Genomic DNA, 230686 nt, shown 5'->3' on the forward strand with positions numbered 1-230686 from the left:
ATGCGCTTGGTCATGCTCAGCGCCTGGCCACGCGCGCCCAGCGAATAGAGCATGCGCGAGGCTGTGTACAGGCCCGAGTTCATGCAACTGGTCACTGCCACCAGTACCACCAGGTCGACCAGCAGCTTGGCCCCCGGCACGTTCAGCACTTCCAGCACCCGCTGGAACGAACCGACCGCCTTCAATGCCGGGTCGTTCCAGGCCACCAGCGACACCACCAGGAAGATCGAGGCCAGGTAGAAGATCGCGATGCGGTAGACCACCAGGTTAGTGGCACGGCGGATCTTGTCTTTCGGGTTGGCGGTTTCGTCAGCGGCGATGGTGACGATTTCGGCACCGAAGAACGAGAAGATGGTAATCAGCACGCCACCCAGTACGGTGCCGAAGCCGTTGGGCATGAAGCCGCCGTGGTCCCACAGGCGGCTGACCCCGGACACCTCGGCCAGCGGCCAGAAACCGAACACCGCCAGGCCGCTGACCACGATGAACGCAATGATCGCCACCACCTTGACCAAGGCGAACCAGTACTCGAACGCACCGAAGTTCTTCACGCTGACCAGGTTGGTGCCCGACAGCACCAGCATGATCAGGAAGGCGAACAGCCACGAGGGCACGCCCGGGAAGTAGGCATGCAGGATGTCGGCGCCGGCGATGGCTTCGACCGGAATGATCAGTACCCAGAACCACCAGTACAGCCAGCCGATGGTAAACCCGGCCCACGGGCCGATGGCCTCGCTGGCATAGGTCGAGAACGAGCCGCTGTTGGGGTTGGCGATGGCCATTTCACCCAGCATGCGCATGACCAGCAGCACCAGCAGGCCGGTCATGGCGTAGGAGATGAGGATCGCCGGGCCGGCGGTGGCAATGGCATTGGACGAGCCGATGAACAGGCCGGCGCCGATGATGCCGGCGATGGAAATCATGGACACCTGGCGCGAGGTCAGGCCGTGCTGCAAGGAGCGCTGTTTCTTGTTGTCGTGAGAAGCCATGAAGAACCCTCGAATGGGTCGGCCGCGGCATGGCGGCTGAAGGTCGGAGCAGAATTCTTTTAAATTTCTGATGCGTGTTGTTGTTGTTTTGCAAAGACCGAAAGCGGGTTTACGACCTCCTCTCTACATGACCGGTTGTCATTGTTGATCCAGGTCAGTATTAATCTATAGGCCGGGGTCAACAAACGACCTTTTCGAAACACATGATTCCGTTTTGGAATGAACTCCTTACTTTTTTGCTCGGTATTCGCCCGTCATGTCCAAACGCCTGATGCCCTCGACCACCGCCCTTCAGTGTTTCGAAGCGGCCGCCCGCCACCTCAGCTTCACCCGTGCGGCGCAAGAGCTGCACCTGACCCAGAGCGCCGTCAGCAAGCAGGTGGCGCAGCTTGAAGACATGCTCTCGCACTCGCTGTTCCAGCGTATTCGCCGGCGCCTGCACCTGACCCCGGCCGGCGCCCTGTACCTCACCGAAGTGAACAAGATCCTCACCCAGATCGATATTTCCAGCCGCTACATCCTCAGCTATGGCGACGAAACCGAAGTGCTGCGCATCGCTACCCAGCCCACCTTCGGGGCGCGCTGGCTGGTGCCCAGGCTCAAGGGCTTCGGCGACCGCTACCCACGTATTCACCTGGACATACGCAACGAGCTGGAGCCGTTCGACCTGGTCCAGGCCAAGGCCGACATCGCCTTTTTCTTCGGCCAGGGCACCTGGCCCGGGGCAACCTGCATCGAATTGTTCAGTGAAGAGGTCGTGCCGGTGTGCAGCCCGCAGCTACTGGCCAGCCACCCTTTCGACAGTGCCCAGGCACTGACCGAGCACCGCTTGTTGCAGTGCGTGTCGCGGCCCGAAGCCTGGCATGAGTGGTTCCTGGGGCTGGGCTTGCACAGCCAGAACAGCTACCACGGGCCGCGTTTCGACACCTTCTACCTGTGCATCCGCGCGGCCATCGCCGGTTGTGGCATCGCCCTGATCCCGCGCTACCTGGTGGCCGAGGAATTGAGCGAAGGCAAGCTGGTGGTGGCCTGGGACCACCCGGTGCCAAGCAATGGCCGGCACTTCATCGCCCATGCCGAACATGCCGCCGAAGTGCCCAAGATAAGGGCTTTTGTGCAGTGGATACGGGAGCGGGTAGCTGAGGGGGATTGATTTGAATGGCGAAGTATCGGCCAGATCACGAATCCATGGAATGACCGCAATCGAATAATTCGTTTGCGGAATAACCTGCGAACACGTTTGGATAATAAGAAACTCGAACAAGGTCCGCGTGTGTCATGAACCAGGAAAGTATCAGCCAGTCGATTGCCATCGTTCACCCAATCACACTTTCCCATGGCCGCAATGCCGAAGTCTGGGACACTGACGGCAAACGTTACATCGACTTTGTCGGCGGTATCGGCGTGCTCAACCTGGGCCACTGCAACCCGGCCGTGGTCGAGGCCATCCAGGCCCAGGCCACCCGCCTCACTCACTATGCCTTCAACGCCGCCCCCCATGGTCCGTACCTGGCGCTGATGGAGCAACTGAGCCAGTTCGTACCGGTCAGCTACCCGCTGGCCGGCATGCTCACCAACAGCGGCGCGGAAGCCGCGGAAAACGCCCTGAAAGTGGCCCGTGGCGCCACCGGTAAACGGGCCATCATCGCCTTCGACGGGGGCTTCCACGGCCGCACCCTGGCTACCCTGAACCTCAACGGCAAGGTCGCCCCGTACAAGCAACGGGTCGGCGAGCTGCCCGGGCCGGTCTACCACCTGCCCTACCCGAGCGCGGACACCGGGGTCACCTGCGAACAGGCACTCAAGGCCATGGACCGCCTGTTCAGCGTCGAGTTGGCCGTGGAAGACGTGGCGGCGTTCATTTTTGAGCCAGTGCAGGGAGAAGGTGGTTTCCTGACCCTCGACCCGGCCTTCGCCCAGGCCCTGCGCCGCTTCTGCGACCAGCACGGCATCCTGATCATCATCGACGAGATCCAGTCAGGCTTTGGCCGCACCGGCCAGCGCTTCGCCTTCCCGCGCCTGGGGCTCGAGCCCGACCTGCTGTTGCTGGCCAAGAGCATTGCCGGCGGCATGCCCTTGGGTGCGGTGGTCGGGCGCAAGGACCTGATGGGGTCATTACCCAAGGGCGGCCTCGGCGGCACCTACTCGGGCAACCCCATTGCCTGTGCGGCAGCACTGGCCAGCCTGGCGCAGATGACCGACGAGAACGTGGCTACCTGGGGTGAGCGCCAGGAGCAGGCCATCGTCAGCCGCCACCAGCGTTGGACGGCCTCGGGCCTGTACCCGTTCATCGGGCGCCTGACAGGCGTGGGCGCCATGCGCGGGATTGAATTCGTCAATGCAGACGGCAGCCCGGCCCCGGCGCAACTGGCCAAGGTGCTGGACGCGGCACGCGCCAAAGGCCTGCTGCTGATGCCCAGCGGCAAGGCGCGGCACATCATCCGCCTGCTGGCACCGCTGACCATCGAGGCCGAGGTGCTCGAAGAAGGGCTGGATATCCTCGAGCAGTGCCTGGCGGAGTTGAACTGAGCGTTACAGCCCCAGCTCTGCCGGGGTGAGCATGTCGGACTCGAACGCGATCCAGCCGCCTTCGAGTTCGGCATGGCCATTGACGATAGGGCCGTAGTAGGTCAGGCCGTTCTCCAGGGTGACGCAAATGTGCGTGGCATTCTTTTCAGGCGCCGCGAGCGTACCGACGAAATGCACCTTTTTCAGGGTTTCGGTCACCGCCTCCAGGCCAACGCGCATACCGGGGTTTTCCGATGCCTCGGTATCGCCCCCACGGTCCTCGGCGCTGATGGTGACGGTGGCGATGTACGGGTACTGGGTGCTCAAGCGGGGTTACCTCAATGGGTGGGTAGGCGTATGGGCGCGTAGAGTACGGCAGGCATTGCCTGTTGTCTCTACTGGCCTCATCGCTGGCAAGCCAGCGCCCACAGGCATACAACCCTTGAATACGCTGCAGCCCTTGTGGGAGCGGGTTCACCCGCGAAGCGGCCAGCCCTGCAACAGGTGATCTGGCCGCCCCGATCTGTTAGGGTGCCCGCCGATGCACGCCACACCACACGAGGATCCCGAGTGAGCGCCGAAGAACCCCTGATCGCCGACCTGTTCGATGTCGACAAACGTCTGTCCCTCAAGCCGGTGGTGGACTTCAACAGCTACCTGCGCAACGCTTTCGGCGAGGGCCCGTGCCGCTGCCACCGCTGCGTCGAAGGTGCCGACCCCAGCACCTATAGCCACGCGCACACCTTCACCTTCGACGGCCGCCCGTGGCACCGCCGTTTCGCCAGCACCGCCGGCAGCGATGTGGCCCAGGTGCTGAAGAAAGCCTGGCTGTCCTATACCAAGGCCGACCTGAACCTGATCGGCGCGCTGGACCTGGCCACGCTCAAGACCTTCACCGAAGCCGGCCTGCACCCACGCTTGCTGGCCCTGCTACCGGCGTGTGGCCTGGCTCGCGAAGTGGATGGCCAGTGGCTGCTGCAGGCCCAGGCCGACTGACAGCCCGGCGGCACGGCAGGATTCCACGGGTCTGCTAACGTGGTGGAATCCGCCCAGCCGCAGGTAGTCCGCCATGGCCCGCACAACGCCCATCGAGCTGTACCGCAACATCGGCATCGTCGCCCACGTCGACGCCGGCAAGACCACGACTACCGAGCGGATCCTGTTCTACACCGGGGTCAACCACAAGATGGGCGAGGTGCACGATGGCGCCGCGACCATGGACTGGATGGCCCAGGAGCAAGAGCGCGGCATCACCATCACCTCGGCGGCGACCACGGCCTTCTGGCAAGGCTCGACCAAGCAGTTCGCCGACAAGTACCGGTTCAACATCATCGACACCCCCGGCCACGTCGACTTCACCATCGAAGTGGAACGTTCGCTGCGCGTGCTCGATGGTGCCGTGGTGGTCTTCAGCGGCGCCGACGGCGTCGAGCCCCAGTCCGAAACGGTCTGGCGCCAGGCCAACAAGTACCACGTGCCGCGCCTGGCCTACATCAACAAGATGGATCGCCAGGGCGCCGACTTCCTGCGGGTGGTCAAACAGATCGACCAGCGCCTGGGCCACCACCCGGTGCCGATCCAGCTGGCCATTGGCAGTGAAGAGCATTTCATCGGCCAGATCGACCTGGTGAAGATGAAAGCTATCTACTGGAACGATGCCGATAACGGCACCAGTTATCGCGAAGAAGAGATACCTGCCGAGCTCAAGGTGCTGGCCGATGAATGGCGCGCGAAGATGGTGGAGGCCGCGGCTGAGGCCAATGACGAACTGACCGAGAAGTTTCTCGAGGGCGAAGAGCTGAGCATCGAAGAAATCAAGGCCGGCCTGCGCAAACGCACCCTGAACAACGAAATCGTACCCACCATCCTCGGCTCCTCGTTCAAGAACAAGGGCGTGCCGCTGATGCTCGATGCGGTGATCGATTACCTGCCTGCCCCTTCGGAAATCCCGGCAATCAAGGGCACCGACCCCGACGACGAAAACAAGCACCTGGAACGCCATGCCGACGATAAGGAGCCGTTCTCGGCCCTTGCCTTCAAGATCGCCACCGACCCGTTCGTCGGCACCCTGACCTTCGCCCGGGTGTACTCCGGGGTGCTCAGCTCCGGCAATGCCGTGCTCAACTCGGTCAAGGGCAAGAAAGAGCGCATCGGCCGCATGGTGCAGATGCACGCCAACCAGCGCGCGGAGATCAAGGACGTATGCGCCGGCGACATCGCTGCCCTCATCGGCATGAAGGACGTGACCACCGGCGACACCCTGTGCGACATGGACAAGCCGATCATCCTGGAGCGCATGGACTTCCCCGACCCGGTGATTTCCGTGGCCGTGGAACCGAAAACCAAGGCCGACCAGGAAAAAATGGGCATCGCCCTGGGCAAACTGGCCCAGGAAGACCCGTCATTCCGCGTGCGCACCGACGAAGAAACCGGCCAGACCATTATCTCCGGCATGGGCGAGTTGCACCTGGACATCATCGTCGACCGCATGCGCCGTGAATTCAACGTCGAGGCCAATATCGGCAAGCCGCAGGTGGCCTACCGCGAGAAAATCCGCAACACCTGCGAGATCGAGGGCCGCTTCGTCCGCCAGTCCGGCGGCCGCGGCCAGTACGGGCATTGCTGGATCCGCTTCGCCCCCGGTGACGAAGGCAAGGAAGGCCTGGAGTTCGTCAACGAGATCGTCGGCGGCGTGGTGCCACGCGAATACATCCCGGCGATCCAGAAAGGTATCGAAGAACAGATGAAGAACGGCGTGCTGGCCGGCTACCCGCTGATCAACCTGAAGGCAGCGGTGTATGACGGCTCGTACCACGATGTGGACTCCAACGAGATGGCCTACAAGATCGCAGCGTCGATGGCCACCAAGCAGCTGTCGCAAAAAGGCGGCGCGGTACTGCTGGAGCCGGTGATGAAGGTGGAGGTGGTCACCCCCGAGGAATACCAGGGCGACATCCTAGGCGACCTGAGCCGGCGCCGGGGCATGATCCAGGACGGCGACGAAACCCCGGCAGGCAAGGTGATCCGCGCCGAGGTGCCGCTAGGCGAAATGTTCGGCTACGCCACCTCGATGCGCTCGATGACCCAGGGCCGGGCCAGCTTCTCGATGGAGTTCACCCGCTATGCCGAGGCCCCAGCCAGCATTGCCGATGGCATCGTCAAGAAAAACCGCGGGGAGTGATTCATTCGCCTGTACCGGCCTCTTCGCGGGCATGCCCGCGAAGAGGCCAGCACAGACAATAACCTTTCTCAGTGCTGCTCCCCTGCCCGCTTCAACAGCTTCTTGCACCGCTCCGACAGATGCACCACGCGCAGGTGCTTGCCCGCCTTGGCATAACGCTCGCGCAAGGTCTGCAGTGCGGCAACCGCCGAGTAATCGACAAAGCTCAGGTGCTGGCAGTCCAGCGTGACCTGGGCCGGGTCGCTGGCGGCATCGAACTGGTCGAGAAATGAAGTGGTCGAGGCGAAGAACAGCGTGCCATGCACTTGATAGCGTTTGCTGCCATCGGCGTCTTCATGGCTGTCGGCGTACAACTCCCGGGCATGCTGCCAGGCAAAGTTCAGCGCCGCGATCACGATGCCGAACAGCACTGCCATGGCCAGGTCGGTAAACACCGTGACCACGGTCACCGCGATGATCGCCAGCACATCGTTGACCGGCACCTTGTGCAACACCCGCAAGGACGCCCAGGCAAAGGTCTGCTGGGCCACCACGAACATCACGCCAACCAGCGCCGCCAGGGGAATACGCTCGATCAAAGGCGACAGGAACAACACGAACAGCAGAATCATCACCCCGGCTACCACACCCGACAGCCGGCCACGGCCGTTGGAGCTCAGGTTGATCACCGTTTGCCCGATCATTGCGCAACCCCCCATGCCACCGCACAGGCCCGACACCATGTTCGCGGCGCCCAATGCCACGCACTCGCGGTCCGGGTAGCCGCGGCTTTCGGTGATTTCGTCGGTCAGGTTCAGCGTGAGCAGGGTTTCCAGCAGGCCGACCATGGCCATCAGCACCGCGTAGGGGGCGATGATCTTGAGGGTTTCCAGGTTCCACGGCACATCCGGCAGCGCCAGCCCCGGCAAGCCGCCAGCGATGTGCGCCATGTCACCCAGGGTGCGGGTGGGCAGGCCGAGCAGGTACACCAGCAGGCCAACGCCAAGAATCGCCACCAGTGCCGGCGGTACGGCGCGGGTGAGCTTCGGCAACAGGTAGACCACCGCCATGGTCAGCGCCACCAGGCCGATCATCAGGTACAAAGGCGTGCCACTGAGCCAGTGCTCACCGTTTTTGAAATGCTCTAGCTGGGCCATTGCAATGACAATGGCCAGGCCGTTGACGAAGCCTAGCATGACCGGGTACGGCACCAGGCGCACCAGCTTGCCTAGGCGCAGCAGGCCGAACAGAATCATCACCACCCCGCCCAGCAGCACCGTTGCCAGCAGGTATTGCGCGCCGTGCTGCACCACCAGCGCCACGATCACCACCGCCATCGAGCCGGCAGCCCCGGAAATCATGCCCGGCCGACCGCCGAACAGTGCGGTCAAGGTGCAAATGATGAACGCACCGTACAGGCCCATCAGCGGGTTGAGGTGGGCCACCAGGGCAAAGGCGATGCACTCGGGCACCAAGGCAAACGAGGTGGTCAGGCCGGCGAGCAGGTCGGCGCGTAGTCGGGTGTGTTTCATGGGCATCCTGTAATTAGCCGGACAACAGCCTGGGGCACCTGTACGGCCTTTAGAGCGGGCAAAAATCGAAGGCGGGATGTTACGGAATTTGTCTGACAGCAGCCACCGCGCAATGTAGCCGAAGGGCTCTCAGGCTCCCTGGCACGGCCTGTGGAGGGCGATTATCTGCAATTATCTGGCTGACTATAATTTATAGTTTCCTGGATAAAGCCAGGGTAAAAGGCAGTTTTTGATGTGCATCCAGCACAGGCAGGACGCCTTTGCCATCATGGCAACCCCACCTGCGGAGATCATGGACATGCCGCTACGCCCCCTATGCGCCGCCCTGCTGCTGGCCGCCAGCCTCACCGCCCAGGCCGCCACCGAGGTATTGCCGCTGCAGCACCGCAGCAGTGCCGAACTGCTGCCTGCCGCACAGGCATTCATCGCCAAAGACGGCACGGTCAGCGCCTTCGAGAACAAGCTGATCGTCAACGCCAGCCCCGAGCGCATCGACGACCTGCGTGCCTTGCTGCAGCAGCTGGATACCGCGCCCAAGCGCCTGCTGATCAGCGTTGACAACAACGACAGCAACTTCCAGGACAACCGGGGCAACGGCCAGGTCATTCGCTACGGCACCAGCAACCGCGACGGTGGCATGCAGCAAGTTCAGGCCAGCGAAGGCCAGCCAGCACTCATCCAGGTTGGCCAGAGCATCCCGGTTACCAGCACCAGCACCGACGGCTACGGGCGCCTCCAGAGCAACACCGAATACCGCAACGTGACCCAAGGTTTTTATGTAACCCCAAGCGTGAGCGGCGATACGGTCCGTCTGCAAATCAGCAGCAATAATGACCGCATCAGCAACGAACGTGCAGATGTAGTGAAAGTGCAAAGCACCGACACAACCATCACCGGCAAGCTCGGCGAGTGGCTCACACTGGCAGGCTACAACCAGCAGAGCCAAGCCGAGCGCAGCCCCGCCAACCGCATTTACAGCACCCAGCGCGGTGAAAACATGACTGTGCGGGTAAAAGTCGACCTTCTGGACTGATCCCAGGCAATTCAAGGCCTCGACCAAAGGCCTTGAAACTGACTGACAAGTCGTATTAGACCAAAGATGTAGTAAGCACAAAAAACCACTACAAAACATTTGACAGGGTGTTTTTCCCAAGGGCATGATGGCCTCGCTCCCGCTAATCAGGGGCCCTGGCAAGGGCCTTCGAGGCGCGCTCCTCCCACCCCCGGAGGCGCCTTGTGTCTATACGGCCCACAAGGCGGTTCGACGGGATTGCGACTGCAACGAAGAAGTTGTCCCGAGGGACGGAAGCGCATCACCGCAGTACTGGCAATCGCGTAGCACCGCAGTTAGGCATCCACGAGCCGACCTGCCGGGGCGCCCTCTGCCTGGCCTGCACTCTCCTTCCCCTTCGAGCCTTCGCGTTCGCCGCCGCACGCCTGCGAACAGGACAGCCGCCAGGCACCTGATCTGCTCCGAGCATCAGCACAATTAACTCAAGATCGATGCGACGAGGTTTATTTCCATGGCACTGACACGCGAACAGCAAATTGCAGCCCTCGAGAAAGACTGGGCCGAGAACCCGCGCTGGAAAGGCGTGACCCGTACCTACACCGCCGCTGATGTCGTTCGCCTGCGTGGCTCCGTGCAACCCGAGCACACCTTTGCCCGCCAGGGTGCAGAGAAACTGTGGAAGCTGGTCACCGAAGGTGCCCACCCGTCCTTCCGCCCCGAGAAAGACTTCGTCAACTGCATGGGCGCCCTGACCGGCGGCCAGGCAGTGCAGCAGGTAAAAGCCGGCATCCAGGCTATCTACCTGTCCGGCTGGCAGGTTGCCGCCGACAACAACTCGGCCGAGTCCATGTACCCTGACCAGTCGCTGTACCCGGTCGACTCGGTACCGACCGTGGTCAAGCGAATCAACAATGCGTTCCGCCGCGCTGACCAGATCCAGTGGAAAGCGGGCAAGAACCCAGGCGACGACGGCTACATCGACTACTTCGCCCCGATCGTGGCCGACGCCGAAGCCGGTTTCGGCGGCGTGCTGAACGCCTACGAGCTGATGAAGAACATGATCGAAGCAGGCGCTGCCGGCGTGCACTTCGAAGACCAGCTGGCCTCGGTGAAAAAATGCGGCCACATGGGTGGCAAGGTACTGGTACCGACCCAGGAAGCCGTGCAGAAGCTGGTGGCCGCGCGCCTGGCTGCTGACGTGTCGGGTGTGCCGACCATTATCCTGGCCCGTACCGACGCCAACGCCGCCGACTTGCTGACCAGCGACTGCGACCCGTACGACCAGCCGTTCGTGATTGGCGAGCGCACCCGTGAAGGCTTCTATAAAGTGCGCGCCGGCCTCGACCAGGCCATCGCCCGCGGCCTGGCCTACGCGCCGTATGCCGACCTGATCTGGTGCGAGACTGCCAAACCGGACCTGGACGAAGCCCGCCGCTTCGCCGAAGCGATCAAGAAGGAGTACCCGGACCAGATCCTGTCGTACAACTGCTCGCCTTCCTTCAACTGGAAGAAGAACCTGGACGACGCCACCATTGCCAAGTTCCAGCGCGAACTGTCGGCCATGGGCTACAAACACCAGTTCATCACCCTGGCCGGCATCCACAACATGTGGCACGGCATGTTCAACCTGGCGCACGACTACGCCCGCAATGACATGACCGCCTACGTGAAGCTGCAGGAGCAGGAATTCGCTGACGCCAGCAAGGGCTACACCTTCGTGGCGCACCAGCAGGAAGTGGGCACTGGCTACTTCGACGACATGACCACTGTTATTCAGGGTGGGGCTTCGTCGGTGACTGCACTGACGGGTTCGACCGAAGAAGAGCAGTTCCACTGATAGTGGAATGCGGTTGAACGAAGGCCCGGAGCTTGTAAAAGCGCCGGGCCTTTGTTTTTGCCGGTACCGGCCCTTTCGCGGATGAACCCTGTAGGAGCGGCCTTGTGTCGCGAAAGGGGTGCGTAGCGCCCCCGGGATCTGTGCGCCACCGCAAAATTGCCGGGGCCGCTCTGCGGCCCTTTCGCGACACAAGGCCGCTCCTACAGACGAATCGTGCCTATCAGGGGTGCCTCTGTGCTGCATGCCAGTTCAGCTTGCCGGCGATGCGCCGCGCGGGCGGCGCTCGATCTCACAGGCGCTGCATTCCTTTCGCCATACAAATGGCAGCCCTCACGCGACCCAACGGCAGCCCCAACAAACCCCATAATCAGGTCTATGTTGAGGCAGCAAACCAGCAAGGACCGCATCAGGGCGGCGAGGTGCCTGCCTTGGTTTTTGCGGTGTTGCGCAGATCGAGCGCCGCCCGCGCGGCGCTTCGCGGCTAAAGCCGCTCCTACGCTTGTTTCGGGCCAGTTATGCCTGTGGGATTTGCGCGCGAACGCTTTGGCGCACGCCTCGATATCGCGACGTACAAACAAGGCGGTCGCGCGCGCCTGGCACAGGATGGACTGGCCGGAAACAAACGTAGATACTCTGTTGGCGGTCAAGCTTTTCTGAGGTGTTCAGAGCTGAAAAGCTTGGCCGTATCAAATGGCTCATCTCCGCTCATGCACGCCCAGATGCCTGTCAGGTACTTGCGCATGACAGCGGCGATCGCTTGCATTTTTTTCTTGCCCCTGCTGATCAGCGACTCATAAAAAGCCTTCGCATAAGGATCGCAGCGCACCGCCGTCAGCGCAGGCATGTACATGGCTGCCCGTAAATAGGCATTCCCGCTTTTGCCGAGCCGACCAGGTTTATCAATGCTTGTTCCAGACTGTGTCTGTCGAACATCAAGGCCAGCATGACGAGCGACCTGAGAGGACTTGAGCGTTTCGGGCAGCGTGGTCAGCTCAGCCAGGGCGGCCAGCGCCGAGACCTCTCCAATCCCAGGGCCTGCGAGGAGTTGCTCGTACTGTCGAGTTAGCCTTGGACACTGGGCGATTAACTCGCGCCCTGCCTTACGAAAGCGCTCGATTCGATTACTTAGTGAAGCAATCTCTTCTTCTTGATCCTCGATCAACATCGAGGCAGTCGTGGCGGTCGCCTGCAATGCATGCAGCTCGTTCTTCGCCCTGATACGGTGTCCCACCAAACGATTGATGTGCCGGCCAAGGCCTCGGAGTTCAAGCTGTACAGTGCTTGGAGGTGTCCACAAACGCGGGGTCATACGCTCCCCGTACTCGGACAGCAGCTGAGCATCTATTGCGTCAGTCTTGCTGTTCACCAGCATCAGTTTGGCGAAGTTGTGGAAGCTCTTGGGGTTGATCACGGAAACAGGTAGGTCAGCAGCGTGCAGCTCAATGGCCAAGTCCAGGTAATAGATCCCGGTCGCCTCCATCACGATCGACGTAGGCTTGAGCGCCTGCAGCTTTTTCACCGCAGCCTTGCGACCGGCAGGGGTTTGAGCGATATCCCACTGACCGGCAGTGCGCCCATCTTTACGCACCCCAACGACCGAAGTCCGTGAGCCGATATCGAGGCCAACCCAGACACTCATTCTTCCCTCTCCCAAGCGAATTAGGTAACAATGGCCTCCGGTTCCCCGACCTCGAACTTCATGCCGCTGCAACCTTGTAATGCGAAGTCCGACTTGTCGGCTTCTCGATACTCTTCGTGGTGGGCAATGAGGCGGGGGGCCTCTCTACGTACAAGGTCAGGGGCAAACCCTGCCTTCAGGAGCGATCGGCCTCCCCGGAAGTGCTTCTTCAGCCTGACGAGAATAACTTCTCCCGCCAGGCCAGTCACAACATACAAGGAGCGGCTTTAGCCGCGAAGCGCCGCGCGGGCGGCGCTCGGTCTCACAGGCGCTGCATTCCTTTCGCCATATAAATGGCAGCCCTCACGCGACCCAACGGCAGCCCCAACAAACCCCATAATCAGGTCTATGTTGAGGCAACAAACCAGCAAGGACCGCATCAGGGCGGCGAGGTGCCTGCCTTGGTTTTTGCGGTGTTGCGCAGATCGAGCGCCGCCCGCGCGGCGCTTCGCGGCTAAAGCCGCTCCTACGCTTGTTTCGGGCCAGTTATGCCTGTGGGATTTGCGCGCGAACGCTTTGGCGCACGCCTCGATATCGCGACGTACAAACAAGGCGGTCGCGCGCGCCTGGCACAGGATGGACTGGCCGGAAACAAACGTAGGAGCGGCTTTAGCCGCGAAGCGCCGCGCGGGCGGCGCTCGATCTCACAGGCGCTGCATTCCTTTCGCCATGCAAATGGCAGCCCTCACGCGACCCACGCCAGCCCAACAAACCCCACAATCACGTCTATGCTTGTGGCAGCACCGCACCCAGGGCAGCACTGGCCGGCCGCTTCATCAGCCAGTCATGACCCAACCACTAAAGTATTGACCCAGAGCGGTGCAACCGCCGCGCTAAGCTGCTAGAACACGGCCCTTTCGCATTTACAAGTAGGGGGACTCGCCAGATGAACTTTACAAGGCTCAGAACAGCCCAATTAAATGGCATCAGGCCAAATGATATTAATTATCATTACGAAACTTGTAATTCGTTACCACTCGCAAGAAACATAATTAACAAAAGCGCACGCAATGCCCGAATTTCAAGGCTTTCAGCCATTTACGCGCTGCTGTTGCACTAAATCCTACGGATAAATTTGCTACAGAAATTTTACTTGCACCAGGTTTACCCATAAAATCAGCGCGATTGATTCAGCTGCGACATTTGGTCACTGCATGTGCGACACCAAGTCGCCGCTCTACACTTATTTCAGACTGCAGAGCTGGGTCTCTGTATAAGGATTTCTAGCATGTCCGATTCGGCAGGACTCATCGCCCACAACTGGGGCTTTGCCATCTTCCTCCTGGGTGTCGTCGGCCTGTGCGCCTTCATGCTCGGCCTGTCCAGCCTGCTCGGTAGCAAGGCATGGGGCCGCGCCAAGAACGAACCCTTCGAATCCGGCATGCTGCCCGTCGGCAGCGCCCGCCTGCGCCTGTCCGCCAAATTCTATCTGGTCGCGATGCTGTTCGTGATCTTCGATATCGAAGCCCTCTTTCTCTTTGCATGGTCTGTGTCCGTCCGCGAAAGCGGCTGGACCGGGTTCGTCGAAGCACTCGTTTTCATAGCAATTCTGTTGGCAGGTCTTGTCTACCTATGGCGCGTCGGGGCACTTGATTGGGCTCCCGAAGGTCGCCGCAAGCGGCAAGCGAAGCTGAAACAATGAGGCTTTGGCATGCAATACAATCTCACCAGAATCGATCCGGATGCGCCCAACGAGCAGTACCCGGTCGGTGAACGGGAAACCGTCACCGATCAACTGCTGGAGGACCAGGTCCACAAGAACATCTTCATGGGCAAGCTCGAAGATGTGCTGCGTGGCGCGGTCAACTGGGGTCGCAAGAACTCACTGTGGCCGTACAACTTCGGCCTGTCCTGCTGCTACGTGGAAATGACCACGGCCTTCACGGCCCCCCACGACATCGCCCGCTTCGGCGCCGAAGTCATCCGGGCCTCGCCGCGTCAGGCCGACTTCATGGTCATTGCCGGTACCTGCTTCGTGAAAATGGCGCCGATCATCCAGCGCCTGTACGAGCAGATGCTCGAGCCCAAGTGGGTGATCTCCATGGGGTCGTGCGCCAACTCCGGTGGCATGTACGACATCTACTCGGTCGTTCAGGGGGTCGACAAGTTCCTCCCCGTGGACGTCTATGTGCCTGGCTGCCCGCCACGCCCTGAGGCTTTCCTGCAAGGCTTGATGCTGCTGCAGGAGTCGATCGGCCAAGAACGACGCCCGCTTTCCTGGGTTGTTGGTGATCAAGGTATTTACCGTGCCGAGATGCCAGCCCAGAAAGACTTGCGTCGTGAGCAGCGCATTGCCGTAACCAACCTGCGCAGCCCCGACGAAGTCTGATCCAGCGACCTGCCGCCCGCTCCCCATGGAGCCGGCGGCCTGGCTTCATTCTTAACGTTGACCCAAAGCGACCGAGACCATGACAGCGGACAACGCTATTTTCATTCCGCCCTACAAGGCTGACGACCAGGATGTGGTCGTCGAACTGCACAACCGTTTTGGCGCCGAAGCATTCGTCGCCCAGGAAACCCGCACCGGCATGCCCGTGCTGTGGGTCAAGCGCGCCCAACTCAAGGAAGTGCTGAGCTTCCTGCGTGGCGTGGCCAAGCCGTACAGCATGCTGTACGACCTGCACGGCGTCGACGAACGCCTGCGTACCCAGCGCCGCGGCCTGCCAGCCGCCGACTTCAGCGTGTTCTACCACCTGCTGTCGGTAGAGCGTAACAGCGACGTGATGATCAAGGTGTCGCTCAGCGAAGGCGACCTCAACCTGCCATCAGTGACCAGCATCTGGCCGAACGCCAACTGGTACGAGCGCGAAGTCTGGGACATGTTCGGCATCGACTTTGCCGGCCACCCGCACCTCAGCCGCATCATGATGCCCCCCACCTGGGAAGGCCACCCGCTGCGCAAGGACTATCCGGCGCGTGCCACCGAGTTCGACCCGTACAGCCTGACCCTGGCCAAGCAGCAGCTCGAAGAGGAATCGGCGCGCTTCAACCCCGAAGCCTGGGGCATGAAGCGTCAGGGCGCCAACGAGGACTACATGTTCCTCAACCTCGGCCCCAACCACCCTTCGGCGCACGGTGCATTCCGCATCGTGCTGCAGCTGGACGGTGAAGAGATCGTCGACTGCGTACCGGACATCGGCTACCACCACCGTGGCGCCGAGAAAATGGCCGAGCGCCAGTCCTGGCACAGCTTCATCCCCTACACCGACCGTATCGACTACCTCGGCGGGGTGATGAACAACCTGCCGTACGTGCTCGCGGTGGAGAAGCTGGCCGGCATCCAGGTGCCGCAGAAGGTCGACGTGATCCGCATCATGCTCGCCGAGTTCTTCCGCATCACCAGCCACCTGCTGTTCCTGGGCACCTATATTCAGGACGTGGGTGCCATGACCCCGGTGTTCTTCACCTTCACCGACCGCCAGCGCGCCTACACCGTGATCGAGGCGATCACCGGTTTCCGCCTGCACCCGGCCTGGTACCGCATCGGTGGCGTCGCCCACGACCTGCCGCGCGGCTGGGACAAACTGGTGAAAGACTTCGTCGAATGGCTGCCCAAGCGCCTCGACGAGTACACCAAGGCGGCCTTGCAGAACAGCATCCTCAAGGGCCGCACCATCGGCGTCGCTGCCTACAACACCAAGGAAGCACTGGCCTGGGGCACCACCGGTGCCGGGCTGCGCTCCACCGGTTGCGACTTCGACCTGCGCAAAGCCCGCCCTTACTCCGGCTACGAGAACTTCGAGTTCGAAGTACCGCTGGCCCACAACGGCGATGCCTACGATCGCTGCATGGTCCGTGTCGAGGAGATGCGCCAGAGTATCCGCATCATCGACCAGTGCCTGCGCAACATGCCGGAAGGCCCGTACAAGGCGGATCACCCGCTGACCACGCCGCCGCCGAAAGAGCGCACCCTGCAGCACATCGAAACCCTGATCACGCACTTCCTGCAAGTCTCGTGGGGCCCGGTGATGCCGGCCAACGAGTCGTTCCAGATGATCGAGGCGACCAAGGGCATCAACAGTTACTACCTGACGAGCGATGGCGGCACCATGAGCTACCGCACCCGGATCCGTACCCCGAGCTACCCGCACCTGCAGCAGATCCCTTCGGTGATCAAAGGCAGCATGGTCGCCGACCTCATTGCGTACCTGGGCAGTATCGACTTCGTTATGGCTGACGTGGACCGCTAAGCATGAACAGCACGCTTATCCAGACAGACCGTTTCGCCCTGAGCGAAACCGAGCGCTCGGCCATCGAGCACGAAATGCATCACTACGAGGACCCGCGCGCGGCGTCCATCGAAGCCCTGAAGATCGTTCAGAAGGAACGCGGCTGGGTGCCGGACGGCGCCATTCACGCCATCGGCGAAGTGCTGGGCATTCCGGCCAGCGACGTCGAAGGTGTAGCCACCTTCTACAGCCAGATTTTCCGCCAGCCAGTCGGCCGCCACATCATCCGCGTGTGCGACAGCATGGTCTGCTACATCGGCGGCCACGAATCGGTGGTCAGCCAGATCCAGAGCGAACTGGGCATCGGCCTTGGCCAGACTACCGCAGACGGCCGCTTCACCCTGCTGCCGGTATGCTGCCTGGGCAACTGCGACAAAGCCCCGGCGCTGATGATCGACGACGACACCTTCGGTGACGTGCAGCCGGCTGGCGTTTCCAAACTGCTGGAGGGTTACGTATGACCATTACTTCCTTCGGCCCGGCCAACCGCATCGCGCGCACGGCCGAAACCCACCCGCTGACCTGGCGCCTGCGTGACGACGGCGAACCGGTATGGCTGGCCGAGTATGAATCGAAGAACGGCTACGCCGCCGCGCGCAAGGCGCTGGCAGACATGTCCGCCGACGATATCGTGCAAAGCGTCAAGGACTCCGGCCTCAAGGGCCGTGGTGGCGCCGGCTTCCCCACCGGGGTGAAGTGGGGCCTGATGCCCAAAGACGAATCCATGAACATCCGCTACCTGCTGTGCAACGCGGACGAAATGGAGCCCAACACCTGGAAGGACCGCATGCTGATGGAGCAACAGCCCCATCTGCTGGTGGAGGGCATGCTGATCAGCGCCCGCGCCCTGAAGGCCTACCGCGGCTACATCTTCCTGCGCGGCGAATACACCACCGCCGCGAAGAACCTCAACCGCGCCATTGATGAAGCCAAGGCCGCAGGCCTTTTGGGCAAGAACATCCTGGGCAGCGGTTTCGATTTCGAGCTGTTCGTGCACACCGGTGCCGGGCGCTACATCTGCGGTGAAGAAACCGCGCTGATCAACTCGCTGGAAGGCCGCCGCGCCAACCCGCGCTCCAAGCCGCCCTTCCCTGCTGCGGTGGGTGTATGGGGCAAACCGACCTGCGTGAACAACGTCGAAACCCTGTGCAACGTGCCAGCCATCGTTGCCAACGGCAATGACTGGTACAAGTCGCTGGCCCGTGAAGGCAGCGAAGACCACGGCACCAAGCTGATGGGCTTCTCCGGCAAGGTCAAGAACCCGGGCCTGTGGGAGCTGCCGTTCGGCGTTACCGCCCGCGAGCTGTTCGAGGACTACGCCGGTGGCATGCGTGACGGCTTCAAGCTCAAGTGCTGGCAGCCAGGCGGCGCCGGTACCGGCTTCCTGCTGCCCGAGCACCTCGATGCGCAGATGTACGCCGGTGGCATCGCCAAGGTCGGCACCCGCATGGGTACGGGCCTGGCCATGGCGGTCGACGACAGCGTCAACATGGTGTCGCTGCTGCGCAACATGGAAGAGTTCTTCGCCCGCGAGTCGTGTGGCTGGTGCACCCCTTGCCGTGACGGCCTGCCGTGGAGCGTGAAAATGCTGCGCGCACTGGAAAAGGGCCAGGGCCGCGCCGAAGACATCGAGACGCTGCTGGGGCTGGTCAACTTCCTCGGCCCAGGCCGTACCTTCTGTGCTCACGCACCGGGTGCCGTCGAGCCATTGGGCAGTGCCATCAAATACTTCCGCTCGGAGTTCGAGGCCGGTGTGGCGCCTGAAAGCGCTGGCACCCTGCGCCCGAACCTGGCGAAGCCGATTGTGGTCGGCGCATAAAAAGATAGAACGCGGGTGGTCCGTGCCACCCGCCAGCCCGCCGGCAGGCCCGAATGACTCGTGGCGTGCCGCAGGCTCACCGATTTCCATTAGCCACGCCCGCTCACGCGGGCCAACGAAGAACTTTGAACAATGGCCACTATCCACGTAGACGGCAAAGCGCTCGAAGTCAACGGTGCTGACAACCTTTTACAGGCGTGTCTGTCACTCGGCCTCGACATCCCTTATTTCTGCTGGCACCCCGCGCTTGGTAGCGTGGGTGCCTGCCGGCAGTGCGCGGTGAAGCAGTACACCGACGAGAACGACACCCGTGGTCGTATCGTCATGTCCTGCATGACCCCTGCTTCCGACGGCACCTGGATCTCCATCGACGATGAAGAGTCCAAGGCGTTCCGCGCCAGCGTCGTCGAATGGCTGATGACCAACCACCCGCACGACTGCCCGGTGTGCGAGGAAGGCGGTCACTGCCACCTGCAGGACATGACGGTAATGACCGGCCACAACGAGCGCCGCTACCGTTTCACCAAGCGTACCCACCAGAACCAGGACCTCGGCCCGTTCATCGCCCATGAGATGAACCGCTGCATCGCCTGCTACCGCTGCGTGCGCTACTACAAGGACTACGCCGGCGGGACCGACCTGGGTGTCTACGGCGCCCACGACAACGTGTACTTCGGTCGCGTCGAAGACGGCGTGCTGGAAAGCGAGTTCTCCGGCAACCTGACCGAAGTCTGCCCAACGGGCGTGTTCACCGACAAGACCCACTCCGAGCGCTACAACCGCAAGTGGGACATGCAGTTTGCCCCGAGCATCTGCCATGGCTGCTCCAGCGGCTGCAACATCAGCCCAGGCGAGCGCTACGGCGAGCTGCGCCGTATCGAAAACCGCTTCAACGGTTCGGTGAACCAGTACTTCCTGTGCGACCGCGGCCGCTTTGGCTACGGTTACGTCAACCGCACGGACCGCCCGCGCCAGCCACAACTGGCCGACGGCACCAAGCTGGGCCTGGACGCCGCCCTGGACAAGGCCGCCGACCTGCTGCGCGGCCGCACCATCGTCGGCATCGGTTCGCCACGCGCCAGCCTCGAAAGCAACTACGGCCTGCGTGAGCTGGTCGGTGCCGAGTACTTCTACTCGGGCATGGAAGCTGGCGAGCTGGCCCGGGTGCGCCTGGCTCTGGACGTGCTGAACAACAGCCCGCTGCCGGTGCCGACCCTGCGCGACATCGAAGACCACGACGCCGTGTTCGTGCTGGGTGAAGACCTGACCCAGACCGCTGCCCGCGTCGCCCTGGCTGTGCGCCAGGCGACCAAGGGCAAGGCCGAGGCCATGGCCGAAGCGATGAAGGTGCAGCCTTGGCTCGACGCTGCCGTGAAGAACATCGGCCAGCACGCGCTGTACCCGCTGTTCATCGCTTCGCTGGCGCAAACCAAGCTGGACGACGTGGCTGAAGAGTGCGTGCACGCAGCCCCCGCCGACCTGGCCCGCCTCGGCTTCGCAGTGGCTCACGCCATCGACCCGAGCGCCCCGGCTGTCGAAGGCCTGGACGCCGAAGCCAAAGCCCTGGCCCAGCGCATCGCCGACGCCCTGGTGGCCGCCAAGCGCCCATTGGTGGTAGCGGGCACTTCGCTGGCCCACCCGGCCCTGATCGAAGCCGCCGCCAACATCGCCAAGGCCCTGAAGCTGCGCGAGAAAAACGGCTCCCTGAGCCTGGTGGTGCCAGAGGCCAACAGCATCGGCCTGGCCATGCTCGGTGGCGAGTCGGTGGATGCCGCGCTGGACGCCGTCATCAGCGGCAAAGCCGATGCGATCGTGGTGCTGGAAAACGACCTGTACGCCCGCGTAGCGGCTGCCAAGGTCGACGCAGCCCTGGCGGCCGCCAAAGTGGTGATCGTCGCCGACCACTCGAAAACCCCGACGGTCGACCGCGCCCACCTGGTGTTGCCGGCCGCCTCGTTCGCCGAAGGCGACGGTACCCTGGTCAGCCAGGAAGGCCGTGCCCAGCGCTTCTTCCAGGTGTTCGACCCGCAGTACCTGGACAGCAGCATCCAGATCCACGAAGGCTGGCGCTGGATGCACGCCCTGCGTGCCACCCTGCTGAACAAGCCGGTCGACTGGACGCAACTGGACCACGTCACCAGCGCCTGTGCGGCTGCCGCGCCGCAACTGGCCGGCATCGTCAATGCCGCGCCAAGCGCCGCGTTCCGCATCAAGGGCATGAAGCTGGCCCGCGAGCCGCTGCGCTACTCCGGCCGTACCGCCATGCGCGCCAACATCAGCGTGCACGAGCCACGTACCCCGCAAGACAAGGACACCGCGTTCGCCTTCTCCATGGAAGGCTACTCGGGCTCGGCCGAACCGCGCCAGCAGGTGCCGTTCGCCTGGTCGCCGGGCTGGAACTCGCCGCAAGCCTGGAACAAGTTCCAGGACGAGGTCGGTGGCCACCTGCGTGCTGGTGACCCGGGCGTGCGCCTGATCGAGTCGCAAGGCGACCGCCTGAACTGGTTCAGCGCCATTCCGGGCGCCTTCAACCCGGCCCGTGGCACCTGGACTGCCGTACCGTTCTTCCACCTGTTCGGCAGCGAAGAAAGTTCCTCGCGCGCCGCTCCGGTGCAACAGCGTATTCCGGCGGCCTACGTGGCCCTGGCCAAGTCCGAGGCCGACCGCCTGGGCGTCAACGAAGGTGCCCTGCTGAGCCTGACCGTTGCCGGTGTGGCCCTGCGCCTGCCGCTGCGTATCAATGAAGAGCTGGGCGCTGGCCTGGTCGCGCTGCCGAAAGGCCTGGCCGGCATTCCGCCTGCCATCTTCGGTGCACCCGTCGAAGGTCTGCAGGAGGCAGCACAATGAGCTGGTTCACCCCCGAAGTGATCGATGTGATCATCCAGGTCGTCAAGGCTATCGTGGTGCTGTTGGCCGTGGTGGTCTGCGGCGCCCTGCTCAGCTTCGTCGAACGCCGCTTGCTGGGCTGGTGGCAGGACCGCTACGGTCCGAACCGTGTCGGCCCGTTCGGCATGTTCCAGATCGCAGCCGACATGCTGAAGATGTTCTTCAAGGAAGACTGGAACCCGCCCTTCGTCGACAAGATGATCTTCACCCTGGCGCCAGTGGTGGCCATGAGCGCCCTGCTGATCGGCTTCTCGATCATCCCGATCACCCCGGGCTGGGGCGTCGCCGACCTGAACATCGGCCTGCTGTTCTTCTTCGCCATGGCCGGCTTGTCGGTCTACGCGGTGCTGTTTGCCGGATGGTCGTCGAACAACAAGTACGCCCTGCTGGGCAGCTTGCGGGCTTCGGCACAGACCGTGTCATACGAAGTGTTCCTGGGCCTGGCGCTGATGGGCGTGGTGGTGCAGGTGGGCTCGTTCAACATGCGCGACATCGTCGAGTACCAGGCGCAGAACCTGTGGTTCATCATTCCGCAGTTCTTCGGCTTCTGCACCTTCTTCATCGCTGGCGTGGCCGTGACTCACCGTCACCCGTTCGACCAGCCGGAAGCAGAACAGGAACTGGCCGACGGCTACCACATCGAGTATGCCGGCATGAAGTGGGGCATGTTCTTCGTCGGTGAGTACATCGGCATCATCCTCATCTCGGCGCTGCTGGTGACCCTGTTCTTCGGCGGCTGGCACGGCCCGTTCGGCATCCTGCCGCAACTGCCGTTCCTGTGGTTCGCATTGAAGACCGCGTTCTTCATCATGCTGTTCATCCTGCTGCGCGCCTCGATCCCGCGCCCACGCTATGACCAGGTGATGGACTTCAGCTGGAAGTTCTGCCTGCCGCTGACCCTGATCAATTTGCTGGTGACCGCTGCGCTCGTGCTCTACAACACGCCAGCCGTCGCGGCCCAGTGAGGATTTGACCCATGTTCAAGTATATCGGCGACATCGTTAAAGGCACCGGCACCCAGCTGCGCAGCCTGGCCATGGTGTTCTCCCACGGGTTTCGCAAACGCGACACCCTGCAGTACCCCGAAGAGCCCGTGTACCTGCCGCCGCGCTACCGCGGCCGCATCGTGCTCACCCGCGACCCCGACGGCGAGGAGCGCTGCGTAGCGTGCAACCTCTGCGCGGTGGCCTGCCCGGTCGGCTGCATCTCGCTGCAGAAAGCCGAAACCGAGGACGGCCGCTGGTACCCGGAGTTCTTCCGCATCAACTTCTCGCGCTGCATCTTCTGCGGCCTGTGTGAAGAAGCGTGCCCGACCACCGCGATCCAGCTGACTCCGGATTTCGAAATGGCCGAGTTCAAGCGTCAGGACCTGGTGTACGAGAAAGAAGATCTGCTGATTTCCGGCCCCGGCAAGAACCCTGACTACAACTTCTACCGTGTTGCGGGCATGGCCATCGCTGGCAAGCCGAAAGGCGCTGCACAGAACGAAGCCGAGCCGATCAACGTGAAGAGCTTGCTCCCATAAGGACAGAAAGATGGAATTCGCTTTCTACTTCGCATCCGGGATCGCCGTGGTGTCCACCCTTCGGGTGGTGACCGGCACCAACCCCGTGCACGCCTTGCTTTACCTGATCATTTCGCTGATTTCCGTGGCCATGATCTTCTTCTCCCTGGGTGCACCGTTCGCCGGTGCCCTGGAAGTGATCGCCTACGCCGGCGCCATCATGGTGCTGTTCGTGTTCGTGGTGATGATGCTCAACCTCGGGCCGGCTTCGGTGGCCCAGGAGCGCGGCTGGCTCAAGCCCGGCATCTGGGCCGGGCCGGTCATCCTTGGCGCCCTGCTGCTGGCAGAGCTGCTGTACGTGCTGTTCGTCAGCCCGAGCGGCGCCGGCATCAGCGGCACCACCGTGGGCCCGAAAGCCGTGGGGGTCAGCCTGTTCGGCCCCTACCTGCTGGTGGTCGAACTGGCGTCGATGCTGCTGCTGGCGGCAGCTGTGACCGCCTTCCACCTGGGCCGCAACGAGGCGAAGGAGTAAATCATGGGTGCTATCCCTCTCGAACATGGCCTGGCAGTCGCCGGCATCCTGTTCTGCTTAGGTCTGGTTGGCCTGATGGTCCGCCGCAACATCCTCTTCGTGCTCATGAGCCTGGAAGTCATGATGAACGCCTCTGCCCTGGCGTTCGTCGTCGCCGGGGCCCGTTGGGTCCAGCCCGACGGCCAGGTGATGTTCATTCTGGTGATCAGCCTGGCAGCTGCCGAGGCCAGCATTGGCCTGGCCATCCTGCTGCAGCTGTACCGCCGGTTCCACACTCTCGACATCGATGCTGCCAGTGAGATGCGCGGATGAACCTTCTCTTCCTGACTTTCGTCTTTCCCCTCATCGGCTTCCTGCTGCTGTCGTTCTCGCGCGGACGGTTCTCGGAGAACCTGTCCGCGCTGATCGGCGTCGGCTCGGTAGGCCTGTCGGCGGCCACGGCCGCCTACGTCATCTGGCAATTCAACGTCGCCCCACCTGAAGGCGGCGCTTACAGCCAGTTGCTATGGCAGTGGATGTCGGTGGACGGCTTCGCGCCGAACTTCACCCTGTACCTGGACGGCCTGTCGGTCACCATGCTCGGCGTGGTCACCGGTGTCGGCTTCCTGATCCACCTGTTCGCCTCCTGGTACATGCGTGGCGAAGCCGGCTACTCGCGCTTCTTCTCGTACACCAACCTGTTCATCGCCAGCATGCTGTTCCTGATCCTTGGCGATAACCTGCTGTTCATCTACTTCGGCTGGGAAGGCGTGGGCCTGTGCTCGTACCTGTTGATCGGCTTCTACTACAGCAACCGCAACAACGGTAATGCCGCGCTCAAGGCATTCATCGTCACCCGCATCGGCGACGTGTTCATGGCCATCGGCCTGTTCATCCTGTTCGCCCAGCTGGGTACCTTGAACGTGCAGGAGCTGCTGGTGCTGGCACCACAGAAATTCCAGGCGGGCGACACCTGGATGGTGCTGGCAACGCTGATGCTGCTGGGCGGTGCGGTGGGTAAATCGGCCCAGCTGCCACTGCAGACCTGGCTGGCGGACGCGATGGCCGGCCCGACCCCGGTTTCGGCACTGATCCACGCCGCGACCATGGTGACTGCGGGCGTGTACCTGATCGCCCGTACCAACGGCCTGTTCCTGCTGGCACCCGACATCCTGCACCTGGTAGGCGTAGTCGGTGGCGTGACCCTGGTACTGGCCGGCTTCGCTGCGCTGGTGCAAACCGACATCAAGCGTATCCTCGCCTACTCGACCATGAGCCAGATCGGCTACATGTTCCTGGCCCTGGGCGTCGGTGCCTGGGACGCGGCGATCTTCCACCTGATGACCCACGCGTTCTTCAAGGCACTGCTGTTCCTGGCCTCCGGTGCGGTGATCGTTGCCTGCCACCACGAGCAGAACATCTTCAAGATGGGCGGCCTGTGGAAGAAACTGCCCCTGGCCTATGCCAGCTTCGTGGTCGGTGGCGCGGCCCTGGCCGCCCTGCCGATCGTGACGGTAGGCTTCTACTCCAAGGACGAGATCCTCTGGGAAGCCTTCGCCAGTGGCAACACCGGCCTGCTGTACGCCGGCCTGGTGGGCGCGTTCATGACCTCGCTGTACACCTTCCGCCTGATCTTCATCGCCTTCCACGGCGAAGCCAAGACCGAAGCGCATGCCGGCCACGGCATCAGCCACTGGCTGCCGCTGGGCGTACTGATCGTGCTGTCGACCTTCATCGGTGCCTGGATCACCCCACCGCTGGCCGGCGTGCTGCCTGAAAGCGCCGGCCATGCCGGTGGCGCCGCCAAGCACGCGCTGGAAATCACCTCGGGGTCGATCGCCATTGCCGGTATCCTGCTGGCAGCCCTGCTGTTCCTGGGCAAGCGCAGCTTCGTCAGTGCGGTGGCCAACAGCAGCATCGGCCGTGTGCTTTCGGCCTGGTGGTTCGCTGCCTGGGGCTTCGACTGGATCTACGACAAGCTGTTCGTCAAACCTTACCTGCTGATCAGCCACATGCTGCGCAAGGATCCGGTTGACCGCGGCATTGGCCTCATCCCTCGCCTGGCTCGCGGCGGCCACGTCGCCATGAGCAAGACCGAGACTGGCCAACTGCGCTGGTACACCGCCTCGATCGCCGTTGGCGCAGTGCTGGTACTCGGCGCTGTGGTAGTGGCTGCGGTATGACCATGAACTTTGCGAACCTTGCGACCCTGCAAAAGGAAACGAACCCGTCATGATTTTGCCTTGGCTGATCCTGATCCCCTTCATCGGCGGCTTCCTGTGCTGGCTGGGTGAGCGCTTCGGCGCCACCCTGCCGCGCTGGATCGCGCTGCTGACCATGTCCCTGCTGCTAGGCATCGGCCTGTGGCTGTGGGCTCACGGCGATTACACCCTCGCCCCCGCACCTGGCGCCGAACCGGCCTGGGCCCTGGAATACAAAGTCCAGTGGATCCAGCGCTTCGGCATCAGCATCCACCTGGCCCTCGATGGCCTGTCGCTGCTGATGATCCTGCTTACCGGCCTGCTCGGTGTGCTGTCGGTCCTGTGCTCGTGGAAAGAAATCCAGCGTCACGTCGGCTTCTTCCACCTCAACCTGATGTGGATCCTGGGCGGCGTGGTCGGTGTGTTCCTGGCACTGGACCTGTTCCTGTTCTTCTTCTTCTGGGAAATGATGCTGGTGCCGATGTACTTCCTCATCGCGCTCTGGGGTCACAGCTCGGCAGATGGCAAGAAGACCCGGATCTACGCGGCGACCAAGTTCTTCATCTTCACCCAGGCCAGCGGCCTGATCATGCTGGTGGCGATCCTTGGCCTGGTCCTGGTCAACTACAACACCACCGGCGTGCTCACCTTCAACTACAGCGACCTGCTCAAGGCCCAGTTGCCTGCGGGCGTGGAATACCTGCTGATGCTGGGCTTCTTCATCGCCTTTGCGGTGAAGCTGCCGGTGGTGCCGTTCCACTCCTGGTTGCCTGACGCTCACGCCCAGGCGCCCACTGCAGGTTCCGTGGACCTGGCCGGTATCCTGCTGAAGACTGCGGCCTATGGCCTGCTGCGCTTCGCCCTGCCGCTGTTCCCGAACGCCTCGGCCGAGTTCGCGCCGATTGCCATGACCCTGGGCCTGATCGGCATCTTCTACGGTGCGTTCCTGGCTTTCGCGCAAACCGACATCAAGCGCCTGATCGCCTTCTCCAGCGTCTCGCACATGGGCTTCGTGCTGATCGGTATCTACTCCGGCAGCCAGCAGGCCCTGCAAGGCGCGGTGATCCAGATGCTGGCCCACGGCCTGTCGGCTGCCGCGCTGTTCATCCTGTCGGGCCAGCTGTACGAGCGCCTGCACACCCGTGACATGCGCCAGATGGGCGGCCTGTGGCACCGTATCGCCTACCTGCCCGCCATCAGCCTGTTCTTCGCCGCTGCCTCGCTGGGCCTGCCCGGCACCGGCAACTTCGTCGGCGAGTTCCTGATCCTGCTCGGCAGCTTCGTGCATGTACCGTGGATCACCGTGATCGCCACCACCGGCCTGGTATTTGGCTCGGTGTACTCGCTGATCATGATCCACCGCGCCTACTTCGGCCCGGCCAAGAGCGACACCGTACTGGCCGGCATGGACGGTCGCGAGCTGATCATGGTGCTGGGCCTTGCGGTCCTGCTGATCCTGCTGGGCGTGTATCCGCAGCCATTCCTCGACACCTCTGCCGCCACCATGAGTGGTGTGCAGCAGTGGCTCGGCTCCGCTTTCACTCAACTCGCTTCGGCCCGGTAAGAGCGCTATGGAATTCACCACTCAACACTTCATCGCATTGGCGCCGATGCTGATCACCACCATCACCACGGTGGTGGTGATGCTGGCGATCGCCTGGAAGCGCAACCACTCGCAAACCTTCCTGCTGTCCACCGTGGGCCTGAACCTGGCGCTGCTGTCGATCCTGCCGGTGCTGAAGGTGGCACCGTTGGCGGTCACCCCGCTGCTGACCATCGACAAGTTCGCCTGCCTGTACATGGCGATCATCCTGGTGGCCACGCTGGCTTGCGTCACCCTGGCCCACGCCTACCTGGGCGAAGGCTCCAAAGGCTTCCCGGGCAACCGTGAAGAGCTCTACCTGCTGCTGCTGATGTCGGCACTCGGTGGCCTGGTGCTGGTCAGCGCCAACCACCTGGCGGGGCTGTTCATCGGCCTGGAGCTGCTGTCGGTGCCGGTCTACGGCCTGGTGGCCTATGCGTTCTTCAACAAGCGCTCGCTGGAAGCCGGTATCAAGTACATGGTGCTGTCGGCGGCCGGTTCAGCGTTCCTGCTGTTCGGCATGGCCCTGCTGTACGCCGACGCCGGCAGCCTGAGCTTCGACCAGATCGGCAAGGCCCTGGCGGCTACCAGCATGCCAAGCCTGGTGGCCCAACTGGGCCTGGGCATGATGCTGGTCGGCCTGGCCTTCAAGCTGTCGCTGGTACCTTTCCACCTGTGGACACCGGACGTGTACGAAGGCGCCCCGGCGCCGGTTGCCGCGTTCCTGGCAACCGCCAGCAAGGTCGCGGTGTTCGCCGTGGTCGTGCGCCTGTTCATGCTCTCCCCTGCTGCCAGCAGCGGCGTGCTGAGCACCGTACTGGCGGTCATCGCCGTTGCCTCCATCCTGGTCGGTAACCTGCTGGCGCTGACCCAGAGCAACCTCAAGCGCCTGCTCGGTTACTCGTCCATCGCCCACTTCGGTTACCTGCTCATCGCCCTAATCGCTAGCAAGGGCCTGGCCTTGGAAGCCATGGGCGTGTACCTGGTCACCTACGTGATCACCAGCCTGGGCGCCTTCGGGGTCATCACCCTGATGTCCTCGCCCTATGGTGGCCGTGACGCCGATGCCCTGTACGAATACCGCGGCCTGTTCTGGCGCCGCCCGTACCTGACTGCAGTGCTGACCGTGATGATGCTGTCGCTGGCGGGCATCCCGCTGACCGCCGGTTTCATCGGCAAGTTCTACATCATCGCCACCGGTGTCGAGTCGCACCTGTGGTGGCTGGTTGGGGCCCTGGTGATCGGCAGCGCCATCGGCGTGTACTACTACCTGCGGGTCATGGTCACCCTGTACCTGGTCGAGCCGAATCTGCGTCGCCACGACGCACCGCTGAAGTGGGAGCAGCGCACCGGTGGCGTCATGCTGCTGGCCATCGCCATTCTTGCTTTCGTACTGGGTGTGTACCCGCAACCCCTGCTGGAAATGGTCCAGCAAGCCGGCCTGCAACTGATCGGCTGATTGCCCTGGCAATGAAAACACCCCGCTGATGCGGGGTGTTTTTTTATGTGCGTGTTTTAGGTCGCTGAGCATGCCAGCTCATTCACCAGGGCTACCCAGCCCTGCGCCCGGCAGGGCCGCCTTGCGCAAATCACCATTGGCTGAAGGCAGGTAGACTTCCGGGTTGGGCATGCCGCTGGGCGACAGTTCATGGGTCATTTCGAATTCGGCACGTACCGACCAGCCACAGGCCTCGGTTGTGCATTGCAAATAAGCAATGCGCAGGAAAATATGGCGACCTTCACTGGTGCGGATGCGCATCCTGCTGTGGCAGTGCGGGCAGACAAGCTTGTAAGTACTCACGGCAGGTACCTGCAAGCACTGTTCAGGTTCAACTTCAGTGAGAATGCTCGCCGGAGTGTGTCAGTATTGGCCACAAAATCGGGACTATTCTTCAGTTTGGTGTTTCTCATTGCAGAAATGCTCCTTAAAACGCAGGGCTGTATTCATAACGAGTAGTTTAAGCCCATGGAATATCATTAAACCAGTCATGGATATTTGTTATGAGTACTCACGTACTGGCTGCGGTGCTCACGCGGCTCAAGCTTCTAACCGGCGCGCAGTCCGACGCCGATCTTTCGCGCGCACTGTCTGTGAGCCCGCAAACGCTCAGCAGCTGGAAGGTGCGCGATAGCATTCCCTATTCCCTTTGCATCGAGATCGCCAGGCAACACGCCTGCTCGCTGGACTGGCTTCTGCTAGGCCATGGCGAGCAGGCCCCGGCAAGCCGAGGGCCGGCAGGTTGGGAAGCCGATGTGCTTGAGCGCCTGCGCACCTTGTCGCCCAGCGACCGCCAAGCCATCTTGCTGTTCATCGAAGACAAGCAGCGAATCCGGCAACTGGAACAGCAGTTGAGCGAGCTGACGGGCTAACCCCGTTTTCGCCAGCGCTGGATCAGTTCACGCGGGTCGAGGGTGTCGACCAGCACCATGACCTTCAAGCTCACCGGAATGACGATTACCGCTGCCACAAAGCCGGCCATGCCACGTGACAGCAAAGGCACCGACTCCGAAATCAGCGGCTCGAACAAATGGCCCACGCCTACGGTGACGAACACCAGCAAGAGTTTCTTGGACAGTGTCAGGCGCTTGGCGGTGTTGGTGATCAACCGGTCGCGTGCGGCACTGACCAGCAACGCCCCCAGCAGCGCGGCGAACAACACATTGCCATCCACCCCCAGCATCTGCGCCAGGGTTGAACCCAAGTGGTCGCAGAACCATTGTTCAGGCATGTTTCAGCCCTCGTCGCGGTCCAGCCAGGCAAGGCGCGGAACCCAAGGTATGCAGGATCGCGGCTTCGACAAAACGGGTGTAACACACGTGCAAGGCGCGCCCATGGTCATGCCCGGTCACGTCCTCGAGGCGTTGGTAGCCCCGCTCACGCAGCGCCGCTCGCCAGCGGGCGAACTCGCTTGCCGCAGCAATCACGGCACAGCGCGCGGCCACCTCCAGCGCCGCATCACTGACTGGCTGCTGCAGCTTCAGGCGTTCATGCAACCTGCCCAAGTCCACCCGGGGCCAGAACGGGTCGTGGCTATCGGCAATGCGTGGTAGGCGATCGGTACTCATGCGTCACCTCCTCATTGCTCGGCCAGCATGCCGTAACGGATAGCCTTGATCACTGCAGCTACCCGGGTGGGCACATCGAATTTGCGCAGGATGTTGGACACGTGGAAATTCACGGTCGACTCCTTGCACGCCAGGATCTGCCCGATTTCCCAGGAACTCTTGCCATAGGCGCACCACAGCAGCACCTGCTGTTCACGTGGTGTCAGGCGCACCGGGGCGTCCGCCGGAGGGTGCTGCGAATGTCGAGCGTTGTCGGTCATGTTTAAACTCCACGGGTGAGTGAGCACGGCACGCTTGCCGATCTGCGTTCACCTTACGAAGCCCGGGCGGCAGCCTCCATCGCCGCCGCTTGTAAAGAACTTTCGTACAAAAGCGTCTGACGAAAGCAGCGGGAAAATGTGTGCTTTTCTTCGTGCTCCCGGCGGCATTTCGCTCGTCTCAACGCCGTTGTCCATTCGCTTTTCGCCTGGAGTCGTACAATGCGTCGCGTTATGCCCCTGTCATCCTGCCTGGGCCTGCTGGCTGCCATGGGCGCCACCCAGCCCGCCGTGGCGGCACCCTCGGTCGAGCTCGACCAGGTTCTGATCACCGACGAGGAGCAGACCGAACTGACGGCCGCCACCCAGCGCCTGCGCGAAATACCGGGCGCCAGCAACCTGGTGGACATGCAACGCGTCGGCCAAGGCCGGGTGGCCAGCAACCAGGATGTGCTGGCCTACCAGCCCGGTGTGTTCGCACAATCGGCAGGCAACGACGGAATCAAGTTGTCGATCCGCGGCTCAGGCCTCAATCGTGCCCCGGGGGCACATGGCTCTGGCATCTACACGATGTTCGACGGGCTGCCATTGACCGGCCCCGGGGGCACCCCCTACGAGCTGTTCGAACCCTTGTGGCTGAGCCGCGCCGAAGTGTTGCGCGGCGCCAACGGCTTCGATCAGGGCGCGCTGGCACTGGGTGGCGCGATCAACTACGTCACCCACACTGGCTATGACGCTGCACCGCTGCAGGTACGCTACGAGGTGGGCAGCCGCGGCTACCAGCATCGGCATATCAGCTCGGGCCAGGTGCTGGGCAACCTCGACTACTACGTCGCGTTGACCGATGCCGAATACGACGGTTACCAGGCTCACAGCAGCGGCAGTGCCAAGGGCGTGGCTGCCAATGTCGGCTACCGCTTCAACCCCAACCTCGAAACGCGCTTCTACCTGCGCTACCGACAAACCGAGAACGAACTGGCCGGGCGCCTGACCAAGGACCAGATCAAGCACCACCCTCGGGCGGCTAACCCTGCCTACCTGGCCCGTGACGATAGCCGCCCGCAACCGGGCAGCACCTGGGTAGGCAACAAGACTACCTTCTACCTCGACGATGACGCGCGGGTGGAAGCCGGCCTGGTCTACCACGACTACCCCATGGACCTGCGCGAAGGGCCGATGCGCCTGAAGGTGGCCTATACCGACGTCAGCGGCACGCTCAACTATTCGCGCCGCGACAGCCTGTACGGCCACGAGAGCAAGACCACTCTCGGCTGGCGCACCACCAAACACCTGCCAAACAGCGGCGCCTCGCAGTTCGCCCGCACTGGCGACGTGTTCGGTGCAAGAACGCGGGACTTCACCTACCAGGGCTCCGATACCGTGCTGCATGCCGGCAATGACCTGGAACTGGTGCCCAACCTGTGGCTGACCACCGGCCTGGCCATGATCTACACCCGGCGTGAAAGCGACGTCACCTACCCTGCCGAGGGCGGCAAAGTGAGCATGCATGACTGGGATTACGCCCCCCGTGTGGGCTTGCGCTACGACCTTCGGCCGGACCTGCAGGTGTATGGCAACCTCAGCCGTTCGGTCGAGCCGCCACACCCCTGGTCGCTGATCTGGAGCGCACCGAGTGCTGGCGGCAAACAGATCCAGCCGATCGAAATGCAGAACCAGACTGCAACCACCCTGGAAGTGGGCGCACGTGGCGATTCGGCCATCGGCCGCTGGGACCTGGCCTGGTACTACGCACAGGTGCGCCACGAACTGCTCGCCGTGGAAGTGGTGCCGAACTTCACCTCCGAGTTCAATGCCAGCGCCACGGTGCACCAAGGTGTGGAAGCCGGCCTCGTCAGCACCTTGTGGGAACGCGCAGGCACGGGCAAGTTGAGCCTGCGCCAGGCCTATACATTCAGTGACTTCCACTACCGCGATGACGAGGCGTTCGGTGACAATCGCCTGCCTGGCATCCCCATGCACTATTATCAGGCCGAGCTGCGCTACGACTGGCCGAACGGTTTCCATGCCGGGGTGAATACCCAGCTGGCGTCCAAGGTGCAGGTGGACTACGCCAACAGCTACCACGCTGATGAATATGCCCTGCTCGGCGCGCGCATCGGTTGGGATTCACCCCGCCAGGACTGGCAGACCTGGCTGGACCTGCGCAACCTCACCAACCAGCGTTATGCAGCGACGGTGACGCCCGCCTACAACGATGCCGGTAATGACAATGCGCGCTCCACCCCGGGCGAAGGCTTCAGCGTATACGCCGGGGTTTCCTACAGCTTCCGCTGACGCATGGCACCCCTTGCAGCAGCGGGCCAGGCCACTGCGGCAAGGGGCATCCCACGAGTGGGTTGGCGGTTCAGACCGACCGGTTCAGCTTCACCCATGAAGCAAACTTGTCGATAAAGGCCTGCAGGAATGGCCGGGTCTTGTCGTTGAGCTTGCCCGACTCGTCGAACAGGTTGGCGGCACCGCCAATGTAGGCTTCGGGCATCTGCATGCACGGCATGTCCAGGAATACCAGCGCCTGGCGCACGGCATGGTTGGCACCAAAGCCGCCGATAGCCCCTGGCGAAACGCTCACCACCGCGGTGGGCTTGCCGCTCCAGGCACTGTGCCCGTAAGGCCGGGAGCCAACGTCAATGGCGTTCTTCAGGCAGCCCGGGACCGAGCGGTTGTATTCAGGGGTGACGAACAGCACGGCATCGCTGCGGCGAATTTCATCGCGAAACCGTTTCCAGGGCTCGGGAGCACCCTCGGCCTCGACATCCTCGTTGTACAGCGGCAGATCGCCAATTTCGACGATTTTCAGGGCAAGGCTGGACGATGCCAGCTCCGCAAGTGCGCGGGCGACCTTACGGTTGTAGGACTCCTTGCGCAAGCTACCGACAACAACCGCAACCGAATACACCTGGCTCATGGCAATTTCCTACCTATACGGGTTAAAGGACGTTGTAGTTATAGATGACCGTTTCTCGCCGCTTTGGTTTTTTTTCATCGACGCGAAAACTTCCAGCCCTCCTGCACGGTCTATGACTACAGACATTTCCTACGTATTTCAGAGGTTTCCACCCAAATGGCAGCAGTAATGGTCGGCCAATTCCACGCCCGTGACGCCGAAGGCCGCATCTACCCCGTGCACGAGTTTCAGGAGTCGACCCTGCAACTTGACGGCAGCACACTGGGCGCCCCCATCACCACCTACCGCCTGGCCATCGGCGACAAGGTCAATTACCTGGGCGAAAACCGCTTCGAGCTGGCCCGCAGCGGTGTCGAGCTCATCCGCATTCCGTGAAGCAAGCCGTGGCGCATGGCCGGTGATGGATGACCGGCAGCAGCATGACTGCTAGCCACAATCAGCCGGCAGATGCCTCGGTCAGCACCTGCCACATCGAAGGCCCGCCTGCCGATTTGGCTATGGCTGCCAACCGCTCGGCATGCGCTTCCAGCTCTTGGGCATTGGCCATGATCACGCGCCCCGGCGCTCGACCGGTGATCCGGCGGATTTCGCTGCCGCCGCCAGCCTGCCCGTCACCCTCGGCATCCGCCCCATGACCGGCCAGCGACAGGCTGGTCTGGCCACCGGTCATCGCCAGGTAGACGTCGGCCAGCAGTTCCGAGTCGAGCAGTGCGCCGTGCAGCTCGCGGCCTGAGTTGTCGATATCGTAGCGTTTGCACAGCGCATCGAGGCTGTTGCGCTGCCCCGGGTGGCGCGAACGCGCCAGCAGCAAGGTGTCGAGAACGGTGCAGTACTGCGACACATCCGCGCGATGCTGCTGGCCCAGCAAGGCGAATTCGTTGTTGATGAAGCCTACGTCGAACGCCGCGTTGTGGATGACCAGCGTGGCGCCCTGGATGAACTCGAAGAATTCATCGGCTACATCGGCGAAGCGCGGCTTGCCGACCAGAAACGCGTCGGTGATGCCGTGGACGTTGATCGCCCCCTCGTCACTTTCGCGGTCCGGCTGCAGGTAGACATGGAAATGCCGCCCGGTCAGCCGCCGGCCGATCACCTCGACACAGCCGATTTCGATGATCCGGTGACCTTCGCCAACCGGCATACCCGTGGTCTCGGTATCGAGAATCACGTACCGTTTATCTTGCTGCTGCTCCACGCCGGGCGCTCCAACTTGCATCAGTTACAAAGCGGCGATTGTACCCCAGCTCAACGCTGGGCGCGCACCTCATCGACCCCACGGTTGGCCAACTGGTCGGCCCGTTCGTTGCCGGGGTGGCCGATGTGCCCGCGTACCCACTTCCAGGTGACCTTGTGGCGGTTGACCTGCTCATCGAGCAGTTGCCACAGGTCGGCGTTTTTTACCGGCTCCTTGGCCGCGGTTTTCCAGCCGCGCTTCTTCCAGTTGACCATCCACTCATTGATGCCCTTCATCACATATTGCGAGTCGGTGGTCAGCACGACTTCGCATTCACGCTTGAGCGACATCAGCCCCTGGATCGCCGCCATCAGCTCCATGCGGTTGTTGGTGGTTTCACGTTCGCCGCCCCACAGTTCCTTCTCGACGCCCTTGTAGATCATCAGCACCCCCCAGCCACCCGGGCCGGGGTTGCCCTTGCAGGCACCATCGGTAAACATTTCGACGCTATCGCTCATGTACCACTCTTGAATTCAGTGCTTGTCAGTTTCAGGGTTGGCTGCCGTGCGGTTGACCTTGGCCAGCGGCAGCGGCAGCAGCTTGCCCATGGGCTCGCGACGCTGCTGACGCAGGGGCCGCAGCCCTACCACCATCTTGCGCGCCACCAGCAGGTAGACCCCACCACCGGCACCTTGCCAGCCGCCGGCCAGCCGCTCCCAGCCTTGCAGGCGCTGCTGCCAGGCCGGTGAGGCAAGCGGCGGACGATAGCACCCGAAGCGGCGTTTCTCCAGCGCGAAGCCCAGCAGGTTGAGCCAGTCGCCAACCCGCGACGGCGAGATGCAGCGCGCCTTGCGCAAAGCGCCATGGCTGAAGAAATGACGCATGCCCCAACTGCTCCACGGGTTGATGCCCACGATCAGCAAGTGCCCCCCCGGGCGCACGGCACTGGCTGCCTCGCGCAGCAGGCCATGCGGCGACAGGCAGAAGTCCAGGCCATGCTGCAGCACCACCACGTCGGCAGCATGCTCGCTCAGCGGCCAGGCCTGTTCCTCGCAGACAATTTCAACCCCCGGCAACGGCGCACCAAGGCGCACATTGCGCTGCACCTGGGGTGCCTGGGGCGGTGCTTCGGCGCAGGGCCCGTAATGCACGAGGTAACCGCCAAAAAAGCGCCCCAGCTCTTCTTCCAGCAGTTGGTCTTCTTCCTTGAGCATCAGTTGGCCGAGTGGGCCATTGAACCACTCACGGGCCAGGCTGATCAGCTCGACCCAGTCCGGATCGGCCTGGGCAAAGGCTTGGTCGGTCATTGCGCTCTCCCTCGAAGGTTCTCCCGCCGCGCCATCGCGGCTAAGATGCCTTCATGTGCCACGCTAGGTGAATCGGATCCGCACCATGATACAGATCGATGCTCTTCCCGCTTTCTCCGACAACTACATCTGGTTGTTACAGGATACTGCCAAACGCCGTTGTGCGGTGGTCGACCCCGGCGACGCCGGCCCGGTGGAGCGTTGGCTGGCCGCCAACCCCGGCTGGGCGCTGAGCGACATCCTCATTACCCACCACCACAACGACCACGTCGGCGGCGTGGCACGGCTCAAGCAACTGACCGGCGCACGGGTCTGTGGCCCGGCCAACGAGCAGATTCCCTGCCGTGACCTGGCGCTGGACGAGGGCGCCGAGGTCGAAGTGCTGGGCGTGGTGTTCCAGGTGCTGGCGGTGCCCGGCCACACCCTGGGCCATATCGCTTTCTTCAGTGACCAGCCCCCGGAAACCCCGCTCCTGTTCAGCGGCGATACCCTGTTCGCGGCCGGTTGCGGGCGCATGTTCGAGGGCACGCCCGAGCAGATGCAACCCGCCCTGGCCCGCCTGGCGGCCCTGCCCGCGCACACCCAGGTGTACTGCGCCCACGAATACACGCTTGCCAACCTGCGCTTCGCCAAGGCCGTCGAGCCCGACAACCCGCATGTGCAGCAGCGCTTCGACGAGGTGACCCGGTTGCGCGCCGACCAGCGCATCACATTGCCGTCGACGATTGGCTTGGAGCGCCTGACCAACCCTTTTTTGCGCACCTCTGAAACATTAGTTAAACAAAAAGCAGACGAATGGAAGGGACATTCAAACGCTACGCATGTCGCTGTTTTTGCTGCCTTGAGGTCTTGGAAAGACACCTTCTGATAACCGCAAGATATATCGCAATCTGTGTTCAACGGTTGACCCGGCCCGGAGCGGTTTCTAGAATCGCCGAAATTTTTTGCCCGGATACCTGTCTCAGCCGATGTCTTCCCGTAGCCGCAGAACCTCTCATTCAGTCGCCCTGACGCGCCTGGCCCAAATCAGTGCGCTGGCTCTGGCCGCCACTCTGGTGGGTTGCCAGAGCACCCGTCAGCTCGACGAATCCGATAGCGTTCGCGCGCACAACTACCAGGCGCGGATCAAGCACAAGCCCGCGCCGCTGCTGGTCAAGCCGGCCGAGCAGGCGCCACAGGACGTATGGGAGCGCATGCGCCAGGGCTTTGCCCTGCAGGACAGCATCGACGTCAACCCGCGCATCGAGCAGCAGCGCCTGTGGTTCGCCAGCAACCCCACCTTCATCGAGAGCGCCGGCGAGCGCGGCAGCCTGTACCTGCACTACATCGTCGAGCGCCTCGAGGAGCGTGACATGCCCCTGGAGCTGGCGCTGCTGCCAGCCATCGAAAGCGCCTACAACCCGATGGCGTATTCGCGGGCCAGCGCCGCAGGCATGTGGCAGTTCATGCCGGCAACCGGTCGCCACTTCAACCTGCGCCAGACCAATTTCTATGACGGCCGCCGCGACATCACCGCCTCGACCAATGCCGCGCTGGACTACCTGACCCGCCTGCATGACATGTTCAACGGCGACTGGCTGCTGGCCCTGGCCGCCTACAACGCCGGCGAAGGCACGGTCAGCCGCGCCATCGAACGTAACGAGCGCCTGGGCCTGCCAACCGACTACTGGAACCTGCCGCTGCCCCAGGAAACCCGGGACTACGTGCCCAAGCTGCTGGCCCTGTCGCAAGTGGTGCTTACCCCTGAAGCCTACGGCGTGAACCTGAACCCGATCGCCAACGAACCCTACTTCGAAGCCGTGGCCATCAATGATCGGCTCGACCTGTCGCGGGTGGCGGCCTTTGCCAACATCGACGAAGACGAGCTGATCCAGCTCAACCCCGCCTTCAAGAAACGCATGACCGTGGACGGGCCCAAGCAATTGCTGGTGCCGACCGCCAAGGCACAATTGCTGAGCAACAGCCTGTCCAACCTCAACCCCGAGCAGCTGGTCGCCCTGCAACCGAACAAGGCTGTGTTCGCCCGTGCCGTGGCCGAAACCAGGGCACCGGCGGCTGCGCGCAGCTACCGGGTCAAGCGTGGCGACAACCTGGGCGCCATTGCCAAGGCCAACCGCGTATCGATCAAGGACATCAAGCGCTGGAACCGCCTGTCCGGCAACAACCTGCGCGCTGGCCAGGTCCTGGCCCTGCGCGGCGGCAACGCCCCGAGCGCCGCCGGCAATCGCGTAGCGGCGTCGGCGCAGCGCTCTACCCAGTACAAGGTGCGCAAGGGTGACTCGCTATACCTGGTGGCTAAGCGCTTCAACGTGGAAATGAAGCACCTCAAGCGCTGGAACCCGCGCAGCGGTCATGCCCTCAAGCCCGGGCAGACCCTGACCGTCTACGTCGGGCATTGATCCAAAGCCAGCGGCCACTGCGCGCTCCTGTGGGAGCGGCCTTGTGTCGCGAAAGGGCTGCACAGCAGCCCCGGCAGCCTATGCTGCGAAGCTGTGATCCTGGGGGCCGCTGCGCGCCCCTTTCGCGACGCAAGGCCGCTCCCACAGGTACCGAGTCCCCCCGCAGCTACCGGCAACGGCCTTAGTCACTGCCTCCGCCTTCAAAACCTCTCTTTTTCCCACCCCCCCAAGCTGTTACTGTACGCCGACAAAAGCCCAACGCCTCTGGATCGGATGCCGACTTGATACGTCCCCTCCTGCTGTCAATCAGCCTGGCCTTGAGCTTTCCCGCAGTCGCGATGGTGAGCGAAAGCCACGGATACGCGCAGTTCGGCACGCTCAAGTACCCAGCCACGTTCACCCACTTCGACTGGGTCAACCCGCAAGCGCCCAAAGGCGGCACGTTGCGGGCGATGGCCTTTGGCACCTTCGACACCCTCAACCCCTATACCTTCAAGGGGTCGAGCCCGGTGACCACGCCCAACTTCCAACAGTACGGCATCAGCGAGCTCAACGAGCCGCTGATGGTCGGTACCGGCCAATACGACCCGTCCGGCGACGAGCCCACCTCCAGCTATGGCCTCATCGCCCGCTCGGTGGAATACAGCGAGGACCGTAGCTGGGTGGTGTTCAACCTGCGCCCGGAAGCCCGCTGGCATGACGGCAAGCCGATCACCGCGGCAGACGTGGCCTTCTCCTACCGCACGTTGCTCAAGGACGGCCACCCGATCTACCGCACCAACCTGCAAGAGGTGCAACGGGTCGACATCCTCGGCCCGCTGCGCATCCGCTTCGTGTTCAAGCGCGCTGGCAACCCACTGCTCATCCTGCGCCTGGGCGAGATGCCAGTGCTGCCCAAGCACTACTGGCAGCACCGTGACTTCAAGGCCACTACCTTCGAGCCGCCATTGGGCAGTGGCCCATACCGCATTACCGAGGTACAGCCGGGGCGCCGACTGGTGTTCGAGCGCGTCAAGCGTTACTGGGGCAAGGACCTGGCCGTCAACCGAGGCAAGTACAACTTCGATCGCGTGGAGTACGAATTCTACCGTGATGCCACCGTGGCCTTCGAAGCGTTCAAGGCCGGTGAATTCGACATCTATATCGAACACCAGGCGAAGAACTGGGCCAACGGCTACAACTTCCCGGCCGTGCGCCGTGGCGAGGTGATCAAGGCGCAGATCCCGCACCGCATCCCCACGCAAACCCAGGGCCTGTTCATGAACAGCCGCCGGGCGACCTTCAGCGACCCACGGGTACGCCAGGCACTGGGGCTGATGCTCGACTTCGAGTGGACCAACCGCGCCCTGTTCAGCAACGCCTACCGGCGCTCGACCAGCTACTACCCCAACAGTGAGTTCGCCGCCAGCGGTGTGCCCACCGGCAAGGAATGGCTGCTGCTGGCGCCATTCCGTGACCAGTTACCCGCCAAACTGTTCAGCGAACCGTACCAGGTCAGCCACACCGCCGGCCGTGGCGTCAGCCGCGAAACCTTGCGCCAGGCACTGGCCCTGCTCGCCGAGGCGGGGTGGAAGCTGAACGGCCAGCGCCTGGTCGACAGCAAAGGCCAGCAGTTGCGCATGGAGCTGTTGCTGGTAAACCCCAACCTTGAACGCATCCTGCAACCTTATGTCGAAAATCTGTCCAGCATCGGTATCGATGCGCGCTTGCGCACCGTGGACCGTGCCCAGTACAAACAACGCCTGGACCAGTTCGATTTCGACATGATTCTGATGACCCTCAATCAGACCCTGAGCCCCGGCCTGGAGCAGTGGTTGTACTTCCATTCGAGCCAGGCCGGCACCAAGGGCAGCAAGAACTATGCAGGGGTCAAGGACCCGGTGGTCGACCACCTGCTCGACACCCTGTTGGCCGCACGCACCCGCGACGACCAGGTGGCTGCCGCCCGCGCCCTGGACCGCGTCCTCTCATGGCAGTACTACATGATCCCCAACTGGTACCTGGACAACCATCGCCTGGCCTACCGCAACCGGTTCGCCTTCGTCACCACACCGCCCTATACCCTTGGGCTGAACAGCTGGTGGATAAAGACTTCGGAGAAAGCCCAATGATGCCAACGCACCGCCTGCGCCGGCTGGCTGGCAGCCTGTTGCTCGCCTGCCTGAGCCTTCCCGCCCTGGCCGCACCGCAACATGCGCTCACCCTGTACGACGAGCCGCCCAAATACCCTGCCGACTTCAAGCACTTCGACTACGTGAACCCCGAGGCGCCCAAGGGTGGCACCTTCCGCCAGTCCAGTTTCGGCGGTTTCGACAGCCTTAACCCGTTCATCAACAAGGGCGTGCCGGCCGAAAACATCAGCATCATCTACGACACCCTGATGCGCCAGAGCCAGGACGAACCCTTCACCGAATATGGCCTTGTCGCCGGCAAGATCGAGAAAGCCCCGGACAACAGCTGGGTGCGCTTCTACCTGCGCCCCGAAGCACGTTTCCACGATGGCCACCCCATGCGTGCCGATGACGTGGTGTTTACCTTCAACGCCCTGATCAAGGATGGTGCGCCGCTGTATCGTCAGTACTATGCCGACGTCGCCGAGGTGGTCGCCGAAGACCCGTTGAAAGTGCTGTTCAAGTTCAAGCACCGGAACAACCGTGAGCTGCCGCTGATCCTCGGCCAGTTGCCCGTGCTGCCCAAGCACTGGTACGAAAACCGCGACTTCAACCGCGGCAACCTGGAAATTCCGCTGGGCAGCGGCCCGTACAAGGTGGCCGAGGTCAAGGCCGGGCGCTCGGTACGCTACGAGCGGGTCAAGGACTACTGGGCCAAGGACCTGCCGATCAACCGTGGGTTCTACAACTTCGATGTCATGACCTTCGACGCCTACCGTGACACCACCGTAGCCTTGCAAGCACTCAAGGCCGGCGCGTTCGACTATGGCCTGGAAGTCAGCGCGAAAAACTGGGCCACCGCCTACGACGTGCCCGCCGTGCGCGAGGGCCGGCTGATCAAGGAAGAGTTGCCCAACGGCAACCCTACTGGTATGCAGGGCTTCATTTTCAACATCCGCCGGCCGGTGTTCCAGGATGTGCGCGTACGCCACGCCTTGAGCCTGCTGCTGGACTACGAATGGACCAACAAGCAACTGTTCAACGGTGCCTACACCCGTACCGGCAGTTACTTCGAAAACTCGGAAATGGCCGCCCGTGGCTTGCCCAGCGCCAGCGAACTGAAGATCCTCGAGCCGCTGCGCGGCAAAGTACCCGACCAGGTGTTCACCGAGGCCTTCCACAACCCGGTCAGCGACGGCAGCGGCATGATCCGCGAGCAGCAGCGCCAGGCCTACAAGCTGCTGCAGGAGGCCGGCTGGAAAATCGTCGACGACAAGATGGTCGATGCCCAGGGCAAACCGGTAAGCATCGAGTTCCTGCTGGCGCAGACCGAGTTCGAACGCATCCTGCTGCCGTTCAAGCGCAACCTGGCTGACCTGGGTATCGAGCTGAACATCCGCCGGGTCGATGTTTCGCAGTACATCACCCGCCTGCGCTCGCGCGATTTCGACATGATCGTCGGCGGCTATCCGCAGTCCAACTCGCCCGGCAACGAGCAGCGCGAATTCTGGTCCAGTGCCGCCGCCGACAACCCCGGCAGCCGCAACTTCATCGGCCTGCGCGACCCGGCCATCGACCAGCTGGTCGACCAACTGATCAATGCCGACTCGCGCCAAAGCCTGATCGACCATTGCCGCGCCCTTGACCGGGTATTGCTGTGGGGCTATTACGTCATCCCCAACTGGCACATCAAGACCTGGCGGGTAGCCTACTGGAACCACATCGGGCACCCGAAAGTGTCGCCCAAGTACGACATCGGCATCGACACCTGGTGGATCAAGCCCGGGGTAAGCCCGGCCGTCAGCGCAGCCTCTGCGGAAGAGGCCAACTGAGATGCTGGCCTACATCCTGCGCCGCCTGCTGCTGATCATCCCGACCCTGTTCGGCATCCTCATCATCAACTTCATCATCGTCCAGGCTGCCCCTGGCGGCCCGGTTGAACAGATGATCGCCAAGCTCGAAGGCTTCGAGGGCGCCACCAGCCGCATTGGCGGTGGTGGTGCCGAGGTGTCCGTGGCGGGCTCCAACTACCGTGGCGCCCAAGGCCTGGACCCGGCGCTGATCGCCGAAATCGAGCGCATGTACGGGTTCGACAAATCGCCGCCCGAACGCCTGTGGATCATGATCAAGAACTACGCCCGACTGGATTTCGGCGACAGCTTCTTCCGCGATGCCAAGGTCATCGACCTGATCATCGAAAAGATGCCGGTGTCGATCTCGCTGGGGCTGTGGAGCACACTGATCATGTACCTGGTGTCGATCCCACTGGGCATCGCCAAGGCGGTACGCCATGGCAGCCACTTCGACGTGTGGACCAGTTCGGCGATCATCGTCGGCTATGCGATCCCCGCCTTCCTGTTCGCCATCCTGCTGATCGTGCTGTTCGCCGGCGGCAGCTACTTCGACTGGTTCCCGCTGCGCGGCCTCACCTCAAACAACTTCAACGAGCTGAGCACCACCGGCAAGGTGCTGGACTACTTCTGGCACCTGGTGCTGCCAATCACCGCGCTGGTCATCGGCAACTTCGCGACCATGACCCTGCTGACCAAGAACAGCTTCCTCGACGAAATCAACAAGCAATACGTGGTGACCGCCAAGGCCAAAGGCCTGAGCCGGCCACGGGTGCTGTATGGCCATGTGTTCCGCAACGCCATGCTGCTGGTGATTGCCGGCTTCCCTTCGGCGTTCATCGGTATCTTCTTCACCGGCTCCCTGCTGATCGAGGTGATCTTCAGCCTCGACGGCCTGGGCCTGATGAGCTTCGAGGCGGCCATCAACCGCGACTACCCGGTGGTCTTCGGCACCCTGTTCATCTTCACCCTGCTGGGGCTGGTGGTGAAACTGATCGGCGACCTGACCTACACCCTGGTCGATCCACGCATCGACTTTGCCAGCCGGGAGCACTGACATGGCCTTGTCCCCCCTCAACCGACGGCGCTTCGAGCGCTTCAAGGCCAACCGCCGTGGCTGGTGGTCGCTGTGGCTGTTCCTGATCCTGTTCGGCCTCAGCCTGGGTGCCGAACTGATCGCCAACGACAAACCGATTGCCGTGCGCTACGACGGCCAGTGGTACTTCCCCGCCTTCAAGCGCTACCCGGAAACCACGTTCGGCGGCGAATTCCCGCTGGAAGCCAACTACAAGAGCCCCTACATCCGCGAGCTGCTGGCCAAGAAAGACAGCTTCGTGCTGTGGGCGCCGATCCCGTTCAGCTACCAGAGCATCAACTACGACCTGCGCGTTCCGGCCCCGGCACCGCCCTCGGCGGACAACTGGCTAGGCACCGACGACCAAGGCCGCGATGTGCTGGCGCGGGTGATCTACGGCTTCCGCATATCGGTGCTGTTCGCCCTGACCCTGACCGTGGCCAGCTCCATCATCGGCGTCCTCGCCGGCGCCTTGCAGGGGTTTTATGGCGGTTGGGTCGACCTGGCCGGGCAACGCTTTCTGGAAATCTGGTCGGGGCTGCCGGTGCTGTACCTGCTGATCATTCTTGCCAGTTTCGTGCAGCCGAACTTCTGGTGGCTGCTGGGCATCATGCTGCTGTTTTCCTGGATGAGCCTGGTCGACGTGGTGCGCGCCGAGTTCCTGCGCGGCCGCAACCTGGAGTACGTGCGTGCCGCCCGAGCCCTGGGCATGCGCAACGGCGCAATCATGTACCGGCACATCCTGCCCAACGCCATGATCTCGACCATGACCTTCATGCCGTTCATTCTCACCGGCGCCATCGGTACCCTCACGGCCCTGGACTTCCTCGGCTTCGGACTGCCCGCCGGTTCGCCCTCGCTGGGCGAGCTGGTGGCCCAGGGCAAGTCCAACCTGCAGGCACCCTGGCTGGGCATCAGCGCCTTCGCAGTACTGGCGCTGATGCTGAGCCTGCTGGTATTCATCGGCGAATCCGCCCGCGACGCCTTCGACCCGAGGAAGTGACATGAGTGAACAGAACCTGATCGAAGTGCGCGACCTGGTCGTCGAGTTTGTAACCGGCGACCAGGTCAACCGGGTGGTGGATGGCATCAGTTTCGACATCCGCAAAGGCGAGACGCTGGCGCTGGTCGGTGAAAGCGGCTCGGGCAAGTCGGTGACTGCGCACTCGATCCTGCGCCTGCTGCCCTACCCCTTGGCCCAGCACCCCCGCGGCAGCATCCGCCATGAAGGCAAGGACTTGCTGCAGCAGAACGAAAAAACCCTGCAGCGCATTCGCGGCAACCGCATTGCGATGATCTTCCAGGAGCCGATGACGTCGCTGAACCCGCTGCACTGCATCGAAAAGCAGATCAATGAAATTCTTCTGCTGCACAAGGGCCTGACCGGCAAGCAAGCCACTGCGCGCACCCTGGAGCTGCTGGAAATGGTCGGCATCCCGGAGCCACGCAAACGCCTCAAGGCCCTGCCCCACGAGCTGTCCGGCGGGCAACGCCAGCGGGTGATGATCGCCATGGCCCTGGCCAACGAGCCGGAACTGCTGATTGCCGACGAACCGACCACGGCGCTGGATGTGACCGTGCAGCTGAAAATTCTCGACCTGCTCAAGGAACTGCAGGCACGCCTGGGCATGGCGCTGCTGCTGATCAGCCATGACCTGAACCTGGTGCGGCGCATTGCCCACCGCGTGTGCGTGATGCAACGCGGGCAGATTGTCGAGCAGGCGGACTGCGCGGCCCTGTTCAGCACGCCGCAACACCCCTACACGCAGATGCTGATCAATGCCGAGCCCAGCGGGCTGCCGGCGCACAACCCGGTAGGTGCGCCGCTGCTGCAAGTCGATGAGCTCAAGGTCTGGTTCCCGATCAAGAAGGGCCTGCTGCGGCGTACTGTCGACCATGTCAAGGCGGTGAACGGGGTCAACTTCAGTTTGCCGCAGGGGCAAACGCTGGGCATCGTCGGGGAGTCCGGGTCGGGCAAGTCGACATTGGGCCTGGCGATCCTGCGGCTGATTGCCAGCCAGGGGGGTATCCGCTTCCACGGGCAAGACCTGCAGGGGATGAACCAGAAAGCCGTGCGCCCGTTACGGCGCGAGATGCAGGTGGTGTTCCAGGACCCCTTCGGCAGCCTCAGCCCGCGCATGTGCGTGGCAGACATCGTTGGGGAGGGCTTGCGCATTCACGGTATTGGCAATGCCCAGGAGCAGGAGGCGGCCATCATTGCGGCGCTGGAGGAGGTAGGGCTCGACCCGGGCACCCGGCACCGCTACCCGCATGAGTTTTCGGGTGGGCAGCGCCAGCGCATTGCCATCGCCCGGGCGCTGGTGCTCAAGCCGGCGCTGATTCTGCTGGATGAGCCGACCTCGGCGCTGGACCGCACGGTGCAGCGCCAGGTGGTCGAGTTGCTGCGTAATCTGCAGCAAAAATACAACCTCACTTACCTGTTCATCAGCCATGACCTGGCGGTGGTCAGGGCACTGAGCCATCAGTTGATGGTGATCAAGCATGGGCAGGTGGTTGAACAGGGGGATGCGCAGGCAATCTTCCATGCACCGCAACATCCGTATACCCGGCAGCTACTGGAGGCGGCGTTTCTGGAGGTGGAGCCTTCGTGAAGCCGCGCACGGGCAGTTTGCTGGGTGATGCGAGCCTGGGCGGCGCGTTGCCCGCTGCCTGGCTACAGGTCTTCGCTCACCCGGCCAACGGCCGCCACCACTTGCCTGGCACCGGCCTGAATACCGCCTATGGCCGTACTCGCCTGGGTAACGAAATCCACCGCATTGGCCGCTTCCTGGCGGCTGCGCTCGACCTCGCTGACCGCCTGGTTGGCCAGCAGATGATTGTGCGCGACCACCGCATCGATCTCGGCAGTGGCGGTGCTGGTGCGCCCCGCCAGCTTGCGCACTTCATCGGCCACCACGGCGAAGCCCCGCCCCTGGTCGCCGGCGCGCGCAGCTTCGATCGCGGCATTCAGGGCCAGCAGGTTGGTCTGCGACGCAATGGCCCCAATGGTCTGCACGATCGTACTGATGACCGTCGACTGCTGGCCCAGGGCAGCAATGGTATCGCCGGCGCAGTGTAATTGGCTCGCCACGTTCTGCATGGCCTGCTGCATGCCCTGCATCACCGTGACACCATCGCTGGCACTGGCGTCCGTGCGCCGGGAAATGTCCAGCGCCATGTTGGCCGCCTGCCTTACCGCCTGTTCACGCTCGACCTGGGCGGTCACCACCGTGGCGAACTTGACCACTTTCACCAGCTTGCCGCTGGCATCGTGGACCGGGTTGTAGCTGGCCTCCAGCCAGATCTCGCGCCCTTGGCTGTCAATACGCCGGAATCGCCCGGTCACGTACCGGCCAGCATTGAGCGTGCGCCAGAACGCCGTGTATTCGGCACTGGCGGTTTCCTTGGCATCACAGAAGATTCGATGATGCTGGCCGACCAGCTGCTCCAGGCGGTAGCCCATGGCGGCGAGAAACATCGGGTTGGCAGCCTGCACCCGGCCGTCCAGCCCAAACTGAATCATCGCCGTGGAACGCAGCAAGGCCTCGAGCAACGCCTGGCTTTCCAGCCCCGGCGCGGCCAGCCACTGTTGCAGGGGCATGCCCACGACATCGCCCGGCGCGGCGCCGAGTGCCTGGGCAAAACCCGCGGTGCACTCCGCGATACGGTTCTGCGCGTCCAGGCGCAACATGGGACTCTGCTCGAGTTCTGCCAGGCGCTGACGCAGTTGCACGAGCTCGGCGTGTTGCGCTGCGAGTGCAGCTTTGAGGTGGCGATTAAACATCAATAAGACCTGCGATGTTATGCATCATGGTGGGAAGTCAGACGACAGAGACTTTCTGTTGAGTGTCGTGAAACCACTCCTTGAAAACGGCTACAGGCATCGGTCTGGCGATGAAATAGCCCTGCGCTTCAACGCAGCCCCAGGCGCAGGCCTGGACCAGCTGTTCGGCGGTTTCGATCCCTTCGGCGGCCACCTGATAACCGAGTTCGTTGGCCAGCCCTACCACCGACTGCACCAACAATGCTTCACGCGTGCCCGAGGCGGCACGGTGCACCAGCGACCTGTCGAGCTTGACGATGCTGGCGGGGATTTGCGTCAGGTAAACCCAGTTGCTGTAGCCCGTGCCGAAGTCATCGATGGCAATGGCGATCCCTGCCTGGTGGCCGCGCAGCAGTTGCTGCAGCACTTCTTCGGGCTGTTCGATCAAGACACTCTCGGTGAATTCGAGCTGTACCCGCTGCGGGTCGATGGCCTGGGCCTGCAAGCTGTGCAGCAGTGCATCCATGAACCCTGCGCTTTCCAGGTCGCGCGCGGTGACGTTGAAGCTGAGACTGAAATCCAGGTCCCGGGTACAGGCCAGCACCCGCAAGGCTGCGCGCATCACCCAAAGGCTGAGGCTGGCCATGAGCGCCGTTTTTTCAGCCAAAGGGATGAACTCCGCCGGGGCGACATCGCCCAGTAACGGGTGGCGCCAGCGCAGCAAAGCTTCGGCAGAACAGCATCGGCCTGAAGGCAGCTCGATCCGCGGTTGCAGGTGCAGGCTCAGTTCATCGTCGCTCTGCAGCGCCTGGGCCAACGACGCCAGCAACAGGAACGCACGGCGTTGCGCAGCGTCCACGTCCGGCTCGTACCACCCATGCCGGCCAGGCCTGCGCCGCGCGGTATCCGCTGCCGCGACTGCCCGGCGCATCCACTCCATGCCGTCACGGTCTTCGCACTGCTGCGTGATGGGGGCGATGCCGATACCGGCGTCCAGCAACACCGGAATCTGGTGGCATTGCGCAGGCGCCTGCAGGGCGTCGACAATCCGCTCGCACAACGGCTCTACGTCGTCTGCGTCTTCCAGCAGCACACCGAAGCGGGTCGGGCTGATCTTGTACAACGACAAGCCGTTATCCAGCTGGCTGGCGATGCGCGCCTTGGCCTGCAACGTCAAGTCGTGGGCGAAGTTGTAACCCAGGCCGCGGATGATATCGCTGAGGGCCTCGGCGGCCATGATGTCCACCGCCAACAGGGTCAGCGACTTACCCCGGTCCAGGCCCGCCACCACATCACATTCGAGCTTCAGGCGGTTGAACAGGCCGGTGGCCTGGTCGTGAAAATTGTTGCGGCGCATGCCGGCGATGATGTGCATGGCCATTTCGCTGAAGGACGTCAGCATCGACCGTTGCGCCTCATCCAAGGCGGGCCGTGGTGCAGTATCGATGATGCAGAAGCTGCCGATGGCCACCTGGCTGTCTACCAGCAGCGGGGCCCCGCAGTAATAACGAATGCCAGGCTCACCCGTGACCAGGGGGTTGTCGGCAAAGCGCGGGTCCAGGGCAGCGTCCAGCACTTCCAGTGGCTGCGCCTGGAGAATGGTGTGGGCACAGAATGAAACATCCCGGGGGGTGGCATCGGCGGCCAGCCCGGCCTTGGCCGTGAACCATTGCTCACACTCCCCTACGATCGAAACCAGGCAGATCGGCATGGAAAAGTAGCGGCGGGCCATCTCGACCAGCGCGGTCAGTTCGCTGCTCTGCGGTTGGTGCAATACGCACGATTCGGCGATCTTGGCCAAACGGTCGGGTTCATTGGTCGGAACGGGGGCAACTTTCATGGCATCTCACCTGTCCCACGCGGACCCAAGCATAGAGTAATAGCACTACGCTACATCAATACTTGTACAGAGAGAAATTTTTGTACAACTTTTCGCATTATATTTCGACAGACGGTGATGCAATATCATCTGTCTCATAAGAGATCGGCCCACCAGGGAAGTTCACAAACCCCCGAGCTCACAGGAACACACGCACCGTTTCAGCATGTAACAGTTACTGCACCGGTCATCAGAAAATCTGATGACGATCGTCTTTAGTCATCAGCCAGGTAGGACATAAAGTCGCTCCGTCAACCCGCCTCAACGGTAGAGCCCATGTCCAGTCACCACCCAAATGCCTCCCCTGCCCTTCAAGCGCTGGTCCAGCGTTCCAGCTTGCCAGGGCCTGTGCTCAACGCCACGCAGGCGCAAGGCCTGCTGCAGGCCCATTACGGCCTCACGGGTGAGTTGTCGGCCTTGGGCAGCCAGCAGGACCTGAACCTGCGTGTGGTCGCGCCGCAAGGCAGCTTCGTGCTCAAGGCATGCCATGGCAGCTACGCCCAGGTCGAACTGGAGGCCCAGCATGCGGCCCTCGCCTACCTGCGCAAGCATGGCCTGCCCGTGCCAGGCGTGCGCCCGGCACTCAGTGGCGAAGCCTTGCTGGAACTGGACGTCGCAGACCAGCCATTGCGGGTACGCCTGCTGGAATACATCGAAGGCCAACCGCTGACCCGCCTTGCCCACCTCCCGGCGCAACTGATGGCGGAGCTGGGCGGGCTTTGCGCAAAGCTTGACCGGGCCTTGGCCGGTTTCGACCACCCTGGCCTTGAGCGCACCCTGCAATGGGACCCCAAGCATGCGCAAACGCTGATAGAGCACTTGCTTCCCGTGCTGCAAGATGCCGACCAGCGCCGCCGCATCGCACAGGCCACCGCTGTGGCTGCCGAACACCTGGCACCCCTGATCGGCAGCCTGCCAAGCCAAGCCGTGCACCTGGACATCACCGACGACAACACCGTGTGGGCGCGTGACGACCAGCGCCAATGGCAACTGCGAGGGCTGATCGACTTCGGCGACCTGCTACGCACCTGGCGCATCGCCGATCTGTCAGTAACCTGTGCGGCGCTGCTGCACCACGCCGAAGGCGACCCGCTGCGGATCCTCCCGGCGATCAGCGCCTACCAGGCCCTCAACCCACTCACAGAAGCAGAGTTGCGGGCCCTCTGGCCACTGGTGCTGAACCGCGCCGCAGTAGTGGTGCTGAGCAGCGCCCAGCAGTTGGCTGTGGACCCAGGCAACCAGTACACCCGCGACAATGTCGCCCATGAGTGGGAAATTTTCGACACCGCCACCGCCGTGCCCTTCGCCCTGATGCAGGCGGCGATCCTGCGGGCTGCCGGTTTGCCGGTCGCCACGCCAGACATGACCCACTGCGCGCCGCTGCTTCCCGAACTGCAAGGGCAGGCGGTGCACCGGCTCGACCTCGGCGTGCTCAGTGCGCACTATGAGGCGGGGAACTGGGAGCAACCTGGCTTCGACCAGCACCTACTCACCCGGCAAACTGCCCCGGCCTGCACCCTCTACGGGCAATATCGCCTGTCGCAAACCCATATCGACCGCGCCGCAGAACCGGCCACTTGCGCCCTGGGCGTTGAACTGCATGTGCCCCACGCCAGCCTGCTCCAGGCACCGGCGGCCGGCACCTGGCAGCGCCATGGCGATACTGGCGGCTGCCTGCGTACTGCGCGCTGGGCCTTGTGGCTGCAAGGCCTGCAAGATGCGCCAGCCGCTGGCCAGGCCGTGGCCCAGGGCCAGGCGCTGGGCCGTAGTTGCGGCGTGCTTCGCGTGCAAGTGTGCCTGGGCACCGACACCCAGCCACCTTTCTTCGCCACCCCGTCCCATGCCGATGCCTGGCTGGCCCTGTGCCCTTCCCCCGCGCCGCTGCTGGGCCTGGACTGCGATGCCGAGCCACTGCCTGACCCACAGGCCCTGCTGGCCCGTCGCGACGCCAGCTTCGCGCGCTCGCAGAAACACTACTACGCGCAGCCACCCCACATCGAACGTGGCTGGCGCAACTACCTGTTCGACATGCAAGGCCGCGCTTACCTCGACATGCTCAACAACGTTGCGGTATTGGGCCACGGCCACCCGCGCATGGTCGCCGAGTCGGCGCGGCAGTGGTCGTTGCTCAATACCAACTCGCGCTTTCACTACGCGGCCGTCACCGAATTTTCCGAACGTTTGCTGAAGCTGGTACCCGAAGGCTTCGACCGGGTTTTCATGGTCAACAGCGGCACCGAAGCCAACGACCTGGCGATACGGCTGGCCTGGGCCTACAGCGGCGGGCGCGACCTGCTCAGCGTGTTGGAGGCCTACCACGGCTGGTCGGTGGCCACCGATGCCATCTCCACGTCGATCGCCGACAACCCGCAGGCGTTGCACACCCGCCCGGACTGGGTGCACCCGGTCGAGGCGCCGAATACCTTCCGCGGCCGCTACCGTGGCGCCGACAGCGCAGCAGACTACCTGCGCGATGTCGACACCAAGCTGGCCGACCTCGATGCCCGTGGCCGACAGCTGGCCGGCATCATCTGCGAACCGGTGTACGGCAATGCCGGTGGCATCGCGCTGCCAGCGGGGTACCTGCGCGAGGCCTATGCCAAGGTCCGGGCCAGGGGCGGTGTGTGCATCGCCGACGAGGTCCAGGTCGGTTACGGCCGCCTGGGTGAATACTTCTGGGGCTTCGAGCAGCAATGCGTGGTGCCCGACATCATCACCATGGCCAAGGGCATGGGTAACGGCCAGCCGCTGGGGGTAGTCATTACCCGCCGCGACATTGCCGAAGCACTGGAGGCCGAGGGTTATTTCTTCTCTTCCGCCGGTGGCAGCCCGGTCAGTTGCCGCATTGGCATGGCAGTACTGGACGTGATGCAGGAAGAAGGCCTGTGGGACAACGCCCGCGATACCGGGCGCTATTTCAAGGCGCGCTTGCAGGCGCTGGTCGACAAGCACCCGCTGGCCGGCGCCGCGCATGGCTCGGGCTTCTACCTGGGCCTGGAACTGGTGCGTGACCGCGAAACACTGGAGCCCGCGACGCAGGAAACCCAGCTGCTCTGCGACAGGCTGCGGGAATTGGGCATCTTCATGCAACCCACAGGGGATCACCTGAACATTCTCAAGATCAAGCCGCCAATGTGCACCAGCCGGGCCAGCGTGGATTACTTCGTCGATAGCATCGACCGGGTGCTGGGTGAAGGGCTGTAGCGGCTCACCTTCTGCGAGATCGAGCGCCGCGCGAGCGGCGCTTCGCAGATAAACTCCACGCCCACCTGGCGGCCCTTTTTCGGGCGAGCACAGGCGCACCAATATGGCGCACGCACTCCATCCCGCCACAAAAAGGCGCGGCATCAGCACGCAATTACCCACCCCGCTTCATGCTTGTTCACATCCATTCACAAACGCCAACGTTTGCGTCTAGCCCGCATGCTCTCAAATGTGACCAGTGGGTCACCTTTTCTGCCTTTTCTCTCCTACACTCGGTTTTCGGCCCGCGATTTGCTCAATGGAAGAGTGACGAAAATAAGTCGAACTTTACGGAACGCGGGCAGGTCAGGAACTAAGTAGGCCAAACGCAACGGGATCTCCCAGCTTCGGCCACCACCCCTACCCGCTCAAACGCCTTCGGCCGGAACGCCGAGCGCGCGTTGCCTGTGCGCACGACCTTGGGGCATGGAAAGCAGTACGTATTCAGCAAGCAGAGAGAACCAGTACGAAACAACGCCACGGGTGCCAGCACCCGGCAAGCATAGGGACGGAGAGAAGTATGATCAGTGCCGCTGTCGAGCCACACGTAAACACGTTCACCACCGAGAAGCGCGAACCGCTCACCCCGGATTTCGCCACGACAGCCAAGGCACCCGGCGCCCAGCGCCAGCACAACCCCAACAAGCGCAAGATTCTGTTCGTGACCTCGGAAATCGCCGACCTGGTCAAGACAGGCGGCCTGGGTGACGTGTCTGCAGCCCTGCCGCGCGCCCTGGCGCACTTGCACGATGTTCGGGTATTGATCCCGGGCTACCCGCAGGTGGTCGAAAGCGACAACCCGATCCATATCGTCGGCGAACTGGGCGGCCACGCAGCCCTGCCGCCATGCAAGATCGGCCGCATGGACATGCCCGACGGCCTGGTCATCTATGTGCTCATCTGCCCCGAACTGTACCAGCGCGACGGCACCCCCTATGGCGCCAACAACGGTCGCGACTGGCCAGACAACCACATCCGTTTCGCTCGCCTGGGCCTGGCCGCAGCGGAAATCGCAGCCGGCGAAGGCATGATCCACTGGAAGCCCGAAGTGGTGCATGCGCATGACTGGCCGGCCGGCCTGGCGCCAGCCTACATGCACTGGCGCGGCCTCAACACGCCAACCCTGTTCACCATCCACAACCTGGCCTACCAAGGTGTGTACAGCCGTGGGTGCAGCCCCGAACTGGCCATCCCGGAACACGCCATGCAGCAGGAAGGCATGGAGTTTTACGGCAAGCTGTCGTTCCTCAAGGCGGGCCTTGCCTACTCCAGCCACATCACCACGGTCAGCGCCACCTATGCCCGGGAAATCACCACCCCGGAATTCGGCTGCGGCCTGGATGGCTTCCTCGCCAGCAAAGCCCAGCAAGGCCTGCTTGGCGGCATCCCCAACGGTATCGACGAAAGCTGGGACTCGGCCACCGACAAGCACCTGCAGCACAACTTCAGCATCAATGACTGGGAAGGCAAGGCACGCAATACCCACGAAGTACGCCAACTGTTCGGCCTGGACGACTCCGACGGCCCGCTGTTCGCAGTGGTTTCGCGCCTGGTTTACCAGAAAGGCCTGGACCTGACCTTGGGCGTGGCCGACTACATCGTCGAACAAGGCGGGCAGATCGCGATCATCGGCCGTGGCGAGCCGGAGGAAGAACAGGCCATGCGCGAACTGGCGCTGCGCCACCCAGGCCGTATCGGGGTACGCATCGGCTTCAACGAAACCGACGCCCGGCGCATGTTCGCCGGCAGTGATTTCCTGCTGATGCCCTCGCGCTACGAGCCCTGCGGGCTCAGCCAGATGTATGCCCAGCGCTTTGGCTCGCTGCCAGTGGCGCGCAATACCGGCGGCCTGGCCGACACCATCGAGTGCGGGGTCACGGGCTTCCTGTTCAACGAGTCGACCGTCGACAGCTACCGCGAAGCGCTTGGCCGCGCCTTCTATGTATATGGCAAGAAGGACCTGCTCAACGCCATGCGCTGCCTGTCGATGACCCAGCCGTTCAACTGGTGCCAGGCGGTGGAACCCTACGCCCGGCTGTACGAAGACCTGGTCAAGCAAGCACAACTGAGCCACTACTGAGCGAGGGCAGTAAGATGCACAGGCATGGCGCACACTTGCTGGACGCCACGTCGGCGCGCTTCGCCCTCTGGGCACCCGATGCGCGCAGCGTGAGCGTGGAACTGGAGCAGCAGCCGGCTATCGCCCTGCAGCGCGATGAAGACGGTTGGTTCAGTGGCGTGGCGCCCTGCCAGGCCGGCGACCGTTACCACTTTCGAATTGATGATGCACTGCAGGTGGCCGACCCGGCGTCGCGCTACCAGCCTACTGGCGTGCACGGCCCCAGCCAGGTGGTGGATGTGGCCAGCTACCCCTGGCAGCACCCGTGGCTAGGCCGCCCCTGGCACGAGGCGGTCATTCAGGAACTGCATGTGGGGCTGCTCGATGGCTACCAAGGCGTAGCCCGGCAACTGCCGAAGCTGGCCGCGCTGGGTATCAGCGCAATAGAGCTGATGCCCCTGGGGCAGTTCCCCGGCGAGCGCAACTGGGGCTACGACGGCGTATTGCCCTATGCCCCGCAGCACACCTACGGCAGCCCAGAGCAACTGTGCGCGTTGGTCGACCAGGCCCATGGTGAAAAGCTGATGGTGCTGGTGGACGTGGTGTACAACCACTTCGGCCCCGACGGCAATTACCTGCACCAGTATGCCAGCCCGTTCTTCCGGGAAGATCGGCAGACGCCTTGGGGCGCGGCCATCGACTTTCGCCGCCCGCAGGTGCGCGAATACTTTATCCAAAACGCACTGATGTGGCTGTGCGACTACCGCTGCGACGGCCTGCGCCTGGATGCCGTACATGCCATCGACCAACCCGATTTTCTGGTGGAACTGGCCGACCGCGTGCGTGCCGCAGTGGAGCCCGGGCGCCACGTGTGGCTGGTGCTGGAGAACGAGCACAACCAGGCCACCCTGTTGCAACAGGGTTTCGACGCGCAGTGGAACGATGACGGCCACAACGCCCTGCATGTGCTGCTCACCGGCGAGACCGAAGGGTATTATGCCGACTACAAGGACCGCCCCATCGACCAGCTGGCACGCTGCCTGGCCGAAGGCTTCGTGTTCCAAGGCCAGGCCAACCGCCACGGTACGCCGCGCGGCGAACCCAGTGCGCATCTACCACCCAGTGCCTTCGTACTGTTCTTGCAGAACCACGATCAGGTTGGCAACCGCGCACTGGGCGAGCGCCTGACCCGCCTGTGCCCACCGCCGGCGCTGCGCGCTGCCACCACCTTGCTCCTGATGGCACCGATGATCCCCCTGCTGTTCATGGGTGACGAAGAAGGCAGTTGCCAGCCCTTCCTGTTCTTTACCGACTTCCACGACGAACTGGCCGATGCAGTGCGCGAAGGCCGCCGTGGCGAGTTCGCCCATTTCAAGGCCTTCGCTGACCCCGAGCAGCGCGAGCACATCCCCGACCCCAACGCCGAACAGACCTATGCCGCATCGCGCCCTTACAGCAAGCAGGTGCTGGCCGGCTGGCATGGCCTGTATCAGCAGTTGCTCGACCTGCGCCGCCACCATGTGATCCCGCACCTGCCTGGCAGCTGTGCGCTGGGCGCCGAGGTGCACGGTGACAAGGCAGTCACCGCACGCTGGCAGCTGGGCAATGGCAACACCTTGCGCATCGACCTGAACCTGGCCGACAGCCCGCAGCCGGTCGAGCTGCCGCCACCGCCCTTGCGGTTGTTCGACAGCGGCGATGCTCGCCACCCCGACAGCCAACTGGCGGCGTACAGCTGCGTGGTCAGCCTGCTTCCCCCTGCCCAGGAGCGCCCATGAGCGAAACCGCCCTGCACCGCTTGGCGAACCGCGTCGGACTTAGCCGCGACTGGATCGACGCCAATGACCGCCCTCAGCGCGTGAGCGACCACGTGCTGCGCAACCTGCTCGAAAACCTGGGCCACCCGGCCGGCGACGATGCGGCAATCGCCGCAAGCCTGCAGGCCCTGGAAGCCGCTGACGACAGTGAGCACCTGCCGCCCTTGTTGACGGCCGACCAGGGCCAGCCGCTGGACCTTTCGCGCTATTTCAGCGCGGCCAGCGTCGCCCGTTGCACCCTCGAGAACAGCGCCACGCGTGTGCTCGAACTTGACCGGCAGGCCCGCCTGCCCGGTGAACTGCCTGTCGGCTACCACCAGGTCGAAATCGACAGCCGCCGTTTCACGGTGGCCGTAGCGCCGCCCCGTTGCCATAGCCTTGAAGACAGCCTTGAGCACAGCGCGCAGCAACCACCCGCGCGCTGCTGGGGGCTGGCGGTTCAGCTGTACAGCCTGCGCCGCCCTGGCGACGGTGGTTATGGCGACTGCCTGGCCCTTGAACAACTGGCCCGCTCGGCCGCGGAGCGCGGCGCCGATGCCTTGGCCATCAGCCCGATTCATGCCCTGTCGGCCATCGACCAGGAACATTACAGCCCCTACTCGCCCTCCAGCCGCCTGCTGCTCAATGCCTTGTACGCCAGCCCCGCCGCCCTGCTGGGTGAACGGGAAGTGCGCATGGCCATCGAAGCCTGCGGCCTGGAGCAACAGCTGGAAGAACTGCAGCAGCGCCCGCTGGTTGACTGGCCACGTGCCGCCAGCGCCCAGCTGCGTGTGCTGGAGGCGCTGTACCAGGGGTTCAGCCAAGGCAGCCACCCGCTGCGCGAGGACTTCGACAGTTTCCGCAAAGCCGCCGGGGAAGCGCTGGAGCATCATTGCCGCTTCGAAGTGCTGCAGGCCCATGCCGTGGAGCATGGCCTGGGCGCCGACTGGCGGCACTGGCCCAAGCCCTGGCAAGACCCCTGTCACCCGCAAGTCCAGGCCATCGCCGAGGCCTACCCGGCCAAGGTGGAGTTCCACGCGTTCTGCCAATGGCTCACCGAGCGTGGCCTGCAACGCGCCCACGAGGCCGCCCGCGGCAACGGCATGAGGGTGGGCCTGATCGCCGACCTGGCAGTTGGCGCCGACGGTGCCGGCAGCCAGGCCTGGAGCCGCCAGGACGAATTGCTGTCGGGCCTGAATGTGGGCGCACCGCCCGACATTCTCAACCGGGCCGGACAGAACTGGGGAATTTGCGCCTTTTCGCCCGAAGGCCTCAAGCGCAACGGCTACCGCGCGTTCATCGAAATGTTGCGGGCCAACCTGGCGCATGCCGGCGGCCTGCGCATCGACCACGTCATGGGCCTGCGCCGGCTGTGGCTGATACCGCAAGGCGCCGAGCCCAGCGAAGGCGCCTACCTCAACTACCCGCTGGAGGACCTGCTGCGGCTACTGGCGCTGGAATCGCTACGCCACCAGGCCATCATCCTTGGTGAAGACCTGGGCACGGTGCCCGCCGGCCTGCGCGAAGCCCTGGCCGAGAAAGCCGTGCTGGGCATGCGCGTGCTGCCTTTCGAGCAGCGCCAGCCTGGGCAGTTCACGCCGATACTGGACTGGCCCGACAACGCCCTGGCCACTACCGGTACACACGACCTGGCGCCCCTGGCCGGCTGGCTGAAAAACCGCGATATCGACTGGAGCCACCGCTTGCAACTCATTGACGCTGCCACCGAACTGCACTGGCGCCACGACCGCCAGAAACAACACGACGGCCTGCGCCGCACCTTGCAAGCCAACTATGGCGTGCTCAAGGACGATGACGCCGTGATCGATGCCGCCATCCGCTACGTGGGCCATACCCGGGCGCCACTGGTGCTGGTACCGCTGGAAGACCTGTTGGGCTGCGACGAGCAACCCAACCTGCCAGGCACCACCACCGGCCACCCCAACTGGCGCCGGCGCTTCGCCCGCCCGGTGCATGAACTGCTGAATGACGACGATGCCGCGCGGCGCCTGGAGCTGCTTGCCCAAGCCCGCGAACAAGCCTGGGAGCGTGACCGATGAAGCCCTTGAGCGCCACCTTGCGCCTGCAGTTCCACAGTGACTTCACCCTCGACCACGCCGTGCCGCTGGTGCCCTACTTCGCCCAACTGGGCATCAGCCACCTGTATGCCTCACCCATCCTCAAGGCCCGTGCCGGTTCACGCCACGGCTACGACGTGGTCGACCCGACCCAGGTCAACCCCGAGCTGGGCGGCGAGGCGGCGTTGCAGCGCCTGGTCGCGGCCTTGCGCCAGCATGGCATGGGGCTGATCCTCGACACCGTGTCCAACCACATGGCCGTAGGCGGCGCGGACAACCCGTGGTGGCAATGCCTGCTGGCCTGGGGCCGGCGTAGCCCGTACGCAGAATTCTTCGACATCCAGTGGCATTCCAGCGATCCGCTGCTGGCCGGGCAATTGCTGTTGCCGTTCCTGGGTAACGACTATGGCGTGTGCTTGAAAAACGGCGAACTCCCGCTGGAGTTCGACAAGGACCGGGGGGTGCTGCAAGTCGCCCACTACCAGCACCGTTTCCCGATTTGCCCGATCGACTACGGCTGGATCCTGGCCCTGAGCCCGGACCCCGCCTTGCAGGCCCTGGCGGAGCATTTCACGGCGCTGGGCGAAGCGGCCACGCCATTGGCTGACGCCCTGCCCCTGCAGGCCGAACTGGCGCGCCTGGTGCAGCAGGGTGCCGACCTCGAATCGGCCCTGGTGGCGTTCGACAGCCGTGCCGAAAGCGGCTTCAAGCGCCTGCACCTGCTGCTGGAGCGCCAGACTTACCGGCTGGCCAGCTGGCGCACCGCCGCCGACGACATCAACTGGCGGCGCTTCTTCGACATCAACGAACTGGGTGGCCTGCGGGTCGAGCGCGCGGTGGTGTTCGAGGCGACCCACGCCAAGCTCTTCGAGCTGATCGAGCGCGGCTTGGTGGACGGCCTGCGCATTGACCATATCGACGGCCTGGCCGACCCGCGCGGCTATTGCCGCAAGCTGCGCCGGCGCGTCGACGGCCTGCTGGCCAGTCGGCCGCTGAACGCCGCGGTCGAACACTTCCCGATCTATGTGGAAAAGATTCTCGGCAGCGGCGAACACCTGCACCTCGACTGGCACACCGACGGCACCACTGGCTACGAGTTCATGAACCAGGTGTCGCTGCTGCAGCACGACCCGGCCGGTGAAGCACCGCTGACCGAGTTGTGGGCCAACATCAGCGAGCGCCCGGCCTTTGCTGAAGAAGTGCGCCAGGCGCGCCACCTGGTGCTCAACGCCAGCCTGGCAGGCGACTGCGAGTCGGTAGCCCAGGCGCTGTTGCAGGTCGCCCGCAACGACCTGATGACTCGCGACCTGACCTTGGGCGCCATCCGCCGTGCCTTGCAGGCGCTGGTGGCACACTATCCGGTCTACCGCACCTACTTCAATGCCTGCGGGCGCCCGGCTGAAGACGAAGTGTTTTTCCAGCAAGCCCTGACCAATGCCCGCCAGGACCTGGCCGAAGCCGACTGGCCGTTGCTCGACCAATTGGAACAGTGGCTGGGTGGCCAAGGCTGGCGGCAATTGCCGCCGGGGCGCGCGCGCAAGCAGTTGCGCCATGCCTGCGTGCGCTTCCAGCAACTGACCGCACCCAGTGCCGCCAAGGCGGTGGAAGACACGGCTTTCTACCGCAGCGCGCGGCTGCTGTCGCGCAACGATGTGGGCTTCGAGGCCGAGCGTTTCAGTGCCCCGGTGGCGCACTTCCACAACGAAGCGCAACGGCGTCTGCGCGACTTCCCCGACAACCTGCTGGCCACCGCCACCCATGACCACAAGCGTGGCGAAGACACACGCGCCCGCCTGGCCGTGCTCAGCGAGCGTGGGCCGTGGCTGGCCAGCCGCGTGGAGCACTGGCGCGAGCTGGCGGCGCCGCTGCGTGCGCCGCTGGAGGACGGCCTGGCGCCCAGCCCCGGCGACGAGCTGATGCTGTTGCAGACGCTGCTCGGCAGTTGGCCGCTGGACCTTGACCTGCACGACGCCAACGCCCTGCGCCAATACGCCGACCGCGTGCGCCAGTGGCAGCAGAAGGCCCTGCGCGAGGCCAAGCTGCGCAGCAGCTGGAACGCACCGAACGAGGCCTACGAGGCGGCCTGTGCCCGCTACCTGGACGGTTTGCTGCTGGGCAGTGAAAACCAGCAATTGCGCCAATCGGTGGCCGATGCCGCACAACTGCTCGCTTGCCCCGGCGCCCTCAATGGCCTGGTGCAGGCCCTGCTGCGCATGACCACCCCGGGCGTGCCCGACCTGTATCAGGGCAACGAATACTGGGACCTGAGCCTGGTCGACCCGGACAACCGCCGCGCCGTGGACTACGCTTTGCGGCGTGCCACCCTGGAAAGCGCCACACCTATGGCCGAGCTGCTGTCGCACTGGCGCGACGGCCGCCTCAAGCAGGCCTTGGTCGCCCGTGTGCTGGACTGCCGCCAGGCGCACGCCGAGCTGTTCCGCCGCGGTGCCTACCTGCCGCTGACGGTACAGGGCCGGCATGCCGACAAGGTCGTCGCCTTCGCCCGGCTGGGTGAAGGCGAACGCGCCATCGTCGTGGCCCCACGCCTGGCCAACAGCCTACTCGGCAGCGCGCCAACACCGTTGATCCCGGCACAGAACTGGGACGACACCCGGCTGGTTTTACCGTTTGCCGTATCACCTGCCAATTCGACGGGACTTTTCCCATGCGCGGCGGTCAGCTCATCAAGGGAGCTGATGTTGAGCGCCGTGCTGGCGGAGTTTCCGGTCAACCTGTTGATCCAACAATCTTGAGCATCAGGAGCGTTTCGATGAGTGTCGATGAAAAGCGTATTCGCGAATTTGCCTACCAGATCTGGGAGTCAGAAGGTAAACCCGCCGGCCAGGAAGACCGCCACTGGGAAATGGCCCGCAAGCTGGCCGAGGCCGAGGCCCTGGCGCCCAAAGCCGCACCGCGCAAGCGGGCCCCTGCCAAACCCAAGCCGGCAGCCGAGCCCAAGCCGCCGGCCGAACCCAAGGTAGCGGCACTGCCGGGGGTTAAACCCGCGGCGGCGAAGAAACCAAGGGCGGTCAAAAAGCCAACTGCCGGTTAAACCGGTTTCGGCCACTTCGCGGCCTGCCCGCTCCCCCATGATCGCCACACGGCTGGCGGTCGTGGTTGCTTCAGGGGGACCGGGCGCCACCGAGAGGGCACCTGGGCAGCACTGCATCACTTCCATACCTTCCACCACGGCCATTTGAGGATTGCCATGAGCCCCCGTACCCCGAAGAAAACCCGCTCGGTTGCCCCAACCCGCATCCGCGAAGGCCAACCCTTTCCCCTCGGCGCCACCTGGGATGGGCTGGGCGTCAACTTCGCCCTGTTTTCGGCCAATGCCACCAAGGTCGAGCTGTGCCTGTTCGACTCCACCGGCGAGCATGAGCTCGAACGCATCGAGCTGCCCGAATACACGGACGAGATCTACCATGGCTACCTGCCCGATGCGCACCCTGGCCTGGTGTATGGCTACCGCGTCTATGGCCCTTACGAGCCGCAAAACGGTCACCGCTTCAACCCCAACAAACTGCTGATCGACCCTTATGCCAAGCAGCTGGTCGGCGAACTGAAGTGGTCCGAGGCCCTGTTTGGCTACACCATCGGCCACCCCGACGACGACCTGTCGTTCGATGAACGTGACAGCGCCCCCTTCGTGCCCAAGTGCAAGGTGATCGACCCGGCCTTCACCTGGGGCCGTGACGAGCGGGTCCAGGTACCCTGGGAGCGCACCATCCTCTATGAGGCGCACACCCGCGGCATCAGCATGCGCCACCCCGCCGTGCCGGAGGAGCTGCGCGGTACCTTCGCCGGCTTGGCCAACGACGAATTGCTCAAGCACATCAAGGACCTGGGTGTTTCCAGTATCGAGTTGCTGCCGATTCACGCGTTCGTCAACGACCAGCACCTGCTGGACAAGGGCCTGAACAACTACTGGGGCTACAACAGCATCGCCTTTTTCGCCCCCCACCCGCGCTACCTGGCCAGCGGCAAGATCGCCGAGTTCAAGGAGATGGTCGCGCACCTGCACGACGCCGGGCTGGAGGTGATTCTCGATGTGGTCTACAACCACACCGCCGAGGGCAACGAGCGCGGCCCGACCCTGTCGATGCGCGGTATCGACAACGCCTCGTACTACCGCCTGATGCCGGATGACAAGCGCTACTACATCAACGACTCCGGCACCGGCAACACCCTGGACCTGAGCCACCCCTGCGTGCTGCAACTGGTCACCGACTCGCTGCGCTACTGGGCCGGCGAAATGCACGTGGACGGCTTCCGCTTCGACTTGGCGACCATCCTTGGCCGGTACCATGACGGCTACAGCGAGCGCCACGGCTTCCTCGTGGCCTGCCGCCAAGACCCGATGCTGAGCCAGGTCAAACTGATTGCCGAGCCATGGGACTGCGGGCCAGGCGGCTACCAGGTGGGCAACTTCGCCCCAGGCTGGGCCGAATGGAACGACCGCTTCCGCGACACCGTGCGCGCCTTCTGGAAAGGCGATGAAGGCCAGCTGGCCGACTTTGCCGCGCGCATGACGGCCTCAGGCGACATGTTCAACAACCGTGGCCGCCGGCCGTACTCCTCGGTGAACTTCATCACCGCCCATGACGGTTTTACCTTGCGCGACCTGGTGTCGTACAACCACAAGCACAACGAGGACAACGACGAGAACAACCAGGACGGTACCGACAACAACCTGTCGTGGAACTGCGGCGCCGAAGGGCCGACCGAAGACCCGGCCGTGAACGCCCTGCGCATGCGCCAGATGCGCAACTTCTTCGCCACTTTGCTGCTGGCCCAGGGCACGCCGATGATCGTGGCGGGCGACGAGTTTAGCCGCACCCAGCACGGCAACAACAATGCCTACTGCCAGGACAGTGAGATCGGCTGGATCAACTGGGACCTCGACGAGGAAGGCAAAGAGCTGCTGGCCTTCGTCAAGCGCCTGACTCGCCTGCGCCTCACCTACCCGGTACTGCGCCGCTCGCGGTTCCTGGTTGGCGATTACAACGAAGCGATCGGGGTCAAGGACGTGACCTGGCTGGCGCCGGATGGCGGCGAGATGACCGTGGAGCAGTGGGAAGACCCGCACGGCCGCTGCCTGGGCATGCTGATCGATGGCCGCGCGCAGGTCAGCGGTATTGCCCGGCCCGGCGCCGAGGCAACCGTGCTGCTGATCGTCAACTCGCACCATGATGTGGTGCCGTTCAAGCTGCCGACAGTACCGGATGGCGATCACTGGAACTGCCTGATCGACACTGACCGGCCCGAACTGCGCAAGGGCCAGCACCTGCAGTTCGACAGCACCTTCGAGGTAAAGGGGCGCTCCATGGTGTTGATGGTGTTGCAACGCGAAGACGAGTGAACCGGGTAGGCGCGGTGGGCAGTGCCCGCCGCGGCCTCTTCAGTGCATGTGAGATCGAGCGCCGCCCACGCGGCGCATCGTGATGCTTTGCTCGCTCCGTTTGTTTCGGGCCAGTTATGCCTGTGGAATTTGCGCGCGAACGCCCTGGCGCCCACCACGATATCGCGTCGTAAAAACAAGGCGGTCGCGCGCGTCCGGCACAGGCAATACTGGCCCGAAACAAACGAGCGGGTTCACCCGCGAAGGGGCCGGGCCTGCTGGCCAATATCTCCTGGGTATTCACCGTTGCCGCCACCACCGTATTCGTGGCTAAAGCCACTCCTACATTGGGCGGTGGTGCCCCGCCCGATGTAGGAGCGGGTTCACCCGCGAAGGGGCCGGGCATGCTGGCCACTATCGTCTGGGCATTCACCATTGCCGCCACTACCGCATTCGTGGCTAAAGCCACTCCTACATTGGGCGGTGTACCCCGCCCGATGTAATCGGGTTCACCCGCGAAGGGGCCGGGCATGCTGGCCAATATCTTCTGGGCATTCACCGTTGCCGCCGCCACCGTATTCGTGGCTAAAGCCACTCCTACATTGGGCGGTGGTGCCCTGCCCGATGTAATCGGGTTCACCCGCGAAGGGGCCGGGCATGCTGGCCAATATCTTCTGGGCATTCACCGTTGCCGCCGCCACCGTATTCGTGGCTAAAGCCACTCCTACATTGGGCGGTGGTGCCCTGCCCGATGTAATCGGGTTCACCCGCGAAGGGGCCGGGCATGCTGGCCAATGTCTTCTGGGCATTCACCGTTGCCGCCACCACCGTATTCGTGGCTAAAGCCACTCCTACATTGGGCGGTGTACCCCGCCCGATGTAATCGGGTTCACCCGCGAAGGGGCCGGGCATGCTGGCCAATGTCTTCTGGGCATTCACCGTTGCCGCCGCCACCGTATTCGTGGCTAAAGCCACTCCTACATTGGGCGGTGGTGCCCTGCCCGATGTAATCGGGTTCACCCGCGAAGGGGCCGGGCCTGCTGGCCAATGTCTTCTGGGTATTCACCGTTGCCGCCACCACCGTATTCGTGGCTAAAGCCACTCCTACATTGGGCGGTGGTGCCCCGCCCGATGTAGGAACGGGTTCACCCGCGAAGGGGCCGGGCCTGCTGGCCAATGTCTTCTGGGTATTCACCGTTGCCGCCACCACCGTATTCGTGGCTAAAGCCACTCCTACATTGGGCGGTGGTGCCCCGCCCGATGTAGGAGCGGGTTCACCCGCGAAGGGGCCGGGCCTGCTGGCCAATGTCTTCTGGGTATTCACCGTTGCCGCCACCACCGTATTCGTGGCTAAAGCCACTCCTACATGGGGCGGTGTACCCCGCCCGATGTAGGAGCGGGTTCACCCGCGAAGGGGCCGGGCCTGCTGGCCAATGTCTTCTGGGTATTCACCGTTGCCGCCACCACCGTATTCGTGGCTAAAGCCACTCCTACATTGGGCGATGGTGCCCCGCCCGATGTAGGAGCGGGTTCACCCGCGAAGGGGCCGGGCCTGCTGGCCAATGTCTTCTGGGTATTCACCGTTGCCGCCACCACCGTATTCGTGGCTAAAGCCACTCCTACATGGGGCGGTGTACCCCGCCCGACGAGCGGCTTTAGCCGCGAAGCGCCGCGCGGGCGGCGCTCGATCTCACAACCGCCGCATATGCTGCGGCAAACACGCCGCCACTGCCCGAGCGTGGCGCTAGCAATCATTCTTCATAGCGCCCTCGCGGGAAATAGCGAACGCCGCTATAGCCGCACAGTTTTTCTTTTGAATCAGCGCTTTGGTCACCCCCACAAAAGGTGAACGGGCCTTTCACGTTTTCTTGACGCAAGCCCTCCCCTCTCCTTAGCTGAAGATTACCGAGCAGTAAAAATCTCGCGCCGAGCCTCTAGCGCGCGCCTTTGGGCGCGTGTGCCGAAGCGGGCGTGCTGGTTTGGGTCGCCCTCTGTTTTGCCGTACAGCCTGTGACAACAGACCAGGTCCTCAAGCTGTACTTCACAAGAGCAAAGGAGACCCGCCATGAAAACCACTTCGAGCCCCGTGCGCATCGACCGTCTTTTCTACGCGGTTTCCACGTCGCTGCTTCTGGCAACCCCGGTGGAAACGTTCGCGTATGAGTGGTCACAGCTTTATCCGCCCCTACCCCGCAACGGCACACAAGCGCCCGAACCCCTCGCAGCGCCCGACCAGCAGCTGATGACCGGCCCCGAGCTGTTCGTGCGTGCAACGCCAGCAGGCGAGGTGCAACGCGCCGGGAGGGTGGTCGGCCATAACAACCTGCAAGGCAGCTTCAATGGCATGCGCCAGCTGTTGGGCGACAAGCCGCGCAATGCTACGCAACTGAGCGGGGAAAGCCTGGGCATGTACTGGAGCATGGCCCACGCACAGGGCTGGCACCTGGATGCCGTGGCCGTGGGTTCGCGCATCGAGGTGGATGGCGGGGGTGACACCGGCCAACGGCCGGGCGACAGCGGCCACGCGATGACTTTCTCGGTGGAGGGCGGCTATCCGATCCCCCTGGCTGGCAGTTGGGTGATCGAACCCCAGGCGCAATTGATGAACCAGCAGTTCTTCCCCGGTAGCCAAGGGCAGCACGCAACCCGGCAGGCCTTCGACAGCCAGCCCAGCTGGAGCGGCCGCGTCGGCGCCACATTGTCCGGGCGCTATGAAATGCGCGGCATGCCCCTGGAGCCTTATGTGCGGACCAACGTGTGGTATGACTTCAGCAACCCTGACGAAGTGAAGCTGGAACAGGTCGACAAGATCTCCAGTTCGCGCTTTTCGACAACGGTGGAACTGGGCCTGGGGCTGGTGGCGCGGGTAACGCCCTCGGTGGCCATGTTCGTCAGTGCCGACTACAGCAGCGATGTGGATGGCAATGACCTCAATGGGCTGATTGGCAGCCTTGGGGTGCGCATGCGATGGTAGCCTGCGCTGGCCCTGGCGCCGGCAAACCAGCGACGGGGCCAGCACAGCAGATGCATCAGGCGGGCTTCATCACCAGCACACCCAGCGGGGGCAGGTTCAGGGCCAGCGACTGCGGCTGGCCGTGGCTGGCGATGTCTTCGCTGTGCACCAGCCCAAGGTTGCCGACATTGGAGCCGGCGTACATCTCGGCATCGCTGTTCAACAGCTCCTGCCAGCGCTCGCCGAACGGCACGCCAATGCGGTAACCCTCACGCGGAACCGGAGTGAAGTTGGCGACCACCAGCACGGGTTCGCCACTGCTGCTCCAGCGCAGCCAGGCAAACACGCTGTTCTGCGCATCGTCACCGATCAGCCACTGGAAGCCCTGTGGCTGGCAGTCCTGCTCATGCAACGCCGGGACTTCGCGGTACAGGCGGTTGAGGTCACTCACCAGGCGCTGCACGCCTTGGTGCTCAGGGTACTGCAGCAGGTACCAGTCCAGCTGGCTATCGTGGTTCCACTCCCGCCACTGGCCAAATTCGCAGCCCATGAACAGCAGCTTCTTGCCGGGGTGGGCCCACATGAAGGCCAGGTAAGCGCGCAGGTTGGCGAACTTCTGCCAGCGGTCGCCGGGCATCTTGTCGATCAGCGAGTGCTTGCCGTGTACCACTTCGTCGTGGGAAATGGGCAGGATGAAATGCTCGGAGTAGGCATACACCAGGCCAAAGCTCATCTCGTTGTGGTGGTGGGCACGGTGGACCGGGTCGTTCTGGATATAGTGCAGGGTGTCGTGCATCCAGCCCATGTTCCATTTGTAGGCAAAGCCCAGCCCGCCCTGCTCGATCGGCTGGCTGACCCCGGGCCAGGCGGTGGACTCCTCGGCGATGATCAACGCCCCCGGCGCCTCATGGGCCGCCACACCGTTGAGGTGGCGAATGAAGTCGATGGCCTCGAGGTTTTCGCGCCCGCCGTGGCGGTTGGGCACCCACTCGCCGGCCTTGCGCGAATAGTCCCGGTACAGCATCGAGGCCACCGCATCGACGCGCAGCCCGTCGATGTGGAAATGCTTCAACCAATGCAGCGCAGAGGCCATCATGAACCCGCGCACCTCATTGCGGCCCAGGTTGTAGATCAGCGTGTTCCAGTCCTGGTGGTAGCCTTCCAGCGGGTTGTCGTACTCGTACAGGGCCGTGCCGTCGAAGCGCGCCAGGCCATGTTCGTCTGTCGGGAAGTGCGCCGGTACCCAGTCCAGCAATACCCCGATGCCGCCCTGGTGGCAGGCATCGATGAAGGCGGCGAAGTCCTCGGCACTGCCGTAGCGCGAGGTGGGGGCGAACATCGACAGTGGCTGGTAGCCCCAGGAACCGCCGAACGGGTGTTCCATGATCGGCAGCAGTTCAATATGGGTGAAGCCCAGCGCCTGCACATACGGCACCAGGCGCTCGGCCAGTTCCCGCCAGTTGTAGTAGCGCCCGACCTCGCCGGCCTCGTCCATTTCGCAGCGCCAGGAGCCGGGGTGCAGCTCATAGATCGACAATGGCGCGTTGTACGCATGGCGCTGCGCCCGTTGCGCCATCCAGTCGTGGTCTTGCCAAGCATGGCCCAGCTCACCCGCTACCTTGGACGCCGTGCTCGGCGGCAATTCGGTGGCGCGGGCCAGGGGGTCGGCCTTCAACGGCAGGATGCCATCCTTGCCGAGCACTTCGAACTTGTAGGTTTCACCTACGCCCAGCCGTGGGATGAACAGCTCCCACACCCCGGCACCATGGCGCAGGCGCATCAGGTGGCGGCGCCCATCCCAGTTGTTGAAGTCGCCCACCACCGATACCCGCCGGGCGTTGGGGGCCCACACCGAAAAGCACACCCCGTCGACGCCCTCGACCTGCACCGGCTGCGCGCCGAAACGCCCGGACAGGTCGCGGTGGTTGCCCTCGGCAAACAGGTGCAGGTCCATGTCGCCTAATTGCGGACCGAAGCTATACGGGTCCTCGGTCACCTGCTCGCCACCGGCCCAGCCGATCTGCAGCAGGTAAGGCTGTGCTGTATCGAGGTGCGCGGAGAACAAGCCTGGCAGGCTGCCCTGCGCCATTTCGGTGAGGATGCGCCCGTCTTCGCGGGCAAGAATGCGCACATTCAGGGCGCTGGGCAGGAAGGCGTTGACCACCTGCCCGCCAGCGCCGTCGTCATGGGGGCCGAGTACCGCAAATGGATCGGCGTGTTCGGCGCGGGCCAGGGCGTCGAGGTCCCGTTGCCGAAGGCCGCCGTTTTCACGCGTTGTTACGTTCATTCTGACTCTCCCCAGGTACTGATCAGTCCATGCAGGCCATGCAAAGGCACGGCCAGCCAACTCGGCCGGTTCTCGGCTTCATAAGTAATTTCGTAGGCCGCCTTTTCCAGGCAGAAAAGCTCCAGCGCAGCGCGCTCGCCTTCCGCCTGCTGCCAGGCGTGGGGCATGGCAGCGGTGGCCAGGCCGTATGCCTCGATAAAGGCATGCCGCGACTGGTGCAGGTACTGCCGGGCCACCCGTTGCCGGGCCTGCCGAGCCGCCTCGGAAAGGTCCACCGTAGACGCGCCGCGCAAGATCATCGCAGCAGCATAGTCGAACGACCGCAGTACGCCGCTGACATCTTTGTAAGGGCTGTGTTTGGCCCTGCGTTCTTCCAGGGGTCGGGCCGGCTCACCCTCGAAATCGATCAGGTAGGCATCACCCTGCACCACCAGCACCTGGCCCAGGTGCAAGTCACCGTGCACGCGCATCAGCAAGCCGCCCTCGGCCTGCTCGGCCAACTGGCGAACATGCTCGACCAGGCCATCACGCTGTTGCTGCAGGTCATCGACCAGCGCCTGGCTGTCGCGGTCCAGGTGATCGCGGTGCTGCGCCAGCAGGTCGAGGGCATGGGTCAACTCGGCACTGATCTGGGTCACCCAGCGTTCGCGGTCGTGGGCATCGCTGGGCCGCGGCTGGAAGGCCGGGTCATCGGTGGGTGCTGCCAGCAACACGTGCATCTCGCCCAGGCGCTGGCCGAACAAGGCGGCGAAGGCTGTGAGTTCGGCCAGGGCGTCGGTATGTGCCTCGGTATCCGAACGGGTGGGCTCCATCTGGTCACGGATGGCGCGCTCAAGCGTGTTCTGGGTCCAGGCCCAGGCATCGCCCTGGTTGCTCAGGTAGCCTTGGGCGATCATCAGCAAGTGCGGTGCTGCCTGCGCATCCACACGGCTGACCCAGGCCAGCAATGGCGAGATATTGGCAAAGCCGGCAGCGGTCAGGTACGCGCTCATTTCCAGCTCCGGGTGAATGCCCGGGTTGACCCGGCGGATCAACTTGAGCACCACACGGTCGCCGATGACCACCGAGCTGTTGGACTGTTCGGCGCTGAGGTAGCGCACCTGGCTTTCTTCACTCAGCCCCAGGCTGGCCAGTTGCTCGGTGCAGTCGAAACGCAGCTCGCCTTCAGCGGCGCCGCACGCCAGCCGCGTGCTTTCCTGGCACGCACGCAATACGGCGCGGATGAACGGCTCGAGCACGAACGCATCGGTAATCAGACCCACCTGATGGGCCCGGCGCACCCGGGACAACGCCAGTTGCTGCGGCAGCGCACTGTTGATCTGCTCCTCGGGCAGCAGCCCGAACGGCAATTGATAACGGGTGGCCACGCCGTCGCTGAGCACTTCGAGCTCGCTGAGCAATACCGGTGTAGGGGCGGTGCCGAAACGCACGCCATAACACAGCCGCACCTTGTCTATGGGCCCTTCCTTGCCCGCGAACCAGCGCCGTTTCGGCAGGTACTGAGGCAGGATGTTGGTTTGCAGGGTATCGCTGGCAGGCGCCGCCAGCAGTTCTTCCATGCGTTTGCGCAATACCAGCGTAATCAATTCGGGTAACCCCTCGGTAGGCTGGGCGTGCCAGCTGGGCATACGGTCGTGCGAAGCCAGCAGGAACCAGTAAAAGCCATAGGGTGGCAATGTGAGCAGGAACGGCAGGTGGCCGATCGGCGGGAAGGCACTGCCGCCGAGCATCTCCACCGGTACTTTGTCGGCGTACTGTGACAATTCCAGTTCTGCCGCCTGGGCGGCGCGGGAAACGTTGGCCACGCACAGGATGACCTCGGTGTTGCCATCGGTATCGGTGTATTCGCGAATGTAGGCCAGGATGCGCCGGTTGCTGGGGCTCAGCGTGCGCAGCGTGCCACGGCCGAAGGCCTTCTGCTGCTTGCGCACCGCCAGCATGCGCCGGGTCCAGTTGAGCAGCGAGTGCGGGTCGTGGCTTTGTGCCTCGACGTTGACCGTCTGGTAGCCGTACAACGGGTCCATGACCGGGGGCAGCACCAGGCGCTGTGGGTCGGCGCGGGAAAAGCCACCATTGCGGTCCGGCGACCACTGCATGGGCGTGCGCACGCCATCGCGGTCGCCCAGGTAGATGTTGTCGCCCATGCCCAGCTCGTCACCGTAGTACAGCGTGGGCGTGCCGGGCATCGACAGCAGCAGGCTGGTGAGCAGTTCGATGCGCCGGCGGTCACGCTGCAGCAAGGGCGCCAGGCGCCGACGGATACCCAGGTTGATGCGCGCGCGGCGGTCTTCTGCGTAGTAGTTCCACAGGTAGTCGCGCTCGCGGTCGGTGACCATTTCCAGGGTCAACTCGTCGTGGTTGCGCAGAAAGATCGCCCATTGGCAGTTGGCCGGGATCTCCGGGGTCTGGCGCAGGATGTCGGTGATCGGGAAACGGTCTTCCATGGCCAGGGCCATGTACATGCGCGGCATCAACGGGAAATGAAAGGCCATGTGGCATTCGTCGCCGTCGCCTTCGCCGAAGTACGGGCGGGTGTCCTCCGGCCACTGGTTGGCTTCGGCAAGCAGCATGCGGTCTGGGTAGTTGGCATCGATCTCGGCGCGAATGGCCCTGAGCACCCCGTGGGTTTCAGCGAGGTTTTCATTGTTGGTGCCATCGCGTTCGATCAGGTAAGGGATGGCGTCCAGGCGCAGCCCGTCCACGCCCAGGTCGAGCCAGAAGCGCATAACCCCGATTACCGCCTTGAGCACCTGCGGGTTGTCGAAGTTGAGGTCTGGCTGGTGCGAGTAGAAGCGGTGCCAGAAATACTGGCCTGCCACCGGGTCCCAGGTCCAGTTGGACTTTTCGGTGTCGAGGAAAATGATGCGGGTGCCATCGTACTTCTGGTCGTCATCGGACCATACGTAAAAGTCGCGTGCCTTGCTGCCGCGTTTGGCGTGGCGGGCGCGCTGGAACCAAGGGTGCTGGTCGCTGGTGTGGTTGATGACCAGTTCGGTGATGACCCGCAGGCCACGCTTGTGCGCCTCGGCGATGAAGCGACGGGCATCGGCCATGCTGCCGTAGTCCGGGTGCACGGCCTTGTACTCGGCGATGTCATAGCCGTCGTCGCGCCGCGGCGAAGGATAGAACGGCAGCAACCACAGGGTGTTGACGCCCAGCTCGGCAATGTAGTCCAGCTTGCTGATCAGGCCGGCGAAATCACCGATGCCATCGTTGTTCGAGTCGAAGAACGACTTGATGTGCAACTGATAGATGACAGCGTCCTTGTACCACAGCGGGTCGTCGATGAAGGCTGCCGGGCGGGACCGCTTGGCCATGGGTGACTCCTTGCATGTCTGTGGACCGTGTTGGCTGGCGTTGCGGCTGCCGTGCAGCCTATTTGCCGGCGATGGGCCGCAAGGCGGCCCGGTACCTATGCCCTAACCGGCCTTTTCGATACGCCAGATGCCGAATGGTTGGTGCCAAGGTTCGATGCGCATGAACTGGGTCTTGCCGTACCACGACCAGCGGTGACCATTCATCAGGTCTTCACCCTGGGTTTGGGCGTTGTCATCGAGCCCCAGCTCCCACAGCGGCAGCTCGAAGTGCGCCTCCTGAGCGTTGTGCGGGTCTAGGCTGATTGCCACGAGGATGTAGTTGTCGCGCTCGGGCGTACGCTTGGCGAAGTACAGGATGTTGTCGTTCCAGCAGTTGAAGAACGCGACGCCGAGGTGGGTTTGCAAGGCCGGGTTCTGCCGGCGGATGCGATTGAGCTGGGCGATCTCGGCAATGATGTTGCCGGGCTGGCTGAAGTCGCGCGGGCGCAGCTGGTATTTCTCCGAGTCCAGGTATTCCTCCTTGCCTGGCAACGCGGCGCTTTCGCACAGTTCGAAACCGGAATACATACCCCACAACCCTGAGCCCATGGTCGCCAATGCTGCACGAATGAGGAAACCGGCACGGCCGGAGGTGTGCAGGAAGAACGGGTTGATGTCGGGGGTATTGACGAAGAAATTGGGGCGGTAGCACTGGCTCCATGGCGGCTGGTTGAGTTGCTCGAAAAATTCGCGTAGCTCTTGCTTGGTGTTGCGCCAGGTGAAGTAGGTGTAGCTTTGCGCATAGCCGACCTTGCCCAGGCGCGCCATCATGGCGGGCTTGGTGAACGCCTCAGCGAGGAAGATCACCTCCGGGTACTGGCTGCGCACATTGGCGATCAGCCATTGCCAGAATGGCAGCGGCTTGGTGTGCGGGTTATCGACGCGGAACGTCTTCACGCCTTCCTCGACCCAGCCCACCACCACATCGCGCAGCGCCAACCAAAGGCTGGGTACTGCTTCAGGGGCATAGAAGTCGACGTTGACGATGTCCTGGTATTTTTTTGGCGGGTTCTCGGCATAGCGGATGGTGCCGTCCGGGCGCCAACTGAACCAGCCCGGGTGCTGCTTGAGCCAGGGGTGGTCCTGGGAGCACTGGATGGCGAAGTCGAGCGCAATTTCCAGGCCGTGCTCGGCAGCAGCAGCCACCAGGCGGCGGAAGTCTTCGCGGCTGCCCAACTGCGGGTGAATCGCTTCGTGGCCACCCTCTGCACTGCCGATGGCATACGGGCTACCCGGGTCACCCGGCTCTGCCGTGAGCGCATTGTTGCGCCCCTTGCGGTGCTGCAGGCCAATAGGGTGAATGGGCGGGAAGTACAGCACGTCGAAGCCCATGTCACGGATCATCGGCAGCCGCTGGTGCACATCGTTGAAGGTGCCATGGCGCTGCGGGTCATCGGTGATCGAGCGTGGGAACAGTTCGTACCAACTGGCGAACTGCGCAGCCGGGCGGTCCACATCGAGCGGGAATTCGCGGCTGCGGGCCAGATAGCTGCGGTGCTCGGCCTCGGCCATCAGCCGGGCGGTGCGCGGGTCCAGCAGCAGTGCCACCTGGTCGTCACTGCCCACCTCCGCCAGGCGCTGCAGCACGGCCTCAAGCTCGTTGCGCACGGCGCCATCGCACAGGGCAATGCCCTGGCCGAGCATCAGCCGCCCCTCTTCCAGCTCCAGCCTGACCTCGACGCCAGCATGGTACTTTTTTTCCAGGTCGTGGCAGTACGTGGCGAACGGGTCGATCCAGGCCTGGATACCGAACACGTGCGGCCCCAGCTCGGTGGGGGTGAACTCGGCCAGCCACAGGTCGTTGCCCGCCGACTGCATCGGCACCGAGTGCCAGCGCTGGCTGTGCGCCGGGCGCCAGTTGAGCACCACGGCCAGGCGGTCGTGGCCATCGCTGTAGACCTTGCTGCTGACGGCAACCGGTTGACCACTGATGGCCTTGGCGGCGAAGGTGCCGGCGTCGAGCACCGGCTGGGTGTCCTCGATCACGATGCGTGGGGCCAGCAGCGCCTGGGCCAGGCTAATGGCCTGGTCAGGATGATCGTTGGCCATTGGCACGCTTTCAAAAAGCTCGTTTCGTGACATCGACCTTGCTCCCTCAGGCTGGTGGCGGTAAGGGTTCAGAGCCGGGCGCGGGCGTGAGGGTTCAAAAAAATTGAGCGAATCGCAGCTGGCCGAAGTCCAAGCCTGCAGTACCTCTTCAAACCACCCACGCGAGGTCAGGCCATGAACATTCCAACACCACCGGAAACCCCCGATCCGAACATCGACGACCCGAGCTTGCCGCCGCCCGTGCCGGAGCAAGACCCGGACGAGCTGCCGGTCAAGCCAACCGAACCGCCGACGGTGGGCGACCCGCCGAACCAGGAACCACCGGTGAAAGCCTAAGGGTAGACCAGGTTACCGACCTTGCCGCCTGCAAGGTCGGTGCAGGCGGGCAACTGCCGGTGCGGGTGAACCAGACAGCCTCGTCCGTCAACCCGCGCCATCGGCGCAGAATTCGGCGATGCTGATCTCGCGCATGCGAAACTTCTGCACCTTACCGGTTACCGTCATCGGGTATTCGTCTACGAAACGGATATGCCGCGGCACCTTGTAGTGGGCGATGCGGGCCTTGCACCAGCATTGCAGCTCTTCGGCGGTGGCCGTGTGGCCAGGGTGCAACTTGATCCATGCGACGATCTGCTCGCCATAACGGCTGCACGGAATACCGATCACCTGGGCGTCCGCCACTGCCGGGTGGGTATAGAAGAATTCTTCCAGCTCGCGCGGGTAGATGTTCTCGCCACCGCGAATGATCATGTCCTTGTTGCGCCCCACGATCCGCACGTAGCCGTGCTCGTCCATCACCGCCAGGTCACCCGAGTGCATCCAGCCGGCAGGGTCGATGGCTGCCGCGGTACCCTCGGGGTTGTCCCAGTAGCCGAGCATCACGCTGTAGCCGCGGGTACATAGTTCGCCGATCTCGCCGCGCGAAACGATACAGCCGTCAGCGTCTACCAGCTTGTTTTCCAGCTGTGGCTGCGTGCGACCAACGGTGGTAACCCGTAGCTCCAGCTCATCCTCTGGCCCGGTTTGCAGCGAAACCGGGCTGGTTTCGGTCATGCCATAGGCGATTTGCACCTCGGCCATGTGCAACTGGTCGATCACCCGGCGCATTACTTCGATCGGGCAGGTAGCCCCTGCCATGATGCCGCTGCGCAGGCTGGAAAGGTCCACCTGGGCGCGTAGCGGGTGGTCGAGCATGGCGATGAACATGGTAGGCACGCCATAGAGAATGCTCGCACGCTCTTCGGCCACGGCACGCAGGGTGAGTTCGGCATCGAAGGCATCGTTGGGGTAGATCATGGTGCTGCCGTGGGTGATGCAACCCAGGTTGGCCATGACCATGCCAAAGCAGTGGTAAAGCGGCACCGGGATCACCATGCGGTCGCGCTCGCCCAGGCCCAGGCTTTCGCCGACCAGGAAGCCGTTGTTGAGGATGTTGTAGTGGCTCAGCGTGGCGCCCTTGGGTGCACCGGTAGTGCCGGAGGTGTACTGGATATTCACCGGTTGGTCGAACTGCAGCCCGCTTTGGCGGGCCAGGTAGGCTTCGCTCGAGGTTTGCCCGGCCAGCCCGGCCAGGGCTTGCCATGCCATGAAACCGGCCGGCGGGTTGGCTGCCAGGCTGATGACCCCGCGCAGCTCGGGTAGGCGCTGGCTGGCCAGTGCGCCCGCGGGGGCGCTCGCCAGCTCTGGCACCAGCGCCTGAACCATGGCGTGATAATCGGAGCCTTTGAAAGCATCGGCGCAAACCAGCCAGCGGCACCCGGCCTGGCGCAACACGTATTCCAACTCACCCACCCGGTAGGCCGGGTTGATGTTGACCAGAATCGCCCCGACCTTGGCGCTGGCCAGTTGCAACACGCACCATTCGGCGCAGTTGGGTGACCAAATGCCCAACCGGTCGCCGCGGTTCAGGCCCAGCGCCATCAAGGCGCGGGCACACGCGTCGACCTGTTCGGCCAGTTGCCGCCAGCTGTAGCGCACGCCCTGGTGGCGCGAAACCAGGGCTTGGCCATCGGCGCAACGCGCCACGGTGGCGTCAAAGGCCTGGCCGATGGTCTGGGTCAGCAACGGCTGGTCCTGGCGGCCGCGGGTATAGCTTGGTTGACTCATGGGTGTCCCTTCTTGTGGTTGTTCTGGGCACGGCTGAAGCAAGCGGAGATACTCTGGCGCAGATTTACGTTTACGTAAAGGTGACGATCAGATTGACACCCGGCCTAAGCCAGGTTTACGTTAACGTAAAGGTGATGAACAACACCGATCCTCAGGCGTGAAGCCGAAGCTTGTGGGAGCGGCGACAGCTCCATGAGCTACGGTGTAACCCATTTCAAGAACAACAAGGTGCCCCTGCATGCATTACCCCACCCTGAACTTCGCCCTGGGCGAAACCATCGACATGCTCCGTGACCAGGTGCGCACCTTCGTCGCCGCCGAGCTGGCCCCGCGTGCCGCGCAAATCGACCACGACAACCTGTTCCCTGCCGATATGTGGCGCAAGTTCGGCGACATGGGCCTGTTGGGCATCACCGTGTCGGAAGAATATGGCGGCGCCGGCCTCGGCTACCTGGCCCACGTGGTGTCCATGGAGGAAATCAGCCGGGCCTCGGCGTCGGTGGCACTGTCCTACGGTGCCCACTCCAACCTGTGCGTCAACCAGATCAACCGCAACGGCAGCCACGCACAGAAACTCAAGTACCTGCCCAAGCTGATCAGCGGCGAGCACATCGGCGCACTGGCCATGAGCGAGCCCAATGCCGGCTCCGACGTGGTGTCGATGAAGCTGCGCGCAGAAAAGCGCGGCGACCGCTACGTACTCAACGGCAGCAAGACCTGGATCACCAACGGCCCGGACGCCAATACCTATGTGATTTATGCCAAGACCGACCTGGACAAGGGTGCCCACGGCATCACCGCGTTCATCGTCGAGCGCGACTGGTCAGGCTTCAGCCGCAGCAACAAGTTCGACAAGCTGGGCATGCGCGGCTCCAACACCTGCGAGCTGTTCTTCGACAACGTCGAAGTACCGGAAGACAATATTCTCGGCCAGCTGAACGGCGGCGTACGCGTGTTGATGAGCGGCCTGGACTACGAGCGCGTGGTGTTGTCGGGCGGGCCGACCGGCATCATGCAAAGCTGCATGGACCTGGTGGTGCCGTACATTCACGACCGCAAGCAGTTCGGCCAGAGCATCGGCGAGTTCCAGCTGATCCAGGGCAAGATCGCCGACATGTACACCCAGCTCAATGCCAGCCGCGCCTACCTGTATGCCGTGGCCCAGGCCTGTGACCGTGGCGAGACCACCCGCAAGGACGCTGCCGGGGTCATCCTGTACACCGCCGAGCGGGCTACGCAAATGGCCCTGGAAGCCATCCAGATTCTTGGCGGCAACGGCTATATCAATGAATTCCCGGCTGGCCGCCTGCTGCGCGATGCCAAGCTCTACGAGATCGGTGCCGGCACCAGCGAAATCCGTCGGATGCTGATCGGCCGCGAACTGTTCAACGAGACGCGCTGATCTGCGCCAGGGGTCATGATGATTCTCAAGTCACAGCTCAATACCAAGGCGGCGGATTATGCCCACAGCCATGCCGCCATGGCCGCCCAGGTCCAGGCCCTGCGCGGCCTGTTGGCCCAGGTCGCCCAGGGCGGCGGGCCCAAGGCTCAGGAACGGCACACCTCCCGCGGCAAACTGCTGCCACGCGAGCGCATCGACCGCCTTCTGGACCCGGGCTCGCCGTTCCTCGAGATCGGCCAGCTGGCGGCCCACGAGGTCTACGGCGAGGACGTACCGGCTGCCGGGGTGATCGCCGGCATCGGCCGCGTAGAAGGCGTGGAATGCATGATCGTGGCCAACGACGCTACGGTCAAAGGTGGCTCGTACTACCCGCTGACGGTGAAAAAGCACCTGCGTGCGCAGGCCATCGCCCACCAAAACCGCTTGCCGTGCATCTACCTGGTCGACTCGGGCGGTGCCAACCTGCCCCGCCAGGACGAGGTGTTCCCTGACCGCGAGCACTTCGGTCGGATCTTCTTCAACCAGGCCAACATGAGCGCCCAGGGCATCCCGCAGATCGCCGTGGTGATGGGCTCGTGCACTGCCGGTGGTGCCTACGTGCCGGCGATGGCCGACGAAGCGATCATGGTGCGCCAGCAGGCGACCATTTTCCTCGCCGGCCCGCCGCTGGTAAAAGCCGCCACGGGCGAAGTGGTCAGTGCCGAGGACCTGGGCGGGGCCGATGTGCACTGCCGTACCAGCGGCGTGGCCGACCATTACGCCGACAACGACGAACACGCCCTGGCCATTGCCCGGCGCTGCGTGGCCAACCTCAACTGGCACAAGCTGGGCAAGCTGCAACGCCTCGCCCCGGTGGCACCGCTGTACGCCGCCGACGAGCTGTATGGCGTGGTGCCCGCCGATGCCAAGCAGCCGTTCGATGTGCGCGAAGTGATCGCCCGGTTGGTCGACGGCTCGCTGTTCGACGAATTCAAGGCGTTGTTCGGTACCACCCTGGTCTGCGGCTTTGCCCACCTGCATGGCTACCCGGTGGCGATCCTGGCCAACAACGGCATCCTGTTCGCCGAAGCGGCGCAAAAAGGCGCGCACTTCATCGAGCTGGCCTGCCAGCGCGGTATCCCGCTGCTGTTCCTGCAGAACATCACCGGGTTCATGGTGGGCAAGAAGTACGAGGAAGGCGGTATCGCCAAGCATGGCGCCAAGCTGGTGACCGCCGTGGCCTGCGCCCAGGTACCGAAATTCACGGTGATCATCGGCGGCAGCTTCGGTGCCGGCAACTATGGCATGTGCGGCCGTGCCTACGACCCACGCTTTTTGTGGATGTGGCCGAACGCGCGGATCGGTGTGATGGGCGCCGAGCAGGCCGCCGGTGTGCTGGCCCAGGTCAAGCGCGAGCAAAGCGAGCGCAGTGGCCAGCCGTTCAGTGCCGAAGACGAAGCCAGGCTCAAGCAGCCGATTCTCGACCAGTACGAACAGCAGGGCCACCCCTACTACTCCAGTGCCCGGCTATGGGACGACGGCGTCATCGACCCGGCGCAAACCCGCGACATCCTGGGCCTGGCACTGTCCGCTGCGCTGAATGCGCCGATCGAAGCGAGCCGCTTCGGCATTTTCCGGATGTGACCCCATGAGCGATTTCAGCACCCTCGAAGTGATTCGCGACCCGCGCGGCTTCGCCACCCTGTGGCTTAGCCGCGAGGACAAGAACAACGCGTTCAACGCGCAGATGATCCGCGAGCTGATCGTCGCCATCGATCGGCTGGCCGACGATACCGGCTTGCGCTTTGTACTGCTGCGCGGGCGTGGCCGGCACTTCAGCGCCGGTGCCGACCTGGCCTGGATGCAGCAGTCGGCGCAGCTGGATTTCAACACCAACCTGGATGACGCCCATGAACTGGGCGAACTGATGTACGCCTTGCACCGGCTGAAGGTACCGACCCTGGCCGTGGTCCAAGGTGCGGCGTTTGGCGGGGCACTGGGCCTGATCAGTTGCTGTGACATGGCCATTGGCGCAGAAGACGCCCAGTTGTGCCTGTCGGAAGTGCGCATCGGCCTGGCCCCGGCGGTGATCAGCCCGTTCGTGGTCAAGGCCATCGGCGAGCGTGCCGCGCGCCGCTATGCCCTGACTGCCGAGCGCTTCAGCGGTACACGGGCCCGCGAACTGGGCCTGCTGGCCGAGGTATACCCCGCCACTGAGCTGGACGCACAGGTGGCGCTATGGGTGAACAACTTGCTGCAGAACGCTCCGCTGGCCCTGCGTGCCACCAAAGAGCTGCTGCGTGAAGTGGACGACGGCGAACTCAGCCCGGCGCTGCGCCGCTACTGCGAGAACACCATCGCCCGTATCCGCGTCAGCGCCGAAGGCCAGGAGGGCCTGCGCGCCTTTCTGGAGAAACGCCCACCCGCCTGGCAAACCGCTGAGACCAAGGAGCCGCGCCCATGAGCCGCCCCGCTTTGACCACCCTGCTGGTCGCCAACCGCGGCGAAATCGCCTGCCGGGTGATGCGCACCGCCAAGGCCATGGGCCTGACCACCGTCGCCGTGCATAGCGCCATCGACCGTGACGCGCGGCATAGCCGCGAAGCGGATATCCGCGTGGACCTGGGCGGCACCAAGGCCGCCGACAGCTACCTGCTGGTCGACAAGCTGCTGGCTGCAGCCAAGGCCAGCAGTGCCCAGGCCATTCACCCAGGCTACGGTTTCCTGTCCGAGAACGCAGGCTTTGCCCGCGCCATCGAGCAGGCGGGGCTGATTTTCCTCGGCCCACCGGCCAGCGCCATCGACGCAATGGGCAGCAAGTCGGCGGCCAAGGCGTTGATGGAGGCCGCCGGGGTGCCCCTGGTGCCCGGTTACCACGGCGAAGCCCAGGACCTCGACACCTTCCGCGACGCGGCCAGGCGCATCGGCTACCCGGTGCTGCTCAAAGCCAGCGCTGGCGGTGGGGGCAAGGGCATGAAGGTGGTCGAGGAGGAAAGCCAGCTGGCCGATGCCCTGGCGTCGGCCCAGCGTGAGGCGCAGGCGTCGTTCGGCGATGCGCGCATGCTGGTGGAGAAGTACGTGCTCAAGCCGCGCCATGTGGAAATCCAGGTGTTCGCCGACCAGCACGGCCATTGCCTGTACCTCAACGAGCGCGATTGCTCGATCCAGCGTCGCCACCAGAAGGTGGTCGAAGAAGCCCCCGCCCCCGGCCTGTCGGCCGAACTGCGTCAGGCCATGGGCGAGGCGGCGGTACGGGCGGCGCAAGCGATTGGCTATGTCGGTGCCGGTACGGTGGAATTCCTGCTCGACGCCCGTGGCGCGTTCTTCTTCATGGAAATGAATACCCGCCTGCAAGTGGAGCACCCGGTCACCGAGGCCATTACCGGCCTGGATCTGGTGGCCTGGCAAATTCGTGTGGCGTGCGGCGAGGCCCTGCCGATCACCCAGGAGCAGGTGCCGCTGATCGGCCATGCCATTGAAGTTCGCCTGTACGCCGAGGACCCGGCCAACGAGTTTCTGCCGGCGACCGGCACGCTGGCGCTGTACCGTGAATCGGCAGCTGGCGAAGGCCGGCGGGTGGACAGTGGCGTGAGCGAAGGCGATGCGGTGTCGCCGTTCTACGACCCGATGCTGGGCAAGCTGATTGCCTGGGGCGAAAACCGCGAGCAGGCACGCTTGCGCTTGCTGGCGATGCTCGACGAATTCGCCATTGGTGGGGTGAAGACCAACCTCGCGTTCCTGCGGCGCATTCTGGCGCACCCGGCGTTCGCCGCGGCGCAGCTGGATACCGGCTTCATTGCGCGGCACCAGGCCGCGTTGCTGCCGGCACTACAGCCGCTGCCGGTCAGCTTCTGGGAGGCCGCAGCCGAAGCCTGGCGGCAGGGCCAGGCCGGGCAGCAGCGCGAAGATGACCCCGGTTCGCCATGGGCCGAGCGCAGCGGCCTGCGCCTGGGCCTGCCCGCGCGCAGTAGCCTGCACTTGGTCAGTGCTGGCCAGGACCACGCTGTGGGCCTGGAGCACAGCGCGGCGCCCACCTGGCAGTTACTGGGCGAGCAGTTGGTGCATGACCACGACGGCGTGCGTCGCCAGCACCTGGCGATGCGCCGCGGGGCTACGTTGTACTTGCAGTGGGGCGGCGAGATGCATGCCATCGAAGCCTTCGACCCGATCGCCGAGGCCGAGGCCAGCCACGGTCACCAGGGCGGCTTGGGTGCCCCCATGAACGGCAGTATCGTGCGGGTGCTGGTGGCGCCGGGGCAGGCGGTGGAGGCCGGTACCGCGCTGGTGGTGCTGGAGGCCATGAAAATGGAGCACAGCATTCGCGCGCCTCATGGCGGCACGGTGAACGCGTTGTTCTGCCAGGAAGGGGATATGGTCAGCGAAGGGACGGTGCTGGTCGAATTGGCGGAGTGAGGTGGCTGGGGGTTGGGTGGTTTATGTGGCGCTGGGGTGGGGCTGCCAGGTGTTCGCCATACCCTTTGCAGCGCCTGTGAGACCGAGCGCCGCCCGCGCGGCGCTTCGCGGGTAAACCCGCTCCTTGTATGTTGTGACTGGCCTGGCGGGAGAAGTTATTCTCGTCAGGCTGAAGAAGCACTTCCGGGGAGGCCGATCGCTCCTGAAGGCAGGGTTTGCCCCTGACCTTGTACGTAGAGAGGCCCCCCGCCTCATTGCCCACCACGAAGAGTATCGAGAAGCCGACAAGTCGGACTTCGCATTACAAGGTTGCAGCGGCATGAAGTTCGAGGTCGGGGAACCGGAGGCCATTGTTACCTAATTCGCTTGGGAGAGGGAAGAATGAGTGTCTGGGTTGGCCTCGATATCGGCTCACGGACTTCGGTCGTTGGGGTGCGTAAAGATGGGCGCACTGCCGGTCAGTGGGATATCGCTCAAACCCCTGCCGGTCGCAAGGCTGCGGTGAAAAAGCTGCAGGCGCTCAAGCCTACGTCGATCGTGATGGAGGCGACCGGGATCTATTACCTGGACTTGGCCATTGAGCTGCACGCTGCTGACCTACCTGTTTCCGTGATCAACCCCAAGAGCTTCCACAACTTCGCCAAACTGATGCTGGTGAACAGCAAGACTGACGCAATAGATGCTCAGCTGCTGTCCGAGTACGGGGAGCGTATGACCCCGCGTTTGTGGACACCTCCAAGCACTGTACAGCTTGAACTCAGAGGCCTTGGCCGGCACATCAATCGTTTGGTGGGACACCGTATCAGGGCGAAGAACGAGCTGCATGCATTGCAGGCGACCGCCACGACTGCCTCGATGTTGATCGAGGATCAAGAAGAAGAGATTGCTTCACTAAGTAATCGAATCGAGCGCTTTCGTAAGGCAGGGCGCGAGTTAATCGCCCAGTGTCCAAGGCTAACTCGACAGTACGAGCAACTCCTCGCAGGCCCTGGGATTGGAGAGGTCTCGGCGCTGGCCGCCCTGGCTGAGCTGACCACGCTGCCCGAAACGCTCAAGTCCTCTCAGGTCGCTCGTCATGCTGGCCTTGATGTTCGACAGACACAGTCTGGAACAAGCATTGATAAACCTGGTCGGCTCGGCAAAAGCGGGAATGCCTATTTACGGGCAGCCATGTACATGCCTGCGCTGACGGCGGTGCGCTGCGATCCTTATGCGAAGGCTTTTTATGAGTCGCTGATCAGCAGGGGCAAGAAAAAAATGCAAGCGATCGCCGCTGTCATGCGCAAGTACCTGACAGGCATCTGGGCGTGCATGAGCGGAGATGAGCCATTTGATACGGCCAAGCTTTTCAGCTCTGAACACCTCAGAAAAGCTTGACCGCCAACAGAGTATCTACGTTTGTTTCGGGCCAGTATTGCCTGTGCCGGACGCGCGCGACCGCCTTGTTTTTACGACGCGATATCGTGGTGGGCGCCAAGGCGTTCGCGCGCAAATCCCACAGGCATAATTGGCCCGAAACAAACGTAGGAGCGGGTTTACCCGCGAAGCGCCGCGCGGGCGGCGCTCGATCTCACAGGCGCCCCACTACCCAAGCCCTACGCTCACCAGCCTCACAACAACCTCAAAACACCTAGAAGGAGCCATGCACCCGCACAACCACCCCCAAGAACTCGCAGCCTTCCTCGCACAACAAGGCCGGGTAATTACTGTTCAATGCCTTGAGATACCGCTGCCCACCCTCCTCGGCCAATTCACGAAAAATCGCCGGTTTACCTGGCTGACGCGCAATCACCAGACGCCCAGGTACAGCTTGCGCCCCAGGGTCCACCAGCATTCGCATGCCCTGCGGCACACTGCGGCCACTGATAGCACTCATCGCATCATTTTCCACCGTCAGCCAGAACGCCTTCCCCTGAGCCAGGTAATCGGTCTGCTCGAACTCAGCAGGCTCCGCTATCTGGGCACCACCTAGCTGATCCCAACTCAACACCGGATAGCGGAAACATACGATGTATTGCATCAGGTCCAGGTCATCATCATCGTCATCCACCTCGTAGGTACCGCGCTCCTCGCCGACCTGGCCCTGAACGCGCAACTGCAAGCTGACGTGGTAATGAGGCATGCCAATCTCGACGAACGTGCGGTTCATCGACTCGATCTTCGGCTGACGCCTTTTGTTCACCCAATGCCCCACGCTGCCTTGAGACACGCCAACGCGCTCGGCAAGCTGCTCTTGGGTAAGCCCTAGCTCCTCCATCCGGTCACGGACGAGGGCAATCCATTTATCCATATTCATCGCTGGCACGATACGGACTGCCTACTGGCGCTCAATAAACATTCAGTATTATTTCTTGGTGGCAATTCAAATACTCTGGGTATTAGTATCGGCCTGATCCCTTTCCTTACTGGCATTAGCAGGTATCAGGATGAAACTACCGAAAAACGACGAAACAGATCTCGACAGCGAAGCCGCCCGCCGCGCCCTCGACTACTACCTCAACCCCAACCCGCCGCGCCCTACGCTGGACAACAAGATCTGGACCCTGCACGAAGGCGTGACCAGCGAGCAGGCCCAGGAACACGCCATCGCCCTGCTGCGCTGCGCTGCCGCCACCGCACAGGAAACCGCCACGCACCAGCACGGCAGCCAGCGCGAGCTGACCTTCGCGCTGATGCACATGATGGACATGGCACGTGCGCTGCTCGAGCACAAGCAACGTGAAGACCGGGGTTTGTAGGTGAACGGAAGGGAGAGCACGTGATGGCCGCGTAACGGCAAAGGCCCCGATTGCCGGGACAAGGAAGCGCACCGGTAAAACTTTTTTACCGGAATGATAAAATTCATTTGACTGGCAAATGATAACGATTATTATTGCACTCAGCTGATCGCGAGATCTGCTGGATAACCTGAAAGCTTAGGTCGCTTTCAGATTATCTCCTCATCAGGCTAATCACGGTTTTTGACCCGGCTTTTTGCCGGGTCTTTTTTTGGCTCTTCAGGCTAATGAAGATCGTGATGGCGCGCATGGTAGCAAATGTGTTTCAGGGCGTGAACGCTCATTACAAAACTTTGCGCAATCAGCACTTGAGAATCAATCTCGTTTCACCTACGCTGACCACGCATCACGGAAGATGCCCCCACCCCTTCCCCTTTGTAGCGCAAGGAGCCGGTCATGACCCGTCTGCTGCTGCCCGTCGAACACCCTACCGCGGTCAATGAGCCTGATGCCGACAATGCCCTGCTGCACGCGCTGAAGCGGCTGCCACGCCGGGTGCAGCAAGTGATGCTGCTGAGCCGCCTCGACCAGCTGGACTTCGCCAGCATTGCCACCCGCCTTGACCTGCCACTGGCCACTGTCGAACGCAACATGGACCAGGCCCTGATGGCCGGGCGCCCGCGCCGGGATGTGCTGGCAAGCGTGGCCAGCCAATGGTACGTGCGCTTGCAGAGCCCCCAGGTGACCGCATGCGAGCGCATCGACTTCCGCCGCTGGCTGGACGCAGATGCCGCGAACTTGCAGGCGTTTCACCAAACGGAATTACGCTGGCGCAGCCTGCTGGGGCCGGCACGCCAGCTTGGCCAGGATGGTTGGTACCGGCAAGGCCGGGCGGCGCTGTCGCTAGGCGGCTGCTCGGTGGCGGTCGGGGCTGGGCTGGCGGCGTTACTGGTGTGGGCATGGTGCAGCTGATGCCCGCTGCCGGTTCACTTCAGGCCCGCCACCTGCAGCCCCTCTGAAGCCTGCCCCTCAGCCCATTACGCTGCCAATGAAATTCGCCAGCTCCGCCGTACGCGGCGCGGCGAATACATCACGTGGGTGACCGGTTTCGTGAACCTTGCCGTGGTGCATGAACACCAGCTTGTCACCCACTTCCCGGGCAAAGCGCATTTCATGGGTCACCATGATCAAGGTCATGCCTTCCTTGGCCAATTGCCGCACAACGCCGAGCACTTCGTTGACCAGTTCCGGGTCGAGCGCCGAGGTGATCTCGTCGCACAGCAAAACCTTGGGCGACATCGCCAGGGCGCGGGCGATAGCCACCCGTTGCTGCTGCCCGCCAGAAAGGCGGTCCGGGTAGGCGTCGAACTTGTCGCCCAGGCCAACCCTGGCCAGCATTTGCTCAGCCAGTTGGCGGGCCTGGGCCTTGCTGGTCTTCTTCACCACCTGCGGCGCGAGCATGACGTTCTCGCCGACCGTCAGGTGCGGGAACAGGTTGAACTGCTGGAACACCATGCCGACTTTCTGCCGCAGCGTGCGCAAGTCAGCGCGCGCGGCATCCAGGTACTCGCCATCCACTTCGATCACGCCGTCACTGATCGACTCCAGGCCGTTGAGCGTACGCAGAAAGGTACTTTTGCCGGAACCGCTACGGCCGATGATGGCGACCACTTCACCCTCTTCGATGCTCAGGTCTACGCCCTTGAGCACGTGGTTGTCGCCATAGTACTTGTGCAACGCAGACACTCTAAGCAGGGGCATGCAGCCTCCTTTCCAGGTAACGGGCGCTCAGCGAGAGCGGGTAGCAGAGCATGAAATAACCCACGGCCACCAAGCCGTAGATCAGGAAGGGCTCGAAGGTGGCGTTGGCGAGCATGCCGCCGGTCTTGGTCAGCTCGGTAAAGCCGATGATCGAAGTGACCGCCGTGCCTTTGACCACCTGCACCGAGAAACCGACGGTAGGTGCCACGGCAATCCGCAGCGCCTGGGGCAGGATCACGTAACGCATCTGCTCCAGCCGGGTCATGGCCAGGCTGCCGGAGGCTTCCCACTGGCCACGTGGAATGGCCTCGACGCAGCCGCGCCAGGTTTCGGCGAGAAAGGCACTGGTGAACAACGTCAAGGCGATGGCCGCCGCCATCCAGGCCGAAATATCGACGCCGAACAGGGCAATGCCGAAAAACACCATGAACAACTGCATCAGCAGTGGCGTGCCCTGAAACAGCTCGATATAGCCCTTGGCGGCCCCGCGCAGCACGAAGTTGTCAGAGAGGCGCGCCAGCAGCACCAGCAGGCCGGCGACGCCACCGCAGATGAACGCCACCAGCGACAGCAGCAGGGTCCACTGCATGCCAACCAGCAAGTTGCGGACGATGTCCCATAAGGTGAACTCCATTCATCGTCTCCCCATCAGAAAGCGCTGCCCGAACCACAGCAGCACCTGGCGTACCGCAATGGCCATGATCAGGTACAGGCCCGTGGTCAGCAGGTAAGTCTCGAACGCCCGGAAATTGCGCGACTGAATGAAGTTGGCTGCGAACGACAACTCTTCGGTGGCGATCTGCGAACAAACCGCCGAGCCCAGCATGACGATCACGATCTGGCTCGACAGGGCCGGCCAGACTTTGGCCAGCGCCGGTTGCAGGACCACATGGCGAAACGCCTCGGCGCGGCTCATGGCCAGTGCCGCCGCCGCCTCCAGTTGCCCTTTGGGAATGGCCTGGATACCGGCGCGGATGATTTCGGTGGAATAGGCCCCCAGGTTGATCACCATGGCCAGCACCGCGGCTTGCCATTCCGTCAGGCGCACCCCCAACGCGGGCAAGCCAAAGAAGATGAAGAACAGCTGCACGATGAAGGGCGTGTTACGGATCAGTTCCACGTACACGCCGAACAGCACATCGAACGGTTTGAGCCGCCAGGCACGCGCCACAGCGCCAAGTACGCCCAGGGCTACCCCGAACAGGGTGCCCACTGCGGTCAGCTGGAGCGTGAACAACGCCCCCTTGAGCAGCAGGTCGCCTTGGGCCAACACGGGCGCGAAATCGAATTGATAGGCCATCAGTCAGCGAATCCAGGGGCAGTTCAGAGGTCGGCCGGCAATGGTTGCTTCAACCATTTTTCAGCATTGCGGTTGAGGCTGCCGTCTGCCTTGGCGGCATCGAGGGTGGCATTGACCTTGGCCAGCAAGGCAGGCTCCTGCTTGGCCAGCCCGACGTACACGGGCGAGTCCTTGAGCTTGACCTTCATCACCGGCACCTTGGCCGGGTTCTTCTCGGCGATGACAGCCATCACCACGCTGCCGCTGGCAATCAGTTCAACCTGGCCGGACAGGTACGCTGCGATGGTGGAGTTATTGTCCTCGAACCGCTTGATGACCGCCCCTTTGGGGGCAACCGCTGTCAGTTCCATGTCCTCGATCGAGCCGCGGGTCACGCTGATGGTCTTGCCGGCAATGGCACCGATGTCGCTGATCGACGTCTGCTCCGGGCCGAACACGGCCAGGTAGAACGGCGCATAAGGGCGGGAGAAATCGATCACGGCTTCGCGCTCGGCATTCTTGCCTAGGCTGGAGATCACCAGGTCGACCTTGCCCGTGGTGAGGAACGGGATGCGGTTGGTGCTGTTGACGGGCGTGAGGGCCAGCTTGACGCCCAGCTTGTCCGCCAACAACTGCGCAGTGTCGATGTCCAGGCCGCGGGGCTTGAGGTCGGGGCCGACCGAGCCGAACGGTGGAAAGTCCTGGGGCACGGCCACTTTGAGCACACCACGGGCAGTGATGTCGGCCAGGGCGTCGGCCTGGGCCTGGGCAGCGCCCAGTGCGCCACCACACAGCAGCGTCGCCAGCAACAGGGAGCGGATGTTTTTCATGGAAAAGCCTCGGGGTATGCAGAAGGTCGTTAGCGCTGAAACTGCACAGCCCGTGCCAGCATTGGCGCCTGGCCCCGGAAAAGCCCTGGGCATGCGGCTGTTCGCGGTCTTACTGGTCTGAACAGTCAGCCCGCCAGCCGCGGCCATGCCCCGCTTTCGTGCAGCCTGCCCTGCCCTTGCGCCAGCACGGAGCGAGGCTTGCCAGACACCCGGTAAAGCCTTTACAAAGCGCACATCGCTTCCCAACTGGTCTGAACAGATGCTCGACACGCTCCCCCGCGCCGTTCCGGAAATAGCCTTGCAGGCCATTCGCAAGCTGATCGAGGCAGGCGACTATCAACCCGGCGATGCCCTGCCATCGCAACGCGACCTGGCCGAGCAGTTGGGTATCAGCCGTGCGTCGCTGCGCGAAGCGCTGTCGTCGTTGAGTGCGCTGGGGCTGGTGAGCGTGCAACCGGGCAAGGGCGTTTTCGTCCAGGCGCCCTCGGCACCCCCGGCGGCCACGTTCTCCTGGCCATACGCCGAACAGGTATCGGCGGTGGACACCTTCCAGTTGCGCTATGCCTTGGAGGGGTTCGCGGCAGGCCTGGCGGCCCTGTACCTGACCGGTGCGGATATCGATGCGCTGGAGGCGAATGTCGAGGCGATGCGCCAGGAGCTGCGTGCCGGCCGTTTCGACGCCGCCGCCCGCCTCGACTACGCCTTCCACCGGCGCCTGCTGGAGGCCAGCGGCAACCTGGCGATGCTGCAGGTGATCACCGCCAGCCAGGACATTTTCCTGGAAAGCCAGAAACTGCCCTTCATCCGCCCCGAGCGGGCCATGGAAACCTGGCAAGAACACCGCAAGATCCTGCGCCAGCTGGCCCGTGGCAACCAGGCCGGTGCACAGCGTGCCATGCAGGAGCATATCCGCAATGCGGCTGCCCGTACCGGTGTGGTATTTGCGGCCTGAAACCCGGCCACCGCCCTATTCCGGGCGGCTGCCCAACTCGCCATTGTGCAGGGCGATCTTGATCGCCTGAGCCGTGGTTGCCACACCCAGGCGCCGCCGCGCCGCACGCAGGTGGTTCTCGACGGTGCGTTCCGACAAGCCAAGGGTTGCAGCTATATCGGCTTGCCGGCTTCCGGCAGCGGTCCAGCGCAGTACTTCCCGCTCCCGCGCCGAAAGTTGCGTGGCACTCGCCGCCAGGGGCGGTTGGAGCAAACGGCGGGCGGTATGAAAGGCGGCGGTAGCGACCATGGCCAGCATCAGGCGCGCCTCAGGGCTGCTATCGATGCGCGCCCCGCCCAGGCTCATCGCACCTTCCAGCCCCTGCGGCCCGAATATCGGCAACTGTAAACCGTGGACACCCGCGCCTGCCGGCCGCCGCACCACCCGGTAACGCTCGCCCTTTTCGTCACAGGTCTTGGTCCAGAAAAACGGCGCCCGCGCTTCCAGGATATGCCGGGTGACCGGGCAACGCGTGAGGTAGGTCCTGGCGTCGATCGCTTGCCCATCTCCCCACCAGTCGCCCTCCACCCAGTACACCCGGTCGACCAGCGCATCTGCGACTGCGCGCACCGAGAAGAGCACGAAGCGGTCGTAGCCCAAGCGCATGGCAAAGGGGCGCAGCGCATCCTGGACACCCGCCAGCGTCGTGGCACGTTCCACCGCCAGGGCCACCTGCATCGCCACTTCGGCTACGCCGCAGGTCATCGCCCGGACGTTTCTTTCAACAAGGCGGCCGCGGCCAGCTTGCCAAGGTTGTTGCCCGCAAGCGGGCTGTCGCCGGTGAGCAACTTGCGGTCCTGGTACACCTTGCCAGTAATGTCCTGGTTGATGATCTCTACCCCCAAGGCCTGCAGCTTCTCACCAAACTTCCAGGTCAGGTGCCCCGGCATGTAGCCGATATCCGGGGTTTGCGCATCCAGCGCGTCAGGGAACGCACAGATCTTGTAGCCGCTGAACCTGTAGTTTTCCGCCGTTTTACCCATGCCCGCGGCCAACAGTGCCGCGGGGCCATGGCACAGCGAAATGATGAATTTATCGTGGTCGGCCGCCCACTCCAGCACCTGTTTGACCTCGCTGCTTTCCGGCAAGCCGATCAGCGCACCGTGCCCCCCGGGAATGAACACGCCGATGTAGTCGGAGTCATCACCCAAGGCCTTGACGACCTCTGCCAGCTTCAGCGGCTGCCTGAATGACGCCTGGTACTTGCGGTAAAACGCTTGTACCTCCTGGTCTTCCGAGGGCATGGCCCAGAATTCGAACTTGACCGGGTTGCCCGACACCGTGGCGATATCGAAAGCGAAGCCCGCCTTGTCCATGTGGTACATGGGCAACAAGGTTTCTACCGGGTGGTTGCCTGTCGAGAAGAGGGTGCCATTGGCAGTTTGCAGGTAGCGCTCATCGGCACCGATGACCAGAACCTTCCAGCGGCCACCTTTGTACGCACCAGGGTACTCGGCATCGCTCAGGTCAGAGGTGGGCGAAGTGTATTGGCTCAACGAATACGGTGAGGGGAAAAACGCGCCCACCTCAGCAGGGTCTGGGGTTGGGCGTTTGTCTTCGGCTGCAGTGGTCATCGCGTACTCCTCGATAAAGGTTGACGTCGATGACCATCCTAGGTCCCGCCCCACGTTCCAGCAATGCGGGTTTTCCCTTAACGGCGCGCTACCTCAGGCCGGGTCAGAGCTGAAACCGGCGTACCTGCCCCTGTAGTGAATTGCCCAAACCGGCCAACTCCAGGCTGGCCGTGCTGGTCTGTTCGCTGGCGGTTTGCGCCTGTTCGGTAATGTCGCGTACGTTCAGCACATTACGATTGATTTCTTCGGCGACGGCACCCTGCTGTTCGGCAGCCGCCGCGATTTGCTGGGTCATGCCCTGAATGCCGCCGATGCTGTGGGTGATGTTGTCCAGCGCAATGCCTGCATCGCGGGCCAGTTGCACGCTCTCGCCGGTCAGGCCGCGGCTGGTTTCCATGCGCTGCACGGCTTGCAGCGTGCCCGCGCGCAGGGCTGCGATCAGTTGTTCGATGTCTTCGGTTGAGCGCTGGGTGCGCTGCGCCAGGGCACGCACTTCGTCCGCTACCACGGCAAAGCCACGGCCGGCCTCGCCTGCACGCGCGGCCTCAATCGCTGCGTTCAATGCCAGCAGGTTGGTTTGTTCGGCCACCGCCTTGATCACGTCGAGCATACTGCCAATGCGCCCGCTTTCTTCAGCCAGCGTGCTCACCGCTGCGCTGGTCAGCTCCACCTCGGCAGACAGGTTTTCGATGCGCGCGATTGCGCTTTTGACGATGTCGCCGCCACTGACAGCATCCTGCGCCGCCTGGTTGACCGAGCGCGCGGTTTCGACCGCGTTGCGGGCCACATCCTGCACCGAGGTGGTCATTTCGTGCATGGCCGCAGCCACCTGCTCGGTTTCCTGCATCTGCTCGGTAGCGCCTGCCTGCGTCTGCCGGGTAATCGCCGACAGCTCTTCGGTGGCGCTGGCGATCTGCGTCGCACCATCACCGATATGCCCAACCAGTTGTCGCAAGCTGCCGGTCATGTGCTGCAAGCCATCTTGCAACTCGCCGATTTCGTCTTTGCGCGAGCCCGTGGCGAAGACGCTCAGGTCGCCCTCGGCAATGCGCCGCACCCGGGCCAACGCTTCACGCAGGGGTGGCACGATCTGCCGCGTGATCAACACGGCCGCCAGCCCGCCCAGCAGCAGCGCCAGCACCAGGCAACTGATCAGCGTCCACGCCGCATCACGGGTATCGTCCTGGCGCATCTGCATCTGCTGGTCGTACAGGTCCTGGCTGGTCTGCAGCAATGCATCACCCTGCTTCTGGATGTCCTTGAGCAGGGTGTCGATGCGGGTCAACGCCGCGCGGTGAGTGTCCAGCGAGGCCCGGTAGGCGGTAACGGATTGCGTCAGCTCATTGAGCTGGCTTGCACGCGAGCCCTGCAGAACATCCCCCAGGGTTTGCAACGCGGTCAGTGTCGCGTCAATGGCCTTGGCCGCAGCAGCATACTGCTTGCCATTGCCACCGTAGGTGTAGCCACGGGTTTCAAAGCGCGCATACAGAAATTGCATCTGCAGGTCGTTGACCGCCTTGTAGAGTGCCTGGTCACGCAAGCCGTTCTGTTCACCCGTCAGGCTGTCGAGCTCATCCAGGCGCTTGAGTGCGCTGTCGCCGCTGCTGCGGCGTACCGCCCGCGACTGCTCAATCTGCTCATAGGCCCCGCCCAACCCCTCGATACCCCGCTGGTAGGCGCCCAGGTGTTCGGCCATTGCGGCAATCCGCCGTGCATTCTCGGCATTGGCAAAAAACCCTTGCAGCTCGACCAGGTGCTGCCCAACTTCGACGATCTTGTCCTGCAAAACCTTGGCAGCCTGAGCATCGCCTTCACTTTGCAGGTAAGCCGAACGGTCCAGGCGCATCTTGGATATGTCGTCCATCAGCCGGTTGACCGCACTCATGCGGTCCATCCGGTAGGACAAGCTGCTGATGGCGCTCCAGCCTGCGCCAATGCTCAAAATCACCAACAGCAATAGCAGCCCGAAGCCGAACGTCAGCTTCTTGGCGACTGTGAGGTTGGTAAGCCAGTTATTCATATCATTGCATCCTTGAACGATTTGGCTGCCAGGTCGCCATGTAATGGGTGCCCAAGAGCAGCTGGGCGCGCCGTCCAGGCGATACAGCGGACCGGGCCGGGCTCAGGCGTCATTTCGCGTAGCGCGAGAGCGTGACAGGGCTGCATAAATCAATCAAATGCAAATATCGAAGCCATTGTTGCGAATGGAGAATTAATAGCAGGCCGGTGGTCCGGTCCTGGTGGCTTTCCACTCATCTTCTCCACCCTTGACAGCCGCTTGGCAGGGTCCTTAACATCCATCTCACTGAGAGAAACAATGTTTCGCAGATAAAAACAAATATAACTGCCTGACAAGGGGGGACGTTCAACGTCAAAAACCGCTGTAACCCTAAGAACTGCCCGCACACCTTCTGCTTTATCGAACTTGAACGCACAGCCGTGATCGCCCGGATCACCGCTGCGTACACGCACACGCCTGGACAATAACAATATGAATGCTCAGAAGACTTCACTGGCACTGGCTGTAACTTGCGCGTTTACCTGCAACGCCATGGCCGACGGCAACGCCTTCTTTGACGACGCGCAATTCTCGATCAAAGCCCGCAATTTCTACATGAACCGTAACTTCCTCGATGACCGCACGGCGCAGAACTATTCCGAGGAGTGGGCGCAGGGTTTCATCGGTGTTTTCGAGTCCGGTTACACCGAAGGCACGGTCGGCTTTGGCGTCGACGCCATTGGGCTGCTGGGCTTGAAACTGGACACCGGGGGCGGCCGCAAAGGGGGCGGCACGCTGCTGCTCGAAGAAGACAGCGATGGCGCCAAAAACAGTTATGCCAAGGGCGGTGCGGCGGTGAAGGCACGCCTGTCGAACACTGTGCTGAAGTTCGGCGAACAAGTGGTGAACCTGCCAGTGCTGGCCACCGCCGACACGCGCTTGCTGCCGGAAACCACCCAGGGCTGGTTGTTGACCAGCAAGGAAATACCCGACCTCACCTTGAATGCCGGACACTTCACAGCGTTGCGCAGCCGTGACCAGAGTGAACATGACAGTGGCGGCCTGACGTCACTGGACCTGATTGGCGGCAACTACAACTTCAACAAGGCGTTCAGTGCCCGGGCCTATCATTCCGATGTTAAGGATTACTGGCGCAAGTACTACCTGGGTGCGACCCTGGTCTTGCCGATCAATGACAGGTATGCGGCGAAGTTCGACTTCAACGGTTATGACACCCGCAGCCAGGGCGCCCAGCGCGCCGGGGACCTGGACAACCGGATCTGGAGTTTGTCGGCCACGCTGGCAGCCGGCCCGCACAGCTTCATGCTGGCCCACCAGCGGGTCAGCGGGACGGGCAATTATACCTATGGCGTGGACGGCAACAGTACGGTGTTCCTGGCCAACTCGGTGCAGTATTCGGACTTCAACTACGAGAACGAGCGGTCATGGCAGGCGCGTTATGACTTTGACTTCGTGGCGCTGGGTGTACCGGGCTTGAGCGTCATGGCGCGGTACTTGCGCGGCACTGATTTCCACACTGCGCAAACCGATGACGGTCGGGCGTGGGAGCGGGACCTGGAGCTCAGGTACGTGGTGCAGTCGGGTACGGCGAAGGACCTGTCGTTCAGGGTTCGCCAAGCCAGTTTCCGCAGCCCGGACCGCGGCCTGAACTTCAATGAGGTGCGGGTGATTACCGAATACCCCTTGAATATCTTCTGACGCCAGAGCCCGGCTTTGCCGGTGTTCACGGCTGAAGCCGCTGCTACATCCTGTGGGAGCGGGCGCGCCCGCGAAGCAGGCACCGCGGTGGCTGGCACGGCTTTGCCGATGTTCGCGGCTGAAGCCGCTCATCGGTAGCATAAGCTTGAAGCCGCATCGGTAGCGCGAGCTTGAAGCCAGCACCCTGCCTGTGGGAGCGGGCGTGCCCGCGAAGCAGGCACCGCGGTGGCTGGCACCGGCTTTGCCGGTGTTCGCGGCTCAAGCCGCTCCTACATCGGTAGCATAAGCTTGAAGCCGCATCGGTAGCGCGAGCTTGAAGCCAGCACCTCAACCTGTGGGAGCGGGCGCGCCCGCGAAGCAGGCACCGCGGTGGCTGGCACCGGCTTTGCCGGTGTTCGCGGCTCAAGCCGCTCCTACATCGGTAGCATAAGCTTGAAGCCGCATCGGTAGCGCGAGCTTGAAGCCAGCACCTCAACCTGTGGGAGCGGGCGCGCCCGCGAAGCAGGCACCGCGGTGGCTGGCACCGGCTTTGCCGGTGTTCGCGGCTGAGGCCGCTCCTACATCAGTAGCGTGCGCTTCTAGCCGCATCGGTAGCGCGAGCTTGAAGCCAGCACCCTACCTGTGGGAGCGGGCGCGCCCGCGAAGCAGGCACCGCGGTGGCTGGCACCGGCTTTGCCGGTGTTCGCGGCTGAAGCCGCTGCTACATCACAACCGCTGATACGTGCCCGCGTGCAAGCGCTCACTGATCTCCGCCGCCGCCGACTGCAACTCGCGCAACATCGCCGCCGGTGGTGGCGACGGAATAGCGGCACTCGGCCCGACAATGCCAATGGTCCCGACAATCTGGTCGTTATCGCGGAAAATCGGGCAGCACAGCGCATTGATCCCTAATGTCACCTCGCCGTCCGCATCGTCATACAAACGTTCACGAATCAACGCCAGCCGCGCGGCCAGCGCGTCGGGCTCATGCAAGGTCAGTTCGGTGAGTTGCGGCATCTTGCGCCGCATCACCCGCTGCTGGCTGGCCGCGTCGGCGAATGCCAGCACCGTGCGCCCCTGCGCCGAGCAGTACGGCAATACGCGGTTACCCGGTTTCACCGAAATGCACACATTGGCCTTGGACTCCACGCAGGACACCACCAGCGCCGTGTCATGGGTGGCCACCGCCAGCAAGGCCGTCTGGCCCGTGGCGTCACGAATGCGGGTAAGGTAAGGGTCGGCAATGGCGCGCAGGTCGAACTGTTCGCTGGCCGCTTCGCCATAAGCCACCAGGCGGGCACCCAGCAGATACTTCTCGGTGGCCGGGTCCTGTTCGAGAATACCGAGCTGGCGCATCGAGGCCAGGTGCCGGTAAGTACGCGGCTTGGCGGTTTGCAGTTGCTGGGCCAACTCGGTGACGCCAAGCGGGCGCCGCGCAGCGGTCAGTTCGTCGAGCAGGCGGAATACCATCTCCACCGACTCGAGCAGCGCAGGGCCGCTGGCGGGCTTTTCATCATCCTGGTTCAAGCGTTCACCTCGCATTCGGGCTTGGGAAAGACCCGATTGTATCGCTCGGCGAAACGCTTGTGTTGGCCTACGACATCAAACGCCAGAAGGCTGCGCCACCGCCGGCGCACGGTGCGGCTGCGGCGGTTTGACCGAGAACATCGCCCACGCACCGATCAGGGTCATCACCGCCAGCACATACAGCCCATACTCCAGGTGCCCACTGCCCTGCTTCACCCAGCCCATCATGAACGGGCTGGCATAGCCCCCAAGGTTGCCGATGGTGGCGATCAGGGCGATACCGGCCGCTGCCGCCGTGCCGGTCAGCAGCACCCCGGGCAGTGCCCACAGCACGCAGAAACCCGCCAGGCCACCCGACATCGCCAGGCTAAGGCCCGCCAGCGACAGCACCGGCTGGTCGTGGAACACCGCCGCTATCGTCAGCCCGGCCGCCGAGGCCAGGTTGCACAGCGTGCCGTGCCAGCGCCGTTCACGGGTACGGTCCGAATGCCGACTGACCACCAGCATTACCACCGAGGCCACCGCGAACGGAATTGCGGCGATCAGCCCGGTGTGCGTCAGGCTCTGGCTGCCCAGGCTCTGGACGATCTGCGGCAGCCAGAAACTCACGCCGTAGGTCCCACACAGCAGCGCGAAATTCACGTAGATCAACCGCCACAAGTCTTTGTTGACGAACGCTGCACGGAAGTTGTGCCCGGCCCCCGCCTGCTCCTGGGCCTGGCGTTGCGCAGCCAGCTGGCGCACCACCCGCTGGTTCTGCTCTGGGCTGAGCCAGTGCACGTTGCCAGGGCGGTCGTCCAGGTAGAAGAACACCACGATGCCCAGCAGTACCGCTGGCGTACCCTCGATCAGGAACAGCCATTGCCAGCCAGCCAGGCCGTGCACACCGGCAAAGGTCTGCATGATCCAGCCCGACAGCGGGCTACCCAGCACGCCCGCCATGGCGATGCCCAGGTTGAACCAGGCCATGGCCTGGGAACGGGCGTAGGACGGGAACCAGTAGGTCATGTACAGCACCACCCCCGGATAGAACCCGGCCTCGGCCATGCCCAGCAGGAAGCGCAGTACATAGAACTGGTTGGGCGTCTGCACGAACATCATCGACACCGACAGAATGCCCCACATCACCATGATCCGGGTGATCCAGAAGCGCGCCCCGACCCGCTGCAACATCATGTTGCTGGGAATCTCGCACAGGCAGTAGCCGATGAAGAACACCCCGGCGCCAAAGCCGAACGCCAGGTCGCTGAGGCCGATGTCGGCCGACATCTGCAGCTTGGCAAAACCGACGTTGACCCGGTCGAGAAAGGCAATGATGTAAAGCACGAAGAGGAACGGCAGCAACCGCCAGGCGATGCGGTTGTACAGCACACTGTCCTGCTCGTTGTCGAACGTGTTGCGGGCTATGAGCTTCATCGCAGTACTCTTTTGTAATTGTTGTGGTGGTGAAGCAAGCCTGTTCAGCCCTGGGCCGACAGGATGAAGTCGGCGCAGCGCTCGCCGATCATGATGCATGGCGCATTGGTATTGCCACTGACGATCGTCGGCATGATCGAAGCGTCGGCCACCCGCAGCCCCTGCACGCCGCGCACCCGCAGGGCCGGGTCGACCACCGCCGCTTCATCGGACCCCATGCGGCAGGTGCCGGCCGGGTGGAACACGGTCTTGGCGACGGTACGCACGTAGTCCTCGAACACCGAGTCGGGTACGTCGTCATGCTCGGGCAGCATCAGCATGCGTTCGACCACGCCGGCCAAGGCCGGGGCGCGAAGAATCTTGCGCGCCAGCTTGATACCGGCCACCAAGGTGCGCATGTCCTCGGGGTGGCTCAGGTAATTGGCGGTGAGCGCGACGTCGGCCAACGGGTCGGCGCTTTTCAGCCGCAGCCGGCCACGGGAGCGCGGGCGCAGGGCGCAGGGGTTGACCGAGATACCGTGGCCAGCCGGCGGCAGCCGGTCGATGTCACCGACCAGCGCAGGTACCACATGGAACTGCACGTCAGGGCGCCCACAACCGGTAGCGTCGACGAAGGCGCCGCTTTCCACCACGTTCGAGCTGAGCAGGCCGCGGCGCGTGGCCAAGTATTTCAGGCCATGGCCGAGGGCACGCAGGCCCCGGTCATGGCCAAGCAGGCTGGCCGGCTCGCGGGTTTGTGCATACACCGAGGCGCTCAGGTGGTCCTGGAAATTCTCGCCGACCTGCGGGGCGTCCACCCGCACATCGATGCCCAGGGCCTGCAGGTGCTCGCGCGGGCCAATGCCGGAAAGCATCAGCAGTTTGGGCGAGGCAATGGCGCCGGCACTGACAATGACTTCGCCACGGGCGCGGAAGGCCAGGACCCGGCCCGCCTCGTCCCTGGCCTGCACGCCACCCACCCGGGCACCGTCGAACTGCAGCTGGGTGGCGTGCACGCCGGTCATTACCCGCAGGTTGGGGTTGCTGCGCATCGGCCGCAGGTAGGAAGCAGCCGAGCTGGCGCGGCGCCCAGCGGCGGTGGTGGTCTGGTAGAAGCCCGCCCCCTCCTGCTGCGCGCCGTTGAAGTCATCGGTGGCCGGCACGCCAGCTTGCACGGCCGCATCGACAAAGGCACGGCTGAGAAAATGCCTGTGCCGTGGGTCACTGACCTTCAACGGCCCCTGACGACCATGCAGTTCCCCGCCCAGCCGGGCATTGGCTTCGCAGCGGCGGAACACCGGCAATACGTCGTTCCAGCCCCAGCCAGGGCAGCCAGCGTTCTGCCAATCGTCATAGTCTTTGGCCTGGCCACGGATGTAGATCATCGCGTTCACCGAACTGCCGCCACCCAGGGTGCGGCCCTGGGGGATGAACACTTCACGCTGGTTGACGAACGGTTCGGGCTGGGTACGGTACATCCAGGTGCGCCGGGTACCGTGTACGCGGATGAAGGTGCCGGGAATGTGCACATAGGGGTGATTGTCGGCCGGGCCGGCTTCGAGCAGCAGCACCTGCTTGCCGGCCTGGGCCAGCCGTGCGCTGAGCGCACAGCCGGCCGATCCGGCTCCGATCACGATGTAATCGAAGGTATCCATTCTTGTTGTTCTCTTGAGTGAAGTAACTCAGCCGACCTGGCTGACGAACTTGGTGGTGAAGTAGGCGTCCAGGCCCTCGCTGCCGCCTTCGCTGCCGTAGCCGCTGTCCTTCACGCCACCGAACGGTGTTTCCGGTGCAGCCAGGCCGAAATGGTTGATCGAAACCATGCCCGCTTGCAGTTCGTCGGCCAGCAAAGTGGCGCGCTGCACCGAGCGCGTGAAGGCGAAGGCCGCCAGGCCAAAGGGCAGGCTGTTGGCCTTGGCGACCACCGCTTCGAGGGTGTCGAAGGCAACGATCGAGGCAATCGGCGCGAACGGCTCCTCACTCATGATGCGGGCGTTGTCCGGCACCTCGGTGAGCACCGTGGCCGGGTAATAGAAGCCGCCCCCCTCACCGCCCTGCCCGCCCAGGCGCAACTGCGCCCCCACCGCCAGGGCGTCGTCGACATATTCCTGGGCGGCTGCGACCCGGCGCGGGTTGGCCAGGGGGCCAAGCTGGGTGCTGGCGTCCTGGCCATCGCCCATTTTCAGGCCGGCGCTGACCCGGCAGAAGGCCTCGACAAAGCGCTCGTACACGCTGGCCTGGACATAGAAGCGCGTAGGCGAGGCGCAGATCTGCCCGCCATTGCGGAACTTGAGGTTGGCCCCGAGGGTAGCTACCGCGTCGATGTCGGCATCATCGCAGACGATGAACGGCGCATGCCCGCCCAGCTCCAGGGTGCAGCGCTTGAGGTATTGCCCGGCCAGCGCGCCCAGGGAGCGACCGACCGGCACCGAGCCGGTGAAAGAAACCTTGCGGATAACCTCGGAGCGGATCAGTTGGTCAGACACCTCGGCCGGCACACCGAACACCAGGTTCAGCACGCCAGGCGGCACGCCAGCATCCTGGAAGGCGCGGCACAGCTCTATGCACGAAGACGGCGTTTCTTCCGGCCCCTTGGCGATGATCGAGCAGCCGGCAGCCAGCGCCCCGGCGATCTTGCGCACCAGTTGGCTGACCGGGAAGTTCCATGGGCTGAACGCCGCGACCGGGCCGATCGGCTCACGCAGCACCAGTTGGCGAACGCCTGTGGCGCGCGGCGGAATAACCCGGCCGTAGGCGCGGCGGCCTTCCTCGGCGTACCAGTCGATGTGGTCGCCGGCGCCGAACGCTTCCAGGCGCGCCTCGGCCAGCGGCTTGCCCTGCTCCAGCGTGATCAGCGCCGCGATCTTGTCGGCACGTTCACGCACCAGGTCGGCCGCCCGGCGCAGCACTTTCGAGCGCTCGTAGGCCGAGGTCTTGCGCCAGACCTCGAAGCCACGCGCGGCGGCCGCAAGGGCCCGTTCAAGGTCGCCGGCATCTGCCAGCCCCAGGTGGGCGATGACTTCGCCGGTGGCCGGGTTGAAGACGTCGGCCTGGCGCGGATGGTTACCGGCAGACCACTGCCCGTCGATCAGCAGGGATTGAATGACTCGCATGAATGGCACTTCCTTTACTTTGTTTCTTTTGTAGAAACGTTGTTTTTTTGTACGACACAATCCTAGAGGCGCTCCAGAACCGCTGTCAAGGTCGAAAAAGGCACTTGACCGGGTACGGACAGCCGGCGTAGGTTTATCGCACAGAGAAACACTATTCCTACAAGAGAAATGGAGTACACCTTGATGAGTCTTGCCCAGGCCCTGCTTCACAACTGGAATGCACTGCCGCGCGAAACCGTGCGCAAAGGCGTCGAGCGCGTGGCATTCCGTGGCGACGACACCTTGTGCGTCATGAACTGGCTGACACCCGGCATGGACGTGTTCCCCCACAGCCATACCTTCGAGCAACTGGTCATCATCGTGCAGGGCCGGGTGCGCTTTCACCTTGATGACGAAGTGGTCGAGGGCGGCCCGGGCAGCATGATCCGCATCCCGCCCCACGTGGTGCATTACGCCGAGCCGGTAGGCGATGAAGTGGTAATGAACCTCGACGTGTTTTCGCCAATCCGCGATGACTACCGCCACCTGATCGAGTACCAGGCCGCCGAATTCACCCATGGCAAGGGTAAGCCGGCATGACCTTCGCCCAGCGCCTGCGCCAGGGCCAACCGCTGCTCAGCACCTTCATCAAGACCCCCAGCCACGCGGTGATCGAGATTGCCGGCGATGCCGGGCTGGACGCGGTAGTACTGGACGCCGAGCACGCCCCCTTCGGTGCCGCCGCCCTGGACCTCTGCCTGCTGGCCTGCCGCGCGGCACGCACCGGTGGCCTGGTGCGGGTGCCGGACAAACGCCCGGCCACCTTGCAGCAAGCGCTGGACCTGGGTGCAGACGGCCTGGTGCTGCCGCATATCACCAGCGCCGACCAGGCCAGCGCGGTGTTGCAGGCGCTGCATTACCGCGACGGTTGCCGGGGCTTTTCCAACTCGCCCCGGGCCGGTGGCTACGGCCGCGCCAACCTGGCCGAGCACCTGGCCGCCGAAGACGGTCGCCACGCGGTGATCGCCCAGATCGAAGACCGCGAAGCCCTGGACCACCTGCACGACCTGGCCCGGCTGGCGCGCATCGACTGCCTGCTGGTGGGGCGTGCCGACCTCAGCGTGTCGCTGGGTGCCGAGCGCCTCGACGATCCACGCGTGGAAGACGCCGTGAACCGGGTACTGGACGCCGCCCAGGCGGCCGGCAAGCCGACTGGCATGTTCGTGTCCAGCCACGACGATCTGCAGCGCTTTGCTGCCCGTGGCGTGAGCTTCTTCATTCTCGGTTCCGACCAGGCGCTGCTGCGTGCCGGCTGGGGCCAGCAAGTCCGCCAATTCCCCGGGTCGGCCCACTGACCCGTCAGACAACAAGAGAGCCCTGCCATGAATGCCATCATCGACACCCCCACCAACGAAGCACGCCAGGCGCACATCGAGCGCCTGCTCAAAGGCGCCATCGACCTGCACTGCCACAGCGGCCCCTCGGTCATGCCGCGCTATTGCGACCATGTCGAAGCCATGCGCGAAGCCTCCGAGGCCGGCCTGAAAGCCGTGTTGCTCAAGGACCACTACTACAGTTGCACGCCGGTCACCCACCTGTTGAACAAGCACTTCAGCGAACTGGATGTGCACATGCTGTCCGGGGTGCCGTTGAACAATGCCGTGGGCGGGCTGAACGTACACGCCGTGGAGCACGGCCTGACCCTGGGGGCGAAGCTGGTGTGGATGCCGACCTTCTCTTCGGCCAACCACATCGCCCACCATCACCAGGACGTGAAGTTCGTCGAAAAATTCCCCCAGACCACCCAGCGCATGCTGCAGCCGATTCCGCTGACCGTGCTGGACGAGGCCGGGCGCCTGAAGGACGAGGTCAAGGCCATTCTCGACCTGATCGCCGCACAGGACGTGGTGCTTTCCGCCGGCCACCTGAACATCCGCGAGATCTGGCCACTGTTCGAAGAGGCCCGCCAGCGCGGGGTCAAGCGTTTGCTGGTCAACCACCCGACCTACGTGGTCGACGCCACCCTGGACGACATGCGCCAACTGGCCAAGGACGGCGTGTTCATGGAGCACTCGATGTGCATGTGGGTACCCGGTTCGAAGTTCAAGTTCTACGACGACACTTTCCTGCGCGAGGTGATCGAGGCTGGCACCGTCGACTTGACCATCCTGGGTTCGGACCTCGGCCAGCAGGGCAACCCAGGTATCGCCGACGGCTTTCGCAATGTCATTGGCCAGTTGCTGGACTTGCAGTACAGCGACGCAGACATCCGCAAGATGATCTCGGGCAACGCCGCGCGCCTGATGAACCTGTGAGGGCACGGGCATGACACGACTGACCACGCAGATTGGCCGCTTGACCCTGAAAAACCCGGTGATCTGTGGCGCCGGTGAGCAGACCATGACCGCTGCCGCCATCCGCGCTGCACTGGCCACCGGCGCCGGGGCGGTGGTGGCGAAGTCCACCAACGAATCACAGGCCGCCAAGGACCAGTTGGACAAGACCGACTACGTGCTGCTGGACGCGCAGTGGAACCGCCTGCCCTGGAATTTCCGGCCGCCAGCCGAAGCCAGCCTGTTCGGCCGCTCCGGGCTGCTGCAGCGGGGGTTCGACGAGTGGCTGGCAGAGCTGGTGGTGCTGGACCGCGAAGCGCGCGAACAGCAGGCATACGTGGTTCCCAGCCTGATTCTCAGTGACCTGGAGCAGTGCGCCGCGTTTGCCCAGCGCATCGAGCAGGCCGGCTTGCGGGTGCTCGAACTGAATATCGGCGCCCCGCATGGCGAGGAAGCGGCCAAGGGCGCCATTGTGCTGGAGCGCGGTGCAGCGCGGATCGAAGCGATCGTCCGGCGGCTGCGCCAGGCGACCAGCCTGCCCTTGTGGATCAAGCTGACCGGGCAGAGCGAGGACGTGGTGGGCCTTGCCCAGGCAGCGCGCCGTGGCGGTGCCGACAGTGTGGTGCTGATGGGCAGGTTCATGGGTTTCCTGCCGGACCTGGAAACGGGCTTGCCGTTGCTCGGCACCAGTGCGGCGATCGGCGGCAGTTGGGCGCTGCCGCTGACCGCGCGCTGGGTGATGCAAACGCGCAAGGCAATGGCCGACGACTACCCGCTGATCGCCACCAACGGGGCACGCAGCGGGCGCGATGTGGCCCGTTTCCTGTTGGCAGGGGCCTGTGCCACGCAGATGACTTCGGCGGTGTTCACCGGCGGGTACGCGGTACTGGAAGAAGCGGTGCGCGAGCTGGACGCCTATGTGGCGGGGCGCGGTTCCAGCGTGGCCGAGTTGCTTGGCAGCGCCGCCGATCGGGTTGAGACCTACCAGCAGCAACCCAGCCGGCCCGGCTGGTGGGCAGGCTTCGCCCCAAAGTGCCCAGGGTTTCCCGGCTGAAGCAGGTGGGCCGGGAAATCACTGAAAGCTGGCGGTTCCTGGCCCCCTGAAGGTTGCCAGGTTTGCACCGCAGGCCGCCTTGGAACAGAAAGCCGAGGCGGTCCGCGAACAGCATTGCACCACCTTTGCGAATGCAGGCCTTGGCCAAGTATGGATGGTTACTGGCTGCCCTGACGGTCCCATAGCTTCACGGCCTGGCGCGAAGAGCGTTCCGCGAACGACATGGTATGACTGGCTCTGTTCCAGCGCACCTGTGAAACAGATAGCCGCTCAGCCAAAGCCATGAGGTCGGCATCCACGCCGAGCTGACCGTAACAGGCCCCCACATGCATGAGCGCAATGCCCAATGCCCGCTGGTGTGACATGCTGGGGGCACACACACGCACGACCTCTTTGTGCCCTGCACGCACGAAATGGATTTCATACTGGCTGTCCACACCCAGGTCCCTCAACACGCCTTCACAGCGAACGTCTGGAGTTTATCGCTGGCCAGCGCCGGTGGCTGTTGCCCCTATTCAATGGTCAACATTGAGTTTTCCTATTGCCAGCGCCTGGTCCGGCCAGGCTTTCACTGCATGGCCTTTTGACGCTATTTTGCTGAGGTGCCGCTTTACGTCAGGCGCTTGAACATCATAGGAATACCGTCATGCGCACCATTTGGTTCTTGTTACTCCCGGGCACACACATTCTGGACCTCGGCGGGCCGCTGCAGATCATGGCCAGCCTGGAAGAGCTCCGGTTGGCGCCGGTCAGCGTCCGTTGCATCGCAGCCAGACAACAGATGAGCAGCTATCAAGGTGTGACCTTGAGCGGCTTGCATCCCCTGCCCGAACAGCTTTCGCCCGAAGATTTGCTGTTCGTGGTCGGCAACAAGCTGTCTACCAGCCCCAGCGACGCTGCGACCTTGGCCGCAACCGCGCAGTGGCTGGCGAACGTGATGGGGCAAACCCCAGACGTGCAACTCTGTTCCATCTGCACCGGCGCGTTCCTGCTGGGCGAAGCCGGGCTGCTGAACGGCCGTGAATGCACCACCCATCACCGCTATGTCGGCTTGCTGCAGGCACGCTACCCAAAAGCCAAGGTGCTGGAAAATCGCCTTTTCGTGGAGGACGACGGTGTGTTCACCTCGGCGGGCGTGTCCAGCGGCACCGACCTGGCCTTGCATATCGTGTCGCTGCACTTCGGCAAAGCCGTGGCCAACCAGGTGGCCCAGGAACTGGTGATCTACCGTCGCCGTGCTGGCGAAGATGTGCAACTGCGCGCGGCCGACCTGGCACGCAACCACATCCACCCGCTGGTACACGCGGCCCAGGACTATATCGACACGCACCTGGGCAGCAGTTTCAGCTTCGAACAACTGGCCAGCCAGTTCAATGTCAGCTACCGGCACCTGGCACGCCTGTTTCGCGAGAACACGGGGCAAACCCTGCAGGACTACCTGCGCGCCCAACGCATCGACCTGGCCCGTGACCTGTTACGCGGCAGCCGCCTGAATGTGGAACAGATCGCCGAACGTTGCGGTTACGGCAGCAGCCATGCCTTTCGCCTGGCCTGGCGGCGGGAAATGCCGCAACCGCCGCTGCAGTTTCGCAGCGTGATCACCCAGGAAAACACCTAGTATCAGCGACCACTCACGGTGGGGGTGGCGAAACTGTCTGTGAAAAACGCTACCACAGCCTTGCGCGACGCCTCCCGGGCTGCTGGGTCCGGTGCCGAACGCCCCAAGCCGCCCTGGCCACGGTGCAGGAACGGGTCCTTGTATTCCTGCGCGGCTTCCAGGCCATTGAAGCCATGCTCGGCACCGGGGTAGACCAGCACCGTTGCCCGTGCCTGGTCTTCGGCAGGCAGGCTTGCAACCAATTTGGTACAAGCCTTGGGGTCATCATCGTACTGGTCCTTTTCACCGACCAGCACCAGCAGGCGGGCCGGCGCCAGGTGCTTCAAGTCATAGCCTGGCACACGGTTGTATCCCCAGCACACGGGATAGAACGCTGCCAAGGCTACGGGGCGCACCCCAGAGGCCTGTTGCAGCTCATCGTCGATGGACGCAGACGCGGCGAGCATGGCCTGGGCGCCACCCCATGAAAACCCGAGCACCCCTACCCGCTCGCTATCGACCCCTGGCTGATTGGCCAGGTAAGACAAGGCGCCCGCCAGGTCCGGCAAGGTATCGTGAACCCGGGGCGGCCGCCCCTGTGCGCCGCCAGCCAGCCGGCGCGCGCCCCACATGTCCAGTTCCAGCGTGGCGATGCCGCGGGCATTGAGGTCGGCCGCGTGCAACGGCCCACGTGAGTCCATCCCCGCCGAGCCGTGCAATATCACCACAGCCGGTGCTGGCCCGGCCTGATTGGCCGGCATAGACAGCACCGCTGGCACCCTGATCGGTTTCAGTTTGCCGGCAGAAGGCAGGGGCTGGCTGTAGAACGAAACCAGCCGTTTGCTGACGGTGGCCACAGTCTCGCCAGCGTCGGATGCAACCTCAGCCTGGGCCGCTGCGAACGGCAGCGCACACCCCAATAACAGGCTGATGGCCAATTTTTTATACATTTAACGACTCCTGAACGCCCCTACGGGCTTTTATTGCTGCTGTTTCACAAAGAACGGACGCCCGTCTCAGCCGCACATCGTCATCGCTGCCACACCCTCGATGGGCCAGCGGCCAAGCGCCAACGGGTCCAGTACCACCATTGCGATCAGCACACAGCACCCCAAGCCGAACGCCACGGCATAACCGCGCACTTGCCGGGCGGTGCACGCGCCATACACCGCGACCAGGGCGAGCAATTGCATGCCCACGGCAAACACCCCAATGGAGAACCCGGAAGCGAGCAGTTCAGCCATTGGCCACCACACTGCGGGGGCGGCCCGGCGCTGCCTGGACCGTGGGTTGGTAGGCCACGGCATCGAAGGCCTGTTGCAGGTCGGCCTTGATATCGCTCACCCGCTCCAGGCCGACGCACAGCCTGATCAACCCGTCGGAAATGCCGGCGTGGCGCCGCGCTTGCGCATCCAGGCGGCCATGGGTGGTGCTGGCCGGGTGCGTGACCATGCTGCGGGTATCACCGATATTGGTGCAGCGCGCCACGCACTGCAGTTGATCGATCCATTGCCAGGCCGCTGCCTGCCCGCCGAAGATCTCGAAACTCAGCAAGCCGCCATGGCCATCCTGTTGCCTGCACGCCAAGGCATGCTGAGGGTGTTGCGCCAGGCCGGTGTAATGCACAGCGCTGACCAGGGGTTGTTCGCCAAGCCACTGGGCCAGCTCCAGGGCGCCCTGTTGCACGCGCAGCATGCGGATTTCAAGGGTTTCCAGGCTTTTGAGCAACAACCAGGCATTGAACGGGCTGCAGGAAATACCCAACGTGCGCAACACGCCCCTCAACACCTGCATCAGGCTTTTGGAACCGGTCACTACACCGGCCAGCGCACGCCCCTGGCCGTCCATGTACTTGCCCGCCGAATGGATCACCAAGTCCGCACCCAGGCTGTGCGGGCGCTGGAGCACCGGCGTCAACAGGGTGTTGTCCACCACAACCAGCGCATCCTTGGCGTGCGCCAGCAGGCTGATGGCACGGATGTCACCAATTTTCAGCAGCGGGTTGGAGGGGGACTCCAGCACCGCCAGGCGGGTCTTGTCATCGATCGCCTGCTGCCATTGGCCCAGGTCAGTAAGGTCGACGAACCGCGCCTCGATGCCGAACCGCGCCATGTAAACGCTGAAGGCACTGGCGGTGGTACCGAACACATCGCGGCTGCAGACAATGTTGTCACCCTGCTGCAGGAACCCATGGCACAGCGCGGTGAACGCGCCCATCCCGGAAGCGAACGCCACCGCGTCTTCCGCTTGTTCGAGCGCCGCCACGCGGCCTTCGAAGGCTTGCACCGTGGGGTTGGTGAAGCGGCTGTACACATTACCCTGCTGTTGCCCGCTGAAACGTTCTGCAGCCTCTTGCGCCGACGCAAAGGTATAAGCAGACGTCATGGCCAATGGCTCGCAGAAAACATCGGACAAATCGCTGACCCGATTGCTGTGCAGCGCCGACGTTGCATCAAAGCCGTCCAGGCCAATCGCAGACGATTGCATGGTGCATCTCCTAGTTTGCATTGAACAATGCGCAGTTGATCGGGGGCTATTCCGCTTCAGCCACTGGCGGGGCCGAGGCTTCTGCGGCCACGCGTGCCGAAACCAGCCACAGGGAGGCCAGTGCAGCCATTACGGTGGCCGTCGCCAGGCCAACCAGGGTCAACTGGTAGCTTTGATGCCGGTCGAAATCCAGGGCGCCGAGCTGTGTGGCCAGCAACGCACCCAGCTGGTGTACGAGGAACAGCAGGCCAAACACCTTGCCTTTGATTTCGGCGCCATACAGGGCAAAGCAGAATGCTGACGTGAGCACCACCGTACCCAGGTAACTGGCACCGAACAGCACCGCAAACAGGTAGGTACCCAGCGGCCCGGGCGTGGTCAGCAGGACGATCACCGCCGCCGTACGCAGCAGGTAGAACATCATCAGCAGCAGCCCTTTGTTGTAGCGGGTAGCCAGCCACCCAGCCATCAGGCCACTGACCAGTTCCAGCACACCCAGCAAGCTCAGGCCGCTGGCCTGTACCGAGCCAGGCAGCCCCTCGCCCTGCCAGAACGACACCAGGTGCACGTCGATGAACGCCATGGTGGCCCCACAGCTGGCGAAGCTGAGGGCCAATACGAAGAACCGCGAATCACGCAACAGAAACGCGACCGAGTGCTTGACCAGCGCCGCCTGCGGGTCGGGCTTGAGCGGAACGGTGCGCGCTACCCAGTAAAGCGCCAGGCTCAACGGCACCAGGAAGATCAGGCCGACCCAGGAGAACACCGGCTGCCAGCCCACGCGCTGCTGCAGCATGATCCACAGCGGCGAAAGCACGATGAAGCCGATCGACGTGCCATTGGTCACGAAAGCGAAGGCGAAGGCCTTGAAACGCTCTGCGACCAGGCGATCGACCAGAATGCCCATGGGTACGTAGGTCATCGCGGCAAGGGCGAAGGCACCCAGCAGGCCATACAACAGGGTGAACAGCATCAGCTGGCTGCCGACCAAGGTCACCCCCAGCAGCACCACCCCTGCACTTACGCTGCCCAGGGCAACCGTGCTCAGCGGCCCAACCCGGTCGCTCAGCCAACCCACCACCGGCGACACCAGGCCAATGGTCAGCACGAACAAAGAACCTGCCGTGGCCAAGGCCGCACGCCCGCCACCGAAGTGCGTGGCCAGGTCGACGAAGTACACTTGGTACAGCCCTTTCAGGGCGCTGGACAGGAACATCACCACGAAGCCGACTACCAGCACCGAGACGATCAGGGTTGAGCTGAATTTCTGTTTCATGGCCAATCCTCTGCGCGGGGTATTACACCGCTTCGGCCTGGGGAGCCCGGCAATACACCTGGTACATGTTTTCGTACATCGCATAGAACAGCTGGCAGGTGTGATCTACCGCTTGCAACGCCTCTTGTTGCATCTGGGCCGTGGTGCACAGCTGCGAAACCAGATCCAGGCCTTCGTTGACGTGGCCAACGTCTTCCTTCTGGTGCACGGAGAAGAACAGCAAGTCGTGCTCGGTCAGGCCGTACGCCCGGCCGAGCAGCACGTGACGTGCATCACCGGCAACGGTCTCGAGGTTTTGCCCTTCGCTGGCGATCATCACCGCGGCAGCCCCCACGTGGTAACGCGCCGGGTCCCGTACCGCCTGCAGGCGGTAGTCGATCAGCTCCCAGGTGGCCGGCAGTGGTTGCTCGGCATCACGCTCGGCATCGCTGATGCCCAGTGCACGCAAGAAATTCTGCATGAGCACCACATGGTTATCGGTACGCGAGAGCCGCCCGGTCTCCTCCTCGAAGCAGTTGGTGATCAGCGCGCGCTTGTGGGCAGGCAGCGGGCAATGGAAGAACAGGTGCTCGACATAAGTCAGGAAGTACTTGGTGAGTTGGTAACCTTGCAGCGCAACCTTGCGCAGCAGCGGCTTGTTGCCTTCAGGTGAAAGCAGGGCTTCGAAGATCGGGTGAGACAGCGTCAGATGGTGGTGCAGTTTCTGCTCCAGCTGATCGCGAAAGGCTGCAGTCGACAAGGCCATGGTGGCGTTCCTTGAATGATGGAAAAGGGGGGCCCTTGGCGGCGATGGCCGCAGGCGAACGATTGAGGGCGCTTCAGCTCAGGTTGAGTCGCTGGGCCAGGCTTTGTACTGACTGGGCCATGTAGTGGCCGCGGTGCTTCACACCGTTGACCCGCGCGTAGTCGTCGAGCACGCCGTAGGTCTGAAACCCGAAGCGTTGCCATAGGCGGTGGGCACGGGTGCCTTCGCGTACGTCCAGGGTCAGCAGTTCGATACCCTTCGCCTGGCACAGCCGCACGATTTCCGCGAAGGCCCGGGCCACCAGCCCGGAGCCCCGGAAGTCTGGGTGTACCACGCCTTTGCTCAGGTCAGCGATGTGGCGGCAGTTGGGCATGCTGCTACGGGACAGGATGACCAGGCACGCCGGGCCGGCAGGTGCCCGGCCGAGCAAAGCGTAGGTATGCCCGCCCTCGATACGCGCCTGCAACGCCGTGGCGAAACCGACACCCTGGTCGACCGACATCGCCTGCTCGTAGCCCAGCACCCCGCCATCCTCAACCGTGCTGTTGATGAGCTTCATGATGTCCAGTGCAACAGTACGGTCAGCCCGTTGTAGCCATTGCAACTGCGCCTCGGTGGAATCTTGTGGCGCCAAGGAGAGGGAGGTGTTCATGGTGAAATCCCGTGTACGTTCAGGCAGGGATTTAACCGTTTAGGTGTAACGTGGAGTAAGCAGGCAATCGGACAGAAAACGGAAAGATAGTGACAACCCTCAACCTGGCCGGGAACCGCGGCGCAGACGCTGTGCTGCACCGCGCCGCCTGCTCGGCGGGCAGGGCCGCGCACCCGCTTGGTGCCGTGGCATTTTTCAAAAGATCCCTGCGCCCTTGCGAACACCGCCTTACAGCCGGGCTTCAAGCGGCTGCTGCAGCAACCCACGGGGTAACTGGAAGCCCTCGAACGGTTCCTGGGTAATGGGGTTGAACGCTTTTTCAGCGCTGAGCCGGTAGCGCATCACGCCATCACCGGTGCTGAAGCTCAGGTCCACGCTGGTTGCGGTTCGCCCATTGAGCGAACCGCGGCTGAGCAAACGGAACATCGACCAGGGGCCGCGGTACTCCAGGCGGCTGCTAGTGCCGTTCTGCCTGAGCAGAGTCAGATTACTGCGCACGTGCCGGCCAAGCGTGTTCGGCCAGATGATGCCGGTGAGCTGCCGCGGGCCATGGGTGTAGGCAATCAACTGGCCGTCAAGGTCCAGCAGGCTGGTGCGCTGGTTAGCGCTGAGCCCCAGCGGCTCGATGCTGAACTGCACGCTCAGGTTGCCACGCTGGTCGAAGAAGGTTTCGCGAATGCGGTTGGCCAGCGCCAACTGCTCGATCACATCGCTGCGGATCAGCGACTGCCCTTGCGGGCCGGCGCGCAGCGCCTCGAGGTTGTCGTGCAGGAATGCCCTCAGGTATTGATCACTGAAGCGTTGCAACCGCCCCTGCGGCCCGAAGAACGCCTCGAAGTCATCCAGCGACGCATCCGGCGCCCTGGCCACGAAAGGGTAACGCCCGGCAAGGCGCTGCTGGAAGAAGCTGTAGACCTCGGTGTCCCAGCGCCGCTCCAGCTCGCGCAGGGCTTCGATGTGCAGCACTCGGGCGGTTTCATCGGCTACCTTCCTGGCGTGGTGATTGAGCGGTTCAGGCAAACCGGTGGCCACCCGTTGCAGGGTGCCGATCGGGTCCGGGCCGGTCATCGCAAAACGCTGCTGCACCGCTTGCAGGGCGGCCTTGCCCCGGTCTGGGCTGCCCTGCACGGCCTTGGCGTAGTCGTGCACGGCCACCATGGCCGCCAGCACTTCATCGTAGTAGCTTGGCTTGTCTTGCGTTGCATGCAGCATCCCGCTCAGCCCCGCAAAAGCCCGCTGGATGGCCCAGGCCTGCTGGCGCTCGGGCTCGCTGCCTTTGGGCATGAGCGTGTCGCTGGCGCTGCCCGTGTCGAGTACCTCAGCCGATGACAGCGAAGTGTTGTCTTTCACCGTAGCCAGCAGCCGATGCCATGGCGCCGCGGGCCCGGTCAGCTGCTGCAGGACCATTACGCCATGTTCGAGGTCGTGAAAATCCGCCACCGAAACGCCATTCAATGCACGCCGCCAGCTGTTTATGTAGTCGGCGCTGTAGAGGTTGCGCAGACGCTCACTCAACACCGCCCGATCAGCGTCCGAGTACTCCAGCTGGCTGCGCTCACCCAGCGCCCACTGGTCGATCATCGCCATGTCGGCGAAGCTTTGGCTGCGGGGCTCGAAGTACTCCTTGAAACCCTTGGCGGTGTGTATCGGCGCCAGTCGCACATCCTCGCCGCTGGCCCCAGCCGAGCGCTGGTACACCACGTCGAACGCGGGGCCGACCTGCTGACGCAGATCCAGGCCCGTGAGCAGGTGTTCCTGAGCCTGCTGCTTGAGGCCGGCATAAACCCGCTCCGGTAACGGCACCTTGCGCAACGCCGCCTGCACCACGGCGATACGCTGGCGGTACTGCGGCAACTCGGTGTCGGCATAGGCCAAGGCGTACTTCAGGTGGCGCATGAGGTCGCGCTGCAGCTGCCCTTGGCCAGGAAACTGTTGCTGCCACTGGCGGGCCATCCACGTCTCGACCCACGCAGGCCGCCGGTTCTGGCGGTCTTCCAGCATGCGGTAAACCCGCAGGGCAGCCATTTGCCGTTCACTGCCTGGCGTAGCGGCATCCATGGCGTCGATCACGCCACTGGCCAAGGCCGGCAGGAATCGCCTGGAGAGCAAGCTGAGGTAAGCCTCATCGACACGCGGGCCAATGATACGCCCCTGGTAGAGGCCTAGATCGGAAACACCCGGCCAGGCGGCGCGGTAGTCGCCAAACACCGAAACCGCATCGCGGATCTGGTCCAGCGGCTCCAGCAGGTTGCGCCCGGTCGGGTCCAGGCGCTGATCCACCTGGTGGTGGCTGTACTCCCGGCTTTTGGCGAGCACGTTGGCGGCCTTGGCGCCATTGATGTCGAAAAAGCGCTGCCAACTGGCTACGGCAACACAGAAAGCCAGCATGCCTACACCCGAGCCGCCCCATAACAACCGGCGCTTGCTGCGCGCCACCTTGATGTTGTCTCCGGCAAGCCCCGCCTCCTTGTAGATGACACGCCGGAACGCGTGCTGGATGAAGTAGGCAAACGCTTTGCCTTGCGCCTTGCCCTCCAGCAACGGAAGCGCTGTGTTGTAGGGCTGGGCTGACTCGCGCACGAAGGCGTTGAGCACGTCCCCTTGCTGAATGACCGAAGACCAGTACACCCCCCGCACCAGGGCGGGTGTGGTGTAGCGGTCACTCGCCAGCGTTTCTTTCAGGAAACCCAGCAGTATCGGGCGCAAGCCGATCAACTGGGCATGCAACGAGAACAGCCGCGCGCGCTGCGGCGCACTGGCCAAGGTATCGAGTCGATCCACCACCTGCTCGAACAGCCGACTGAGCAACTGCTGGTAATGATCGCCATACTCCTGCAGCCAGGCATCGAAGGTGCCGACCGTATCCAGCTTGAAGGTGAAGCCCAGCATGTTTTCCCGCAAATCGACGGGGAGGCCCGCATAGAGCTGGTCGAAGCCGTCCAGCAGGTCGAATTTGCTCAGTACCACATACAACGGCAGGCGCGAGCCCAACTGGCTGCTGACTTCGTACAGCCGCGTGCGCAGCCTGTGGGCCAAGGCAACACGCTGCTCGGGCGTACCCTGCAATAACGCAGGCAGGTCCACGACCAGCACCATGCCATTGAGTGCCCGCTGGCTGCGATTTCGTACGAGCCACCCCAGCAGGTGCTGCCAGAGCCTGGCGGGTGTAGCCGGTGGCACTTGCGGGGCACCTGGCGCCCCGGCGGGCGAGCCTGCCGGCGAGTCCTGCCTGATAAAGGCCCCGGGCGGATCGATGATCACCGCCTCGTTGCTGACCCACCAGCCTATCGGGAAGGCCAGGGCCTGCGCCTGTGTATCCCGCGCCTGCACCGTGTCGATCCGGGTCAGGGAAAAGCTTTGCTCCGTACGGTCAATGAAACTGGACTTGCCCGCATGCTGGTCGCCTATCACCAGGTACCAGGGCAATCGGTACAGGGCACGCCGCCCTCCGGCACTGCCTAGTAATCGCGCCAGCCCTTGGTCCAAGGCGTTTTCCTGGGCCCGAAGCAACGGCAATACGCTGTCCAGCTCTGCGGCCGCCGCCTCGTTGCGCTCTGCCTGAAGGCGCACGTAGCGCCTGCGCAGCACCAACAGCCAGCACAGCAGCGGCACCAGCACGAGCACCAGGCTGGCCAGACTGCGGTGCGCAATGCTGGCAAGCGGATGCTGTTCACGCCATGCCCACTGTGGGCCAAGCCACCAGATGGCTACCAGCATCAGCACGCTGCCCAGCACAAGCAGCACAGGCATGGCTAGGCCGACTCGAGTCGCCAGGGGCAAAAGCCAACGTTTCAATAGCGTCCATCGTTGATTCATGGCGGGTCCTAGTCCTTGTTCTGATCGGCCAACGCATCAGGGGCGGCATGCTGTTGCAGGCGTTTGAACACCTCCGGCTCCCAGGCACTGGCCATGGTTTGCTGCATGGTTCGGGCAACGCTGGCGCACAGGTCCTGGGCCAGCCACGAGACGCCGCGCGCGGCCAGCAGATCGGCCGCGATCACGGTGGTGTGGCAGCGCTCACGCGGCGCGCGAATATCTGCCTGCATGGCCTGGAGCCTGAGCAAAACCGGCTCTACCCCACCGCTTTCCAACTGACTGACAAGTTCTTCGCGCAGGCCCACGAACTCTTGCGCCGTTTCAGCTTGCGGTTGCTGGCCTGCGCCTTTGAGCCAGGCCATGCACTGGTCGTCCAGAAACGCCGTGCCGTCGCTGAAGCACAACTGCTGCAGGGCGGGGATACGCTGGACGAGCCGGGCAGTCGCTGCGCGGATGGCTTCGGCCACCTCAGGCATTGCCAACCGTGTGGCGGTGGTGGCCGCAAGCAAGCTGCCGCGCATCCAGAAGGGGCAAGCCGACACGCTTTTTTCGATCCGCTGCAGCAGCGCCGCGTCGAACACGCTGCCGGCAATGGCCTCTTCATAATCGCCGGCGATCTCCAGCGGCACCGCCATCAGCTCGGTGCGGTGACCTTGCCCTGCTTGAGGCGCGGCCTGGATGTGAGCCCACAAGCCGAAGCGACGCAACTGATACCCCGTTGGGTCGTAGGGGTCCTGCTGGTTGATCAGCTCAGCCATGCTCAGCACCGCCCTTCGTGATTCACGCTCGTTGCCGAGGGACACGCGGGGCATGGGTGTGGCGATGACTTCGGCCAGTGGCGCGGGCTTGATGACGGGCGCCGAAGCCCTGGCCGCAGCAGGCTCGCCTGCGCCACTCGCCCGTTCCGAGTGCTTGCGTAGCAGCCGCGCCATATCATCGAGCATGGCGTCGTCCAGCAGGGCCACGGCTTGCAGCTGTTGCAGCCGCAGCAGCGCCTGTTGCGCCCCGGCCGCATGCGCAGGGCTATAGGTGAAACGGTCCAGGCGCGGCAGGGCTTCGTTCAAGCGGTTGAGCACCAAGCCAACCAGCTTGCGCTTACCCAGGTAACCCTTGGGCCCTGGCTTGGGATAAGCCGTCTCCCAGTAGCGCTCGACCATGCCGGCCAGCAAGGCCAACGTGAGCGCCCAGCGTTCCCAACAAGCACTGCGAAGCCATGCGGCACTCAGGTGTGCCACGATGCGCAGATGCTTGCACTGTTGCCCCAGGTACTGGCGCGACGCTTCCTCGATGTAGACCCAATCGATAGTGGCCTCCTGCAGGCCACCCAGCTTGACCATTTCCTGGTCGATGGCCTGGTAGGTCTCATCCTCCACATCGAACAGGCCGGCCGGTGCTTGCGCGTCGAGGGCTGCGAGCAACCGGGCGATTTCCTGTGCATTGACCTCGGCTACCAGCGACATGCCTTGCGCACCTCGCCGATAAGCGGGTCAAGCCCCTGAGCGTCGAAGACCAACCCGCCAACGGCAGGGTTTTCGCTGTGCACCTGGATGCGCCGGGCCCCGATCAGCTGCCTGATCTGTTCGATTCCGGGCAGGCCGCGGCCGGCATCGAGCACCTGACCGTTCTCCGTCACCTGCCAGGGCGTCGCGGCGGTGGCGCCACGCTCCCCCTGCAAGCGCACCGTCAGCCGGCTGGCATCCACGGGGTGTGCGGCGATCAGTTGCAACCGCGAGATGTTCTGCAAACAGCTGATTACCAGGTAGGGGTGCGGTGCAGCCGAAGCGATTGCGGGTGCAGAAATCGTCAGCCCCCCGTCTTCACGCGTGAGCCGGAACGTCAAATCGTCGGGATTTCGGCCTGTTTCATAGGCCAGCACCCGACGCACCGTGGGTGAGTCCTGCTCCGGTGCCGACCACTGCGCGGCCACGCGGTGCGCAGGTGTTCCGGCGGATTGATCGAAACAGGCCAGGCGCTCAACGTTGGATACGATGCGCGAGCAATTCTGATCGGCATGCACTGGCAGTGGCATGCAATTGATTATCAGAAAAAGACCTGCGCCAGAGGTATGTTTCGCCAGGCATCGCAATTAAATTCCCTCTCGATAGTACATATGCCCTGTATCAGCTCCGCTGATATTTAAACGCAATCACGGGCACTCCGACCCGCGAGCGGCAAGAGACTAGCTCATAAAAAATCGCAAATACAAACAAATATTTTTTTACACTTTGACCCTCGACTGAATAACAATTTCAGGCGCAAGGTTTTTACGCAAGAGGCAATGACTACCCCGCTCTTGTTTATATCGTAATCAAGTCTGAAGGAAATTTCCTACAAACTAAATCAGAACTCACGAACAACTATCAGGGACTTCCCACACAAACCAAGGAGAGATTCTGCGATGGCAAAGCCCACAGGATCGGTTGCACCCAAAGAAAGAATCAATATCCGATACGTGCCCGCCACAGGTGATGAACAGGCCGAAGTAGAGCTGCCGCACAAGATGCTGGTGATGGGCGATTTCGGCCTGGATGACGCCCGCGCGCTGGAAGACCGAGCGCTCATGCGCATCGATAAACACACCTTCAACAATGTGTTGAAGGACGCCGACGTCCGTCTGGCCATGTCGGTGCCCTCCATGCTCACCACGGCTGCCGACGCGGAGCTGGCGGTTCATCTGCAGTTCAGGTCGCTCAATGACTTCGCACCAGACGGTATCGCCCGCCAGGTACCGGAGCTGAGCAAGCTGCTGGAGCTTCGCGAAGCGCTGGTGGCGCTGAAAGGCCCACTGGGCAACGTGCCCGCGTTCCGCAAGCAACTGCAGCACCTGCTGAGCAACGAGCAGGCCCGCAAGCAACTCGCCGAAGAGTTGAACCTGGTGCTTGAGGCGCCAAAAGAAGACTGAGACAACGGAGCGTCCCATGGCAAAGTCAACCAGCACTCCCCTCGCCGCTGAACGGTCGGGCGAAACATTGAGCAACGCCACGTTGCTCGACCAGATCATGGCCGAAACCAAACTGGTGCCCGCACAAGAGGGCTATCAAGTCGCTCGCCAAGGTGTATCGGCCTTTATTGCCGAAATACTTAAAAGCAATGATCCAGATCAACTCATCAACAAACACCGCGTCGACCAGATGATTGCAGAGCTGGACCGGGTGCTCAGCCAGCAGATGGATACCATCCTCCATCAATCTGCATTCCAGGAACTTGAATCTTCATGGCGCAGCCTCAAACTTCTTGTCGACCGCACAGACTTCCGCGAGAACATCAAGCTTGAAGTACTGCATGTGAGCAAAGACGACCTGCTCGATGACTTTGAAAATGCGGCCGACATTACGTGCAGCGGTATGTACAAACACGTTTACACCGCAGGTTATGGGCAATTCGGTGGTGAGCCGGTGGCGGCCATGTTGGGCAACTACCACTTCGGCCCCGCTGCCACAGACATCAAACTGTTGAGTTACATGGCGTCTGTCGGTGCCATGGCGCACGCCCCCTTCCTTGCCGCCCCCGCACCCGATTTCTTCAATTTGAGCAGCTTTGAAGAGCTGCCCAACCTGAAGGAGATCAAAGACATCTTCGCAGGGCCACGGCATGCCAAGTGGCGCGCCTTCCGCGAAAGCGAAGACGCTCGGCACGTTGCGCTGACCGGGCCACGTTTCATGCTCCGCTCGGCCTACCACCCTCAGGAACAGCCGATCAAAACCTTCAACTACGAAGAAAACATCGACGGGCGACACGACAACTACCTGTGGGGCAACTCCGCTTTCCTGCTGGCCAGCTGCATCAACGACAGCTTTGCCCGCTACCGGTGGTGCCCGAACATCATTGGCCCGCAGTCCGGTGGCGCCGTCGAGGACCTGCCCGTGCATCTGTATGAGGCGCTGGGGCAACTGCAAGCGAAAATTCCAACCGAGGTGCTGATATCCGACCGCAAGGAATTCGAGCTGGCCGAAGAAGGCTTCATCGCCTTGACCATGCGCAAGGACAGCGACAACGCCGCGTTCTTCTCGGCCAATTCGGTCCAGAAACCGAAGCAGTTCCCCAAGACGCCGGAAGGCCTGCAGGCCCAAACCAACTACAAGCTGGGCACGCAACTGCCCTACTTGTTCATCGTCAATCGCCTGGCCCATTACATCAAGGTGCTGCAACGCGAGCAGATCGGCAGCTGGAAGGAACGCCGCGATCTTGAGTCCGAGCTGAACAAATGGATCAGGCAGTACGTCGCCGACCAGGAAAACCCTTCGGCCGATGTGCGCAGCCGTCGCCCATTGCGGGCCGCGAAGGTCGTGGTTTCGAACGTTGCCGGGGATCCGGGCTGGTACCAGGTCTCGCTCGCCGTGCGCCCGCACTTCAAATACATGGGCGCAAATTTCGAGATCTCGCTGGTTGGCCGGCTTGATACCGAATGAGTGGTTTTTTCAATCGCTTGGTGACGGACCCGTCTGTTACCCGCACGCCTTCCCGGCAAGAAAACGCTGCCGAAAAGATTGCCGCCATCAAGCGCCACCTGGAAACGCTACTCAATGCACGTCAGGGCTGCTCACAAAGCAGCCCTGAACTGGGCCTGCATGACTTCAACGGGCATGCCACAAGCAGTGGCGACCTGTTGAAGCAAGTGAGTGCCGACATACGCCGCACCATTCAGCGCTTCGAGCCGCGCGTGCACGTGCGCGCGCTCAAGGCCATGCCCGCGTGTCACGCCCCGCTGGAGCTGCATTTCAGGCTGGACTGCCAGGTGCAGGTCAACAACCACCACGAGCAGCTGCAACTGGAGCTGCTGGTCAACGGCCATAGCCGCCATACCCGAGTGAGGTGACCGATGTCACTCAAGGATCGATTCAGCGAAGAGTTGCGTTACCTGCATGAACTGGGCAACGACTTCGCTACCGACAACCCACAACTTGCCCGGCTGCTGGGCAAAGGTGGCAGCGACCCGGACGTCGAACGGCTGATGGAGGCTTTTGCCTTCCTCACCGCCAAGTTGCGCCTCAAGCTGGAGGATGACCTGCCAGAGCTGACGCACCCCATGCTGCAGTTGCTGTGGCCCAATTACCTGCGGCCCCTGCCGAGCGCCACGATCATCCAGTTCACGCCACTCAAGCAAGCGCTCAGCCAATCACACTGCATTCCCAAGGGCTCACCGTTGTTCTCCAGGCCTGTGGATGGCGTGCCTTGTGAGTTTCGCACGTGCACGGCCGTGGACATCCACCCGTTCGAGATCGAATCGGTCAGCGCTACCCAGACGCTCGACAGTTCGGTAGCACGCATCGAACTGCGCACCCTGGTCGAGCGCCCCTTGAACACCCTCGGCTGCGACAGCCTGGATTTCCACTTGAGCGGTGATGACAAGACAGCCCGCACGCTCTACCTGTGGCTTGCTCAATACCTCAAGCATGTGGCGGTAACGATCAATGGCCAGGTGCACCGGTTGCCGGCCAGCAGCATCATCTTTCCGGGCTTCAGCGCGAACGAAGGGCTGCTGCCTTATCCGCAGAACGTCTTCGATGGCTATCGGATCCTGCAGGAATACTTCGTTTTCGCGAAGCGCTTCCACTTCTTCAGCGTTAGCGCACTGCAGAAAGTCTGGCCCGATCAAGCGACTCGGCAGGTGGGCATCGAACTTCACTTCACCCGCCAGCTCCCTGCCTCGTTGCGTATCGGCATGGCGGATTTGCGCCTGTTCTGCACGCCGGCGGTCAACCTGTTCAGCTACAGCGCCGAACCTATCGACCTCTCCAATCGGCAGGCCCCTGCCGAGCTGACCCCCAGAGGGAAAGAACGGCATGCGTTTGAGATTTTCAGTGTCGACAAGGTGGTCAGCACCCGCACCACAACAGACGGCAGCACCGGCGAACACCTACGCACGTTCCGCCCGTTCGAATCGTTCGCCCATGAGATCGAGCATGCTCAAGGGCGCACGGCGTTGTACTACCGCTACACCCTCGAGGAGTCCTTGCGCGGCGAGGGCGTCACGCACCGCATCGCCTTCGTGCGTGCCGATGCCAACGCTTACACCGGTGAGCTGGAAACGGCGTCCATCGACCTGACCTGCACCAACCGCGATCTGCCCCTGGCGTTAGGCGTCGACGACATCGATGTGGTTTGCGAAGCCACGCCAGCGCTGACCACCTACACCAACATCTGCAAACCCACCCGCCCCTACCGGCCAGTGCTGGATGGCCAGTTGCAGTGGGCGCTGGTTTCCAACATGTCGCTCAACTACCTGTCGCTGCTGTCTGCCGAGCCGCTGAAGGCGGTGATCCGTGCCTATGACTTCGTGGCCTTGCACGACCTGCAGCAGACGCGCACGACCCACAAGCGCCTGGAAGGCATTCGCGATGTTCAGACCGAGCCTTTGGATTGGCTGATCAAGGGCCAGCCCATTCGCGGGCTGCGCACACGGCTGAAGCTGGACCAGGCCGCCTTCCTGTGTGAAGGCGACCTGTACCTGTTCGGCTGCGTGCTGGCGCACTTCTTCGCCCTGTACGCCAGCATCAATTCCTTCCATCAACTGGAAGTAATCAACATCACCAACAACGAGCACTACACATGGCCCATCCAGACCGGCAAACAACCGCTGATCTAGCCGACAGGCTGCTCGCCGAGGCACACCAGTACAACTTCTACCAGTTGCTGGAGCGCCTGCACGGCTTGCATGGGGATGACCTGGAACCGCGCTGGCCGGACCAGGCCACCCGGCTGCGCGTGCGGCTGGCCTGTGACCCACGGCTGACCTTTCCGGTTTCCGACGTGTACAAAGCCGAACGCATGCCCGGGGCAGAAGACCGCTACCGCGTGTGCGCCACCTTCATGGGCCTGCATGGCACTGACTCACCCTTGCCTGCCTACTACCTGGAGCAGGTGGCCTACGAGCATGCGCAGGGTATCGGTGTGCGGCCGGCCTTTTTCGACTTCTTCAACCACTACCTGCTCACCCTGCTGCACCGCGTGTGGCGCAAGTACCGCTACTACATTCGCTTCCAGCCAGGTGCCAGCGATGGCTTCTCCCAGTACATCTTTGCCCTGCTGGGGTTGAATGACAAACAACTGCGCGGCGACACGCCGTTGCCCTGGAGCCGACTGCTCAGCTTCGCCGGTGTCATCGCCAGCCGCAGCCGCGCACCGGGCACCGTCGCGGGCATCATCACCCACTGCTTCGACCTGAAACAGGTGCACATCAGGGAGTTCGAGACCCGCTCGGTGCCTACGACAACCCGGCAACTGGTAAGCCTTGGCTGCAGCAACGGCGAGCTGGGCACTTCGTTCCTGGTCGGCAGCCGCACGCGAACGCGCAGCAGCAAGTTCACCATCGTGATCAGCGAGCTGGACCAACCCCAGCTGCGTGGCTTGCTGCCCAGCGGCATCAACTTCAATCGCTTGCGCGCCTTGATCGACTTCCTGCTGCGCGATGGGTTGGCCTACGACCTGGAATTGCGGCTGCAGCACAACGCGCTGTCGCCCTTCTGCCTGCACCCGCGCCAAGGCGCCCACCTGGGCTGGACCAGCTTCACCGATGACCGCCATGGCCAGATCAGCCCCGTGGTGCGCTTTCGGGGGCGCTCATGAGCACATTGACCTTGAACATTACCAACCTCGACCAGTTGCAGCACAACGTCACGGCCCGGCACACATTCGATCGCGCAGGCGGCACCATCGGCAGCGTGGGGGCCGCGTGGCTGATCAATGACGGCGCACAGAGCGTGGCACCGATCCACTGCGAGATCCGTTGGCTCGAAGGTAGCTTCTGCGTCATCGACCGCTGCGGGCACACCTACCTGAACGACAACCTGGGCAGCCTGGGCACGCGGTCAGCCAGGCGGCTGCTTGAGGGCGACCGGCTTCGGGTCGGCGCTTATCGGCTGTTGGTCCAGCTCTCGCCAGCGGATGCCCGTTCGCTGGAGGCGTTATTCAACCCCGACTCACGGGTGCTCGACCAATTCATCCTGGATGCCCCAGCAGAGCGTTGGCCTGCCCAGCCCAAAACGGCCCCGGTCGCCGAGATTTGCTCGGTATTCGCCCAAGGTATGGGCAACGATCCCTTGGCAGCACTGGACGCGGTGACGCAAGCCACGGCGCAGGACCCGCTGGACCGCCTGGTTGCAGGAGAACGCCGATGACGCGTCATTCACTGGTGGCCGGGCTTCTGGCAACCCTGATCGGGCTCTCGGGCTGCACCGCCCTGGGCAAAATGGGCCAAGTGGCGCTGAACCCTTCGATACCCGTCGGGGCGCCCAAGGATCACCCTACCGAAATTGCTTTCAGCATCAACGCCAGCCCCACACTCAACAGCAACCCCAGCAGTGTGGAGGTGCTGGCCGAGCAAGAAAGCAGCCTGGCCCCCAGCCCCTACGCAGTCACCTTGAGCGCGGGCGACCCCTACGCCCTGGCCGAGAAGGTCGGCACCCTGTTCGAGTTTCTGCAGGAGCAGTACCCGGCGGCCTCGCCTGTCGAGTTACCAGAGGAAGAGGCCGATCTCCCGCTTCGCTCGCCCTTCGAGCACAGCACACCCGGCCGCTACGAAGACGCGAACATGGTGCTGACCTTACCGCACAGCACCACGCCGGCCACCGAAGCGGTGGCTACGCCCATGGCTATCAAGATCCTGCAACTGCGCGACGACTCATTGCTGCGCAACAGCCTTTATGAGCTGCTGGACAAAGACCCCGCCAAGGCGCTGCGCAGTACCTATATTCGCGATGACGATTACCTGCTGCACCCTGGGCAGTTCAAGTTCATTCCCCTTACCGCCATCGAGCCCGAGACCCGCTTCGTTGCCGTGATCGCCGATTACCGCAACCAGGACGATGCCACCTGGAACCAGGTACTGCGCATTCCACCGCGGGGCCACCAGATCATCCTGTCGGTGTTGCTCAACGACACGCAGGTTTTGCTCAAGGAGCAAGACTGATGGCGCCTGCAACCCTGCCCTTCTCGCTCACTCACGCTGACACGGAGCGCTCATGAGTTCACGTAATCCCGTCCTGTGGCCTGAAGGCCTGTTCGTCAAACCGCAGCATTTCCAGCAGGCTACACGCGCCGCTGAAGCAGCCCAGCACCAACGTCTTGCCAGCCTGAACGCGGCCTTCTATGGCTTCAGCGAGCTGCAACTGAACGAGGAATACCTGAGCCTGGGCAAGGTCGCGATCACCCGCGCCCGCGGCATCATGCCGGACGGTACGGTGTTCGACATTCCGGCAGACCTGCCGCCGCCGCCGCCGCTGGAAATCGACGACGACGGCGCAAAGGACAGCGAGGTTTACCTGTGCCTGCCGCTGCGCACCGAGGGCGGTCGAGAGGTGAGTTGGCCCGACAACGCCGCCAATTTCCGCTACAGCGCTCAGCCCCAGGAAATCAAGGACACCCACAGCGCCGATGGCGACCTGGCCCAGGTCGATCTGGCAGTGCCGAACCTGCAACTCAAGCGCAAGGCTGACGACAGCAGCGCCTACACCCGCCTGGCACTGGCACGTATCCTGGAGCGGCGACCCGATGGCAGCCTGCAACTCGACGAAGGGTTCTACCCGACCAGCGTCTCGGTACGGGCTGTGCCCGCACTGCAGCGTTACCTCGAAGAAATCACCAACACCCTGCGCGAGCGCTCACGCAACCTGGCCAGCCGAATCGGTGCTGCTGGCCAATCCGGCATCGCCGATATCCGCGACTTCAACCTGTTGCAAGCCATGAACCGGTGGTGGCCGTGCTTCCAGCACCTGGCCAGGCAGGGGCAGACACACCCTGAGCAGCTGTACCTGCACATGAGCCAGGCCTGCGGCGAGTTCGTGACCTTCACCGACGAAAGCCGGCTGCCTGCTGAGTACCCCGCCTACCAGCACAGCGCATTGCGTGCGTCGTTCAACCCCCTGCAGGACACGTTGCGCCGCGCCCTGGGTACGGTCCTGCAGCCGCGGGCGGTCTCTCTACCGCTGAACGCGCTGGATTACGGGGTAATGACGACGACGCTCGAAGACCGCCGCCTGATCGATGACGCGGACTTCATCCTTGCCGTGCGTGCAGACATGCCGCCGCCGACCTTGCGCCAACTGTTCATGCAGAAGGCCAAGGTCACGTCCCTGGAAACGTTGAATGACCTGGTGCACAAGCAACTGCCCGGTATTGCGCTACAGCCGCTGCCGGTCGCGCCGCGCGAGCTGCCCTTCCATGCAGGCTTCAGCTATTTCGGGCTCGACTGCCGCGACCCGGCCTGGGCCTGCATGAACACGGCCAACGGTTTCGGGATTCATATCGCCGGGGAATTCCCCGGGCTCGAGTTGCAGTTCTGGGCAATCAGGAGTGAGTGAAATGCACGCGAACGACCACCCGGGCGATGGCAGCGCACCTGCGAAAGTCGAGCAGCTGCGCTGGATGCTTGAAAACACTGCAGGCACAAAGGGGGCAGGATGCTCGACACCCACGCCAGAACCCGATCCGGCGGGTGAAGGCTACCCAGCCGATCCGGATTTCCAACTGCGGGGCGGCTACAGCAATGTGATGCTGGACGCCGCCGCCCCTTTGCTCGGCTTGGTCATGCGCATCCGCACGCTCGATACACTGCCCAACCTCGAACAGGTGCACCGGCAGGTGCGCAACCAGATCGAAAATATCCAGCAAGAGCTGCGTCAGCAGGGCTACGAGACCACGCAACTTCTGGCCTATTCCTATGGCCTGTGCCTGTTCATCGATGAAGCCGTGATGGAGAGGCCCTGGGGCCAGGCAAGCCTCTGGAGCCAGGAGCCCCTGCTCAGCATCTACCACAGTGAAACCTTTGGCGGCGAAAAGATCTTCACCGTGATCTCGCGCCTGATGCAAGAACCCCAGCGGTACCAGGACGTGCTGGAGTTCATGTACTTCATTCTGTGCCTGGGGCTCAAAGGCAAGTATGGCCTCGCCCCCAAAGGCGACGAAACGCTGAACACCCTCATTCACCAGCTCCACGCAATCATCCGGGAGCTACGTGGGCCTACGCCGACAACGGTCTGCGACCCTTACAGCAACGTTGCCCCGCGCAACTTCCGCATGAACCGGCAATGGCCTTGGTGGAGCCCTCTGGTGCTTTCCGCCCTTGCGATGGCCACGGCCTACGGCATCTACAGCTACCGCCTGCACCTGATCACCCATGAGGTGCTGCAGTCACTCGACAGCATCTTGCAGCAGTAACCGCCGGCAGTCGGCACGATCGTATTCAACGAATTGACGGGGCGTTTGCCCCGTTGAAAAAGCCCATCGATTCCGATGGCCACGTAGCCGCTTGTGCGCGTGCTTTTCCACATGGACGCAGGAGAAACTGCCATGCCAACACCCGCTTACATCAAGATCGAAGGCCAGACCCAGGGCAACATCACCGCGGGCGCCTTCACCGCCGAATCAGTTGGCAACATCTTCGTCGAGGGGCACGAAGATCAAATGCTGGTACAGGCACTCAAACACAAGATAACCGTGCCCACCGACCCCCAAAGCGGTCAGCCTGCTGGGCAGCGTGTTCACGGGCCTCTGATAATCACGTGCTCTCTCAATAAAGCGGTGCCCCTTCTGTACAGCGCACTGTCCAGTGGAGAGCTGCTACCTAATGTGGAAATCAGCTGGTACCGCACATCTATTGAGGGCAAGCAAGAATGCTTCTTCAGCACGAAGTTGATCGATGCCGTCATCGTCGACATCGACTTGGAGATGCCCCATGTTCAAAAGCAGGAGAACAAAGATTTCACTCAGTTCGTCGAGGTTTCGATGAGCTATCGCGGCATTGAGTGGGAGCACATCACCGCCAGCACGGCGGGTTCCGATGACTGGCGTAGACCCATAGAGGCTGTCTGATTCAACGACACCAGCCCGGGCAGGAATACTGCCCGGGCTGCAAAGACCAGGTCAGCGAAACAGGACTTCCCATGCCTCGTCAATCCAACCTCCGTTACAGCCTTCAGCCACTGGTTGGCAATGCCGAATTTGAAGTGGTGTCGTTCGAACTGAAGGAAGCGATCAGCACGCCTTTCACCCTCGAACTGAAATTGATCAGCTTCGAACCGGACATCGATTTCGGCCAGTTGCTGGATAAGCCGATCGTCTTCACGATCTGGGACGGTGAACGACCCGTACGCTACGTACATGGGTTGGTCAGTAGTCTTAGCCAAGGGGAAAGTGGCTTCCATCGCACTTACTACCATGCGTTAGTCGAACCTGTTCTGGCCCGCGCCGGACTGCGTTCGAACTGGCGCATCTTCCAACAAAAAACCGTGCCGCAGATTCTTGAGCTGATGCTCAAACGTCAAGGCATCGTTCAATACGAGCTTCGCGCGATCAGGGATCACCACGTGCGCGAGTTCTGCGTGCAAGCGGGCGAGACCGACCTTGCCTTCATCGCCCGCCTGGCGGCTGAAGAGGGCTTTGTCTATCGCTTCGAGCACAGTGAAACCCTGCATAAGCTGATCATCACGGATCAGCTGCTATCCCTCGGGCTGATCAGCCATGGGGCGCTCAAGACCGACAACGGTGACGAAAGCTTCTTCGACGGCGAAGACGTTATCGACCCCGACACCGTGCTGTATCAGTCCGACAGTGGCGGCCATCAGGCCAGGCCTTGCCTATGGCGCTTGCGCTACAGCGAGCACGTCAGAACCTCGCGACAGGTCCAGCGCGACTACACCTTCACCAACCCGGCGTATCGCCAGGAACACCGTGCTTCAGGCGCTTTCCTGGAACACCAGTCCAGCGACTACGAGCGCTTCGACTACCCCGGCCGCTACAAGCGCGATGCCGTGGGCAAGCCGTTCACCGAAAACCGGATCACCGCCCTGCGCCATGATGTGCGCATCGCGCAGGTGCAGGGGGATGACGTCAGGCTGCAGCCTGGCCTGAGCTTCACACTCACAGGCCACCCTCGCGACGACCTAAATGTGCATTGGCGCGTGAACAGCGTGGCTCACAAGGGCAGCCAGTTCACCAGCCTCCAGGAAGAAGCAGCCGGCGTCGATCAAAGCACACGCTATGAGCAAACCGCCCAACTGGTACCCGGCAGAACCGAGTGGCGCCCCCCTCCGCTGGACAAGCCTCGAGTCGATGGCCCGCACATGGCAACCGTGGTCGGCCCTCCGGGCGAGGAGATCTACTGCGACGAATGGGGCCGGGTCAAGGTCAGCTTCCCCTGGGACCGGGAGAGCAACAACGACGAGTTCAGCTCCTGCTGGGTGCGTGTATCCCAAGGGTGGGCAGGTGGCAGTTGGGGAGCGATGGCCATCCCGCGCATCGGGCAGGACGTGGTCATCCAGTACGTCAACGGAGACCCCGACCAGCCGATGATCACCGGGCGCACCTATTGCGGTAACCAGCTGCCGCCCTACGACCTGCCCGACCACAAAACCCGCATGACCATCAAGAGCCAGACCCACAAGGGTGATGGCTTCAACGAGCTGCGGTTCGAGGACGAGCGGGGTCGACAGGAAGTGTTTATCCATGCGGAGAAGGACCAGAACAACGTCGTCAAACACAACGAAACCACCTTCGTCGGCAATGACCGCAGCGAGCGGGTGGATCATAACGAAACCATCTCCATCGGTGCCAACAAGACCGAGACCATCGCATTGGCCAAGGCATTGACCATTGGCGCGGGCTACCAGGTCAGTGTCGGTGCGGCAATGAACACGACAGTTGGTCTTAGCCAAAGCGAGCAGGTGGGCATTCACAAGTCCGTGATCGTTGGCAACCGCTTCAACATCACAGCAGGCGACGAACTCAGCATCACGGTTGGTAAAGCGTCGTTGGTCATGAAGTCCGACGGAACCGTGCTGATCAACGGCAGCAACTTTGACTTCAGTGCCACAGGGCCTGTGCAAATCAACGGCAAGGATGTCGATCTTAACTGAAGGGGTAACCCAGGATGGAATTTCGCAACCTGACGCCGTTTGACGTCATGTGCTTCAGTGCGCTCAGCAAACTGGATATAGAGCACCCAGTGATTGTGATGAAAGTTGGCTATCGACTACAACCCATTGCCAAGAAACCGGGGAGCTTTTCCGCTGAAGTAATCGATGATGATCCAGTTCCACTTTGCCTAGCCGATAAATACTATGGCGAGGAAGGGCGCAGTAGCGTCAAGGAAGAAAGTGATTTAGCACCTTTCAAACCTCGCTGTGATGTTATTGTCAATGGACATGCCTATGCACCAGGCATGGAAGCTGCGCGGTCGTGGACTGCTGGAATTCGCTTGAGCGAACCTGCGGCGCCATTAAAGATAAATATTACATCACCAAAATCGTCCACTTCAGACGGACCTCCGACGGAGCAACAGTTATATGCATGGCGGGATGCACAAGCGGAGGCAACACTGCGCCGCGCTAATGCCCCAACTCGTAATATCTTGTTGAACAAGCGGCTCCGCTTCACCGGGCCTAGGATCTTCAAGCCAAGCCTGTTTACTGGATGGCATGTTACTGAAGCTGAACTTGCTGAGCGCGTACCACTGCAATGGGAATACGCTTTTGGCGGTTCAAGCATCTTGCATAACCCTCAATTTCCTGATCGTGCCTCTGAGCCTCATATCATTAATCAGGTTTGCTATAGCAATCCACTGGGCCAGGGATGGGTCGACACTCGTCACTTTGAGCTCGCGAACGCAATTGAGCAGCCGATAGAGGCCTTGCTGGCTCCTCAGATTGAACAAATCAATGACCCCATTACAAAACTTGTAAGTAGCCACCAGCCCGATGGTGATGTCACTGCTAAAGAGATGGCCGAGATATCCAGAGCGCTCACTCACCAGCCAGCAGGGTTTGGAGTAGTCGGGCGCGCTTGGGCGCCACGCCTTGCCCTCGCGGGCACCTATGATGATGAATGGCGGGACACTCGCTGGCCTGGCCTCCCTGCCGACTTTGAGTTTGGCTATTGGAACTGTGCTCCTGCAGATCAGCAAACAGCCTTCTTGAGGCCTGATGTACAGATCGAATTGTTCAACCTGACTTCACATGAAAACGGCCACAACGGTCGCCTGATCGTTGAATTACCAGGTCATCGCCCATTTCTGCTGGCACGGTTTCACAACGGTGCGCTGATTCCCATTCCCTTACTCACTGACACCCTGGTTATCGACACAGACGCAATGAGTTTATCGTTGACTCATCGAATCAGCCTTCCCTCTACCGAACCTATCCGTGCACTGGAAGCCAGGTTCGAGATCGATCCCACAGCCCCACTCATAAAACGCGCCCGACCCACAAAACAAACTGAAGGGGAGAGAGGCTGATGGCAACGAATATACTTGCTCGTAAACAAGCAAACTGGAGAGTCGTCAGCATCGCCCCCGATGTTTGTAAAACTCCCATGGGTAGCGCGACCCCGCCTATTCCCTATCCCGTCACTGCTGAGTTGAAGATAGCAACTGGCGTAGCGAAATCCGTGCGTGTCAACGGCAAACCAATTGTCGTATATGACATGAGCCTCGTACCCAAAACTGATGGGGATCAGGCAGGTGCGGCGAAAGGGATAACCAGCAATACCGTTGGCGGTAAATGTTACCCGCAAGAAAAAAGTAGCACAGTGCGCGCCGAGGGGAAATTGGTCGTCCGCCACAATGATCTATTTTGGATGAATGGGTCGTAGTCATGGACGAACCTTTAGAAATTAAAATCAGTAAGTTCCAACAATACATAAGCGATACGCACAGCATCGCCACCTATCAAGAAGGTAATACCGTAGTCGTTCAACTCTGGAACGGAAAAATACTAACAACCAGAGAGCACCTGTCTTATGAAGAATATAAAAAATTTCGCGCAGACGTCCCAGAATATGGATTGCCCGACTACGCACCGCCGAAAACAACGAAAGATGAGCACATAGGAACAACCCCCAATGGAAACACTGTAGGTCGAGTCATAGGCTCAGTCGACTTTCCCAACAAGAAAAACAGCGACTACAATCCCACTATCGACGAAGAATTAGATCCTGAACTCAACTCTAAAGACAACACACTGTACAATATACAACTGAGTCTTGACTTGTTAAGCATTATCCCTGGGATCGGAACAATTGCTGGGGGCACTAACGCTGCCATCAGCATAGGAAGGGGGAATTACACTGAAGCAATGGCATCTGCCGCAGCAATGATTCCGTTTGCGGGGGGACTCATTAAAGGTGGAGTACTCATTGGGAAAACTGGCGGAAAATTCAGCAAATCAACGGCTAGATTACGAGATGGAGGGAAAGGCAAGCGTGTTATCGACCCGCGCTGCATACTCCGTCCATATAAAATCAAAGGAAGACCGACATGTCCCCCGCCACTGACCGGCCACCATGTCGTCCCAGACCGTGTTTTTCGATTAGGCTCAAGGACTCGAATTCCTGGTGGGCTTTCCAATAATGATGGGTTAGTGATATGCGTTCAGGGCAAAGATCGGACAGGTGAGCATGGTAGAATTCATCGAATTTACGATCCGGAAGAACAGGCTGTGGGTCTACTCAACTCACCGAGGGGAACCGCCCCACTGCTTACATTAGAAGAAATTGGCGCCAGAGCAGTCAGCAGAGTAACAAAATGCAATGAAGCCAACCTATCAGCGCAGCTTAGAGGCTATCACCAATCCAAAGGGTTGCAGCTTGACTTCATAGGCAGAGCCGACCCATATGGACATATTACTAAAACCATTCCTGTAGAATCAGTTGGCTCAAAATCCAATTCAGGCACAGGACCACTTTAAATGAAAAAAACAAACAATTCCAGCATCACGATGCTGGCCGGGACCGCGATAAGCGAAACCATATATTACATGACTGGCACGCTAGACAATCTAGCCAGCGACATGATTTTCACAAGAATGTTTATTTATGACGATAGTGCGACACCCTCCAATCAATGGTTCCATCACGACCTACCGGGTTGGGCAGTGATATCTACATGTTTAGTTCCTGCGAACCCCACAACTCCCCGGCATGTTTGTTCGCTAAGCGAGCAGGGTGATGTAGAACTCTATAGCTCCGCAGGTATCAGAATAGAAAAAATCAAAGGTGCCGGCCTCAGTCACACAGAGGAGAGCCGAGGCTATATGACTCGCATTAGACATATAGGAGATGCGCTATACGCATGCGGGTATGCCGGGCAGGTATACAAGAGGCAAAAAGAAAAGTGGGAGCGCTTTGATGCCGGAATTAGAGACAAAAGCCCCAGCTCCCTCACTACCATCGCTACTCCCTTAGACTTGATTGACATTCACGGACTGCACCAATCTGATATATACATTGTCGGAAGCGAAGGTTTCATCGCTCACTACAACGGAATCAATTGGTCAATACTCCCCCCCATAACCAGGGCATGCCTGTACGGCATATTTATACAGTCGGAGAGCGAGGTCTGGGTCGCCGGATCAAATGGCACCATTCTAGAAGGGAACGCCATAAATGGCTTTCGAGCAATTTGCCGAAAGACGCTTGACTGCGACTTTTATTCTATAGCAAATTTCGAGGATGAATATTACATTGGCGCAAGCGACGGGTTATACAACATGCGTCACGGCAAAATACTAAAAGTCAATCTGCCCGAGAAAATCATTGAGATTGACTCGATAGAGACAAAGAATGGAACACTTTGGGCATTAGGATCTAAAAAATTAATCAGATACGATGGAACCACCTGGAAATTGATTAATCACATTGACAACAACTGACCTTATCTTTCAAGCCAGTGCAGAGGCATCACTCTGCACTGGCAGGACGTACAAATACCACCATAACTTCACAATACCAAACCACATTACAACATTACTCACTGTAGACGCCCGATTAACAGCATGACCTCACCACTCAAAAGCAGGCTTTATCCACATGGGCTCCGGAGAAACTGCCATGCCAACACCCGCTTACATCAACACTGAAGGCCAGACTCAAGGCAACATCACTGCGGGCGCCCTCACCTCCGACTTAGTCGGCAAAGTGTTTGTCGAAGGCCACGAAGACGAGATCCTAGTGCAGGAGATCAAGCACCAAGTGACCGTACCTACCGATCCATAGAGTGGCCAGCCTGCAGGCCAACGGGTCCACAAACCCTTCATCTTCACCAGCGCGCTGAACAAGGCGACACCGCTGATGTATGAAGCTTTGCCCAGCGGCGAAATGCTGCCGACCGTTGAAGTCAATTGGTATCGCACTTCCGTGGAGGGCAAGCAGGAGCACTTCTTCACCACCAAGCTGGAGGACGCCAGCATCGTCGACATCAACATCACACGGCCTCATGCTCCTACAGGTATTGCATGGCCCTTGCGTCTTGCTTCGTCTATCGCTTCGAGCACAGTGAAAACCTGCATAAGCTGATCATCACGGATCAGCTGCTATCCCTCGGGCTGATCAGCCATGGGGCGCTCAAGACCGACAACGGTGACGAAGGCTTCTTCGACGGCGAAGACGTTATCGACCCCAATACCGTGCTGTATCAATCCAACAGTGGCGGCGATCAGGCCAGGCCTTGCCTGCGGCGCTTTTGCTACAGCGAGCACGTCAGAACCTCGCGACAGGTACAACGCGACTACACCTTCACCAACCCAGCGTATCGCCAGGAACACCGTGCTTCAGGCGCTTTCCTCGAACACCAGTCCAGCGACTACGAGCGCTTCGACTACCCCGGCCGCTACAAGCGCGATGCCGTGGGCAAGCCGTTCACCGAAAACCGTATCACCGCCCTGCGCCATGATGTGCGCATCGCGCAGGAGCAGGGGGATGACGTCAGGCTGCAGCCTGGCCTGAGCTTCACACTCACAGGCCACCCTCGCGACGACCTAAATGTGCATTGGCGTGTGAACAGCGTGGTTCACAAGGGCAGCCAGTTCACCAGCCTCCAGGAAGAAGCAGCCGGCGTCGATCAAAGCACTCCGAGGCAAAAACCGCCTCTCCGCGATCACAGCGTTATGTGCCCTGTTCAACAGTCTGGCGCTTTGCTTGATCGCGGCGGTGGCGCTACAGTTGACCAATTGAGTAGGATTTAACGCTCATACTCGTTTTACGGTTAGTTTCGTCCTGGATACGACACCTCCAGATCACGTCGGGGCTGCCTTGAACGGAGGTGCGATGATTAACCGAACAGCGGCGGACTGGCAGCGCCTGCAAGACCTGCCAGCGCTGCTCGAGCAGTTGCCTACCCTCGTTGCAGAACTGGCGTTCCCCTTCTACAGCTTTACCTACAACAGCCAGAACCATCAGCTCAGCGCAGGCAACCTTCCGCCACAGGGTATGCAATTGGTCCAGGCGGCACTGGATTTGCGACCAGACACTCGCCAATACTCGAACATGCCCGTGATGTGGAGCGAAGACGCATTCCAGTCTGCCGCCGGCTCATGGGCGACGGCCTATGCTCTGGGCCTGCGTTACGGCTGGATCCAGCCGCTGCACGACGGTAGCGGCCACAGCAGCCTGACGCTGCTGCGCCCTCACGTCAGGCTGTCGATCACCGAGCATTACGAAAAAGCCGCGTGGGTCATGTGGCTGGGTGAGCGCCTGCACCTGGCAGCCACCCGGGAGGCAAGACTGGCTGAACGCGAACATGGGCCGGCGTTTAACCCAGCTCAACGAAATCGCTGTAATTGAAAATGTACTTGGAATTTCGTGGCTCACAGAAACGAAAAAAGACGCCGAAGCGTCTATTTTCGATGATTTACAGACCTCAATTGAAACCTGCAAATCCATGTTTGGAGCGGGAAACGAGACTCGAACTCGCGACCCCGACCTTGGCAAGGTCGTGCTCTACCAACTGAGCTATTCCCGCGTCGTGATGGGTGCCATTCTAGCGATTTCAAAAACCGCGTCAACCCCTTGATTCAAAAAAACTTTTACTTCTGCTCCGAACCTTCGCGCAGGTGCGGCCAGGCCGCCAGCAGATAGTGCGCCATCGACCACAGTGTGAGCCCCGCCGCCACCAACAGCAGTGCATAACCGAGGATCACCCAGAAGGTCACCGCTGGCGGGTTGCCCAGCAGGATCACCAGCGCCAGCATCTGCGCTGCCGTTTTCCACTTGCCCAGGTTGGACACGGCCACGTGCGCCCGCGCGCCCAGCTCGGCCATCCACTCGCGCAGTGCCGAAACCACGATTTCACGGCCTATGATCACCGCTGCCGGCAGGGTAAGCCAGAAATTGGCATGGGTCTGTACCAGCAGCACCAGGGCCACCGCCACCATCAGCTTGTCGGCCACCGGGTCGAGGAAGGCACCGAACGGCGTGCTTTGCTGCAGGCGCCGCGCCAGGTAGCCGTCCAGCCAGTCGGTGGCAGCGGCAACCGCGAACACGCTGCTGGCGGCCATGTAACTCCACTGGTACGGCATGTAGAACAGCAGAATGAAGCACGGGATGAGCAGGACGCGTAGAACGGTGAGCAAGTTTGGAATATTCATCGGTACGACTGGCCGCAAGTTGAGCCGGCATTCTACTCGCTATGCAGGCTGGCATAAATTGATTCGGCAAGCTTTTTGCTGATGCCGGGCGCTTTGGCAATTTCATCGATACTGGCGCGGTTGAGCTCCTGCAGGCCGCCGAAATGTTTCAGCAGGTCGCGGCGGCGCTTTGGCCCTACCCCGGCAACATCTTCCAGGCTGGACACCCGCCGCGCCTTGCCACGCCGGGCGCGATGGCCGGTGATAGCAAAGCGGTGGGCTTCGTCACGGATCTGCTGGATCAGGTGCAAGGCCGCAGAATCGCCCTTGAGGGTGAATTCGTGGTGCACGTCGTTCAGGTACAGGGTTTCGAAACCGGCCTTGCGCGTGACGCCCTTGGCGACACCCAGCAGGGTCAGTTCGCTGAAACCCAGCTCCTGCATCACATCGCGGGCCATGTTCAGCTGGCCCTTGCCACCGTCCACCAGCAGCACGTCGGGCAGTTTGCCCTCCCCGTCCTTGATACGCCCATAGCGGCGGGTCAGGGCCTGGTGCATGGCGGCGTAATCGTCGCCAGCGGTGATGCCTTCGATATTGAAGCGGCGGTAGTCGGACTTGATCGGCCCCTCGGGGCCGAACACCACGCAGCTGGCTACGGTGGCTTCGCCACTGGAGTGACTGATGTCGTAGCACTCCAGGCGCTGCGGCACTTCGTCCAGTCCCAGGACCTCGGCCAGGGCCTCGAAGCGGGCCGCCATGTGCTGACGGTTGGCCAGCCGGGCGTTGAGCGCCTGCTCGGCGTTGGTCACGGCCAGTTGCTGCCAGCGGGCCCGGGTGCCCCTTACCCGGTGGCTGATGGTCAGCTCGCGCCCACGCAGCGTGTGCAGGGCCTCGGTAATGGCGGTGAAGTCTTCGTGCACAACGTTGACGATCAACTCGCCTGGCAGTTCGCGCTCTGCATTGCCCAGGTAGTACTGGGAAAGAAAGGCGGCCATGACCTCGGCCAGGTCTTCCTCGATGCCCACCTGCGGGAAAAAGTTCTTGCTGCCCAGTACCCGCCCACCGCGCACGCTGATCAGGTGCACGCAGGCGCCACCCGGGTTGACGAAGGCAGCGATGACATCGACATCACCCGTGCCACCTTCGATGTACTGCTGGTCCTGCACGCGGCGCAGCAGGCTGATCTGGTCGCGCAGTTCGGCGGCCTTTTCGAAATCGAGTGCCATGGCGGCTTTCTCCATTTCGGCATTCAACTCATTGCCCAACTGCTGGCTGCGCCCTTCCAGAAACATCACCGAATGGCGCACGTCCTCGGCATATTCCTGGGCGCTTACCAAGTCGGTGCACGGCCCTTTGCAGCGCTTGATCTGGTACTGCAGGCAGGGCCGGGTGCGGTTGGCGTAATAGCTGTCTTCGCACTGGCGCACGGAAAAGGCCTTCTGCAACAGGCTGAGGCTTTCACGTATGGCGCCGGCGCTGGGGTATGGGCCGAAGTAACGGCCCTTGGCCTTTTTCGCGCCCCGATGAATACCCAGGCGGGGAAACTCCCCGTCAGACAAGAACACGTAGGGGTAGGACTTATCGTCGCGCAGCAGGATGTTGTAGGGCGGCCGCCATTCCTTGATCAGGTTCTGCTCCAGCAGCAACGCCTCGGTTTCATTGGCGGTGATGGTGGTCTCGACCTGGGCGATGCGCGCAACCAGCGCGGCGGTCTTGGGGGCCAGGCCGGTCTTGCGGAAATAGCTGGCCAGGCGCTTTTTCAGGTTCTTGGCCTTGCCCACATACAGCAGGCGGGCGTCGACGTCGAACATCCGATAAACGCCGGGGCGACCACTGCAGGTCGCCAGGAATGCGCTGGCATCAAAAACTTGGGACATGAGGTTTACAGGCTTGCGTCAACCATACCGTGGCGAACGGCCAGCAAGGTCAATTCGACGTCGCTGGTGACCGAGAGTTTTTCAAAGATCCGATAACGGTAAGTATTGACGGTCTTGGGCGAGAGGCACAACTTGTCGGAGATGATCTGCACTTTCTGGCAACCGACGATCATCAGGGCGATCTGGATTTCCCGCTCGGACAAGGCGTCGAACGGCGAGCCTTGTGGCTGGAACGGCTTGAGCGCCAACTGCTGGGCGATCTGCGGGCTGATGTAGCGCTGGCCGGCAAATGCCAGGCGGATGGCCTGGACCATTTCATCGAGCCCTGCGCCCTTGGTCAGGTAACCGGCAGCGCCGGCCTGCAGCAAGCGCGTGGGGAACGGGTCTTCCTCGCACACGGTGACTGCAACCACTTTGATGTCCGGGTGGCTGCGCAACAGTTTGCGAGTGGCTTCCAGGCCGCCGATGCCGGGCATTTTCACGTCCATCAGCACCACGTCTGGCTTCAGCTCACGGGCCAGCTTGAGCGCCGACTCGCCCGAGTCCCCCTCACCCACCACCTGCAGGCCGTCAATGTCGGCCAACATGCGCGTAATACCGGTTCGTACCAGATCGTGATCATCGACGACTAAGACCCTAATCAAGCACACACCTCATCAGCAGGGCGATTGGATCCCGCCACCTTAACAAAATTTTTCACAGTGGGCCTAACGCATTACTTTCGTCAGAAACGTCCGACGCTCAGCTGTGAGAATCCATACTGTTTACCGGGGTTTAACATGACCCGTCAAGCGCGCCAGCAGGTAGGCAACGTGCCGGCTGATGGTCGATATGGATCCTTGATGCCTACGCCGTTCGCGCTGGACACGCCAGCGCCTGGCGATCACTCGATAGCGCGCTGCATACGCACGAAGCAATCGTCTTCACCCATCTCGATAAACCCATGGCGCTGGTAAAGGCGGCGTGCCGGATTGCTGCGAAACACCATCAGCCTGAGCAGCGGCAACTGCCGCTGCCTGGCCCACAGTGCCAACTGCTCCAGCACCCAACTGCCAACACCGCGCCCGCGGTGCTCGGGGAGCAAATGCAACTCGCGGATGAACAGGGCCTGGCGGTCCTGGCTGAGGCTGCAGTAACCCAGCACCGCGGTGCCATCTGCCACCAGCCACTGTTCGCGCCAGCCCCAGGCCTGGTCGAAGGCGTCTTCCACCCATAGCAGACCGTATTGGCCGTAATAAGGGAGCATGGCGCGGCGAGTCAGGTCGCGGGCGAAGGTGCAGTGGCTGGTGGTGGCAGGGATCAGTTGCAGGCCCATGTCAATCAACGCTCACGGTCGCGGTTGACGTTGTGCCCGGGGCTGTCCAGCAGGGCAGCCCCAGGCACCGATGCACGGAGGCGATCAGTAGGTTCGCCAGGTTGGCGAGGGGCGGGGTCAGCCCTCAGGCTGCTCGGCAGCAGGCTCGGCGGCAGGCTCGGCGGCAGGGGCGGCAGCCTGTGCCTTGGCCTTGGCCCGGTTACGGCGTTCCTGGCTGCGGTGCCGCGCAGCCTGCTGCTTGGCATGCAGTGCCTGTGCAGCAGTCACGGTACCCGCTGCTTGGCCACTGAGGTCCAGGCGCGGTGCATTTTCGACCATGCTGGCCCAGTACCGGGCGCCGCGGCACCAGGTGGAAATACCCAGCTTCAGCTGTTCACGGGTCAGGCCGAGCAGCTCCAGGTGTTGCTCGGCATCCTTGAAGATGCCTTCCTTGAGCGGCACCTTGGGGGCCGGGTTGACCGGGAAGGCCAGGGGAAAATGCTTCTGCAAAGGCCAGATCGCAGCGACCGCCGGATCCTGTTCGCGCGGCTTCGCCTGCGGGGACGGCTTGCGCTTTGGCTGTTTCGCGCTTTCGGCCTTTACCTGCTGTTTCTCCGCCCGCAGGCGGTCGCGTAGCTCTGCTAGTTGTTCAAAACCCATCGTTCAATTCACTGCTTGTGGTTGATTGCGGGGTGCAAGGATAACCCATGCAGCCACCCCAGTGTTTGCAGGTCATCTTTCCATCAGCTGAATACCCACAACACCCGCGTTGGTTTGCCGGTCAGGTTGGCATAACGAAAGCTGGCATGTGGCTGCAGCTGGAAACTGTCATTGGCGCGCAGGGTAACGGGCTCACCGCCGTCGAGCCACACGGTCAATTCGCCTTCGAGCACGAAACACCCCTGCTCTGAACTGTCGTCCAGGTACTCCTCGCCACTGCTCGCCCCAGGTTCAAGGTGGCTATCGAGTATGGAGAAGGCGCCACTGATGCTGGGGGATGCCAGCACATCGGTGATGCCACCGGCCAGGTGCAAGGTGCGGCGCTCGTGCGGGCGGGTAACCCAGCCGAGCTCGCGGGGCTTGGCCAGCTTGTAGAAGTAGGCAGTCGACACACCGAGCTCTTCGCTGATGGCCGTCAGGTCGGCGACGGTCGGGCGCGAAACACCGCGCTCGACCTGGGACAGGAACCCCACCGAGCGGCCGATACGCTGGGCCAGCTCGCCAAGGGTCAGGCCCTTGAACTTACGCAGGTCGCGAATCAGTACTGCCAGGCCTTCGATTTCTTCGTGCACTTTCATAGTTGAATCGCGACGTACGGACGGAAAAACAATGCCCTGAAAAGTACAGGATTCAACCTGCAAAGCAAAATGCTTCCAGGCCTTGCTGCGTGCCAGACAGGCAAACCGGGGCCGCTTTGCAGCCCCGCTGATGCCACCTGCCGCTCAGCGAACAGCCTCATACGTGAGGTCGAGGCATTTGCGCGCCTTTGCCACCAGCTCGTCGATCTCGGCAATGCTGATCACCAAAGGCGGCGCGATGATCATGGTGTCGCCCACCGCGCGCATGATCAGGCCGTTGTCGAAGCAGTGCTGGCGGCAGATCATGCCCACGCCTTTGCCTGTGTAGCGGGTGCGGCTGGCCTTGTCTTTTACCAGCTCGATCGCGCCCAGCATGCCCAGGCCGCGCACCTCACCGACCAACGGGTGGTCGGCCAGCTCACGCAGGCGCTGCTGCAGGTAAGGCGCAGTCTGTTCCTGCACCTGCGTGATGATCTGCTCGTCGCGCAGGATGCGCAGGTTCTCCAGCGCCACCGCCGCGGCCACCGGGTGGCCGGAATAGGTAAAGCCGTGGTTGAAATCGCCACCTTCGCTGACGACCCGCGCCACCTCGTCACGCACGATCACGCCGCCCATCGGTATGTAGCCCGAAGTCAGGCCCTTGGCGATCGTCATCAGGTCGGGCTCGAGGTCATAGTAGTCAGTACCGAACCACTGCCCGGTACGGCCAAAGCCGCAGATCACTTCATCGGCCACGAACAGGATGTCGTACTTGGCAAGGATCTGCTTGACCTTTGGCCAGTAAGTGTCCGGCGCAATGATCACGCCCCCGGCACCCTGGATCGGCTCGGCGATGAAGGCTGCGACGTTGTTTTCGCCCACCTCCAGAATCTTGCGCTCCAGCTGCTCGGCGGCCCACACACCGAAGTCGGCCTCGGTCATGTCGCCGCCCTCGCCGAACCAGTACGGCTGCGGGATATGCACGATATCCGGGATCACCCCGCCCTGCTGGTGCATGCCGCTCATGCCCCCCAGGGCAGCGCCTGCCACGGTAGAGCCGTGGTAGCCGTTGATGCGGCCGATGATCACCTTCTTGTCGGGCTGGCCTTTCAGCGCCCAGTAGTGGCGCACCATGCGCAGCACGGTGTCATTGCCTTCGGAACCGGAGCCGGTGAAGAACACATGGTTCATGCCTGGCGGGGCCAGGTCGGCGATCGCCTTGGCCAGCTCCAGCGCCGGTGGGTGCGCGGTCTGGAAGAACAGGTTGTAGTACGGCAGCTGCTTCATTTGCTGGCTGGCGACCTCCGCCAGCTCATCGCGGCCATAGCCGACCGCCACGCACCACAGGCCAGCCATGGCATCGAGGATCTTGTTGCCCTCGCTATCCCACAGGTATACGCCCTTGGCCTGGGTGATGATGCGCGGGCCTTTCTCGGCCAACTGTTTAGCATCGCTGAACGGCGCCAGGTGGTGGTCGCGGCTAAGCGCTTGCCAAGCCTGGGTCTGCGAATTCTGTGCACTCATTGTCTTCACTCCATCAGGTCGCGCAGGCGCGCTGCGCGGTGGGGTTGCTTGCGGTTCTGGCGCAGCAGCGAGCGCTGGCGGCAAGCCGCGCCGAACGCCTGGAACAGGGTCAGGTACTGCGGGTTGTCCATGACCTGGTACTCGGGGTGCCATTGCACGGCCAGGCTGAAGCCCTGGCCGTTGTCCAGCGAGATCGCCTCCACCAGGCCGTCGGGCGCCAATGCCTCCACCCTCAACCCCGGCGCCAGCACATCGATGCCCTGGCCGTGGATGGAGTTGACCTCGAATACTGCCGGCAAGCCCAGGCGTTCGAGCAAACCGCCTGGCTGCACATGCATGGTGTGGCGCGGGCCGTATTGCTTGGCAATTGGCTCGCCCGCGCCTTCGCGGTGGTCCATGAATGCGCCAGCCTCATGCACGTTCTGGTGCAGGGTGCCGCCCAGTGCCACGTTCATTTCCTGAAAACCACGGCAGATGCCCAGCACCGGCACGCCGGCGGCGATCGCCGCGCGCATCAGCGGTAACGTGGTGGCGTCACGCAGCGGGTCGTGCTGGGTGCCCTCGGCACTGGCCGCGCCGTGGTAGTGAAACGGCTCGATATTGGACGGCGAACCGGTAAAGATCAGCCCGTCCACCACCGCGAGGATGTCGGCGCTATCGAGCAGCTCGCCCAGGCTGGGTATCACGATGGGCAGGCCGCACGCCGCCTTGGCTGCCGCACGTGCATACTTCTCGGCAATGGTCTGGGTGGCATGCTGCCCGCTCATGGTGGTGCAAGCGGTGATGCCGATCACGGGCACACGTGGCATAGCGTCCTCCGGCAATGAGTATTGCGCGTGGTTTTCGTTGGCAAGGGATGGGGGCGAACCGCAGGCGCTACAGGAACCACCGGTACTCGCGGGCATCGATGTGGCGCATGAAGTCCAGTTGCTCCTGGTACTTGTTTTCGCAGTAGACCATCACGAACTCGCTGCCCAGGCCTTGCTCCAGCACCGGGTGATGGCGCATGGCGGCCAGGCCGCTGAGCGGGTCCTTGGGGAAGTCGATGCCGCTCTGGCGGTCGTCGTTCAGCGGGGCGATGGGCTCGACGCCCCGCTCCAGGCCGTACTCCATGCCGATGAGAATGGCCGCCAGCACCAGGTACGGGTTGGCATCTGCGCCTGCCAGGCGGTGCTCGATGCGCAGGTTGCGCGGGTCGGATTCGGGGATGCGAATGCACGCATCACGGTCTTCGAAGCCCCAGCTGGCCTTGCTCGCGGCGTTGACCATGGCACCGTAACGGCGGTAGGCGTTGTGGTTGGGGGCAAAAATCGGCATACAGTGCGGCAGCAGTTCCAGGCACCCCGCCACCGCATGGCGCAGCTTGCGCTGTTCGGCAGCGGCAAGCAGGTTGTTGCCGTCGTTGTCGTACAGGCTGACGTGCACGTGCATGCCGCTGCCTGGCGCATCCAGGTAGGGCTTGCTCATGAAGCTGGCACGGTAGCCGTGCTTCAGGGCAATGCCCCGGGTACTGCGGCAGAACAGTGCCGACCAGTCAGCCGCGGCAAGGGCATCGTCGCTGTGCGAGAAGTTGATTTCGAACTGGCCTGGGCCCAGCTCGGCAGTGATCACGTTCGCCGGCACGCCTTGCTCATTGGCGCCATCGACCATTTCATGCAACACCGAGGAAAAGCGCGAGAGGCGCTCGATGTGCATGTTCGGCTGGTCGTCTGCGTCGCCGCTGGCAGTGTCACGCGGGTAACAGGGCAAGCCGTTGTCCAGCGCGCGATCGAACAGGTAAAACTCCAGCTCGAACGCCACCACCGGGCGTATCCCACGCCTGGCAAGGCGCTGCAGCACGCGGGCCAGCACTTCCCGTGGCTCGAACTCGATCGGCCTGGCGGTGCCGTCGGAGGTGATCAGCATCTGGGCGATCGGCTCTTGTTCCCAGCGCACCGGCTTCAGCGTACCTGGCACCAGCCGCCGTACGGCATCCGGGTCACCGTCGGCAAAGCAGTAGTCACCTATCGGGTAAAGGCCGCCCTGGGTACCCAGCAGCACGCAGTTCTGCGGTAGCTTCAGCGGTGCACCAGCTGCAACCTTTTCCAGCATGTCGATGGGGTAGCGCTTGCCGTAGAAATGCCCGGGAATGTCCAGCGCAATCAGGTCGACATAACGTATGGCCGGATGCTGCGCCCGAAACGCACGCACTTCAAGCAGCAAATCCGCAGAGGGGGCACTCATGTTCTTGTCCTTGTGAGGTGAACCAACTCAAGTGAAGACTCGCCCTTGAATGCCGCCCGCGTTTGCAAGGGCTTCAACCTCTGGCACGCCTTCAATAGCCTGGGCGCTCGTGAAATTTTCGCAGATATTTTTCATGAAAAAATACATTAAAAATTTCACGCGTCAAGATCATCTGCGCGCCGCCGGTCTGCGTCTGCGCGACTTGGTCCCTGCCACGCGCAACAAGCCAGTAGCTTAACTACTGGCTCTGAGAAGCTTGACTGTCTCACTTGCCACCCGAGGGCGCTGCTATGGTGGAAGCACTTACGCAATCAGATGAACGCCAACCTTGGAGGCAGCATGACAGTAGACAAAGTTGCAATCATCACGGCCGGTGGCAGCGGCATGGGTGCCGCCGTAGCTCGGCGCCTGGCCGCGGATGGTTTTAACGTGGGCATCCTTTCTTCATCGGGCAAGGGCGAGGCCCTGGCGGCGGAGCTTGGCGGCATCGGCGTTACCGGTAGCAACCAGTCGGTTGAGGACCTGCAGCGCCTGGTAGACGCTGTGGTCGGCAAATGGGGCCGCATCGATGTGCTGGTCAACAGCGCGGGGCACGGCCCACGTGCGCCCATCCTGGAGATCAGCGACGAGGACTGGCACAAAGGCATGGACACTTACCTGCTCAATGTCATTCGCCCGACACGCCTGGTGACGCCCTACATGCAGCGGCAAAAGGGTGGCGTGATCATTAACATCTCTACCGCCTGGGCATTCGAGCCGAGCGACCTGTTCCCCACTTCCGCGGTGTTCCGCTCGGGGCTGGCGGCCTTCAGCAAGATCTTCGCCGACACCTACGCCGCCGATAACGTGCGCATCAACAACGTGCTGCCGGGCTGGATAGACAGCTTGCCAGCCACAGAGCAACGCCGCGACAGCGTACCGCTCAAGCGTTACGGCACCCCCGAAGAAATTGCCGCCACCATCGCGTTCCTTGCCAGCGAGGGTGCTGCCTACATGACCGGGCAGAACATCAAGGTCGACGGCGGCCTGACGCGTAGCGTGTGAGGCTGCTGACGAGGTAAGCGCGCCTCGTCACTTGCCGGCGATCGATGGGCTTGCCACGCAACGTTGGGCGTTCAAGTAACGCGAGTGCTTCAGCCACGCCTGCTGCGGGTAGTAGGCGAACACGTAGCTGCCGCGTTGCAGCGTGTGGATCAATTTCTCGGCAATCGCCGGGCGTACGGCAGGGCAACCCTGGCTGCGCCCGAGGCGGCCGAGGCTAGGCACCACGCTGGGGTCGGCGTACGCTGCGGCGTGCATGACGATCGCACGCGCCATGCTGTTGTCATTGAACCCTGGCTCCAGCCCCTGCAGGCGCAACGAGCGCCCATGCTTGCCATTGTAGGCCTGGCCGGTTTGATAAAGGCCGACGGAGGACTGGTAACTGTTCGGCGCGTTGGAAAACGCGTTCGGCAGATCGGCGCCGCTGTTCTTGCCATGGGTGACCCACTCTTCGAACAACAGCTGCCTGGCGCGCAGGTCGAACACCCACAAGCGCTTGTCACGCGAGGCCCTGGAATAATCGATAACGGTCAGCAATTTGTCCCCTTCCCCCTGGCTCGCACAGTGATAGGCGGTAAGCGCCAGGGCCAAGGTCGCTAGACTGGCGGCGGGTGCCAATCGCTGCAGCTCGGCAGCACTGGGCAGCGACTGCGCCTGAGCGCTGTGCCAGGCACCGAGAATGATCAGGCCGGCAATGGCCATCGCAAGCCGCACAGCGCGGCGCACTGAGGTGAACATCGATACGGATCCCTGTTGGAAAACGGGCCTGTCCAGCCGTTGCTTGCAGCCAAATGCGGCTACTGTGTTCGCTTTCAGGCCATTTGCCGATCATTTGCTGACCAATGGCATGTAGTGTATCTGCGTTGTTTACAGCAAGCGCCTCGGCTTGGCGCAAGGGGTAACAAATGCGCACCTGAAATGTGCACAAAATTCCCAACTCAAATACACGCCCGCTAGGCAATGATCGGCTAGAGACCGGCAACCCGCTGTAATTACCTGCGCCTGATCGATTGGTACGAATCTTGTTTGTATACAAATCCAAAAACAAAAGTACACAACCATCATGGAGACCCGATGGCGTCGATTTCGCGTTCCGATGTTAGCCAGCTTGATGCACGCCCCACCGCCACGGCGGACCCGGGCCAGGTGACATTGAGCCCGCGCCTGTACAGTGCCGACCTGGCCCCTACCCGTGCCGCCAAGCGCACTTGGGGTCGCTACAGCCTGTTCGCGCTGTGGACCAACGACGTGCACAACATGGCCAACTACTCGTTCGCCATCGGGCTGTTCGCCCTGGGCATGAGCGGGGCGCAGATCCTGGCCGCCTTCGCCCTCGGTGCCTTGGTGATCTACGGCTTGATGAACCTGTCCGGCTACGTGGGTCAGAAAACCGGCCTGCCCTACCCGGTCATGTGCCGCATCAGCTTCGGCATCCATGGTGCCCAGATTCCGGCACTGATCCGCGCGGTGATCGCCATTGCCTGGTTCGGCATCCAGACCTACCTGGCTTCGGTGGTGCTGCGTGTACTGCTCACCGCCATGGCCCCAGACCTCAAGGCCTACGACCAGAACAGCATCCTCGGGCTGTCGAGCCTGGGCTGGGTCACCTTCCTCGGCATCTGGTGCGTGCAGGTGGCGATCTTCGCCTACGGCATGGAAATGGTGCGCCGCTTCGAGTCGTTGGCCGGGCCGATCATTCTGGTCGCCTTCGCCAGCCTGGCCGGCTGGATGTACTGGCGCAGCGGCTTGTCGATCGCCTGGTCCAGCGGCAATGCCCCGACCGGTTCGGCCATGTGGCTGAAAGTGCTCGGCGCTGCTGCGCTGTGGGTCTCGCTGTACGGCACCATGATTCTCAACTTCTGTGACTTCACGCGCAATTGCCCGGACCGGCGCACCATCAGCGTAGGCAACTTCTGGGGCCTGCCGGTGAACATGCTTGGCTTTGCCCTGATTGCGGTGGTACTGGCCGGTGCGCAGTTCAGCATCGATGGCAAGCTGGTGCAGAGCCCGACCGAAATCGTTGCGGCCATCCCCAACACCGCCGGCCTGGTATTGGCTTGCCTGGCTTTCCTGATCGTGACCGTGGCAGTGAACATCATGGCCAACTTCGTCGCCCCGGCCTACGTGCTGACCAACCTGGCACCCAACCTGCTGAATTTCCGCCGCGCAGGCCTGCTCAGTGCCGCCATTGCGGTCGTGATCCTGCCCTGGCACCTCTACAACAGCCCCTCAGTGATCGTGTACTTCCTCGGTGGCCTGGGCGCCCTGCTCGGCCCGCTGTACGGCATCATCGTCACCGACTACTACCTGGTACGCCGCAGCCGGGTGAACCTGCCGCAGCTCTACAGCGAAAGCAGGCAGGCGGCCTACCACTACAGCGGCGGCGTCAACCTGCGTGCCGTTGCGGCATTCGTGCCGGCGGCACTGATCGCCATCGTGCTGGCGCTGGTCCCAGCCTTCGAGACCTTGTCGCAGTTCTCCTGGTTCTTCGGCGCCGGCCTGGGTGGGCTGATCCACTACGCCCTCGCCAACCGCAACGCCAGCTACCTCGCGGTGAGCGGCGAGAGCATTGCGGTGGATAGCGCGCATCACTGACCGGGGCACGATCAGCCGACTGATGAGGGCCAAGTGATGCTGGCCCTTAGCCCGCACGGATGCACGCGTGTAAAGAGGTCTGCACCTCCACTGCGCGACCCCTGGCACCTTCCCGGCGCGCATGCCCCACGACCCGCCTGACCCGCAGGGCCACCCGCGTAACCGCGCCAAACGACACCACCCTACTCCCGGGCTTTGGTTGCCCGCTGCCGGCCGGCCATTTGCAGGCAACTATTTTTCTGTCCACGTGCATCCAGTACGCCCCGTGGTGGGTATTGCTGATGGGTGGACCATGACCGCCCAGCCAAATGACCTGTCAGGAGCATTACCCATGAGCCATACATACTCCGCTTGCCTGCTCGCCTGCAGCCTTGCCCTGGCGCTGCAGACCGCCCACGCGCAAACCGCCGTGCCCACTGCCGTCCAGGTGCCCGAGGGGCATCGCGTTATGCTGGAGACCGTCGGGGTCGGCGAGATCACCTATGAGTGCCGCGACAAAGCCGATGCGGCCGGCCAGACCGAATGGACCTTCGTTGGGCCCAAGGCCGTGCTCAATGACCGTAGCGGCAAACAAGTGGGCGACTACTTTGGTCCTCCCGCCACCTGGCAAGCGAAGGATGGCTCGAAAGTCACCGGCAACCAGTTGGCGCTGGCCCCGGCAGACAAAGGCGCCATTCCTTATCAACTGGTCAAGGCCAACCCGGCCGAAGGTAAAGGCGCCATGCAAGGGGTCAGCTACATCCAGCGCCTGGCCACCCGCGGCGGCGTGGCCCCTACCAGCGACTGCACGGCCCAGAACAAGGGGGCCAGGCAGGTCGTCCAGTACCAGGCCGACTATGTGTTCTGGACAGCCAGGTAACGCGCGCCGGCGCCAACATCCAGCAGCGGATGATCTAAGCTCGATGGCAAGCCCCCGGCTGGATGGCCGGGGTACCTCGCCAGACACAAGGAAGCCGTACACCTTGAATTCGCCTGTCACCCCATTCGACTTCCACCAGTGCCTGGAGGCCTGCGCACAGGGTGACCGGCGAGCCCTGCAAGCGCTGTACGATCACGAAGGGCCACGCCTGCTGGGCGTAGCCCGGCGTATCGCGCGTGACAACGCCACGGCCGAAGACATCGTCCACGATGCGTTCATTCGCATCTGGACTGGCGCTGCCAGCTACGACCCCGCGCGCGGCTCGGCCCGCGGCTGGATCTACAGCATCACACGCCATCTGGCATTGAATTCGATACGCGATACCCGGCGCGAAACTGTGCTGGACGATGCCGACATGGCTGCCGTGCCCACCTTGCCGGGCAGGCTGGATGACCTGGCCCTGTGGTCAGGCTCGGCAAAGATTTACCGTTGCCTCGAACAATTGCAGCCCGGCCCGCAGCACTGCATCCTGCATGCTTACGTGGACGGCTGCAGCCACGCCGAAATCGCCACTCTGCTGGGCGCCCCCCTTGGCACCGTCAAAGCTTGGATCAAGCGCAGCCTGAAAGCACTGCGGGAGTGCCTGGAATGAAGCCGGAGACTGACGAAGCGCTGGACACCCTCGCCGGCGAGTTCGTATTGGGCACATTGCCGCCGGAGCAACACACGGCAGTGGCTGAGCGCCTGCGTACCGACTCAGCCCTGCGCGCCGCTGTGGATGCCTGGGAGTCGCGCCTGCTGGAACTGGCCGCGCTGGCCGCGCCGCAGCCACCGAGCCTGCGCCTGTGGGGCCGTATTCAGCGCAGCCTGAACGAGCTGGCGCACCCGGCCAGCGAGCGGCGAGCCAAGTGGTGGCAACGCCTGGGCCTGTGGCAAGCAACCACGGCCGCCGGGTTGGCGGCCAGTGTAGTGCTGGCGTTCACCTTGCTGACAACGCCCCCACCCGCGACGCAATTCGTGGTGGTGCTGGTGGCACCGAGCAGCCAGGCCCCGGGTTGGGTGGTGCAGACCAGCGACAGCCGCACCATCGAGCTTCTCCCGCTCGGTAAGGATGCGCTCCCTGAAGGCATGGCCTTGCAGTTCTGGACCAAGGGTCCGCAGTGGGGGGCGCCAGTATCCCTGGGCCTGGTCAAACCCGGCGAACCCTACCGGGTCCCCCTGCAGAGCCTGCCACCGCTGGAAGCCGACCAGTTGTTCGAGCTGACACTGGAGAAAGCCGGCGGCTCGCCTACCGGCCTGCCAACGGGGCCGGTCAAGTTCATAGGCCGGGCGGTGAAAGTGATTTGACCCGTTTGCGTGCCGGCCGGGGAGAAACAGAGACGGGCGTACGCCACAGAAAGCCTGGGAATCATGGGCCGTAGCTAGTCTAATGATGGCCCTTGCTCAATTGCCGTAGCCGGCAGAGCTGGCCGGCCCAGGTAAGCGCAAGTGATACCCCCAACCAACCGCAGTCTCATGAAAAGGAACTCGCGCAAATGGAAGTACGTTGCACCTCACTGGAAGAAGTCCGCCAAGGGATCGATGCAATTGACCGCAGCCTGGTTTCGCTTCTCGCCCAACGTGGCCGACTCGTGACGCAAGCGGCCGCCTTCAAGAAGACGACCGATGACGTGCGTGCGCCTGCGCGGGTCGAGCAGGTGATAACGAAGGTTCGCGAAATGGCGGAGCAAACCGGTGCTTCAGCCGAGGTGGTGGAGCAGGTTTACCGGGCGATGATCGCGGCCTTCATCAATGAAGAACTGACCACCCACGCTAAGCTGGCCACTGCACCTTCGGGGGATTGAAGAGGCATGCATGGCGGCCGATGATCAGTCACCGGTTCGAGGCCAGAGCACGGCCTGCGCCACGATCACATCGCTGCCATTGAAGGTGACGGCAGGTGCGCCATGTAACTGGTACCCCATTTCCAAGGCCTCGCTGACCCGCCGGCAGAAGGCGGCGTTGTCGGGGCCGGTCAGCACTCGGTAGATGGGCAGATCATTGGGTGGTTGGCTCATCGCTTTCTTCCTTGGTTCACGCGGGGCGCGTTGTGGCTGTTGATCCTGCTGGTGAGTCGGTAACCGTTGCATCGATCATCGGTGCTCTACTGTATGCGGGCCAACAGGGCTTGGCTACCGGTGGATCGCGCCAGCGTTTTAGCCTTCCTGGTCGAGGCGCGTTTCCGGGGCAGCCCCCCGATAGCCCTCGCCTCTTTCAACTCGGCGTACCGTCGCTTCGCCCAGGCCACCGCGACGTGTTTGCAGGCGAACACCCGGCTCTCTTGGTAGACTGTCGCCTTGTCGCGATCAGTGCGGAACTGGACGGGGTAGCGGGTGCTGCCATCGACCCTTTTCCACGATTGGTACATGTCGTATGTCGGTTGGTACTTTGTATCAAACGCCTGGGTAAAAACGCCTCGAACCCCCGAAACCGGTACAGAACACGTTGAACGAAATGACTGCAACATCAGGCTCCCAGCCACAAACCACGCGCCCTGAGCCGTCACGCCGCTTCAGCGTTGCCCCCATGATGGATTGGACAGACCGCCATTGCCGCTTCTTCCTGCGCCTGCTGTCCAAGCAAACCTTGCTCTACACCGAAATGGTCACCACCGGCGCCCTGCTGCACAACGACGCCGACCGTTTCCTGCGCCATGACGTTTCCGAGCATCCGCTGGCCCTGCAGCTGGGCGGCAGCGTGCCTGCCGACCTGGCGGCCAGTGCCCGCCTTGCCGAGCAAGCCGGCTACGACGAGGTCAACCTCAATGTCGGCTGCCCGAGCGACCGGGTGCAGAACAACATGATCGGTGCCTGCCTGATGGCCCACCCGGCGCTGGTGGCCGATTGCGTGAAGGCCATGCGCGATGCGGTAGCCACCCCGGTGACGGTCAAGCACCGCATCGGCATCAATGGGCGCGACAGCTACGCCGAGCTGTGCGACTTCGTTGGCCAAGTACGCGAGGCGGGCTGCCGCAGCTTTACCGTGCATGCGCGCATCGCGATTCTGGAAGGGCTTTCGCCGAAGGAAAACCGCGAGATTCCACCGCTGCGCTACGACGTGGCAGCACAACTGAAGGCCGACTTCCCGGACCTGGAGATTGTGCTCAACGGCGGAATCAAAACCCTCGGCGAGTGCCAGGTGCACCTGCAAACCTTCGACGGGGTGATGCTGGGGCGTGAGGCCTATCACAACCCGTACCTGCTGGCGGAGGTTGATCAGCAACTGTTCGGCAGCGAAGCTGCCGTGATCAGCCGCAGCGAGGCGTTGGCGCAGCTACGGCCGTACATCGTGGCGCACATGGAAAGTGGTGGCGCGATGCACCATGTTACCCGGCACATTCTGGGGCTGGCCCAGGGGTTCAAGGGCGCCCGGCGCTTCCGTCAGCTGCTGTCGGCGGATATTCACAAGGCGGCGCAGCCGCTGGCCGTGTTCGACCAGGCAGTGGAGCTGCTTCAGGGGCGCTGATGCGCTGTGTAGCGACAGCGGGTGCAGATGACGCCAGCACGCGCGGTGGTGTGCGGAACCTCGGGGTGGCGCCGGACTCGAATATCATCTTCACACCACCTTTCGTGGCAGGCCCGCGCCTACCGGCCCTTGAGCGGCCGTCGGGGCTCGGGTAATGTCGAGTCATTGCACAGGACAGAGCACGCCCATGACCTCCAAGCTGGAACAACTCAAGCAGTTCACCACCGTGGTCGCCGATACCGGAGACCTGGACGCCATCACCCGCCTGAAACCGGTCGATGCCACCACCAACCCGTCGCTGCTGCTCAAAGCCGCTGCCATCACCGGTTACGCGGACCTGCTCAAGCAGGTCAAGGCAGATGCCAAGGGCAATGTCGACCTGGCCTGCGACAAATTTGCCGTGGCCGTGGGCTCGGGCATCCTCAAGGTCATTCCCGGGCGCATCTCCACCGAAGTGGATGCCCGCCTGTCATTCGACGAACCGGCCCTGCTGGCCAAGGCCCGGGCGTTGATCGACCTGTATGAAAAAGCCGGCGTCGGCCGTGACCGCGTGCTGATCAAACTGGCCTCGACCTGGGAAGGCATTCGCGCTGCCGAGAAGCTGGAAAAGGAAGGTATCCAGACCAACCTTACCCTGCTGTTCTCGTTCGCCCAGGCCCAGGCCTGTGCGGATGCCGGGGTGTTCCTGATTTCGCCGTTCGTGGGCCGGATCTACGACTGGTACAAGAAAAGCACCGGCCAGGACTACGTGGGCGCCGAAGACCCGGGTGTGCAATCGGTCACGCGCATCTACAACTACTACAAGGCCAATGGCTACGACACCGTCGTCATGGGTGCCAGCTTCCGCAACATCGGCCAGATCGAACAACTGGCGGGCTGCGATCGCCTGACCATCAGCCCTGACCTGCTCGACCAGTTGAGCAGCGACCAGGGTGAGTTGCCGCGCATGCTCAAGCCCGGCACTGCTGGCGAAGCCAAGCAGGTGCTGAACGAAAGCCAGTTCCGCTGGGCAATGAACGAAGATGCCATGGCCACCGAGAAACTGGCCGAGGGCATCCGCCAGTTTGCCCGGGACCAGGAAAAGCTGGAAAAACTGATGGCTGAAAACGCCTGAGTAGTTTCGGCCTTGCCAGGCGGGCGTAAAGTGCCAAGCACCTTGCGCCCCATACCCTTCCCGAGCTGTTGATGACCGCCCCTACACTGCTGCCCCTCGTACTGGCCGGCCCGGTCCTGCGGCGCCTGGAACCCCAGCGCCTTGCTATCTGGCTGGTCGCCACCGAACCGCTGCACGCGCAATTCGTCTGCCACGCCAGCGAGGCCCAGGTCGACTGCCAGGTGATAGCCGTAGGCAAGCACGCCTTCATTCACCTGCTGGATATCCATTTCAGCGATGCGCTGCCCTGCAACCAGTTGCTGGACTATGACCTGCTGATCAATGGCAAGGGCATCGCCGATTGGGCACCTCACCTGCTCTACCCCGGCAACCAGCGCCCCAACCTGGTGTTGCGCGAGCGCCTCGACCACCTGTTGCATGGCTCCTGCCGCAAACCGCACCACCCTGCGGCCGACGGCCTGCTGTGCGCCGACCGCCTGCTGCAGGCTTGCACAACCCCGCAAGACCGCCCCGCCGTGCTGCTGATGACCGGCGACCAGGTGTATGCCGACGACGTGGCCGGGCCGATGCTGCGTGCCATCCACAGCCTGATCGCGCGCCTGGGCCTGTTCGACGAGCAACTTGAAGGTGCGGTGGTCACCGACAGCCAGGCGCTGTACCAGCACCCGGCCAGTTACTATCACCGCGCAGACCTGTTGCCAGCACAGAAGCTCAACGAAACCCTGCGCGAGCGGTTCTTCGGTGGCAAGCGCAAACCGATCTTCTCTTCCAGCAACGCTGACAACCACCTGGTGACCTTCGCCGAAGTCATGGCCATGTACCTGCTGGTGTGGTCACCCGTGCCGTGGCAGCTGGTCGACCTGGCCATGCCAGCCGGGCTCAGCGACCAGCACCAGGCCCGTTACCAGCACGAGCTGCCGCTGGTCCGCGGGTTTGCCGACAACCTTGGCCAAGTGGCCAGGGCCATGGCCCACCTGCCCTGCCTGATGATCTTCGACGACCACGACATCACCGACGACTGGAACCTGTCGGCACAATGGGAGCAGACCGCCTACGGCCACCCGTTTTCACGGCGGATCATCGGCAATGCCCTGCTCGGCTACCTGTTGTGCCAGGCCTGGGGCAATGCCCCGGACACCTGCAAGCCGCTGCTCGGCCAGTGCCAGGCACTGACCGGCGACAACCAGGATGCAGTGATCGGTGAGCTGCTGCGCTTTCAGGGCTGGCAGTTCAGCCTGCCTACCGAGCCGCCCTTGCTGGTGCTGGACACCCGTACCCGCCGCTGGCGTAGCGAAAGCAACCTGGCCAGGCCATCCGGCCTGCTGGACTGGGAAGCGTTGAGTGAACTGCAGCAGGCGCTGCTCGATCACCCATCGGCAGTCATCGTTTCACCGGCGCCGATTTTCGGCGTGAAACTGATCGAGACGGTGCAGAAGGTCTTCAGCTGGCTGGGCTACCCCTTGCTGGTCGACGCCGAAAACTGGATGGCCCACCGCGGGGCGGCACAGGTCATCCTCAACATATTCCGCCACTCGCGCACACCCGGGCACTACGTGGTGCTGTCGGGCGATGTGCACTATTCATTCGTCTACGAAGTGCTGATTCGCCACCGCCAACGCAGCCCGCACTTGTGGCAAGTGACCAGCAGCGGCATCAAGAACGAGTTCCCCCGGCGCCTGCTGGACGTGCTGGACCGACTCAACCGCTGGCTGTACTCGCCGCGCTCGCCGCTTAACTGGTTTACCAAACGCCGGGAAATGGAGGTCGTGCCACGCACGCCCAGTCACAGCAAGGCCGGGGAACGGCTGTGGAACGGCGCAGGGCTGGGGCAGGTGTTTTTTGATCAGCAAGGGCGGCCGGTGCGCGTGTATCAGCTGGATGCGGGTGGCGGGCAGGCAACCGAGTTTATCGGAGCCCCGTAGCCAGGCGGAGTGTGGCCAGCGCGTGGGTCAGGCTCTTGCGAAGTGGCGCCGCTACGACCGCGCACGCCGCTCAAGGCACAGTGCCTAGCTGCGCTCCAGCGCATTCACCAGGTCATGGAACGCTTCGCGGTTGGAGTCATTCAGGCCCATGAGGATCTTGTGCGCCTCCAGCACCTTGGAACGCACCACGTCTTCGTTCTGGTCCTGCGACGGCAGGTCGGTCAGGCACTCGGGGCAGGGAATCGGCCGATCGACGATGTTGAACACCTGATCGAAGCCCATCGATTGCAGCAGCCGGGAGATGTCCGGATTGGTGGTCACCACCGTTGGCAGCAGGCCTACCTTCTGCCGCGACAGAATCGACAGCTTGGCCAGCAGGCCCAAGGTGGTGCTGTCGATGCTCTCGGTTTCGGTCAGGTCGATGACAATGGCCGAGAAGTTCAGCGCCGTGAAAATCTTCTCGATCGTTGCATCCAGCGCCGAACACAAGGTCAGGCGCACTTCACCGACAAATTTCAGTACAAAGGTACCGCTCTGCTCGGCGAACTGGATTCTACCGGTACTCATTGAAGGTTCCTGCTTAACACCAATAGGGCGATATCATCCGGCATCTCCCCAAGCGTAGCCAATCCAAAACGTTGACGCAGCCCATCCAGGCTACCACCTGCTGCCTTGACGATCTCCGGCAAGGCGGCTTCTTTATCTTTGAGCGTATCACCCGGCAAAAGGTCCAGAATGCCATCGGACATGAGGCTGATGCTGAATTGTGGCGGCAGCTCCACGACCAGGTCCTGGTAAGTGGCCTCGTCAAACAGCCCCACCGGCAGGCCACGGCCTTCCAGGTAGCGGGCGTTGCCTGGGGTGTATAGCACCGGCAGCGGCAAGTGGCCGCCAACGGCGTAGGTCAGCAGGCCCGAATCCTCGTCTATCACGCCACCTACCATGGTCACGTGCTTGCCCAGCTTGCTGTTGATCAGGCCGCGGTTGATGTGGCTGAGCACTTCCGATGGCTTGAACTCACGCATCTTGTTGCGCTTGAGTTCGAACATGAGGCGTGTGGTCATGAATTTCAACAGCACGGTGACAAAGGCCGACGACGCGCCATGCCCTGAAACATCGGCAAGGTAAAAGGCGATACGCCGGTCATCGACGCGGAAGTAGTCGACGAAATCACCCGACAGGTACAGCGACGGGATGATCTGATGCTCGAAGGCGAACTCGCCGGCACCCCACGGGCTTTCCGGCAGCATGTTCATCTGCACCTGGCGGCCGGCGGTCTGGTCTTCCTGCAGCAGGTGCAGGCTGGCCTCCAGTTCGCGGTTGGCGGCTTCGAGCTTGTCGCGGTAGCGCTGGTTTTCCAGCACCAGGCGCGAGCGGTCGAGGGCGCGGCGCACCGAGTGCTCCAGTACGGCCAGGTCTTCCAGCGGCTTGATCAGATAGTCGGCAGCCCCCAGGCGCAGCGCCTCCACCGCATCACTCATGACGCCGGCACCGGACACCACGATCACCGGCACCTGCGGCGCACGCTCGCTGACCTGGCGGATCAGTTCGAGCCCGCCCATCTGCGGCATGCGCAGGTCGCAGATCACGAGGTCGGGCTGGTGCTCTTCGAAGACCTGAAGCCCCTGCTGGCCATTACCGGCCTGGAGCACGCTGAAACCACTGTCTTCAAGATACGCGGCGAGGCTCGCACGGACCACGTCGTCGTCATCGATGATCAGCAGCGTTGCACTGGTATTCTGCATGTGGGCGAACGGCGCCGATTTAGGTTGGTGCAGCGGTGTCGGCAAGGCAGACGGCCAGCTACGGGAATTCTTTGTGGTCATACTCTACTTGAGTTGTAGGACAAGAACACCTGCCCGGCAACTGTCGGCAACTGTGAGAGCAACCTTGTAAGGCGCAGACGGTACTCCCATCCGCCAGGGGTTTCAAGCATGCGTGGGTCGACCTCATCGCTCTTTACAGGGCAAATCGCCGGGAGTTATAAGAAAGTCGACCAGCGCAACCCGATGGGAAGGATGCAGCATGCCCCACACGCCCTCCAGCCACAGCGAGAAACGCGATTTCATCCGCATGCGCATCGACGCCGAAGTGAGCCTGTTGCACGAAGGCCAGGTCATCGCCGCGCGCTGCCTGGACCTGTCCAGCGGCGGCATGCAGGTGCAGGCGCCAGAGCATTTTCAGGTAGGTCAGCAGCTCGAAGTGCGGATCGACTCCGACCACCCGGCCTTGAAGGGGCTGCACGCCAGCACCGAGGTGGTGTGGATCGCCGACCAGCCAGACGGCCAGCAGAAGTTCGGCCTGAAGATTCTGGCAATGCATTGAAGCGGCGCCCGAAGCCAGCAGGGGCGGCCTAGCGCGGGCGCCCCTGCACAGCGTGAACGGTCAGAAGTCGTCTTCGACTTCGCCATCCTTGACCTTGAACTCGCGGTTCTGCAAGTAGGCATTACGAATGAAGATGTACTTGTCGCCTTGCATCAGCTTCTCGGCCGACAACAGGCTGGCGCGGGTGTCGATCACGTCCAGGGCGAAGATCGAGTTGCGGGTCGGCACGTGGTCTATGTACCGGTAAGGCTTGGTATAGGTGTCCGGGTACCTGGCCACGCCATCACGCACGGTGCTCGGGCCCAGCAGCGGGATGACCACGTACGGGCCACTCGGCACGCCCCAGTAGCCCAGGGTTTGGCCGAAGTCTTCGTCACTGCGCTGCAGGCCCATCTTGGTGCCCACATCGAAGAACCCACCCAGGCCAAAGGTGGTGTTGACGATCAGCCGCGCAGTGTCCACGCCGGCTGCGTGGGGCTTGAGCTGAAGGATGTTGTTGGCCAGGTTGGTCACATCGCCCAGGTTACGGAAGATGTTGTGGATACCGTCTTCGAGAAACTGCGGGGTAACGGCCTCATAGCCCTTGGCCAATGGCTTGAGGGCATAGGTGTCGACCGTATCGTTGAAACGGAAGATCGGGCGGTTGACCGCTTCCCAGGGATCTTCCTCGGTGGCCGCCTGGGTGGCGGCCACGGGCGCCAGCAGCATGCCGGCACAGACACAGGCCTGGGTGACTCGATCGATCACACTGGCACCGATCCTACGCATAGATGTCTCTCCATCGGGTTTCTCGACCGCCAGCGCACGGGTCGCGTGACGTTAAGGCGGCAGTATAGAGGCTTACGGGCTGTTAGACAGCTTTACACATTTTTGCTCAATATTTTGTGAACAACTGTTGCACCAGCCCCCGCTGTCACAGGGCGGTAACAATCAGCCAATAGCCTGCGGTGTATTTGGGGACGCCGCCATGCACGCTACACCCGCCCTCACCGCTGTGCTGTTCGGCCTGCGCGGTTGCCTGGTACAGAGTGCCAACGGCGCACCCGCACCGGCCCCCGGCGCGCTGGCCATCCTCGCCACCCTGCATCAGCGCCACGTCCCCTGTATCTGGCTGGATGAGATCGCCGACCCGCCGAGCCAGCGCATGGCCCAGGTGCTGCCTGACTGGCTCCCGGGGCTTACGGTGACCGACCCGGGCTTGCCAGCACCCAATGCCTGCTGGCAAGCACTGATGCAGCTGGGCAGCCAACACCTGGCGGGCTGTGTACTGGTCAGCGGCGACCCGCGGTTGCTGCAGGCGGGGCTCAACGCCGGGCTGTGGACGATCGGCCTGGCTGCCTGCAGCCCACTGTGCGAACCCGGTTCCGCCCGATGGCAAGCGCTACCCCCTGCGGAGCAGGACCTGGCGCGCGGCAAGGCGACCCTGGCGTTGTTCAGCCTGGGCGTGCATTCGGTGATCGACCACCTGGAAGCGCTGGATACCTGCCTGCACGACATCGCGCAGCGCCGGGCCAAAGGTGAAAAACCCTGATACAGCCATGTTGACGCGGATCATGCAAAGCGCCGGCAGGTGGATTACGCTGAAAGCAGGCCAGAACCTTTGCCGCTTCGCTGAGGTCCATGGCTAGCCAAGCCATTGATGGAGAAAAGCCAATGCCTGCCCGCGAATTGCAAGAGCGCCTGAACACCTTGCGCGAGCAACTGGACCGTAACGTACCGCTCTCGGAAGAAGAGCTGGCCGCACTGCACGAAGAAGCGCGCCAGATCGAGGCACAGCTGAAACTGGAGGAAGCCACCCCGGACAACAACCTGGTGGACGGCGTGAACCTGGCGATCGAACGCTTCGAGGCCGAACACCCCGACCTTACCGCCACCCTGCGCAGCATTGCCAACTCGTTGCACAGCATGGGGATCTGACACCACGAAGGGGTGCATTGCACCCCTCCTGCGTTCCCAGCCCTTACTGGCGAACCAGCCGCTGGTTATCCGGGCTGATAGCATCGGTACTGCGGTACGGGTTGATATCCAGCCCCCCGCGGCGCACATACCGTGCATACACGGTCAGGTGCTCCGGCTGCAGCAAGTGCTTCAAGTCCAGGTAGATGCGCTCCACACACTGCTCGTGGAAGTCGGCATGCTGGCGGAAGCTGATCAGGTAGGTCAGCAAGCTGGCGTGGTCAAGCGCCCTGCCCTTGTACTCGACGACCACGCTACCCCAATCCGGCTGCCCGGTAACCGGGCAGTTGGACTTGAGCAGGTGGCTGTGTACGGTTTCTTCAACCACCCGCTCAGGGCTGCAGCGCAACAGCTCTGGCTGCGGCTGTGCGTAGTTGCTGATGGCAACGTCCAACGCATCGATGCACAGGCCGGGCAACGCCACCACCCCCTGGGCCTCGACCTCTGCCAACGTGCGCACCTTCACCCCAACCGGCTTGCCCGCTGCTGCCGACAGGTCCTTCGCCAGGCATGCCTGCAGCTCGTCGAGGGTGGCGAAGACTGTCTGGTTCAGCGAGTTGAGGTACAGCTTGAACGACTTGGACTCGATGATGTTGGGCGAATCGGCCGGAATGGCGAACTCACCAATCGCCACCACGGGCTTGCCAGAAGGCAGCAGCCAGCTCAGCTCAAAGCAGTTCCAGTAATCCACACCGTGCCAAGGCAAGGTCTGGGCGGTAACACCCAGCTCGGCCCACTTGGCCGTACGCGGGATCGGGAACAGTTGCTCCGGGGAGTAGGTAGCGACGTATTCGCTGGCTTTGCCCAGCGGGGAGTGTTCGGCAGCGGGATGCATGTAAACTGACCTGGAGGTTCGGAATTGCCCCTAGTCTACCGGTTTTGCACCCCGCCTTGCAGGCCCCGTCACTCGATGGTCAGTGCCCCGACCATACCGGCCTGGTAGTGCCCCGGCACATTACAGGCGAACTCGATAGGCGCCGACTTGCGGAAGGTCCAGGTCAGTTCGGCGCGCTGGCCAGGCATCACCAGCACCGTGTTGCCGCCGCCGTGCGCGTGCCCACCGCCGTGATCGTTCATCTGTTCATGGCCCATCATTTGCCCAGGGGCCATCGCCTGGCCATGGTCCATGCCCTGGTGGTTCATGCCCTCATTGAACAACTTGCCTTGCATGGCAAGCATTTCTTTCTGGTGTTCGGCGTGCATGGCCTTGTCGCCCAGGTTGAATTCGTGTGGCAGCTTGCCTTCATTCACGAGCACGAAACGTACGGTTTCGCCAGCTTTTACCTGCAGGCTCTTGGGCTCGAAGGCGATGTCCTTGAGTACCACCTCTACAGTGCGGGTGGCCTTGGCCGCCGGGGCTGGCTCGCCGAAGGCAAAGGTGCCGGCCTGGCCGGCTAGGGCCGGCAGGCTGGCCATGGCAAGGGTGGCGGCGAGGAACAGGCGTTTCATGATGACTCCGGGAATACACGACAGGGTGCAGCCACATTAGTCACCGGTGACTGGCAACTGGCTGACAGCAAGATTACAACTTTGTCAGGTTGGGCATGCAGACACATCGTCACGTATCATTTCAGCCACCCCTGCGGCTTACGCACGGAGCGCGCCCGTTTCCAGCGCCACCGCAAGCCAGCTGAAACCTTGGTACCCCTATGAAACTGCTGATCGTCGAAGACCAGGCCCGTACCGGCCAGTACTTGCGCCAGGGCCTGAACGAGGCCGGCTTCGCCACCGAACTGGCCAGCGACGGGGAGACCGGCCAGTTCCTGGCCCTGAGCGGCGACCACGACCTGCTGATCCTGGATGTGATGCTGCCCGGTCGCGACGGTTGGCAGATCCTGCAGGCCGTGCGTCAGGCCGGTCGGGATACGCCTGTGCTGTTCCTGACCGCGCGCGATGCCGTCGAGGACCGGGTACATGGCCTGGAGCTGGGGGCAGACGATTACCTGGTCAAACCGTTCGCCTTTTCCGAACTGCTGGCGCGGGTACGCAGCCTGCTGCGCCGTGGCGCCAGCCCGAGCCAGGACACCACCCTGAGCCTGGCCGACCTGCGCCTGGACCTGATCCGCCGCCGCGCCGAACGCGCAGGCAGCCGTATCGACCTGACCGCCAAGGAATTTTCCCTGCTGGAACTGTTGCTGCGCCGGCAGGGCGAGGTGCTGCCCAAGTCGCTGATTGCCTCACAGGTGTGGGACATGAACTTCGACAGCGACACCAATGTGATCGAAGTGGCAATCCGCCGCCTGCGCCTGAAAATCGACGACCCGCACCCCAACAAGCTGATCCACACCGTGCGCGGCATGGGCTATGTACTCGAAGTGCGGCCAGCGTGATGCGCCGGGTATCCCTGGGTAGCCGCCTGGCGCTGCTGTTCGCCGCCTGCACCGCCGCCGTTTCGCTGGGCGCCGGCCTGTTGTTCAACCGGGCCAGTGAGCAGCACTTCATCGAACTGGATCAACAACTACTCGCCTCACGGCTGTCGCTGCTGCGCACGCAACTGGACGGCATCACTACCGCCGAAGCGCTGAAGGCGCGCCTGCCCGCCCTGCGCGAAGCGCTGAGCCATCAAGCCGACCTGGCCTTGCGCATCAGCGGCGCCGACGGCACTCCCTGGTTCGCCAGCCGCAGCGGCCTGCCGCCGGCAGTGCTGCCGACCGGGCTGGGCACCCAGCATGCCCAAGGGGCGGACTACCGCAGCCTGACCGCGCCCTTGGCGCCGGGCAGCAACGCATCGGCCCAACTGGCGTTGTACCTTGATATCACGCACCACCAGCATTTCCTGCAAGGCATGCAGCGCCTGATCTGGCTGACTGTCGGCCTGTCGGCGCTGGCCACCGCGCTGTTGGGCGCCTGGGCGGCCCGCAGCGGTCTGCGGCCGTTGCGGCAAATGGGCCAGGTGGCCGCTGGCGTGTCGGCTCGCTCGCTCACCACCCGCCTGCCAGTGGCCCAGATGCCCGTAGAACTGGCCGAACTGGCCAGCACCATGAACGCCATGCTGCAGCGCTTGGACGATGCGTTCCAGCGCCTGTCGGCGTTCTCCGCCGACATCGCCCACGAGCTTCGCACACCGCTGTCCAACCTGCTGACCCACACCCAGGTCACCCTCACCCGCCCGCGCAGCCTGGAAGAATACCGCGAGGCCCTGCATGGCAACCTGGAGGAGCTGCAATGGATGGCGCAGATGATCAATGACATGCTGTTCCTCGCCAAGGCCGACCATGGGCTGCTGGTGCCTGGGCAAGCGCCACTGGCACTGCATGAGGAAGTGGATGCGCTGCTGGAATACTACGCACCGCTGGCCGAAGACGGCGACGTGCAGATGCTGCGCGAAGGTGAGGCCATGCTGCACGGCGACCGGCACATGCTGCGCCGGGCCCTGTCCAACCTGCTGGATAACGCGCTGCGCTTTACCCCGGCAGGCGGGCAGATACGGGTGGCCCTGGCAGCGGGGCCCAGCATCAGCGTGGCCAATACCGGCGCAGCCATCGAGCCCGCGGCCCTGCCACGGCTGTTCGACCGCTTCTACCGGGTAGACCCGGCACGGCGTGAAGGCAGTAGCGAGCATGCCGGCCTGGGGCTGGCGATTACCCGGTCGATCGTGCAGGCCCATGGCGGCTGCATTCGCGCGGAGTGCGCGCAGGGGTGGACGCGCTTCGTGATCGAATTCACTGAAGGCCGGTGAAACAGGCTGCCTTGCAGCCCGCTGCGCAAGCCTTCAGCTGTGGCTCAAACCGCCAGGCCAATGGCCGGCTGCACCTGCGAAGCCCGGTAAGCCGGGTAGATGGTTGCCAGGAAGCTCATCACCAGGCCGGCGGTGCAGATCATCAACACATCGCTCCCCTCCAGTTGCGACGGCAAACTGCTGACGAAGTACACATCCGAGGTGAAGATGTGCTGCCCGCTCACCCGCTCCAGCCAGCCGACGATCTGGCTGACGTTCAGCGCGGCAATCACGCCCAGCACCCCGCCAATCAGGGTGCCGACAATACCGATCAGGCTGCCCTGGACCATGAACGTACCCATGATCTGCGCTGGCGTGGCGCCCAGGGTGCGCAAAATGGCGATGTCCGGGCCTTTGTCGTTCACCACCATCACCAGGGTGGCGATGATGTTGAACGCCGCCACTGCAATGATCATCATCAGCAACAGGCCGATCATGGTCTTTTCCATCTTCATCGCACTGAACAGGCTGCCCTGGGTGTGCGACCAGTCATCGGCACGGTAGGCATCGCCCAGCCCGGCGGCGATGGCCTTGGACACCTGCGGCGCGGCGTACAGGTCGTGCAGCTTCAGGCGCACGCCTTGCACCTGGCCCGGCGCCCAGCGCTGCATCTGGCCAGCATCGGCCATATGGATATAGGCCTGCGAGCCATCCAGTTCGGCGCCGACCTTGAAAATGCCGACCACGGTCAGGCGCTGCATGCGCGGGGTGATACCACCCGGCTCCTTGCTGATTTCCGGCACGATCAAGGTCAGCTTGTCGCCGGTATTCAGGCGGAAACGGCGGGCCGTGAGCTCACCGATGACCACGCCGAACTCACCGGGCTGCAGGTCCTGCAAGCGGCCCTGGACGATGTGCTGGCCGACGATGGAGACCTTGCTCTCCTCGGCCGGGTCGATACCGCTCACCTGAATCGGCTGCATCGCGCCCTTGTACGAGAGCATGCCTTCCATTTCGGTAATGGGCGCGGCGGCCATCACTGCCGGGTTCTGCAGCGCCGCATCGGCAACCTTGTGCCAGTCGTCCAGTGGCTGCACCCCGAGGATGGCGGCATGCGGCACCAGGCCCAGGATGCGCGAGCTCATTTCGCGCTGGAAGCCGTTCATCACCGACAGCACCACGATCATCGCCAGCACGCCCAGCGACAGGCCGATCATCGAGGTCATGGAGATGAACGAGATGAAGTGGTTGCGGCGCTTGGCTCGGGTGTAGCGCGCGCCGATGAAAATGGGCAAGGGTCTGAACATGTACGAAATCACCCAATGAAAACAGGAAAACGGGGCAACGCCTGTTGCCCCGTACAGTCGCTCAGATTGCCACCAGGTGGCCGTCGTCGAGCTTCAATACACGGTCCATCTGGCGCGCCAGGCTGAGGTCGTGCGTTACCACCAGGAACGCTGTGCGCGAAGCACTGGACAGCTCCTGCATCAACTCCTGAATGCCCTGGGCAGTATGGTGGTCGAGGTTGCCGGTAGGCTCGTCGAGCATCACCAGGCCAGGGCGGTTGACCAGGGCCCGGGCAATGGCCACACGCTGGCGCTCGCCACCCGATAGCTCGGCCGGCTTGTGGTTGAGGCGGTGGCCCAGGCCTACGCGCTTGAGCAGTGCTTCGGCCCGCTCACGGGCCTCGGGGATGGGCGTGCGGCCGATCAGCAATGGCATGCACACGTTTTCGATGGCGGTGAATTCCGGCAGCAAGTGGTGAAACTGGTAGACGAAGCCCAGCTCACGGTTGCGCAGCAGGCCGCGGGCACGCTCACCCAGCGCCGACAGCTCTTCGCCCGCCAGCCAGACGCTGCCCTGGGTGGGCCGGTCAAGGCCGCCCAACAGGTTCAGCAAGGTGCTCTTGCCAGAGCCCGAGCTGCCGACAATGGCAATGCGCTCACCGGCGTGCAGCTCCAGGTTAAGGCCGGACAGCACCTGTACCGACTCCGGGCCCTCGTCGTAGGACTTGCCCAGGTTGCGGCAACTCAGAACGGCTTTATCACTCATGCGCGACTCACTCATAACGTAGCGCCTCGGCAGGCTGGGTGCGGGCCGCACGCCAGGCCGGGTACAAGGTGGCGAAGAAACTCAGGACCAGCGCCGCGCCACAGACCATGTACACGTCCTGGGCCTGGATCTGCGATGGCAGGTAATCGATGAAATACACGTCGGCATTGAGGAACTTGTGCCCGATCAGTTTCTCGATGCCGGCGATGGCGGCACTGACATTCAATGCGGCAAGAATGCCGACCACGGCGCCGATCAGGGTACCGATCACCCCGATCACCGTGCCCTGGACCATGAAGATGAGCATGATTTGCCCGGGCGTCGCGCCGAGAGTGCGCAAGATGGCGATGTCGCCACGCTTGTCGTTGACCACCATCACCAGCGTGGAAATGATGTTGAACGCGGCCACCGCCACGATCAGCAGCAACAGCAGGCCGATCATGGCTTTTTCCATGCGGATCGCCTGGTACAGGTTACCGTGGGTACGGGTCCAGTCGCGGCTGTAGAACGCCTGGTCACCCAACTGCTGGGCGATGCTCCAAGCCACCCGCGGCGCCTGGAACAGGTCGTCGAATTTCAGGCGCAGGCCCTGTACCTGGTCGGGCTTCCAGCGGTGCAGGCGCGACAGGTCGCTGATGTTGGTCAGGCCCAAGTAGCCGTCGATCTCGCCCGCCCCAACGTGGAAGGTGCCGACCACGGTGAAGCGCTTCATGCGCGGGAACATGCCGGCCGGGGTCACGCTGACCTCGGGGGCGACGAAGGTGAGCTTGTCGCCGATGGCCACACCCAGCTTGGCCGCCGCCTTGTCACCGATCATGATCCCCCACTCGCCCGGCGCCAACTGGTCCAGGCGCCCCTGCAAGACAAAGTTGTCGATGATCGACACCTCGCGCTCGCGGGCCGGGTCGATGCCATTGAGCAGCACTTTCTGCACCTTGCCATCATGGGTCAGCAGGCCTTGCATCTGGGTGAACGGCGCAACCGCCACCACCTGCGGATTCTGCTTTACTTGTTGGGCGAGGGCCTGCCAATCGGCAATGGGTTGGCCGCTCTCCAGCGTGGCATGCGGGATCATGCCCAGCACGCGGGTACGCATCTCGTGGTCGAAACCGTTCATCACCGACAGCACCACGATCATCACCACCACGCCCAGGGCGAGGCCGATCATCGAGGTCAGGGAAATGAACGAGACGAAGTGATTGCGACGTTTGGCACGGGTATAACGCGTACCGATAAATGCGAAAAGAGGTCTGAACATGTCGGGGCTTGTTCGGATGAAAGGGAACGTCCTTGTGGCGAGGCGCCTACGGCGGCTTTACACTCGGACCACCGCCGCTACCTTGGGTTCGCCATGACGACATTAGACGAAGAAGATCGCCGCGAATACTACCGCATCGACGATCGGATCGCACTTCAAATAAGCCCCCTAAGCGCGGCCGAAGCCCTTGACCCAGATGTATTGCAAGATGATTCCCCACTGTTCAACCTGCTCAGCGAGCTGCACCTGTCGGACTTCGAGGCGCAGCACCTGCTGCGCCAGCTGAGCGACAAGGACCGCACCCTGGCCGCCTTCCTGCGCGCGCAGAACAAACGCCTCGACCTGCTCAGTGCAGTGGTTGCCCAGACCCTGCTCGGCGAAGTGGGGCAACCCCAGCCAGTGGTCATTTCCGAAGGCGGTATCGAGTTTACCCAGCACAACCCGCTTGCCCCCGGCACCCGGGTCAAGGTGAAAATGGTGCTGATGCCACGTGCCCACGGCCTGCTGCTGCGCGGTAAAGTCACCCACTGCGACCAGCGCACCGGGGGCGGTTACGACGTCGGCACCGAGTTCATCGACATGACCGACGCCCAACGGCAACTGCTGGCCCGTTACATCCTGCAGCGCCAACAGCAGCAACGGCGCCAGCAACTGGAACAGAACAGCCCTGCATCCTGAACCTGTTTTCTCTGATCTGAAGGAACGAACGTGACCCTGATCTACGGCCATCGCGGCGCCAAGGGCGAAGCACCCGAAAATACCCTGACCAGCTTCCAGCAGTGCCTGGCACACGGCGTGACCCGCTGCGAACTGGACCTGCACCTGTCAGCCGACAACCAGCTGATGGTGATCCACGACGCCACCCTCAAGCGCACCACCGGCCGGCGCGGCAAGGTGGTCGAACACCCGGCCGCCGACCTGGTCAAGGTCGATGCCCGCAAGGGCGGGCCAGGCCACGTGCAGCCCTGCCCGATTCCCACGCTGGAAGAGCTGTTCCAGAAATGCCCGTTCGAGCACTGGCAACTGGAGGTGAAAAGCGCCTCGCGCACGCGCGCTGCCACCACCGTTCTGGCCATCCGCGAGCTGGCCCAGCAGTACAACTTGCTGGACAAGGTCACCATCACCTCCAGCTCGCGCGAAGTACTGGGTGCAGCCCAGGAGCTGGTGCCAGATGTGAAACGTGGGCTGGTGGCGGAGTACGCCTGGCTCGACCCGTTGAAGGTCGCCCAGAACTACGGCTGCGACTTGCTGGCCCTGAACTGGACGCTATGCACCCCCGAACGCCTGCTCAAAGCACAGGCCCAGGGTTTGCACGTGTCGGTGTGGACGGTCAACGAGCCGGCACTGATGCGCCGGCTGGCTGACTTTGGCGTGGACAGCCTGATTACAGACTTTCCCGGTTTGGCCAAGACCACCCTCGGGCAGGGTTGAAATCGGTCTCTCCGACCGGCTCAGGCCACCGGTCGGAGCCGCTCAAAAAAGCCGGTTCAGGCCGTCGTAGGCAGCTACCCGGTAGGCTTCGGCCATGGTCGGGTAGTTGAACGTGGTGTTGACGAAGTACTTCAGGTTGTTCTGCTCACCTGGCTGGTTCATGATCGCCTGGCCGATGTGGACGATCTCCGAGGCCTGGTAGCCGAAGCAGTGAACCCCCAGGATTTCCAGGGTTTCGCGGTGGAACAGGATCTTCAGCATGCCTTGCGGCTCGCCGGCAATCTGCGCCCGCGCCATGCTCTTGAAGAACGCCTTGCCCACTTCGTACGGCACCTTGGCCTGGGTCAGCTCCTGTTCGTTCTTGCCGATCGAGCTGATTTCCGGAATGGTGTAGATGCCGGTCGGCACGTCATTGACGAAGCGCCAGCTGCCGTTGTCCACGATGCTGCCAGCGGCCGAGCGGCCCTGGTCATGGGCCGCACTGGCCAGGCTTGGCCAGCCGATCACGTCACCGGCGCCGTAGATGTTCGGCACGCTGGTACGGTAGGCCTCGTCGACCTCGATCTGGCCCCGGCTGTTGACCTTGATGCCAATGTTCTCCAGGCCCAGCTTGTCGGTGTTGCCGGTACGGCCGTTGCACCACAGCAAGGCGTCGGCCTTGATCTTCTTGCCCGACTTCAGGTGCAGGATCACACCGTTGTCCAGGCCTTCGACGCGCTCATAATCTTCGTTGTGCCGCACGGTGATGTTGTTGTTGCTGAAGTGGTAGCTCAGCGCCTGGGAAATTTCCGAGTCGAGGAAGCTCAGCAACTGGCCGCGGTTGTCCACCAGCTCTACCAGCACACCCAGGCCACTGAAGATCGAAGCATATTCGCAACCGATAACGCCGGCGCCGTAAACGATCAGCTTGCGCGGGGTGTGGCTGAGGCTGAGGATAGTATCGCTGTCGTAGACGCGCGGGTGGTGGAAGTCGATGTCGGCCGGGCGGTAGGGGCGTGAACCGGTCGCAATGATGATGTGCTTGGCATTGAGCTTTTCTACCACGCCGTTCGAGCACACCACTTCCACGGTCTGCTCGTCGGCAAAACTGCCGGTACCGACGAACACGTCAACCCGGTTGCGGGCGTAGTAGCCCGTGCGCGAAGCCACCTGCTTGGCGATGACCTTCTCGGCGCTTTTCAGCACGTCCGGGAACGAAAACCAACGCGGCTCGCCAATGGCACGGAACATGGGGTTGGTGTTGAACTGCATGATCTGCCGCACCGAGTGACGCAGTGCCTTGGACGGGATGGTGCCCAGGTGGGTGCAGTTACCACCGACCTGGCGACGGTCATCGACCATCGCAACCTTGCGCCCTGCTTTGGCGGCATTCATTGCCGCGCCTTCACCGGCCGGGCCGGAACCCAGCACCACTACGTCGTAGTTGTAGACAGCCATGCGTACTCCTTCAGAACTGGCCCGCAAGCCACGGTCGCTCGCGGGACGCGATCATGCCGCCGGGGCGCCATGAGAAAATTCGGGTGCAGTCTAATCAAGCGTGAACGCCGCGCACATTAACCCTTGGTCGCGTCGTAGGCCAATTTCGCCCGCACTACATATGCTTTACCGATCCCTGGCGGCAATCATCCCTGCTTGCGCTTTCACTCGCCTTTCACCGCCTGCGCAAACGCGGGCGTAGCTCGGGAGACGCAGCCACCCCCGGCCCGAGTCACCCGAGCGGCGGCACGGTCATGCGCACCGGGCGCCGGACACGGGCATCGAAAGGGGGTGCCAATAGCGCCGGCCATTGTCCTCGAAATAGTGCCGCTCGTCATCCGAGCCCAAGTGATTTACCGGGCGTACGCACCTGCAAAGGCCGCAGCAACATGAAAAGCAGGCAAAAAAAACGGGAACCCGAAGGTTCCCGTTTCTTCATTGCCTTACCCGCGAATCAGCGTGGGAATGCAGGCGGGTTCACACCGGCCATGTCTTCCATCACGCGAACCACCTGGCAGCTGTAACCGAATTCGTTGTCGTACCACACGTACAGAACAACACGGTTGTCATTGGCGATGGTCGCTTCAGCGTCCACCACACCGGCGTGGCGCGAGCCAACGAAGTCGGTCGAAACCACTTCCTGCGAGGCAACGTAGTCGATCTGCTTGTGCAGTTCGGAGTGCATTGCGGTCTGGCGCAGGTACTCGTTGATTTCGTCGCGAGTAGTGGCCTTTTCCAGGTTCAGGTTGAGGATGGCCATCGAAACGTTCGGCGTAGGCACGCGGATGGCGTTGCCGGTCAGCTTGCCCTTGAGCACTGGCAGTGCCTTGGCAGCAGCGGTGGCGGCACCGGTTTCGGTGATGACCATGTTCAGCGGCGCGGCGCGGCCACGGCGGCTGCCCTTGTGGAAGTTGTCGATCAGGTTCTGGTCGTTGGTGAACGAGTGAACGGTTTCGACGTGGCCGTTGACGATGCCGTACTGGTCGTTGATGGCCTTGAGCACCGGCACGATGGCGTTGGTGGTGCAGGAAGCTGCCGAGATGATCTTGTCATCGGCCGTGATATCGCCATGGTTGATGCCATGCACGATGTTCTTCAGCGCGCCCTTGCCAGGTGCGGTGAGGATCACGCGGGCAGCGCCCGGGCAGGCCAGGTGCTGGCCCAGGCCGTCGGCATCACGCCATACACCGGTGTTGTCGACGATCAGCGCGTTTTCGATACCGTACTGGGTATAGTCGACTTCGCTTGGGTTCTTGGCGTAGATAACCTGGATCAGGTTGCCGTTGGCAGTGATGGTGTTGTTGGCTTCATCGATGGTGATGGTGCCATCGAACGGGCCATGCACCGAGTCACGGCGCAGCAGGCTGGCACGCTTGACCAGGTCGTTTTCGGCGCCCTTGCGCACAACGATGGCGCGCAGGCGCAGGCCGTCGCCGCCACCGGTCTTCTCGATCAGGATGCGCGCCAGCAGGCGGCCGATGCGGCCGAAGCCGTACAGCACCACGTCAGTGCCTTTGCGCGCCGAAGCGTTCTGCTGGCCAACCACGTCGGCCAGCTCTTCACGGACGAACTGCTCGGCAGTGCGGCCATTGCCTTCCTGCTTGAACTTGTTGGCCAGCTTGCCCAGGTCGACCGAAGCGGCGCCCAGTTTCAGCTCGCTCATGGCTTTGAGCAGGGGGAATGTCTCGTGGACGGACAGTTCGGTTTCGTCGGTTTGGCGATGACGCGCAAAGCGGTGCGCCTTGAGGATCGAGATAACCGAACGGTTGATCAGGCTGCGGCCATAAATCGAGCTCACCACATTGTTGTTGCGGTAGAGCTGACCGATAAGCGGGATCATCGCTTCAGCCAGGGCTTCACGATCGATCCACTCACCAAGACACTGGTCGGGCTTCTGAGTCACGGGAACCTTCCACATGTAGGGACAGAAAAAAGGGGCTACATTATGACGCCCCAACACAGAACCGGCAATGAGCGCCTGTCGCAGCGAGCCAAGCCAGCATTCATGCCCTTTGGAGCCTGACAGCCGGCACCGTCACCGGTACAATCGGTCTCTTTGCCGCAACGCTTGGAGTGCAATCTCCCGTGTCAGTTCTGCGCCTACCGCAAATGTCGGCCACGGCCGGCAAACAAACCTGGGGCAACCTGCCCGGTGCCGCCCTCAGCCTTGCCATCGCCGAGGCCGCCAGCAGCGCTGGCCGCTTCACCCTGTTATTGACGGCCGACAGCCAGGCCGCCGACCGCCTGGAACAGGAGCTGCGTTTCTTCGCACCCGACCTGCCGGTGCTGCCGTTTCCCGATTGGGAAACCCTGCCCTACGACCTGTTCTCGCCGCACCAGGACATCATCTCCCAGCGCATCGCCAGCCTTTACCGCTTGCCTGAGCTGAGCCACGGCATCCTCGTGGTGCCGGTGACCACTGCCCTGCACCGCCTGGCACCCACGCGCTTTCTGCTGGGCAGCAGCCTGGTGCTGGACGTGGGCCAGACCCTCGACGTGGAGCAGATGCGCACGCGGCTGGAAGCCACCGGCTACCGCTGCGTCGACACGGTCTATGAGCATGGCGAGTTCGCCGTGCGCGGTGCACTGATCGACCTGTTCCCCATGGGCAGCAAGCTGCCCTACCGCATCGACCTGTTCGATGACGAGATCGAGACCCTGCGTACCTTCGACCCCGAGACCCAGCGCTCGATAGACAAGGTGGATTCCGTGCGCCTGCTGCCTGCGCGCGAATTCCCCATGCAAAAGGACGAAGTGACCCGCTTCAAGGCACGCTTTCGCGAACGCTTCGACGTCGACTTCCGCCGCAGCGCGATCTTCCAGGACCTGGCCAGCGGCATCATCCCCGCCGGTATCGAGTACTACCTGCCCCTGTTCTTCGAAGAAACCTCCACCCTGTTCGACTACCTGCCGGCGGACACCCAGGTGTTTTCGCTGCCGGGAGTGGAACAGGCCGCCGAACACTTCTGGAACGACGTGCGCGGGCGCTATGAAGACCGCCGTGGCGACCTCAGCCGGCCACTGCTGCCACCGGCCGAGCTGTTCCTGCCGGTCGAAGACTGCTTCGCCCGGCTCAAGCAGTGGCCGCGGGTGGTTGTCAGCAGCGACGACCTGGAAGCCGGCGCAGGGCGCGAGCGCTTCCCGGCGCGCGCCCTGCCCAACCTGGCGATCGAGGCCAAGGCCAACCAGCCACTGGCCGAGCTGGCCAGCTTCCTCGACCAGTTCCCCGGCCGCGTGCTGTTCACCGCTGAATCGGCCGGCCGACGCGAGGTATTGCTGGAGCTGCTCGAACGGCTGAAGCTGCGCCCGCACACCGTTGATGGCTGGCACGATTTCATCACCGGTGCCGAGCGCCTGGCCATCACCATCGCCCCACTGGACGAAGGCCTGCTGCTGGACGACCCGGCCATTGCCCTGGTCGCCGAAAGCCCGCTGTTCGGCCAGCGCGTCATGCAGCGCCGGCGCCGTGACAAACGTGGCGAAACCGCCAATGACGCGGTAATCAAGAACCTTACCGAACTGCGCGAAGGCGCACCGGTGGTGCACATTGACCACGGCGTAGGCCGCTATCTGGGCCTGGCCACGCTGGAAATCGACGGCCAGGCTGCAGAGTTCCTGACCCTGGAATATGCCGAAAACGCCAAGCTTTATGTGCCGGTCGCCAACCTGCACCTGATCGCCCGCTACACCGGCAGCGACGACGCCCTGGCACCGCTGCACCGGCTGGGTTCGGAAGCCTGGCAGAAGGCCAAGCGCAAGGCTGCCGAACAAGTCCGCGACGTGGCCGCCGAACTGCTCGACATCTACGCCCGGCGTGCCGCGCGCAAAGGCTACGCCTTCGCCGACCCGTCCGCCGACTACGCCACGTTCAGCGCCGGCTTCCCGTTCGAGGAAACCCCCGACCAGCAGGCCGCCATCGAAGCCGTGCGCGCCGACATGCTCGCGCCCAAGCCGATGGACCGCCTGGTCTGTGGCGACGTGGGCTTCGGCAAAACCGAAGTGGCCATGCGTGCGGCGTTCATTGCCGTGCACAGCGGCCGCCAGGTGGCGGTACTGGTGCCGACCACCCTGCTCGCCCAACAGCACTACAACAGCTTCCGCGACCGCTTCGCCGACTGGCCGGTGACCGTGGAAGTGATGAGCCGTTTCAAGTCCGCCAAGGAAGTCGCCGCCGCCGCCGCAGACCTGGCCGAGGGCAAGATCGACATCCTGATCGGCACCCACAAGCTGCTGCAGGACGACGTACGCTTCAAGGACCTGGGCCTGGCAATCATCGACGAAGAGCACCGTTTTGGCGTACGCCAGAAGGAGCAGCTCAAGGCCCTGCGCAGCGAGGTCGACATCCTCACCCTCACCGCCACCCCCATCCCGCGCACGCTCAACATGGCGGTGGCGGGCATGCGCGACCTGTCCATCATCGCCACGCCGCCGGCGCGCCGCCTGTCAGTGCGCACCTTCGTCATGGAGCAGAACAAGAGCACCGTCAAAGAGGCGCTGCTGCGCGAACTGCTGCGCGGCGGCCAGGTGTACTACCTGCACAACGATGTGAAAACCATCGAGAAATGCGCAGCCGACCTCGCCGAACTGGTACCCGAGGCACGCATCGGCATCGGCCATGGGCAAATGCGCGAGCGTGAACTGGAACAGGTGATGAGCGATTTCTACCACAAGCGCTTCAACGTGCTGGTGGCGTCGACCATCATCGAAACCGGTATCGACGTGCCCAGCGCCAACACCATCGTCATCGAACGCGCCGACAAGTTCGGCCTGGCCCAGTTGCACCAGCTGCGCGGCCGGGTTGGCCGCAGCCACCACCAGGCTTACGCCTACCTGCTCACGCCCACCCGACAGAAGGTCAGCGCCGACGCCGAAAAGCGCCTGGAAGCGATCGCCAACACCCAGGACCTTGGCGCCGGCTTCGTGCTGGCGACCAACGACCTGGAAATCCGCGGGGCCGGCGAGCTGCTGGGCGAAGGCCAGAGTGGGCAGATCCAGGCCGTTGGCTTCACCCTGTACATGGAAATGCTCGAGCGCGCAGTCAAGGCCATTCGCAAGGGCACCCAGCCCAACCTGGAACAGCCACTGGGCGGCGGCCCGGAGATCAACCTGCGCCTGCCGGCGCTGATCCCCGAAGACTACCTGCCCGATGTGCATGCCAGGCTGATCCTGTACAAGCGCATTGCCTCGGCGGCCGACGAAGAGGGCCTCAAGGACCTGCAGGTCGAAATGATCGACCGCTTCGGCCTGCTACCGGAACCCACCAAGAACCTCATGCGCCTGACGTCGCTCAAGCTGCAGGCGGAAAAGCTCGGCATCAAGAAAGTCGATGCCGGCCCCAATGGCGGCAAGCTCGAGTTCGAGGCCGAAACCCCGGTAGACCCGCTGACCTTGATCAAATTGATTCAGGGCCAGCCCAAACGCTACAAGTTCGAAGGCGCGACCCAGTTCCGCTTCCTGGTGCCAATGGAGCGCCCGGACGAACGCTTCAACACCTTGGAGGCGCTGTTCGAGCGCCTGACCCCACAGCCTGCCTAAGGAAGATTCATGCGTGCCATCCGTTGCCTGACCCTGCTGCTGGCGCTGTTCGCGCCAGCCGCCTTCGCCGAAGGCCTGTATCAGGTAGAAATGATTCTGGTGCGGCAGAACAGCGTGCCCGCCTTTACCAGCCCGTTCGCACCGGAAGACTGGAGCGGCGGTGCTGCGCGCCTGCACAAAGACGCCGAGCAACGCCCGGCGCTGGAAGACGAAGCCACCCGCCTGGAAGCGACCGCAGACTACACCGTGCTGATGCACAAGGCCTGGCGGCAACAGGTGGGCGACCAACCCAGCCGCATCGCCTTGGGCGAAGGCACCGAGCAATTCGGCCATTTCCCTATCGAAGGCAACCTGAGCATTGCCCAAGGGCGCTTCATCGCGGTGGAGGCCAACTTCTGGGTCAACCAGCTGGATGGCAACGGCAGCGTGCTGCAAAGCGAGCAGTTCAAGCAAAGCAACAGTAACGTCAAAGGTGGGCAGCTGACCTTCCTCGACGGTGGGCACCTGGCGGTGCTGCTGAAGATCACGCCACCGGGCACGCCGAAAATGCCGGCCATGGACCCGGAGATCATGGAGCAGTAAGCGCATGAAGCCAGATGCCGTCGAGTTGGTGAATCAATACCCGAACTGGACCCAGTCGTTCAGCAAGGCCACCCTGCAGCGCGCAGAACGCTATGCCGATGAAGGCCGGGTAGAACTGGACGCTATCTATCGCCAGACCATCACCGCCCGGTGCGAAGGCAGCGGCGACAATGTCTACCAGCAAACCATCGAACTGCACATTGCAGGCGGCCGCTGCCACGTCGAGGGTGAGTGCGACTGCCCGGTACGCCAAAACTGCAAGCATTGCGCTGCGGTACTGTTCACCCTCAGCGGCCCCGACATCAGCACCGAGCCTGTGCAAAGCCCACCGGGTATGCTGTCGGCCGAACTGCAGCACTGGCTCAGTGGCCTGGAGCAGCCGCCGGCCCAGACCGGCGCAGCCGATGACAAACGCGGGCGCATGGTCTGCTACCAGCTGCAACTGACCGATGCTGCCGGCTGTTCGCTGCTGGTGCGCAAAGGCACACGGAGCGAGGACGGCATCCGCTTCAGCCGGGTGCAGTCGCTTTACGATTTTCTCTACGAGCCGCCGCGCTTCGTCACCGACCAGGACACGCGCATCCTGCGCCTGCTTGCGGCATTGAACCAGGGTGCCGGCCAGGACCGCGGCTACCAACTCAAAGGCCAGGAAGGCGGCGAACTGTTCCAGCGCGCACTGGAGACCGGGCGCATGCTGTTCGACGTCAACATGCCCCTGCTGCACGAAGGCCCGCCCCGCCCAGCCGAGTTCCGCTGGGTACGCCAGGGCAATGGCAACTACCGCGGGCTGTGGTACAGCGGTGAGGAACCGCTGCGCTGCGTCATCCCGCTGCTGCCGCTGTACTACTTCGATGTGCAGGCGCAAGAGGTGGGCAAGGTCGAACACACCCTTGACCCGCATGTGGCCGTGCAGCTGACCATCGCCCCCGATGTGCCGGAACACCTGGTCGTGCCCCTGAGCCACAAGCTCAATGCCCTGAGCCACAAGGTGCCGACCCCAGCCCCCGTGCGAGAGCAAGTGATCGAGGACATACAGCCACAGGCCCTGCTGGCCCTCGGCAGCCTCGAGTACACCGCCTACATGCCGAAAACCGGGCGCATGCAACGGCAGATGCAACATCGCGCCGCATTGGCATTCGACTATGACGGCCTGCAAGCCAGCGGTAGCGACGACAAGCCGCTGACCCGCCTTGCAGGCAACACCAGCCAGCGCATCCGCCGCCAGCCCCAGGCTGAACAAGCCCTGCGCAAGGTGCTGCGGGACTTCGGCTTCAGGCCTGCAACCCGGCAGAGCAAGGCATTGCCCGACAGTGCCGGGGAAATGTATCAACTGCCCGACGACGAAGCCTGGCTGCACTTTGCCCGCGAGGGCCTGCCACGCCTGCGCGAAGCCGGCTGGGCCATCGATACCCACCGCGATTTCGCCTTCGACCTGCAAGAGGTGGAAGACTGGTACGCGACCATCGACGAAGCGCCGGGCCATGAATGGTTCGACCTGGAACTGGGCATCGTGGTCGATGGCCAGCGCCACAGCCTGTTGCCGATCGTGCTGGAATTGCTGCGCAGCAGCCCAGAGCTGTTACGCCCCAGCGAACTCGCCCGGCGCAGTGACGACGAGCACCTGTTGATCGACCTGAACCGCGGCCGCCTGGATGCCTCGCCCTTGCGCGTCGCCCTGCCTTATGGCCGTATCAAGGCAGTGATGGGCACCCTGGGCGAGCTGTACCTGCACGACGGCAGCGTAGGCCCGGCCCTGCGCCTGGACCGCGCCGACGCTGCGCGCCTGAACCAGATCGAAGGCATGCCGCTGCATTGGGAAGGTGGCGAGCATGTGCGCGACCTGGGGCGCCGCCTGCGTGACGCGCGTGACCTGCAGGTCGCACCGCCAGTCGCGCTGCGGGCCAGCTTGCGCGCCTACCAGCAGCAAGGCCTAAACTGGCTGCAGGCCCTGCGCGAAATGGGTACCGGCGGCATTCTGGGCGACGACATGGGCTTGGGCAAGACCCTGCAGGCCTTGGCTCACCTGCTGCTGGAAAAGGAAAGCGGGCGCCTCGTCAGCCCAGCCCTGGTCGTGATGCCGACCAGCCTGATCCCCAACTGGCTGGACGAAGCCGCACGCTTCGCCCCCGACCTGCGTGTACTGCCCCTGCACGGGCCAGGGCGCAGCAAGCATTTTGCCAAGCTGGGCGACTACGACCTGGTCCTCACCACCTATGCGCTGCTGCCGCGCGACCTGCAGCACCTGCGCGCGCACGCGTGGCACGTGCTGGTGCTGGACGAGGCACAGAACATCAAAAGCAGTACCAGCAAGGCGGCCCTGGCCGCCTGCGAACTGCAGGCCACCCAGCGTCTGTGCCTGACCGGCACGCCGATGGAAAACAACCTGGGCGAACTGTGGTCGATCTTCCACTTCCTGATGCCCGGCTGGCTGGGTGAACTGAAGCGCTTCAACCAGGACTACCGCACGCCGATCGAGCGCCACGGTGACAGCGAGCGCATGGCCCACCTGGCCAACCGCGTCCGGCCCTTCCTGTTGCGCCGCACCAAGGAGCAGGTGGCCACCGAGCTGCCGGCCAAAACCGAGATGGTGCACTGGGTCGAGCTCAGCGACGCCCAGCGTGACACCTACGAAGCGGTACGCGTGGCCATGGACAAGAAAGTCCGCGATGAAATTGCCCGCAACGGTGCCGCGCGCAGCCAGATCGTGATCCTCGACGCGCTGCTCAAGCTGCGCCAGGTGTGCTGCGACCTGCGCCTGGTAAAAGGCGTGGAGAGCAAGGGTAACCAGGCCGACAAGGGAAAGCTGGGGGCACTGCTGCAAATGCTCGATGAGCTGCTCAGCGAAGGCCGCCGGGTACTGCTGTTTTCGCAGTTCACGTCGATGCTTGCACTGATCGAGCAGGAACTGCAAAAGCGCCAGATCCGCTACAGCCTGCTCACCGGCGATACCCGCGACCGGCGTACGCCAGTGCAGCAGTTCCAGCAGGGTGACAGCGAGGTGTTCCTGATCAGCCTGAAGGCCGGCGGCGTGGGCCTGAACCTGACGGCGGCAGACACGGTGATCCACTTCGACCCCTGGTGGAACCCGGCCAGCGAAAACCAGGCCACCGACCGCGCCTACCGTATAGGCCAGGACAAACCGGTGTTCGTGTTCAAGCTGATTACCCGCGGCACCGTGGAAGAGAAAATACAGGCACTGCAGCAGGAGAAGGCCGCGTTGGCGGCGAGCCTGCTCGATGGCGGCCAGGCTGGGCAGTGGCGGCTGGGGGATGAAGAGATCGATGCCCTGTTTGCACCGTTGCCGGGCAAGCGTGGGCGCTGATGCCCTCGGGTCGGCCGTGAGGGTTGGCTGGCAGTGAGGCCGAGCGCCGCGCCGGCGGCGATCTCACTGGCAACCAGAAACCCGCTACAGCGGCGACAGGTCAGTCGACCAGCTGCGCCTCTTTCAACGCGCCCAACGCCGCCAGCCAGCGTGGCTGCTGGCGATAGTCGGTACGTGCAAAGCCCTGCCCGCGCATCCGGGCGATACGCGGCGAGGGCCTGACCTGCATGCGCTGCGCTGCGCTCAGTGCCAGCTCTGCCGCCGCGCGGTCATTGCAAACCAGGCCCATGTCGCAGCCGGCAGACAATGCCGCCTCGATACGGCTGGCCGCATCGCCCACCACATGGGCACCGGCCATCGACAGGTCATCACTGAAGATCACCCCGTCAAAGCCCAGCTCGCCACGCAGAATGTCCTGCAGCCAGCGGCGCGAGAAGCCGGCCGGCTGGTCGTCCACCTGCGGGTAGATGACATGCGCCGGCATCACCGCCGCCAATTGCCCGCTCAGGCGGCTGAACGGTACAAGGTCGGCCTGGCGCAGTTGCGCAAGGCTGCGCTCATCGGTGGGAATGGCCACGTGCGAATCGGCCTCGGCCCAGCCATGCCCCGGGAAATGCTTGCCGCAGGCCGCCATGCCTGCGGCATTCATACCGCGGATGAACGCCCCGGCCAACTGCGTCGCACGCAGCGGGTCGCCCTCGAAGGCGCGGCTGCCCACCACGGCACTGCGCTGGTGATCAAGGTCAAGCACCGGAGCGAAGCTCAGGTCCAGGCCCACTGCCAGCACTTCAGTCGCCATCAGCCAGCCACACTGCTCGGCCAGGTATTCAGCGTTGTCGTTGTCGGCCAGCGCGCGCATGGCGGGCAGGCGTACAAAGCCCTGGCGCAGGCGTTGCACACGGCCGCCCTCCTGGTCCACCGCCAGAATCAGATCGGGGCGTATGGCGCGGATGGATGCGCATAGCTCACGCACCTGGCGCGGGCTGTCGATATTGCGGGCGAAGATGATCAGGCCGGCCACTTCGGGCTGGCGCAGCAGGTGACGGTCTTCGGCGGTCAGCCATTTACCGGCGATGTCCACCATCAGGGAGCCTTGCAGACTGACGGTCATGGGTATTCCTTAATTGAAGACTGAACAGAAGCGGCGCTAGCTTAGCCCAAGCGCCGCGCCGCGCCCAGCCTTCAGGCCTTGGCCGTGGCGGCGCTGCTCTTGGTGCGTGGGCGCAGCTGTGCAGTGGCCATGGCCGGGTCGGTGACGCCACTGTCCGCCCGCATGCCGGCCGCCAGGAACGGCACCATCAGGCGCATGACCTGTTCGATGGACGTATTGATACCGAAGTCGGTTTCGGCGATGGCCCGCAGGGCCTTGATGCCGGACATGCTGAACGCGGCCGCCCCCAGCATGAAGTGCACGCGCCAGAACAGCTCCAGCGGCGGAATACGGGGAGCCGCCTCGTTGACCAACAGCATGTAGCGGCGGAACACCTTGCCGTACATGTCTTCCAGGTAGCGCCGCAAGTGCCCTTGGCTCTGGCTGAAGGCAAGGCCCAGCAGCCGCATGAAGATCGACAGGTCGTTGTTGCTGCGCGGCTGCACGGCCAATGCCTGCTCCACCAGCATTTCCAGCAGCTCTTCCAGGCTTGGCTTGTGCTCGGGCTTGGCCTGGCGGCGTTCCAGTTCACGCTCGAGGCTGGCGCAGAACGGGCCCAGGAAGCGCGAGAACACAGCCTGGATAAGCGCTTTTTTGGAACCGAAGTGATAGTTGACCGCCGCCAGGTTGACCCCGGCCTTGCTGGTAATCAGCCGCAGCGAGGTTTCAGCGAACCCCCTTTCCGCGAACAGCTGCTCGGCAGCATCGAGAATGCGTTCAACGGTTTCCGATTGGGCCATGACTACTCCGACTACTCCGCCAGACAAACAGTTGTTTGAAACATACGTTTCAGCCCTGCATCTGTCAAGGCTCGGTGACCGGGCGGTCGCCGTTGGAAAACAGCGCGCGTCGTGCCTCCGGGAGGGGGCGTTCGACTTTTCTTGCAACGTGTGGCTTGAAGCTTATCCAGTACTGTATATAATCCCAGTCACTGTACAAAAAGCCAGAGCGCCCAACATGCTGAAACTGACGCCACGCCAAGCCGAAATTCTCGCGTTCATCAAGCGTTGCCTGGAAGACAACGGTTTCCCGCCCACACGTGCCGAGATCGCTCAGGAACTGGGCTTCAAATCGCCCAACGCTGCCGAAGAACACCTCAAGGCCCTCGCCCGCAAGGGTGCCATCGAAATGACCCCAGGTGCATCCCGCGGCATCCGCATCCCGGGCTTCGAAGCCAAGGCCGAAGAAAGCGGCCTGCCCATCATCGGCCGTGTGGCTGCCGGTGCACCGATCCTTGCCGAGCAGCACATCGAGCAATCGTGCAACATCAACCCCGCGTTCTTCCACCCCCAGGCCGACTATTTACTGCGCGTGCACGGCATGAGCATGAAGGACGTCGGTATCCTGGACGGCGACCTGCTGGCAGTACACACCTGCCGTGAAGCACGCAACGGCCAGATCGTGGTGGCCCGCATCGGCGACGAAGTGACCGTCAAGCGCTTCAAGCGCGAAGGCAGCAAAGTCTGGCTGCTGGCCGAAAACCCCGAATTCGCCCCCATCGAAGTCGACCTGAAAGAACAGGAACTGGTGATCGAGGGCTTGAGCGTCGGCGTCATTCGCCGCTGATCCAGGAGGCGTCATGCAGCAGTTCATTCACGTACCCGAGCAAGCCCAGTTGCCGTTGTTCGAAGCATTCCTTGCCCAACCCGTACTTCCTGGCTTAAAGGCCAGCGAACTGGCACGCAAGCACAGCGACCCCGAGCTTTTCAGCGAACTGTCGCTGCGTGGCGCCCAAGGGCACTGCCAAAACCTGCTGGCACCCGTACTGCGTGAGCTGAGCGAAGAAGACGAAACCCGCTGGCTGACCCTGATCGCGCCGCCGTCGAGCCTGACCCAGGCCTGGCTGCGCGACGCAGGCCTCAACCGTGAACGGATCCTGCTGCTGCAACCCCGTAGCAATCAGAGCCCATTGCAGCTGGCCTGCGAAGCCCTGCGCCTGGGCCTTAGCCACACGGTGGTCAGCTGGCTGGGTAGCGTGAATGCCACTGCCCGCCAGCAACTGCTACGGGCAGCCACTACCGGAAATGCACAAAGCCTGAACATCCGCCTCGGCTGATGTTCAGGCTTTGCCTGTTACTTCAAAACGCCAGGCACCTGCTGCACCCTCAGGGTTCAGTGCAGCACCCGCGGCCCTTCATCACGCTCAGCCTCACCTTCCATCAGGCGACCGGCCATCTGCACACCCACGCTGAGCATGGCCTTGGCCACTTCAACATGCTGACCCTGCAGGAATACCTTGGCGTCTTCCGAGAAATCCAAGGTTACCAGTGAGCCTTCATCCTCGGCGCGACGCAGTTCGATGCGGCCATCAGGCAACTCGACAATTTCCAGAAAAGACGTAGACATAAATGGCAGTTCTCCGCGAAAGGCCAGTATTGTATCAGCCGTTGCCGCGATCAGCACTCACTCAACGCGTCGCGAAAACGCCTGACCAGGCCTTTGAGGTTATTGCGCCAGCTTTCCAGCTCGGCGCGGGACAACGCTGGTTGCTCGGGCTCGTCAAGGTTCACGGCTTGGATCAGCGGCTGAGTAACATCGGTTTTTGGCGCTTTCCTGGCGACAGGTGGTCGGAACAAATCGGCATAAGCACTGAGCATTTGCGCCAGCCAGGTTTCACGCTGGCGCGCCAGCTCCAGCAGCTCGGCCACCTCGGGGATGGCAATACCGTTCAGGCTGTCGTCGGCCAGCGCCTGCTCCACAGTTGCCACCACCGGCAGGCGGTAGAAAGCACCAATTTCATGGCACATGCCCAGTAGCGCGCCGTACAGGTGAAACAGCGCCGACTCGCGCTCGGCCTGTACCAGGCCCTGGGCATTCATGGCCTGGCTTTGCTCGGCCTTGGCCATGGCCTCGAGGGCGAGGCCGGCAAAGAACAGTTTCTGGTTGGTGCGGGTGTAGGTTTCCTGGGCCATTTCTGTGCCCTCCCTTCAGGCTGCAAGGCAAGTTTCTGCATCATAAATGATTGGGGCCGCTAAGCGGCCCCAATTACAGCACTGAAGGCTCAGCGCTTGTCTTCTACCTTCCACGCGCCACCGTCGTAGAACGCCTTCCAGCCGGTAGGCTTGCCATCGACCTCGGACTGCACGTACTGCTCCTTGGTCTTGCGGCTGTAGCGGATCACTGCAGGGCGGCCGTCCGGGTCCTTCTGCGGCGCATCGCACAGGAAGTGGTACTTCGGGTCGATCTCGTGCTTGTGCGGCACGATTTCCATGACCAGTGGTGCCCGGGTTTCGCGGTTCTTGGGGAACTGGCTGGCCGCCAGGAACAACCCCGAGGCGCCATCGCGCAGTACGTAGGTGTCGTCCACCTTCTCGCACTTGAGCTCAGGCATGTCCACCTTGTCCATCTTCGGTGGCGCTGCCTCACCGCTTTTCAGCAGTTTGCGGGTGTTCTTGCAAGCCGGGTTGGTGCAGCCGAAGAACTTGCCGAACCGGCCGGTCTTCAGTTGCATCTCGCTACCGCACTTGTCGCATTCCAGGCTTGGCCCTTCGTAACCCTTGATGCGGTAGTTGCCTTCTTCGATTTCGTAGCCAGGGCAGTCCGGGTTGTTACCGCAGATGTGCAGCTTGTGCTTCTCATCCAGCAAGTAGGCATCCATCGCCGTGGCGCAGATCGGGCAACGGTGCTTGCCCAACAGCACCCGCGACTCGGACTCGCCCTCGTCGTCCGCAGCGATCTCATCGCCGGGCACCAGGTTGACGGTCGCCTTGCAGCGTTCTTTCGGCGGCAGGCTGTAGCCAGAGCAGCCAAGGAATACCCCAGTGGAAGCAGTACGAATCATCATTGGCCGGCCACATTCCTTGCACGGAATGTTGGTCATGGTCGGCTGGTTGGCGCGCATGCCGTCTTCGCTCGACTCGGCCGTCTGCAGCTTCTTGCTGAAGTCGCCATAGAACTCGTCGAGCACGTTCTTCCAGTCACGCTCGCCCTGGGCCACGTCGTCGAGGTTCTCCTCCATGTCGGCGGTAAAGCCGTAGTCCATCAGGTTGGAGAAGCTTTCCGACAGGCGCTCGGTGACGATGTCGCCCATTTTCTCGGAGTAGAAGCGGCGGTTGTGCAGGGTCACATAACCACGGTCCTGGATGGTGGAAATGATCGCCGCGTAGGTCGACGGGCGACCGATGCCGCGCTTTTCCATTTCCTTGACCAGGCTGGCTTCGGTGAAGCGTGCCGGCGGCTTGGTGAAGTGCTGGCTCGGGTCGATCTGCAGCAACTTCAGTGCTTCGCCCTGGACCATTTCCGGCAGTACGTCGTCTTCACCCGGCTTGCTCTGCTGTGGCAGCACGCGGGTATAACCGTCGAACTTCAGGATACGGCCCTTGGCGCGCAGCTCGAAATCGCCGGCAGCCACGGTAACACTGGTAGACAGGTACTGCGCCGGCGGCATCTGGCAAGCCAGGAACTGGCGCCAGATCAACTCGTACAGGCGCTCGGCGTCGCGCTCCATGCCACTGAGCTTGGTCGGGTGTGTATTCACGTCCGACGGGCGAATCGCTTCGTGCGCTTCCTGGGCGCCTTCTTTGCTGCCGTAGACCAGCGGCGCATCCGGCAGGTACTGCTTGCCGAACTCACGCTCGATGTAGCTGCGGGCCATGTCCAGGGCATCGGCCGACAGGTTGGTCGAGTCGGTACGCATGTACGTGATGTAGCCAGCTTCGTACAAGCGCTGGGCCATCATCATGGTCTTCTTCACGCCGAAGCCCAGGCGGTTGCTGGCGGCCTGCTGCAGGGTGGAGGTAATGAACGGCGCCGACGGCTTGCTGCTGGTCGGGCGGTCTTCGCGCTTGACCACGCTGTAGCTGGAAGCCTTGAGCTTCTCCAGCGCGGCCATGGCCTGGGCTTCGTTCAGCGGCTTGAACGCCTCGCCATTTTCGCGCGCCACTTCGAAACGCACCTTGGCGTTTTTCGCGGTGCCGAGGTCGGCGTGGATTTCCCAGTATTCTTCCGGGATGAACGCGCGAATTTCACGCTCGCGCTCTACCACAAGCTTGACCGCTACCGACTGCACGCGACCGGCGGACAGGCCACGGGCAATCTTGGCCCACAACAGCGGCGACACCATGTAGCCCACCACACGGTCAAGGAAACGCCGAGCCTGCTGGGCGTTGACCCGGTCGATGTCCAGCTCGCCCGGTTGCGAGAAGGCTTCCTGAATCGCCTTCTTGGTAATTTCGTTGAACACCACGCGCTTGTAGCGGGCGTCGTCACCACCGATGGCCTCGCGCAGGTGCCAGGCAATGGCTTCCCCTTCGCGGTCCAAGTCGGTTGCGAGATAGATGGTGTCGGCATCCTTGGCCAGGCGGCGCAGCTCTTCGATCACCTTTTCCTTGCCAGGCAGGATCTCGTACTTGGCTTTCCAGCCGTGGTCGGGGTCGACACCCATGCGCGACACCAGCTGGCGACGGGCCTTTTCCTTGGGTGAAAGCGCCGGGGCCTCACCCGCAGCCTTACCACGCTTGGCGGCCGGCTCTTTGCTTGCGCTGGCCGAACCGCTGGTGGGGAGGTCTCGGATATGGCCGATACTCGACTTCACCACGTACTGGTTGCCCAGGTACTTGTTGATGGTCTTGGCCTTGGCCGGGGATTCCACAATGACCAGCGATTTGCCCATGGATCGGAGTATTCCTGAATCTGAAGATGAAAAACGCGTCAGGTGCCGACACGCGGCACCGCTATATATAGTGGCAAAAGTGTGAGGTCAAGTTCGAACGATCATGCGTGCGACTTGCCCAGCAACCCGGGCAGCCCCTCTTCGGCCTTGACCAAAGCAAAGCGTGGCACCTGCTCGCCGTCAACCTCGACGGACTCCTGGAACATCGAAAGTGGCCTCACCCAGAAGCTGTAGTCACCATACAGGCACTGGTAAAAAACCATCCACTCTTCGCTCTCGGAGTGCCGCGCAACGCTGAAGACACGGTACTCAGGCCCTTTGTAATGCCGGTAGACGCCTGGCTGTATCTGCATGTTGCACACCCTCCTGAATAAAACCTGAAAAAACAAAACCGGGGCACAAGGCCCCGGTTGCTGTCCAGCGGCGCGATCAGACGCGTTCGAAGACAGTGGTGATACCTTGGCCGAGGCCGACGCACATGGTCGCCACCCCGAGGGTACCGCCATTTTGCTTCATGACATTGAGCAGGGTGCCGGAAATACGTGCCCCAGAGCAACCGAACGGGTGCCCCAAAGCGATGGCGCCGCCGTGCAGGTTAACCTTCTCATCCATCTTGTCGAGCACTTTCAAATCTTTCAGCACTGGCAAAGCCTGTGCAGCGAAGGCTTCGTTGAGCTCGATGAAGTCGATGTCTGCCATGGTCAGCCCGGCACGCTTGAGGGCTTTCTGGGTCGATGGCACCGGGCCGTAGCCCATGATCGCCGGGTCCACACCTGCCACCGCCATCGAGCGGATTACCGCCAACGGCTGGATACCCAGGTCCATGGCGCGCTGGCCAGACATGACAATCATGCACGACGCGCCGTCGGTGATCTGCGACGAAGTACCGGCCGTGACCGTGCCCCCTTTGGGGTTGAATGCCGGCTTGAGCGACGCCAGGCCTTCGAGGGTGGTTTCCGGGCGAATGGTTTCGTCGTAATCGAACACCTTCAGGAAGCCGTTCTCGTCGTAGCCCTGCATCGGGATGATTTCATCCTTGAACTTGCCTTCGACCGTAGCCTTGTGGGCCAACTGGTGCGAACGCAAGCCAAACAGGTCCTGCTGCTCACGGGTGATGCCATGCATCTTGCCGAGCATTTCTGCAGTGAGGCCCATCATCCCGGAAGCCTTGGCGGCATGCAAGGACAGGTGCGGGTTAGGGTCCACGCCGTGCATCATGCTGACATGGCCCATGTGCTCCACGCCGCCGACCACGAACACATCGCCGTTGCCGGTCATGATGGCCTGGGCGGCGGTGTGCAGCGCGCTCATCGACGAGCCGCACAGGCGGCTGACGGTTTGCGCAGCGGAGGTGTGCGGGATCTGCGTCATCAGCGAAGCCATGCGGGCGATGTTCCAGCCCTGCTCCAGGGTCTGGTTGACGCAGCCCCAGATCACGTCCTCGACCTCTTTGGGGTCGACCTTGCCGTTGCGCTCCAGCAGCTTGCTGATCAGGTGCGCCGACATGTCTTCGGCGCGGGTGTTGCGGTGCATGCCACCCTTGGAGCGGCCCATCGGCGTGCGACCGAAGTCGACAATCACCACGTCTCTTGGATTCAGGCTCATATCAAATCTCTCGCTCTAGCTCGTTGACCGCTCAGTTGAAGAAGCGCTGGCCATTCTTGGCCATTTCGCGCAGCTTGGCGGTCGGGTGGTACAGCGGCCCCAGGTCGGCATAGCGATCGGCCAGGGCAACGAATTCGGCGACACCGATCGAGTCGATGTAGCGCAGCGCACCACCGCGGAAGGGAGGGAAACCAATGCCGTAGACCAGCCCCATGTCGGCTTCGGCAGCGGTCTCGACGATGCCGTCTTCCAGGCAGCGCACGGTCTCCAGGCACAGCGGCACCATCATCCAGTTGACGATGTCTTCATCGGTGACTTCACGCTGCTCGAACACGATCGGCTTGAGCACGTCGAGCACGGTAGCGTCGAACACTTTCTTCGGCTTGCCACGCTTGTCGGTTTCGTAGGCGTAGAAACCCTTGCCATTCTTCTGCCCCAGGCGGTTGGCCTCGTACAGGGCATCCACCGCCGAGCGGCGCTCGTCCTTCATGCGGTCAGGGAAACCTTCGGCCATCACGTCACGGCCGTGGTGGCCGGTGTCGATGCCTACCACGTCCATCAGGTAGGCCGGGCCCATTGGCCAGCCGAACTTTTCCATGACCTTGTCGATGCGCACGAAGTCGACACCGGCGCTGACCAGCTTGGCAAAGCCGCCGAAGTACGGGAACAGCACGCGGTTGACCAGGAAGCCCGGGCAGTCGTTGACCACGATCGGGTTCTTGCCCATTTTCTTGGCATAGGCCACGGTGGTGGCCACAGCCACTTCACTGGACTTCTCGCCACGGATCACTTCCACCAGCGGCATCATGTGCACCGGGTTGAAGAAGTGCATGCCGACGAAGTTTTCCGGGCGCTTGAGCGCCTTGGCCAGCAGGTTGATGGAGATGGTCGAAGTGTTGGAGGCAAGGATCGCATCGTCCTTGACCTGCCCTTCCACTTCCGCCAGCACCGCCTGTTTGACTTTCGGGTTCTCGACCACGGCCTCGACCACGATGTCGACATTGGCAAAGTCGCCATAGGACAGGGTCGGGCGGATGGCATTGAGCGCCTCGGCCATCTTGGCCGGGGTCAGGCGGCCCTTTTCAACGCGGTTGCCAAGCAGCTTGGAGGCCTCGTTCAAGCCCAACTGGATGGCTTCCTCGCGGATGTCCTTCATCAGGATCGGGGTGCCCTTGACCGCGGACTGGTAGGCGATGCCGCCACCCATGATACCGGCGCCAAGCACGGCAGCCTGCTTCACGTCGTGGGCAATTTCGTCGTGCGCCTTGGCCTTGCGCTTGAGCTCCTGGTCGTTCAGGAACAGGCCGATCAGGCTCTCGGCAACCGAGGTCTTGGCCAGTTTGGCAAACCCGGCCGCTTCGACTTCCAGCGCCTTGTCGCGGCCGAAGTTGGCGGCCTTCTGGATGCTCTTGATGGCTTCGACCGGGGCCGGGTAGTTCGGCCCGGCCTGCCCGGCAACGAAGCCCTTGGCAGTTTCGAACGCCATCATCTGTTCGATGGCGTTGAGCTTGAGTTTTTCCAGCTTGGGTTGGCGTTTGGCCTTGTAGTCGAGCTCGCCGCTGATGGCGCGCTTGATCAGGTCGATGGCGCCAGCCTGCAGCAGCTCGGGCGCAACCACGGCATCGACGGCGCCGACTTTGAGGGCGTCTTCGGCGCGGTTTTCCTTGCCGGCAGCGATCCACTCGATGGCGTTGTCCGAACCGATCAGGCGCGGCAGGCGCACGGTGCCGCCAAAGCCCGGGTAGATGCCCAGCTTGACTTCCGGCAGGCCGATCTTGGCGCTGCTGGACATGACACGGTAATCGGCGGCAAGGCACATTTCCAGGCCGCCACCCAGGGCGATGCCATTAATGGCCGCGACGGTCGGCACTTCGAGGTCTTCGAAGGCGTTGAAGATGCGGTTGGCTTCCAGGTTGCCGGCGACCAGTTCGGCCTCGGGCAGCTTGAAGTTGTCGACGAACTCGGTGATGTCGGCGCCGACGATGAACACGTCCTTGCCACTGCTGACGATGACGCCCTTGACCGAGGCGTCGGCCTGGATGGCGCCTACGGCCTCGCGCAGCTCGTTCAGGGTCAGGCGGTTGAACTTGTTGACGGACTCACCCTTGAGGTCGAACTTGAGCTCGACGATGCCACTTTCAAGAGCCTTAACCGTGATGGCTTTACCTTCGTAAATCATCAACTGATCTCCACGATATGGAAGCTGAACTGTACACGCCGATCGCTGCAGCGGAAGCAGGCCTAGCTGCCCCGCCCAGGCACACCCGTCAGCGCGCTAGTCGGAAGTATGGCTTGGCGTGGTGACATACAAACGCTCAATTCATACGCCCGTTTGATTTGGGTGTGCACACATTCTCCGAAAAGATCTGCGTTGTCAAATGCTCACGAGCACGAAGAAAACGCGACTTTCCGGTCATTTTGTAGCGTGCGCGCAGCAAACCATGATGACAGTGATCACCGGTCATTCATGCCAGCGATCGACCCCGCGATTGCACAGGCGCTGCACATTTTCGCTTGCGCGGCGAGCGGGTATGGCTACACTGCCACTTGCGTGAATGAATACCCGGCCTGCCTGGCCTTTTCTGCGAAAGCAGAACGCAAAGCGGCGACTTGGCACCCCACCCCTTCAGGGGTACGCCAAGCCGCCGCTTTGTCGTTGTAGGAGCGGCATTGTGTCTTGAGAGGGGATTAGACCTGGTCATTCACCGTTCCACTTGTGGGAGCGGGCTTGCCCGCGAACACCGGCGCAGCCGGTGCCCTCCACCGCGTCGCCTGCTTCGCGGGCTTGCCCGCTCCCACAGGTGAATCGCGCAGGCTTTACAAATTTTGAGAAAGACAGTTGCTCCTGCAAGTCCGGCGGCAACTCCAAGCCAGCCCAGCCCCGCTCCCACAGGTGAATCGCGCAGGCTTTTCAAATTTTGAGAAAGACAATTGCTCCTGCAAGTACGGCGGCAACTCCAAGCCAGCGCAGGCCCTGTGGGAGCGGGCATGCCCGCGAACACCGGCGCAGCCGGTGCCCTCCACCGCGTCGCCTGCTTCGCGGGCTTGCCCGCTCCCACTGGTGAATCGCGCAGGCTTTTCAAATTTTGAGAAAGACAATTGCTCCTGCAAGTACGGCGGCAACTCCAAGCCAGCGCAGGCCCTGTGGGAGCGGGCATGCCCGCGAACACCGGCGCAGCCGGTGCCCTCCACCGCGTCGCCTGCTTCGCGGGCTTGCCCGCTCCCACTGGTGAATCGCGCAGGCTTTTCAAATTTTGAGAAAGACAATTGCTCCTGCAAGTACGGCGGCAACTCCAAGCCAGCGCAGGCCCTGTAGGAGCGGGCTTGCCCGCGAACACCGGCGCAGCCGGTGCCCTCCACCGCGTCGCCTGCTTCGCGGGCTTGCCCGCTCCCACTGGTGAATCGCGCAGGCTTTTCAAATTTTGAGAAAGACAGTTGCTCCTGCAAGTACGGCGGCAACTCCAAGCCAGCGCAGGCCCTGTGGGAGCGGGCATGCCCGCGAACACCGGCAAAGCCGGTGCCATCCACCGCGTCGCCTGCTTCGCGGGCTTGCCCGCTCCCACAGGTGAATCGCGCAGGCTTTTCAAATTTTGAGAAAGACAATTGCTCCTAAAGGAATCGTGTTTAGCTGAACTCAGGCGAGGGTTTCGAGGACGTAGGCAACATCCTGCAATACAGCCGTATCGCCCCGTTCAGTCCAGTACAACGCGATCATCCGGGCATCGGCCTCTACCTTGTAAACGCTCGCCGGCAAGCGCGCCAGTGCCTCCACGTAACGCGGGTCTTCGCAGGGTTCGCGGTACTGGTTCCACCACACCCCCGGGCTGACCTGCCAGTAGCTGAAGCTGTTCTGGTGCCCACGGCGGCGCGCCCGGTGGTACTGCGGGCAAGGACTTGGCGGCTCCTTCTCCAGCCAGTGCGGCCACTGTTGCGGGGCCAGCTGCATGGCCAACCCCATACGTCGGGCTTCCAGGCGCAGCATCATCTGCTCGCTCTGCTTGCGCGAACTGCGCAACCAGGAAAACGGGCTGAGAATCAGCGCAAGGATTGACACCACCAGCAATACCGTCATATCAGTAGATTCCATAAAGCGTTGCAAATGAGCTGGTTAGCCATTTTTCACGGAAGACCCGCCCGAAAGCGACCATACTTCCTTTATCGCGATTGTCAGGAGTACTGCTCATGCCCTACGAACATTTGTTGGTCGCGGTCGACCTGACCGAAGAATGCGACCCGGTGATCAAGCGCGCCATGGCCTTGGCTGCCCCATCGAACGCCAAGGTATCGCTGGTGCATATCGTCGAGCCAATGGCCATGGCGTTTGGCGGCGATGTGCCGATGGACCTGTCGCAACTGCAACAACAGCAGTTCGACCAGGCCAAAGAGCGCATGGACCGGTTGTTCAACAAGTACCCGGACATTAATCGGGGCGACTCGCACCTGACCTACGGCCAACCTCGCCAGGAAATTCACCAGCTTGCCAAGGAACAACACTGCGACCTGATCGTGGTCGGCAGCCATGGCCGCCACGGCCTGGCGTTGCTGTTGGGGTCCACGGCCAATGACGTGCTGCACGGTGCGCCGTGTGACGTGCTGGCGGTACGCTTGCAGAAGAAAGACTGAGCCGACCTGGTCCGGCCCTATCGCCGGCAAGCCAGCTCCCACAGAGGCACCATGGATTTCAAGCCTTATGGTGTCCCTGTGGGAGCTGGCTTGCCGGCGATAGGGCCGGACCAGGCTAACAACTATCAGCCTTCCAGCTCAGCCCAGCGCTCCACCAGTACATCCAGCTCACCCTGCAACTTCTCGATCCTGGCCAGCACTGCCGAAGTTTCCGCAATCGGCCGCTGATAGAAGCCCGCCACATTCACCTCTTCCTGAGCTTCAGCCATGCGCTGCTCCAGCGCGTCGATCTGCCCCGGCAGCATCTCCAGCTCACGCTGCAGCTTGTAGCTGAGCTTTTTCTTCGATGCCTCTTCCACCACCGGCGCAGCAACAGGCGCAGGCTTGGCCTCGACCTTCTCCACCACCGCGCTGTTGAGAGCCGACTTGCCGCCCTTGCTCTCGGTCACGCCCAGCAGCTTCGGCGAGCCGCCCTGGCGAATCCAGTCCTCATAACCCCCTACATACTCGCGCACCTTGCCCTCGCCTTCGAACACCAGGGTGCTGGTGACGACGTTGTCGAGGAAGGCCCGGTCGTGGCTGACGATCAGCACGGTGCCCTTGTAGTTGGACAGCACCTCTTCGAGCAGTTCGAGGGTTTCCACGTCCAGGTCGTTGGTCGGTTCGTCGAGCACCAGCAGGTTGGCCGGCTTGCTGAACAGCTTGGCCAGCAGCAGGCGGGCACGCTCCCCCCCCGACAGCGCCTTGACCGGCGTGCGCGCACGCTGGGGGCTGAACAGGAAGTCGCCCAGGTAACTGAGCACATGGCGGTTCTGCCCATCGATCTCGATGAAGTCACGGCCTTCGGCGAGGTTGTCGATTACCGTCTTTTCCAGCTCGAGCTGGTGGCGCATCTGGTCGAAATAGGCCACTTCCAGCTTGGTGCCGCGCTCGACCTTGCCTGAAGTGGGCTCCAGGTCACCGAGCATCAACTTCAGCAAGGTGGTCTTGCCGGTACCGTTGGCACCCAGCAGGCCGATACGGTCTTCGCGCTGCAGGACCATGGAGAAGTCCTTGACCAGCATCGGCCCTTCGGGATGATGGAAACTCACGTTTTCCAGCACCATGACCTGCTTGCCGGACTTTTCCGCCGCCTCGATCTGGATATTGGCCTTGCCCTGGCGTTCGCGGCGCTCGCCACGCTCTACCCGCAGGGCCTTCAAGGCACGCACGCGACCTTCGTTGCGGGTACGGCGGGCCTTGATGCCCTGGCGAATCCACACTTCTTCCTGGGCCAGGCGCTTGTCGAACAGCGCGTTGGCGGTTTCTTCGGCGGCCAGTGCGGCCTCCTTGTGCACCAGGAAGCTGGCGTAGTCGCCGTTCCAGTCGATCAGGCCGCCACGGTCCAGTTCAAGGATGCGGGTGGCCAGGTTCTGCAGGAACGACCGGTCGTGGGTAATGAACAGCACCGCGCCGTTGAAGCCGCGCAGGGCCTCTTCGAGCCAGGCAATGGCGCCGATGTCCAGATGGTTGGTCGGCTCGTCGAGCAGCAGCAGGTCGGGCTCCGACACCAGCGCCTGGGCCAGCAGCACACGGCGGCGCCAGCCACCGGACAGCTCGGCCAGGGTCTTGTCGGCAGGCAATTGCAGGCGGCTGAGGGTGCTTTCCACCACCTGCTGCAGGCGCCAGCCGTCGCGGGCTTCCAGTTCGTGCTGAACATGCATGAGCTTTTCCAGGTCATCGTCGCCCTGGATGTTCATGCTCAGGTGGTGGAACTGCGCCAGCAGTTCACCCACGCCGTCGAGGCCGGCCGCGACCACGTCGAACACCGTGCGCTCATCGGCCACCGGCAGTTCCTGCGGCAGTTCGCCGATCTTCAGGCCCGGCGCACGCCAGATTTCCCCGTCGTCGCCCTTCTGCTCGCCCTTGACCAGGCGCAGCATGCTCGACTTGCCGGTGCCGTTGCGGCCGATGATGCACACCCGCTCGCCACGAGCGATCTGCCAGGACACTTTGTCCAGCAGCGGCATGGCGCCGAATGCGAGGGACACATCGCTGAATTTGAGCAGGGTCATGTTGGTCTCCATAAATCGGGCGCGCATTCTACCTGAGTTGGGCCCCCGACGGCAGCTGCCAGGCCAATCGATGCACCCGTGGCGACATCCGGTCGACGTTAATATGCCGATACAAGCACAGTGCTTTCACCTGCTGCCGGCAAACGGCTAAGCTAAGGCAATAGCTTCCAACAGTGCTGGCTCCGCCGTCACTTCCCCATGGTTCAACTGCCCGGACGTATCATGCGCAGCCGCCTGTTACAAATTGCTTCCTGCCTGCTGCTGACCGCTGCCACCAGCGCGGCACAGGCCACCGACCTCACCCTGCAGCGCCAGTACTACGACGAGGCCAAACGCGCGCTGGCCAAAGGCGACAAAGGCCCCTACCTGCGCTATGCCCAGGCTCTGAGCGACTACCCGCTGACCCCGTACCTGGCCTACGACGAGCTCACCGCCCGCCTGAAAAGCGCCAGCAACCAGGAAATCGAGGCGTTCCTCGCCAAGCATGGCGACCTGCCCCAGGCCAACTGGATGAAACTGCGCTGGTTGCGCTGGCTGGCCGAACGCGGTGAGTGGGACACCTTCGTCAAGTACTACGACCCCAAGCTCAACTTCACCGAGCTCGATTGCCTCAACGGCCAGTATCAGCTCAGCCATGGCCTGCGCGCCGAAGGCAACGCCACCGCCGAAAAGCTGTGGAACGTGGGCAAGTCGCAACCTGCCGCGTGTGACACACTGTTCGGCATGTGGGCCGCTGAAGGCCAGCTGACCGAGAGCAAGCGCTGGCAGCGCACCAAGCTGGCAGCCCAGGCGCGCAATTACAGCCTGGCCAACAGCCTGGTCAATGGCCTGACCACCCTCGGCGCGCAAGGCCGGCTGCTGGTCGACGTGGCACAGAAGCCTGAGCTGCTCAACCAGCCATCACGCTTTGCCCCGGCCAACGAGGCGATGGCCGATGTGGTCAGCCTGGGCCTGCGCCGCCTGGCGCGCCAGGACCCGGAGCGGGCCATGGCGCTGCTGGACGACTACGCCCAGCGGATGCATTTTTCCCGCGACGAAAAGGTGGCCATCGCCCGCGAAATCGGCCTGACCCTGGCCCGCCGCTACGACCCACGTGCGCTCGACTTGATGACCCGCTACGACCCTGAGCTGCGCGACAACACCGTCAGTGAATGGCGCCTGCGCCTGCTTCTGCGCCTGGGCCGCTGGGAAGACGCCTACGAGCTGACCCGGCGTCTGCCTCAGGACCTGGCCAGCAGCAGCCGCTGGAAGTACTGGCAAGCGCGCAGCCTGGAGCTGGCACAGCCGAACAACCCGCAGATCCCGCTGCTGTACAAGACCGTGGCGCGCGAGCGTGACTTCTATGGTTTCCTCGCCGCCGACCGGGCCAAGACACCGTACCAGCTGAACAACAAACCCCTGTTGCTGAGCCCGCAACTGGTGAAGAAAGTACGCAATACACCCGGCATCCAGCGGGCCCTGGAATTCCATGCCCGCGGCCAGATCGTCGAAGGCCGCCGCGAGTGGTACCACGTCAGCCGGCACTTCAACCGCGATGAAATGGTGGCGCAGGCGCGCCTGGGTTATGAATTGCGCTGGTACTTCCCGGCCATCCGCACCATCAGCCAGGCCCAGTACTGGGACGACTTGGACATCCGCTTCCCGATGGCCCACCGCGACACGCTGGTGCGCGAAGCCAACGTGCGCGGCCTGCATTCGAGCTGGGTATTTGCCATTACCCGCCAGGAAAGCGCGTTCATGGAAGACGCACGCTCCCCGGTCGGCGCAAGCGGCCTGATGCAACTGATGCCGGCTACCGCCAAGGAAACGGCCCGCAAGTTCAGCATTCCGCTTGCCTCACCGGCACAAGTGCTCAACCCGGACAAGAACATCCAGCTGGGCGCCGCCTACCTGAGCCAGGTGCACAGCCAGTTCAACGGCAACCGGGTCCTGGCCTCGGCAGCCTACAATGCCGGGCCCGGGCGCGTGCGCCAGTGGCTGAGGGGCGCCAAGCACCTGAGTTTCGATGTGTGGGTGGAGTCGATCCCGTTCGACGAAACCCGCCAATACGTGCAGAACGTGCTGTCGTATTCAGTGATCTACGGGCAGAAACTGAATGCACCGCAGCCGCTGGTGGATTGGCATGAGCGGTATTTCGATGACATGTAAGGTTCGCTGAGCCCTTGCCGGCCTGTTCACGGGCAAACCTGTGAACAGGCCGGTGCCAGCACACAGCTATTCCAGGATTTCCACGCCCATCCCGACCTCAAGCCACCCGCTGCCATCCACCGCCAGGTTCTGCCCGAACAGGATATCGCCTTCCTTTTCGCGGAAGGTCCTGAGCGTGGCCATCGGTTCACGGTCTTCACTGCGCTCGCCGGTGGCGGGGTCGATAGTGGTAAAGATGCACCTCACACTCGGTTTGAGCACCCGGAATTCGAGGGTGCCAATGCGGATCCGCTTCCAGCCATCCTCGGCGAAAGGCTCGGCGCCCTGCACTACCAGGTTCGGCCGAAAACGCAGCATCTCCATGGGCCGCCCCACGCGGCGGTCAAGCTCGTCCAGCGAGCCCTGGCCGATCAGCAACAAGGGGAAACCATCCGGAAAAGCCGCGCGATCGCTGTTGAAGCCATAACCGTTGGGCAAATAACGGGCACGCTGCTCCGGGCAATGCACCAGGCGCACAGCCTTGCCCAGCCACTCGCTCAGCCAGGCCGCCGCGCCATCGCCGGCGTCTGGCACGCGCAAGGTATCGCGCCAGATCGTCACGCCACGCAGGCCCTCATCGGCAGGTGGCACTGCCACCCTCAGCGAGGCGCGCCCAGGCGCCTGCAACAGCAGCTGGCCGCAGCCGTCATCGTGCGCCGCGATCTGGCCAAGGCGTGGCCAGGCACGCTGGGTCAGGAAGCGTCCGTTTTCTGCCTCGACCACCATCCAGCGCCGGTCACCCTGCAGGCCCAGCAGCCCCACCGGCGAAGCGCGCAGGCTTTGCGCCTGGCACGACTTCACCGGGTATCGGTACAACTCACTCAGAAACATCCCTGCCGCCTCGCGTCTTGGCAAATGCCAAGCTTATACCGGGCAGGCGTGGCGATCACGCGGTGGCCGTATCCAGCAACAGGCGCTGCTTGACCACGTCGACCAGGCGATCGGGCTGGAACTTGGAGAGGAAGTTGTCGCAGCCCACTTTCTTGACCATGGATTCATTGAAACTGCCCGACAGCGATGTGTGCAGCACCACATAGAGTTGGCGCAGCCGCGCATCGCCACGAATCTCGGTGGTCAGGCGGTAACCGTCCATTTCCGGCATTTCGGCGTCGGTGAACACCATCAGCAGCTTTTCACACACGTCCTCGCCGGCATCGGCCCAACCCTTGAGCATGCGCAGTGCCTTCAGGCCATCACTGGCCACATGCAGTTTCATGCCCAACTGGGACAAGGTGTCGCGCAACTGCGCCAGGGCCACACTGGAGTCGTCCACCAGCAGCACCTCGCGGCCTCGCGCCCGTGCCAGCACGGGGTCGGCCAGTTTGTCGCCGGAAACCCGGGCGTTGTAAGGCACGATTTCAGCCAGCACCTTTTCCACGTCGATGACCTCGACCAGTTGCTCATCGACCTTGGTGATGGCAGTCAGGTAATGCTGGCGCCCGGCGCTGGACGGCGGCGGCATGATCGACTCCCAGTTCATGTTGACGATGCGGTCGACCCCTCCTACCAGGAAAGCCTGCACCGAGCGGTTGTATTCGGTGACAATGATGGTGCTGTCGGGCGTGGGTTGCAGCGGGCGCATGCCAATGGCCTGGGACAGGTCGATCACCGGCAACGTCTGCCCACGCAGGTTGACCACACCGCAGACGAACGCATGACGCTGGGGCATCAGGGTGAGCTTGGGCAGTTGCAGCACTTCCTGAACCTTGAACACGTTGATCGCGAACAATTGGCGGCCCGCCAGGCGGAACATCAGGATTTCCAGGCGGTTCTCACCTACCAGTTGCGTGCGTTGGTCTACCGTGTCGAGAATGCCAGCCATTGGAAAGCCCCCAGGCTTGAGTCGAAAAAGGTGAATTGATCTACCCTGTATCGGCGGCTTCCCGCACACCTTGACCCTTGCGGGAAAATGCCGACCCGGCAATTGATATCACTTTACCATCATGCTTTACTGCCGGCACCCCGCTCGAATTCGGCAGCCCGCATCAGGGAAACCCCTAGGGGCAGTCAGGTGAAACCTGATATTCGCGATATCCTTTAGCCATTAATGTGACGCCATTCTCATTGCATGAATGGAGTCAGGCTTTTGCTAGCTATCGTTGCGGCGTGCCCGTCACCTGCGCCTACCCCACGCGCGGGGACCTGATCATGGACACTGCCTTAGCGTTCGATAACGCACTGCAGGGCTTCCTGCTGGATGCCCAGGTACTGCTGACCCAGGCCCAGGAATGCCTGCAGCATCTGGAATTGATCGACAACGATCCGGACGCCTGCCGCTGCCTGGACAGCACCTTGGCCAGCCTCGCCGGGCAGGCCACCCGCCTTGGCGCGCGCGAAGTTGCCCATTACGCCACCGCGCTTCACCAGTTGCTGGCCCCGGCCTGCTACAGCGGCTGCCTGCAGCCAGAGGCATTGCCTGCGATCGAGGCGTGCCTCACCCTGCTGGCCTGGCAACTGGAGTTGCTCGACAGCCGAACCGGGCGGTTGAACCTGGATATCGGCGAGCAACTGGTGCTGCTAGGCGAGCTGGCCAAGGTCGTGCAGCAACCCCTTGCCCCGGCTTGCGCGTCTTGCGATGAAGCAGGCAAAACGTGCGATCACCCGCATGATGTCATGCGCTCCGGCAGCCATGGCAGCCGGTCGTACCGCCCGCATTAACCTGACCAGAAGTGCAACTAACTACATGCACTCAAGCCCTGCGCTGGTCGAACTTGCAAAGTTCGCAAAGTTTCAGGAAGGCCAAGTTGAATCATTACCGCCTTAGTTGCAGCGCGGGTGCGAGCAGCGGGATCCGCGGGTGGCACTTTGCTACCCGGCACCGCCCTGCCAACAGGCGTTTCGGAGCGTCACCCAGCCGCGACCGACACCGTACGAAGTGGTAATATGCGCCCCCACAAACACTTGCAATCACAAAAAAGTTTGCACATCAGGTGCTCGACCAAACAGCGGAAGTACTGCGCCAAAGCCTCTGACCCGCATTGTGCAAGGCCTCTATCAGCAATACTTCAGTGGCTTCCCTATTTATGCTCCCACGCTTGAAATTCTACATGCGTAGCTGCTGCCGCGTTGCCCTGCTGCGCTGGCTGACGGTCGGGCTGTGTGTGGCCTCGCTGGTCACCAACCTGATGCTGTACCTGGCCAACCTGGCTATCCCGGCTGGCCTGCTGCTTTTGCAGTTGGCCGCAACGCTGGCCGCCACCCTGCAGTTGGGATTGGGGGCGAGGTCGATCAGCCTGCGGCCGGCTGAACTGGCCGAGCGCATGCTGAAGGTGCAGGAAGACGAGCGGCAACACCTGAGCCGGGAGTTGCACGACGACATTGGCCAATTGCTGACTGCCGCCAAACTGCAACTGCAGTGGCTGAAACGGCGCATGCCGGCCGAGTTGCAGGGCCACTGCGATGCGCTGCACAGCACCCTGGATGACACCCTGGGCACGGTACGCAACGTGTCGAGCCTGCTCAACCCCAGGCAATTGGCGAGTCTTGGGTTGGAAGCCAGCTTGCGCGCGCACTTGGTCCGCACGCTGGGCAGCAGCAGCGTACACTGGAGCCTGGCGTGCAACCAACGCCTGGGCGGTATTGACGATGCAGTGGCCATGGCAGTGTTCCGCATCACCCAGGAAGCAGTCACCAACATGCTGCGCCATGCCCAGGCACGCAACCTGGTTGTGCGCCTGCAACGCACCCCTGCCGGGCTGGCGTTGTCGATTCACGACGATGGCCGCGGCTTCGTCCCCGCCCGGCACCCGGCCGAGGCCGGCCAGCGCGGCCTGGCTGGCATGCAGGAGCGGGTAACGGCCTTGCAGGGCAGCCTGCAGATCACCAGCCAGCCTGGCCAGGGTACACGGATAGAAGCGATGTTCCCGTGGCCACCGCGCACCCAGCAACGCGCCAGGAGTACTGTTGCCCATGACCTGTAGATTGCTGCTGGTCGACGACCACTCGCTGATCCGCGCCGGCGTACGTGCGCTGGTTTGCGACATTCCCGGCTACAGCGTGGTCGGTGAGGCCGACGATGGCAGCCAGTTGCTTGAGCAGGTGCGCGCACTGGCGCCGGACATTGTCCTGCTGGACATTTCCATGCGCTCGACCAGCGGCCTGGACGCCCTGACCCAATTGCGGGCCTGCGGCAGCACCTGCAAGGTGCTGATCCTGTCGATGCACACCGATCCGGACCTGATCATGCGTGCCCTGGAAAGCGGTGCCCACGGTTATTTGCTCAAGGACACCAGTGCCACCGAGCTGGAGCAGGCCCTGGAGGCGGTACGCCACGGCGAGCGCTACCTGAGCCCGGCCATCGCCCACACCGTCATCAACCAGGCGCTGCAGCGCAACAGGCCGGGCGCACAGGGCGGCAGCGACCGGCATAACCTCACGGCGCGCCAGCTGGAGATCCTGCGCCTGATCGTGCGCGGCAAGTCGACCCGGGAAATTGCCACTGGCCTTGGCCTGTCGATCAAGACCGTGGAAACCCACCGCTCGCAAATCATGAAGCGCCTGCAAATTCATGATGTGGCTGGCCTGGTACTGTTTGCCGTGCGCGAAAAGATCATCAGCCTGGACGACTGAGCAGCGGCGACCCGGCAGGCAGGTGCAGGCGCAACGCTGCGGGCCGGGCTTCGAAACGCAAATTGGTAGTCTGCAAGGGCTCGCCATCGAGGTTGAGGTCCAGGCCCTGGGCACTCTTGATCTCGACCCAGGGCAACCTGGCACGGACGAACAGGCCATCACCGGCCAGCAGGTCGCGCAACGTGCCCAGCATTTCCTGTGGGGCAGGCAGCACGGCGATATCGAGCAAGCCATCATCGACTACCGCATCCGGGCACAGCTCCTGCCCGCCTCCCGCCTGGCGGCCATTGCCGATACCCAGTGCAAGCAGGTCCCCTTGCCAGTGGAAATCCGGCCCTTGCAGCTCGACCGAAGCCGCCTGCAGTTCGCTGAAGCGTGTGAGGCCGGTGAACAGATAGGCCGCGGCGCCCAGGACCTTCTTCAGGTCTTCGGACGTATTGGCCGTGACCTGGCTACCGAACCCGCCGGTGGCCATGTTGAGGAACAGCTGGTCGCCGGCCTGGCCCAGGTCTATGGGCTGTGCCGCCACGTTCAACAAGGCCAGCGCAGCGGCAGGCTCCAGCGGAATGCCGGCGGCCTTGGCAAAATCGTTGGCGGTGCCCAACGGCAGCAATACCAGGCTGGCATCGGTCCCGGCCTGCCCCATGGCCTCGGCCACATCGCGCAGGGTCCCGTCGCCGCCACCGGCGACAATGTGGCTGTAACCTGCCGCCAGCGCCTCGGTCACCAGGCGCTGGGCATCGCCCGCCTCCCAGGTGACCCGCACATCCAGCACCCAGCCACTGTCGCGCATGTCGTGCACGGCATCGCGCAGTTCGTCGTTCATCGCCTGCTTGCCGTGCAGGACCAGCATTGCCTTGCGCGCTTGCATAGGCGCATCTCCCTGAGGTTGACCAACCCTATCTCGACCACGGGCACGCGTGGATCGTTGCATGCCGCGTTCAAAAACAGCCAGCGGCGTGTCGCGCGTGGCAGGCGGTGTTCCCTGCAGCAGCGCCGGCTCGGCTGGTAGTGAAGATAATGGCATTTTTTCCACAGCCGACAATGCCCGGCTATGCTGAGTCGAGACACTTTTGACAGGTTTTTGACCCTACAAGCGAATGAGCACAGGCGAGTCAGCATTTTGACTGTGAAATGCCCTGGCTTGCCCGCCACGGACGCACCTCCCGGCCCTCTCCTGCAACCGGCCGACAGGCGCGTCTTGCCCTCTGCAGCCGTCAGCGAGGACCACGGTCATGCGTATTCTCTGGACACTGCCTTACCTGCCTTGGCCGACCACCAGTGGCTGCAAGACTCGCCAATACCACCTGATCCGGGCACTGGCCCAGCGCGGCCACCGTATCACCTTGTTGGTGCAATCGAAGATACCCCTCAGCGACGCCGCACGCGAGGCACTGGAACCGTACCTCGAACGGCTGATAGTCCTGCCGCGCAGGCCGCTGCATAGCCCGCTGAACCTGCTGGCATCGCCGATCATCGACTACCCCATGCGGGCGATCATCAATGGCCTTTGCGCAGCGTTGCGGCACCGCTTCGAGCAGTTGCTGGAGGAACCTTGGGACGTGATCCAGATCGAGCACAGCTATAGCTTCCAGCCGTTCGAGAAGGCCCTGCAGGCCCGCGGCCTGCCCTTCATGCTCAGCGAACACAACCTGGAGTCGGTTACCGGTAGCGCCTGCCATGACCGCCTGCCGTTATGGCTACGCCCGCTCAATGCCTTCGATCGCTGGCGCTACCGGCGCTGGGAACAGCGCGTGCTGGGCCAGCCCACCGAGCTGGTAGCCGTCAGCGCTCACGACGCCGAGCTGATCGGGCAGATCAGCAGGCGCCCGGTGAATGTAGTGGTCAATGGCGTGGAATGTGATTTCTACCAGCAGGTGCAGCCGGCGCTGCACAGCCAGCGCCTGCTGTTTGTCGGCAATTTTGAATACGGCGCCAACCTGGAAGCCATCGAGTGGGCGCTGGAATACATCATGCCGCAGGTGTGGCTGAGCAACCCGGCCGTGCGCCTGGCGATTGCCGGGCATGCGATGCCGGCCAGCTGGAAGCTGCACTGGAATGACCCGCGGATCGAATGGCTCGGCTATCGCCCCGATCTGCGTGAACTGCAAAGCCGCTCAGCCCTGTTTTTCGCGCCGCTGCGCTATGCCGGTGGCTCGAAGGTGAAAATCCTTGAAGCAATGGCTGCCGGCTTGCCGGTCATCAGTACCGGCAAGGGCGTTTCCGGCCTGGCGGTGAACAACGGCGAGCATTACCTGGGCAGCGATGACAGTGATCAACTGGCCCTGCTGATCACCCAGTTGCTCAACCAGCCCTGGCGCATGAGCCAGTTGAGCGCGGCCGGGCGCCAGTTCGCCCGCCAGCGCCACGACTGGAGCGTGGCGGCTCATCAACTGGAAACCGTACACATGCGCCTGACCCAGGCAGCACCGGTGCCAGGGCCGCTGGCCGATGCCTGGCTGGGGCGTTCAGCCAAGTAGTTCGCTGAAGGGAATGAATGGCACGCTGTCACCCGTTTTCGGCGTGCTGCCTTCGCGCACCTCCACCAGCCCGTCGGCCCAGGCTGCGCTGCGCAGCACACCCGAACTCTGGTTCTTGTAGATGCGTACCTGGCCGTTCTCGATGCGCGCACGCAGGTATTCGCGGCGGCTACCGGGTTTGGGCCAGTCAAACCCCGCCGGCATGTCGAAGCGCAGCGGCATGACATTGCCCACCCCTTGGCGCCGCAGCAGGTAGGGCCGGGTCAGCAGGCCAAAGGTGACCAGGGTCGAGGCCGGATTACCCGGCAGGCCGATCACCGGCACGCCCTGGTAATGGCCGAAGGTCAGCGGTTTTCCCGGCTTGATCCCCAGCTTCCACAGCGCCAGCTCGCCCGCTTCGCGCAGTGCGGCCCCCAGGTAATCGGCCTCGCCCACCGACACGCCGCCAGTGGACAGGATCAGGTCGACGTGGCCCAGCCCGGCCAGGCAGGCGCGGGTCTGCGCCAGGTCATCCGGCAGGATGCCGGCATCGACCACCTCGCACCCCAGGCGCTGCAACCAACTGACCAGTAGCCGACGATTGCTGTTGTAGATTTGGCCGGGCCCCAACGGCAGCCCGGGCTCGACCAGTTCGTCGCCGGTGGACAGCACCGCCACTTTGACCTTGCGTACCACCTCGAGCCGGGCGTGGCCCAAGGTCGCCGCCAGGCCCAGTTCGATCGGTCCCAGGCGCGTGCCGGCGTTCATCACCTGCTCGCCCTTGCGGGTTTCCTGGCCCTGCGGGCGAATGTTCTGCCCGGCGTGCAGCGCCTCGACGAAACATACCTGGCCATCCTCCAGCACCTGGGTGTTTTCCTGCATCTCGACGCAATCGGCACCTGCCGGCACCGGGGCGCCGGTAAAGATGCGGGCACAGGTGCCCGGCTGCAGAGGCTGTGGCGCATGGCCGGCGAAGATGCGCTGGCTGACAGGCAACGGCTGGCCCTGCCAGTCGGCCAGGCGCAGGGCATAGCCGTCCATGGCACTGTTCGGCCAGGGCGGCAGGTCGAGCGAGGCCACCAGGTCGGTCGCCAATACCCGGCCTTCGGCCTCGGCCAGGGGCAGGTTTTCAGTCTCCTGAATCGGTGCCGCCTCGGCCAATGCCAGCAATTGTTCCAGGGCTTGCTCTACCGGCATCAGCGGCCGTGGCTGACTGACCTCAGCCACGGCTGTCACAGGCCATTGCCTGCTTCAGGTGCGGGACAAAGTTGCATGGCCGATGGCGAGCGTCGAGTTGCTCGGCAAGAATGCCGTCCCAACCGGTGCGCACGGCATTGGTCGAGCCCGGCAGGCAGCACACCAGGGTGCCATTGGCCAGGCCGGCCAAGGCCCGCGACTGCACCGTGGAGGTACCGATATCCGGCACGGAGATCTGCCGGAACAACTCGCCAAAGCCATCGACCTGCTTGTCCAGCAGACAGGCCACCGCCTCCGGCGTGCTGTCGCGGCCGGTAAAGCCAGTGCCGCCGGTAATCAGCACCACCTGCACGCGCTCGTCGGCGATCCAGGTGGCAACCTGTGCGCGGATCTTGTACAGGTCGTCCTTGAGCAATACCCGCTCTGCCAGATGATGGCCGGCCTCGCTCAACCGGTCGACGAACATCTGGCCAGAGGTATCGGTGTCGGGCGTGCGGGTATCGCTAACGGTGAGCACCGCGATATTCAGCGGCACAAAGGGGGTATCTGCCTTGGCTTTCATGGGGGTCCGTCACAACAGGATAGGTTGGCCGCAGTTATATCACAGCGCACTTTTACCGGGTTGCGCCCAACAAACTTGCCCTGGATCAACCGCGCAGATTTATCGCTATGATGCACTTGCAGTGAACTTGCACTAAAGTCCTGCGTCATAAATGTCATCTAGCACCATCGCACTTGGAGAACCACGATGATCAAACGGACCCTACCCGCCTTCCTGCTCGCTTTGGGCCTGGGCACCCTTGCCGGCTGCTCCACCCCAACCGTCATCACCCTGAACGATGGCCGAGAAATCCAGGCGACGGATAAACCGTCCTACGACGAAGACTCCGGCTTCTACGAATTCGAGCAGCTGGACGGCAAGCGCACCCGCCTGAACAAGGACCAGATCCGCACCGTGAAAGAGCTGTAACCGCGCCGCGTATTCAGCAAAGCCCCTTTGCACAACAGGGGCTTGCGAGCAAAAACACGATGCAGTAGGATTTTGTTCATCGGAGTGTAGCGCAGCCAGGTAGCGCGTCTCGTTCGGGACGAGAAGGCCGCAGGTTCGAATCCTGTCTCTCCGACCAGATCCTCCAGAAGCCCGCTGATGCGGGCTTTTTTGTGCCTGGAAACCGCTACCAACGGTAGCGTTGAAAGCCGATAGCCACCCCTGCACTGCCCCGTCACCCCTGTGTCAGGCACTGGTGAACTGCAAGGCCGCCAGCCGGGCATACAGCGGGCTTTGCTCGATCAATTGGCGATGAGTGCCCACCGCCACCAAGCGCCCCTGGTCGATGACCGCGATGCGCTCGGCGTGCTGGACCGTGGCCAGCCGATGGGCGATGACCAGCGTGGTACGCCCGGCCATCAGGCGGGGCAGTGCTTGCTGGATCAGGTGTTCGCTTTGCGCGTCGAGGGCGCTGGTGGCTTCGTCCAACAACAGGATCGGCGCGTCCACCAGTAGCGCCCGGGCAATGGCCAGGCGCTGGCGCTGGCCGCCGGAAAGCCCGATGCCACCCTCCCCCAGCGGTGTCTGGTAGCCCTGAGGTAACTGCCGAATGAATTCATCAGCATGGGCGCCGCGGGCTGCGGCTTCGACCTCGGCCTGGCTCGCCTCGGGGCGGCCATAGCGGATATTGGCTTCCACCGTGCCACGGAACAGCGAAGGGTTCTGTGCAACCAGGGCAAACTGCCGTCGCAGCTGGTCAGGGTCGAATTCTGTCAGCGGCTGGCCGTCGAGCAGGATGCGCCCTTGCTGGGGGTCGTAAAACCGCAGCAACAGATCGAACAAGGTCGACTTGCCGGCCCCTGATGGGCCGACCAGGGCCACGGTCTGGCCAGGCTCGATGACCAGGCTCAGGCCAGCTACCGCTGCCACGGTGGGCCTTGACGGGTAGGCGAACACCAGTTCCCGCAACTCGATGTGCCCGCGGGCCCTCTGCCCCGCCAGGCCCGAGGCGGCACAGCCCGGCAGGATTGCGCTGCGTGCGGCCAGCAGTTCGGCGATGCGCTCGCCAGCACCGGCGGCGCGCTGCAGTTCGCCGATCACTTCACTGAGGGTGCCGAAGGCGCTGCCGACGATCAGGCTGTAGAACACGAAGGCGGCCAGTTCGCCGGCAGATATGCGCCCGGCGATCACATCCATGCCGCCCACCCACAGCATCACCCCAACCGCCCCCAGCACCAAGACGATCACCAGAGTGATCAGCCAGGCCCGCTGGGCAATGCGCTTGCGCGCCACGGTGAATGCCGCCTCGACCGTGTCGGCAAAAAGTGCGCGGTCGTGTGCCTGATGGTTGTAGGCCTGCACAGTCTTGATCTGCCCCAGCGTCTCGGCCACGTAGCTGCCTACATCGGCGACCCGGTCCTGGCTCTGCCGCGACAGCCTGCGTACGCGGCGACCAAACAGCAGGATGGGCGCCAACACCAGCGGCAGGGTCACCACCACGATGCTGGTGAGCTTGGGGTTGGTAATGAACAGCAGCACCACACCGCCCAGCACCATCAATGCATTGCGCAGGAACATCGACAGCGACGAACCGATGACCGATTGCAGCAGCGTGGTGTCTGCTGTCAGCCGCGACTGGATCTCGGCGCTGCGGTTATCTTCGAAAAAGCCGGGGTGCAGGCCGATCAGGTGGTTGAACACGGCCCGCCGCATGTCGGCCACGCAGCGCTCGCCAATCCAGGACACCAGGTAGAAACGGCTGAACGTTCCCACCGCCAGGGCCAGTACCAGCAGCAGGAACAGCCCGATGGTCTGGTTGAGCTGGTGCGCGGAACGGGTCATGAAACCCTGGTCGACCAGCAGCCGGATGCCTTGGCCCATCGACAAGGTGATGCCCGCAGTGACCACCAGTGCCAGCAAGGCCAGCAGAACCTGCCGGCGATAGGGGCGAACGAACTGCCAGGCCAGGCGTAATGCCCGGCGTGGTTGCGGGGAAACCGATTCGGACATGGCGACGATCACTATGTGTGGCGAAGGCCCAGACTACCACTCATCAGGGCTGGGGAACGCGGGCAGGTAGCTATAGCCTATCGATCTAACCAGGGTATGGAGCTTTGCCAGCGTTTCTGTTGGACTGGTATTGCCGTGACGAGCCTGTCGTCACAGGCCAGTCACGGTGCAGGACTACCCTGAGTGTTCACCTGATGAGGAGACCATGCATGAGCTTGCAGCCTACCAGCGACAACCAGCAGCCCCGGCCGAACCAGCAACCCCAGGTATGCGGTTCGATCATTGATGCCCAGGGGCGCGAGGTACCGATCACCGAGCAGATGATCCAGCAGGCTTGCAAGGCCCTGGAACAGAGCCGGGTCGAGCGCGTACGCAAAGGTTGAGCGGCGAATTTCTTGCAACCCGGCGCCTGCGCCGGGTTTTTATTTGCCTGAGTTCTGCACTGGCCCTATGCGGCCAGGCCCGGCTGAGCACGCTCCCCCGGGAGAGTGGCCGTGCAGCGGCCGGCAGGCCGTCAGACCAATACGCCACCCAGCGCACTGACCAGTTGCGCCAACTGCGGCGCCTCGCCCCGCAGGCGCACCGCGAGCCCCTCGATTTCGCGTCGCGCTGGGTACTGCTTGCGCAACTGGTCGAACGCGGCACGCTGTTGTTGTGGGTCGTCGCTCAGGCTGCGGCGGAAGTCGGCATCGTCACGGCGCGGGTCGTACACGGCGCGGCACAGGGTGGCCAGGGCCCAGGCCGGGTCGGCGCTGGCATCCAGCTCGATTTGCGCCAGCGGCGGGCGCGGCAGCAGGTCGGCCAGTTGCACCTGCTCATCCACCCCGAGGAAGCGGCACAGGGCCTGGTAGATCTGCGCGGTGCCACGCTGGCGGCCGTCGAGGCTGTAACCGGCAATATGCGGTGACGCCAGGGTACACAGGTCGGCCAGTTGCAGGTCGACTTGCGGCTCGCCTTCCCATACGTCCAGCACGGCATGGATGTCGTCGCGCTGCAGCAGCAGCTCGCGCAGGGCGGCGTTGTCCACCACCGGCCCACGGCTGGCGTTGACCAGCCAGGCACCCGGGCGCAAGTGTGCCAATTGCGCCTGGCCCAGCAAGTGCCAGGTGGGGTAGCCGCCGCTACGCTGCAACGGGGTATGCAGGCTGATCACATCACACTGCTGGACAATGGTTTCCAGGCTGACGTAGTCACCGCCTTCAGCGGCCTCGCGCAGCGGGTCGCACACCAGCACTTTCCAGCCCAGGCCGCGCAGCACACGTACCAGCCGCCCCCCGACCTCACCTGCACCGACCACGCCGTAGACCCGTTCGGGCAGCGCAACGCCATCCAGTTCGGCCAGGGTCAGCAGGCTGCCCAGCACGTAATCGACCACGCCGCGGGCATTGCAGCCTGGCGCGCTGCTCCAGCGAATGCCGGCTTCGGCAAAATAGTCCAGGTCGAGGTGATCGGTACCGATGGTGCAGGTACCGACGAAGCGTACCCGGCTGCCTTCGAGCAATGTGCGGTCAACCTTGGTCACCGAGCGTACCAGCAGGATATCGGCGTCCTTGACGCTGGCGGCATCGAGGCTTCGGCCGGGGTAGCGGCGAATTTCCCCGAAGCCTTGGAAGAAGGCATCGAGCAGCGGGATGTTTTCGTCGGCAACTATCAGCATGGCGCTCTCCTGTCTGGGGAGCGCAGTGTAGGCGCATCGCCGGGTGGGTTGCACAGGGTTTCAGTCGGCTTTTTTGCGAATCCAGTAAAGGAAGGTGCCGGCGTCTTCCTGCTGTTGCACGAGTTCGTGGCCGAGGAAGTTGCAGAACTTGGGAATGTCGCGGCGGGTGGACGGGTCGGTGGCGATGACCTTCAGCAGGCCGCCGGCGGCCAGGTTGCGTACGTGCTGGTGCAGCATCATCACCGGCTCCGGGCAGTTCAGGCCGGTGGCATCGAGGATGGCGTCGGGGGTGAAATCGGTCATGGGGGGCTCCGAAAATGATCGCTATTGTCGCGCATCACGCGGCGGGGTCCAAGCGCGGCTTTGCAGGCCATACGTCCGGACGGGCGTTGCCCAGGCCCTTTGCGCCCCTACGGCGGGTCAGAGGCTTCGCGCCGCCCCCCCCGCACGGCTTCTGATCTGGCTGTTGATCTGGCTGTTGATCTTGATCTTGATCTTGATCTTCGCGACTTCAGGAGGCCGAGCGGAGGGCATGCGGAGGGAGGTGACGGGCATGGATGCCCGTCAAGCGCTGAGGCCCCAGGGACGGGGCCTGCAGCGCGTACTCCCGGGAGCATGCCCGTAGCGAGGGAACCCCGGAGCGCAGCGCAGGGGCCGGATGACGGGAGCGCAGCGTTTTTTGGTTACTTTTTGTCGCGTCTGACAAAAAGTGACTCGCCGTAAGGGCGAAAAGGTGACTATGCGTCGCTATCGCAGCTGGAGTTTTCGCGCTATCAAAACCGGCGCTCAAGATTTAAAGCTCTGCAAAAATGTGGGCGTTGAAACCGCATAGGTATTCGTTCGCGTAGGCGGCGCCGAGTCACCTTTCCGCCCTTACGGCGGGTTACCTTGGTCTTGGCCAAAGTAACCAAAGCCGCCCGCTCCCGTCATCCGGCCCCTACGCTGCGCTCCGGGGTCCCCTCGCTACGGGCATGCTCCCGGGAGTACGCGCTGCAGGCCCCGTCCCTGGGGCCTCAGCGCTTGACGGGCATCCATGCCCGTCACCTCCCTCCGCATGCCCTTCGCTCAGCCTCCTGAAGTCGCAATCTGCAGCGCCTGTGCTACCGCGCGTTTAGAAGCAAAAGCAAAAAGCAGAAGCAACAGCAGCGCTTTCTTGGGTTTCGCACCATGCAACCACCCCCGCACAGCTTTTGATCTGGCTGTTGATCTTGATCTTGATCTTGATCTTCGCGACTTCAGGAGGCCGAGCGGAGGGTATGCGGAGGGAGGTGACGGGCATGGATGCCCGTCAAGCGCTGAGGCCCCAGGGACGGGGCCTGCAGCGCGTACTCCCGGGAGCATGCCCGTAGCGAGGGAACCCCGGAGCGCAGCGCAGGGGCCGGATGACGGGAGCGCAGCGTTTTTTGGTTACTTTTTGTCGCGTCTGACAAAAAGTGACTCGCCGTAAGGGCGAAAAGGTGACTATGCGTCTCTACCGCAGCTGGAGTTATCACGCCACCAAAAACCAGCGCCCAGGATTTCAAGCTCTGCAAAGGTGTGGCCGTTGGAACCGCATAGGTATTCGTTCGCATCCGCACCACCCTCAACCACCAACCATCAAATCAACGAGGTTTCAGATCAAGCCGCCGCAAATGGCATGTCACTTCCTCACGGTCGTGATACAGCTGCTTGCACGCAATCGAAACCCGTACCTTACGTGCCTTGAACGTCGCCTCCATGCGCTCGAGCAGCCGCCGTACCTCGGCATAACGCTGCTTCATCGGCAACTTCAGGTTGACCACCGCCTCCCGGCATAGCCCCTCACCCAACCAGGTTTCGATCAGCGAAGTCGTCCGCGCCGGCTTCTCGACGATATCGCAAACCATCCAGTCCACCGGTTGCCTGGGTTGCCAGGTAAAGCCATCGGCCATCAGGTGCTGGACCAGGCCGGTATCCATCAGGCTCTCGGCCATCGGCCCATTATCGATAGCCGTCACCAACATGCCACGACGCACCAGCTGGTAAGTCCACCCCCCCGGCGAAGCCCCTAGGTCGACGCCGGTCATATCATCGCCCAAGCGCTGCTCCCACTGCTCACGCGGGATGAACTGGTGCCAGGCCTCTTCCAGCTTGAGGGTCGAACGGCTGGGCGCCTCGCGGGGGAACTTGAGACGCGGGATACCCATGGGCCACAACGCGCTGTTGTTGGCCGCAGCGATACCCGCAAATACCCGCCGGCCACTGATGAAGGTCAGCAGCAAGCGTGGGCGGCTGGCGTCGTCAACCAGGCGCCCGGCCTTTTCCAGGGCCTTGCGCAAAGGCACTTCGAACTTGCGGCAGAACGTCGATAACGCCTTGCCCTCGTTGCTGTCCAGCACTTCCAGCCACAGGCTGCCGAACACCGGAAAACCAGCCAACTGCGCAAGCAGCACACTGATACGGTCACTTTCCGGCAACTCGACAAACGCACCCCGGGCCCATTGCCGCGGGAAGATCAGCTGATTGAAACGCAGCTCCCCCATCAACCGCTCGGCACCGCCCTCCTCGCTACAGACAAACTCGGCGCTGGCACTTTGCGGCTTGCCTTTGGCATAGCCCGCGACACCCAGGCGGGCGGCATGTTCGCTGATCTCGGCGCACACCTCACCCTCGAAACCGGGCCGGCAATGCATGAACAGGGTATTCATCTCTCACTCCACTACGGCGGGCGCGTCACAGGCGCCGGCAGGGCGGCGATGATAAAGGAAGTTCGGAACCTGCGACACGCCCCGCCGGTCCAGAAAAGGGTCAGGTGGCCTAAACCGGTCTAACCTGACCTTTCAGCCAGGTCCGTGCCGTGCGGGCCGATACACAACGGTGCTACCGGCAAACCGCAATTCAATGCCGGGCACCGGCGCAGAAGGAGTTGGCAATGCCCTCGCTCGATAGCCTGAACACCCTCAAGCCGCTCAAGGTCGGCGACCAGACCTACCACTATTTCAGCCTCACCGAAGCCGCCCGCCAGCTGGGTGACCTGCAACGCCTGCCCATGTCCCTGAAGGTGCTGCTGGAAAACCTGCTGCGCTGGGAAGACGGCAAAACCGTGACCGGCGACGACTTGCGCGCCCTCGCCCAATGGCTGGGCGAGCGGCGCTCCGACCGCGAAATCCAGTACCGCCCCGCACGCGTACTGATGCAGGACTTCACCGGCGTACCGGCAGTGGTCGACCTGGCCGCCATGCGCGCCGCCATGGCCAAGGCCGGCGGCGACCCACAACGCATCAACCCGCTGTCACCGGTCGACCTGGTGATCGACCACTCGGTGATGGTCGACCGCTACGGCACAACGCAAGCCTTCAGCGAGAACGTGGAAATCGAAATGCAGCGCAACGGCGAGCGCTATGCCTTCCTGCGCTGGGGCCAGAACGCCTTCGACAACTTCAGCGTGGTACCGCCGGGCACCGGCATCTGCCACCAGGTCAACCTGGAATACCTGGGCCGCACGGTGTGGACCCGTGAAGCCGATGGCCGCACCTATGCCTTCCCCGACACCTTGGTCGGCACCGACTCGCACACCACCATGATCAACGGCCTGGGCGTGCTCGGCTGGGGGGTCGGCGGTATCGAGGCCGAGGCGGCCATGCTCGGCCAGCCCGTATCGATGCTGATCCCGGAAGTGATCGGCTTCAAGCTGACCGGCAAGCTGCGCGAGGGCATCACTGCGACCGACCTGGTGCTGACCGTGACCCAGATGCTGCGCAAGAAAGGCGTGGTCGGCAAGTTCGTCGAGTTCTATGGCGACGGCCTGGCCGAGCTGCCGCTTGCCGACCGCGCCACCCTCGCCAACATGGCCCCGGAGTACGGCGCTACTTGCGGGTTTTTCCCAGTCGATGACGTCACCCTGGACTACCTGCGCCTGTCTGGGCGGCCAGAAGCGACCGTGCAACTGGTCGAGCAGTATTGCAAAGCCCAAGGCATGTGGCGCTTGCCCGGCCACGAGCCGCTGTTCAGCGACACCCTGGCGCTGGACATGCACGACGTCGAAGCCAGCCTGGCCGGGCCCAAGCGGCCGCAGGACCGGGTCGCACTGGGCCAGGTCAGCCAGGCCTTCGACCACTTCATCGAACTGCAACCCAAGCCGCTGGCCAAGGAAGTCGGCCGCCTGGAAAGTGAAGGGGGTGGTGGCGTGGCCGTTGGCAATGCCGACCAGGCCGGCGAGATCGACTACAGCCACCAAGGCCAGACCCACACCCTGCGCGATGGCGCCGTGGTGATCGCCGCCATCACCTCGTGCACCAATACCTCCAACCCCAGCGTGATGATGGCTGCCGGGCTGGTAGCCAAGAAAGCCCTGGAAAAAGGCCTGCAACGCAAACCCTGGGTGAAAAGCTCGCTGGCACCGGGCTCCAAGGTAGTCACCGACTACTTCCAGGCCGCCGGGCTCACGCCATACCTCGACGAGCTGGGCTTCGATCTGGTTGGCTATGGCTGCACCACCTGCATCGGCAACTCCGGCCCGCTGGATGAAGCCATCGAGAAAGCCATTGCCAGCGCTGACCTCACCGTGGCCTCGGTGCTGTCGGGCAACCGTAATTTCGAAGGGCGCGTTCACCCGCTGGTCAAGACCAACTGGCTGGCATCGCCGCCGCTGGTCGTGGCCTATGCGCTCGCCGGCAGTGTGCGCGTGGACCTGACGCGTGACCCGCTGGGTACGGGCAAGGACGGCCAACCGGTGTACCTGCGCGATATCTGGCCCAGCCAGCAGGAGATCGCGGCGGCCGTGGCCAAGGTCGACACGGCCATGTTCCACAAGCAATATGCCGAAGTGTTCGCCGGCGATGCCCAGTGGCAGGCCATCGAGGTACCCCAGGCCGCTACCTACGTGTGGCAGGCAGACTCCACCTATATCCAGCACCCTCCATTCTTCGACGACATCGGCGGGCCGCCACCGGCCATCACCGATATCCGCGGCGCCCGCGTGCTGGCGCTGTTGGGCGACTCGGTGACCACCGACCACATTTCCCCTGCCGGCAACATCAAGGCCGACAGCCCAGCGGGGCGCTACCTGCGCGAAAAAGGTGTGGAGCCACGCGACTTCAACTCCTATGGTTCGCGGCGCGGCAACCATGAAGTGATGATGCGCGGTACGTTCGCCAATATCCGAATCCGCAACGAAATGCTGGCGGGCGAGGAAGGCGGCAACACCTTGCACGTGCCCTCGGGTGAAAAACTGTCGATCTATGACGCGGCCATGCGCTACCAGCAGGAAGGAACCCCGCTGGTGGTGATCGCCGGGCAGGAATACGGCACCGGCTCCAGCCGCGACTGGGCGGCCAAGGGCACCAACCTGCTGGGCGTGAAGGCAGTGCTGGCGGAAAGCTTCGAGCGTATCCACCGCTCCAACCTGGTGGGCATGGGCGTGCTGCCGCTGCAGTTCACGGCCGGGCATGACCGCAAGGCGCTGGGGCTGACCGGCAAGGAGCAGATCGACGTGCTGGGGCTGGACGGCGCACCGATTCACCCCGGCATGCCGCTACAGGTGCGCATCACCCGCGAGGATGGCCAGCAGGAACAGATCGAGGTGTTGTGCCGGATCGATACCGTCAACGAGGTGGAGTACTTCAAGGCAGGCGGAATTCTGCATTATGTGCTGCGCCAGCTGATTGCGGGTTGAGGGCGCAGCCGCACTGGAAAACCTGCGACACCTGCCAATCGAGCGCCGCCCACACGGCGCTCGATTGCTCAGGCACCCTTGCACCAAAATCGAACACCTTTTGTCACGCATGTTAAATAATCACTCAATAATCCCGGTGGCTTGCCGATACCCATCCAAAGCCCTGCGGACTATCACCCCATGCGTAACAACCAGCCGATTACCCAGAGAGAACGGACTTTCCCTGCCCAGCAGCGGTTGATCTCCACCACCAACGCCAAGGGCGTGATTACCTACTGCAATGATGCCTTCATCGACATCAGTGGGTTCACCCGCGAAGAACTGACCGGTGCGCCGCACAATCTGGTGCGCCACCCCGACGTGCCGCCTGCGGTGTTTGCCCATATGTGGCAAACCCTCAAGCAAGGCCAGCCGTGGATGGGTATCGTCAAGAACCGCTGCAAGTCGGGCGACCACTACTGGGTCAACGCCTACGTCACACCGATTTTTGACAACAACCAGGTGGTCGGCTTCGAGTCTGTGCGGGTCAAACCCACCGCCGAGCAGATCCGCCGCGCCGAGGCGCTGTACCAGCGCATCAACCAGGGCAAGCCGCCGGTACCGCGCCGTGACAAGTGGCTGCCGGTGCTGCAGGACTGGTTGCCGTTCATCCTGATCAGCCAGGCGGGCTTCCTGATTGGCAACTGGCTGGGCCATTCCTGGGGCTTCGCGTTGGCCGCCGCGCTTTCCGTACCGCTTGGGCTGATCGGCCTGAGCTGGCAGCAACGCGGCCTCAAGCGCTTGCTGCGGTTGGCTGAACAGACCACCTCCGACCCGCTGATCGCGCAGATGTACACCGACAGCCGTGGCGTGCAGGCCCGCCTGGAAATGGCCATGCTCAGCCAGGATGCGCGCATGAAAACCTGCCTGACCCGCTTGCAGGACAGCGCCGAGCACCTCAGCGACCAGGCGCGGCAGTCCGACGCCCTGGCACACAAGAGCTCTTCGGGGCTGGAACGCCAGCGGGTCGAAACCGAACAGGTCGCCGCCGCCGTCAACCAGATGGCCGCGACCACCCAGGAAGTTGCCAACCACGTGCAACGCACAGCCGATGCCACCCAGGAAGCCAACCGCCTGACCAGCCAGGGCCGGCAGATTGCCGGGGAAACCCGCGAGGCCATCGAACGCCTGTCAACAGCAGTGGGCGAAACCGGCCAGACCGTCACGCAACTGGCCAAGGACAGCGACGAAATTGGCGGTGTCGTCGATGTGATCAAGGGCATTGCCGACCAGACCAACCTGCTGGCATTGAATGCCGCCATCGAGGCGGCGCGGGCTGGGGAAATGGGCCGTGGCTTTGCTGTAGTGGCCGACGAAGTGCGCCAGCTGGCTCAACGCACCGCCGAGTCCACCGGGCAGATCCACAGCCTGATCGCCAAGCTGCAGCAAACCGCCAGCAACGCCGTACTGACCATGGAAACCGGCCACCGTCAGGCGCAGGAAGGCGTTGATCGTGTGATGCAGGCTGACGAAGCGCTGGTCGGCATCAGCGAAGCGGTCGCCAACATCACCGACATGGCGACCCAGATTGCCGCCGCGACCGAAGAGCAGACCGCCGTGGCCGATGAGATCAGCCGTAACATCAGCACCATCGCCGAACTGGCCGACCAGACCGCCGAGCAGGCACAGCACTCGGCGCTGTTGAGCGAAGAGCTGACCACTACGGCGGGGAGCCAGTACTCACTTGTGGAGCGCTTCAACCGCTGACCGCAGACCTACGCGCCGCGAGGGGCTGCACAGCAGCCCCTGGCTGGCAACGCATGCCCAGACAGGTTTACCAGTCCAGGCTCAAGCGGCTCTCGAAATAGCGCTCTTCGCCGCTCAACGGGTCGGTGAAACGCAGGCTCTGCGCCAGCAGTTTCAATGGCCGCTGGTAATCGTCGGCGGTGTCGAGCAACTGCGGATAGAACGGGTCATTGCTGATGCCCGCGCCCAACGCAGCCATGTGCACCCGCAACTGGTGGGTCTTGCCGGTGACCGGCGACAACCCGTACCGCCACAGCGCTCCGCGCTTCTCCAGCACCTCGGCCAGGGTTTCACTATTGGCCTCGCCCTCTACCTCATGCATGCGGAAAAAGGGCTCGCCATGCACCAGACGGCTTTTGTGCACCAACGGAAACGCATGTTGCGGCAAAGCGGCCGCGATGGCCTGGTAGCGCTTGTCGATGCGTCGCTCGGGGAATAGCCGCTGATAAGCGCTACGCGTATGCGGGTTGGCAGAGAACAGCACAAGCCCGGCGGTATGCCGATCGATGCGATGCAACGGCACCAGGTGAGGGTTATCCAGCCTGCGGATCAGGCGGCGCAGCAAGGTGTGCTCAACGTACTCGCCAGTCGGTGTCACCGGCAGGAAATGCGGCTTGTCCGCCACCACCAGGTGCTCGTCCACGTGCAGCACGTGCTCCTGCAACGGGATCGGTCGCTCGTTCGGCACTTCGCGAAAATAGTGCAAGCGCATGCCCGGTTTGTAAGGCAGCTCGGCAGCCACTGCCTGCCCCTGGGCGTCCAGCACCCGCCCCCTGGCAAAGCGGTCGAGCCACTGGGCACGGTCGATGGCCTTGAAATGGTCACACAGGCAATCGAGCACCGTTGCCCAGTGACCGGGTGGCAGGCACACGGTGCTGGCTTGCTGGCGGGCGGGGTCGAATGGCGTGGACATGGCAGGGCTCGGAACAGGCACGGCCGCGCATTATCACCCAACCCCGCCCCATCAACCAGCCTGGGCCAGCGCCTCGCTGCGCTCCTTCAACCAGCGCAGCACCTGCACCGGCTCCCAGCGGCCAGGGTCGTATAGTGCGTAGAGCGCTCCCTGGTACCCGACCACATCGAGCCCACGGTGGTAGCCGGCACGCTGGAACAAGGCTTCGATCTCGGCAAAGCAGGTATTGAAATGCACCTTGCCGAAGGGGGTGCGGTCATCGGTCACCAGGCCTTCGAGGCGCAGTTCCAGAACGGCGTCGGCCACCCGCTCCACAGGCATGCGGTTGACGCTGTACTTGAGTTGCTCGACGTTGAGCATGGCTTTACCTCGATACTGTATTTATATACAGCATACGAACATCCTCGCGTCGCAGTCAATGCGCTTCATTGCAGCCCCGCCAGATAGCCGCCGCCCTTGCGGATGGTCAACACCTGGCGCCGCGGGGTGCCCCGCGCCACCGACAGGTGCACCCACTTGTCGAACTCGAGAATGAGTTGATCGAAAGGCACCGTACTTTCGCTGATCCGTTGCACGGTCTCGCGCGGGCTGACCTCGATGACCGTAAAATCAGCCGCCAGCCCTTGTATATGCTGGCTGTTGGCGGCACCGCCAATCAACCGGTTGACTTTCTCGCTACGGTAGCCGCTGCTGATAATGATGGGCACGCCGAACAGCGCGCGCACCTGTTCCAGCGCACAACACAGCAGTTGCAGGTTGGCCCTGGCTTCAGGTGGCGGGGTGTTGTCGAACCCATCCCTGGCCGCGAGCTGGGAAACGGTCAGTTCAGCGAGGGTGAAATGTGGTGTGATCAACATGGCAAGCGGTTCCGATGATGGCTAGGGGCACCGGCACTGGTGCGCCGGCGCCTGATCATCAGCGCGCATCACCTGCCATGGAGCAGGGTTGTACCTCCCCTGTCGGTGTCATTGCCCCAGGAACGCCACCACCTGCTCGGCATCGAACGGCCAGTGCAACTCGGCACCGTTGTCACAGCGCCGGAGCACCGGAATGACCAGCCCATATCGCTCGAACAAAGGCTGACTTTCGGCAACATCGACCAGCTCCACCAGCAGGCCATGATCGACGAAGGGCATCAGCACCGACTCGGCCACTTCACACAGGTGGCAGCCGAGGGTGCCGAACAGTTGGCATTCAGGCAGCATGGGGCGGGTCCCGATGTAGCATGCAGAGAAACCTATTCTAGGACCACCACGGCCATCGTGCACCTTCAATCCTGGCTGGTGGCGCCGATACGGTGCAGCGACAGGTCAGCGCCCTGGAATTCCTGCTCATGGCTCAGCCGCAGGCCATGCACGGCGCGCAGCGCACCATACACGGCAAAACCACCGGCAAGTGCCACCACCACCCCCATCAGGCTCCCCAGCAGCTGGCTGACCAGGCTGACGCCGCCCATGCCGCCCAGTGCCGCCTGGCCGAAGATACCGCAGGCAACCCCACCCCACACGCCACACAGGCCATGCAACGGCCAAACACCCAGCACGTCGTCGATTTTCCAGCGGTTCTGGGCCGCGGTGAACGTCCACACGAACAGCCCGCCCGCCACCAGGCCGGTAGCCAGCGCACCGATCGGGTGCATCAGGTCTGAGCCGGCGCAAACCGCCACCAACCCGGCCAACGGCCCGTTATGCAGGAAACCGGGGTCGTTGCGCCCCGCCAGCAACGCCGACAACGTGCCGCCAACCATGGCGAGCAACGAGTTGATCGCCACCAGGCCACTGAGCCCCTCCAAGGTCTGGGCGCTCATCACGTTGAAACCGAACCAGCCAATGATCAGGATCCACGAGCCCAGGGCGAGAAAGGGAATGCTCGAGGGCGCAAAAGCCACCAGCCGACCATCGCGATAGCGACCGCGGCGCGGGCCGAGCAGCAGCACCGCCGCCAGCGCCAGCCAGCCGCCCATGGCATGCACCACCACTGAGCCGGCAAAGTCATGGAACGGCGCGCCAAAGCGGTCCTGCAACCAGGCTTGCAGGCCCAGGTTGCCGTTCCACACCACACCCTCGAAGAAGGGGTAGACGAATGCCACGATCAGTGCGGTGGCACACAGTTGCGGCACAAAACGCGCACGCTCGGCGATGCCCCCGGAAATGATCGCCGGAATGGCTGCAGCGAAGGTCAACAGGAAGAAGCACTTGACCAGCGCGTAGCCATGGTCGGCAGCGAGCGTTGCAGCAGGCTGGAAGAAGTTGACCCCATAGGCGATCCAGTAGCCTATAAAGAAATACACCAGCGCCGAAATGGCGAAGTCGCTGAGGATCTTCGACAAGGCATTGACCTGGTTCTTGTGGCGTACGGTGCCCACTTCGAGAAACGCGAAGCCGGCATGCATGGCCAGCACCAGAATGGCGCCCATGAGAAGGAACAGGGTGTTGGAACCGTGGACCAGGGAGTCCATCGCGCTGTGCATGTTATCCATGAAATAGGCAGACCTGCTGAAAAAGGCACCAGGACAGTTCAAGAACCTGCATCCCTGCACCGAATCGGTGCCAGCCATCACCCTGTTTCAGTTGCGTGGGCGCGACCTGCGTGGTTTTTTCTTGGGTTTGTCGAGGATTGCGTTAAGGTTTATCGATATTCGCCGCGTGGGCGCCCCGAATCGGCGCAAGAACAGCCTGAGGTGCCCCGCAACGTGGCAAACACATAGCAAGGCGCATACCAGCACACGCGGGTGTACGGTCACTTGAACCTTCCGCGCGTGCTATCACTCGAACTACCAACATTCATCGACAGGGAGAGACACATGGCCAGCAATTCGGCAAAGACTGCACAAGAGATATTGATGGCTGACTTCCAGGCTTTGGTGCGCGACACCGAAAAGCTGCTGGCCGACACCGCCAACCTGGCAGGCGACCAGGCCGAGGAGTTGCGCGGGCAGATTCACGAGCGCCTGGCTCAGGCCCGCGAAACCCTGCAGTTGACCCAGGAGTCGGTACGCGACCGCGGCCAGGCTGCGCTGGGCAGCGCCGAGCAGTACGTACAGGAAAACCCATGGCAGGCCATCGGCATCGCTGCCGGCGTCGGCCTGTTGATCGGCCTGCTGGCCAACCGGCGTTAAGGGGTTCCCATGGAGAACGAAGCCAACGGCGCCGGCGCATCGGGCAGGCGCCTGGGCGCAGCCGCGCTGGGGCTGCTGCACAGCCATATCGAGCTGTTCGGTATCGAGCTGCAGGAGCAGAAAGGCCGCACGCTGAGGTTGCTGTTGTTCGCCGGCCTGGCACTGGTGTTCGCCCTGCTGCTGCTCACTGCACTTTCGGGCTTGCTACTGGTGCTGCTGTGGGACAGCTATCGCCTTGCCGGCATCATCGGCCTGTGCGTGTTCTATAGCCTGGCTGCACTGTATTGCGGTGTACGGTTGAAGGCAGCGGTGTTCGACGAGTCATCCCCCTTCAACGCCACTCTCGAAGAACTCGCCAAGGACCGGGAGCGCTTGTTGCCATGAACCTGCCACAACTGCCGAACACACGAAACCCACGCGAGCTGCGCAAGGCGTTGCTGCGCCTGCGCATGGAAATGCACCGCCAGGAGATCCGCCACGAATCCGGGCAACTGCTGGCACCGTTGCAGCGCATGCGCGGCATGGGCAGCTCGCTGCACGACGGCTTGGGCATCAAACACGCGCCGCTGTGGGGCATTGGCGCTGTGGTAGCCCTGGGCTTCATGACCGGCAAGGGCGTGCGCAGCGGCAACCTGGGCAGGCTTGTGCGCCTGGGCACCAGCCTGCTGCCGCTGGTACGCCTGTACCTGCAAAGTAGCCGTCGCCGCTGAAGGCGGTGCATGGGCGCAGGCTCAACCGCGAATGTATCGGTGCCGCCACCGGCCATTCGCGGCTAATGCAAGCCAGCGGCCAGCGTTGCCCCTGCCACTTGCGCGCAGGCACAGCACACCAGAAGCTATAGCCTTTGACCCCCTGGAGACCGCGCCTTGGACTGGCACACCCTGCTCACCCGCGAACGTCTGGGCAAAGCCCTGTATAGCGCCGAAGAACTCGGGCGCAGCCCCTTCCACAAAGACCACGACCGCATCATTTTCTCGGGCGCCTTTCGCCGCCTGGGGCGCAAGACCCAAGTGCACCCCGTCACCAGTAACGATCACATTCACACGCGCCTGACCCATTCGCTGGAAGTCAGTTGCGTGGGGCGCTCGCTGGGCATGCGCGTGGGGGAAACCCTGCGCGAAAGCTTGCCAGACTGGTGCGCGCCCAGCGACCTGGGGATGATCGTGCAGTCGGCCTGCCTGGCCCACGACATCGGCAACCCGCCATTCGGCCATTCTGGCGAAGACGCCATACGTCACTGGTTCCAGCAGGCGGCCGGGCGCGGGTGGCTGGACGACATGGGTGATGACGAGCGTGCCGACTTCCTCAATTTCGAGGGCAATGCACAGGGCTTTCGCGTGCTTACGCAACTGGAGTACCACCAGTTCGACGGTGGCACCCGGTTGACCTATGCCACCCTCGGCACCTACCTCAAATACCCCTGGAGCGCCCGCCATGCCGACGCCCTGGGCTACAAGAAGCACAAGTTCGGCAGCTACCAGAGCGAGCTGCCACTGCTGGAACAGATCGCCCGCAAGCTCGGCCTGCCACAGCTGGAGCACCAGCGCTGGGCGCGCCACCCGTTGGTGTACCTGATGGAAGCGGCGGATGACATCTGCTACGCGCTGATCGACCTGGAAGACGGCCTGGAGATGGACCTGCTGCAATACGGCGAAGTCGAAGCCTTGTTGCTCGACCTGGTCGGCGACGATCTGCCGGAAACCTATCGCCAACTCGGCCCTGGCGATTCTCGCCGGCGCAAGCTGGCCATCCTGCGTGGCAAGGCCATCGAGCACTTGACCAACGCTGCCGCCCAAGCTTTTGTCGAGCAGCAGCAAGCGTTGCTGGCCGGGCAACTTCCAGGCGACCTGGTCGAACACATGCACGGCCCGGCCAAGCGCTGCGTGCTGCAGGCCAAAGACATGGCGCGCAACAAGATCTTCCAGGACAAGCGCAAGACCCTGCACGAAATCGGCGCCTACACCACACTGGAAATCCTGCTCAATACCTTCTGCGGCGCGGCGCTCGAACAACACGGCGGGCGCACACCCTCGTTCAAGAGCCGGCGCGTCATGGACCTGCTCGGCAACAGTGCACCAGACCCACACGGCTCGCTGTACAACGCGTTCCTGCGCATGATCGATTTCATCGCCGGCATGACCGACAGCTACGCCAGCGAAATGGCCAGGGAAATGACCGGGCGCTCGGGCCCGGGCTGAGCCATGGCGGTGCAGACCGGCCAGCGTGCCGGTGCTGCACCTGGGTTACAGGAAACTTCCTACATATACCAAGGGCAAATTAAACAACACGTTTAATTTGCCAACGAAAAGTTACCAAATGCACTTTGACATTGGGTCGCGCACGATTATCTCGTAGCCCGTTTTGCTTTATCTTGTAAGCCATTTCCCATATGGGGCAAACAGCCCTTCCTTGCATGCCCGTTGACTTCCAACTGCGATAAGGTGCCGCCTGTCACCCACAATTGACCGCAGGCAAGTTGAACATGCATTCCATATTTATTGTTGACGATCATCCGGTCATCCGCCTTGCCGTCCGCATGCTGCTGGAAAACCAGAATTACAAGATTGTCGGTGAATCGGACAATGGCGTGGACGCGATGCAGATGATCCGCGAGAGCCACCCCGACCTGGTCATCCTCGACATCAGCATCCCCAAGCTAGACGGGCTGGAGGTGCTTGCGCGCTTCCAGGCCATGGCGCTGCCCATGAAAGTGCTGGTGCTGACTGCCCAGGCCCCGGCGTTGTTTGCCGTTCGCTGCATGCACTCGGGTGCTGCCGGTTATGTGTGCAAGCAGGAGGACCTCGGTGAACTGCTGAGTGCAATCAAGGCCGTGCTGGCCGGTTACAACTACTTCCCCAGCCAGGCAATAAAGCATGACCAGGTAACCACGAGCGACCTGCAACTTTTCCGCCAGGTAAATGATCGCGAACTGATGGTGCTGCAACTCTTCGCCCAAGGGCGCAGCAACAAGGAAATTGCCAAGGGCATGTTCCTCAGCAGCAAGACCGTGAGTACCTACAAGAAGCGCCTCATGCAAAAGCTGCAGGTCAGTACGTTGGTCGACCTGATCGAGATGGCCAAGCGCAACGCACTGGTCTGAGCATGTTCATGGCCCGCCCTTTCGCCCGCTTGCTGCTCGCGCTGCTGCTGTTCAGCAGCGCGGCAGTGGCCACCCACCACGAAACTGCATCGTACACGCTCCTCCCGCGTTCGTCGGCTATGCCAGCGCCACCGGAACTCAACGCCGAGCAACGGCAATGGCTTGCAGGGCGCCAGGAACTGGTGCTGGGAACATCGGCCCCTGACTACCCGCCGTTCGACATCACCAGTGGCGGCCGTGACTACCAGGGGCTTACCGCCGAATATGCAAACCTGATCGGCACGGCCCTGGAGTTGCCGGTCCGGGTGCTGCGTTTTCCCAGCCGGCAGGCCGCTTTGGAAGCACTCCGGCAAGGCGACATCGACCTGCTGGGCAGCGCCAATGGCTACGAAGCGGCCAGCGACGGCCTGGCCTTGTCGCACCCCTATGCCGTTGACCAGCCGGTGCTGGTCACACGCGAAGACGAAACGCGGGCACTGGACACGGGCCTGGCCGGCATGCGCCTGGGCATGCTCTATCACTACCTGCCCGAGGCAGAACTGCTCAACGCCTACCCCGATGCCGAGCTGCTGACGTTCGAGTCCTCCAGCCAGGCGTTGAATGCCGTAGCGTTCGGCCAGGCCGACGTGTTCATCGGCGACACCATTTCCACCCACTACCAGCTCAACCGCGGCCACCTGCCACGCCTGCGCATGGCCAACTTCGGCAAGCACGAAGCCATCGGCTTCGGCTTTGCCCTGCGCCAGCAGGACACCGTACTGAGGGAACTGGTCGATACCATCCTCGATAGCCAGCCCCCCGCCATGCGTGCCAGTATCTTCAAACGCTGGAGCGCCGGCAGCGACCTGCTGTTGACCGACCGCAACCTGCGATTGAGCGCAACAGAGCAACAATGGCTGCAACAGCACCCCGTGATGCGTGTGGCCATTGACGACACCGCTGCGCCCCTGTCCTACTTCGACGGCTCAGGACATTTTCGCGGCATCACTGCAGACCTGCTTGAGCTCATTCGCCTGCGCACCGGCTTGCGCTTCGAGGTACAGCGGGCCAGTGGCATCGCCGACATGATCGCCCGCTTGAAGGATGGCCGCGCCGACGTGATCGCCGCCCTGGCCATCGCCGGGTTGGTCGACAAGGACCTGCAGATCAGCCGGCCGTACCTGGAAAGCGCCTATGTTCTGGTCAGCCGCAAGGACAAACCGGCCCCAGGGTCCCTGGAGCAGTTGCAGGGCTACCGCATCGCCTTTACCCGCCACAGTGCCATGCATGCCACGTTGCCGCAGCATTATCCGCACATTGGCTGGGTCGAGAGCGCCAGCGCGTTCTACTCCATGGCGTTGCTCAACAGCGGCGCCGTCGATGCGGTGATCACCACCCTGATCGATGCCAACCACGCCCTGGCCAGCAACCCCGACCTGGTCATCCGCACCTCGGTCGGCGGTGAGCCCGCCAACTACGCCATGGCCACCAACGCGTCTTCACCGGCTTTGGCCTCGATCCTCGACAAGGCGCTGCAGAGCATTTCGCCGGAGGAACTGGGGGTCATCAACAACCGCTGGCGTAGCTTTGGCCCGCACGAAGACAGCAAGAGCCAGAGCTACCGCCGGCTGGCGCTGCAGGTGGTACTGGCCACGGCGGTGCTGCTTCTGCTGGCGTTGCTCTGGAACGCCCGCCTGCGCTTGCAGATCCGTCAGCGCCAGCGCGCCGAAAGGGCGCTGAACGACCAACTGGCATTCATGCGCGCACTGCTCAACGGCACCCCTCACCCCATGTACGTGCGCGACCGCGATGGCCGCCTTCAAAGCTGCAACTACAGCTATCTGGAGGCGGTACAGGCCCGCTCCGAGCAGGTTATCGGCAAACAGCTGACCGCCAGCCTGTTCGCCGACGCCGAACAGACCCGGCAAATCCAGGCGGATTACCACAAAGTGATGGCCGCCGGCTCCCCCCTGATCATGGACCGCCCGTTGCGGATCAAGGGCCGGGAGATGACCATCTACCACTGGATCCTGCCCTACCGTGATTCGCTGGGTGAGGTGCAGGGCATCATCGGCGGCTGGATCGACATCAGCGACCGCCGCCAGCTGGTCACGGAACTGCGCCAGGCCAAGCAGCAGGCCGACGATGCCAACCGCGCCAAAAGCACCTTCCTGGCCACCATCAGCCACGAAATCCGCACGCCCATGAATGCGGTCATCGGCATGCTCGAACTGGCGGTCAAACGCGCCGATCAAGGGTGGGTGGACCGCAGCGCGCTGGCCTTGGCGCACCATTCGGCCAAAGACCTGCTGGGCCTGATCGGTGACATTCTCGATATCGTGCGCATCGAATCCGGGCATCTGTCGCTGGCCCCCGAGGTGGTCGACCTGGCAGCGTTGGTCGAGTCGGTGGGGCGCATGTTCGATGGCCAGGCACGGCAAAAAGGCCTGGCGCTGGAAGTGATCATCGAACCGGCCGCACGTTGCCACGCGTTGCTCGACCCCCTGCGTTTCAAGCAAGTGCTGTCCAACCTGGTGAGCAACGCCATCAAGTTCACCGAGCATGGCCAGGTACGCATCTGCGTCAGCCTGCTGGACGAAGCCCCTGGCAGGCCTGCAATGCTGGACCTGGAGGTGCGCGACAGTGGTATCGGCATCCATGCCGACGACCTGAAGCGCCTGTTCAACCCGTTCATCCAAGCCAACCCGCACAGCCAGGGTGCCCGTGCGGGCACCGGGCTCGGTCTGGCCATCTGCCGCAACCTGTGCGACATGATGGGGGGCAGCCTGACCATCAAGAGCCTGGAGGATGTCGGCACCCAGGTGCGCCTGAAGATGCCGTTGCAACGGGTCGATGCTGCAGCGCAACCCGCCCAGTTGCCGGAATGCCTGGACGTTCCCGACCCCGGTCTGCGCGTGCTGGTGATCGACGATCACCCGGCCAACCTGGAACTGATGGCGCAGCAGCTCGGTTATCTGGGCCTGCAGCATGCCAGCGCCCGGGATGGCCGGGAAGGCCTGGCCGCCTGGCGCGCCGGTGATTTCGACGTGCTGGTGCTGGACTGCAACATGCCGCACATGAACGGCTACCAGCTGGCAACCGCGGTGCGCACCGAAGAACGCCATGGCCAGCGGCCGCGCTGCACCATCCTGGGTTATACCGCCAACGCCCAGCCAGAGGTCCGTCGCAAATGCCTGAGCGCCGGCATGGACGACTGCCTGCTCAAGCCCATCAGCCTGAGTACGCTCAGCCAGTGCCTGGCGGGCATTCACCCGCGCCGCCAGCAATGCCCCCCGAACAGGTTGTACGAACTGGGCGGCCTGGCGGCCGTGACCGGGCCAGCACCCGACGACCGCCAGCGTTTTCTGCAAGCGCTACTGCAGAGCCTGCAGGCCGACCTGCTCAGCTTGATGGCGCTGGACCCGCAGCACGACAGCACGGCCATCGCCGACCAGGCCCACAAGGTGCTGAGCGCCGCACGCATGCTCAAGGCACCCGCCCTGATGGCGGCATGCGAAGCGCTGGAAGCCGGCACCCTCACCCCTGCCCAGCTACGCTTGAAGCGCCAGGCACTGGCACGCCACATGCGCCGGGTGGAGCGCGCCCTGGCCAGGGAGTTGGCGCCACCCGCCGACACTCAGGCAGGCAGCCACGCGTGTTAACTGGTAGACTGCGCGGCGTTATTACCTAAGAGGATTGTTTCATGGCCACAAACCGCTCCCGTCGTCTGCGCAAGAAGCTGTGTGTCGACGAGTTTCAGGAATTGGGCTTCGAGCTGAACCTGGAATTCAAGGAAGATCTGGATGACCAGGCAATCGATGCTTTCCTCGACGCGTTCCTGGCTGAAGCCATGGACGCCAACGGCCTGGATTATGTAGGCGGTGACGATTACGGCCTGGTGTGCTCGGTCAAACGCGGCTCGGTCAGCGAAGAACAACGCGCCGCCGTCGAAGCCTGGCTCAAAGGCCGCAGCGAACTGACCAAGATCGAAGTCAGCCCGTTGCTGGACGCCTGGTACCCGGAAAAGCCGATCAACAAGGCTGAGTAACCCTCAGCCCGGTTCGATCGAAGAAAGGCCACCTCTCGAGGTGGCCTTTTTATTGGCGATGGTTTTCCGTCGAACGTGGCGCATCGTCGCTACGCTTGGGGCATAATGCGGTTTCTTTAGCTCGTGGGGCCATCATCGCTTACAGCCCCAATGTCCTTTTCCCTCGCTGCAGGGTATTTGCTCACCATGATCAAAACGCTTCGTCCCCTCGTTCTCGCCGGCCTGCTATTGCCCTTCGCCTTGCCCAGCCAAGCCGCAGCCGTCAACACCACCTTGCCTGCCAAAGTGCAGCAGGCGCTCAAAGCCAACAAACTGCAAGACACCGCACTGTCGCTGGTCATGCTGCCCCTGGATGGCCCCGGTGTTCCCACCGTGTTCAATGCCGACGTGTCGGTAAACCCGGCCTCGACCATGAAACTGGTTACCACCTACGCAGCCCTCGAGCTGCTTGGCCCGACCTTTCAGTGGAAGACCGAGTTCTACACCGACGGCACCCTGAGCAACGGGGTGCTCAACGGCAACCTGTACCTCAAAGGCGGCGGTGACCCCAAGCTGAACATGGAAAAGCTGTGGCTGCTGATGCGTGACCTGCGCGCCAATGGTGTGCGCACCGTCACCGGTGACCTGGTATTGGACCGCAGCCACTTCGTGCAACCCAACCTGCCCCAGTTCAACGACGACGGCGGTGACGAAAACAAGCCGTTCCTGGTCAAGCCCGACTCGCTGCTGGTCAACCTCAAGGCCCTGCGCTTTGTTGCCCGCAACGATGGAGGCAAGGTCACCATTGCGGTGGAGCCACCGATTGCCAGCATCCGCATCGACAACCAGGTCAAGCCTGTGGCCTCGAAACAATGCAGTGGCGATGTGCGCTACAACCCAGTGCCTCAGGCCAACGGCATCAGTGTGACGGTCAGCGGCCAACTGGGTGACGGTTGCAACTCGCAGACTTACCTGGCCCTGCTTGACCACCCGACTTACGCGGCCGGTGCCGTGCGTGCCATCTGGAACGAGCTGGGCGGCACCATCCAGGGCGGCGACCGTGTCGAGAACGTACCCAAGAGTGCCCGCCTGCTGGCACGTGCCTTCTCCCCAGACCTGGTCGAAGTAATCCGCGACATCAACAAGTACAGCAACAACACCATGGCCCAGCAGTTGTTCCTCAGCCTTGGCGCACAGTTCCGCACCGATGCCGATGGCGACGATGCGCGTGCCGCACAGCGCGTGGTACGCCAGTGGCTGGCGAAAAAAGGCATTACCGCGCCGCACCTGGTGATGGAAAACGGTTCTGGCCTGTCGCGAGCCGAGCGCGTCAGCACCCGGGAAATGGCCGAGATGCTGCAGGCAGCCTGGAAGAGCCCCTACGCTGCCGAATACATGAGTTCGATGCCGCTGGTGGGCATGGATGGCACCATGCGCAAGCGCCTCAAGCGCACCGCCATGGCCGGCGAAGGGCACATCAAGACCGGCACCCTGAACACGGTGCGCGCAATAGCCGGTTTCAGCCGCGACAGCAACGGCCACACCTGGGCAGTGGCGGCGATCCTCAACGACCCGAAACCTTGGGGTGCCTCGCAGGTGCTGGACCAGGTGCTGCTGGACCTGTACCGCCAGCCGAAGCTGGCCGGCAGCACCGCTGCCAATTGATGCATCGAGCGCCGCCCGCGCGGCGCTCGATCTCACAGGCGCTGAAGATGTGGTGGCCAGCACCTGGCAGCGCGGTCAGGCAGACTCCCCCTCTACCCGGTCCCGCCCGGCCTGCTTGGCCGCATAAACCCCGGCATCGGCGCGCAACAGCAACGCGTCGGCGCCCTCCCCCGGCCGCCACCCGGCCACGCCGAAACTCGCGGTGACTTGGCCCACGCCGTCTACCGGGTCATTGCGCACGCCTTGCCAAAGCTCCAGCGCCAGCACACGCGCCTGCTCGGCATCAGTGCCCGGGCACAGCACCATGAACTCCTCCCCGCCCAGCCTGCAGAACACATCGGTACGCCGCAAGCGCTGGCCGATGCGCTGGCACAGGCTACGCAGCACCCGGTCACCGACCGCATGGCCGAAACGGTCGTTGATGCGCTTGAAGTGATCAATGTCGAGCATGATCACCGCCAGCGCCTGGCCATCTCGCTGGGCACGCTCCAACTCGTTTTTCAGCCGTTCCTGGAAGTAACGGCGGTTATGGATGCCGGTCAGCGAATCGGTCACCGACAGCCTGCGCAACTCGTGTTCCACACCCTTGAGATCGGAAATATCGGTCAGGTAGCCATGCCACAAGGTGCAGCCCTGCTCGCCCACTTCCGGCGTTGCCTCGCCACGCACCCAGCGCAAGCCCGCCCGGGGCAGGCACACGCGGTACTCCTCGCGCCATGGCGTCAGGTGCTCGGCCGAGTAGCGCACCGAACGGCTCACCCGCTCCAGGTCATCAGGGTGAATGCGCTCGTACACTGCGGCGGCATCCTCGCGCAGCTGCTGCAGGTCAAGCTCATAAATGTCGTACAGCCCCTTGCTGGCATAGGGGAAACACGAATGGCCGTTTGCATCAAGCCTGTACTGGTAGATGCCGCCCGGTACTTCGGCACTGAGTTTTTCCAGCAACCGGTCACGCGCAGCCAATGCCTCATGTACCCGACGCCGCTCCGTGACGTCGATGCAGATGGCCAGGTAACCCACCCATAAACCCTGGTCGTCCAGCATGGCGGTCACCAGCATGTTGGCTACCAGTTGGCTGCCGTCGGCGCGTACCAAGGTCCACTCACCCGGCTCGGCGCCCTGTTCGTATACGGTTTCGGCAAACAGTGCATGGCCCCCCGCAATGGCGCGGCCAAAGCGCAAACTCAAGGCATGGGCACGCTGGCTCAGCTCCTCGGCCAGCACCAGTTGCTCAAGGCGCAGGCGGCCAATGGCTTCACTGGCCGGGTAACCGAGCATGCTTTCGGCACCGGCATTGAAAGTGCTGACCACCCCTTTGAGGTTGGTGGCGATGATCGCAACCTGGGTCGCGGCATCCAGCACGCTGCGCAGCTGGTTGTGGGTGCCGCGCAGCGACTGTTCGCTGACCTGCAGCGCTGCGGTGCGCTGTGCAACCAGGGCCAAGGCCCGTTGACGCTGGCTGAACAGGTTGAACAACATCACGCTCAGCAGCAGGCTCAGCAAACCGCCCAGTGCACCGACTGCCAGCACCGCCGAAGAACGGTTGGCCTGCAGGAATGCCAGGCTGGGGCGGATACTCAGCAGCAACTGGCGGTCCGCCAGGGGCAGCACCTGATCGCTGACCAGCGACAGGGGCGCCACGGGGTTGTTGGAGTCGTAAAGAACTTCTGGGCCCTGCCGCCCGGACGGGTCAACCAGGCGCGTTACCAGGTTATCGTCAGGCGCCACTGGCCGGCCATCGCCGATCAGCTCGGGCATGCTCAACAGGGCCAGCACATAACCCGCTGCCGTGCCGTGGGGCGTGGCAACGGCGAATACCGGGGCCACCATCATCAGGCCGCGCGCGCCCGGTTCGCTGGCATTCAACTTCAGCGGCTGCGACACCGCCATGCTCCCCGGCACCAGCGCCCGCGCAAGCACTGCCCGGGCCGCATCCTGCGCAGCCAGGTCGAGACCAGATGGCAGCCCCGGCAAGGTGCCTGACGCGTTATACAGCACGGGAAAATACAGGTCGCGCGCGGGGGCGCGGCGCCACTGCCCCTGCGGGTCCTGATCGCGAATC

195 protein-coding genes, 2 tRNA genes and 5 pseudogenes (2 of these 202 cut by a window edge) are annotated in these 230686 nt (G+C 62.9%); 112 read left to right on the forward strand and 90 right to left on the reverse strand.

Annotated elements, in window-relative coordinates; all coding sequences use genetic code 11:
* On the reverse strand, positions 1–989 hold the 5' portion of the coding sequence (locus K4A76_RS15190; protein ID WP_110676809.1) for an amino acid permease. It extends 394 nt beyond the left edge of the window; 989 of the gene's 1383 nt are visible here — the first part of the coding sequence; it begins with the start codon at positions 987–989; its stop codon lies beyond the left edge, outside the window.
* Between the two features lie 256 nt (positions 990–1245).
* Between K4A76_RS15190 and gcvA the strand changes: the two genes are divergently transcribed.
* Entirely contained in the window at positions 1246–2142 is an 897-nt protein-coding gene (gene gcvA, locus K4A76_RS15195; protein WP_054914150.1) for a transcriptional regulator GcvA, read from the forward strand.
* Between the two features lie 125 nt (positions 2143–2267).
* The gene (locus tag K4A76_RS15200; protein ID WP_274410613.1) at positions 2268–3518 is read left to right on the forward strand and encodes a 2-aminoadipate transaminase; all 1251 of its coding nucleotides are present in this window, start codon (positions 2268–2270) and stop codon (positions 3516–3518) included.
* A 3-nt stretch (positions 3519–3521) separates the two neighbouring features.
* Here K4A76_RS15200 and K4A76_RS15205 read toward each other — a convergent pair whose 3' ends face one another.
* Positions 3522–3824 (reverse strand): hypothetical protein, encoded by a 303-nt coding sequence (locus K4A76_RS15205; RefSeq protein WP_029885291.1) that lies wholly within the window; start codon positions 3822–3824, stop codon positions 3522–3524.
* A 243-nt stretch (positions 3825–4067) separates the two neighbouring features.
* On the opposite strand from K4A76_RS15205, the gene K4A76_RS15210 reads away from it, so the two are divergent.
* Positions 4068–4493, forward strand: coding sequence for a hypothetical protein (locus K4A76_RS15210; RefSeq protein WP_009684215.1), 426 nt, complete (start codon positions 4068–4070; stop codon positions 4491–4493).
* 73 nt (positions 4494–4566) lie between these two features.
* Positions 4567–6678 carry an elongation factor G gene (gene fusA / locus K4A76_RS15215; RefSeq protein WP_274410614.1) on the forward strand — a complete coding sequence of 704 codons (2112 nt, stop codon included), beginning with the start codon at positions 4567–4569 and terminating at the stop codon, positions 6676–6678.
* A 68-nt stretch (positions 6679–6746) separates the two neighbouring features.
* Here fusA and K4A76_RS15220 read toward each other — a convergent pair whose 3' ends face one another.
* Positions 6747–8189: a SulP family inorganic anion transporter gene (locus K4A76_RS15220; protein WP_054904921.1), complete on the reverse strand. Its 1443-nt coding sequence runs from the start codon at positions 8187–8189 to the stop codon at positions 6747–6749.
* A gap of 268 nt (positions 8190–8457) precedes the next feature.
* Between K4A76_RS15220 and K4A76_RS15225 the strand changes: the two genes are divergently transcribed.
* Positions 8458–9222 (forward strand): secretin N-terminal domain-containing protein, encoded by a 765-nt coding sequence (locus K4A76_RS15225; protein ID WP_274410615.1) that lies wholly within the window; start codon positions 8458–8460, stop codon positions 9220–9222.
* 490 nt (positions 9223–9712) lie between these two features.
* On the forward strand, positions 9713–11038 hold the full coding sequence (aceA, locus tag K4A76_RS15230; RefSeq protein ID WP_054913919.1) for an isocitrate lyase: 1326 nt from the start codon (positions 9713–9715) through the stop codon (positions 11036–11038).
* A gap of 643 nt (positions 11039–11681) precedes the next feature.
* Here aceA and K4A76_RS15235 read toward each other — a convergent pair.
* A complete protein-coding gene (locus K4A76_RS15235) occupies positions 11682–12677 on the reverse strand; it encodes an IS110 family transposase (protein ID WP_029887815.1) in 996 nt (331 codons plus the stop codon).
* Positions 12678–13944: 1267 nt separating this feature from the next.
* Between K4A76_RS15235 and K4A76_RS15240 the strand changes: the two genes are divergently transcribed.
* The 13 genes from K4A76_RS15240 to nuoN all read left to right on the forward strand — a co-directional run bounded on the left by K4A76_RS15240 (position 13945) and on the right by nuoN (position 28907).
* On the forward strand, positions 13945–14358 hold the full coding sequence (locus K4A76_RS15240) for an NADH-quinone oxidoreductase subunit A (protein ID WP_003251427.1): 414 nt from the start codon (positions 13945–13947) through the stop codon (positions 14356–14358).
* Positions 14359–14367: 9 nt separating this feature from the next.
* Positions 14368–15045 carry a NuoB/complex I 20 kDa subunit family protein gene (locus K4A76_RS15245; protein ID WP_003251429.1) on the forward strand — a complete coding sequence of 226 codons (678 nt, stop codon included), beginning with the start codon at positions 14368–14370 and terminating at the stop codon, positions 15043–15045.
* A 79-nt stretch (positions 15046–15124) separates the two neighbouring features.
* Positions 15125–16906 carry an NADH-quinone oxidoreductase subunit C/D gene (nuoC, locus tag K4A76_RS15250; RefSeq protein WP_029886628.1) on the forward strand — a complete coding sequence of 594 codons (1782 nt, stop codon included), beginning with the start codon at positions 15125–15127 and terminating at the stop codon, positions 16904–16906.
* A 2-nt stretch (positions 16907–16908) separates the two neighbouring features.
* On the forward strand, positions 16909–17406 hold the full coding sequence (nuoE, locus tag K4A76_RS15255; RefSeq protein ID WP_003251433.1) for an NADH-quinone oxidoreductase subunit NuoE: 498 nt from the start codon (positions 16909–16911) through the stop codon (positions 17404–17406).
* Positions 17403–18764, forward strand: a complete 1362-nt coding sequence (nuoF, locus tag K4A76_RS15260; protein WP_274410616.1) for an NADH-quinone oxidoreductase subunit NuoF — start codon at positions 17403–17405, stop codon at positions 18762–18764. The genes nuoE and nuoF overlap by 4 nt, the downstream gene beginning before the upstream one ends.
* Before the next feature lie 132 nt (positions 18765–18896).
* Complete coding sequence (gene nuoG / locus K4A76_RS15265; protein ID WP_274410617.1) at positions 18897–21611, forward strand: NADH-quinone oxidoreductase subunit NuoG; 2715 nt, start codon at positions 18897–18899, stop codon at positions 21609–21611.
* Positions 21608–22615 (forward strand): NADH-quinone oxidoreductase subunit NuoH, encoded by a 1008-nt coding sequence (gene nuoH, locus K4A76_RS15270; RefSeq protein WP_029886631.1) that lies wholly within the window; start codon positions 21608–21610, stop codon positions 22613–22615. The genes nuoG and nuoH overlap by 4 nt, the downstream gene beginning before the upstream one ends.
* Positions 22616–22626: 11 nt before the next feature.
* Positions 22627–23175 (forward strand): NADH-quinone oxidoreductase subunit NuoI, encoded by a 549-nt coding sequence (nuoI, locus tag K4A76_RS15275; protein WP_016488223.1) that lies wholly within the window; start codon positions 22627–22629, stop codon positions 23173–23175.
* Between the two features lie 10 nt (positions 23176–23185).
* Complete coding sequence (gene nuoJ, locus K4A76_RS15280; RefSeq protein ID WP_054913411.1) at positions 23186–23686, forward strand: NADH-quinone oxidoreductase subunit J; 501 nt, start codon at positions 23186–23188, stop codon at positions 23684–23686.
* A 3-nt stretch (positions 23687–23689) separates the two neighbouring features.
* Positions 23690–23998 carry an NADH-quinone oxidoreductase subunit NuoK gene (gene nuoK / locus K4A76_RS15285; RefSeq protein ID WP_003251446.1) on the forward strand — a complete coding sequence of 103 codons (309 nt, stop codon included), beginning with the start codon at positions 23690–23692 and terminating at the stop codon, positions 23996–23998.
* Positions 23995–25848, forward strand: coding sequence for an NADH-quinone oxidoreductase subunit L (gene nuoL, locus K4A76_RS15290; protein ID WP_009686419.1), 1854 nt, complete (start codon positions 23995–23997; stop codon positions 25846–25848). The genes nuoK and nuoL overlap by 4 nt, the downstream gene beginning before the upstream one ends.
* A 49-nt stretch (positions 25849–25897) precedes the next feature.
* Positions 25898–27430 carry an NADH-quinone oxidoreductase subunit M gene (nuoM, locus tag K4A76_RS15295; RefSeq protein ID WP_029886633.1) on the forward strand — a complete coding sequence of 511 codons (1533 nt, stop codon included), beginning with the start codon at positions 25898–25900 and terminating at the stop codon, positions 27428–27430.
* A 7-nt stretch (positions 27431–27437) separates the two neighbouring features.
* Positions 27438–28907, forward strand: coding sequence for an NADH-quinone oxidoreductase subunit NuoN (gene nuoN, locus K4A76_RS15300; RefSeq protein WP_009686417.1), 1470 nt, complete (start codon positions 27438–27440; stop codon positions 28905–28907).
* A gap of 78 nt (positions 28908–28985) precedes the next feature.
* Here the strand turns inward: nuoN and K4A76_RS15305 are convergent, their stop codons facing one another.
* On the reverse strand, positions 28986–29249 hold the full coding sequence (locus K4A76_RS15305) for an ogr/Delta-like zinc finger family protein (protein WP_110676793.1): 264 nt from the start codon (positions 29247–29249) through the stop codon (positions 28986–28988).
* Positions 29250–29449: 200 nt separating this feature from the next.
* Here K4A76_RS15305 and K4A76_RS15310 point away from each other — a divergent pair, with 200 nt between their 5' ends.
* Positions 29450–29818 carry a helix-turn-helix domain-containing protein gene (locus K4A76_RS15310; protein ID WP_274410618.1) on the forward strand — a complete coding sequence of 123 codons (369 nt, stop codon included), beginning with the start codon at positions 29450–29452 and terminating at the stop codon, positions 29816–29818.
* Here the strand turns inward: K4A76_RS15310 and K4A76_RS15315 are convergent.
* From K4A76_RS15315 to K4A76_RS15325, 3 genes are read right to left on the reverse strand one after another with little or no spacing between them, the layout of a single operon-like run.
* Positions 29815–30177, reverse strand: a complete 363-nt coding sequence (locus tag K4A76_RS15315) for a hypothetical protein (protein WP_274410619.1) — start codon at positions 30175–30177, stop codon at positions 29815–29817. The two genes, K4A76_RS15310 and K4A76_RS15315, sit on opposite strands and share 4 nt — an antisense overlap.
* Entirely contained in the window at positions 30170–30514 is a 345-nt protein-coding gene (locus K4A76_RS15320; protein ID WP_274410620.1) for a head completion/stabilization protein, read from the reverse strand. The genes K4A76_RS15315 and K4A76_RS15320 overlap by 8 nt, the downstream gene beginning before the upstream one ends.
* An 11-nt stretch (positions 30515–30525) precedes the next feature.
* A complete protein-coding gene (locus K4A76_RS15325) occupies positions 30526–30774 on the reverse strand; it encodes a response regulator transcription factor (protein WP_029886638.1) in 249 nt (82 codons plus the stop codon).
* Positions 30775–30993: 219 nt separating this feature from the next.
* On the opposite strand from K4A76_RS15325, the gene K4A76_RS15330 reads away from it, so the two are divergent.
* Positions 30994–33066 carry a TonB-dependent receptor family protein gene (locus tag K4A76_RS15330; protein WP_274410621.1) on the forward strand — a complete coding sequence of 691 codons (2073 nt, stop codon included), beginning with the start codon at positions 30994–30996 and terminating at the stop codon, positions 33064–33066.
* 70 nt (positions 33067–33136) lie between these two features.
* Here the strand turns inward: K4A76_RS15330 and K4A76_RS15335 are convergent, their stop codons facing one another.
* A complete protein-coding gene (locus K4A76_RS15335) occupies positions 33137–33697 on the reverse strand; it encodes an NADPH-dependent FMN reductase (protein WP_029886640.1) in 561 nt (186 codons plus the stop codon).
* A gap of 156 nt (positions 33698–33853) precedes the next feature.
* Here K4A76_RS15335 and K4A76_RS15340 point away from each other — a divergent pair, with 156 nt between their 5' ends.
* On the forward strand, positions 33854–34072 hold the full coding sequence (locus K4A76_RS15340; protein ID WP_009686408.1) for a hypothetical protein: 219 nt from the start codon (positions 33854–33856) through the stop codon (positions 34070–34072).
* Between the two features lie 61 nt (positions 34073–34133).
* On the opposite strand, the gene dnaQ is transcribed toward K4A76_RS15340, so the two are convergent.
* Genes dnaQ through K4A76_RS15355 form a run of 3 tightly spaced genes read right to left on the reverse strand, consistent with a single transcriptional unit; the run spans position 34134 to position 36178 of the window.
* Positions 34134–34892: a DNA polymerase III subunit epsilon gene (gene dnaQ / locus K4A76_RS15345; RefSeq protein WP_110676786.1), complete on the reverse strand. Its 759-nt coding sequence runs from the start codon at positions 34890–34892 to the stop codon at positions 34134–34136.
* Positions 34893–34942: 50 nt separating this feature from the next.
* Positions 34943–35389: a ribonuclease HI gene (gene rnhA, locus K4A76_RS15350; RefSeq protein ID WP_029886642.1), complete on the reverse strand. Its 447-nt coding sequence runs from the start codon at positions 35387–35389 to the stop codon at positions 34943–34945.
* Positions 35390–35404: 15 nt separating this feature from the next.
* Positions 35405–36178 (reverse strand): class I SAM-dependent methyltransferase, encoded by a 774-nt coding sequence (locus K4A76_RS15355; protein WP_029886643.1) that lies wholly within the window; start codon positions 36176–36178, stop codon positions 35405–35407.
* A gap of 85 nt (positions 36179–36263) precedes the next feature.
* On the opposite strand from K4A76_RS15355, the gene gloB reads away from it, so the two are divergent.
* From gloB to K4A76_RS15390, 7 genes are all read left to right on the forward strand, one after another.
* The gene (gene gloB / locus K4A76_RS15360; protein ID WP_054912201.1) at positions 36264–37046 is read left to right on the forward strand and encodes a hydroxyacylglutathione hydrolase; all 783 of its coding nucleotides are present in this window, start codon (positions 36264–36266) and stop codon (positions 37044–37046) included.
* A gap of 100 nt (positions 37047–37146) precedes the next feature.
* The gene (locus K4A76_RS15365; RefSeq protein ID WP_029886645.1) at positions 37147–38577 is read left to right on the forward strand and encodes a lytic transglycosylase domain-containing protein; all 1431 of its coding nucleotides are present in this window, start codon (positions 37147–37149) and stop codon (positions 38575–38577) included.
* Positions 38578–38858: 281 nt separating this feature from the next.
* Positions 38859–40688: an extracellular solute-binding protein gene (locus tag K4A76_RS15370; protein WP_207939746.1), complete on the forward strand. Its 1830-nt coding sequence runs from the start codon at positions 38859–38861 to the stop codon at positions 40686–40688.
* Positions 40685–42520, forward strand: coding sequence for an extracellular solute-binding protein (locus K4A76_RS15375; protein WP_274410622.1), 1836 nt, complete (start codon positions 40685–40687; stop codon positions 42518–42520). The genes K4A76_RS15370 and K4A76_RS15375 overlap by 4 nt, the downstream gene beginning before the upstream one ends.
* 1 nt (position 42521) lies before the next feature.
* Positions 42522–43595 carry a microcin C ABC transporter permease YejB gene (locus K4A76_RS15380; RefSeq protein WP_274410623.1) on the forward strand — a complete coding sequence of 358 codons (1074 nt, stop codon included), beginning with the start codon at positions 42522–42524 and terminating at the stop codon, positions 43593–43595.
* Between the two features lies 1 nt (position 43596).
* Positions 43597–44616 (forward strand): ABC transporter permease, encoded by a 1020-nt coding sequence (locus K4A76_RS15385; RefSeq protein WP_029886648.1) that lies wholly within the window; start codon positions 43597–43599, stop codon positions 44614–44616.
* A 1-nt stretch (position 44617) separates the two neighbouring features.
* On the forward strand, positions 44618–46225 hold the full coding sequence (locus K4A76_RS15390) for an ABC transporter ATP-binding protein (protein ID WP_274410624.1): 1608 nt from the start codon (positions 44618–44620) through the stop codon (positions 46223–46225).
* Positions 46226–46287: 62 nt separating this feature from the next.
* On the opposite strand, the gene K4A76_RS23910 is transcribed toward K4A76_RS15390, so the two are convergent.
* The 3 genes and pseudogenes from K4A76_RS23910 to K4A76_RS15400 form a co-directional block, all read right to left on the reverse strand.
* The gene (locus tag K4A76_RS23910) at positions 46288–46791 is read right to left on the reverse strand and encodes a methyl-accepting chemotaxis protein (protein ID WP_223809676.1); all 504 of its coding nucleotides are present in this window, start codon (positions 46789–46791) and stop codon (positions 46288–46290) included.
* A gap of 78 nt (positions 46792–46869) precedes the next feature.
* Positions 46870–47397, reverse strand: a pseudogene (locus tag K4A76_RS23915) (PAS domain S-box protein); the annotation flags it as partial.
* A gap of 37 nt (positions 47398–47434) precedes the next feature.
* Positions 47435–49216 (reverse strand): sensor domain-containing diguanylate cyclase, encoded by a 1782-nt coding sequence (locus tag K4A76_RS15400; RefSeq protein WP_274410626.1) that lies wholly within the window; start codon positions 49214–49216, stop codon positions 47435–47437.
* 315 nt (positions 49217–49531) lie between these two features.
* Here K4A76_RS15400 and K4A76_RS15405 point away from each other — a divergent pair, with 315 nt between their 5' ends.
* The 10 genes from K4A76_RS15405 (at position 49532) to K4A76_RS15450 (ending at position 66746) form a co-directional block, all read left to right on the forward strand.
* The gene (locus K4A76_RS15405; protein ID WP_274410627.1) at positions 49532–52459 is read left to right on the forward strand and encodes an aminotransferase; all 2928 of its coding nucleotides are present in this window, start codon (positions 49532–49534) and stop codon (positions 52457–52459) included.
* 559 nt (positions 52460–53018) lie between these two features.
* A complete protein-coding gene (gene glgA, locus K4A76_RS15410) occupies positions 53019–54578 on the forward strand; it encodes a glycogen synthase GlgA (RefSeq protein WP_054912205.1) in 1560 nt (519 codons plus the stop codon).
* 14 nt (positions 54579–54592) lie between these two features.
* A complete protein-coding gene (gene treZ, locus K4A76_RS15415) occupies positions 54593–56335 on the forward strand; it encodes a malto-oligosyltrehalose trehalohydrolase (protein ID WP_274410628.1) in 1743 nt (580 codons plus the stop codon).
* A complete protein-coding gene (gene malQ, locus K4A76_RS15420) occupies positions 56332–58413 on the forward strand; it encodes a 4-alpha-glucanotransferase (protein ID WP_274410629.1) in 2082 nt (693 codons plus the stop codon). The genes treZ and malQ overlap by 4 nt, the downstream gene beginning before the upstream one ends.
* Entirely contained in the window at positions 58410–61184 is a 2775-nt protein-coding gene (locus K4A76_RS15425) for a malto-oligosyltrehalose synthase (protein ID WP_274410630.1), read from the forward strand. The genes malQ and K4A76_RS15425 overlap by 4 nt, the downstream gene beginning before the upstream one ends.
* Positions 61185–61201: 17 nt before the next feature.
* Positions 61202–61483 carry a DUF2934 domain-containing protein gene (locus K4A76_RS15430; RefSeq protein WP_029886657.1) on the forward strand — a complete coding sequence of 94 codons (282 nt, stop codon included), beginning with the start codon at positions 61202–61204 and terminating at the stop codon, positions 61481–61483.
* Positions 61484–61639: 156 nt separating this feature from the next.
* Entirely contained in the window at positions 61640–63793 is a 2154-nt protein-coding gene (gene glgX, locus K4A76_RS15435; RefSeq protein WP_274410631.1) for a glycogen debranching protein GlgX, read from the forward strand.
* Positions 63794–64302: 509 nt separating this feature from the next.
* Positions 64303–64488: a hypothetical protein gene (locus K4A76_RS15440; protein ID WP_274410632.1), complete on the forward strand. Its 186-nt coding sequence runs from the start codon at positions 64303–64305 to the stop codon at positions 64486–64488.
* A 194-nt stretch (positions 64489–64682) separates the two neighbouring features.
* Positions 64683–64868, forward strand: coding sequence for a hypothetical protein (locus tag K4A76_RS15445; protein ID WP_274410633.1), 186 nt, complete (start codon positions 64683–64685; stop codon positions 64866–64868).
* Between the two features lie 969 nt (positions 64869–65837).
* Complete coding sequence (locus tag K4A76_RS15450) at positions 65838–66746, forward strand: autotransporter domain-containing protein (protein WP_274410634.1); 909 nt, start codon at positions 65838–65840, stop codon at positions 66744–66746.
* 55 nt (positions 66747–66801) lie between these two features.
* On the opposite strand, the gene glgB is transcribed toward K4A76_RS15450, so the two are convergent.
* The 3 genes from glgB to K4A76_RS15465 all read right to left on the reverse strand — a co-directional run bounded on the left by glgB (position 66802) and on the right by K4A76_RS15465 (position 74450).
* On the reverse strand, positions 66802–69012 hold the full coding sequence (glgB, locus tag K4A76_RS15455) for a 1,4-alpha-glucan branching protein GlgB (RefSeq protein ID WP_274410635.1): 2211 nt from the start codon (positions 69010–69012) through the stop codon (positions 66802–66804).
* Positions 69009–72329 (reverse strand): maltose alpha-D-glucosyltransferase, encoded by a 3321-nt coding sequence (treS, locus tag K4A76_RS15460; RefSeq protein ID WP_274410636.1) that lies wholly within the window; start codon positions 72327–72329, stop codon positions 69009–69011. The genes glgB and treS overlap by 4 nt, the downstream gene beginning before the upstream one ends.
* Positions 72330–72431: 102 nt before the next feature.
* Positions 72432–74450, reverse strand: coding sequence for an alpha-1,4-glucan--maltose-1-phosphate maltosyltransferase (locus tag K4A76_RS15465; protein ID WP_274410637.1), 2019 nt, complete (start codon positions 74448–74450; stop codon positions 72432–72434).
* A 141-nt stretch (positions 74451–74591) separates the two neighbouring features.
* Between K4A76_RS15465 and K4A76_RS15470 the strand changes: the two genes are divergently transcribed.
* Positions 74592–74753, forward strand: coding sequence for a hypothetical protein (locus K4A76_RS15470; protein ID WP_009686375.1), 162 nt, complete (start codon positions 74592–74594; stop codon positions 74751–74753).
* An 87-nt stretch (positions 74754–74840) separates the two neighbouring features.
* Here the strand turns inward: K4A76_RS15470 and K4A76_RS15475 are convergent, their stop codons facing one another.
* Positions 74841–76523, reverse strand: coding sequence for an AMP-binding protein (locus K4A76_RS15475; protein ID WP_274410638.1), 1683 nt, complete (start codon positions 76521–76523; stop codon positions 74841–74843).
* 238 nt (positions 76524–76761) lie between these two features.
* On the opposite strand from K4A76_RS15475, the gene K4A76_RS15480 reads away from it, so the two are divergent.
* From K4A76_RS15480 to K4A76_RS15500, 5 genes are all read left to right on the forward strand, one after another.
* Positions 76762–77925 carry an isovaleryl-CoA dehydrogenase gene (locus K4A76_RS15480; protein ID WP_182390088.1) on the forward strand — a complete coding sequence of 388 codons (1164 nt, stop codon included), beginning with the start codon at positions 76762–76764 and terminating at the stop codon, positions 77923–77925.
* A gap of 15 nt (positions 77926–77940) precedes the next feature.
* The gene (locus K4A76_RS15485; RefSeq protein ID WP_274410639.1) at positions 77941–79548 is read left to right on the forward strand and encodes a carboxyl transferase domain-containing protein; all 1608 of its coding nucleotides are present in this window, start codon (positions 77941–77943) and stop codon (positions 79546–79548) included.
* A 4-nt stretch (positions 79549–79552) separates the two neighbouring features.
* Complete coding sequence (locus tag K4A76_RS15490; protein ID WP_054912216.1) at positions 79553–80368, forward strand: gamma-carboxygeranoyl-CoA hydratase; 816 nt, start codon at positions 79553–79555, stop codon at positions 80366–80368.
* Entirely contained in the window at positions 80365–82317 is a 1953-nt protein-coding gene (locus K4A76_RS15495) for an acetyl/propionyl/methylcrotonyl-CoA carboxylase subunit alpha (protein ID WP_274410640.1), read from the forward strand. The genes K4A76_RS15490 and K4A76_RS15495 overlap by 4 nt, the downstream gene beginning before the upstream one ends.
* A 381-nt stretch (positions 82318–82698) precedes the next feature.
* Positions 82699–83694, forward strand: a complete 996-nt coding sequence (locus K4A76_RS15500; RefSeq protein ID WP_029887815.1) for an IS110 family transposase — start codon at positions 82699–82701, stop codon at positions 83692–83694.
* A gap of 253 nt (positions 83695–83947) precedes the next feature.
* Here the strand turns inward: K4A76_RS15500 and K4A76_RS15505 are convergent, their stop codons facing one another.
* Positions 83948–84613, reverse strand: a complete 666-nt coding sequence (locus tag K4A76_RS15505) for a LexA family transcriptional regulator (protein ID WP_274410641.1) — start codon at positions 84611–84613, stop codon at positions 83948–83950.
* 130 nt (positions 84614–84743) lie between these two features.
* Between K4A76_RS15505 and K4A76_RS15510 the strand changes: the two genes are divergently transcribed.
* A complete protein-coding gene (locus K4A76_RS15510; RefSeq protein WP_009686368.1) occupies positions 84744–85055 on the forward strand; it encodes a DUF6124 family protein in 312 nt (103 codons plus the stop codon).
* 435 nt (positions 85056–85490) lie between these two features.
* Positions 85491–86006 (forward strand): DUF4880 domain-containing protein, encoded by a 516-nt coding sequence (locus K4A76_RS15515; protein WP_054881748.1) that lies wholly within the window; start codon positions 85491–85493, stop codon positions 86004–86006.
* 57 nt (positions 86007–86063) lie between these two features.
* Here the strand turns inward: K4A76_RS15515 and K4A76_RS15520 are convergent, their stop codons facing one another.
* From K4A76_RS15520 to K4A76_RS15535, 4 genes are read right to left on the reverse strand one after another with little or no spacing between them, the layout of a single operon-like run.
* On the reverse strand, positions 86064–86795 hold the full coding sequence (locus K4A76_RS15520) for an amino acid ABC transporter ATP-binding protein (RefSeq protein ID WP_009686366.1): 732 nt from the start codon (positions 86793–86795) through the stop codon (positions 86064–86066).
* Positions 86782–87429, reverse strand: a complete 648-nt coding sequence (locus K4A76_RS15525; protein ID WP_009686365.1) for an amino acid ABC transporter permease — start codon at positions 87427–87429, stop codon at positions 86782–86784. The genes K4A76_RS15520 and K4A76_RS15525 overlap by 14 nt, the downstream gene beginning before the upstream one ends.
* A complete protein-coding gene (locus K4A76_RS15530; protein WP_274410642.1) occupies positions 87430–88095 on the reverse strand; it encodes an amino acid ABC transporter permease in 666 nt (221 codons plus the stop codon). It abuts the gene before it with no gap.
* A gap of 23 nt (positions 88096–88118) precedes the next feature.
* Positions 88119–88904 (reverse strand): transporter substrate-binding domain-containing protein, encoded by a 786-nt coding sequence (locus tag K4A76_RS15535; RefSeq protein WP_009686363.1) that lies wholly within the window; start codon positions 88902–88904, stop codon positions 88119–88121.
* 259 nt (positions 88905–89163) lie between these two features.
* Between K4A76_RS15535 and K4A76_RS15540 the strand changes: the two genes are divergently transcribed.
* Complete coding sequence (locus K4A76_RS15540) at positions 89164–89856, forward strand: FadR/GntR family transcriptional regulator (RefSeq protein ID WP_029887434.1); 693 nt, start codon at positions 89164–89166, stop codon at positions 89854–89856.
* A 15-nt stretch (positions 89857–89871) separates the two neighbouring features.
* Here K4A76_RS15540 and K4A76_RS15545 read toward each other — a convergent pair whose 3' ends face one another.
* The 4 genes and pseudogenes from K4A76_RS15545 to K4A76_RS23925 all read right to left on the reverse strand — a co-directional run.
* A complete protein-coding gene (locus K4A76_RS15545; RefSeq protein WP_274410643.1) occupies positions 89872–90600 on the reverse strand; it encodes a PA1136 family autoinducer-binding transcriptional regulator in 729 nt (242 codons plus the stop codon).
* Entirely contained in the window at positions 90597–91469 is an 873-nt protein-coding gene (gene hchA, locus K4A76_RS15550) for a glyoxalase III HchA (protein WP_274410644.1), read from the reverse strand. Before hchA ends, K4A76_RS15545 begins: the two co-directional genes overlap by 4 nt.
* Positions 91470–91572: 103 nt before the next feature.
* Complete coding sequence (locus tag K4A76_RS23920; protein ID WP_371262777.1) at positions 91573–92436, reverse strand: methyl-accepting chemotaxis protein; 864 nt, start codon at positions 92434–92436, stop codon at positions 91573–91575.
* 39 nt (positions 92437–92475) lie between these two features.
* Positions 92476–93489 (reverse strand): annotated as a pseudogene (locus tag K4A76_RS23925) (methyl-accepting chemotaxis protein); the annotation flags it as partial.
* A 471-nt stretch (positions 93490–93960) separates the two neighbouring features.
* Here K4A76_RS23925 and K4A76_RS15560 point away from each other — a divergent pair.
* A complete protein-coding gene (locus K4A76_RS15560) occupies positions 93961–95187 on the forward strand; it encodes an OprD family porin (protein WP_274410646.1) in 1227 nt (408 codons plus the stop codon).
* Positions 95188–95892: 705 nt separating this feature from the next.
* Here the strand turns inward: K4A76_RS15560 and K4A76_RS15565 are convergent.
* The 4 genes from K4A76_RS15565 to K4A76_RS15580 all read right to left on the reverse strand — a co-directional run bounded on the left by K4A76_RS15565 (position 95893) and on the right by K4A76_RS15580 (position 101201).
* Positions 95893–96693 carry an IclR family transcriptional regulator gene (locus K4A76_RS15565; protein ID WP_232108467.1) on the reverse strand — a complete coding sequence of 267 codons (801 nt, stop codon included), beginning with the start codon at positions 96691–96693 and terminating at the stop codon, positions 95893–95895.
* A gap of 75 nt (positions 96694–96768) precedes the next feature.
* Positions 96769–98109, reverse strand: a complete 1341-nt coding sequence (locus tag K4A76_RS15570; protein WP_054911790.1) for an MFS transporter — start codon at positions 98107–98109, stop codon at positions 96769–96771.
* Between the two features lie 44 nt (positions 98110–98153).
* Positions 98154–99743, reverse strand: a complete 1590-nt coding sequence (locus tag K4A76_RS15575) for a GMC family oxidoreductase (protein ID WP_274410647.1) — start codon at positions 99741–99743, stop codon at positions 98154–98156.
* Between the two features lie 27 nt (positions 99744–99770).
* The gene (locus tag K4A76_RS15580; protein ID WP_274410648.1) at positions 99771–101201 is read right to left on the reverse strand and encodes an NAD-dependent succinate-semialdehyde dehydrogenase; all 1431 of its coding nucleotides are present in this window, start codon (positions 101199–101201) and stop codon (positions 99771–99773) included.
* A gap of 183 nt (positions 101202–101384) precedes the next feature.
* On the opposite strand from K4A76_RS15580, the gene K4A76_RS15585 reads away from it, so the two are divergent.
* Genes K4A76_RS15585 through K4A76_RS15600 form a run of 4 tightly spaced genes read left to right on the forward strand, consistent with a single transcriptional unit; the run spans position 101385 to position 104567 of the window.
* Positions 101385–101780: a cupin domain-containing protein gene (locus K4A76_RS15585; RefSeq protein ID WP_054911793.1), complete on the forward strand. Its 396-nt coding sequence runs from the start codon at positions 101385–101387 to the stop codon at positions 101778–101780.
* Positions 101777–102535 (forward strand): HpcH/HpaI aldolase family protein, encoded by a 759-nt coding sequence (locus K4A76_RS15590; RefSeq protein ID WP_054911794.1) that lies wholly within the window; start codon positions 101777–101779, stop codon positions 102533–102535. Before K4A76_RS15585 ends, K4A76_RS15590 begins: the two co-directional genes overlap by 4 nt.
* Before the next feature lie 27 nt (positions 102536–102562).
* Positions 102563–103495 (forward strand): DUF6282 family protein, encoded by a 933-nt coding sequence (locus tag K4A76_RS15595; protein ID WP_274410649.1) that lies wholly within the window; start codon positions 102563–102565, stop codon positions 103493–103495.
* Positions 103496–103505: 10 nt separating this feature from the next.
* Positions 103506–104567 carry a dihydroorotate dehydrogenase gene (locus K4A76_RS15600; protein WP_270147176.1) on the forward strand — a complete coding sequence of 354 codons (1062 nt, stop codon included), beginning with the start codon at positions 103506–103508 and terminating at the stop codon, positions 104565–104567.
* Positions 104568–104725: 158 nt separating this feature from the next.
* Here the strand turns inward: K4A76_RS15600 and K4A76_RS15605 are convergent, their stop codons facing one another.
* The gene (locus K4A76_RS15605; protein ID WP_161892648.1) at positions 104726–105004 is read right to left on the reverse strand and encodes a hypothetical protein; all 279 of its coding nucleotides are present in this window, start codon (positions 105002–105004) and stop codon (positions 104726–104728) included.
* A 209-nt stretch (positions 105005–105213) separates the two neighbouring features.
* Between K4A76_RS15605 and K4A76_RS15610 the strand changes: the two genes are divergently transcribed.
* A complete protein-coding gene (locus K4A76_RS15610; protein ID WP_054911798.1) occupies positions 105214–106185 on the forward strand; it encodes a GlxA family transcriptional regulator in 972 nt (323 codons plus the stop codon).
* A 2-nt stretch (positions 106186–106187) separates the two neighbouring features.
* Here the strand turns inward: K4A76_RS15610 and K4A76_RS15615 are convergent, their stop codons facing one another.
* The 9 genes from K4A76_RS15615 to vasI all read right to left on the reverse strand — a co-directional run bounded on the left by K4A76_RS15615 (position 106188) and on the right by vasI (position 117169).
* The gene (locus tag K4A76_RS15615; protein ID WP_274410650.1) at positions 106188–107114 is read right to left on the reverse strand and encodes a dienelactone hydrolase family protein; all 927 of its coding nucleotides are present in this window, start codon (positions 107112–107114) and stop codon (positions 106188–106190) included.
* 66 nt (positions 107115–107180) lie between these two features.
* On the reverse strand, positions 107181–107408 hold the full coding sequence (locus K4A76_RS15620) for a hypothetical protein (RefSeq protein ID WP_054911800.1): 228 nt from the start codon (positions 107406–107408) through the stop codon (positions 107181–107183).
* Entirely contained in the window at positions 107401–108651 is a 1251-nt protein-coding gene (locus K4A76_RS15625; RefSeq protein ID WP_274410651.1) for an aminotransferase class V-fold PLP-dependent enzyme, read from the reverse strand. Before K4A76_RS15625 ends, K4A76_RS15620 begins: the two co-directional genes overlap by 8 nt.
* Positions 108652–108697: 46 nt before the next feature.
* Entirely contained in the window at positions 108698–109927 is a 1230-nt protein-coding gene (locus tag K4A76_RS15630; protein WP_110679255.1) for an MFS transporter, read from the reverse strand.
* Positions 109928–109949: 22 nt separating this feature from the next.
* A complete protein-coding gene (locus K4A76_RS15635; RefSeq protein WP_009686353.1) occupies positions 109950–110672 on the reverse strand; it encodes a TenA family transcriptional regulator in 723 nt (240 codons plus the stop codon).
* Between the two features lie 73 nt (positions 110673–110745).
* Positions 110746–111324 (reverse strand): GNAT family N-acetyltransferase, encoded by a 579-nt coding sequence (locus K4A76_RS15640; RefSeq protein ID WP_274410652.1) that lies wholly within the window; start codon positions 111322–111324, stop codon positions 110746–110748.
* A gap of 228 nt (positions 111325–111552) precedes the next feature.
* Positions 111553–115140 (reverse strand): type VI secretion system membrane subunit TssM, encoded by a 3588-nt coding sequence (tssM, locus tag K4A76_RS15645; protein ID WP_274410653.1) that lies wholly within the window; start codon positions 115138–115140, stop codon positions 111553–111555.
* 8 nt (positions 115141–115148) lie between these two features.
* Entirely contained in the window at positions 115149–116600 is a 1452-nt protein-coding gene (gene tssA, locus K4A76_RS15650; RefSeq protein ID WP_274410654.1) for a type VI secretion system protein TssA, read from the reverse strand.
* Positions 116588–117169, reverse strand: a complete 582-nt coding sequence (gene vasI, locus K4A76_RS15655; protein WP_274410655.1) for a type VI secretion system-associated protein VasI — start codon at positions 117167–117169, stop codon at positions 116588–116590. Before vasI ends, tssA begins: the two co-directional genes overlap by 13 nt.
* A 369-nt stretch (positions 117170–117538) precedes the next feature.
* On the opposite strand from vasI, the gene tssB reads away from it, so the two are divergent.
* The 18 genes and pseudogenes from tssB (at position 117539) to K4A76_RS15745 (ending at position 134688) form a co-directional block, all read left to right on the forward strand.
* Positions 117539–118042 (forward strand): type VI secretion system contractile sheath small subunit, encoded by a 504-nt coding sequence (gene tssB, locus K4A76_RS15660; protein ID WP_274410656.1) that lies wholly within the window; start codon positions 117539–117541, stop codon positions 118040–118042.
* A gap of 97 nt (positions 118043–118139) precedes the next feature.
* Positions 118140–119549, forward strand: coding sequence for a type VI secretion system contractile sheath large subunit (tssC, locus tag K4A76_RS15665; RefSeq protein ID WP_443218427.1), 1410 nt, complete (start codon positions 118140–118142; stop codon positions 119547–119549).
* On the forward strand, positions 119546–119956 hold the full coding sequence (gene tssE / locus K4A76_RS15670) for a type VI secretion system baseplate subunit TssE (RefSeq protein WP_009686345.1): 411 nt from the start codon (positions 119546–119548) through the stop codon (positions 119954–119956). The genes tssC and tssE overlap by 4 nt, the downstream gene beginning before the upstream one ends.
* A 3-nt stretch (positions 119957–119959) precedes the next feature.
* Positions 119960–121726: a type VI secretion system baseplate subunit TssF gene (gene tssF, locus K4A76_RS15675; protein ID WP_274410657.1), complete on the forward strand. Its 1767-nt coding sequence runs from the start codon at positions 119960–119962 to the stop codon at positions 121724–121726.
* Positions 121690–122706: a type VI secretion system baseplate subunit TssG gene (gene tssG / locus K4A76_RS15680; protein ID WP_274410658.1), complete on the forward strand. Its 1017-nt coding sequence runs from the start codon at positions 121690–121692 to the stop codon at positions 122704–122706. The genes tssF and tssG overlap by 37 nt, the downstream gene beginning before the upstream one ends.
* Positions 122703–123257: an FHA domain-containing protein gene (locus K4A76_RS15685; RefSeq protein ID WP_274410659.1), complete on the forward strand. Its 555-nt coding sequence runs from the start codon at positions 122703–122705 to the stop codon at positions 123255–123257. Before tssG ends, K4A76_RS15685 begins: the two co-directional genes overlap by 4 nt.
* Positions 123254–124048, forward strand: a complete 795-nt coding sequence (tssJ, locus tag K4A76_RS15690; RefSeq protein ID WP_274410660.1) for a type VI secretion system lipoprotein TssJ — start codon at positions 123254–123256, stop codon at positions 124046–124048. The genes K4A76_RS15685 and tssJ overlap by 4 nt, the downstream gene beginning before the upstream one ends.
* Positions 124049–124100: 52 nt before the next feature.
* Entirely contained in the window at positions 124101–125438 is a 1338-nt protein-coding gene (tssK, locus tag K4A76_RS15695) for a type VI secretion system baseplate subunit TssK (RefSeq protein ID WP_274410661.1), read from the forward strand.
* Positions 125439–125502: 64 nt separating this feature from the next.
* Positions 125503–126294, forward strand: a complete 792-nt coding sequence (icmH, locus tag K4A76_RS15700) for a type IVB secretion system protein IcmH/DotU (protein WP_274412304.1) — start codon at positions 125503–125505, stop codon at positions 126292–126294.
* 132 nt (positions 126295–126426) lie between these two features.
* Positions 126427–126948, forward strand: a complete 522-nt coding sequence (locus tag K4A76_RS15705) for an Hcp family type VI secretion system effector (RefSeq protein ID WP_009686338.1) — start codon at positions 126427–126429, stop codon at positions 126946–126948.
* Between the two features lie 71 nt (positions 126949–127019).
* Positions 127020–128990 (forward strand): type VI secretion system Vgr family protein, encoded by a 1971-nt coding sequence (locus tag K4A76_RS15710; protein ID WP_274410662.1) that lies wholly within the window; start codon positions 127020–127022, stop codon positions 128988–128990.
* 14 nt (positions 128991–129004) lie between these two features.
* On the forward strand, positions 129005–130366 hold the full coding sequence (locus K4A76_RS15715; RefSeq protein WP_274410663.1) for a DUF2169 family type VI secretion system accessory protein: 1362 nt from the start codon (positions 129005–129007) through the stop codon (positions 130364–130366).
* Positions 130366–130722, forward strand: coding sequence for a DUF4150 domain-containing protein (locus K4A76_RS15720; RefSeq protein ID WP_274410664.1), 357 nt, complete (start codon positions 130366–130368; stop codon positions 130720–130722). Before K4A76_RS15715 ends, K4A76_RS15720 begins: the two co-directional genes overlap by 1 nt.
* Positions 130723–130724: 2 nt before the next feature.
* Positions 130725–131816: a hypothetical protein gene (locus tag K4A76_RS15725; RefSeq protein WP_274410665.1), complete on the forward strand. Its 1092-nt coding sequence runs from the start codon at positions 130725–130727 to the stop codon at positions 131814–131816.
* Entirely contained in the window at positions 131817–132779 is a 963-nt protein-coding gene (locus K4A76_RS15730) for a hypothetical protein (RefSeq protein WP_274410666.1), read from the forward strand.
* Positions 132780–132957: 178 nt separating this feature from the next.
* Positions 132958–133344 (forward strand): annotated as a pseudogene (locus K4A76_RS15735) (Hcp family type VI secretion system effector); the annotation flags it as partial.
* Between the two features lie 29 nt (positions 133345–133373).
* Positions 133374–133976: pseudogene (locus tag K4A76_RS15740) on the forward strand (contractile injection system protein, VgrG/Pvc8 family); the annotation flags it as partial.
* Positions 133977–134172: 196 nt separating this feature from the next.
* Positions 134173–134688, forward strand: coding sequence for an autoinducer binding domain-containing protein (locus K4A76_RS15745; protein ID WP_274410667.1), 516 nt, complete (start codon positions 134173–134175; stop codon positions 134686–134688).
* A gap of 102 nt (positions 134689–134790) precedes the next feature.
* Here the strand turns inward: K4A76_RS15745 and K4A76_RS15750 are convergent.
* From K4A76_RS15750 to K4A76_RS15795, 10 genes are all read right to left on the reverse strand, one after another.
* Positions 134791–134866: transfer RNA gene (locus K4A76_RS15750), tRNA-Gly, on the reverse strand.
* 64 nt (positions 134867–134930) lie between these two features.
* The gene (gene pgsA / locus K4A76_RS15755; protein WP_029885978.1) at positions 134931–135491 is read right to left on the reverse strand and encodes a CDP-diacylglycerol--glycerol-3-phosphate 3-phosphatidyltransferase; all 561 of its coding nucleotides are present in this window, start codon (positions 135489–135491) and stop codon (positions 134931–134933) included.
* A 32-nt stretch (positions 135492–135523) separates the two neighbouring features.
* Complete coding sequence (gene uvrC / locus K4A76_RS15760; RefSeq protein ID WP_274410668.1) at positions 135524–137347, reverse strand: excinuclease ABC subunit UvrC; 1824 nt, start codon at positions 137345–137347, stop codon at positions 135524–135526.
* Between the two features lie 5 nt (positions 137348–137352).
* Complete coding sequence (gene gacA, locus K4A76_RS15765; protein WP_003251380.1) at positions 137353–137991, reverse strand: response regulator transcription factor GacA; 639 nt, start codon at positions 137989–137991, stop codon at positions 137353–137355.
* Positions 137992–138230: 239 nt separating this feature from the next.
* Positions 138231–138662, reverse strand: a complete 432-nt coding sequence (locus tag K4A76_RS15770) for a GNAT family N-acetyltransferase (protein ID WP_009686323.1) — start codon at positions 138660–138662, stop codon at positions 138231–138233.
* A 117-nt stretch (positions 138663–138779) separates the two neighbouring features.
* A complete protein-coding gene (locus tag K4A76_RS15775; RefSeq protein ID WP_274410669.1) occupies positions 138780–139301 on the reverse strand; it encodes a ProQ/FinO family protein in 522 nt (173 codons plus the stop codon).
* A gap of 83 nt (positions 139302–139384) precedes the next feature.
* On the reverse strand, positions 139385–139939 hold the full coding sequence (locus tag K4A76_RS15780; RefSeq protein WP_274410670.1) for a helix-turn-helix domain-containing protein: 555 nt from the start codon (positions 139937–139939) through the stop codon (positions 139385–139387).
* Between the two features lie 144 nt (positions 139940–140083).
* On the reverse strand, positions 140084–141442 hold the full coding sequence (locus K4A76_RS15785) for an aspartate aminotransferase family protein (protein ID WP_274410671.1): 1359 nt from the start codon (positions 141440–141442) through the stop codon (positions 140084–140086).
* 5 nt (positions 141443–141447) lie between these two features.
* Positions 141448–142251, reverse strand: a complete 804-nt coding sequence (locus K4A76_RS15790; RefSeq protein ID WP_274410672.1) for a gamma-glutamyl-gamma-aminobutyrate hydrolase family protein — start codon at positions 142249–142251, stop codon at positions 141448–141450.
* Between the two features lie 67 nt (positions 142252–142318).
* Positions 142319–143665, reverse strand: coding sequence for a glutamine synthetase family protein (locus tag K4A76_RS15795; protein ID WP_274410673.1), 1347 nt, complete (start codon positions 143663–143665; stop codon positions 142319–142321).
* Between the two features lie 339 nt (positions 143666–144004).
* Here K4A76_RS15795 and K4A76_RS15800 point away from each other — a divergent pair, with 339 nt between their 5' ends.
* Positions 144005–144709, forward strand: a complete 705-nt coding sequence (locus K4A76_RS15800) for an SDR family oxidoreductase (RefSeq protein ID WP_274410674.1) — start codon at positions 144005–144007, stop codon at positions 144707–144709.
* A 27-nt stretch (positions 144710–144736) separates the two neighbouring features.
* Here K4A76_RS15800 and K4A76_RS15805 read toward each other — a convergent pair whose 3' ends face one another.
* Positions 144737–145444, reverse strand: coding sequence for a murein L,D-transpeptidase catalytic domain family protein (locus K4A76_RS15805; RefSeq protein WP_161892667.1), 708 nt, complete (start codon positions 145442–145444; stop codon positions 144737–144739).
* Positions 145445–145780: 336 nt separating this feature from the next.
* On the opposite strand from K4A76_RS15805, the gene K4A76_RS15810 reads away from it, so the two are divergent.
* From K4A76_RS15810 to K4A76_RS15830, 5 genes are all read left to right on the forward strand, one after another.
* On the forward strand, positions 145781–147301 hold the full coding sequence (locus K4A76_RS15810; protein WP_274410675.1) for an NCS1 family nucleobase:cation symporter-1: 1521 nt from the start codon (positions 145781–145783) through the stop codon (positions 147299–147301).
* Between the two features lie 331 nt (positions 147302–147632).
* Complete coding sequence (locus tag K4A76_RS15815; protein WP_009686314.1) at positions 147633–148160, forward strand: DUF3455 domain-containing protein; 528 nt, start codon at positions 147633–147635, stop codon at positions 148158–148160.
* A gap of 103 nt (positions 148161–148263) precedes the next feature.
* A complete protein-coding gene (locus K4A76_RS15820) occupies positions 148264–148812 on the forward strand; it encodes a sigma-70 family RNA polymerase sigma factor (RefSeq protein WP_249414281.1) in 549 nt (182 codons plus the stop codon).
* Positions 148809–149507, forward strand: a complete 699-nt coding sequence (locus K4A76_RS15825; protein ID WP_054911637.1) for an anti-sigma factor — start codon at positions 148809–148811, stop codon at positions 149505–149507. Before K4A76_RS15820 ends, K4A76_RS15825 begins: the two co-directional genes overlap by 4 nt.
* Before the next feature lie 188 nt (positions 149508–149695).
* A complete protein-coding gene (locus K4A76_RS15830) occupies positions 149696–150004 on the forward strand; it encodes a chorismate mutase (RefSeq protein ID WP_161892670.1) in 309 nt (102 codons plus the stop codon).
* 24 nt (positions 150005–150028) lie between these two features.
* On the opposite strand, the gene K4A76_RS15835 is transcribed toward K4A76_RS15830, so the two are convergent.
* On the reverse strand, positions 150029–150217 hold the full coding sequence (locus K4A76_RS15835; protein ID WP_054911639.1) for a DUF1737 domain-containing protein: 189 nt from the start codon (positions 150215–150217) through the stop codon (positions 150029–150031).
* A gap of 436 nt (positions 150218–150653) precedes the next feature.
* Between K4A76_RS15835 and dusA the strand changes: the two genes are divergently transcribed.
* The 3 genes from dusA (at position 150654) to K4A76_RS15850 (ending at position 154700) form a co-directional block, all read left to right on the forward strand.
* Positions 150654–151664 (forward strand): tRNA dihydrouridine(20/20a) synthase DusA, encoded by a 1011-nt coding sequence (gene dusA, locus K4A76_RS15840; RefSeq protein WP_274410676.1) that lies wholly within the window; start codon positions 150654–150656, stop codon positions 151662–151664.
* Between the two features lie 187 nt (positions 151665–151851).
* Complete coding sequence (tal, locus tag K4A76_RS15845) at positions 151852–152778, forward strand: transaldolase (protein ID WP_274410677.1); 927 nt, start codon at positions 151852–151854, stop codon at positions 152776–152778.
* A gap of 71 nt (positions 152779–152849) precedes the next feature.
* On the forward strand, positions 152850–154700 hold the full coding sequence (locus tag K4A76_RS15850; protein WP_274410678.1) for an alkaline phosphatase D family protein: 1851 nt from the start codon (positions 152850–152852) through the stop codon (positions 154698–154700).
* An 84-nt stretch (positions 154701–154784) separates the two neighbouring features.
* On the opposite strand, the gene rssC is transcribed toward K4A76_RS15850, so the two are convergent.
* A complete protein-coding gene (rssC, locus tag K4A76_RS15855) occupies positions 154785–155267 on the reverse strand; it encodes an anti-sigma factor antagonist RssC (protein WP_009686305.1) in 483 nt (160 codons plus the stop codon).
* On the reverse strand, positions 155264–156445 hold the full coding sequence (gene rssB / locus K4A76_RS15860; protein ID WP_054911660.1) for a two-component system response regulator RssB: 1182 nt from the start codon (positions 156443–156445) through the stop codon (positions 155264–155266). Before rssB ends, rssC begins: the two co-directional genes overlap by 4 nt.
* A gap of 280 nt (positions 156446–156725) precedes the next feature.
* Between rssB and K4A76_RS15865 the strand changes: the two genes are divergently transcribed.
* Positions 156726–157025, forward strand: a complete 300-nt coding sequence (locus tag K4A76_RS15865) for a PilZ domain-containing protein (RefSeq protein ID WP_054911641.1) — start codon at positions 156726–156728, stop codon at positions 157023–157025.
* Between the two features lie 60 nt (positions 157026–157085).
* On the opposite strand, the gene K4A76_RS15870 is transcribed toward K4A76_RS15865, so the two are convergent.
* On the reverse strand, positions 157086–157793 hold the full coding sequence (locus K4A76_RS15870; protein WP_054911642.1) for an MlaA family lipoprotein: 708 nt from the start codon (positions 157791–157793) through the stop codon (positions 157086–157088).
* Between the two features lie 199 nt (positions 157794–157992).
* Here K4A76_RS15870 and K4A76_RS15875 point away from each other — a divergent pair, with 199 nt between their 5' ends.
* Positions 157993–158556 carry a phosphonoacetaldehyde phosphonohydrolase-related protein gene (locus K4A76_RS15875; RefSeq protein WP_274410679.1) on the forward strand — a complete coding sequence of 188 codons (564 nt, stop codon included), beginning with the start codon at positions 157993–157995 and terminating at the stop codon, positions 158554–158556.
* Between the two features lie 122 nt (positions 158557–158678).
* The gene (locus tag K4A76_RS15880) at positions 158679–158942 is read left to right on the forward strand and encodes a DUF4404 family protein (RefSeq protein ID WP_009686300.1); all 264 of its coding nucleotides are present in this window, start codon (positions 158679–158681) and stop codon (positions 158940–158942) included.
* A gap of 43 nt (positions 158943–158985) precedes the next feature.
* Here the strand turns inward: K4A76_RS15880 and queF are convergent, their stop codons facing one another.
* Positions 158986–159816 (reverse strand): NADPH-dependent 7-cyano-7-deazaguanine reductase QueF, encoded by an 831-nt coding sequence (gene queF / locus K4A76_RS15885; RefSeq protein WP_054911644.1) that lies wholly within the window; start codon positions 159814–159816, stop codon positions 158986–158988.
* A 68-nt stretch (positions 159817–159884) separates the two neighbouring features.
* The gene (locus tag K4A76_RS15890; RefSeq protein ID WP_161891811.1) at positions 159885–160430 is read right to left on the reverse strand and encodes a cupredoxin domain-containing protein; all 546 of its coding nucleotides are present in this window, start codon (positions 160428–160430) and stop codon (positions 159885–159887) included.
* 200 nt (positions 160431–160630) lie between these two features.
* On the opposite strand from K4A76_RS15890, the gene cinR reads away from it, so the two are divergent.
* Both cinR and K4A76_RS15900 read left to right on the forward strand, forming a co-directional pair.
* Positions 160631–161311: a two-component system response regulator CinR gene (cinR, locus tag K4A76_RS15895; protein WP_054911645.1), complete on the forward strand. Its 681-nt coding sequence runs from the start codon at positions 160631–160633 to the stop codon at positions 161309–161311.
* Complete coding sequence (locus tag K4A76_RS15900; protein WP_274410680.1) at positions 161308–162660, forward strand: heavy metal sensor histidine kinase; 1353 nt, start codon at positions 161308–161310, stop codon at positions 162658–162660. Before cinR ends, K4A76_RS15900 begins: the two co-directional genes overlap by 4 nt.
* A gap of 44 nt (positions 162661–162704) precedes the next feature.
* On the opposite strand, the gene K4A76_RS15905 is transcribed toward K4A76_RS15900, so the two are convergent.
* The 3 genes from K4A76_RS15905 to K4A76_RS15915 form a co-directional block, all read right to left on the reverse strand.
* Positions 162705–163946, reverse strand: coding sequence for a lipoprotein-releasing ABC transporter permease subunit (locus K4A76_RS15905; protein WP_009686295.1), 1242 nt, complete (start codon positions 163944–163946; stop codon positions 162705–162707).
* Positions 163947–164007: 61 nt separating this feature from the next.
* On the reverse strand, positions 164008–164691 hold the full coding sequence (gene lolD / locus K4A76_RS15910) for a lipoprotein-releasing ABC transporter ATP-binding protein LolD (RefSeq protein ID WP_172828393.1): 684 nt from the start codon (positions 164689–164691) through the stop codon (positions 164008–164010).
* 7 nt (positions 164692–164698) lie between these two features.
* Entirely contained in the window at positions 164699–165949 is a 1251-nt protein-coding gene (locus K4A76_RS15915) for a lipoprotein-releasing ABC transporter permease subunit (RefSeq protein WP_047149820.1), read from the reverse strand.
* Positions 165950–166042: 93 nt separating this feature from the next.
* On the opposite strand from K4A76_RS15915, the gene K4A76_RS15920 reads away from it, so the two are divergent.
* Together K4A76_RS15920 and K4A76_RS15925 are read left to right on the forward strand one after the other, a co-directional pair.
* Complete coding sequence (locus K4A76_RS15920) at positions 166043–166627, forward strand: PilZ domain-containing protein (protein ID WP_029887019.1); 585 nt, start codon at positions 166043–166045, stop codon at positions 166625–166627.
* A 30-nt stretch (positions 166628–166657) separates the two neighbouring features.
* Positions 166658–167380, forward strand: coding sequence for a glycerophosphodiester phosphodiesterase (locus tag K4A76_RS15925; RefSeq protein ID WP_009686291.1), 723 nt, complete (start codon positions 166658–166660; stop codon positions 167378–167380).
* Between the two features lie 42 nt (positions 167381–167422).
* On the opposite strand, the gene sthA is transcribed toward K4A76_RS15925, so the two are convergent.
* The 3 genes and pseudogenes from sthA to K4A76_RS15940 all read right to left on the reverse strand — a co-directional run bounded on the left by sthA (position 167423) and on the right by K4A76_RS15940 (position 170774).
* Positions 167423–168817 carry a Si-specific NAD(P)(+) transhydrogenase gene (sthA, locus tag K4A76_RS15930; RefSeq protein ID WP_009686290.1) on the reverse strand — a complete coding sequence of 465 codons (1395 nt, stop codon included), beginning with the start codon at positions 168815–168817 and terminating at the stop codon, positions 167423–167425.
* A 203-nt stretch (positions 168818–169020) separates the two neighbouring features.
* Positions 169021–169234: pseudogene (locus tag K4A76_RS15935) on the reverse strand (FAD:protein FMN transferase); the annotation flags it as partial.
* A gap of 76 nt (positions 169235–169310) precedes the next feature.
* Positions 169311–170774 carry a glyceraldehyde-3-phosphate dehydrogenase gene (locus K4A76_RS15940; RefSeq protein WP_009686289.1) on the reverse strand — a complete coding sequence of 488 codons (1464 nt, stop codon included), beginning with the start codon at positions 170772–170774 and terminating at the stop codon, positions 169311–169313.
* A gap of 167 nt (positions 170775–170941) precedes the next feature.
* Between K4A76_RS15940 and mfd the strand changes: the two genes are divergently transcribed.
* From mfd to K4A76_RS15955, 3 genes are read left to right on the forward strand one after another with little or no spacing between them, the layout of a single operon-like run.
* Entirely contained in the window at positions 170942–174391 is a 3450-nt protein-coding gene (gene mfd, locus K4A76_RS15945) for a transcription-repair coupling factor (RefSeq protein ID WP_009686288.1), read from the forward strand.
* A 9-nt stretch (positions 174392–174400) separates the two neighbouring features.
* Complete coding sequence (locus K4A76_RS15950; RefSeq protein WP_161891814.1) at positions 174401–174973, forward strand: CsiV family protein; 573 nt, start codon at positions 174401–174403, stop codon at positions 174971–174973.
* Positions 174974–174977: 4 nt separating this feature from the next.
* Positions 174978–178295, forward strand: a complete 3318-nt coding sequence (locus tag K4A76_RS15955) for a DEAD/DEAH box helicase (RefSeq protein ID WP_274410681.1) — start codon at positions 174978–174980, stop codon at positions 178293–178295.
* 100 nt (positions 178296–178395) lie between these two features.
* Here K4A76_RS15955 and nagZ read toward each other — a convergent pair whose 3' ends face one another.
* Together nagZ and K4A76_RS15965 are read right to left on the reverse strand one after the other, a co-directional pair.
* Positions 178396–179394: a beta-N-acetylhexosaminidase gene (gene nagZ / locus K4A76_RS15960; protein ID WP_172828394.1), complete on the reverse strand. Its 999-nt coding sequence runs from the start codon at positions 179392–179394 to the stop codon at positions 178396–178398.
* 83 nt (positions 179395–179477) lie between these two features.
* Positions 179478–180185 (reverse strand): TetR/AcrR family transcriptional regulator, encoded by a 708-nt coding sequence (locus K4A76_RS15965; RefSeq protein WP_009686283.1) that lies wholly within the window; start codon positions 180183–180185, stop codon positions 179478–179480.
* Positions 180186–180402: 217 nt separating this feature from the next.
* Between K4A76_RS15965 and lexA the strand changes: the two genes are divergently transcribed.
* Together lexA and sulA are read left to right on the forward strand one after the other, a co-directional pair.
* Positions 180403–181011: a transcriptional repressor LexA gene (lexA, locus tag K4A76_RS15970; RefSeq protein ID WP_029887015.1), complete on the forward strand. Its 609-nt coding sequence runs from the start codon at positions 180403–180405 to the stop codon at positions 181009–181011.
* Positions 181012–181024: 13 nt separating this feature from the next.
* On the forward strand, positions 181025–181501 hold the full coding sequence (sulA, locus tag K4A76_RS15975) for an SOS-induced cell division inhibitor SulA (RefSeq protein ID WP_009686281.1): 477 nt from the start codon (positions 181025–181027) through the stop codon (positions 181499–181501).
* A gap of 56 nt (positions 181502–181557) precedes the next feature.
* On the opposite strand, the gene K4A76_RS15980 is transcribed toward sulA, so the two are convergent.
* From K4A76_RS15980 to K4A76_RS16010, 7 genes are all read right to left on the reverse strand, one after another.
* Complete coding sequence (locus K4A76_RS15980) at positions 181558–181791, reverse strand: hypothetical protein (protein ID WP_009686280.1); 234 nt, start codon at positions 181789–181791, stop codon at positions 181558–181560.
* Between the two features lie 50 nt (positions 181792–181841).
* Entirely contained in the window at positions 181842–182357 is a 516-nt protein-coding gene (locus tag K4A76_RS15985) for a DUF6586 family protein (protein WP_009686279.1), read from the reverse strand.
* Positions 182358–182446: 89 nt separating this feature from the next.
* Positions 182447–185056 (reverse strand): type I DNA topoisomerase, encoded by a 2610-nt coding sequence (topA, locus tag K4A76_RS15990; protein ID WP_009686278.1) that lies wholly within the window; start codon positions 185054–185056, stop codon positions 182447–182449.
* A 101-nt stretch (positions 185057–185157) separates the two neighbouring features.
* Complete coding sequence (locus K4A76_RS15995; protein ID WP_025754461.1) at positions 185158–185409, reverse strand: DUF1653 domain-containing protein; 252 nt, start codon at positions 185407–185409, stop codon at positions 185158–185160.
* A gap of 76 nt (positions 185410–185485) precedes the next feature.
* On the reverse strand, positions 185486–186661 hold the full coding sequence (fadA, locus tag K4A76_RS16000) for an acetyl-CoA C-acyltransferase FadA (RefSeq protein WP_009686276.1): 1176 nt from the start codon (positions 186659–186661) through the stop codon (positions 185486–185488).
* Positions 186662–186692: 31 nt separating this feature from the next.
* A complete protein-coding gene (fadB, locus tag K4A76_RS16005; RefSeq protein ID WP_029887012.1) occupies positions 186693–188840 on the reverse strand; it encodes a fatty acid oxidation complex subunit alpha FadB in 2148 nt (715 codons plus the stop codon).
* 1455 nt (positions 188841–190295) lie between these two features.
* Entirely contained in the window at positions 190296–190733 is a 438-nt protein-coding gene (locus K4A76_RS16010) for a hypothetical protein (protein WP_274410682.1), read from the reverse strand.
* Between the two features lie 110 nt (positions 190734–190843).
* On the opposite strand from K4A76_RS16010, the gene K4A76_RS16015 reads away from it, so the two are divergent.
* Positions 190844–191284 carry a universal stress protein gene (locus K4A76_RS16015; protein ID WP_009686273.1) on the forward strand — a complete coding sequence of 147 codons (441 nt, stop codon included), beginning with the start codon at positions 190844–190846 and terminating at the stop codon, positions 191282–191284.
* Positions 191285–191409: 125 nt separating this feature from the next.
* Here K4A76_RS16015 and K4A76_RS16020 read toward each other — a convergent pair whose 3' ends face one another.
* Positions 191410–193338 (reverse strand): ATP-binding cassette domain-containing protein, encoded by a 1929-nt coding sequence (locus tag K4A76_RS16020; RefSeq protein ID WP_274410683.1) that lies wholly within the window; start codon positions 193336–193338, stop codon positions 191410–191412.
* Positions 193339–193560: 222 nt separating this feature from the next.
* Between K4A76_RS16020 and K4A76_RS16025 the strand changes: the two genes are divergently transcribed.
* Positions 193561–195486, forward strand: coding sequence for a transglycosylase SLT domain-containing protein (locus tag K4A76_RS16025; RefSeq protein WP_110679571.1), 1926 nt, complete (start codon positions 193561–193563; stop codon positions 195484–195486).
* Positions 195487–195552: 66 nt separating this feature from the next.
* On the opposite strand, the gene K4A76_RS16030 is transcribed toward K4A76_RS16025, so the two are convergent.
* Both K4A76_RS16030 and K4A76_RS16035 read right to left on the reverse strand, forming a co-directional pair.
* Positions 195553–196356 carry an MOSC domain-containing protein gene (locus K4A76_RS16030; protein WP_125854337.1) on the reverse strand — a complete coding sequence of 268 codons (804 nt, stop codon included), beginning with the start codon at positions 196354–196356 and terminating at the stop codon, positions 195553–195555.
* Positions 196357–196411: 55 nt separating this feature from the next.
* Entirely contained in the window at positions 196412–197347 is a 936-nt protein-coding gene (locus K4A76_RS16035; RefSeq protein WP_110679570.1) for a chemotaxis protein CheV, read from the reverse strand.
* Positions 197348–197673: 326 nt separating this feature from the next.
* On the opposite strand from K4A76_RS16035, the gene K4A76_RS16040 reads away from it, so the two are divergent.
* The 3 genes from K4A76_RS16040 to K4A76_RS16050 all read left to right on the forward strand — a co-directional run bounded on the left by K4A76_RS16040 (position 197674) and on the right by K4A76_RS16050 (position 200094).
* Entirely contained in the window at positions 197674–198183 is a 510-nt protein-coding gene (locus K4A76_RS16040; protein WP_274410684.1) for a histidine kinase, read from the forward strand.
* Positions 198184–198548: 365 nt separating this feature from the next.
* Positions 198549–199445: a sensor histidine kinase gene (locus K4A76_RS16045; RefSeq protein WP_182389249.1), complete on the forward strand. Its 897-nt coding sequence runs from the start codon at positions 198549–198551 to the stop codon at positions 199443–199445.
* Positions 199435–200094: a response regulator gene (locus K4A76_RS16050; protein ID WP_029887253.1), complete on the forward strand. Its 660-nt coding sequence runs from the start codon at positions 199435–199437 to the stop codon at positions 200092–200094. Before K4A76_RS16045 ends, K4A76_RS16050 begins: the two co-directional genes overlap by 11 nt.
* On the opposite strand, the gene yegS is transcribed toward K4A76_RS16050, so the two are convergent.
* The gene (gene yegS / locus K4A76_RS16055) at positions 200078–200965 is read right to left on the reverse strand and encodes a lipid kinase YegS (protein ID WP_009686265.1); all 888 of its coding nucleotides are present in this window, start codon (positions 200963–200965) and stop codon (positions 200078–200080) included. The genes K4A76_RS16050 and yegS overlap by 17 nt on opposite strands.
* 364 nt (positions 200966–201329) lie before the next feature.
* Here yegS and K4A76_RS16060 point away from each other — a divergent pair, with 364 nt between their 5' ends.
* Positions 201330–202574 carry a glycosyltransferase family 4 protein gene (locus tag K4A76_RS16060; RefSeq protein ID WP_274410685.1) on the forward strand — a complete coding sequence of 415 codons (1245 nt, stop codon included), beginning with the start codon at positions 201330–201332 and terminating at the stop codon, positions 202572–202574.
* Here the strand turns inward: K4A76_RS16060 and K4A76_RS16065 are convergent.
* Both K4A76_RS16065 and moaB read right to left on the reverse strand, forming a co-directional pair.
* Positions 202563–203789, reverse strand: a complete 1227-nt coding sequence (locus tag K4A76_RS16065) for a molybdopterin molybdotransferase MoeA (protein WP_274410686.1) — start codon at positions 203787–203789, stop codon at positions 202563–202565. The two genes, K4A76_RS16060 and K4A76_RS16065, sit on opposite strands and share 12 nt — an antisense overlap.
* Complete coding sequence (gene moaB, locus K4A76_RS16070) at positions 203773–204312, reverse strand: molybdenum cofactor biosynthesis protein B (protein ID WP_009686260.1); 540 nt, start codon at positions 204310–204312, stop codon at positions 203773–203775. Before moaB ends, K4A76_RS16065 begins: the two co-directional genes overlap by 17 nt.
* Before the next feature lie 186 nt (positions 204313–204498).
* On the opposite strand from moaB, the gene K4A76_RS16075 reads away from it, so the two are divergent.
* Together K4A76_RS16075 and K4A76_RS16080 are read left to right on the forward strand one after the other, a co-directional pair.
* Complete coding sequence (locus K4A76_RS16075; protein WP_009686259.1) at positions 204499–204720, forward strand: YgdI/YgdR family lipoprotein; 222 nt, start codon at positions 204499–204501, stop codon at positions 204718–204720.
* 80 nt (positions 204721–204800) lie between these two features.
* Positions 204801–204877, forward strand: a tRNA-Pro gene (locus K4A76_RS16080).
* A 107-nt stretch (positions 204878–204984) separates the two neighbouring features.
* Here the strand turns inward: K4A76_RS16080 and K4A76_RS16085 are convergent.
* Entirely contained in the window at positions 204985–206748 is a 1764-nt protein-coding gene (locus K4A76_RS16085) for an ABC transporter transmembrane domain-containing protein (RefSeq protein WP_274410687.1), read from the reverse strand.
* A gap of 209 nt (positions 206749–206957) precedes the next feature.
* Here K4A76_RS16085 and K4A76_RS16090 point away from each other — a divergent pair, with 209 nt between their 5' ends.
* Positions 206958–207131 (forward strand): PA1571 family protein, encoded by a 174-nt coding sequence (locus K4A76_RS16090; RefSeq protein ID WP_009686257.1) that lies wholly within the window; start codon positions 206958–206960, stop codon positions 207129–207131.
* A gap of 131 nt (positions 207132–207262) precedes the next feature.
* Here the strand turns inward: K4A76_RS16090 and pdxB are convergent, their stop codons facing one another.
* From pdxB to rlmM, 3 genes are all read right to left on the reverse strand, one after another.
* On the reverse strand, positions 207263–208405 hold the full coding sequence (gene pdxB, locus K4A76_RS16095) for a 4-phosphoerythronate dehydrogenase PdxB (protein ID WP_274410688.1): 1143 nt from the start codon (positions 208403–208405) through the stop codon (positions 207263–207265).
* A gap of 60 nt (positions 208406–208465) precedes the next feature.
* Positions 208466–208708 (reverse strand): sulfurtransferase TusA, encoded by a 243-nt coding sequence (gene tusA, locus K4A76_RS16100; RefSeq protein ID WP_009686255.1) that lies wholly within the window; start codon positions 208706–208708, stop codon positions 208466–208468.
* A gap of 1298 nt (positions 208709–210006) precedes the next feature.
* Positions 210007–211071 carry a 23S rRNA (cytidine(2498)-2'-O)-methyltransferase RlmM gene (gene rlmM / locus K4A76_RS16105; RefSeq protein WP_009683992.1) on the reverse strand — a complete coding sequence of 355 codons (1065 nt, stop codon included), beginning with the start codon at positions 211069–211071 and terminating at the stop codon, positions 210007–210009.
* A 224-nt stretch (positions 211072–211295) separates the two neighbouring features.
* Between rlmM and acnA the strand changes: the two genes are divergently transcribed.
* A complete protein-coding gene (gene acnA, locus K4A76_RS16110; protein ID WP_274410689.1) occupies positions 211296–214037 on the forward strand; it encodes an aconitate hydratase AcnA in 2742 nt (913 codons plus the stop codon).
* Between the two features lie 180 nt (positions 214038–214217).
* The gene (locus tag K4A76_RS16115; RefSeq protein WP_029886187.1) at positions 214218–215783 is read left to right on the forward strand and encodes a methyl-accepting chemotaxis protein; all 1566 of its coding nucleotides are present in this window, start codon (positions 214218–214220) and stop codon (positions 215781–215783) included.
* Positions 215784–215850: 67 nt separating this feature from the next.
* Here the strand turns inward: K4A76_RS16115 and K4A76_RS16120 are convergent, their stop codons facing one another.
* The 5 genes from K4A76_RS16120 to K4A76_RS16140 form a co-directional block, all read right to left on the reverse strand.
* Positions 215851–216735: a pseudouridine synthase gene (locus K4A76_RS16120; protein WP_274410690.1), complete on the reverse strand. Its 885-nt coding sequence runs from the start codon at positions 216733–216735 to the stop codon at positions 215851–215853.
* Positions 216736–216786: 51 nt separating this feature from the next.
* Positions 216787–217095, reverse strand: a complete 309-nt coding sequence (locus K4A76_RS16125; RefSeq protein ID WP_009683997.1) for a hypothetical protein — start codon at positions 217093–217095, stop codon at positions 216787–216789.
* A gap of 65 nt (positions 217096–217160) precedes the next feature.
* Positions 217161–217592 (reverse strand): D-Ala-D-Ala carboxypeptidase family metallohydrolase, encoded by a 432-nt coding sequence (locus K4A76_RS16130; RefSeq protein ID WP_274410691.1) that lies wholly within the window; start codon positions 217590–217592, stop codon positions 217161–217163.
* A gap of 108 nt (positions 217593–217700) precedes the next feature.
* Positions 217701–217940 (reverse strand): glutaredoxin family protein, encoded by a 240-nt coding sequence (locus K4A76_RS16135; protein WP_009683999.1) that lies wholly within the window; start codon positions 217938–217940, stop codon positions 217701–217703.
* A gap of 65 nt (positions 217941–218005) precedes the next feature.
* Positions 218006–219214, reverse strand: coding sequence for an ammonium transporter (locus K4A76_RS16140; RefSeq protein WP_029886184.1), 1209 nt, complete (start codon positions 219212–219214; stop codon positions 218006–218008).
* 324 nt (positions 219215–219538) lie between these two features.
* Between K4A76_RS16140 and K4A76_RS16145 the strand changes: the two genes are divergently transcribed.
* From K4A76_RS16145 to dacB, 8 genes are all read left to right on the forward strand, one after another.
* Complete coding sequence (locus K4A76_RS16145; protein WP_009684001.1) at positions 219539–219853, forward strand: DUF883 family protein; 315 nt, start codon at positions 219539–219541, stop codon at positions 219851–219853.
* Between the two features lie 9 nt (positions 219854–219862).
* Entirely contained in the window at positions 219863–220237 is a 375-nt protein-coding gene (locus K4A76_RS16150; RefSeq protein ID WP_009684002.1) for a phage holin family protein, read from the forward strand.
* On the forward strand, positions 220234–220563 hold the full coding sequence (locus tag K4A76_RS16155) for a hypothetical protein (RefSeq protein WP_236186011.1): 330 nt from the start codon (positions 220234–220236) through the stop codon (positions 220561–220563). The genes K4A76_RS16150 and K4A76_RS16155 overlap by 4 nt, the downstream gene beginning before the upstream one ends.
* A gap of 156 nt (positions 220564–220719) precedes the next feature.
* Positions 220720–222051 (forward strand): deoxyguanosinetriphosphate triphosphohydrolase, encoded by a 1332-nt coding sequence (locus K4A76_RS16160; protein WP_009684004.1) that lies wholly within the window; start codon positions 220720–220722, stop codon positions 222049–222051.
* 284 nt (positions 222052–222335) lie between these two features.
* Positions 222336–222953 (forward strand): response regulator transcription factor, encoded by a 618-nt coding sequence (locus tag K4A76_RS16165; RefSeq protein WP_009684005.1) that lies wholly within the window; start codon positions 222336–222338, stop codon positions 222951–222953.
* A gap of 8 nt (positions 222954–222961) precedes the next feature.
* The gene (locus K4A76_RS16170) at positions 222962–226594 is read left to right on the forward strand and encodes a transporter substrate-binding domain-containing protein (RefSeq protein WP_274410692.1); all 3633 of its coding nucleotides are present in this window, start codon (positions 222962–222964) and stop codon (positions 226592–226594) included.
* Positions 226595–226635: 41 nt separating this feature from the next.
* Positions 226636–226980 carry a YggL family protein gene (locus K4A76_RS16175; RefSeq protein ID WP_009684007.1) on the forward strand — a complete coding sequence of 115 codons (345 nt, stop codon included), beginning with the start codon at positions 226636–226638 and terminating at the stop codon, positions 226978–226980.
* A gap of 186 nt (positions 226981–227166) precedes the next feature.
* Positions 227167–228624, forward strand: a complete 1458-nt coding sequence (dacB, locus tag K4A76_RS16180; RefSeq protein ID WP_029887788.1) for a D-alanyl-D-alanine carboxypeptidase/D-alanyl-D-alanine endopeptidase — start codon at positions 227167–227169, stop codon at positions 228622–228624.
* Positions 228625–228699: 75 nt separating this feature from the next.
* Here dacB and K4A76_RS16185 read toward each other — a convergent pair whose 3' ends face one another.
* Positions 228700–230686 carry the 3' portion of a sensor domain-containing diguanylate cyclase gene (locus tag K4A76_RS16185; RefSeq protein WP_274410693.1) on the reverse strand. It continues 404 nt past the right edge of the window, so the window shows 1987 of its 2391 coding nt (coding positions 405–2391); its start codon lies off the right edge, out of view; the stop codon is at positions 228700–228702.

The organism is Pseudomonas sp. NEEL19 (genome assembly GCF_028751975.1).
Classification (GTDB): Bacteria; Pseudomonadota; Gammaproteobacteria; order Pseudomonadales; family Pseudomonadaceae; genus Aquipseudomonas; species Aquipseudomonas juntendi.

What these genes read in the sequence shown, in the direction of transcription:
- K4A76_RS23920 (WP_371262777.1), bottom strand. Translation starts at nt 92,436, where the DNA reads ATGACCGGCAGCTTGCGACAACTGGTTGGGCATATCGGTGATGGTGCG.
- K4A76_RS16120 (WP_274410690.1), bottom strand. Translation starts at nt 216,735, where the DNA reads ATGTCCACGCCATTCGACCCCGCCCGCCAGCAAGCCAGCACCGTGTGC.
- K4A76_RS15540 (WP_029887434.1), top strand. Translation starts at nt 89,164, where the DNA reads ATGCTCGACACGCTCCCCCGCGCCGTTCCGGAAATAGCCTTGCAGGCC.
- nuoI (WP_016488223.1), top strand. Translation starts at nt 22,627, where the DNA reads ATGTTCAAGTATATCGGCGACATCGTTAAAGGCACCGGCACCCAGCTG.
- K4A76_RS15785 (WP_274410671.1), bottom strand. Translation starts at nt 141,442, where the DNA reads ATGAGTGCACAGAATTCGCAGACCCAGGCTTGGCAAGCGCTTAGCCGC.
- K4A76_RS15710 (WP_274410662.1), top strand. Translation starts at nt 127,020, where the DNA reads ATGCCTCGTCAATCCAACCTCCGTTACAGCCTTCAGCCACTGGTTGGC.
- K4A76_RS15795 (WP_274410673.1), bottom strand. Translation starts at nt 143,665, where the DNA reads ATGAGTGCCCCCTCTGCGGATTTGCTGCTTGAAGTGCGTGCGTTTCGG.
- K4A76_RS15775 (WP_274410669.1), bottom strand. Translation starts at nt 139,301, where the DNA reads ATGGGTTTTGAACAACTAGCAGAGCTACGCGACCGCCTGCGGGCGGAG.
- K4A76_RS15385 (WP_029886648.1), top strand. Translation starts at nt 43,597, where the DNA reads ATGGCCTTGTCCCCCCTCAACCGACGGCGCTTCGAGCGCTTCAAGGCC.
- K4A76_RS15595 (WP_274410649.1), top strand. Translation starts at nt 102,563, where the DNA reads ATGAATGCCATCATCGACACCCCCACCAACGAAGCACGCCAGGCGCAC.
- tssK (WP_274410661.1), top strand. Translation starts at nt 124,101, where the DNA reads ATGAGTTCACGTAATCCCGTCCTGTGGCCTGAAGGCCTGTTCGTCAAA.
- K4A76_RS15770 (WP_009686323.1), bottom strand. Translation starts at nt 138,662, where the DNA reads ATGGGCCTGCAACTGATCCCTGCCACCACCAGCCACTGCACCTTCGCC.
- icmH (WP_274412304.1), top strand. Translation starts at nt 125,503, where the DNA reads ATGCTTGAAAACACTGCAGGCACAAAGGGGGCAGGATGCTCGACACCC.
- pgsA (WP_029885978.1), bottom strand. Translation starts at nt 135,491, where the DNA reads ATGAATATTCCAAACTTGCTCACCGTTCTACGCGTCCTGCTCATCCCG.
- K4A76_RS15715 (WP_274410663.1), top strand. Translation starts at nt 129,005, where the DNA reads ATGGAATTTCGCAACCTGACGCCGTTTGACGTCATGTGCTTCAGTGCG.
- tssE (WP_009686345.1), top strand. Translation starts at nt 119,546, where the DNA reads ATGAGTGGTTTTTTCAATCGCTTGGTGACGGACCCGTCTGTTACCCGC.
- pdxB (WP_274410688.1), bottom strand. Translation starts at nt 208,405, where the DNA reads ATGCTGATAGTTGCCGACGAAAACATCCCGCTGCTCGATGCCTTCTTC.
- K4A76_RS15610 (WP_054911798.1), top strand. Translation starts at nt 105,214, where the DNA reads ATGCGCACCATTTGGTTCTTGTTACTCCCGGGCACACACATTCTGGAC.
- nuoJ (WP_054913411.1), top strand. Translation starts at nt 23,186, where the DNA reads ATGGAATTCGCTTTCTACTTCGCATCCGGGATCGCCGTGGTGTCCACC.
- nuoF (WP_274410616.1), top strand. Translation starts at nt 17,403, where the DNA reads ATGACCATTACTTCCTTCGGCCCGGCCAACCGCATCGCGCGCACGGCC.
- K4A76_RS16085 (WP_274410687.1), bottom strand. Translation starts at nt 206,748, where the DNA reads ATGTCCGAATCGGTTTCCCCGCAACCACGCCGGGCATTACGCCTGGCC.
- K4A76_RS15905 (WP_009686295.1), bottom strand. Translation starts at nt 163,946, where the DNA reads ATGTTCAGACCCTTGCCCATTTTCATCGGCGCGCGCTACACCCGAGCC.
- K4A76_RS16025 (WP_110679571.1), top strand. Translation starts at nt 193,561, where the DNA reads ATGCGCAGCCGCCTGTTACAAATTGCTTCCTGCCTGCTGCTGACCGCT.
- nuoH (WP_029886631.1), top strand. Translation starts at nt 21,608, where the DNA reads ATGAGCTGGTTCACCCCCGAAGTGATCGATGTGATCATCCAGGTCGTC.
- K4A76_RS16030 (WP_125854337.1), bottom strand. Translation starts at nt 196,356, where the DNA reads ATGTTTCTGAGTGAGTTGTACCGATACCCGGTGAAGTCGTGCCAGGCG.
- K4A76_RS16125 (WP_009683997.1), bottom strand. Translation starts at nt 217,095, where the DNA reads ATGCTCAACGTCGAGCAACTCAAGTACAGCGTCAACCGCATGCCTGTG.
- K4A76_RS15245 (WP_003251429.1), top strand. Translation starts at nt 14,368, where the DNA reads ATGCAATACAATCTCACCAGAATCGATCCGGATGCGCCCAACGAGCAG.
- K4A76_RS15320 (WP_274410620.1), bottom strand. Translation starts at nt 30,514, where the DNA reads ATGAGTACCGATCGCCTACCACGCATTGCCGATAGCCACGACCCGTTC.
- K4A76_RS15630 (WP_110679255.1), bottom strand. Translation starts at nt 109,927, where the DNA reads ATGAAACAGAAATTCAGCTCAACCCTGATCGTCTCGGTGCTGGTAGTC.
- K4A76_RS15315 (WP_274410619.1), bottom strand. Translation starts at nt 30,177, where the DNA reads ATGCCTGAACAATGGTTCTGCGACCACTTGGGTTCAACCCTGGCGCAG.
- nuoE (WP_003251433.1), top strand. Translation starts at nt 16,909, where the DNA reads ATGAACAGCACGCTTATCCAGACAGACCGTTTCGCCCTGAGCGAAACC.
- K4A76_RS15505 (WP_274410641.1), bottom strand. Translation starts at nt 84,613, where the DNA reads ATGAATATGGATAAATGGATTGCCCTCGTCCGTGACCGGATGGAGGAG.
- K4A76_RS15955 (WP_274410681.1), top strand. Translation starts at nt 174,978, where the DNA reads ATGAAGCCAGATGCCGTCGAGTTGGTGAATCAATACCCGAACTGGACC.
- K4A76_RS15510 (WP_009686368.1), top strand. Translation starts at nt 84,744, where the DNA reads ATGAAACTACCGAAAAACGACGAAACAGATCTCGACAGCGAAGCCGCC.
- fusA (WP_274410614.1), top strand. Translation starts at nt 4,567, where the DNA reads ATGGCCCGCACAACGCCCATCGAGCTGTACCGCAACATCGGCATCGTC.
- K4A76_RS15480 (WP_182390088.1), top strand. Translation starts at nt 76,762, where the DNA reads ATGCATTACCCCACCCTGAACTTCGCCCTGGGCGAAACCATCGACATG.
- tssC (WP_443218427.1), top strand. Translation starts at nt 118,140, where the DNA reads ATGGCCGAAACCAAACTGGTGCCCGCACAAGAGGGCTATCAAGTCGCT.
- rnhA (WP_029886642.1), bottom strand. Translation starts at nt 35,389, where the DNA reads ATGAGCGATAGCGTCGAAATGTTTACCGATGGTGCCTGCAAGGGCAAC.
- K4A76_RS15590 (WP_054911794.1), top strand. Translation starts at nt 101,777, where the DNA reads ATGACCTTCGCCCAGCGCCTGCGCCAGGGCCAACCGCTGCTCAGCACC.
- K4A76_RS16010 (WP_274410682.1), bottom strand. Translation starts at nt 190,733, where the DNA reads ATGACGGTATTGCTGGTGGTGTCAATCCTTGCGCTGATTCTCAGCCCG.
- vasI (WP_274410655.1), bottom strand. Translation starts at nt 117,169, where the DNA reads ATGCCACTGCCAGTGCATGCCGATCAGAATTGCTCGCGCATCGTATCC.
- rssC (WP_009686305.1), bottom strand. Translation starts at nt 155,267, where the DNA reads ATGAGTACCGGTAGAATCCAGTTCGCCGAGCAGAGCGGTACCTTTGTA.
- K4A76_RS15330 (WP_274410621.1), top strand. Translation starts at nt 30,994, where the DNA reads ATGCGTCGCGTTATGCCCCTGTCATCCTGCCTGGGCCTGCTGGCTGCC.
- tssG (WP_274410658.1), top strand. Translation starts at nt 121,690, where the DNA reads ATGGCCCATCCAGACCGGCAAACAACCGCTGATCTAGCCGACAGGCTG.
- K4A76_RS15200 (WP_274410613.1), top strand. Translation starts at nt 2,268, where the DNA reads ATGAACCAGGAAAGTATCAGCCAGTCGATTGCCATCGTTCACCCAATC.
- rssB (WP_054911660.1), bottom strand. Translation starts at nt 156,445, where the DNA reads ATGCAGAATACCAGTGCAACGCTGCTGATCATCGATGACGACGACGTG.
- K4A76_RS15585 (WP_054911793.1), top strand. Translation starts at nt 101,385, where the DNA reads ATGAGTCTTGCCCAGGCCCTGCTTCACAACTGGAATGCACTGCCGCGC.
- K4A76_RS15490 (WP_054912216.1), top strand. Translation starts at nt 79,553, where the DNA reads ATGAGCGATTTCAGCACCCTCGAAGTGATTCGCGACCCGCGCGGCTTC.
- nuoL (WP_009686419.1), top strand. Translation starts at nt 23,995, where the DNA reads ATGAACCTTCTCTTCCTGACTTTCGTCTTTCCCCTCATCGGCTTCCTG.
- K4A76_RS16115 (WP_029886187.1), top strand. Translation starts at nt 214,218, where the DNA reads ATGCGTAACAACCAGCCGATTACCCAGAGAGAACGGACTTTCCCTGCC.
- K4A76_RS15985 (WP_009686279.1), bottom strand. Translation starts at nt 182,357, where the DNA reads ATGGCCCAGGAAACCTACACCCGCACCAACCAGAAACTGTTCTTTGCC.
- nuoK (WP_003251446.1), top strand. Translation starts at nt 23,690, where the DNA reads ATGGGTGCTATCCCTCTCGAACATGGCCTGGCAGTCGCCGGCATCCTG.
- K4A76_RS15475 (WP_274410638.1), bottom strand. Translation starts at nt 76,523, where the DNA reads ATGAGTCAACCAAGCTATACCCGCGGCCGCCAGGACCAGCCGTTGCTG.
- K4A76_RS15400 (WP_274410626.1), bottom strand. Translation starts at nt 49,216, where the DNA reads ATGAAAGTTGCCCCCGTTCCGACCAATGAACCCGACCGTTTGGCCAAG.
- K4A76_RS15500 (WP_029887815.1), top strand. Translation starts at nt 82,699, where the DNA reads ATGAGTGTCTGGGTTGGCCTCGATATCGGCTCACGGACTTCGGTCGTT.
- K4A76_RS15685 (WP_274410659.1), top strand. Translation starts at nt 122,703, where the DNA reads ATGAGCACATTGACCTTGAACATTACCAACCTCGACCAGTTGCAGCAC.
- K4A76_RS15980 (WP_009686280.1), bottom strand. Translation starts at nt 181,791, where the DNA reads ATGTCTACGTCTTTTCTGGAAATTGTCGAGTTGCCTGATGGCCGCATC.
- K4A76_RS15815 (WP_009686314.1), top strand. Translation starts at nt 147,633, where the DNA reads ATGAGCCATACATACTCCGCTTGCCTGCTCGCCTGCAGCCTTGCCCTG.
- K4A76_RS15995 (WP_025754461.1), bottom strand. Translation starts at nt 185,409, where the DNA reads ATGCAGATACAGCCAGGCGTCTACCGGCATTACAAAGGGCCTGAGTAC.
- K4A76_RS15340 (WP_009686408.1), top strand. Translation starts at nt 33,854, where the DNA reads ATGGCAGCAGTAATGGTCGGCCAATTCCACGCCCGTGACGCCGAAGGC.
- K4A76_RS15520 (WP_009686366.1), bottom strand. Translation starts at nt 86,795, where the DNA reads ATGCCCCTGCTTAGAGTGTCTGCGTTGCACAAGTACTATGGCGACAAC.
- glgX (WP_274410631.1), top strand. Translation starts at nt 61,640, where the DNA reads ATGAGCCCCCGTACCCCGAAGAAAACCCGCTCGGTTGCCCCAACCCGC.
- K4A76_RS15545 (WP_274410643.1), bottom strand. Translation starts at nt 90,600, where the DNA reads ATGACCTGCGGCGTAGCCGAAGTGGCGATGCAGGTGGCCCTGGCGGTG.
- yegS (WP_009686265.1), bottom strand. Translation starts at nt 200,965, where the DNA reads ATGCAAGCGCGCAAGGCAATGCTGGTCCTGCACGGCAAGCAGGCGATG.
- sulA (WP_009686281.1), top strand. Translation starts at nt 181,025, where the DNA reads ATGCAGCAGTTCATTCACGTACCCGAGCAAGCCCAGTTGCCGTTGTTC.
- K4A76_RS15615 (WP_274410650.1), bottom strand. Translation starts at nt 107,114, where the DNA reads ATGTATAAAAAATTGGCCATCAGCCTGTTATTGGGGTGTGCGCTGCCG.
- topA (WP_009686278.1), bottom strand. Translation starts at nt 185,056, where the DNA reads ATGGGCAAATCGCTGGTCATTGTGGAATCCCCGGCCAAGGCCAAGACC.
- cinR (WP_054911645.1), top strand. Translation starts at nt 160,631, where the DNA reads ATGAAACTGCTGATCGTCGAAGACCAGGCCCGTACCGGCCAGTACTTG.
- K4A76_RS15240 (WP_003251427.1), top strand. Translation starts at nt 13,945, where the DNA reads ATGTCCGATTCGGCAGGACTCATCGCCCACAACTGGGGCTTTGCCATC.
- K4A76_RS15940 (WP_009686289.1), bottom strand. Translation starts at nt 170,774, where the DNA reads ATGTGGAAGGTTCCCGTGACTCAGAAGCCCGACCAGTGTCTTGGTGAG.
- malQ (WP_274410629.1), top strand. Translation starts at nt 56,332, where the DNA reads ATGAGCGAAACCGCCCTGCACCGCTTGGCGAACCGCGTCGGACTTAGC.
- K4A76_RS15825 (WP_054911637.1), top strand. Translation starts at nt 148,809, where the DNA reads ATGAAGCCGGAGACTGACGAAGCGCTGGACACCCTCGCCGGCGAGTTC.
- K4A76_RS15530 (WP_274410642.1), bottom strand. Translation starts at nt 88,095, where the DNA reads ATGGCCTATCAATTCGATTTCGCGCCCGTGTTGGCCCAAGGCGACCTG.
- K4A76_RS15705 (WP_009686338.1), top strand. Translation starts at nt 126,427, where the DNA reads ATGCCAACACCCGCTTACATCAAGATCGAAGGCCAGACCCAGGGCAAC.
- K4A76_RS23910 (WP_223809676.1), bottom strand. Translation starts at nt 46,791, where the DNA reads ATGGCGCTGGACATTTCCCGGCGCACGGACGCCAGTGCCAGCGATGGT.
- K4A76_RS16130 (WP_274410691.1), bottom strand. Translation starts at nt 217,592, where the DNA reads ATGTTGATCACACCACATTTCACCCTCGCTGAACTGACCGTTTCCCAG.
- aceA (WP_054913919.1), top strand. Translation starts at nt 9,713, where the DNA reads ATGGCACTGACACGCGAACAGCAAATTGCAGCCCTCGAGAAAGACTGG.
- K4A76_RS15405 (WP_274410627.1), top strand. Translation starts at nt 49,532, where the DNA reads ATGTCCAGTCACCACCCAAATGCCTCCCCTGCCCTTCAAGCGCTGGTC.
- sthA (WP_009686290.1), bottom strand. Translation starts at nt 168,817, where the DNA reads ATGGCTGTCTACAACTACGACGTAGTGGTGCTGGGTTCCGGCCCGGCC.
- tssB (WP_274410656.1), top strand. Translation starts at nt 117,539, where the DNA reads ATGGCAAAGCCCACAGGATCGGTTGCACCCAAAGAAAGAATCAATATC.
- lexA (WP_029887015.1), top strand. Translation starts at nt 180,403, where the DNA reads ATGCTGAAACTGACGCCACGCCAAGCCGAAATTCTCGCGTTCATCAAG.
- K4A76_RS16035 (WP_110679570.1), bottom strand. Translation starts at nt 197,347, where the DNA reads ATGGCTGGCATTCTCGACACGGTAGACCAACGCACGCAACTGGTAGGT.
- K4A76_RS15625 (WP_274410651.1), bottom strand. Translation starts at nt 108,651, where the DNA reads ATGCAATCGTCTGCGATTGGCCTGGACGGCTTTGATGCAACGTCGGCG.
- K4A76_RS16165 (WP_009684005.1), top strand. Translation starts at nt 222,336, where the DNA reads ATGCATTCCATATTTATTGTTGACGATCATCCGGTCATCCGCCTTGCC.
- K4A76_RS16090 (WP_009686257.1), top strand. Translation starts at nt 206,958, where the DNA reads ATGAGCTTGCAGCCTACCAGCGACAACCAGCAGCCCCGGCCGAACCAG.
- K4A76_RS16145 (WP_009684001.1), top strand. Translation starts at nt 219,539, where the DNA reads ATGGCCAGCAATTCGGCAAAGACTGCACAAGAGATATTGATGGCTGAC.
- treS (WP_274410636.1), bottom strand. Translation starts at nt 72,329, where the DNA reads ATGGCCAAGCGGTCCCGCCCGGCAGCCTTCATCGACGACCCGCTGTGG.
- K4A76_RS15380 (WP_274410623.1), top strand. Translation starts at nt 42,522, where the DNA reads ATGCTGGCCTACATCCTGCGCCGCCTGCTGCTGATCATCCCGACCCTG.
- K4A76_RS15450 (WP_274410634.1), top strand. Translation starts at nt 65,838, where the DNA reads ATGAAAACCACTTCGAGCCCCGTGCGCATCGACCGTCTTTTCTACGCG.
- K4A76_RS15235 (WP_029887815.1), bottom strand. Translation starts at nt 12,677, where the DNA reads ATGAGTGTCTGGGTTGGCCTCGATATCGGCTCACGGACTTCGGTCGTT.
- K4A76_RS15310 (WP_274410618.1), top strand. Translation starts at nt 29,450, where the DNA reads ATGAGTACTCACGTACTGGCTGCGGTGCTCACGCGGCTCAAGCTTCTA.
- K4A76_RS15805 (WP_161892667.1), bottom strand. Translation starts at nt 145,444, where the DNA reads ATGTTCACCTCAGTGCGCCGCGCTGTGCGGCTTGCGATGGCCATTGCC.
- tssJ (WP_274410660.1), top strand. Translation starts at nt 123,254, where the DNA reads ATGACGCGTCATTCACTGGTGGCCGGGCTTCTGGCAACCCTGATCGGG.
- queF (WP_054911644.1), bottom strand. Translation starts at nt 159,816, where the DNA reads ATGCATCCCGCTGCCGAACACTCCCCGCTGGGCAAAGCCAGCGAATAC.
- K4A76_RS15810 (WP_274410675.1), top strand. Translation starts at nt 145,781, where the DNA reads ATGGCGTCGATTTCGCGTTCCGATGTTAGCCAGCTTGATGCACGCCCC.
- K4A76_RS15745 (WP_274410667.1), top strand. Translation starts at nt 134,173, where the DNA reads ATGATTAACCGAACAGCGGCGGACTGGCAGCGCCTGCAAGACCTGCCA.
- K4A76_RS15920 (WP_029887019.1), top strand. Translation starts at nt 166,043, where the DNA reads ATGACGACATTAGACGAAGAAGATCGCCGCGAATACTACCGCATCGAC.
- K4A76_RS16155 (WP_236186011.1), top strand. Translation starts at nt 220,234, where the DNA reads ATGAACCTGCCACAACTGCCGAACACACGAAACCCACGCGAGCTGCGC.
- K4A76_RS15440 (WP_274410632.1), top strand. Translation starts at nt 64,303, where the DNA reads ATGCTGGCCAATATCTTCTGGGCATTCACCGTTGCCGCCGCCACCGTA.
- gcvA (WP_054914150.1), top strand. Translation starts at nt 1,246, where the DNA reads ATGTCCAAACGCCTGATGCCCTCGACCACCGCCCTTCAGTGTTTCGAA.
- tssM (WP_274410653.1), bottom strand. Translation starts at nt 115,140, where the DNA reads ATGAATCAACGATGGACGCTATTGAAACGTTGGCTTTTGCCCCTGGCG.
- K4A76_RS15890 (WP_161891811.1), bottom strand. Translation starts at nt 160,430, where the DNA reads ATGAAACGCCTGTTCCTCGCCGCCACCCTTGCCATGGCCAGCCTGCCG.
- K4A76_RS15570 (WP_054911790.1), bottom strand. Translation starts at nt 98,109, where the DNA reads ATGAAGCTCATAGCCCGCAACACGTTCGACAACGAGCAGGACAGTGTG.
- fadA (WP_009686276.1), bottom strand. Translation starts at nt 186,661, where the DNA reads ATGAGCCTGAATCCAAGAGACGTGGTGATTGTCGACTTCGGTCGCACG.
- K4A76_RS15220 (WP_054904921.1), bottom strand. Translation starts at nt 8,189, where the DNA reads ATGAAACACACCCGACTACGCGCCGACCTGCTCGCCGGCCTGACCACC.
- K4A76_RS15560 (WP_274410646.1), top strand. Translation starts at nt 93,961, where the DNA reads ATGAATGCTCAGAAGACTTCACTGGCACTGGCTGTAACTTGCGCGTTT.
- K4A76_RS15600 (WP_270147176.1), top strand. Translation starts at nt 103,506, where the DNA reads ATGACACGACTGACCACGCAGATTGGCCGCTTGACCCTGAAAAACCCG.
- tssA (WP_274410654.1), bottom strand. Translation starts at nt 116,600, where the DNA reads ATGTCGCTGGTAGCCGAGGTCAATGCACAGGAAATCGCCCGGTTGCTC.
- K4A76_RS16060 (WP_274410685.1), top strand. Translation starts at nt 201,330, where the DNA reads ATGCGTATTCTCTGGACACTGCCTTACCTGCCTTGGCCGACCACCAGT.
- K4A76_RS15915 (WP_047149820.1), bottom strand. Translation starts at nt 165,949, where the DNA reads ATGTTCAGACCTCTTTTCGCATTTATCGGTACGCGTTATACCCGTGCC.
- K4A76_RS16170 (WP_274410692.1), top strand. Translation starts at nt 222,962, where the DNA reads ATGGCCCGCCCTTTCGCCCGCTTGCTGCTCGCGCTGCTGCTGTTCAGC.
- gloB (WP_054912201.1), top strand. Translation starts at nt 36,264, where the DNA reads ATGATACAGATCGATGCTCTTCCCGCTTTCTCCGACAACTACATCTGG.
- K4A76_RS15580 (WP_274410648.1), bottom strand. Translation starts at nt 101,201, where the DNA reads ATGCGAGTCATTCAATCCCTGCTGATCGACGGGCAGTGGTCTGCCGGT.
- K4A76_RS16140 (WP_029886184.1), bottom strand. Translation starts at nt 219,214, where the DNA reads ATGGATAACATGCACAGCGCGATGGACTCCCTGGTCCACGGTTCCAAC.
- K4A76_RS15525 (WP_009686365.1), bottom strand. Translation starts at nt 87,429, where the DNA reads ATGGAGTTCACCTTATGGGACATCGTCCGCAACTTGCTGGTTGGCATG.
- K4A76_RS16175 (WP_009684007.1), top strand. Translation starts at nt 226,636, where the DNA reads ATGGCCACAAACCGCTCCCGTCGTCTGCGCAAGAAGCTGTGTGTCGAC.
- K4A76_RS16040 (WP_274410684.1), top strand. Translation starts at nt 197,674, where the DNA reads ATGGACACTGCCTTAGCGTTCGATAACGCACTGCAGGGCTTCCTGCTG.
- K4A76_RS15875 (WP_274410679.1), top strand. Translation starts at nt 157,993, where the DNA reads ATGCACGCTACACCCGCCCTCACCGCTGTGCTGTTCGGCCTGCGCGGT.
- K4A76_RS15485 (WP_274410639.1), top strand. Translation starts at nt 77,941, where the DNA reads ATGATGATTCTCAAGTCACAGCTCAATACCAAGGCGGCGGATTATGCC.
- K4A76_RS15800 (WP_274410674.1), top strand. Translation starts at nt 144,005, where the DNA reads ATGACAGTAGACAAAGTTGCAATCATCACGGCCGGTGGCAGCGGCATG.
- K4A76_RS15870 (WP_054911642.1), bottom strand. Translation starts at nt 157,793, where the DNA reads ATGCGTAGGATCGGTGCCAGTGTGATCGATCGAGTCACCCAGGCCTGT.
- K4A76_RS15850 (WP_274410678.1), top strand. Translation starts at nt 152,850, where the DNA reads ATGACCGCCCCTACACTGCTGCCCCTCGTACTGGCCGGCCCGGTCCTG.
- K4A76_RS15465 (WP_274410637.1), bottom strand. Translation starts at nt 74,450, where the DNA reads ATGTCACGAAACGAGCTTTTTGAAAGCGTGCCAATGGCCAACGATCAT.
- K4A76_RS15375 (WP_274410622.1), top strand. Translation starts at nt 40,685, where the DNA reads ATGATGCCAACGCACCGCCTGCGCCGGCTGGCTGGCAGCCTGTTGCTC.
- hchA (WP_274410644.1), bottom strand. Translation starts at nt 91,469, where the DNA reads ATGACCACTGCAGCCGAAGACAAACGCCCAACCCCAGACCCTGCTGAG.
- K4A76_RS15495 (WP_274410640.1), top strand. Translation starts at nt 80,365, where the DNA reads ATGAGCCGCCCCGCTTTGACCACCCTGCTGGTCGCCAACCGCGGCGAA.
- K4A76_RS15835 (WP_054911639.1), bottom strand. Translation starts at nt 150,217, where the DNA reads ATGAGCCAACCACCCAATGATCTGCCCATCTACCGAGTGCTGACCGGC.
- K4A76_RS15620 (WP_054911800.1), bottom strand. Translation starts at nt 107,408, where the DNA reads ATGGCTGAACTGCTCGCTTCCGGGTTCTCCATTGGGGTGTTTGCCGTG.
- K4A76_RS16020 (WP_274410683.1), bottom strand. Translation starts at nt 193,338, where the DNA reads ATGACCCTGCTCAAATTCAGCGATGTGTCCCTCGCATTCGGCGCCATG.
- acnA (WP_274410689.1), top strand. Translation starts at nt 211,296, where the DNA reads ATGCCCTCGCTCGATAGCCTGAACACCCTCAAGCCGCTCAAGGTCGGC.
- nuoM (WP_029886633.1), top strand. Translation starts at nt 25,898, where the DNA reads ATGATTTTGCCTTGGCTGATCCTGATCCCCTTCATCGGCGGCTTCCTG.
- dusA (WP_274410676.1), top strand. Translation starts at nt 150,654, where the DNA reads ATGACTGCAACATCAGGCTCCCAGCCACAAACCACGCGCCCTGAGCCG.
- K4A76_RS15390 (WP_274410624.1), top strand. Translation starts at nt 44,618, where the DNA reads ATGAGTGAACAGAACCTGATCGAAGTGCGCGACCTGGTCGTCGAGTTT.
- K4A76_RS15430 (WP_029886657.1), top strand. Translation starts at nt 61,202, where the DNA reads ATGAGTGTCGATGAAAAGCGTATTCGCGAATTTGCCTACCAGATCTGG.
- K4A76_RS15725 (WP_274410665.1), top strand. Translation starts at nt 130,725, where the DNA reads ATGGACGAACCTTTAGAAATTAAAATCAGTAAGTTCCAACAATACATA.
- glgA (WP_054912205.1), top strand. Translation starts at nt 53,019, where the DNA reads ATGATCAGTGCCGCTGTCGAGCCACACGTAAACACGTTCACCACCGAG.
- K4A76_RS15635 (WP_009686353.1), bottom strand. Translation starts at nt 110,672, where the DNA reads ATGGCCTTGTCGACTGCAGCCTTTCGCGATCAGCTGGAGCAGAAACTG.
- K4A76_RS15535 (WP_009686363.1), bottom strand. Translation starts at nt 88,904, where the DNA reads ATGAAAAACATCCGCTCCCTGTTGCTGGCGACGCTGCTGTGTGGTGGC.
- K4A76_RS15880 (WP_009686300.1), top strand. Translation starts at nt 158,679, where the DNA reads ATGCCTGCCCGCGAATTGCAAGAGCGCCTGAACACCTTGCGCGAGCAA.
- K4A76_RS15515 (WP_054881748.1), top strand. Translation starts at nt 85,491, where the DNA reads ATGACCCGTCTGCTGCTGCCCGTCGAACACCCTACCGCGGTCAATGAG.
- K4A76_RS16075 (WP_009686259.1), top strand. Translation starts at nt 204,499, where the DNA reads ATGATCAAACGGACCCTACCCGCCTTCCTGCTCGCTTTGGGCCTGGGC.
- K4A76_RS16015 (WP_009686273.1), top strand. Translation starts at nt 190,844, where the DNA reads ATGCCCTACGAACATTTGTTGGTCGCGGTCGACCTGACCGAAGAATGC.
- nuoG (WP_274410617.1), top strand. Translation starts at nt 18,897, where the DNA reads ATGGCCACTATCCACGTAGACGGCAAAGCGCTCGAAGTCAACGGTGCT.
- K4A76_RS15865 (WP_054911641.1), top strand. Translation starts at nt 156,726, where the DNA reads ATGCCCCACACGCCCTCCAGCCACAGCGAGAAACGCGATTTCATCCGC.
- K4A76_RS15365 (WP_029886645.1), top strand. Translation starts at nt 37,147, where the DNA reads ATGTCTTCCCGTAGCCGCAGAACCTCTCATTCAGTCGCCCTGACGCGC.
- K4A76_RS15445 (WP_274410633.1), top strand. Translation starts at nt 64,683, where the DNA reads ATGCTGGCCAATGTCTTCTGGGCATTCACCGTTGCCGCCGCCACCGTA.
- K4A76_RS15720 (WP_274410664.1), top strand. Translation starts at nt 130,366, where the DNA reads ATGGCAACGAATATACTTGCTCGTAAACAAGCAAACTGGAGAGTCGTC.
- K4A76_RS15965 (WP_009686283.1), bottom strand. Translation starts at nt 180,185, where the DNA reads ATGGCCCAATCGGAAACCGTTGAACGCATTCTCGATGCTGCCGAGCAG.
- moaB (WP_009686260.1), bottom strand. Translation starts at nt 204,312, where the DNA reads ATGAAAGCCAAGGCAGATACCCCCTTTGTGCCGCTGAATATCGCGGTG.
- K4A76_RS15335 (WP_029886640.1), bottom strand. Translation starts at nt 33,697, where the DNA reads ATGAGCCAGGTGTATTCGGTTGCGGTTGTTGTCGGTAGCTTGCGCAAG.
- tusA (WP_009686255.1), bottom strand. Translation starts at nt 208,708, where the DNA reads ATGACCGATTTCACCCCCGACGCCATCCTCGATGCCACCGGCCTGAAC.
- K4A76_RS15470 (WP_009686375.1), top strand. Translation starts at nt 74,592, where the DNA reads ATGAACATTCCAACACCACCGGAAACCCCCGATCCGAACATCGACGAC.
- K4A76_RS15790 (WP_274410672.1), bottom strand. Translation starts at nt 142,251, where the DNA reads ATGCCACGTGTGCCCGTGATCGGCATCACCGCTTGCACCACCATGAGC.
- K4A76_RS15730 (WP_274410666.1), top strand. Translation starts at nt 131,817, where the DNA reads ATGAAAAAAACAAACAATTCCAGCATCACGATGCTGGCCGGGACCGCG.
- nuoC (WP_029886628.1), top strand. Translation starts at nt 15,125, where the DNA reads ATGACAGCGGACAACGCTATTTTCATTCCGCCCTACAAGGCTGACGAC.
- treZ (WP_274410628.1), top strand. Translation starts at nt 54,593, where the DNA reads ATGCACAGGCATGGCGCACACTTGCTGGACGCCACGTCGGCGCGCTTC.
- K4A76_RS15780 (WP_274410670.1), bottom strand. Translation starts at nt 139,939, where the DNA reads ATGAAAGTGCACGAAGAAATCGAAGGCCTGGCAGTACTGATTCGCGAC.
- tal (WP_274410677.1), top strand. Translation starts at nt 151,852, where the DNA reads ATGACCTCCAAGCTGGAACAACTCAAGCAGTTCACCACCGTGGTCGCC.
- tssF (WP_274410657.1), top strand. Translation starts at nt 119,960, where the DNA reads ATGTCACTCAAGGATCGATTCAGCGAAGAGTTGCGTTACCTGCATGAA.
- rlmM (WP_009683992.1), bottom strand. Translation starts at nt 211,071, where the DNA reads ATGAATACCCTGTTCATGCATTGCCGGCCCGGTTTCGAGGGTGAGGTG.
- fadB (WP_029887012.1), bottom strand. Translation starts at nt 188,840, where the DNA reads ATGATTTACGAAGGTAAAGCCATCACGGTTAAGGCTCTTGAAAGTGGC.
- dacB (WP_029887788.1), top strand. Translation starts at nt 227,167, where the DNA reads ATGATCAAAACGCTTCGTCCCCTCGTTCTCGCCGGCCTGCTATTGCCC.
- K4A76_RS16135 (WP_009683999.1), bottom strand. Translation starts at nt 217,940, where the DNA reads ATGCTGCCTGAATGCCAACTGTTCGGCACCCTCGGCTGCCACCTGTGT.
- K4A76_RS16045 (WP_182389249.1), top strand. Translation starts at nt 198,549, where the DNA reads ATGCTCCCACGCTTGAAATTCTACATGCGTAGCTGCTGCCGCGTTGCC.
- K4A76_RS15355 (WP_029886643.1), bottom strand. Translation starts at nt 36,178, where the DNA reads ATGACCGACCAAGCCTTTGCCCAGGCCGATCCGGACTGGGTCGAGCTG.
- K4A76_RS15640 (WP_274410652.1), bottom strand. Translation starts at nt 111,324, where the DNA reads ATGAACACCTCCCTCTCCTTGGCGCCACAAGATTCCACCGAGGCGCAG.
- K4A76_RS15575 (WP_274410647.1), bottom strand. Translation starts at nt 99,743, where the DNA reads ATGGATACCTTCGATTACATCGTGATCGGAGCCGGATCGGCCGGCTGT.
- K4A76_RS15325 (WP_029886638.1), bottom strand. Translation starts at nt 30,774, where the DNA reads ATGACCGACAACGCTCGACATTCGCAGCACCCTCCGGCGGACGCCCCG.
- K4A76_RS15225 (WP_274410615.1), top strand. Translation starts at nt 8,458, where the DNA reads ATGGCAACCCCACCTGCGGAGATCATGGACATGCCGCTACGCCCCCTA.
- lolD (WP_172828393.1), bottom strand. Translation starts at nt 164,691, where the DNA reads ATGAGTGATAAAGCCGTTCTGAGTTGCCGCAACCTGGGCAAGTCCTAC.
- glgB (WP_274410635.1), bottom strand. Translation starts at nt 69,012, where the DNA reads ATGAACGTAACAACGCGTGAAAACGGCGGCCTTCGGCAACGGGACCTC.
- K4A76_RS16050 (WP_029887253.1), top strand. Translation starts at nt 199,435, where the DNA reads ATGACCTGTAGATTGCTGCTGGTCGACGACCACTCGCTGATCCGCGCC.
- K4A76_RS15950 (WP_161891814.1), top strand. Translation starts at nt 174,401, where the DNA reads ATGCGTGCCATCCGTTGCCTGACCCTGCTGCTGGCGCTGTTCGCGCCA.
- K4A76_RS15425 (WP_274410630.1), top strand. Translation starts at nt 58,410, where the DNA reads ATGAAGCCCTTGAGCGCCACCTTGCGCCTGCAGTTCCACAGTGACTTC.
- K4A76_RS15830 (WP_161892670.1), top strand. Translation starts at nt 149,696, where the DNA reads ATGGAAGTACGTTGCACCTCACTGGAAGAAGTCCGCCAAGGGATCGAT.
- K4A76_RS16150 (WP_009684002.1), top strand. Translation starts at nt 219,863, where the DNA reads ATGGAGAACGAAGCCAACGGCGCCGGCGCATCGGGCAGGCGCCTGGGC.
- uvrC (WP_274410668.1), bottom strand. Translation starts at nt 137,347, where the DNA reads ATGTCCCAAGTTTTTGATGCCAGCGCATTCCTGGCGACCTGCAGTGGT.
- nuoN (WP_009686417.1), top strand. Translation starts at nt 27,438, where the DNA reads ATGGAATTCACCACTCAACACTTCATCGCATTGGCGCCGATGCTGATC.